The sequence below is a fragment of the Mucilaginibacter sp. PPCGB 2223 genome, assembly GCF_001705515.1.
Classification (GTDB): Bacteria; Bacteroidota; Bacteroidia; order Sphingobacteriales; family Sphingobacteriaceae; genus Mucilaginibacter.
Map to the genome: position 1 here is coordinate 57672 of NZ_MDJS01000004.1, position 230686 is coordinate 288357.

Genomic DNA, 230686 nt, shown 5'->3' on the forward strand with positions numbered 1-230686 from the left:
AGAACTCTGGCCTTTCCCGCCGGTGGCCATAAACTTCCAGAAATCGACAGCGCCAAAATGCGGAAAGTAGGTGGCGGTATGTAATAGTTCATTTTTAAAGATTAATACCGATATCCATGAGTTTAACCGACCCTATCCAGATGGATGATATACAGGGGCTGATATTGCGCGGCTATAATTACGACTTTATCAGGTATATCGTTTTAACCATCCCTGACAATAAAGAAGCTATACAAGGCGCGCGGCAATTTTGTGCCGACCTGCTGCCCGGGAGTAAAGCGCCGGGCTTAAAGATTACCGATGCAACGCCATGGGTAAACGGCAAACCGCCGTACTGCCTTAATATCGGCTTTACTATTTACGGCTTAAACCGGCTCATCGGCGAGCCTAACTGCGCAACGCTCAATAATACCAGCTACCAACTTTTCAACTCATTTAGCCTGGGCGCGGTAAGCGATGCCGAATTTGTAGGAGATACCGGAACCAGCGACCCGCAATACTGGTGGACGCGGTCGGGCGGCTGGCTGCCCGGCACCGCCCCTGCGGCCAACGGCAACGACCTGCATATGCAGCTAACCCTTTACGCTCGAAACCCCGAAAACCGGGAAGAATACTATGGTAAATTATTGGCCATGATACCCAAAACCGCTACGGGAGATTTGTGCGTACAGCCGGTTTTTGTTAAAGATTCGGACCCGGTAATTGTTGACGGCGACCCGACTTATATCCACTTTGGTTATAAGGACAGTTTGTCGCAGCCGCGTATTGCACACTCGCCCTGGAATATCCTGGAAGAGATTGCCGGCGACCCGGATGACCGGCCCATGGTACCTGCCGACAGGTTCATCATCAGCACCGATGCTCCCGATTACCAGGCACATCCTTTTTTGAAAAACGGCACATTCGCCGCGTTCAGGTTACTTTACCAGGATGTGGGCGCATTTGAGGAGTTTATCAGCTCGGACCCGGCTACCCCGCCCGAACTGATGGCCGCAAAAATGTGCGGGCGCTGGCGCGACGGGACACCGCTGGTTGTATCGCCCAATAAACCGGACCCACATTTAAAAGGATTTGACTATACCAATTTTGATTACCTCGCCCCAACCAGGCATCAAAAGGGTAACATGGTTAGCGATGCCGACGCACTCCGGTGCCCGTATGCATCACACATCCGCAGGGCAAACCCGCGCGATGATACCTACGTTCAGGGGAACGTTGACCTCGGCACTGGTAAGCCGGTATACGCCGTTACACATCGCATATTGCGCAGGGCATCGCCTTATGGCCCGCCGTACAAAAGTACCGAGCCCAAAACTCCGCAAATACAGCGGGGTTTGGTAGGGTTATTTATCGGCGCTGTCCTGGATTTTCAGTTCAGATTTATCATGAGCACCTGGCTCGAGGCTGGATCGTTCCGCACGCCGGATAACTCGCCGAACAGCAGCGGTGTCGACCCGCTTTTTGGCCCGCGTACCGACGATACCTACGAACCCGATCTGGAGTTTGCCTTTGCCGTACCCAATATAACACAGGGGCCGGTAACCTATCACACCGCACCCCAAAACATGCAGCGTTACGTGCGCACCGACGGCAGTTTGTACGTGTTTATACCCGGCATCGAGGGGTTAAAGTGGATATCGCAGGGGAACATAAGTTAATCTTACATTCATCAACATGCCGGTTAAAACCGGCATGTTTTGTTTAATTATTGCCGGTAAATCTTGTTTTTAAAACTAAAATTGGGTATATTTAGCTGAAGGTGCAAAGCCGGACTGAATTTTTGAATGATCAAGATAAACCATTGAAAATTTCTTACAACTCCTCTATTTAGGGATTGAATGTCTGAAGGGTTGAACAAAATAAATTTTATAATACCCATATTTACCCATGAGTTGTGAATTGCCGGTGAAAGCATCAACAACAGATGCAGCAACATCAAAAACAGAGCAAAGATGTTTGATTATATTCCTGATGATATTTTAAAATCTTTTACAACCTTCTATGAAAAAGAAGATATCTGGCAAATCCATAGTGGTGACTACTGGCTAACGATCTTTTTATATAAAGAAGACCAAATTGGATCTAATAAAGACCTTCCTAAATATAATGATATTAAAAAAGGTTATTTAGAATTAGTCAATAAGTACCTCAATCCTGTTATCAAAGAAATTCATCTAACATTTGATAGTAAGGAAAACTTTGAAAAGAAATTTGGCGGCAGCTGGTACGATTATTATCATTGAATTAGCCGACTACTCCACGGATAATAAAAACGACGATGGTGAATCAAGATAAACCATTGAAAACTTTCTTACAATTTCCCCCTCTCAAAACCGATTGAATGAATGATTGATTGACCGAATAATCAGGTGAACCCTGCAATTTGGTAATATCCAAACTTTATAACAGTTTACTGTGATATATTCAAGTAAATAGCTTATTTTGTACCTTTACAGTAGTCGACAATTTTTAAATGAAAGTACAGGCGGGGGAATTATTACAAAAAATCAACTATCCTTCTGATTTAAAACAACTTAAAGAGGAAGATTTGAAGCAACTCAGCCAGGAACTGCGTCAGTATATTATTGACATTGTTTCGGTAAACGGCGGGCACTTTGGCGCCAGTTTGGGTGTTGTTGAGTTGACTGTTGCCCTGCACTACGTTTTAAATACCCCTTACGATCAGTTAGTTTGGGATGTTGGCCACCAGGCTTACGGCCATAAAATACTCACCGGCCGCCGCGACGTTTTCGATACCAACCGTTTGTTCGGCGGTATAAGCGGCTTCCCCAAACGCAGCGAAAGCGAATACGATACTTTTGGCGTTGGCCACTCTTCTACTTCCATTTCGGCAGCGCTGGGCATGGCTGTGGCATCGCACTATAAAGGCGAAACCGACCGCCAACACGTAGCCGTAATAGGCGATGGATCGATGACAGCCGGCCTGGCGTTCGAAGCGCTTAATCATGCCGGTATTGAGAACAGCAACCTGCTGGTTATTTTGAACGATAACAATATGGCCATCGACCCGAACGTTGGCGCATTGAAAGAATACCTCACCGATATTTCGACATCGAAACACTATAACCGCTTTCGTGATGACATTGCCAAGGTTTTGGCTAAAATTTCTGAAATCGGCCCTGATGCCTATAAACTTGCTCAAAAATTCGAGAAAAGCATCAAAGGCACCTTGTTAAAACGCAGCAATTTCTTCGAGGCTTTAAAATTCAGATATTTTGGACCGATTGACGGGCACGATGTGGAGCATTTGGCCCGTGTATTGAAAGACCTGAGGGATATCCCTGGTCCGAAATTATTGCACTGCATCACCGTAAAGGGTAAAGGCTACTCGCTTGCCGAAAAGGATCAGACCAAATGGCACGCACCGGGTTTGTTTGATAAGATCACCGGCGAGATCAAGAAAACAGTTTACGAAAAACCACAACCACCCAAATACCAGGATGTATTTGGCCATACCATTATCGAGCTGGCCGAAGTAAACCCTAAGATAATGGGCATAACGCCAGCCATGCCGAGCGGCTCATCGCTGAATATGATGATGAAAGCCATGCCGAACCGCGCATTCGACGTGGGCATTGCCGAGCAGCACGCCGTCACTTTTTCGGCTGGTTTGGCTACACAAGGCATGCTGCCTTTCTGTAATATTTACAGCAGCTTTATGCAGCGTGCGTACGACCAGGTGATACACGATGTGGCCATACAAAACCTGAACGTGGTGTTTTGTTTGGACAGGGCCGGTATTGCCGGGGCCGACGGCGCAACCCACCACGGCGCTTACGACCTGGCTTATATGCGCTGCATACCGAACATGACGGTATCGGCGCCGATGAACGAAGAAGAGTTACGCAACCTGATGTACACTGCCCAGCAGGATAATATGGGTCCGTTTGTGATACGTTACCCACGAGGCAATGGTGTGATGGTAGATTGGCAGCGCCCGATGAAGGCCATCCCGGTTGGCAAAGGCCGCAAAGTTTGCGATGGCGAAGATGTGGCTATTTTATCGATCGGCACCATCGGCAACGAGGTTGTGAAAGCTTTGAACGAGCTTAACGCCGAAGGTTATAGCCCGGCGCATTACGATATGCGCTTTGTAAAACCTATCGACGAAGATTTGCTTCACGAAGTATTCGGCAAGTTTAAAAAGGTAATCACCGTTGAAGATGGCTGTATACAAGGCGGTATGGGCAGCGCGGTTTTAGAGTTTATGGCCGATAATAATTATAGAGCACAGGTTGTTCGGTTGGGTATACCCGATACCGTTGTTGAACACGGCGAACAGCCCGAGCTTTGGGCCGAATGCGGCTATAATGCCAAATCAATAGCACAGCAGGTACGCCTAATCGGCCTAACACGCAGCATGCAAACTATCGCATCCTGAGCTTTTAATACATAATTATTTTACTGGCCGATATGGTGTAGCTCGTTACTCCATTATTATTGCCAATGCCCAGCATAACCAGGTCATCGCCCTTGGCAAAAGCTAAAAAGTTAGGATTGCTTACATCGCCCCTGGGCAGGTAGCCCGCTCCCTTTACATAATTCAGCGCCGCTAAATATTCGTTATTACTGATGGTACTGTAATATGCTGTCGATACGCTTTGCCCCGTATCATCCAACACCGTTAAGCCATAAACGCTGGTAGCGTGCAGTACACGGTACATATAATCAAAGCCGCCCTCGTGCGGGTTTTTACCGGCAAAAACGCAATGCCTGGTGCGCAGGTAGGCGCCTGCCTTAGGTTCGTCCTGCATCTTAACCAGCTTTATCAGCTCGGTAACGATGTTTGCCTTTTCGGCGGGAGTTGTCTGGCTGTAGGCATTACAGAATATCAATATTGCGGCTATAAAAAGGGGGTATTTTTTCACGCTGATAAAGATGCGTAAATAAAAGCAGATTCACCCTATGGTAATACTATTCTACCTTGTACCTGTATACCTGCCGGCCGATGTTACCGTCGGCATCCATACCTTCAACTACAGCTTTGTAAGAACCTTTACCGTCGGCATTAAAAAATGACAGAGATGCTGCGCCATTTTTTGTGGTAATAAGGTTTGGCTCCCAGAATATGGTGGTGCGTAAATCGGCTACGCGCGTATTGGTTTTAGGATCGTTGTATTGCGGCTCGTAGAACTTCCGTGCCTGGTAATAGCCTTTGGGATAATAAGTGGTAATACCGGGTGCGTAGCTTCTGTATCCCTGGTCTTCTCCTCCGCGTTTAGTGGTAATAACCAAAACGCCTCCGCCTGCCCTCGAACCATAGATCGCCGTATACGCTATGCTTCTCAATACCTCAACGCTCGAAACATCGTTCGGCGATAAATCGTCCAGGTCAAAGTTATCCATGCTCATCCCATCCAGTACAACTAACATGGGTGTATACGGGGTGCGTGTCGAATAAGCCATCCCGTTCCTGAAATTAATAAAGTTAGCCTTGCCGATCAGGCATTGGGTTAATGTGGCGCAGGCCTCCAGTTTATCGCTTGTAATAACCTGGTCGGCATTTCCGGCGCCATTCAGGTTATCAGAGTTGGGCGCTTTTGATTTTTTGGTATCGGATATGGTAACACCTTTGAGCATAATAGTCTTGTTAACAAGGCCGTATTTTAAAAAATCATCATACTGATTTTTGCTGTTAAGCAGATAAGGCATCAGTGCAGCATTTACATTTACCTCAACATCGGCAGCATTTTTATTGGCGGTTACAATCGGCAGCGGCACGTTATCCAGTTCTATCTCCACATCTCTGCCCTCTTTCGCATTCCGTGCCTGCACAACAAATTTTACACTGTCGCGAAAAACCAGGTTCCTGAAAGCAAACGCGCCTTGTTCATCGGTAAGCGTATCTAATAAAAACATCCCTCCTGCGGTGCTAAAAATGGTTACCTTACCTTTAACTACAGGTTTACCACTTGCAGTTTTTACATGGCCGCTAATATCAAGCGATTTTTCGGGCCTGAAAGCCAAGGGGGCCAGGCTGCCGGCCATCAGCTTTTTCCACTCAAAACGCCGGTAGCCTTGTGTCATCATCAGGATATCGAGGTCGGCGCGGGTTTTATCGCTCACATTCGTAAAATAATAATTGGGCTGTTCTATGTAGCCCCTGATATCGGATGACAGCAATAAATTTGAAAGAATAGTGCTTTCATTAGCTTCGTTAAACGGCACCTTACTTTCGTCGGTAACCGACACCGAAAAGCTGCCTACAACGGGTTGTCCGTCTTTATTCCTGGCATCTATATTCAGTTTTACGTTTTCGCGCGGGGCGTAAGAGGCTTTTTCTGAGCTCACGGTAATGTTCAGCTGGCCGGGATTTTGTATCAAGGCAATGCGTTCATTCAGGGGCTGGCCGTTAGCCGAAAACAAGGTGAACTGTGCTATGCCCGACGGGAACCTGCTTTTGGCTATTTTCGCCGAAAACACAGGGTCGGTGAGCTTTGTTTTTGCCGTAAAAATAACATTCCCGCCCGAGTGTGCCAGCAAACTTATCTCGTTATTCTGATTAGCTCCCAGCGTAGCTTCATTGGTTGATATTTTTACAATCACGTTCTCCGGATCATAGGTATCGTTAACGCTCAGTGCGTATCCTGCGTCGGCTGGTTTAGGTAAAGCCACCGTTCCCTCCGAACCATCGGGATAAGTAAGCTTCGCACTATAGGTTTTACCAGCCTGGGGCATAATAACAAAAACCCCCATGCCCAGGTGCTGGGTTGTTATGCTGGCTACGGTTTGCCCCTCGTTATCTACAACCATGCCCTTGACATCAACACCTAAACCATCGGCACCTACAGCCTTGAAAGCAACCTTATTGCGGATACCGCTGATAAACGTTCCTCCTTCGGGGAAGAACTGTACATCGGTTTTTTGCGAGGAGGCTTTTACCGGTACAACTTTGGTGATGCTTTGTTTCGGCTCCAGTTTAATGGTTGTGGTAATATGGCCGCTTTTTAGCAACGCAGGCATATTGTTATTGAAGGATATATTGAGGTTACCTTCGCTGTCGGTTATACCTTTGCCGCGGGCAACCTGTCTGAAACTCAACTCAACCGTATAATTTACTTCTTTACCATCAAGCGGCTGGCCCTGCAAATCGGTATAATTGATTGTAGCATCGATGTGCTGCTGATCTTTTTGCGTGCTGTAGGTATAGCTGGCCTTGGTAAGTACATTGTTTGCAATAGAGTTACCTACCTGTATCGTTTTATCAAAAAAGTAATCTTCGCCTGCATTGCGCATCCAGTTGGTGTAGGCGCGTATGCGATAGTTGCCTTCGCTTAACGAGTCGGTCAATTTAAAATCGCCCCAGGCAACTCCTGCGGTTACAGGTAGTTTAACGGCCTTTTTAACCGAGTCTTTATCGTTGATCAACTCAACATTCAAAATACCGCTTAATGCCGAAAGCTGGTGTTTGCCGCCAATTGTTACATAGGCCTTGAACCAGATATCATCGCCAATGGCATAGTAAGGTTTATCCAGGTGCAGGTATACTTTTTCGACCGGCTGCTGTACCGACCATTCGCCGAGTTTATCGACAGCTTTTTGAAGGACGTCATCATCAAACCGGCTAAAACCGGCTATAAAAATTACCGGTACTATAATAAGCGCAAATCGTTTCAGTTTTTTCACAGGTATATCAATACTTTGGTTTAAAACATACGGGTATTGCCGGGGCGCTTACCGGGGATCAGAAGCAAAGGCAAACCGGTCAGAACTTATTCTTCCACATCATACTTTCAACGGGCCGGGTGGTTTTATTATTGTACTTTGCATTGCTCTTATCATTGTACATGGTCTCTACATCTCCTTCAACAATAAAATAGATGAGCTGCCCAATGGGCATCCCGGCATAAACGCGGACTGGCTGTGCCACCGATATTTCGAGCGTCCAGGTATTACAAAAACCCACATCGCCCTTGCCTGCTGTGGCATGTATATCGATACCCAATCGCCCCGTGCTCGATTTACCTTCCAAAAAAGGCACATGGGCATGCGTTTCGGTATACTCCATGGTCACTCCCAGATACAATGCGTTAGGCTGCAAAATAAACCCATCTTTAGGTATTTCAAAGTGCTCTATCTCATTGTGCATTTTTGCATCCAATACCCGGTTTTTATAATTGGCCAGATATTTGCCCAAATGTACATCGTACGAATTGGTACCAAGGCATTTACGGTCGAACGGCTCAATGATGATAGTGCCCTTTTCAATTTCTTCCAGGATGCGTTTGTCTGATAAAATCATATACTTATATCAACACATCTAAATTAGAATTATTTGATATAATTTTGCACGTTTTTACAATTTTACTTTATGGCCATTGCGTTTAGGTTACAGGTTGACGAGGATACGGAGTTTGCCCTCTGGAAGATAGAAGAGGATGCAGAAACGCTGTATAATCAGTTACAGCTAAACGATGATGAAAAAGCGTATATCGAATCGATAGGTAACGGCAAGCGCCACCTGCACTGGCTGGGTACACGGGTACTTTTACGCACGATGCTCAATACATCCGAGTATATTGATTGCCGGGTAGACGACCATGGAAAACCCTACCTGGTTGATATGCCATACCAGATATCCCTGAGCCACTCGTTTGACTACGCCGCGGTGATGATCAGCAAAAGCAAAGCCGTTGGTATCGATATTGAACTGATAAGCCCTAAGGTTGAGCGCATTGCCCATAAGTTTTTAAATAAGCAAGAATTGGCAACTATCCAACCCAGTCACCGGGTCGAACAATTATATGTAGCCTGGTGTGCCAAAGAGGCCGTTTATAAATGCAACGGGCGTAAGGTTATTTCGTTTTTGGATCATATTTTCCTCGACCCTTTCGAAGGCTACCAGGCCGGCCACTTACAGGCAAAGATCATCAAAGACAGTTTTAAGAAAAGATATGATGTGCATTACCTGCGTTTTGAAGAGTATATGATAGGCTATGTTAATGAAGGAAGCGATGAAGAATAAAAAAGTAATTTTACAGGATTGGGGCCTGATTGACTATAAACAAGGCTGGGACAGGCAGGAAGCTTTATTTGCCGATACGGTCAAAGCAAAGATCGATATACGCAACCACGAGATGGCCATGATTGTTGCCGAGCGGAACGGTAGCCATACCTACGATCATTGCGTAGCTGAAGAAACGCTTAACTACCTGGTTTTTTGCGAGCACCCGCATGTTTACACCTTAGGCAAAAGCGGCAAGCCCGAGCATTTGTTACTGGATGAACAGGGCCTTAAAGAAAAACAGGCTACCTACTATCCCATCAACCGCGGCGGCGATATTACCTACCATGGCCCGGGGCAGATTGTGGTTTACCCGATACTCGACCTGGATAACTTTTTTACGGATATCCACCTGTACCTGCGCACGCTCGAGGAGGCCGTAATTTTAACCATGGCCGACTACGGCCTGAAAGGCGAGCGTTACCCCGGTTATACCGGCGTCTGGCTCGACCCGGAAATCCCCGAAAAGGCACGTAAGATTTGCGCCATGGGTGTACGCTGCAGCCGCTGGGTGACTATGCATGGCATAGCTTTGAATGTGAATACCGATCTGGATTATTTTAACCACATTGTTCCCTGCGGTATCGACGATAAGGCAGTAACCTCGATGCAGGCCGAACTGGGCAAACAACCGAATATAAACGAAGTTAAAAAAAACCTGCTGCACCATATTTCCGTATTGTTTGATATGGAAATGGTGATATGAAAACAGCTTTTTTAGTTTTGTTAAGTTTATGCTGTTTACTGGGATGCGCCAAAACGGCACAAACCGGCCAACAATTGTTTACTCAAAATACCGACACGACCACCAAATTGACCAATAAAACCACCTTACAATACCTGGCCCTGGGCGATTCGTACACCATCGGCGAGTCGGTCGAGCCGGCGCAATCTTTTCCCTACCAGCTAAAAACCGTTTTAACCGGGCAAGGGTATACCGTTGCTGATCCAAGGATCATCGCCGTTACCGGGTGGACGACCACTAACCTGATCGATGCCATCGCGCAAGCAAAACTTACACAGAAATACGATTTTGTGACTTTGCTGATCGGGGTTAACAATCAGTACCAGGGCAAAAGTCAGGCGCAGTACCGCACCGAGTTTGTGCAGTTATTGAATACCGCTATCACTTTTGCCAACGGCAATAAAAAACATGTTTTTGTACTGTCGATACCCGATTACAGCGTGACGCCTTTCGCACAAAACTCCGATAAGGCGAAGATCGCATCCGAAATTGATCAGTTTAACGATATCAACTTGTACGAGAGCACGAATGCAGGGGTAAATTACCTCAACATTACCGGCATATCGCGGCAGGCAGACACCGACCCAACCTTAATTGCGGTTGATGGCTTGCACCCCTCGGCAAAAATGTACAGCCTTTGGGTAGCCGGGCTGGCGCCCATGGTGGCGAATAATTTGAAATAAATTTGGAATTAATGACAATTGTCGTTAATTTTATGACAGATTGCTTAAAGTAAGGAATGAAGGAGCCGAAAAAATATCCGATACTGAGCGATGCCGATCCCGAAGAGTTGGTAAACATCGTTCGCGATGGGGTTGCTTTTCCGTATTTTGTTAAGCTGAGCGATAAGCTTCATTTTACTTTTGAGGAATGGTCGTCGTACCTGCACCTTTCCGAACGCACCATACAGCGGTACAAAAAAGAGTCGAAAACTTTTGACCCTATTTACTCAGAGCGCATTATCCAGATAGAGCTTTTATACAAACGCGGCAGCGAAGTTTTTGGTAGCGAAGCCAGCTTTAATACCTGGATGGAATCAAACATCGTTGCTTTGGGTAATGTTAAGCCCAAAGAGCTTTTAGATACTTCGTTTGGCATCCAATCCATCATGGATGAGCTTGGCCGTATTGAGCACGGCGTTTTTGCATGATACTTTACCGTTTAAGCAAACAGCAGTATATTAATGATCTGTCGGGCCGTGGCGCCGAGTTAACCGGCGGGCGCTGGAACAGCAAAGGCATCCCGGTTTTATACACCGCCGAATCGCGGGCACTGGCCGCTATAGAAATTGCGGTGCATATCCCACTTGGCATACTTCCATCAAACTATCACCTGGCAACTATTCAGATACCGGATATTGAACGCGCCGCCAGGATCAATATCGAAGATCTACCATCTCGCTGGGATGCACATCCTTTCATCAAAATAACGCAGCAGGTTGGCGACAATTTTGTTAAGGCAAATAAACACTTGTTGCTGCAAGTACCATCAGCTACCGTAAAAGGCGATCACAACTATCTCATTAACCCCCGTCATGCTGATTTTAGCAAGGTTAAGATTATCGGTATCGAACCTTTTGAGTTTGATTCGAGGTTGTTTAAGAAAGGATAATATTAAAATTGTCATTTCGACCAGCGGGAGAAATCTTCTGCTTCATGCTTATCAACTGCAGAAGATCTCTCACTATCGTTCGAGATGACATTTTTTGGATTTTCAGATCTAACACTCCGGCAAGCTAAGCGGGATATTGACGGCCAATCCCCCATCCGATGTTTCTTTGTACTTGGAGTTCATATCGAGCGCCGTCTGCCACATGGTTTTAACTACGGCATCCAGACTTACTTTGGCATTATCGGGATTGGTTTGCAATGCCAGTTGCGAGGCCGTGATGGCTTTAATGGCGCCCATGGTATTGCGTTCGATGCAGGGTATTTGTACCAAACCACCGATAGGGTCGCAGGTTAGGCCCAGGTGATGTTCCATGGCTATTTCGGCGGCCATTAGCACCTGCCTTTGCGAGCCGCCCAGGCATTCGGTCAAAGCAGCCGCAGCCATTGCCGACGATACCCCGATCTCGGCCTGGCAACCGCCCATTGCAGCCGAAAGTGTTGCGCCTTTTTTAAATATGCTGCCGATTTCGGATGCTGTGCAGATGAACCGGATGATCTTATCCTCGCTAAAACCGTCGCAAAAAACAATAAGGTATTGCAGTACGGCAGGCACAACGCCCGCAGCGCCGTTGGTAGGTGCAGTAACCACACGGCCAAACGAGGCGTTCTCTTCATTCACTGCAAGCGCGAAACAGCTCACCCAGTCCAAAGTATATTTAAAACCATTACCGCCTTCGCGGATGGCTTTTATCCAACTCGGATAATCGGTATACGCTGCGCCACTCAACAGCTTTTTATTCAGCTTATCGGCCCGCCGGGCAACGTTTAGGCCACCCGGCAGGTTACCTTTGGTATGGCAGCCTTTGTAAATGCACTCGTGGATGACGCGGAAAATATTGAGGATCCCGTCGCGCGTTTCCTTTTCGCTGCGCCATGCCAGTTCGTTCTCCATCACCACATCCGATACTTTTAGTCCGGTTTTAATACACCAATGCAGCAGATCGTTAGCCTTATCTATCGGAAAAGGCAGGTCGACCTCCGCTTTGGCCGATTTGCTTTCTCCCTCTTTAACTACAAAACCGCCCCCTATCGAGTAAAAAGTTTCGGATACGGCCCTGCCGGTATTTAAAAACGCCTGGAAAGTAACCGCATTCGGGTGAAAAGGCAGACTCTCATTAAACAGGAAGATCATGTCCTCATCTTTAACAAAACCTACCGGTTGCGATCCGCCTAAATTTAACCGGTGCTGGTTATTGATATCAGCAATCTTGTTGTCAATACGGTCAACGTCGAATGTAACCGGGTCATCGCCGCTTAAACCCAGCAAAATGGCGATATCGGTGCCATGGCCCTTACCGGTTTTGGCCAGCGAACCATAGAGCAAAATTTTAACCTGTACTACCTGACCCAAAATATGCTGATCGCTCAGTGTTTGAATAAACTGCTGCGCAGCGCGCCAGGGGCCTAAAGTATGAGAGCTTGAAGGGCCTATGCCAATCTTAAAAATATCGAAAACGGAAATTTGCTCGCGTTGCATCGGGCATAAAGTTACGAATAATACTGCTGATAAATTTTTTATGCAACGGTGGTGTTTATCAAATATTATTTTTACCTTTTACCAAAATTATTACCAACCTCAACTTATTTCACAATGGAAACGGATCAAACATTTGCTCAAACACCTGTGCCACGCCCTAAAAACTGGCTCGTAGAGTCAATTTTAGTTACCATCTTTTGCTGTCTGCCTTTTGGTATTGTAGGTATCATTTTCTCATCGCAGGTAAACAGCAAGTATGATGCAGGCGATATCGCGGGAGCTCTCAAATCATCGAAAGACGCAGGCACCTGGACCAAAGTAGGATTTTTTACCGGCCTGGGCATCATTATACTTTATGTCATATTCGTATTTATAGTAGGTGTAAGCTTTTTGGGTGCCTCTCACCACGTTCAATAAATATTTAATGAACTTTAAAAAGCCATATGCCGTGTTGGCTTTAGCCGGGATTATAAGTTTAAGCTATTTATATTACCGCTTTAACCCGCAGCATTACAGCTTTTTCCCTAAGTGCCCTTTTTATACGATCACCGGGTTTGATTGCCCCGGCTGCGGCTCGCAAAGGGCCATATACTGCCTTTTACACGGACAGCTTGTACAGGCTGTCCGTTTTAATTTACTACTGGTGTTAAGCCTGCCATTCTTGTTAGTTCACTTCGGGCACAAAGCCGCATCAGTAATATTAAAAAAAGATATACGGTGGCGGTTGCTTTATCGCCCTTTAACCCCGGTAGTGATTTTTACAGTTGTGTTGGTATTTTGGATAATGCGCAATGTTCCGGCATATCCTTTTATACTACTTAAAGCTTAAGCTTCGGCAGAAATACTCGAGAGGTGATTGTAGTCTTTTATCAGGATGTTTAAGAATTGCAATTCGGTCATATCTTCTGGTAGGGTAATACCTAAATGTTCTTTTATCCGCAGCGCCATATTGTATACCAAAACAGCATTACCGGTAGCATTGTAGCTTACGATCACATCGTGCACCAGGGTGATGTCTTTATCAGTAAGGTTTATAACCTGCGGAAAAACCGGCTGATATGTACTTACGGTTACCGGCATAAACGCAATGCTATCCATTTGAACACGTGGCTTGGTTTTAATCAGGGTTGTGCCGGCCACCATATCGCCTATACGTTGTTTTTTTTGAGATACTGCTACGGCTATCAAAGCACATATACCCGAACCGATGCTGAAATCAACAATCCGGAAAAGCCAGCGTATCAGGTATTGCCCAAAACTCGGGCGCGAACCATCGATACTGATTACCTTGATCTTCATAACCCGCTTACCGATACTTTGCCCGTTAAAAAAAAGCTCGCAAAGCAGGTCGTAAAAAACAAAAGCAACCAGGTAAACAATGATAAGCAGTATCCCAAAAACCTCGTTCCACGAAGTAAGCGAAGCCAGGAACAGCAACACCAAAGCAAGGCCGACAAATATGCCTATATCAGCCAGCCTGCCCAAAACGCGTTCGCCAAGATCGGCCACCTCGTAATCAATATCAATATTCTGGGCTGTTTTTATCTGTACAGTCTGCATTAAAACAAATATATACGGCTACCTCGAAATATTTATATAAACATTAATTATTTGTTGTTATTTTAACGAAAAAATAGAACGGCAAATATGCGTGAAGCTTTATTTGTAAAACAGAATACCGAACGCTGGAAGCAATACGAAAACTCGGCCACGACCGACCCGGACGAACTTGCAGAGCGCTTTATAGCTATTACCGACGACCTGGCTTTTGCCAAAACATTTTATCCAAAATCGAACACAACAAAATACCTTAACGGGCTGGCGGCAAGGTTTCATCAGTCTATTTATAAAAACAAAAAGGAAAAAGGCAATCGTTTTTTAGAGTTCTGGGCCGCCGAACTGCCGGCTATCTTTTATAAATACCGCCGCCAACTGTTGTATTCCTTCATATTTACAGTAGTTTTCACATTGATAGGCGTTGTATCGGCAAAGTACGATAATACCTTTGTGCGCCTGATATTAGGCGATGGTTATGTTAACATGACCAATGACAACATAGCCAAAGGCGATCCGTTTGGCGTTTATAAGCAGGAAAGCCCCGCGCTGATGTTTATGGGCATTGCCGCTAATAACATTTACTACTCGTTCCTGGTATTTTGTTGGGGAGCTTTTTTTTCGGTAGGAACGGTTTTCCAGCTTTTGCGAAATGGCCTGATGCTGGGTTCGTTTGAATATTATTTTTTCAGCAAAGGGCTTGGATTACAATCTATTTTAGTGATATGGATACACGGCACGCTGGAGATATCATCCATAGTAATAAGCGGCGCCGCCGGACTTACCCTGGGCAACGGCTTGTTATTTCCCAAAACTTACTCGCGTTTACAATCTTTCAAACAGGGAGCTAAGGACGGTATAAAAATGGCCCTGGGCGTAGTGCCTATATTTATTGTAGCAGCTTTTTTTGAAGGTTTTGTTACCCGGCATACAGGCATGCCATTGTGGTTAAGTATAAGTATTTTATCGGCCTCGGCGGCATTTATTACCTGGTATGTAGTTATTTATCCGGCAAGGCTGTCACACAAGCTAACTTTTAAAAACACCCTTGATAATGAAGACGACTATTGAGTTAAGAAAAACACGCGACTTTGGACAATTGATAAGCGATACGCTGGGTTTCATCCGCGAAAACTTTAAACCCTTGTTTAAAGCCGTTGCTGTTATATGTGGTTTTTTTATAGCTGTAACATTTTTAACCAATGTTTTAATAGACGATTCCATTTTTTCGGCCTTTAATACAGCGCGCACCCTGCAAATGAACCCCGATGCTCCTCAGCCCTTCGAGCCCTTGGGAGCCGATTATTTTTTGAGGGTCTTTTTCCTGTGTGTTTCAACTATGTTATCTTATATAGGCGTTTATCTTACAACTTTTTGCTACATATCGCTCTATCGCGAAAAAGGCAACATGCCACCAACGGTAGAAGAAGTATGGGCATATTTTAAGTATTATTTTTTCAGGGTGCTGGGCAGTGGTTTACTGGTAGGTATTATCATGATATTCAGTTTAATGCTTTGTGGTTTTGGCATCTATCTTATCCCCCCCTTTGCCCTGATACTACCTATCATCGTACTCGAAAACGCTTCGTTCTCGTATGCATGGGGTCGCAGCTTTAAACTAATCAAGGATTACTGGTGGCAAACCTTCGGGGTGATTTTTGTGATAGGCCTTATTGTAGGTTTTGTAGGCTTCTTCCTTGCTGTACCGGGCCAGATACTGCTTGTGGTTCAAATGATGGTGAGTACAAAAAAAGTAACCTTACCTGTTACCATTGTATCGGGTTTTCTCAAAAGCCTCATCCTGTTTCTATATACTGTGCCGGCGACAGCTTATTCTTTATGTTACTTTAGCCTGGACGAGATCAAGGAAAGCACAGGTTTGCTTGACCGTATCGACTCTTTCGGCAAAACCGATGTACCGGATGACTCTACATCTGAAGAATACTGACAATATGCCCAAACCGGTACTGATCATCCTCCTGCTTCTTTTTTCATATGGCGCATATTGTGGTCCTAAACCTCAAAAAACAGCGCCGCATGCACAACAGGTACTACATATCGATACAGAAAAAGTAAACCTGCATAACTTTGATAGCACAGCGCTAAAACGCTATGCCCGCGATAAGGACTTTCAATACGATAATGCAAAGTTATCCGGAGAATCGCTCTGGACCAGATTCTGGCGATGGCTTTGGGGGCGGCTTGGAGATATCTTCGGCAATAGTTTTAACGGCGGCAGGATATTTACCATTGTCGAATACGTGCTGATTATCGCTGCTATTGGCTTTTTAATATATGTAGTTTTAAAAATGGCGGGTATTGATGTGATGCAGGTATTCAGGGGCGCATCCAAAAAAATTGAGATCCCCTACGCCGAATCGCTCGAAAACATTCATGAAATTAATTTCGATGAAGAGATCGAACATGCCGTTAACAACCGCAATTACCGTTTGGCCATAAGGTTGCTATACCTGCGCAGCTTAAAGCAATTGAATGATGCGCAACTGATACACTGGCAGCTCGAAAAAACGAACGCCGCATATATAAATGAGCTTACCAGCGACGAATTACGGCGATCATTCAGCTTGTTAACCCGGCAGTTTGAGTACGCCTGGTACGGTAATTTTTTGATAGACGGAAATGCTTTTCAGAACATCAGTATACTTTTCCAGGATTTTAAACGCATGATGATATGAAAGACCTGAAGATTTATATCATTATAGCGTCGGTTCTGGTAGGATTTTACCTGGTTGCAGAATACAATAAGCCGAAACCCATCGACTGGAGCCCAACCCTGATTAATACCGATAAGATACCGCTGGGCACTTATATTTTATACAATCAGTTGCCGGATATATTTAAAGGTGCAAGGGTAATACAGATGCGCGAGCCTGTTTACAATGTTATTGCCGATCATGATTTTAAAAATGCAGCCTACATTATTATAACTGATAATTTAAAACTTACCGACTATGATTATGGCAAACTAACCCGGTTTATCAAACAGGGCAATGATGTTTTTATTTCTGCATCGTCATTTGGTAACGAACTTGAAAAAGAATTAAAGCTAAGCACCAGCCAACCATACTCAGGCAATGGTTATTTGCCGAGTATCAATTTCATCAGCCCCGGATTTGACAGCACAACACATTATGCTTTTAAAAGGCTCGGACAGCAATATTTTAATGAACTTGATACCGCCAAAACCTATGTAATAGCCAAAAACAGCAACGGCAAAAGCACCCTTATCAGGTATCAGTTTGGCGAGGGATCGTTATACCTGTGCACCAATCCTTTTTTATTCACTAATTATACTATGCTTCAGCCGCAAGGGGCCGATTTTGTTGCAAAAGCGTTATCAGTTGCATCGAAAAACAGGCCAACTGTTATCTGGGACGAATTTTATACACAGGGTAGAGACGGGGATGAATCTTTAATGCGTGTTTTTTTGCGTAACCCGTCATTGCGTACGGCATATTACATTTGTTTAATCACCATGGCGATTTTTGTGCTGTACGAAATGAAACGGCGCCAGCGCATCATCCCCATCATCGAGCCGCTGCGCAACAGCAGTGTTGATTTTGTTAACGTGGTTGGCCAGGTATACTACGAGCAGCGTAACAACAGCAATATCGCACAAAAAAAAGCGGTGTATTTTTTAGAATATATCCGTACACGTTATTACCTGCGGACCAATTTACTTAACGAAGAGCTCGTTGAGGTACTTTCGCAGAAAAGCGGGGCGGATACTGCCCTTTTACACCAGCTTTTTAACCAGATCAACATCATCCGCTCGGGCGTATACATCAGCGATAACGACCTGATCTCCTTCAACCGCAATATCGAACAATTTTATATTCAATCCAGATAAAGCATATGGAACAAGAGTTTTTTGAACAACGTACCGATTTGAGCAAATTAAGCCAGGCGGTTATACAGATTAAGGATACACTGGGTAAGATTGTCGTTGGGCAGCACGATGTTATCGACCTGCTTATCGCAGGTATTTTAGCCGACGGGCATATCCTGATCGAAGGTGTGCCGGGCATAGCTAAAACGCTCACCGCAAAACTGATAGCCAAAAGCATCGACGCACAGTTCTCGCGCATACAGTTCACGCCCGACCTGATGCCATCCGATGTGCTGGGCACCTCGGTCTTTAACCCCAAGACCACCGATTTTGAATATAAACGCGGCCCGGTATTCGGCAATATCATCCTGATCGACGAGATCAACCGCGCACCGGCCAAAACCCAGTCGGCATTGTTCGAGGCTATGGAAGAACGCCAGGTAACCATCGACGGCACAACCTATAAAATGAACGAGCCATTTATTGTACTGGCCACACAAAACCCGGTTGAGCAGGAAGGCACCTACCGCCTGCCCGAGGCCCAGCTCGACAGGTTTTTGTTTAAGATAGAGATCAAATACCCATCGCTTGAAGAAGAGATCGCCATCATCACACAACAACACCGGCAAACTACCGCCGCGCAGCTTACCGAGGTTAAACCGGTGCTGAGCGTAAGCGATATTATTGGCTTACGTGCGCTTGTACGGGGCCTGTATGTCGAACCTAAAATACTGGAATTTGTGGCTAAGATCATTCACGAAACGCGCAGTAATAAATCGCTGTTCTTAGGTGGTTCGCCACGGGCATCATTAGCTATTGTTAACAGCGCCAAAGCAATGGCCGCTATGAAGGGCCGCGATTTTATCACGCCCGAAGACGTGATATGGGTGGCGCCTGCAGTGTTGCGACATCGTATTATGCTTACGCCCGATAAGGAAATGGAGGGTGTTAGCCCGGACGATGTGGTAGCTCAGATCATACAGAAAATTGAAATCCCACGGTAAGTGAAATCGGCATTTAACCTTTTTTATAAAAACCTGTTTCTGCCCGGCCGGCTGTTTATATGCATTGGCCTGGTGGTGATCATGTTTTTGCTTTCGTTTTTCTTTTCGTGGCTGGGCGATATCCCCATGGTGCTGTTTACAGCGTTGTTATTACTGTTACTTATTGATACCTGGATGCTTTATCGCCTGCCAAAGGGCATATTTGCCCGCCGCCATGCTCCCGAGCGCTTAAGCAACGGCGACGAAAACGAGATAGGTATTTACATCGAGAACTTTTACTCTTTTAACATAGCTGCCGGTATTATTGATGAGATACCGCACCAGTTTCAAAAACGCGACGTACTGTTTAATACCGGTTTAAAATCGCGACAGCATAAGTTACTGAACTATCAACTGCGACCGACGAAGCGCGGCGAATACGAGTTTGGCGCATTAAGGGTTTATATTACATCGCCTATCGGCCTGGTAAGCCGCCGCTATAATTTTGAACAGGCCCAGAACCTGCCTGTTTACCCTTCGTTTTTACAGATGCGTAAATACGAGTTGATGGCCATATCAAACCGGTTAAGCGAGTATGGTATCAAAAAAATACGCCGCATCGGGCACAGCATGGAGTTTGAACAGATCAAAAACTATGTACCCGGCGATGACTACCGTACCCTGAACTGGAAAGCCACTGCCAGGCGCGGCGACCTGATGGTGAACAACTACACCGACGAGAAATCGCAGCATGTGTATTGCATCATCGATAAATCGCGCGTTATGAAAATGCCTTTTGATGGCCTGAGCCTGCTGGATTACGCCATCAATGCCAGCCTGGTATTATCGAGCGTGGCTTTAATTAAAGAAGATAAAGCCGGGTTGATCACTATTGCCGAGAAGAAAGGTGCAGTAGTCCCCGCCGAGCGCCGCCCAACGCAACTGAACAAGATAATGGAGGTTTTGTATAAAGAGAAGACCCGTTACCTTGAAACCAATATGGAATTGCTGTATAACATCGTGCGCAATACTTTAAAACAGCGCAGCCTTATCGTTTTCTTCACCAATTTCGAAAGCATGTCGGCATTGGAGCGCCAGTTGCCCTTTTTAAAACGCATTGCAAAATTTCACCTGCTGGTGATGGTGTTTTTTGAAAACTCCGAACTAAAAACACTAAGCGAAACGCCGGCTGCCGACGTGGAGGGCATCTACATTAAAACCATTGCCGAAAAGTTTGCTTACGAAAAGAAATTGATCGTAAAAGAACTGGCTAAACACGGTATACAATCCATACTCACGGCACCGCAAAACCTGACGGTGAATACCATCAACAAATACCTCGAGTTAAAAGCCAAACAGAAGATATAAACGGGATATGGACAGCCTCATGTTAATTTCGGTGAAGACACCGACATTGGCAAAACCTTATTAAGTTCTCGTATGTTCGGGCTAAATGACAGGTATAGCTTTCATATAAAGATCGTGTCGTCGAAATGGCATGAGGGGCATCCTGATTGACTTAACAGGTTACAACCCCGGCAACTTAACGCCCGCTCCTTTTAGCGTGGTTAAAACATTCTCATGCAGATCGAGGCTGGTTGCACCGAACTGATCGGTTTTGACCCATACTTTGGTGATGATGCGCACGCCATCCAGTTCCATGGCCGATACGCCGACAACAGGTTCGGGCGAGGGTGATATGTTTTCGGTTTTTTGGATGGCTTGTATAATGAGCGATTTGACCTGTTCGATATCGACAATGTAACCCAGCTTGATCTCGAAATCGATACGCCGGTGGCCCTCGCGCGTTACATTGGTAATGATCTCGTTAAACAACTTGCCGTTGGGTATGATCACGGTTTTATTATCACCGGTGAGCACTTCGGTATAAAATACCTGTATCGAGGTTACTACCCCGTCAACACCTTGGGCGATGATGTTATCATCGATAGTGAATGGTTTTAAAATTAATATAAAAACACCACCGGCAAAGTTTTGCAGTGTACCCGACAGTGCTAAACCGATAGTTACCGTAATAGCGCCGGCAAGAGTAGCAAAAATAGTGACACCTATGCCAACAATATTCATTACCAGCAAGGCGAGCAATATATGCAGTGCGCTTATACTTAAACTGAGAAGAAAGGGCTGGAGTGAGGAATGTATTTGTTTTTGGGTCATTTTACCGCGCACCCTGTTTTTAACGGTGCGGATAATTCGGAGGCCTATAAGGTAAACTACAACGCCGACTAATATTCGCGGCCCATAGTTAATAACCCAATCAGTTGCTGCGGCATAAAATTTCTTCCAATCCATACCGCAAAGGTATTTTTATCTGAAGAGAGTTACAAATAACTGCGGCCCTTCAATAATGGCCCACCCAATGATGAGGTTGGATACTTGTTTGGTTTTTTCACTTATCGCTTTCATACCCGTAAAATATCAAACGTTGTGCCTTTTTTAGGAGATAGACCGTTTTAAGCTAAATACGTTTAACCTGTTTTACAGAATTTTAAAAATGATATATTATTGTTACATAACACACTGAAAATTGCCATTTTAACAATATCAGCAGTGTATAAAAAACAAAACCCTGTATGCAATTGCATACAGGGTTTTATACAGTGTTATTTTTTGGACTTGAATTACATCATGCCGCCCATGCCACCGCCCATTGCGCCATGGTTATGGCCGCCAGCAGGCTCTTCTGAAGCTTCGTCGGCCAGAACAACCTCGGTGGTTAACAACATCGCAGCGATAGAAGCAGCGTTTTGCAAAGCTACACGGCCAACTTTAGTCGGGTCGATAACACCGGCGCCGATCAGGTTTTCATATTTATCGGTACGTGCGTTGTAACCAAAGTCGGCTTTGCCTTCTTTAACTTTTTGCACCACGATCGAACCTTCGATACCTGCATTTTCGCAGATCTGGCGCAGCGGCTCTTCAATAGCGCGGCGGATGATCTGTATACCGGTGTTTTCGTCTTCGTTATCGCCTTTAAGGTCTTTCAACGATTCAACTGCGCGGATGAAAGCTACACCGCCACCAGCCACGATGCCTTCTTCAACGGCAGCGCGGGTTGCGTGTAAAGCGTCGTCAACACGGTCCTTTTTCTCTTTCATTTCCACTTCCGATGCGGCACCTACGTAAAGTACGGCAACACCGCCCGATAATTTAGCTAAACGCTCCTGCAGTTTTTCTTTGTCGTAGTCAGAAGTGGTAGTTTCGATCTGAGCTTTGATCTGGTTAACGCGGGCCTTGATCTCGTCGGTGCTGCCTGCGCCGTTGATCACGGTTGTGTTGTCTTTATCAACAACGATTTTCTCAGCAGTACCTAAATACGACAGGTCGGCGTTCTCTAATTTGTAACCTCTTTCTTCCGAAATTACGGTACCGCCGGTCAGGATAGCGATATCTTCCAGCATAGCTTTACGGCGATCGCCAAAGCCGGGAGCTTTAACGGCAGCAACTTTCAGCGAGCCGCGGATCTTGTTCACTACCAGGGTAGCTAAGGCTTCACCGTCCAGGTCTTCAGCAATGATCAGCAAAGGTTTGCCGGTTTGTACTTGTTTTTCCAAAATTGGCAATAACTCTTTCATCGATGAGATCTTTTTATCGTAGATCAGGATGTAAGGGTTATCCAACTCCACTTCCATTTTATCGGCATTGGTTACAAAGTATGGCGAAAGGTAACCACGGTCGAACTGCATACCTTCAACAGTTTTAACTTCGGTTTCGGTACCTTTTGCTTCTTCAACAGTGATCACACCGTCTTTACCAACTTTTTCCATTGCTTCGGCAATCAGCGCACCTATCACCTCGTCGTTATTGGCCGAGATAGAAGCAACCTGTTTGATTTTGTTATTGTCTTCGCCAACGGTTTGCGATTGTGCCTGCAGGTTTTTCACCACAGTTTCAACAGCTTTATCGATACCGCGTTTCAGATCCATCGGGTTAGCGCCTGCAGCTACGTTTTTAATACCTGCAGTTACGATAGCCTGGGCCAATACAGTAGCCGTAGTAGTACCATCGCCTGCAATATCAGCAGTTTTCGAGGCTACTTCCTTAACCATTTGAGCACCCATGTTTTCGAGGGCGTCTTTCAGTTCGATCTCTTTAGCTACGGTTACACCGTCTTTAGTGATTGCCGGCGAGCCGAATTTTTTATCGATGATTACGTTACGACCCTTAGGGCCTAAGGTTACTTTAACTGCGTTTGCTAAAATATCAACACCACGTTTCAGGGCGTCGCGCGCTTCAACATTGTATTTAACTTGTTTTGCCATTTTTTTAATTTTTTTGTTGGAATGTTTGAAAGTTTGAATGTTGTAATGTTTTTTGCGGCTGATAACTTTTCAACCTTAAAACATTTCAACTTTACAACGAATTAAATTTACAGAACCGCGTAAACGTCGGATTCACGCATGATCAGATACTCTTTACCTTCGTAGGTAATTTCGGTACCGGCGTATTTACCGTATAAAACCTGGTCGCCTACTTTAACGGTTAAAGGCTCATCTTTTTTTCCATCGCCAACAGCAACAATAGTTCCGCGCTGAGGTTTTTCTTTGGCAGTGTCTGGGATAATGATACCAGAAGCGGTCTTTTCTTCGGCAGCGGCAGCTTCAACAACCACCCTGTCTCCAATAGGTTTAATTTTTAACGACATAGTTATACTTATTTAATTGTATTGATTTATAAATGTTACAGTACCCTATCAGCATCAATTATGCCAAGGGCGCCCAAACGTACATATTGGCGCACGACTTGTCAAAATTACATTAACTATAAAAATAGCTTAACTTAACCTTAACAACGCCGTGTCAAGGTGTCAGGTGGTTCTAAAACAAAAAAAGACCTAAGTCGGGTACCTAAGTCTTTTTCTTATGCTATTCTATGCCTTTTATGGTTTTTTAGGGTTGGGAACAACCGGCAGCGGCGCTGCTTTACCAGGCGTTGCTGTATTGTTAGAAGGTGTTAATGATTTTTCTATCTGCTGCTGGTTACTGATATCTGTTTTAGCGCTGCCGCCTTTGCCAATCACATTAATAGCTAACGACAATACCATTAAGGCAACGGCCAAAATCCAGGTGCCTTTTTCTAAGATATCGCCGGTTTTTTGCACGCCTAATAATTGCGATGAGCTTGAAAAGTTAGATGATAAGCCACCTCCTTTAGGGTTTTGTATCAACACAATGGCACCTAACAACACACATACAACAACGGCAAGGAATAATAAAAAATACATTTTTTGTTTATTTAGTTGATTTCTTTTCTAATAATTCGATCTGGGCCACAAAGTAACTGCTTTTTTCCGGGAATTTCAACAACAATTTTTTGTAAGTAGATATGGCTTTGTGATATAGCATCTGGTCGATATAAATATTGGCCAGCGTTTCGGATACCAGGGCGTCCTCATCCTCTGAGCTTTTACGTGCCTTGTTTTCGTTATCGATCTTATCGAGGCTCGGTGGTTTCATCTGCGGCTCTTCCTGGATAAACCTGTCGATAATGTCATCCTCCTTATGTTTTACCGGTGTTTCTTCGGCTGGCTTAACCACGTTCTTATCCAGGTCTTCGATCGTGGTTAAATGGAAAATATTTTCGTAATACTGCTGCTGTAATTTATCGGGTACGTTAACCTTTACCGGCTTAGGCATTGGCGGTACTTTGTACGATGCGTAAGGCTGATAGGTATCGGCATGCTCCTGCCGCGTTTTATCGAGCCACCACATAAAGGTATACGGCATAGTTTCGTCGTTATACCGCGATACGGTGCTGTTATCCTCTTCTGCAACCGGCTGTTCGGTTACCACAGCGACAGCCGCTGCCGGCGGGATACCTGCTGTGGGCGCCGGGGCAGCCTGTATGGGTTCAACAGCTACTGGTTCAGGTTTAACCGGCCCGGCTTCGGCAACAATATTCCCTGCCTGGAAACCTTCGGCTAAGGCCGCGGCCATGGCATCGCCAAAATTATCTGTCAGGTGATCATCTTCAATTTGTGCCGCAGTTTCGGTTTGTGATGTTCCCGCCACATCATCCGCTGTTTCGAACAACCTGCTTTCCTGCTCCAGGTCAACATAGGCCTGTTCGGTTTCATCTGCTATAGCGGTGGGTTGTACTGAGGTCTCATCGTCATGATCAGCTTCTTCCGGGTATACGTGCTTTGCAGGTAATTCGTTTATCTCATCGTCTTCTTCGTTCCCTGCAGCAACTGCACCGGCTACCTCGGCCCCGAAATCAAACCCGGCATCAGCATCACCTATAACCGGTTCAGCATTTGAAGGATGCTCAAACCGGATATCGTCAATACCGGTTATCTCATCAAAAACCTCGTCGTCTATCTCGGTCGAAAACTTGTATTCAACTGGTTCTTCCTCCGCCTCCCGGGCAACAAGGGTTTCGGGGGTCTCATCGGGCTGGTGGAAAAAGTTGATCGTATCTTCCTCCTCGTCAAGGGGCAGGTATTCTTCCTCATCAAAGTTCTCCAGGTCGTCATCAGGCATATCAACCGGCAGGTATGCAGGTTCGGCATGTTCGTGTGCAGGTTCGGATACGGCGGGCTTTTCTTCTGTGGGGGTTCCTCCGGCTAAAGGAGCAAGAGTTTCCTCTTGTACCGGTTCGGCCTGGTATTCGTCTGATATTTCTGCAACCTCTGTATTGATATAATCTGAGGTTGTAACCCGCGGTACATGTAATACCGTACCGGCAAACACACCGCCTATCTGCGCAGGTTCGGCAGGCGATAATTTTTCGGGTGTATTAATTATTTTATAGAGTACCGGGCGTTCGGGTGCATAAGCCGCAGCCGATTTAAGCTTTGGTTCAAATGCTTCGTGGTTATTTTTTGTGGCACGGGCGAGCATGGCATGCAGCAAACCCATATGCGGAAACATATCGATCAGGCTCTCGAGTTTCTCAATATCCTGTTCGCCAATATGATCCGGATTTGCGATAATATCGGCAAAGAAATTCTTTTGCCCGCTGTTTAATATGCTTTCCACGTGGTTGAAAATACGGCTTTAGCTACCAATTTGCAAAAGCTTTGTTAAATATGTCTTCGGTAAGCTGTTTAGTAATATCGGTGATCAGGGCTTGCTCCTGCGTAGAAAGATCGCCGGCATAGTCCTTAAACCGCGAAAAGCTTGTTTCGTAACTGTAGCCCTTTGCAGCCGGATCTTTTAAATTAACTACATATTTTACATTTACGGTAATGGTTAACCGGGTTAAGCTGGCTATCGGCGCGGTATTACCTACCGGCGCCTGAACCGCTGCCGGAGCGATACTATAACCTGTAATACTTCCTGATAAAACGGCATCGGCATCCTCGGTACGTACAATTTTCAACCTGGTTTCCGAGCGTATCTTTTGCTTCAATGCTTCGGTAAACGTTTGGCTCAGATTATTGACAACCAACGGTGCATTGTTTTCAAAAAACTCCACATCGAGGGTTTTCATCTCGAGAGGTATAGATGCCCCGCTCAGTTTTATGGAGCATGATTGCACGAACAACAGTAAAACAGCAACCGAAGAATAAAACAGATACTTCATGTATTTATAAGTTTAGTTCCTTTATCTTACGATAGAGGGTACGTTCGGATATCCCCAGTTCCTGCGCGGCAAGCTTGCGTTTGCCTTTGTGTTTTTTTAACGCCTTGCGGATCAGGTCGGATTCCTTTTCGACCAGCGATAACGACTCTTCAACTTCCTCAGCTTCGTGGGTAATGTTGAAGTTATCGTTTTTAGCATGAACGGGTTGCTGGATAGTAAATTGTTGGTCGGCGCCGTTTGGCAGCTCAATATCGCGGTAAAGCTGGTTAATGGTTTGCTGGTTACCGCTGGTATACCCTTGAGGAGCCACACCGCCGCCATGCTCGATGATATCGGCAACGAGCTTTTTCAGATCGACCATGTCGCGCTTCATATCAAACAGCACCTTGTAAAGGATATCCCTTTCGGACAGGTCTTCCTTGCCCTGGTTTTCGATACGCATAGGCAAATTGCGGCTGCCCTGCTCATGCGGGATATAGGTGAGCAAGGTTTGCGCCGTAATAGCGCGGTCGCGCTCCAGTACAGCCAGTTGCTCGGCTATGTTTTTTAGCTGGCGCACGTTGCCCGGCCACGAATAATTGATCAGCACCTGCTGTGCGGCATCGTCCAACTGGATAGGCGGGCTGCGGTATTTGGCCGTAAAGTCTGAAGTAAACTTACGGAAGATCAGATAAATATCTTCTTTCCTGTCGCGCAATGGCGGAATGCGAAGCGGCACGGTATTTAAACGGTAGTACAGATCCTCGCGGAACTTGCCGTTTTTTACCGCGTCGTAAACATCGACATTGGTTGCGGCGATTACACGTACGTTGGTCTTCTCAACTTTCGACGAACCTACCTTGATATACTGGCCCGACTCGAGCACACGCAGCAAACGGGCCTGGGTGCCTAATGGCATCTCGGCAATCTCGTCTAAAAAGATAGTACCACCGTTAACGGTTTCAAAGTAACCCTTACGCTCGCCGACGGCGCCGGTGTAAGCGCCTTTTTCGTGGCCGAACAGTTCCGAATCGATGGTACCCTCGGGTATCGCACCGCAGTTTACCGCGATGAACGGCCCATGCTTACGCGGGCTCATCTGGTGGATGATGTGCGAAAAAACTTCTTTACCGCTACCGCTCTCGCCCGTTATCAAAACCGAAATATCGGTGGGCGCAACCTGGTTTGCTATATCTATTGCCCGGTTCAGCAAAGGCGAGTTGCCGATGATGCCGAAGCGCTGTTTTATTTCTTGTATTTCCATTTGTTAGTATTGAGATATGCGTATTGCGTATTGAGATCAATCTCCGTCGGCAAACGCACTCATCACACAATTTAATTTTATCACAATACGCAATACTCACTACGCAATACTACTCAATAATCCTCCCTATCAACGTAGCCGTAGTACACTTCTCGGCCAATACGTTGGCGTACTGACCGGGTTTGTAACCTTCCGTCTTAGGAAACACCACCATGGCGTTCTGGTCGTTACGGCCGCAAAAGTCCTGGTCGGATTTTTTTGAGTAGCCTTCAATCAGTACCCTTTGCACCTTGCCCAGCTGGCTTTGTAAACGTACATGCGAATACTGCTGTTGTTTGGCCACGATCTCCTGCAGGCGTGCTTTTTTTACATCTTCCGGGATATCGTCGGCATAGCGTTTGGCGGCCAGCGTGCCCGGGCGCTCCGAGTACATAAACATGTAGGCATAATCGTATTGCACATAATCCATCATGCTCACGGTATCCTGGTGCTCTTCGTCGGTTTCGGTGCAGAAGCCGGTAATCACATCAGTCGAGATGGCGCAACCGGGCAGTATCCGGCGGATAGCGTCGATACGATCGATATACCATTCGCGGGTATAGGTACGGTTCATCATTTCCAATATCCGGGTATTGCCCGATTGTACCGGCAGGTGGATATAGTTGCAGATGTTATCGTATTTGGCGATGGTATACAAAACCTCGTCGGTAATATCTTTCGGATGCGAAGTAGAGAAACGTACGCGTAACTCGGGATTAACCAAAGCCGTTAACTCCAGCAAACGCGCAAAGTTCACATGCTCGTTGGTGGCCTCGTCGGTCCATTTGTACGAGTCGACGTTCTGGCCAAGCAGCGTCACCTCGCGATATCCCTCGTTAAACAGGTCGGTACACTCTTTAATGATGGAATGCGCATCGCGGCTGCGTTCGCGGCCGCGGGTAAAAGGCACCACACAGAATGAACACATGTTATCGCAGCCGCGCATAATAGATACGAAGGCATTGATGCCGTTACTGTTCAGCCGTACCGGGTTGATATCGGCATAGGTTTCCTCGCGTGATAGCAAAACATTAACCGCACGCTGCCCGCCATCCACCTGGTCGATCAGATTAGGCAGGTCGCGGTAAGCATCGGGGCCAACTACCACATCGACCAGCTTTTCTTCTTCCAGGAATTTTGATTTAAGGCGCTCGGCCATACAGCCCAATACGCCGACCACCATGCCCGGGTTTTTATCCTTGGCCCACTTAAACTCTTTCAGGCGGTTGCGAACGCGCGTTTCGGCGTTTTCGCGGATGGAGCAGGTGTTGATAAAAACCACATCGGCGTTTTTGTAATCGTTAGTGGTTTCGAACCCCTTTTCCGACAAAATAGACGCTACGATCTCGCTGTCCGAAAAATTCATGGCGCAGCCGTAGCTTTCAATATATAGTTTACGCCCATTCCTGTTTTCGGGCTGCTCTAACATTAAAGCTTCGCCCTGCCTGCTCTCATCGTGCGTTTTAACCGGGATATCTAACTCTGTCATTGTAAAAATTGAAGTGCAAAGATATAAAATTTATTACACCGGGTGACATATTGTCAGCACACGAATGTAATTTTTCAGTGAATTGAAGACCAAACAATTGCCGCATTCACAAACTTATCTGCTCAAAAAACGTAATAAAGTACCACAGCAATTCGATATATTGCAGTGGTGCAAAAACCTATGGCAATTAGTTTTTTAAAAAAGCGCTGGCAGCGTGTACTTTTCAGGATATTAATAACGGCTGCTGCGCTGGTAATTGTTATTGGCTGCGCTATTAACTTCTACTTCTCTCCAAAGCTCGATCACAAACTTAAAAGTACCGTTTTAACCAGTACCGACAGTCTTTACTCGCTCGATTTTACGAAAGCCAACTTACATGTGCTGCAGGGTAAGATCGTAATCAGCAACCTGGTTTTGCACCCCGACACAGCGGTTTACAGCCGCCTTAAAAAAGCCAGCTTGGCTCCCAACAGTTTATACGAGGTTAAGATACGGCGCCTGGTGATCAAACATGTGCATCCGTTCATGCTTTATTTTCAAAAAAAGCTGGATATTGATCAACTGGAAATTACCGAACCCGAAGTTGTGGTAAGCTACGAGCAGAACCGCAGCCAGGATACGGTGCTCAAAGACAAAAAGACACCTTATCAATTGATATCCAAACTGTTAAAATCGGTCCATATCCAGAGTATTTTGCTGAACGATGTAAAGCTGAAATATGTTAACCACGATGGCGCCAAAACTGATTCGATGGCATTTAAGGAGCTAAACTTTGCCGCGACCAATTTTCTGCTCGATCCGGTAACGCAGTTCAATCAAAAGCGTTTTTTGTTTTGCGATGATGTGAGCGCCGAGCTGAATAATTACTCCGGAACAAGTTACGATGAGAGATATACCTACCAGGTTAAGAAAATAAGATTCTCGACACGCTCGTCGGAACTAAATGTTGCCGGGATGAGCTTTTTGCCTACCGAACCGGCCATGCGCTTTTTTAAAAACAGCCATGCCGATTATTATACCATCAGGCTCGATTCGCTTAAGCTGAACAAGTTCGATTTTAAAACCTACAGCAAATACCACAAACTTTTTGCCGCCAACCTTAGCCTGAATACGGGTAGTTTCCAGCTTTTTGCTAACCCCGTACCGGGCGATTCGACGAAGGATAACAGCCCGAACTTCCCGCAAATGATGCTGAAAAGGCTCAGCATCGACCTGAAGATTGACACCATACACGCCCAAAAGATATCGGTATTGTATACCGAGCTGAACAATAAATCGAAACAGACAGGCACTGTAATTTTCGCCAATACCAGCGGGTACCTTTATAATCTCACCAATAACAAAGCTGCGTTGCAAAAAAACAGCATGGCCACAGCAAAGCTCGAAAGCTATTTCATGAATGTGGCGAAGCTGAATGTAGATTTTAGTTTTAAACTGGGCGACGATAATATGCCTTTTAGCTTTAAGGGCAGTTTAGGTGCGATGGACCTGAAAAAAGTAAACCCGGTAGCCATTCCGCTGGGGATGGTCAAGATAGCATCGGGCAAAGAGAAGCAGTTGAGCTTTAGTTACCTGGCCGATAAACAACAGGCACGGGGCAAGCTCTCGGTGCTGTATAACGACCTGCGGGTGGCGCTTTTAAAACGCGATAGCAGCGACAATACCAACCGGTTGAAAAAGATGAGCATTATGTCGCTGTTCGCCAATGCGCTGGTCATTAAACGGGATAACCCTGCCGGTAACGAACCTGTACGGATAGCCAACGTATTTTTACCCCGGGTGCCGCGCTGGTCGATATTTACATTGATGTGGAAGAGCCTGTGGGTGGGGCTGAAAGAATGCGGCGGTTATGATAAGCAGACCGAGCAAAGCGTAAAACAGCGCCTCGGCGAAATGAAGGCTAATAAAGCTACCCGGGCCATCCGCAAAGCCGAGCGTAAACAGCGGCGGGCCGAGCGCCGGGCCCGGCGGGAGTTGAAAAAACAGCAAAAAGAGGCTGAGAAAGCGGCGAAGGAAACACAGGAGGAAAAGTAATATGTTCGCGCTACAGGTGTGGACGCTTTAATCTGAAGAAGTTATTGGTGAGGACAACAACTGCGCGGAATATTTCCACACTAAGCGGGAGTCTGCCGGCTAAATTTCACTTTCATTTTTAACCAAAAAATCGTATATTGATAGCAAACCGGGCGAGCCGGAGAATTATGATTTTGATAATGGAGTCGCAGAATTAACGTAAAAATACCCATAAATACCCATGTGTTTATGACGTATTCGTCAGGGCGTGTTATGAAAATGGCAACGGTGATTAGCATGTGAGATCCCGAAACAAGTTCGGGATGACTCCGGCTTCTAAAACATCAGTAAGCATCGGGCAGTTTACGCGTATTGGCAAAAGCAAAAGTATATGCGGCGCCCCATTTTTCGTAGTCGACATCTTTGGCTTTGGTGACATCGATATTCACCGTGCGCAGCATGTAGGTACCCTCGAGGCTGAGTTTAAAAGTGATATGGCCGGAAGCATCGCTGGCTAACCTTTCGGGGTGTATCTTGCCGGCGGAGGTCTTCACCACCAAATCCACATGGGCATTGGCCAGAGGCGCGCCTTTAAATTTCACCAGGGCGGTCACATCATCACCATAACCTAATTTGTAGGGGTTTTCTTCGAGAATGATCTCGAGCGTTTGGCCGAGTTCTTTGTTGAATACTGTGCCATTAGGTTTATCGACGGTAAACAGGGTTTTAAGGTAAGTGGTGTAGCGCTCGCGGATGTCTTGCTGAAAGGACGCGCTTGCTTTTTCGGATAGCTTGGTGAGCTGTTCCTGGTCGAGCTCTTTGATCAGCGCTGCCCTGTCGAGCTCAACCACCGGGTACACCTGGTCCATCTCGATGAGTTGCAGGCCGGTATTTTCCAATTTATAGTTGGATAATATGGCAGAATCTGCATCTTTGGCAATTCCCTTTAAGTCGACCGTATTTTTTGACCCGGTGTGTAATACCAGCTTTGCGGTAGCTGCCGATTGGTATTGTACACCTTTCTCATTCTCGAAATAATCCCCTAATAATAAACGCAGGATGAGTTTTTCGCCCTTGTGCAGGAAAAAGTTATTGGGTATGAGGTAGTAATCGCTTGCGCGGGCTGCCAAAACAATAACCAGCAACAGGCACAAAGGAAAAAGGTATTTATTTTTCATGGAATCGACAGTAACAGAGAAAACCAAAAATAGGAAGATTTTAAAAACTACGTAGTTTTACTTTTATGATTTTTGACCGCAGGCAATTAACCGATTATACCCTTACCAGTTTTTACAAAAACCTGCTGTGGCCGCGCCTTGTTGAAGAAAAGATGCTCATTTTACTGCGCCAGGGCCGTATAGGCAAATGGTTTTCGGGCATCGGCCAGGAAGCTATTGCCGTTGGCAGCACCCTGGCCATGCATACCGATGAGTACATTTTGCCCATGCACCGTAACCTTGGTGTTTTTACCACACGCAATATCCCGCTTTCGCGATTGATGGCGCAATGGCAGGGCAAGGCCAGCGGTTTTACCAAGGGGCGCGACCGGTCGTTCCATTTCGGTACACAGGAATATAAGATCATCGGGATGATATCGCACCTGGGGCCGCAGCTTGCTCTGGCCGATGGTATTGCCCTGGCCGATGTTCTGGGACAGAACCAGCATGCTACATTAGTTTTTACCGGAGAAGGAGCTACGAGCGAGGGCGATTTTCATGAAGCGCTGAACGTGGCCGCGGTGTGGGACCTGCCGGTTATCTTCCTGATCGAAAATAATGGTTATGGGCTATCCACCCCACTTAATGAGCAATATCGCTGTAAAAATTTAATCGACCGGGCTGTGGGTTATGGCATGGAAGGCCGGCAGATAGACGGCAACAACATTCTGGAAGTTTACCATACCATCAGCGAAATTGCCGAAGACATCCGCGTTAAGCCGAGACCTGTTCTGGTAGAGTGTATGACTTTCAGGATGCGCGGGCACGAGGAAGCATCGGGAACCAAATACGTACCACAGCACCTGATGGACGAGTGGGCGTTGAAAGACCCGATAGCTAACTATGAGGAATATTTGCTTGATGAAGGCATCATCACACCCGAACAGATACAGCAAATACGCACCGAGTTTAAACAGCAGATAGAGCAGCAGGTTGAAAAGGTATTTACCGAAGCGGATATCGTGCCCGACCTGTTTCACGAATTGAAGGATGTTTACAAGCCTTTCAGCTTTAAACCGATAAATCCCGCCACAAATAAACAAACCGAAACACGCTACCTGGATGCCATTAGCGATGGGCTGCGTTTGGCGATGCGCAAGTTTGATAACCTGGTGATCATGGGGCAGGATATTGCCGAATACGGCGGTGCGTTTAAAATAACCCAAGGCTTTGTGGAGGAGTTTGGCCGCGGCAGGGTACGCAATACACCGATATGCGAATCGGCCATTGTGGGTGCGGCGATGGGTTTATCCATCAACGGTTATAAGGCTGTGATGGAAATGCAGTTTGCCGATTTTGCCAGCTGCGGCTTTAACCAGATCGTAAACAACCTGGCCAAAACCTATTACCGCTGGAACGAGGGCGTTGATGTGGTGGTACGCATGCCGACGGGCGCAGGCACCGGCGCAGGGCCGTTCCACTCGCAAAGTAACGAGGCCTGGTTCACCAAAACGCCGGGATTAAAAGTGGTTTATCCGGCTTTCCCTGCCGATGCCAAAGGTTTGCTGCTTGCTGCGATTGAGGACCCCAACCCGGTGATCTATTTCGAACATAAATACCTGTACCGGAGCCTAAGCGAGCCTGTACCGGACGATTATTATACCATCGAGATCGGCAAGGCAAAAATTATCCGTGAGGGAACCAAAGCCAGCATTATCACCTATGGCTTAGGGGTACACTGGGCCATCGAATATGCCGATAAGCATCCGGAAACCGCTATCGAAATTGTCGACCTGCGCAGTTTACAGCCCTGGGATACAGATGCAGTTGAAGCCAGTGTAAAGAAAACGGGCCGGGTTTTGATATTGCACGAGGATACCCTGACCAGCGGTTTTGGCGGCGAGATAGCAGCACACTTAGCCGAACACTGTTTTGCTTACCTGGATGCCCCAATTGTGCGTTGCGCCAGCTTAGATACGGCCATCCCAATGAATAAGGAGTTGGAAGAGCAGTTTTTGGCAAAGGCAAGGTTGGCGCAGATGATGGAGAGGTTGCTGGGGTATTAAAGAATTTTACCGCTTTTCGCCCAATTTTGGCTAGTACGCAATGCGGATAACATTTTGTACAGCTTATTTAAGCCAAAGGTACCAACTTCGCCATAATCGGTTATTTCCTTTACAGAACCATCCCTAAACCTGATCCGTAAAGTCGCGGTTTGATCGTCTGTCCAGGGCACGGCGTAATGATCTTTGAGGTTTTTGATGCTTATATAGTTGATCAAGGCGATGATGCCGATGTAATCGGCTTTATCGATTTTCGCGGTAAACTTCCCATCGACAGGGTTATAGAAATTTGCATGATATAAAGCATCTCTATCCTTATTAATAGCTAAAGTAAAAGAGGGGCAGCTACCCAGGCATGATGAGTTTTTGACGATTATCGAGTCGATAGCATACCTAGCTGGCTTTTCATTTTTTTCAATAAAAGCTCCGTATTTATAGATAAGTGTATCTATCTGTCCGTATTGTTTGTAATTAAAAACCCGCGTACGATCGGGTTCCTGTTTAACTTGGTAAAACAACAATGCGGGATGATTATTGATGGTTGCAGGTTTTCCCAACTTACATTTTTCAAAAACATCATGCGATAGCTTAAATAGTTTAAAAGTGTTGTCTCCGTTATCCATTGCCACATATACATCATAATTATACCAATGGCTGGTTACAATAATATCGGTAAGCCCGTCTTCATTAAAATCGAATTTTTCCCAATTGTTGATCTGCCATTTTTCAGCAATACCATCACAAGCCAGTTCTTTGCGTAATACATCAGTCGGTTTTATGATAAATTTGACCCGATCTTGCCCTTTCTGAATGTTGGGACTGAGAGATATAATAAAATCGGCGACATCCTTGTCTGTTTTTAGGTTATCTATTTTGTTTGAAAAAACGCTATTTGCAAAAAACGCTAATAAAAGCGCAATAAAAGATATTCTCATACCTAAAGTTACACAAAATCCCTAACTCACAAATTCCACAATTCGGGGTTTTCGCGGTAATAGGTAATCTTTTCAATGGCTTCGCGTACTTCATCGCTCGATAGTTCCTGGTAGCCGTCGGCCGTGTACGAGAATACTTTATCAGGTATTTCGAAAGTGATATAGCCCATGTAGTCGGGGTTATCTTTTTTTACCGGTTCCGCATCGTAATCATACTGATGTTTTTTGTAAATATGGTAGTTGACCGAAATGACAGGATGACCATCCAGTTCGACTTTGGTTTCGGGAACCACCATCAGGGGTTTGTTGTTATCCACAGAAAAATATAATGGCTTCATTGTATCTCCTTATTCTGAAAATACAACGACAACAAGGCTTTGTTTTATTCTTCGATCAGTTGTACCTCTGCAACCGGGCTGAAAAGGTAAATACGTTTACTGTCTATCTCGATACATTTGTAGCGTTTACGCACCCGCTCCTGTTTGCGGAAGATACGGCCGTCTTTGATCTTGAACAGGGCATGCGCCGGTAGTTTCTCGATGGTGAGATGATCGGGTTTTGGCGCATCGTACTTACGCAGTGAGCGGTACAGGTTCAGGTCGGAACAGCTTGATGCCGCCGGGTTGTTCAGGTAGTTTACGATCGCGTGTTTGATATCGGGTGGGAAAATATCCATCTCGAAAAAAGGTTGCATCATCCGTTTAAAGTTGGCCTTCCACTCGGCGCCATGGGGTTTAACCTTATTTTTGTGTTCGTTCCAGGTGTGCAGGTGCGCAAATTCGTGCACGGTTGTTACCAGGAAAGCATAAGGGTTGAGATCGTAATTTACCGAAATGCGGTGTCCTTGCCCGCCAAAAGGGTGCCGGTAATCGCCAAACTTGGAGTTTCGGTTTCGCGACACTTTAAACTCACAAAAAAAATAATCTATCCAGCGGCTAATCAACGGCGCTGCCTTAGGCGGCAGGTACGTTTCCAGAATTTTTACTTTATCCAATTTTACCTCAATAGCAAATATCGGCGATCGATAGCTATTCCGCAAAGGCTGTGACGGGAAAATTACTTTATTTCAAGATATGATACGTAATGAAGCTCGCCAGGTAGGCTAACACCGTCATATAAGCGAATTGTGCAACCGGCCAGCGCCAGTTTTTAGTTTCGCGGTATACTACAGCCACGGTACTGGCGCATTGCATGGCAAAGGCATAAAACATCATGAGCGACATAGCCACAGCGAGCGTAAATACGGGTTCGCCGGTTTGGGGGTTACGGGCGTTACCCATCTTTTGCTGTACCGATTCCATCTTTTCGGCATCGCCGTTTACACTGTACATGGTGGCCATGGTACCCACAAATACTTCGCGCGCAGCGAATGAAGTAATCAGCGCAATACCGATCTTCCAGTCGAAACCCAGCGGTTTGATCACGGGCTCTATCACATGGCCCAGCATACCGGCATAAGAGTTTTCGAGCTTTTCGGACGCGATCATCCGCTGTACACTATCGGGGGCAGCTTTTTTCAAAGCAGCGAATTGAGGCTGTTTATATTTCTGTTCGATGTTATCCATCTGCCGGCCCGGCCCGAACGATGCCAGCACCCACAGGATGACCGATACGGCTATAATGACCTTGCCTGCCTGGATCACAAAGGTTTTAGCCCTGTCGTACATGGTATGCGCCACGTTTTTCCAGCGGGGCATACGGTATACGGGCAGTTCCATAATAAAATAGCCGCGTTCACGGGCGCGCAGCACATGCTTCATCACCCAGGCCACCACCACTGCCGATACCAGGCTAAACAGGTACATCGCCGTTAAGGCAAGCCCCTGCATATTGAATATCCACCAAACGTTTTTATTAGGCACTACCAGCGATATGAGCAAGGTATAAACCGGTAAACGGGCCGAACACGTGACCAGCGGCGTAACCATGATGGTGATCATCCTGTCCTTCCAGTTCTCGATGGTGCGGGTGCTCATGATGGATGGCACGGCGCAGGCAAAACCGCCGATGAGCGGCACTACCGATTTACCGTTCAGGCCTACCTTACGCATGATCTTATCCATCATAAACGTAACACGCGACATGTAGCCGGTATCTTCCAGTATCGATATGAATGCAAACAGGATGGTGATTTGCGGGATGAATACCATTACCCCGCTCAAACCTGCGACAATGCCGTCGGATAGCAGGTTGGTGAGCGGACCAACTGGCAGGTAGTGGTGCAGCGCGGTTTGCGTCCACGTAAATCCATCGGATATGAGCTCCATCGGGTATTTCGACCAGGCGAATATCGACTGGAATATAAACATCAGGATGGCAAAGAAGATGATAAAGCCGAAAACTTTATGCGTCAATACTTTATCTATCCGGTTGCTGAGGGTCTCGTCTTCGGCGGTTATTTTTTGCGTAACGGTATCGTAAAGCAGGTCGTTGATGAAATTATACCGGGCAATGGTTTCGGCACCCTGTGCTTTTTGCGAATGGAAAGAGTATTCTTTTTCCAGTTCTTCGATGTGGTCGCTTTGCTCTTTACTTAAAAACGTCAGCGTTTCGTGCTGGTGCGCCAGCTGCAGGGCAAAGTAATCGTTATCGATATGGATATCCTGCCTGATGCGGCCGATCAGCTGTGGCGCAATAGATTCGATATCGATGCTATCCTGCTGCAGGGCAACTTTATTGGCAAAAGCGATAGCCTGTTTGAGTTGTACAATCCCTTCGTTTTTTCGTGCCGAAATAGGCACCACCGGCACACCAAGCTTTTCCGCAAAGCCGTTTACATCGATGTCGATATCGGCTTTCTTTGCCATATCCATCATATTGAGGGCAATGATGACCGGTATCTTCAGGTCGGCCACCTGAGTATAGAGCAGCAGATTGCGTTTCAGGTTGGTAGCGTCTAAAATGATCACCACCAGGTCGGGGCTTAGCTCGTTGGCTTTATCCGCCAGTACCGAAAATACGATAGATTCGTCGCGGCTTTTGGGGTACAGACTGTAGGTTCCGGGCAGGTCGACAATCTCGGCCGTGCGGCCATCAGGCAGGCTGCTGTAACCTACTTTTTTATCGACGGTAACACCCGGAAAGTTTCCAATTTTTTGGTTAAGGCCTGTAAGTACGTTAAAAAGCGTTGATTTACCGGTATTGGGGTTACCTACAAGTGCAACTCTGATGTCAGCCTTCACCTTGCTATATCACTACTGTAAAATAATGGTCGAAGCTTCGCGTTTGCGCAAGCTTAACTGGTAACCGGCAACGTTTACAGCTATCGGATCGCCCATGGGGGCAATACGCTCAACCTTGATCTCTTCGCCTGGTAAACAACCCATTTCCATCAGTTTTACCGACATTTCGAGATCCGTAAATTCTTTAACAGTACCTTTCTCGCCTACTTTAAGTTGTGATAGCCTCATTTTGTATATGGTATAACTCAACAAAGGTATTGCTTATTTAAATTAAATCCAAATAAGCAATAGCCTCTGCAGTAAAATTATTACCGCATGATGATGATCGGCGAGCCCGAGGCATTGGAAGCTTTTCCGCCCACTTTATTGATCTTATAAGTAAGTTTAAGATAAAAGTATTGCCCCAGGGTATTGGTTTGATAGTTTTGGATAACCCCGGTAGTATTGATGGAACGCTGGATACCTGAGTTTTGATCGAGCAGGTCGAACGCGTTCAACGAGAAGGTCAGGTTCTGATCTTTCAGAAAGTAATGCTCTATACCGGCGTTCCATAAAAAGAAGGTGGTGTTCAGATTGGCCTGCTGACCACGATAGGCAGTTTCGGTCAGGTCCGAAAATACACGCCAGGTTTTAGATGGCAGTACACTCGCTGTAAAGTTTCCGTTCAGGTTATAGTAGTGCTGATCGGCGGTGTGCTGATACGAGTTACTGGCTATATTGTAATTGATATATGGCCTGATACCCAGCTGCAATTTATCCATATCATAGTTGGAGCTAAAGCTTAAGCTCGGGTTAAAACGCGTAACTTCGTTACGGTTACCATTGATAAAGTTAATGTTACGGTTTAATGAATTATAGGCACCGATGCTATATTTTAAACCTTTTATACCGGTTTTGCGACCGATGTTAAAGCCAAGATTCATATTATAATTCCCATCAACATTAATGGGTTTTGATGTGGTTATCCCATTGGCATCAACGGTACTGGTTGTCGCAAAACCGTTCCATGTACGGCTGTAGTTACCATAAAAGTTAAAATAACTGTTGTTCTTATTATCAAAAAAGTTGTAGTTGGTGCTCACATACATCGAGCGCGATTGTGCCAGGTTAGGGTTACCCTGCCTAATGTACAATGGGTTGGTATTGTTAAACACCGTTTGCAGATCGGTGGCCGATGGCAATGCAACGTTGGTGCCAATGTTAAAGTAAAACGACGGACCGTTTGGCTTGCGGTAATTGAAAAAGCCGTTGGGCACAAAGGCCCAAACATCGCGGTTAACATCGTTTAGGATGTTATTGCTGAGCGATATGCCGTGCAAACCCAGTTCGGCAAGGGCCATATTGGCACCAAAATTGAACAGCCCGCTGCTTTTGGAAATGCCCATGGTTGAGGTAAAGCGGTGGTTGCGGTTATCGGAATTACCGGTATACAATGGGTCGAGGATTTCGTACCTGCCTGTTACCGCGTTATAATCAACGGTATATTGGTTGGCATCCTGCTTACGGATGTCGAACGACTGGCTGACGTTCATCGTGATCTTCTTTGCACGGTTCAGCAGTCTCACAAACGATGCCGTACCGGTTATAAAACTGGCGTCGTTATCCTGCGATGCCTGCTGGTTGATATTGCTGTTCAATCCACTATTTACATAGTAATAAGCCTGCGAGCGGTTGTTATAATCGGCGTTATTAGCCGAGTAATTGCCATTGGTAAAAAAGTTGACCGAACCTTTACCATTGTGAAAGCGGTGGTTAAAGGATAATTGCCCGCCAACCGCAGGGCTGTGCGTGCTTTGATCAAGCATCTGGCTAATGCTGTTGATGCTATCGGCCAACTGGTTAAGCGTGCCCGATGCCGATGACGAATAATTTTTTCGGAAAGTGATGGATGCATTGGGTTTAAAGGCAACACTGTTCAAACTGTCTATCTTATAATCAAACGCCATATTGAAGCGGTAGCTGTTACTGCTGTTGTTGCCGTTGCTCAGCTGTGTGGTAAACAGGTTATTGGGGATATCCTGCAGATCGGCTGAGCGGTTAAGCGTATTTTTAGACAGGATGCTCACGAAGTTGGTGTTGAACTTGAGTTTGCCATCTTTACCAAACTCATCGGTATAATTGATGCCAGCGGTATGGGTGGTGATCAAACCACCGCTTACACCTGAGAAAGCGCCGTTGATATCGGCACGTCCGTTTGAATTGACATTAACATTTATTGAACCGTCAGTCGAGGCGAAGGTGCTGAAAGCGTTACCTCCGGCAAAGTTGTTCAGATCATCCAGAGTAAAACCCGATTCGTTAACGTTGTTACTTAACGACAGGATGGATACCTGTTTCTTTTTATCGAAATGGTTCATGTTAAACTGGCCCAGGTAGCGATCTTCAGACCCGCCCGCCGCCGACATGTTGCCGAACCAGCCCGACTTTTTATCCTCCTTCAAAGTAACGTTGATCACCTTATCGCGCTGCCCGTCGTCGATACCTGTTTTCTTGGCGTTATCGGTTTTATCATCGATCACCTGCACTTTGGCGATGGCGTCGGCAGGCAGGTTTTTGGTTACTGCTTTAGGGTCGTTGCCAAAAAACTCCTTGCCATCAACTAAAACCTTGTTTACGTCCTTACCCTGCGAGGTTATCTTACCATCCTTATCGACATCAATGCCCGGTATCTTTTTGAGCAGTTCCTCCACATTATCATTCTTCTGGGTTTTAAATGCTGCGGCATTAAACTCAACAGTATCCTTTTTCACCGTTACAGCCGCCCGCTCATCGTTGATGTTTACCTGTTTCAGGTTGATATTGCTCGGCTCCATCACAATATCGCCCAGGCTGGCGTATGGCGTTATTGCATTGATCGAGAAAGGTAATTTTATTGGTTTTAAACCCAGCTGATAAGCCAGCAGGCGGTAATTACCTGTGCCCAGACCGGTAAATTCGATCACTCCGGTTTTGTCGGTTACCGAGCTGCGAACGATGGCTGAATCTTTAACGGTAACGATCGACACGCTTACCAGCTCAACCGGTTGTTTAGTTGCAGCATCTGTCAGCCGGGCCTTAACGGTACCCTTTTTTAACTGGGCCGATGCGGTTATAGTGTTCAGCAATAAGCATACGAGAAGGAGAACGAGATACGGAAAGTAGTTTTTTGCCATACGGTAGGTAAGTTTATTTACCTAAAAGATGCGCGCGCATGGCAAATGTTGCAGCAGACTAAAAATTTAGTTAGCAAAAAAAAATCGGACCTTACGAAAGGTAAGCGGCGTGTGCAGGAGCACCCGCTTTAGAAAAGTGCGGGCAATTACAGCTTTTATGAAAAAGACCGCATGAGCTTAAGCCGCTTAACAGCGCGGCAGCAAACAGGAGTTTAACTTTGTTTTTCATATTTCTGCGACCATATAGTTAACACTACACAAAACATGGCCATACTTGCACCTACTGTATCGGCAAACAGATCGGCCCATTCGCCGCTGCGCCAGGTAAATATATAAGCCTGTAAAATTTCGATGATCCCGCCAAATGCAACAGGTATCAAAAAACTTAAAAACTGCTGTAGCGGGGTTAAGTTATGCCGGGTATTTGCCCTTATTACACCGCTGCTCATCAAAGCCGTTAGTACGAAAAATAAACCGCAATGCACCAGTTTATCAAAACCGGCAAAAAACAGGTGCGAGTTACTTACGCCTCCCAATTTTACGGTACACAAAATAAAAATAATCAGGGCCCATATAAGCGTAAGGCCCTGATATTTAAACAAGTATCGCATTAAGCGCCGATAATGGATTGATATTCATCGGCTGTAAGCAATTCGCCAAGTTGTGAATCATCGGCCATTTCTGCCTTGATCACCCAACCCTGGCCGTAAGGGTCGCTGTTAACGAGTTCGGGCTGAGCATCCAGTACCTTATTCACCTCAATTACCCTGCCTGCAACAGGCATAAACAGATCCGACACCGTTTTAACCGCTTCGATGGTGCCAAAAACGGCCCCCATCTCCACATCATCGCCAACGGTATTAATATCCACATAAACAATATCACCCAACTCACGTTGTGCAAAATCGGTTATGCCAATGGTTACAAGGTTGCCTTCAACGCTAACCCATTCGTGCTCTTTAGTGTACTTTAACTCAGCCGGAAAATTCATGTTTATCGTTTTTATAACACCAAAAGTAGCAAAACTTTAAATTATGGCAATAAAGGCACTGCACTATATTTAATACCTGTACCATTAAAAATCACAGACCGGCTAACTAACGAAAAATTAAAACTATTAGTATATTTTACTGTTTAACATTTAATAAAATCTTAAAAAAATCTACCTATATGAAAAAGTTAAGTATGTTAATGGTTGCTTCAGCAACCGCATTGTGTATGCAGGCCTGCCATAGCAATACAGATAGTAAATCGGCAGCCGACAGTATGAACAAAGCGCACGATACCACCAAAATGGACTCGGTAAAAAAAGACACTACCAAAACCGCGATGACCGTTGGCGGCGACGATGCCAAGTTTGCCGTTGAAGCAGCCAATGGCGGCATGGCCGAAGTGATGCTGGGCAAACTCGCCCAGGAAAAAAGCGACAATGCAAAGATCAAAGAGTTTGGCGGGATGATGGTAACCGACCACAGTAAAGCTAACGATGAATTAAGAGCCCTGGCAAAAGGCAAAAATATTGCATTGCCCCTGGTAGTCGGAGCCGACGAACAGAAGCATTACGATGACCTGAACAAAAAAACCGGCGCCGACTTTGACAAGGCCTATGTAAGCATGATGGTTGACGACCACAAAACGGATATTAAACATTTTGAGGATGCTGAAAAAAACCTGAAAGATCCGGACCTTAAAGCATTTGTAATAAAAACCCTGCCTACCCTGAAGATGCACTTAAGCTCAATCGAATCGATTGAAAAAGGCATGAAAAAGTAAGTTGGCTCGGTATATTAATCAACAAAAGCCCTGCAGATAATACCTGCGGGGCTTTTTATTTGAACAACAAGTAAATCAATTATTTAGCACAAACACAGCAAACACCTTATACAGGAGCATCTTAAAAAATATTTCATTTTTTATTATTTATATCGATAAATATTTTACTTTTATATAGCGAAAGCATTGTGATACGGGTAACTGAGCAACCCAGGGCTTATTGATCTGTTGCATATAACAACCTTGTTATATTTTATTATTTACCTAAATTTTAATCACAATTATCCAATGAGAAAATCTTTTAAATTTACTATCGCACTTGCGCTGTTGGGCGTGGTGTTATGGGGTTGCAGCCGTAAGCCTGCTCCATCAGCCGGTACTGTAAGTAAAGTTGTTTTGCCGCCCGATGTCTGCAAATCGTGCGTGGTGGCAAAAGACACCTTTAACCACTGGTTTAAAAGCGGAACTCCCGCTCCAAATGGCCAGGTTTTGCCTGCCAACAGCGTAACATTTGTGCCTAACAACAACTGCGATTTTTACCGCTGGTCTGAACAGATGTTCCTGTGGATCACCTCGCCCGATTCGACCTATTCGCCTGGCGGCGGAATTGTATTGGAGTCGCCGGTGTTTTACAATGTTTCACCGCCCAACCCGGTAACCCACGAGCGTACGCTCAGTGCACATAAACCGGACAGTCTGCTCCGGATGACCGGTCACATCCGCAAACTCGGCCCTCACCGCCTGCCTGCATTCATGGATAAAAACGGCCGGTTATTTGAAATAGAGGAGGCTGCTAAACCCGTCGTAAAGGACGCAACCGGAAAATCAGTCGAAGTTGGGCAGATCAATCCCAACGCAAACGGCCCTGCGCAGCTTTTGGATAAAGCCGGAAAGCCAATTGCTCATCCTGCGGCATTGCTGCAGCATAAAACCGGTGCTAAATTTATCGTACAGCGTGTTAAAGTGGGTAAGAACTTTGTGTTTTTAGATAGTTCGGGCAAACAGGTGCAGGCAGAGCAGGCCCAGGCGACCGATGATATCCTGATGTCGCAGGGAAAATCGCTGGTGTATTACCTTACGCTTGTAAATGATGTGTATGCCTATTATGTAACAGCGGTACGCAATAAATCCCCTATGGTCGATTCGACCAGCTTTCCGATCACCGCAGCCGCCCGCGACAGCGTGTGCAAATATGCCCGTAAAACGGCGCATGCCACTCTGCCCGATTCGAACGCGCTGGCCATCGAGATCAAATCATCATGGGTAGAGGCGAGCACCTTGCCTAACCCGCAGGATTACGTAACCGTCAATGCTATTATCCCAACTTACGATACTTCCGACAGTACAAACTGGAAACCCAACGGCGAGAAAAAAGCTAAAATGGCTTTGGTCGGGATACATATCGTAGGCAGTGTGGCGCACCACCCCGAAATGGTTTGGGCCACTTTTGAACACGAAAGCAATACGCCGAACGCCAAATACCAGTATATTGATTCGACCTCGGCCAAAACGGTTAAAACCGTTCCGCAGGATAAGGGCACAGGCTGGCTGTTCAGCAATACAACCGATACATCGCTTAGCGCCTACAACAACTCGCACATGACGGATACCACAGCTACCGGCGCCACCACCGATAATATTATAGCCACGCCGGGCAATACGGTTAGCCCGAGCAATACCATGCAAACACTGCCGTGGGGCAGCGCGTTTGGGCAACCTACCAACCAGGAAGATAAAAGTTCGGCCGCATCCAACAGCGAGGTCATTTCCATCAATAACTACGTCCGCGATCATATTCCGGGAGCCGACATCCGTAAAAATTACCTGTTTATAGGTGCTATATGGACCTTTGGCGGCACGGGCCCTACCGGTACCGGCTACGACCAGACCACACCCGGATCGAGCCTTACCGGAGTTACCATAGGCACAAGCGTTTTGGCCAATACCACTATGGAAACTTATTTCCAATCGCCGCAATTTTCGTGCTTCACCTGCCACTCGGATAATGCGTCATTTGCACCTGATGCCATCAGTCACATATTCAGGCACCTGGAGCCCCTGTATGTTTTACACGATTCGCTGAATAAAGCACCCAAAAAGAAAAAATAGCAGCCAGCTATCAATATGCGCCCCTTCGGACAAATGTTCGAGGGGCGTTTTTTGTTGTGTGTATACAGGCAGTGTAAAATTCTTTTTGCAAGGCAATTTCTTGAGGGATGATCTTTAATTGTTGTTTTTAAATTATCTATACTTGCGTATGTCAAAACCTATAATAGCGGGTATTATGTCGTACGGCATGTCGGGCAGGATATTCCAGGCGCCTTTTTTAGAGGCTCATCCGGGTTTCCGGCTTAAAGCCGTTACCGAACGGAGCAAAAAAACAGCAGTACAGCGTTATCCGGATATTATCAGCTACGACAGCATCGACGAATTGCTGAACGATGCTGAAATAGAGCTCATCGCCGTAAACACCCCCGGCAATACGCATTACGACTTTGCTAAACGTGCTTTGCAAGCCGGTAAGCACGTACTGGTTGAAAAACCTGCCGCAGCTACCGCAGCCGAGGTTAAAGAACTGCACGATCTGGGCCGCGCCCAGGGCAAACAGGTATTTATTTATCAGAACCGCAGGTGGGACAGCGATTTCCAATCATTCAAACAAATTATCGAAAGCGGTAAACTCGGTAAACTGATCGAAGTTACCCTGAGGTTCGATCGTTACAACCCTGTTCTTAGTCCGAAAGTATTTAAAGAGGCGGCCAACACCCAGGCTAACGGCCTGGTTTATGATCTGGGGCCGCATGTGCTCGACCAGGCGATCAGCCTGTTCGGCAAGCCGTTGCGGTTTACCAAAGTAACAGGCCGTAACCGCCCCGGTACATTGGTTGATGATTATTTCTTTTTCCAGCTAAGCTACCCTGATCAGTTAAATGTGTTGGTCGCCGGCAGTTTGCTCACCGCGCAGCCCATGCCGGCTTTCGTTGCACATGGTACATTGGGTAGCTATCTCAAAGATCGTGTTGACGTGCAGGAAGCCCAACTGGATAAAAATATGCTGCCGACCGACGCAGCTTACGGAATTGAACCGCCGGGAAGCGAAGCAAAACTGATTACCTTTGCCGCCGACGGGAGCAAACAAATACAAATCATCCCACCGGTAAAGGGCGATTATATGGGTTTGTTCGAGGCAGTTTACCAAGCTATACGAAATAATAAGCCGTACCCTATTACCGAAGAAAATATTTTAGCACAAGTGGAGTTATTGGAAAGTCGAAACTCCTGATAGCAACATCAAACCCTATACTCAACATGAAAAGAGTTCTCTTACTGATTGCATTTATAGCCGGCATCACTACTTTAAAGGCACAAAATACATCCAATATTGTTAACATACCGCCTTATAAAATCCTGACCAAAGACAGCGCCTTTGTGACCCCGGCCAACCTGAAAAAAGGCAAGCCGGTGATGATCGTTTACTTCTCGCCCGATTGTACGCATTGCCAGCATTTTACCGAGGAGCTAAAAAGCAGGATGGATGCCGAGAAGAAAAAGGGTACAAGTATCTTCCGCAATACCCAGATCGTGATGATCACCTTTACCGCGGTGTTAAATATGAAACTGTTTTATATTGATTACGAGTTGGCTAAATACCCCAATATCATTATGGGTACCGAGGGCACGACTTACACCGTATTGCGTTATTACAGCGTTAAAACCACACCGTACATAGCGGTTTATGGCAAAAACGGCAAACTTGTTCAGGGCTTCGAGAAGATACCCAAACTGGACGACCTGGAAGCGACCATCAAAAAAGGATAACGGGAAGAGTTAAAAATTTTAACCTGTTTAGCAATAAAGTTACACAGGTAATGCGGCAACGAATTTGTAAAAAGCAGATTTTTGCCGCATGAATTTTTCGAGGCTTAACCTGACCGCAATTTTATTTTTTACCCTGTTTATTTTTACCACTAAGGCGCAGCAGCCTGTAGCACAGCGGCAAAACGGACCTGCCGATGGCCACATCGGTGGCAAGGTTATCGATGCGGGGAACGCCGAACCGGTGGCGTTTGCTACTGTCGCATTGATCAAAAAATCAGACAACCAGATTGCCAAAGCACTCCAAACCGATATACAAGGCGCTTTTAAGCTTGAGAATATAGCCTATGGCCGTTATCTTTTGCGCATTACTTTCGTGGGATATACCACCATCATTAAGGATAGTATATCGGTAAACCCCAACCACAAGATCATCAGTTTTGGCGTGTTGAAAATGTACGCCGGTAAATCGGCTATGCTAAGTGAAGTTAGCGTACGCTCAAAGAAAAGCAGTATCCAGTTAGGTATCGACCGTAAGGTGTTCTCGGTAGATCAGAGCCTGGTGAGCGAAGGCGGCTCGGCTACCGACCTGCTGGCCAACGTGCCATCGGTACAGGTGGATGTGGATGGGAATGTGAACCTGCGCGGCTCAAGCAACGTACGCATCCTGATCGATGGCAAACCTTCGCTGATAGCGGGCGGGAGCGTTAGCGATATCCTGCAATCCATACCTGCCAGTTCGATCGAGACTATTGAGCTGATCACTAATCCCTCATCAAAATACGATCCGGAGGGCCAATCGGGTATTATCAATATCGTACTCAAAAAAAACAAATCGTTGGGTTTTACAGGTACCGCATCTGCAAGTATCGGTACGCTAAATGCGTTCAACAGCAATGTGAGCCTGGCCTATCAGCATAAAAAAGTAAACATCTATGGCAACTATAGCCACAGGCAGAATAACCGCTCGGCCAATGGTTACAGCTACCGTACGCGCGATGCTTTACAGCCCGATACCATCCCGCAGAAATATAACCAAAACTCGTTAAACACCGGCAGCAACACCGGCAACCAGATCAAAGCTGGTATTGATTACAACCTGGCACAAAAAACTACGGTGAGTTTCTCGAGCAATATTAACTTCAGAGACAATAACCGCATCCAGAACAGTACCACGAACGGTATTAACAGTAAGAGTGCGCTGATCCGGAACCAGATAACATCCAACGATGCCGATAACCACGGCAATAACCACGACTTTAATATCGACCTGTCGCAAAAGTTTAAAAAGCCTAAAGAAGAGCTTACGGCAAACTTCTCGCTGGCGAAAGGCAACGAAAACGATATCGACAACCTGAATACCAGCCAATACACCTATTATCCCAAAAACGACCTTACCGTTAACAGGCAATATAATGTAAACGATGGCAATAACCGCAACTGGAACCTGCAAACCGACTATACCGACCCGATCGGCAAAGACGGCAAGCTCGAATTAGGCTACCGCACCACCTTAAACCGCGCCGATAACAATTTTATAGCCAGCGTTTTTAATGCAACCACTAACCAGTTTGTATACGATCCTACCATATCTACCCGCTTTATCTACGACGAAAAGATACACGCTGTTTATAGCAACTACCAGCAGCAGTTCGGTAAATTCGGGCTGCAGGTTGGCGCGCGTTTCGAAAAAACGATCATCAACACCAACCTTGTCAATTTCGATACATCGCACGTGCAAAACTATTTCAGGGTATATCCAAGCGTTTTCCTGTCCGAAAAGTTAACGGATGATCAAACCCTGCAATTAAGCTATTCGCGCCGCATCAACCGCCCGCGCGACAGGCAGATCATCCCTTTCCTGGATCGCAGCGACCCGCTGAGCTACCGCATCGGTAATGCTGATTTAAGACCTGAGGATGTACATTCGTTCGAGCTGAGCTACGCCAAATACTGGAAGTCGACCACGCTGACCTCGTCGGTATACTACCGCCGCACCAACGATATTATTCAGTTTGTACGTGGTGCTTACGATAACACCGGCATCACCATAACCCGTTTTGCCAACTTTAGTTATGGTACTGCAGCCGGTTTCGAATTTATTGCCCGTACCGATATTACCAATAAATGGAACATCACCAGCAACCTCAACCTGTATCAAAACACGCTGAAAGGAAATTCGGCTTTAGGCGTATCAGACAATGACGGCTTTGCCTGGAATGCTAACCTGACAACCAATATTACCCTGCCTTACAGCTTAAGCCTGCAGGTACGCGGCGATTACCAGGCGCCACAAGCCATTGCGCAAGGCAAAAGCAAGGCTAACTCGGGTGTAGATGCCGCATTGCGTTACGACTTTTACAAGCACAGGGCCAGTTTAAGCCTCAATGGCCGCGATCTGTTTGATACACGTAAGTTTGGCTATGTGACCGACGACGGTACATATCAAAGCAATGTGAACCGCCGTTTCCAGAGCCGAATGTTTTTAATGACCTTATCGTACCGTTTTGGCCGTGGGGGCGACGAAGGGGGCAAAGGCAAAAACAAGGACAAGAAAGACAAGCAACAAGATAACAACAACCCACCCGATGAGGGCGGCATGGGGCCGCAATAGGTTACAGATCGATCGTCAGTTCGGCGACAAAAGCATGTTCGCCTTTTGAGATATACAGGCTGTGGCGGTTTGGATACAACAGCTCTAACCGGCGCCTTACGTTGGTTAGGCCGATACCGGGCTGTTCGTCTTTAGGTAACTCCATATCGCTTATTTCGTTCACCACGCGAAAACAGATACGTTTTGGCCCCATAATTTCCAATGTGATGACGATAACCGGCCGTTCGGTTATGCCGGTGCCGTGTTTAAAGGCGTTCTCAACAAAAGGTATCAGCAGCATAGGCGCTATACTGTAACCGATACCTTCCAGATTGGGGAATTTGGTTTCGACCAAGATGTTTTTGCCAAACCTGAAGCTTTGCAATTCGATATAACTTTTCAGGTAAGCCACTTCTTTTTCGAGCGGCACCGGCTGGTCGTCGGTTTCGTAGAGCATATAACGCATCAGCCGCGAAAGCTGCATAATAATCGGCTCCAGCTGATCTGATTTTCTCCGCACCAGCGCAATCATCGAATTTAAAACATTGAACAAAAAATGCGGGCTGACCTGCGAGCGTAAAAAATTGAGTTCGGTTTGCAGATGGATCATCTCGCGCTCCTTAAGTAATGCCTTACGCTCGGCCTGGTCGAGTATCAGCCGGTAACAAAAACTGCATAGCAGCGTAATCAGGACCGACATCACCTGGAAGAAACCAAAGGGCGGGTGCTGGTCGAAATTAGGAGGCGGCGCATGCTGGCCCGCGCCTGGCATATCATGCAAATGCGGGTTAAAAGGCGTAACCAACTGACCGAATGCCAGCACATAGATTATCAAAAGCAAAGCCAGCGCCGGCCAGTATGTCCATTGCTTTTTTGAGCTGAGCAAGGGGTAAACCAGGTAGGTGTGGCAATAAAACAGTACCAGGGTGAAAATATTGTTCTGAAAAGTGTGCAGCCAAAAACGATGGTGTATTTCGGCGGGCATGTTGCCAGGCCCGGTAAATAACGGCATTACCACCAGCAACAGCCAGATCAGCAGCGGGGCTATTTTATAAAACCAGGGGCGATACGTTATCTGAGACATACCAGGCAAATTAAATACATCGGGCTTTCAGCTGCGAATAAATAAGATAAAAGCCTCAAATGTATCGACCAATACGTTAAAGAGTGTTAAAAAACGACCTTAAAACTCAATCTGTCACATTAAAACACAAAATTTACGTTTGAATTAGATAAAGGATGATCATATGATGCGCTGTTTGATTTTAGATGATGAGCCGCTCTCGTTAGAAGTGCTGGAAGATAATATTAAACGGACCGGTTTGTTCGAGGTAGCCGAACGGTGCTCGGCCCCGGCACAAGCCATGTTGGCACTGCAGCACGAGCAGATTGATCTTTTGTTTTGCGATATACAGATGCCCGGTATTAACGGCCTGCAACTGGTAAGAAGTTTAAAGAACGGCCCGCCGGTTATCTTTATAACAGCCTACCAGGAGTTTGCCCTGCAGGGTTACGAACTGGATGTGATTGATTACCTGCTGAAGCCCGTCGAGATCGAACGGTTTTTACAGGCTTGCCAGAAAGCTGTGCGCCACATCGAGCGGGGGCAGCGGCGCCATCAGCGCGATTATTTTTTTTTGCATGTCGATTATACACTCGTTAAGGTACCTTTTAATGACATTATTTATATCGAAGGCCTGAAAGATTATGTTAAGGTTTACCTGGATTCCCAATCCAAACCTTTGCTATCGCGTATTACTTTCAAAGCGCTCGAAGAACAATTGCCCGGCGAACGCTTTTTCCGGGTACATAAATCCTACATTGTTAACATCGACCAGGTACAGTCAATACGTAAGGGGCGCATCAAAACCGTACAGGCCGAAATACCCTGCAGCGATAATTACAAAGAGATCGTCGGGCAGATGACCGGTCGCTGCTGATCATCTTCGGCACATTCATCCTTTTGGTCGCTAAGATCAGGTACCTCATCGCATTTATTTGAGTTTAAGCGGCATTCAAGGCACATTTGGACGATTGACGTAGCCCGAATGAAGAAACTTTTCCTCGCCCTGTTTATACTTTTATCGGTTACCTGTTTTTGGGCAAATGCCCAGCAAACAGAAAAAACCATCAAAAAGGTGATCATCAACCACTTTTTCTCGTGCCCGCTGGATGCTATGCTCGACACGCTCCAGCTTCAATACCATATCCCCATCGTATTTGAGCGCGACTCGATGCATAAAATGGATGTTGTTGACCATTTTTTTGAAGAACCGCTGATCAACGTCCTGAAAAAGGTTTGCCGCGACAACGACCTGCACTACTGGATAGAAAACGACGGTACGGTGTACATGTTGCAAAAACCCGACGATCTGCCGCGTTTAAAGAGGCTGTATGCCTTTTTACAAAAAACCAGGGAGTTTCAGCCCAAACGGCTCGAACCGGCAAAAGGCCCGCCAACGCAGTATAAATTCTCCATCACCGGAAAGGTTTTCGATCAGCAGACGGGCGAGGCATTGCCCTCGGCCAACGTGCAGATCAGGGGCACCGACATCAGCGCACGCACCAATACCAGCGGCGTATTCACCATACTGGAGGTGCCGAGCGATACCTGCGTGGCCGATATCTCGCTGGTAGGCTATCAAAGAGATGCCTTCCGCCTGAGCACGCTCAACCTGAGTGAACCTTTGCAATTTGGCCTCTTCCCATCCTTTAACGCGTTGAATGTTGTTGACATTACCGATAAAAAGAACGGCGTGCTCAATACCGATAGTAAAAAGGTGAGCGTTCTGCAACTTACTCCAACCGCCTTAGATAAATTACCCAATATTGGTGAGCGCGATATTATGCGTGCCTTCCAGCTGATGCCGGGTGTAAGCGGCACCAACGAATCATCATCGGGCGCTTATGTTCGGGGCGGCACGCCCGACCAAAACCTCGTGTTGTTTGATGGCTTTACCGTTTACGAGGTCGACCACCTTTACGGCTTTTTCAGCGCTTTCAACAGCAACATCGTGCGCGATGTAGAACTATATAAAGGCGGCTTTTCGGCCAAATACGGCGGGCGCCTCTCGAGCGTAACCGAAATACGCGGCAAGGACGGCAACAGCAAAGAAACCAACGTTGGCGGCGACATCAGTCTGTTAAGCGTCAACGCCTTTGTCGAAACGCCCGTCGGCGATAAATCATCGGCCATCGTTGCTTACCGGCATTCGTATCAGGGGCCTTTGTACGATAAGATATTCGGCCAGTTTAACACCAGCACAACCGGCAACGGCCCGGGTGGCGGCGGCCCGGGCGGGCCGGGCGGGCGCGGGCCAGGCGGAGGAGGTTTTGGCGGTTTTCAGCAAACTACGCCCTCGTCTTACTTTTACGATCTGAACGCCCGTTATACCTACCGCGCATCAAACCGGCAAACCTTTAGCTGGAGCTATTACAACGGCGCCGATAATACCGATAACAGCCGTACCCTGCCCGCCTTCGGCGCCAGCAGCAGCAGTTTACAGCTCAACGATAAGTACGTTACTAATAATACCGGAACCAGCCTCAAAGCTACCAGCAGCTGGAGCAGTAAGTTATTCTCGGTAAACGCGCTCACCTACTCCTCATTCACGAGCGACCGAAACCGGGGCACCATCGGCAGCATTGTCGACAGCGGCATCACCAAATCGCTCAATAACGGCACCCTCGAAAGCAACCGCCTGCGCGACCTTGGGTTTAAATCCGACTGGGAGTGGCAGGCGAAAAGCAATTATAAGCTATTGTTCGGCGCTTATGGCTCGAGCCTCAGCGTAAACTACCAGGATATCCAGAACGATACCCTGGCCCTCATCAGCGATCAGCAAAAGGCATTTAACGGCGGCTTATATACCGAACTATCGCTCGACCCGATCCCCGACCTGCATGTCCAGCCAGGCCTGCGCGAAACTTATTACTCGCCCACAGGCCGGCTTTATACCGAGCCACGGTTATCGTTCACCTATAAACTCACCGACCGCGTATTGCTGAAGGGCGCTACGGGCCGTTTTTACCAGTTTGCCAACCAGGTAACCCGCGAAGATATTTTGGAAGGCAACCGTAATTTCTGGCTCCTATCCAACAACGGAAATATCCCCGTAGGCGTGGCCGATCATTATATCGCCGGCTTCAATTACGAAACCGATGCTTTTTTGTTAGACGTTGAGGGTTATTACAAGCGGCTCGACGGGTTGACGCAATATACCATCACACAGGAAGGCATCGGCCCGATGCGCATACCGGCAGCTTCGGCTTCGAACAGCCTGCAGCAAAATTTTTATAATGGCTCGGGCTTTACCAGGGGCGTCGAACTCTTATTGCAGAAAAAGCAGGGCCTGTATACCGGCTGGATAGCTTATACTTTAGGGCAGGCACAAAATAAGTTCGCTGCCATAGGCCCTGATTATTACCCGTCCGATCAGGATGTACGGCACGAGCTAAAGCTCATCAACATGTACCACTACCAGCGCTGGAGCTTTGCGGCAACTTTTATCTTCAGTACCGGCCATCCTTACACGGCACCCCTTAGTGCCTACGCAGTAACAACGCTCGATGGCGGTAAGATAACTTACCTGGCCATCAGCGGGAAGAATACCGAACGTTTACCCGATTATCACCGCCTGGATTTATCGGCCACGTACGACCTGCTCCGCGTCGACGGGAAAAAGATAGGCAGCCTTGGCTTCTCGCTGTTCAACGCTTACGATCATATCAATACCTGGTATAAAGATTATACCGTCCGCAATAACCAGGTTATCACCACCAATGTCAACTACCTGGGCATCACACCCAACATCACCCTAAGTTTAAAACTCAAATGAGAAAGAACCTTCTTTATTTGCTCCCCATATTATTCGCCGTAGTTACGGACTCGTCTTCGTGCAGTAAATCGGGCACCGATACCGATATATCGGCCGAAGCCGTTGTGGTAGGCTATTTAAATGCCGGCAAACCCATCAGCATCAAAATATATGAGCAAAAAGCTTTGGACGATACCGCCAGTTACGGCCCGGCTCTAAGCGGTTTAACGCCCGGCATTACCGACGGTAGTAAATCCATCAATCTTACCGAAACTGCAACCGGCACCTACACCTATGCCGATAGCACGTATTTAACCCCCGGCAAAACCTATACCCTCAATTTTACCTACAACGGCAAACCGGTAACTGCCAGCACCATAATGCCAACAAAACCAACGGGCTATACCTCATCAGCAACTACTTTGCAGCTGCCATTGGCAACCACACAGAACAATACCATCGCGTTGATTTTTAAGTGGAAGAACCCCGACTCGCTGTACCATGTGCTGGTGTTCAAAAACGATGAAACCTCGCCTTACAACGTTCATCTGCAAAACAACAGCCCGGTAAATTTTACCTTCAACGTCAACAAGGCCGAAGCTTACAATGTGTATTACCGCTCGCTAAACTACCTGGGCGTTTACCGTGCAATATTGTACCGGGTGAACAAGGAATATATCGACCTGCTGAACAACACCACCACAACCACATCTAAAAACCTCACCAACCCGCCAACCAACGTTGTGGGCGGACTGGGGATTTTTACGGCCATGCAGTCGGACACCATCAAGCTAACCTTTTATTAGGCCGCTTATTTGATTTTGTAGGAAAGTATAGTAGTGGTCCCTGTCACCGATACACCAAAACTGCTCACCGACGAATCGATCTCGATAACGCCAATATTTTGAGCGACGTAGTATTCGTAGGTAGCGCTGGTTTGATAACCCGTTCCATAATCGTACTGCAATTGCAGCGTGGAGTGTATCACATTGTTAAACGTTAAGCCTGTAACAGTTTTGCTGATACCAACCTCGGTAATTTTACCCGATACCCTGGCCGGCACACCGTTGATACTGCCCGAAGGTGAAGCCGGGGTAACCCATGTTGTACCAACCGCAACGTTATCTATCAGGTATTGCATTTCCAAAATATCGCTTGTGGTGGGTATAGCCGAAGCCAAGGTATATACATGGCTAACGGTTGCAAAATAGCCTGTCGAATTACCCGCTTTTACAGCGGTTACATTTACAACGCTAAAAAGCTTACCGTCTATCGTAGTGGTGTTACCGCTCATGGTATTGGTGGTTGTATCTACGGATGATCCTACCACGGCCTTATACGTCCAATAGGAACCCGCAGTAACGGGCGAATACGTACCGGTAGTTGTCGAGCCGCTGCCTGATCCCGACCCCGATCCGGAACCAGACCCTGAACTTCCCGAACCAGGCTGAATAGCATGCCCCGGTATTTTTTGACAGCTGTACAAAGCTGCCGATAAAACTAATATAAACAGGTAAGTATATTTTTTACTCATAGTGCCAACAAATATATCTGTATAAAGATACATAAGATGAGATAATAATCAAACTGCTTCGCCGGCCAACCCTGCCCGGCGCGTTTCCCTGCGCAAAAAAAATAAAAACACTAATTATCAGCACGATAAAAGCGCCCTCAAAAAAATGTAAAATAAATTTTGACAAAACAGCTTACACTTCTATATTTGCAGTCCCAAAGCAAAGGGAGCTTAGCTCAGCTGGTTCAGAGCATCTGCCTTACAAGCAGAGGGTCACTGGTTCGAACCCAGTAGCTCCCACCAAAAGCCCCGCAGAAATGTGGGGCTTTTTCGTTTCAATACGTTTTCGGCCCCAGGTCGCGATATTATTCGCAACACCTTAGCCACATCTGCCCATCCTGCATCTTACTAAACTTCTTGGCTCTTGATCCTATTTTTGGGCGGTGCCTGCGGCCCGGGCTATCCCTGCCCGTCCGGCAGGCGGGCACTCATACTGCGCAGGGCATTAGCCACAGGGCCGGTATCCCTGTCTGCCGACAGGCAGGCGTTGCTATCCCTACCGCGGGAATTATCGTTTTTGCAACGAATTTCCGAAACACATGGGTATTTATGGGTATTTCCTGGTTAGTTATAGATGCTTGACTATCAAATTCGTAATCGTTTTGGATTATCGTTTTTGCAATGTTCTTATCATAACAGGGGGGAAATTGTAAGAGAATTTTGCAGAGGTTTCTTGATTATTTATCAAACTCCTAATCATTTTTGCTGGCACTTTATACAATATACGCATTTTTTAGGGCTTCTCAAAGAACGTTTTAGCGAGGCATCCGCCTTGCGCCTCATTAAAACTAATTAAAATGATTTATAAAGCCACCAACAACTTTGATACACTTGTTCATTGATCAGCTATTTACGTTCGGTATAATATACAAAAACAAAGCGGGTGGTACTTTCATACCACCCGCTTTTATCTTTTTTATCTGTTTGGTTTAGAAATTATATTTGATTATCAATGCTTTAATTAACCACCAACAACTTTGATACACTACCGCCTTGCGCCTCATTAAAACTAATTAAAATGGTTATAATTCCACCAACAACTTTGATACACTACCACCTTATTCTTTATAGTTGTATCCCATATTGAACTATCTCAGGCGGAATATTGAATTTTAAAGGCAAATAATCTACATCTTTTGAGCCTTTTATAACAATAACATTATTAACCACTGTTATTTTTTTATATATCGTCAAAAAGTACTCTATACCTAACTTAGCACTATCAATTTGATGTTCAAAAATTATCGTGTCATAACCTTTCTCCAAAGTAAAAACTGAATACATGTTAAAGTCGTCAAAGTTAATTGATAGAATAGCTTTAATATTTGTCCCATATAAAACAATGTTTTCTTCTAACAATCTGAAATTTGTTTCCAAATTCATTCTAAGCCCTTTATGGTAACCATATTCCGCAGCTACTGCTAATTCCGAAATCTTACTTTTTACAGATACTTCGATTAATATTTCATAGGCCCTTTCCCATAAAAAATAATTTTTTTCTTGTTTCGTCATTAGGTTAAACGCTTCAATATTAAAAACGTCATTGTAAAAAATTGTATCCTTATAATAATGTGTATAATATCTCACAGATTTTGGATATAACTGATATGTTTCTTCAGTTGAAAATTTAAGATTCAGAAACTTGATTTTTCTCCCGTTGTATTTTTCGTTAAGTAGTCTATTAAGCAACAAGCATAGGGGATAGAATTGATTGTCTATATCTATCAAATCATTATGCCCGTCTCGAAAAAAGAACATTATTCTGCCTATACTCATATAATTATTAATTTGATGTTGATGGTGCCGGCACCGGATTAGTTACAACATTTGTATTAGCCTTTGCTGGTCCGATAGGACGTCCTGTGTTAAAATCTACCGGATAAGGTTTTTTCATATCTAATAAGTTATATTGCCCGGTTGAGTTATATTGCAAACTTCGCAAATATTTTTCGAAGATATGCGCCGTTGCTTTTGGAACAACACCCGAAGTTCGATAGGTGGCCCCTTCGCCAGCTGCTTTAAGAGATTGCCTCAACCGAACCCCATTTGCATCAGAAACACCAACTTTAACCAGTCTTCCCTCAGCGTCATAAATCGTATACGAAAATGACGGTTTGGTTGAGGTAGAAGAGGTAGTAATGTTCGTGACCGGATCAATAGCAATTTTATTTTCATTTGCCGCTTCAATATTTCCTGCATTTGCATTTGCAGATTCCATACTCGCAACTTCAGCTGTTGAAGCAGCGCTGGCAACTCTGGCTGCAACAAATTCATCTGCCGCTACTGTGCTACCCAAAGCTGCATGACTTGCAAAAATATCGTCTCCTGCCTTATCTTGTCTATCGTGTTCCCATTCCTTAATCTGTTTTATAGTTTTACCATGAGCAACTATTTTTAATTCCTGAAATGAGTTAAATACAGCTAATTGTTCGCCTTTGTAGAATAAGACCGCATGAGATGGTTCTCCTGGTTTTCTATTCATCATGTCATTAGCTATGTTATCCATCCAGTCTTTTTCTTCTACATTACCTTGTTGAATTGCAAAAATTGGTTTACCATCAGAGTTTTTGGATAACACTAAATTATAATTGGCATTCTCTAAACCATCCAAATCAACATTAGCTATTGGACTATTACCTGCAAATTGGTAAGGTGTAAAGAATGGAAATTTAGTTTGTAACGGGTCAAGACTTAAAAATCTGCCCGATCTTTTGTCATATACTCTTTTGCCATAATCCTGTGCACCATTCTCTATATTCTTGTCGTTCTCTTTCCCGTTAAACCCATATCGGTAACTATCACCATTGTAAGTCAGCCCCGGTTGCTCCATGCCAAAAGCATAATAACTTTGAGCATTCGCTACATCAGCCTCGTAATGCCCAACAACACTCCCACTCACCACTTGCAAACGCCTGTCCGTTATAGTCACCAAAACATTGCCCAAATGGTTAGTGAGTTCGTATTTCTTCTTACCTACCGTATCATAAATCGCACGGGTATTACCTGTTGCCATATTCATATCCGGCTCCCACATCCCTAACCGCGAGCTTCCATAGATATGTTGCTCCTTCCAGTTAATGGCACTATGCGCATTGTCGTACAAGGCCAGCGTATTCCCCTGTCCATCCCTCACGTAATAGGTCGTTATGCTGTTGGCTGTTTTGGTCACCCGCTGCCCACCGGGGTCGTAGCTATAAGTAACAACATTGCTACCTTTGGCTACTTTCTTTATTTTTCCGTAAACACTCCAATTTATACTATCTATCCCGGCCTGTGTATCTTTTATTAAATTGCCAATTTGGTCATAACTGTAGTTATTCGCCGGTTGGTTCTTAATATCGGTGCTGTAGGCGCCATCGCTGGCGTTGTCGGTTACATAATTCAGTTTATTGTTAGCTAAACGGCCGTTATTATCGTATGTGTAACGGTAAATTAAGCTGTCCATCCGGCCAACGTTGCCATAGCGGTTTGCCGTTAATATGTTACCGTTACCATCATAAGTAAAATTCTCTTTGTAATTATTGGTTGCAATCGGCGTCCAGGCGTTAGTTGCGCTGTCCAGCCCGGTAAAGGCATTGGCGCGTTTAATCCGGTTCAGTTGGTCATAACCGTATTGGCATAGCATAGGTATCCCCAGTTGTTTGATATTTACCGTTTGTGCCACTATGTTACCGTTGTACAGTGGTTTGTTTAGTGTAGGGTTGGCAAAAGGGTTGCTTATACCTGTTCCTATCGGCTGGTAATCATTGTTACCAAAGTAATGCAATGCAAAGCCGTAGGCATCCCGTGCTACGTTGTTGTTATTCGGGTTGCTCCTGCCGTCCTGGTTTATATCGATATCCGGGTTCAGGTTGCTGCTGTTGGTGCCTTTTAACCAGCCCTGCAATGTATACGCATAATCCACTCCCTGCACTTTGCTGTACTGGTCGCCCAGTTCCAATCTCGCCAGCGGGCCGTGCAGGTAGTATTGGTAATGGGCATCCTGTTTGCTCCATTCTTTCAGCAGGTAGCTGCCGTTGCTTGGGTCGGTAATGGCTTTAACGCCGCTCCAGGCATGGGTTAGCCTATTATCGGCATCATAGCTGTATTTATAATAAAACTGATCAGCTTTCCCATCCTGGTACCGCACAAAGTTTACTTTACCGCTGATTAAGTCATACTCATAATCAATCTGTTTAATACCCAGTCCCGCTATCTGCTGGTACAGGGTTTTTACGTTGCCGTCCAAATCGTAATTATAATACGTGGCATGCATTACCGTGTCGCCCTGGTTTTCTTTGTAGGTGCTTAGGGCTACCCTCTTTCGCAGGTTGTTTTGAGCCAGGTTATGGATGCCGCCGGTTATTGCCGGTTTATAATCATAATACGTATGCGTGATCTGGCTATTCGTCCCCGCACTGTTAAAGCTGTTTACTTTCGTCGTATCCACATAGTCGGGCCTGGTGCCTATGTAATGGTATAGCGCGCTGCTGCCTGTCGCTCCATGTTTCTGCCCTACTTCTTTGATTCGTCCCAGCGGGTCGTACTGGGTATAGCTGTAGTTGCTGTCGGGTTGCTGTTTATCGTTCTGTGATATCACCAATCTGCTCAGCAAATCATACCAGAACCTGTTCGTCCCTCCGTCCGGGCTGTTTTGTTTGCTTACCTGGTTGGTGCTGTTGTATACGTAGGTCGTCCTGAGCGTATGGTTCGGGTAGATCGCGCTCAACCTTGTTTCCAGCGTGCTCGTATCGTTGACGGCCGTTACCGCTCCTGTATCCGGCACGTTGAACCTGTACCAGTGCATTTGGGTGGTATCGCTTGGCAGCAGACAATTGTCGGCTGCGTTGGCTGCTATTTCCGTAGTTGTGAGCAGGCGGTTATACAACCGCAGGTGTTTCAGCGTAGCGTAATTCGCCGGGAAGTTTACGCTCGTGTTCGTTGCTTTTACGCTCCACCTGCCCACCGTCTTCTGTTTCGGGCTCAGCTGGGTTTGCAGCGTGCCGTTCAGGTAGATGTTCAGTGTCCCTGATGCAAAATTGCTGCCTTGTATAACGATATGCACCCAGGGGTTCAGCGGCAATTGCGCCGATATATCCATCGTCGCCCGGTTGCTCAGCGTGTATTTGATCCGGTTGGCCGACGTCTGCGTCGTACTATACACTTCTACCTGCAGCCGGTTACCGCTGATCGCCGTCCTGAACTGGTAATGCCTGTCCGGTGTTTCCTCGATAAACTGGTTCGTGCCCGTGGTATTCGGGTAATACAGCCACATTTCGATGGCTTTGTTTGTTGTAGTTGCCAGGGTTGTGGATAAGGCATTGAACGCCGTCGTCGTGTCCGAATTCGTTCTCGGCTCATAGCCTGGCGCCGTGCAGGTGGTGGTATTGGCCCGTGCCTGCTGCACCCACCCGATCTGGGTACCTGATAATAGCTGCACCCCTTCCGGCGGGATCGTCCGCACCAGGTTATCCGCCTGATCGTAGTAGTACAGCGTATAATGGTACTCCTGCTGTTCGGCTTCCATCGTAGCTTCGGCTTTAGCCGCCGAGCAGGTGTTTATATAGGCCGTCCTGAACAGTCTCTTCTGCTCATCGATGTAATCATTATAATCCCTTCTGCCGTTAAATACTGCCGTGGCAATCTGATCTTTGATGCACTGGTAAGGGTCGGGGTAGATGGTTATCGTCGATGGCGTGTTGCACAGTATCGCCGTGCTGTCCGCCAGGAGCTTGGTCTTATAATTCTGGTAATCCTCGTAGTTCAGCGTAAATCCCCATTTCTGGTTCATGTAATTGGTGAAGATCGTCCGGTACAGGGTATCCGCCGTGCTCAGGCTCCCGCCAAAGGCGGTCGAGAGGTCGCTTTGCGCCTGGTTAAATGCTGATGGAAGGATGCAGCCCGTTGCCCCCGGGTCGATAAATACCGGCAGCTGCAGGTCCTCGGCTATCAAAAACTTACAGTTCGCGCACGATTTCTGCAGCTCGGCAAACTGCGCCGCCGTCAGCGTCATCGCGTTACCGTATTTGCTCAGCAGCCAGTTATACAGCCCCGCCGTACTTCCCGAGGCCACATAATCCGAATTGAGCTGCGCCAGCTTGTTGCAGATCCCCGTATCGCTGATGCCCACCACCCGCTGCGCCAGTTGCGCCCTCGGGCTTGCCGGGTACGGCATATTGATCAGCCAGGGGTTCAGCAAACGCGTATACGTGCTGATACCCGTTACCGATTTAAGCGCATGGCCAAAGCTCCGCCCCGGCGCCGTGCTCGCACCCATCAAATGGTTCACATCCCCGCCAAGGGTACAAATGGCAATCAAACTATCGCGCAGGTGGCGCTTTTTCGTCGTCGAATCGCTGTATTGATCCAAGCCCCGGTTCAATACTGCCATCCAGCTGTCGGCCTGTACCTCGCAGGCGGTCTGCACCTGCTGGTTGATCACATCGTGCGCATGGGCAATGGCATCCGCCGCCGATGGCGGTACGCTGCTGCTCTGCACGCCAATATCAAAGCGCGAGGTTTTATAGGCATATGCTGAATCGCAGAGCGGGCCGGGTGGGACATAAATAAAGTCTGAGCATATATTATCTAACTTAGAAACATCAATATTAGCTCCAGTAACGGAATGAACACAATTAAACCCTTGTACACAAAAGCCTGAATAACATGGATCTTCAGCTCCGAGAGTATTTAAAGAAATGTAATTGTAATGGACAATGCTACTATCAATCGGTATAATAATTGGTACAGAAATAATTGTTCCTGTTGATGCTCCACAGGTCAGCACATTGTAGTTAATGCCAACTGTTATTTCTGGATGTGACGTTACAGGGTTGCCTAAAACATCAATTAGACTAATAGTGGTCGTTCGCCAACTTACAAAATATTCAGTTTCACCGCACTCTAATTTATTACTAATAACATCGTTCTCATCATCAGTCACCATTATGGTGTATATAGGTCCAGATACCGGCACCACTACCGGCCCACCGCCACCGCCCGCACAATTAACGGCGCTGATATGTATGCCCGATACCGGGATGCTCAAAGGCACGCAAAATAGCTTAACCGAGTCGCCCGCGGCAAAGCTCAGCGCGGTAGGCAAGCCCGTAACCGCCGAGCCCGGCGGGTAATAAATTCCAACCGTAACCGCCCCCGGCACCGCGCCCGGCAAATAGCGTACACTCACGCTCCGGTGCAGGCTATCGCATGCAAGCTGTGTACTATCAGCAATATTATACGCATCAATAACAAAATTAGCGGCATCGGGGCAGGAGCTTACGGCAGCCATAGCGTAGGTTACCGGTACCCCGACTTTGCAATCGTTCGCGCAGGTACTGTCGCGCAGGCGTTTGTAAAACGTATCCTTTAATTGAAAATAAAACTGCTTATAATTGGTCCACTCCCTGTCGGGCACACGGCAGGCGCTGTCGACATTGCAATTGGTCCAGGTATCCGTTGAGCTGTAGCTGGTATTGGTTAGCCAGGTATGGGTGGTATCGGCGCAATACAGGCCAAAGTCCACAAACTGCGTTAAACTTTTTGCAGGCAGGCCCGATGCCACATGCAAAACATTGGCACTGTAATTCAGCAGGTCGTTCCGCATTTCGGTTAAATACCGGTGGCCGCTACCGCCGCTGGCAAAAAAACTATCCGCGTTAAGCAAATAATCGGCGCTGTTGCTTGGGCTGTAATGCAGTGTCGATACACCTGTCGGCACCGGGATGTTAGGTATATCGCCGGCACTGTTGATATTTTGCTTCACCAGGTTATCCCAAGCGTACGAATCGCTGTTGGCATAACAAAACAGCAGTTTGCAGTACTCCGGGTGATACGGCAAAAACAGCTCGGCCCATTTATCCTGCCAGTAAGTTACCAGCATACCCAGGGTAAATGCGGGATCATACGGCGAGGTCACCGTCCCGTCGCTCAGCGTAACCAGGTTTTGCCGGTACAGCGAATCCGCCGGACTTAAATTATTAAAAACCGTGGTCTTAAAATTCGTCGCCAGCACATTGATGCCCGGCTCCAAAGCATTCGTCCCGCTAAACAGTGCATATTGCCCGCCCGGCGAAACATCCTGGAGCATCTGCTGTTTCACCGCATCGCAGGGCGATACATGGCAACTGTTATGGATCGCCGTGGCAATCACCAGCAAACTATCATACTTATTATTCAACCAGGTATTGTAGGCCGTGGTGGTCAGCGTAGCCGAATCTACTTTTAATGAGCGCAGCTTCGCTGTAAACATGGTAGTAAAATCGCTGCGCGTTCCCAGTATGTTCAAGCTGTTCTTGCAATCGCTCAAACAGCCCGAGTAATCTATCTTATCCAGGTAAGGTTGTATAAAGCTGAACTCCTTACGGAGATAGCCGCTAGCGTTTCCCTGGCTGATAAAATTATCCACATAGTTTTCGATCACATTTTTGTTTAATGCGAACGTAAAGCTGATATGATACTCGCCTACATTGCTTATCGGTACGCTGATGCTGTCGCGATAAGCAGCCGTATCCGCACAGTTCGATGTTGCCGCTCCTATCTGCACCGGGTGCGCGTTGGCATAAACTACATTATTGCAATCATCAAAAACCTTAATGGTCAGCTCATAATGGCAATTGCTGCACACCGTAAAACTACCGCCGGGATATTTATCGATCAGCTTCTGGATATCATATTTTAACACCGTGCTATCCGGCACCGAGGCCAGGTAAGTGGTACTGGCCGACAGCGTCATATCCGAACTGTTATAAACAAACTGCGCCGGACTAAGCAAATGAATAGTTTTTCGTGTTCTTTTTGTGTACGATGTCAGCGTATCCAGGTTATCGGGCGCTTTACCGGTCAATGCCGTAGCGATGGTTTTGCCGCTGGCGTTCAGGTAGCTGATGCTGATCTGCTGGTTCGGGTCGATCACCATGTTTTTAAGGTAATGCTCGGCATAACCTGCATCGTTGCCAAAAAGCTGGTCGAGCTCCCACTGCTCGGGTTTACCGTAATAGTATTTGGTGGTTTTGCTTGCCGCCGATTTACCGGGTTGAAAAGTTGCGCCCACCCCGCCCTGAACCTTGATCCGGCCGGTATTATCTGCCGTATACTGCGTAACCGAGATCGGGAAGCCGCTGCCATCGGGTATATAACTGTTATACCTCGGCCCCGCGCTCACAAACGGGTTAGATCTCGAATAATATCGCGATGCTCCGGACGTGGTATTCAGCGAATCCGGATTAAACTCACAGTTGGCCGATAATGTCGTACCCTTCACATTGATAAAAGTATACGAGCTATCGTCCGTGGCATTCCGGTTAAAATTGGTAATATAATGCAGTGCCGGGTTTATTGCTGTCGAATCTTTAAACGGAGCCGGCAAAATACTCGCCGTGGCGCGACCAAACTGGTCGTAAATATTTTCCTGGGCCAGGGCAATGTTATCCGAGTTATTGATGGTTACCGTTTGCCGCCCGCGCAAGGTACCGTCGAAATAACTCACCACTTCTTTTTTCTTGCCATCCTCGGCAAATGCCGATGAATACTGCCAGTTTAACTTAGGCTCGTTCCAGGTGAGCGCCCATATCGAATAGCCGGTACTACCCGCCAGCCGGTAATCCCAGTCGCCTTCATTACGCAGGCCATTAGCAGCGTACTGTACCTGCCTTATCCGCACCACAATGTATTTATCGTTGTACATTAACGACAGGTTGTAACTGTTTTGCGATGTCGTTACCCTGCTGGCATTGTTGCGGAACAGTTGGTCGAGTGTGGCCGTGCTTTGGCTGATATTGGCCGCCATCTGTGTGGCCAGGTTGTAATTCTCCGAAAGGCTATCAATCGTTGTCCACTCAATATCATATTCTTCAGAGCCACTGATATTGGCGACGGTGACAGGCACCCAACTCAGATTCAACTGCTTACCCGAAGTTGAGGTAATGGATGAAATGCTGCCGCTGATACCTACTGCCGCGTGCGGGCTGAAATCGTATTTCCGGTTAATGGTGATCCGGCTGGTTAACTGGTAAAAAGGCATACCACCCGCCCCGGCCGTATTGTTAATGCTTAAAATCCTGAAGAAAACTTTATAGGCGCCTGTAAAATCGTAGGTATCCATGCCCTTATAAGTGGTACCATGTGCCGGGTTGTAGCTTACAACCAACGACTTGTCGACCGAATCGGGAATGGTTTGGGTCGGGCTGCTATACGTATACACGCGCAAACGTACGCTATCTTTAAAACTATAGGTGATCAGCGCCGAATCCACCACCTGTAGGGTGATCGCATCTTTCACCGCGATGTTATGGATGCTGCTCCACGAAACCAACGGGTTCTGGAACATCTTGTCCTTAACCGTCATTGTATCGCCTACATGCAGGGTCGGTTTCAAAAAGTTAACGTAAGGTTCGGTACCGGCAAAGCTGTTCCGGCTCATTATCAACGAGCAGAGTATCGTCAGTCCTGTAATCACCTTGTTAATCGATCTGTACATTTATCGTTTTCTATAAATTGATCAATTCGTAACCTGTATATTTCCCTGTTAGCTTTGTGCTATTACCTGCCTGCCGGATTGCCGTGTACCTGCCGACATATTTGTCCACATCGGCAGTATCGTCGCATTCAGCTATCGTAATCTCTATTATTTTTTCCCTGTCTTTTCTTTCAGGCGCCTTAAAATTGGTCAGCCTCGCATAAACCCGGTTCGCCTTTTTGCTCAGCGTATCAAAAGTGATGGCATACTCCTTGCAGGTAATGTGCCTTTCGTTCACAAAGGCGATGGTTTCGTTTTTACCCGCAACGCTGTCTGTCAGGTTATAATAGTCGGCAGCCATATTCTTAGCCATCTGCGACATATCAGGCAACGGCGCATCAATAAAGCTTTTTTGTTCGGTAACGATCACCCTTTTCTGATCATTCTCTATGCAGATATACTTCCCCCGGGCATTCAGTATCACGGTATGGCCAAACTGGTAAAAACAATCGCTGCCCTTTTTGCACATCGTAAAAGTCAAATTCCTGATGCTCTTGCTGCTATCGGCGCCATCGGTAACATTAATCACGCCCGAGCAGGTAAAAACCGGTTTTTGCATGTTGAATACCTGGCAAACGGTCGCAAACTTTTGCAGGATAGCCTGGTTATAAACAGGAGTTTTGCGAACCGGCTGTGCATATACAGCTTTTTCCGGGCGATGGATAACCTGCCAGTTCAATATTTTATGGCCTAATGCCCAGGTAAAAGCAGTTATCGCCATCAGCATGGTGAAAAATACAAGTCCTTTTATTCTTTTGCTATTGTTCATCATTACTCCCTTAAAGTGTTTTCCGGTACGATGACCGGCTCTCTTTCAGTGTCATTATCCCCCGTTCCGTTTCTTTTTTAACCCGCACCAGCAAACCTTCCTCGTCGTATTCATAAAAAGTGGCAAAACCATTTTCGTCTATTTCTGCCATCAGGCGCATATTTTTATCGTTGTAGGCGTAAGTTTTCAGGTGCGAATTAAAAGGGTGCATCCTGATATCATCGATATGCACATTGGATGTCGTAGGAGATACCTGCATCGTAAACGGAGTGCTTAACATAAAGCTGCCCAATGTAAATGTACCTTCAACCAGTTTCCAGCCTTCAACGGTAGCTTTACGCGTCAGGGTAACCGGGCTGCCGTTAATCGTTACCGAGATATGGGTCGCAGTATCCATTGGCAAGCCATCTTTTACCCAGGCATTAAAAATGTAGGCTTTACCTGTTCCCGGTTCAAAGCCATGCGGGTACAAACCATCGATGGCATTACGGGTGATGTATTGCATACTGCCATCGAAGCCCAGGTAAGCAGCCACTTTTTGTGTTTGATTATGGATTTTAGATATCAGCCCCATTCCGCCCGACGGCAACAGTATCGAGTAATTACCGGTGTGCGATACGCTGCTATCCACCATCTGCTTGATCGTTAGCCCTCCCGATCCGATAAACTCTTCCGGGCAGCTACTTGTGCCTGTGCTTGCTACCGTACCCGGCGCAAACTTGGTATCCTCAAAGCCATTCGCATAAATTTCCTTACTCATCGCGTTTGATGCTACTGCCGAGGGCAGCTCGCCGTTGAAATCAAACTTTGCAGCGCTGTACCTGCCCAGGGCATCCTTGTTTTCCAGTTGCTGCCCGTATTTATCATACAAAGTCACCGTATTGGCTATCGTCCACCGGGTAGCTGCGGTATTTACTATCCATTTGCCGGTGGCACCATAGTACCAGTAGGCATAAAAACTATTGATATAACCCGCGTTCTTCACATCGACGGCATTGTTTGCCGGGTTAAAAACATCGTTATACTTGCGGCTTTGCTGGTAAACCATACTTTGGTACAAGCGCCAGTTACCTAAAAAGCCTTCAACATAAGGGTTAAGCACATAGTTATTGGTATCGGGCGGTGGCACGCCATCGCCGCCATAGCCGGATGTTGGCGGGTTTAGGCAGCGGAGCAGTGGTTGGCCCCAATATTCATCATAAGTTGTGGCCGAAGCATTGATCACTTTTAATGCAGTCAGATCGGTGTTGAGAGTCAGCCTTAAAACATTGTTCTGGATAGGGTTATTCAAACAAACCACGCTGGCCGTTCCGGCGCTTAGTATATTGCGGTAACCGGAGCGAACGATCTTAACCATCGCCGGTGCAAGCACTTTAATGTTCCCGGCACTGTCGATCAGTTTTTTACTATTGCCTGATGTGCCTATAGCCGCGTTATCGATCACCCAGTAGCGCCTTGTGCCGGTAACCGTATTGTTAATATTGGCTATCTCATCCCCGGCATGCAGATAGTTGCTGTAACTGCCCAATACTTCGCCGTTGCTGTTGGTGCTAAAATCTTTCATCACCACGCCAAGGTTTTGACAGGCGAGCCCCATCCCGTCATAAGCCCAATAGGCCGGCAGGTTAACCGAGTAAATATCTTTATCAAACTCGTTTTGCGTTCGCGTAACCAGGGGTTCGCCCGTTAAACCATCATAAGCAATATTTTGGGTAGTTATGCTCGATCCATTTTCGGTTTTAATCACCTTATCGACTATACCATAATAGGTGCTCACCTTTACCGCGCAGGCCGAACGGAACAGTTTATCTTCATTATTATCGGCCAACGGCCAGTGCGGGATAAATAAAGGTATGATCGCCAGCGGGGTCAAGTCTCCGCCGAAACCAATCGATTGTCCCCGGTTACGTGTTTCGTCTTCCCTGAAATCGGTAAAAAACTCGATGTCACGACCAATAACCCGTGCCGTGTCTAACCGCCCGTTGCTGCGGATAATATCGACCTTGTTTTTAAGCCGCATTTCGCCGGCACTGCTGTTTTCGGCGTTGTAGTAATAGGCTGTCGACGATATTTCGGCGCCCGCCTGGTTAAGCACGCGTGTTGCTTTTTGTTTGCCGTGCATATCGTTCAGTTCGATACTGTACCCTTGCGACATGCACATTTCATCAACACTTACGCCGCCGATAAACGAAAGGAAGTTAGCAGGCTTGTTCTCGTTTTTCTGCATAGGCAACACATGCACCTGCACCGGGAAATCCTTAGCGGTATAAAATTCGTCGACTATAAAACCTGTCTTGGGGTTCGCATCCACCGAACCGTCTTTATTCAGATCGCGCACGGTAACCTTGCTGTACACCACCGATGGCGCCGGGAAGAACGATTCGCCGAAAGGCTCCTCCAGCTGGTAAAAATTATCGAGCGCGCCGTTAATATGCTCAACATAAGGCACCGGTTGTTTCAGCGGGTTCTCGTCGCTGCCTACGGCTGGCTCGTAAGCCGCCACACCGCTGCTGATGGTTTGCCCATCCTCGGTTGTGGTATAGCTATAGGCTTGCCCGTAGGCCCCGGCAGATGCCGCCGAATTGCCCGACATGGTGGCCCAATCATCGCTGATCTGTATTTTCTGCACCCGTATGCCGCCGCCCAATTTAAAGCCGTCGGCCTTGGTGAGCCTGATGAAGCTTTTACCTAAATTAACTGTAGATGCGTATCCGCGGCTGCGCGCCTTGTCGTAAAAGTTCTCGCGCAGTTCGTCCAGGTTACCTATCGCATGAAAAACAGCGAGCAGCGCTTTGATGATGTCGGTTTTGCCGTCGCCATCCTTTGTCCGGGTATCAAAACCGGGATAAGCATAGCGCGGATACTCGTTTTTCATACGCTGCCAGGCCGCCATAATAATCGGGTTGGCGCTTACATTTTCATCGGTGGCGTTGGCAAAAAACACTTTAGCGGTATTACCGCTGATAGTCGCACTCGATACCTGCGCATAACAAGGCACAAAATCGTAATCCTTGCCGCCGCTTTCGCTCAGATCCGTCGATACTTTGACATACAGTTTGGTATACAGGTAGTCCGACCCATTCAGGTACTTTCGTTTAAACCAGTCTGTATAATCAGTAGTCCCTGCAGGCGGTACCGAATCGATGTGGAACGCCAGCCCCTGTGCGCTGCTTAAATGAGTCGAATCGATCACGGTGCCGCCCGAATCAATCAGTTGCGGCGCACGCTGCATTATCATAGCGCGTTTGTTTTGCACATAAGCGTAATCGTCCGATTCGTAGGTTACCCTGATCACGCCACCCGTCGGTAAGGTGATCTGATCGAGGTGCCATGAAGCCGCGTATTTGGATATGGTATCGCGGTTAGCTTGTCCGGTGTAAGGGAACTCGTCGTTTTTTAACAGGGTGCTGCCAGCGGGGTTAGGTTTGTAAATACCCCAGCGGTCGGTGCTCATGTCTTTATAATGAACATTTTGCCCGTTGCTGGTATTGTAAGCGAACTGGTAGGGGTGATATTTGCCTTTGTCGACGTTGCCGTATTCGAACCATACCTTCTTTAATGTCAGTTTGCCGCCGGCGGTGGAGTTAGGTACGCCCGGGCATAGCTCATAGCTGTATTCAAACTTGACAACTTTGATGGGTTTGCTCCTGTCGGCTTTCGAGTATAGCCTGATCTCCCGTAAACATTTCTGGTGCACACCGCTGATACGCACCCCGGAAGCATTGACGCCAAGCGCGTCGGCCCTGTCCTGGGTAATAAAGTAGGCAACTTTGGTTTTCGTTTCTATCGAGCTGATATAGCACAGCTCCTTTTCGCCGTAAACTACGCTGGCCTTATCATCAAGCGCATCGGCCAGCATGCATTTGTTTAATGTAGCCTGGCTAAAAGGCGTGCGCCAGCAAAACTTTTCGATCTTCGAATAGTTGAATTTAATCGCAGTCCCCAGGTCATCATCGGTAACACCGTCACCGGTCTTATCCACATAATCGGGCGAGAGAATTTCGGTCAATAAAAAGCTCGATGCATAAGCCGGCTGCGTTTCGCGATGGTAATAGTTATCGATGCTGTTGTTAAACTGATAGGATGAGTTGCGGGGCGCAGCGCCTATGGCCGCCGCCGATACCAGGCTGTTTGAGTTTAAAGTATAATTACTCCCGATAGCATACGAGTATTCCTGCTGTGTGAGGTTATAAACCGGCATACCGTATACCATCCGTTTGCCGCCATCGTCGGTTACAGTTATCTCCGATATATGATGAGGTTTGCGGTAGCCACTGTCTCTCGCTACTAACGAATCTGCTACGGGCCGATGATTGGCCGGTGGAGAGAAAGGTGTACTTGTACTGTAATTATTAAAGGGGTAATAGGATATTCTCCTGTCAAAACCGGCTTTTGATGCTTCCTTAGCTGTTTGGTAAGTGATGACCGTGCGATTGATTTGCCGGTGCCGCTTTTGGATGGTATCGCTTACATTGCTTAAAAAACTATTACCGTTGGTAAGCAGCGCCGCGTTGGCTGTTTTACCGGCAATACTGATAGCTATGGGCTGAGTACCATGCAGCTTACTGAATACCATATCTGAGTCTTCGAGCGTCTTTTCGCCCACCTGTTTAAAATAAACGTGCTGCGCCGAAGGGTTGGTTAACGAGGCATCCTGAAAATCGCCCTTGGTTAAATAATCGTTGTCGCCTGTCCACTTACGGGTGGTCGACCGGGTTTCCTGTTTAAATAAGGTAACACCGCCATGCGCATAAGCGCCAAAACCAGCGTCGAAACCGAGTGTATGCTGGGTAGTAGTATCGCCTGCGGTATTATCAAAATACGCACCGGTACCGCCGCGGTACAGCCTGAACTGCCCGCTGCCGCCCTGGCTGGTATAGGTAAACAGGTCGGGGGTTGAAACAGGCAGCGCAAGGTTGGGCAACTCGGGGATGATCGGGTTTTCTTTTTCGCGGATAAAATCCATTACAGCACGCGGGTTATCCTTACCGCGCTCGGCATATAAAAAACCATATTCCGGGTTTCTGTGGGCAGGGGCAGCTACAGCACGTATGCTCCGGTAACCGGTATACCCGCCGCCAAGAAAAAAAGGACCGACGTTACCACCACCATCAAAGCTGAAGGAGTCGTACTGCGTAGTATAGGGTATTTCTATTTTAGGTGTGATGGGTTCGGTATTGAACGAGATGAATGAGCCGCCTGCATTTAAGTTGGCGCCTGTAGTTTCGTATTCTGATGTTACTTTACCTTTATCGTCTACTTCCTTTTTTACTTTCGAATAATTAAAGCTCGAACCCAGTGTCAAATCTTTCATGCCCGAGCGGGTATTGTATCCCAGCGAAGCGTTCAAGCCGGCTTTTACAGTCTGGTCGTGTTTGGCCTTTTCGCTTAGCGACATGGAAATATTCGGACTAACATCAACACCCGATGCAGTGCCCGATGTAATACCAAGCCCCAGGCTGGTTGTCAAGGGCCCGTCGTTAGCCATACTGATGGATATGCCGGCGTTGGCGCTTACATCGGCACCGATACCGGTATAGTTATCGCTAAAAATCCCAAGGCTCAAAGTTCCGTTAAAGCTGATCGGGTGGCCCGGGCCTTTTTTACTCGAATCGGACGAGCCATTACCGAATAGCTCGGCTTTAGCGCTTATACGGGTACCAACGGTTATCTTCGGTTTAGTATAATGATAAGTTTCCACTTCGTCGCCGGCGAGGTCATCAGGTACGCCCCTTACCTGCCGGTTGATGGCTCCGGGGTTAAGGCTCCAGCCCAGGCCCACCCAACTGGCCTCATCGTCCATACCGGTGCCTGATGCGTAGTTCAGATTAATAGGATACCCGTCGATATCCAGCAGGGGTATGTTGTATTTAAAATCGCCGGTCTCCAGGTCGACCATGTCCGACACACCCGCCGGCTGAAAGCCCTGGGCTTCGGGCTGGACGGGGCCTGAGGTTAATGCCAGCGCAACAGAGGGAGCCAGGGTATTAAAAATAAAGACGAGTAGTAATACTATTGCTATTTTCCTGACTTTGGTAAACCTGTATCCCATAAAATATCTGTTATATATCGATGTTTATCCCGCCTGTTGTTATTGCTTATCTTTCTGAGCAGCTTTAAGTAATCCAGCCATCTGTTTTTTCAGCTCATCAATCTCCTGCTGCCTTGCCTTATCCTGTTTATCCTTCTCAATCAGATAAAGCGTTAGCTCTTCCACTTTCTTTAGTAACAGCTTGTTCATCTCGCCAAGGTTCTGGCCGTCTTTCTCTACCTCGGCAGCCGATGGTATTTCGGGCAGGTGCTGGTTTTTGTCGATATAGCTCTTTACATCGGTTAAAGGCATTAGCTGGTAATCCTTTTTAAAAACATAATCGCTCCACGACCCCTGTAACTGAACCGTCATGCTTTCGGCTACAGCCTTACCGGCTACGGCAAATTTGTAGCTTTTGGGGTCGGTAGCTCCGATAACTACACTGCCCTGGTTTGTAATCCGCATACGTTCGGCATTCGCGGTATTATCGTAAAAGCGGTATGCACCAGCTGTATTTTGTACAGACCAGCTATAATTTGAATTAGAGTTGTCGATAAGCGCATAGGTAGGATTGGGATTCGTTACCTGAACAGTTCCGCCAACAACATCAAGCTTGGTTGCAGGGCTTGCTGTGCCGATGCCAACATTGCCCGCGTTTGTCCCGGTAAGAATCGTCAGATAATCGCCGTTGCGAAATCCGGCTGCAGCCGATATTTTGAATTTACTGTCATCGCCGTTATCAAGCCCCATAATAGCGCCTCTTACACTGCTCACATCAAAATGCACCAGCGGGCTGCCACCGCTTGCCCCTCCGGATGATATGAATAAAGAAGCATCTGCTGTTGTTGATGCATTGTTAACATTACCGATATAAGCCATAGTACCTGTACCGGCTGATCCGTTGATGTGCAGATTAGCCGTAGGGTATGCTATACCGATACCTACATTGCCATTAGCTAAAATATCCATTGCCGGCGTCGTAAAAGTAGTACCAAACGCCTCTGTAGACGGGGTAAATTCAAGTCCGCCGACATTGTAATTTGTACCGATAATCCAGTCTTTTGTCAAACCGGATAATTCCCTGAACATCAATGCCTGGCCGCCTATTCCTGAAAGCCTGCCCTGGATTTGATATAATCCTGACCCACCTGATGAGACATCTAACTGATAGGCTGGTGTTGTTGTACCAATGCCTACATAGCCCTGATCGTTGATATTTAACCGCCGGTTACCTTGCCCGTCGGCAAGGATTATGTTGTTTGACAGAGATGACGTTAAACCCGTAACATTACCGACAATGGTATTATAATTTCCTGTTGTTATGCCTGAAGTATTAGGCCACGATGAACCGATGACGGTGTTACGGCTACCGGTCATGCCCACCCCCGCATAGCCGCCTATCATCGTATTGTAGGCTCCGGTAATATCAGTACCCGCGTAGGCACCAATAGCGGTATTAAAATCACTCGACTGGTTAGAAAACAAGGTTTGATTACCCAGGGCAGTATTATAACTTCCGGTAGTTGTGCTATTTAGGGCACCGTAACCTGCTATCGCGGTATTACCGCTTCCGGTAGTAACGTTTATCCCTACGCTTGTTGCACCAGCCAAGAAATTAGCAAAACCACTGGTTAAGGAATTTCCAGTGCTGCCGATAGCAACGTTTTGATAGCTTGTTGACGTGGGTAACGCATTTTGGTTGCCGAGATAGTAAGACCCACCTGAAGTAGCACCAAACTTAAACCCGTTAATTGAGCCTCCAATATTTAGATCATTGGAGATACTTGTTGATCCTGTTACCTGCAACGCATGGACACCATCATCGGTTGCTCCTTTGATGATCACATTTTGCCCTGCGGGGTTAAGATATAAACCCGCACTTACGTTCGACTGGATGGTAAACCTGGGATCGTATGACGAGCCCGTATTAAGGCTATAATTACCAATAAAGCCTATATTATTAGTGCCGTTAAAAACTGATAATCCAGCCCCGCCTCCGGTACCGCTGGTATTACCAATAACGTAAATATTATTAGATGTGCCGGTATTTCCTATCGCCAGATTACCCGTTACCGATGCAGGGCCTGTAACCTGTAATTTTGCCCCCGATGTGTTATCAGTTGTCGAACCGACAAGCACATTGCCGCCGGTGTAATAGATATTACCCGAGGCACTCGTCCACTGCGCGTACGAAAAGCCGGTTACAGAAATTATCGCTATAAAAGTTAAGCAAAGCTTCTTCATCATCATATAGTTTAAATTGTAATGATATATTCTAAAAAACAACATGACTCACGCGGCAAACTGCTGTTCGGAATCAGGAATAGCTATTTATTTATTCTGCTTATTTTCCAATTTTTCAAGGCGCTCTTCCACCAATTTCAACTGCTTATCCTTCTCGATCAAATAAAGCGTCAGCTCTTCCACTTTCTTAAGTAACAGCTTGTTCATCTCACCCAGGTTCTGGCCGTCTTTTTCGACTTCGGCTGCCGAAGGGATTTCGGGCAGGTGCGCATTTTTATCGATATAGGTTTTTACTTCCGAAAGCGAGGGTAGCGAATAATCCTTCTTAAATACATAATCAGGCCAGTTGGCTTGCAGTTTCACGGTCATGCTTTCGGCAACGGCGTTTCCGGCAACGGCAAGTTTGTAACCTTTGGGGTCGGTGGTGCCAATGCCTACATTTCCATTTGGAAACAGGATGTTCCCTATTGATGCACCGCTTCTGTTAATCTGCATTGCCGTAGTCTCAATGCCGTAGGCATCGTCGAGTGCTTGAATCTCAAAATCATTTGATGACCTGCCAATAACCCTCCACACTTTTGCATTTGTGCCCCCGTTTGTGGCGTCGAGCAGCAATTGAGGGTAGGAAGGGCTTTTAACCTGTATACCACTTGTTAGTGGGTTTGTATCTGAACCTTGCACTTCAAGTCGGGACTGTGGGCTGGTTGTACCTATGCCTACATTGCCAAACGGATCAAGTGCCATGGCTGTCAGCACATCAGCACTGGCACCAAATCGGTTAAACCGCAAGCCTCCGTCTGAATGTTCCATGAGGGAGTAACCGGCTGTGGCAGTATTATACTGCAATAACCTCAATTGGGCTACATCGCTGGTAGCTTGTAACGTTAACAAGGCGCTTGGCGAACTATTACCTATACCCACCTTGCCGTTAACAATGGTCATTTTTAGATAATTAGCTAAATCAGACTCGCTAAGGTTATAATCTGAACCACCTGTACTGGCCCCACTGTAAAAATTGATAGCACCTAAATTTCCGCCTGAGTTATCCATCTTTATCGCACTGAAATAATTAGACCCTCCGTCGCCGGTTACTGTATAGGTACCATCGCTATTTGCTTTTAATGCACCACCTAACGTTAGGTTAGTATAATTGTTAAGAGGGCTCCTTATCGAAGATATATAGCCGTAATGTTGCATTGAGATCACACCATTAACATCCAGTTTCGTATTAGGTGATGTTGTCCCGATACCAAGATTGCCCAGGTTATTGATAACCATCCTGTTATTGCCCTGCCCGTCGGCAAGGATAATGTGATTGCTCACATCGCCTATGCTCGTGTTTTGGCCTATAATGACATTATAACTTCCTGTTAAAATACCCTGGCCGGAAGCCCTGCCTAAGAGCGTATTAAATGAACCGGTTGTTAACTGACCTGCACTACCGTGGCCGAATGCAGAGTTATATTGACCGGATGTAGTTGTATAGGCAACCTGTCCGTTCCCAACAAAAGTGTTGTAACTGCCGGTAAGCTGTATCCCCACAGCATACCCAAGTGCAATGTTATCATTGGTGCTGCCAGATGTTGATGATAGTGCCGAATTACCGATACCAATATTATTCGAGCCCGATACATTGGTCACTAATGCATTATAACCAATAGCAGTATTGTTTATACCGGTGCTGTTGCCGGATAACGCTCCGTACCCTAATGCCGCATTGCTAAGCTGGCTGCCTCCACCTATGCCTATTTTAAAATTGGTACTCAAAAAAATGTTGTCTGCGGTAAATGTTTTATCACCTGCTATGGTTTGCGTCCCTGTGGTGATGTGCCCATCCTGAGTCGCGCTTGCAGGCTGTGAGCTGATAACGCCTGTACTGCTATTGTAAATAATAGGCGGTGTTGCCGATATAGTTTGTGCATGGGTTACGCCGGCTGCACAGGCCGCAACGGATAAGGCTAAAAATATCTTTTTCATTGTGCTTTGGTTTTTTGTTGTAATGCAGTCATCATGCTGGCCATTTGTTGTTTAAGCTCATCAATTTGTTTTTGCTGTGATTGAAGCAACGCTTCCTTTTCTTTGTCCTGTTTATCCTTCTCTATCAGGTAAAGCGTCAGCTCTTCCACTTTTTTCATTAACAGCGTGTTCATCTGCCCCAGGTTTATCCCTGTTTTGGCAAGCTGCCCGGCAGTTGGCACTTCGGGTAAATGTTGATTCTGATCGATATAAGCTTTTAACTTGGCAAGGGTAGGCAGCGAGAAATCTTTTTTAAATACATAATCGGGCCAGTTGGCCTGCAGGTCCACTGTCATCGATTCGGCAATACCGTCGCCGGCAACAGCAAGTTTATAGCCTTTCGGGTCGGTGGTGCCGATGGCTACGTTACCCGACGAATTGACAAAAAGCCCCAACGTACCCGAGTTGCTATACAGGCTTATCGTACTGCCCTGAAGTTCGAGCGGAATATTGGCACTCGATGCGTCGTTATATGCGTCTAACCTTACCGACCCGCTACCTGTACCTCCGTCAATTCCTAAATTAACATTGGTATTTAACCGGGTTTGAAACTTTGCACCGGCATATGGCGTCGTAGTTCCAATGGCTACATTGCCATTGTTTTTTACCACCATGGTTGTTGCAGCCGGACTGCCCGTTTGGAAGTTAATATCAGCATTGGTAGCTACCATGTTAAGGCTGATACCGCCTCCGCCGTTCCATGTTGATGACGTACTGTTAACCGACAGGCCTGCAATATTTGCCCCGGCGTTCTGTAATATCATATTGGCGCCAGCAGGGCTGTTTAGTGTCAATAAAGCTACCTGATCGGTTGTGCCTATACTCACTGCCGAATTGGTAAATATATTCTCGCCCACCCAGCGCGTGTTCCATAAATTTGTACCTATAGCTCCGCCTGAACCTGAAGACACAAGTTCGAACCCTGAAATACTTACATAAGTTTGCCCGCTTTGCACGGCTGTCACCGTCAGGCGCCAATACCTTGCAGACAGGTTGACATTGTGCGCCGGATTAAGGCTGGTATTGCTTGTCACGGTAACATCGGTTGTCCAGGTTGCCGCGTCATTGCTATGCTCTATAGTATAGCCTACCGGGATAAATCTGCTATCGGCAGCGAACCACGAGCCGAATGTTACAACAGATACAGGTAATGATGCACCGAGGTCAACCGTAAGGCTCTGCCCGACCTGAAGCGATGTCAGCGCCGAAAAATTACGCCCGATAGCGCCGCCGCTGAAATTAGTACCTGTAGTAGTTAACGTTCCCGACGGGGCCAGGTCAAAAAATGTACTTTGCGCTTTTAAATATAACGCAGCAAGGCAAAACATGCACAGCACGAATAGTTTCTTCATGGGTTAAGTAAATTGAATAAAGAAAAAACAAAGGGAACACCACGCCGCGGAACAGAAGTTTGGGGAAAACCGACAGTCTCCGCAGAGCTATTTTAATACTTCTTAAAAATAGGAAGTTTATGTTAAATATCAAATACAATATAAAATATTTGATACCGGGCCAATGCAACTTAAAAGGTTATTTTAATTGATATTAGCTTTAATAAAGTATCTTTATAAAAGAAAAGGCCGCGAACAAATTCACAGCCTTTTACTTGACAGGGGAAAGGTTGGTGCATTACCAACCATTATTCATTATACCGGTCAGGATAACTGTTGTTGGGGTTGTCGGATCGGTGTCACCGTCTCGTTTGATGTTTTTCACTTGTTGATAATAGTGAATTGCTTTTACTTTTGGGATGTTAAGTTTAGCGTTTGTCTTTTTCATGATGCAATAGTTTAATTTTTGATTAAATTACATCAGCCAATGAGGGGCATGAAATTTATTACACCAACGAATAGTTGATAACGACAAAATTTAAGTTAAGGGGCAATTATTAAGATGAAATCGATACGATTCATAGGTTCTAAACTTCTTGCATTAAGGTGGCACTTGCTGTTTTGGGCGCTATTTATTACTTATGAAACGATAGTGGCCTATTATACCACCGGAGCGTTTTCAAAAATAATAGACTATATCACATTCTATATCATCAACATCGCTTTATTTTATCTGACCGCGGCTATCATCGTCAAAAACTCCGTTGCCGGAAAGCCCGACTATTTCAAAATTGCGCTTTATATTTTATTGGAGATGTTTGTGTATATCGCTATAAAATATTACGTCCCATTACTATATGTTGCAATGGGTATTTATAAACCTAATCAAAAAATACTCACATTCTCCGCTTCTTTAACAGGTGCGATATTTCGCGGCATATATTTTATAGGTTTTGCTACCGCTTATGCATTTATGAGGGTTACTCTGGTTTCCTGGAGGAGAATCAGCGAGCTCGATAAGCAATCGCTGCAAAACCGCCTCGAACAGGAAATGCTGCAAAAAAACCTGCTGGCATCGCAATATGCATTTTTAAAGGCCCAGGTAAACCCGCATTTCCTTTTTAATATGCTGAGTTTTTTGCACAGCCAGGTTTACAAATACTCCGAAGACCTGGGCGATCAAATCATCCACCTGGCTGATTTGATGCGGTACGCCTTTACCGAACCCGAAAGCGATGGCAAAGTTGACCTGGCTGCCGAAATTGCACATATCGACAACTACCTGTCGCTTAACAAAACCCGCTTTAATGATAAGATCTATTTAAATTTTACAACCGTTGGTGACATCGACAACATACGGATCATTCCCCTGGTATTGATCACCATTATCGAAAACGTATTTAAGTATGGCGACCTGTCTGATCCCCAAAACCCTGCCGAGATTAATATTGATGTTACTGATGACCAGTTGCACCTGCACATCAGTAACAAAAAAACAAAACGCAACCATGCCTTCTCATCAGGCATAGGCATGGTAAATGTACAGAAAAGACTGGACCAGACTTACCCCGGCCGTTACGAAATTAAAATAGATCAGGACGAACGACACTACCGATTAGATTTATTGATAAAAGTCCCCGAAAACAATGAAGTGTTATATAATTGACGATGAACAACATGCCATAGACATATTAAGCAACTATATTACCAAGGTACCCGGGCTAAAATTAGCCGGGGCAGCAACCGACCCGATGAACGGCATCCTGCAGCTTAAAGCAGATCCATCGGTGGATGTTGTTTTTTTGGACATCGATATGCCCAACATATCAGGCATAGAAGCCATTGAGCTTTTGCCCGATAAAATGCCTATTATATTTACAACTGCTTTCAGTAACTACGCAGTTGATGCTTTTGAACATAATGCTGTCGACTTTTTATTGAAACCGATATCGTTCTCAAAGTTTTTAAAGGGAGTAGAAAAACTGGAACGTTTTATCAACAGCCGAATGAAAGATATGGTACATAACGATCAGTCGTCAATGTTCATCAACCCAGGTGTAAGGGGGAAAGTTATCCAGGTACATTTCTCCGAAGTACTATACATCGAAGGATTAAAAAACTACGTGATTATTTATACCGATAAAGGCGGCAAGTACATTACTTATCTAACTATGAATGAGATGATTTCGGCCCTGCCCGAAACTAAATTTATCAGGGTGCATAAATCATACATAGTTAGTGTACATAAAATACAATCGGTAGAGGGTAATACCATCCACCTACCGGCCCATATACAATTGCCGCTGGGCTATACCTATAAGGAGGATTTTATGGCCCTGATTGATAACATTACCGTTAAAACAGGACGTAAACAATCCTGAGAAATCTTAATTCGTTTTTACCGAACGGGCAATTACGGCCTGTAAATGCTTATACAGGCAATGATAAACTATGAGCTCCTGATAGCGTTGCTCGTCAGGGAAAAGCCTGTTCAAATGCATGTGTATAATATCAACAACCAGTTGCGTTTTGCGGGTTTCGCTAAAATTACCGGCTTTATCAATAATAGCATTAATGGTTTGATACAACTGCAGGTTCAGGCCGGCTAATTTTAATTTTTTATAATAAAATTCGCTATCGTTCAATAATTGAATTATCTCGTCCCTTAAAACCCTGTATTTTTTATCAAGCGAAAACTTCAGGGATTTTGTATCCTTATGCTCAAGCAAAAACGATTGGGCAGCACCTTGTGCAAAATTCATCTGCGCCGTTACATCAGCAAAAAAAATAGCGATAATCTCTGCCACCGAAACGATTGCCATACTGTGGTAACTGTGCTTAAAATCTGGATTGCACGCTTTCTTCAGATAATGAATAATCAGGTTACTGCTCGCTTCAAATACTTCCTCCACATCTTCGATAATATCTGCTCCGTACCGCTCCAGTTCCCTGCGGTAAACGTCGGCGCGGTACTCCTGTATCAACTGGTAACGAACGTCGACAGCCAGCTTAGCCTTTAATATTGTCAGTATTTTACCCAAATACTCTTCCTTAACAAAAATGCGCAGGCGGATATGCGGTGCTGTATCTACATATCTTACAAAAAACCACGATTCGATCTGTCCGCTCAGTAAGCGCAACACCGGTAATATTTTTTTTACCAGCAATTCGTTGGCCCGCAATGGCGAGCAATAAATTTTAAAGTAAATCCACTTACTCCCGGTAATAAATTCGCGTGTCTGTTTAATCGGCAGCTGTCGCTGGGCAGGCAGCGCTTTATACGAGCTTTTTGATGCCAGTAAAATAGTAATGAACTGATTGACCATCGGTTTCATATCCTGGTCGGTTATTTTTTCATCGTAGACCATCAGGTGTTCAGTAATTTTCACACTACTTTCAGCCCTGATACAATCGATAAAAAAAATGATCTGCTTTTCATCTTCCAGATCGAATATCAGTTGCTGATCCGACCGGCCAACTGCAATATGTCTTGGCCATGAATGCTCTGTCTTAAATTGCCTTACTTTTTTTACAGCATTTATGGCGTCGGCCTGCGTAAGGGCCTTAATTTCAATTTCAGAAAGATACCATTTGGCCAGGCACAAAATGGTTTGCTTATAAGTTACCCGGGGATAAAACTGCATCCCAGGGAACATGGTTTCCAGGTCGAGCGTAACATTGGAGCCGATGCCCTGGTGCTGCATGTCGGCCAAAAACCTGAAGAGACTCAGCTGATGGTTCTGATAATTATACGCCGAGCTCAATCTGGGTATAACACGCTTTCTCAGTTTCAGCGATTCGATGACCAGTTCATCGTTGACAACCGATAATACCAGATCGTTAAGCTGTATTTGTTGATCACCTGTTAAAACAAAAGGCGAGTTTATGGCAAGTTCATAATCGTACACAGGCAACCTGCGGTTGATATTATCAACGTGATGATCGGACAGCTGGTTCAGCTCGGCAAAAACTACCTCCGGGTTGGCTCGCTGTTCGTGCCTGGCTATTTCGGCAGCAATGGCTTTTACCGAGGTGCTTAACAAAGTAAAGCGACCTATTAATGCCGTAGCCGAGGCACCTCCTGCGGCCTCTATATAAACCATATTACCGTATATCCTGAACATTACGGACATAGACGGCGGCATAGGCAATACAGGGCTCTGCGCCAGGCCTGCAAGATCATTATCATCAATTACGATCTCCACCGCATTTAAGGCATTCCATTTTTTTAAAAACAGGCGGTGTGCCGCCGACCAGGATATCTTTCCAGGTGTTGCCGGACCGTCGTCGATAGGCATATCCTGGAGCAGCGGGTTATTGGTATCCGCATTGAGCGATGTACCATAAGGTATCCCCGTTTCAGGGTCGAGCGCTTGCAGTAACGGGATTTTCTGAAGTTCGAACCGGGCCTTAAACTGCCTTTTAAAATCAGTCACTGCACCTGGCTCTCCCTGTATACATAAAACCTGCAGGCATTGCAAAGCTTCGCGCAATTGCTGCTGGTAACCGATGCCGACAGTACCGGTTACCGGCCGTTCCAGGTTAGCATAAAGCAGTTGGGCAGGTACCTTTGCGCCGTCTGCTGATAGTACATCTGTTACCTGTTTGGTGTATAATTCAATACCGTTCAGATCAGGAAATTTAATCTTATCCAGTTGTTTAAGCAGGAGATCCAACTGTCGTTTTGCACTCGTTTTTAATGTAGTGCTGCCGAGCAGCCGGTGCAGATAATCTTCACCCAGGATAGTTGTGCTATATCCCGAAATGATGATCTGCTCGTTAATCAGGAAGTGCAAATACTCAATAGCATCTTCATCGCTGCAATCGGCATTGGCTTTAATGTAATTGATGATATTTCGATAACGCTCTGCCCCCTGTGCTAAAAACAGTAATAGCTTTTTGGTAAAACCATTTGCTTCGAATGATTCCAGCCTGTATGACGTTTTACCGGTTTCGGTTGCGGTAAGTGTTTTGATATACCGAAACTCGCGGTTAAGTTTATAAAGCGTTGGGTTGCTAAAAAATAAATCTTCAGTCAAGCCTTTGTCCAGCAGTGTTCGGGAGAGCCTGGCCGTAATATGCTGATCGGGCAAAAGCTTTAATTGCCATACGTTTTCCCCGGTCAGTTGTATTTTGGTTGGGCCCTCTCCGTATTTTACGGTACCGAACGACGAAAATGCACCAAATGGCGTCGGCCTGAAGCTCATCCGGTTATAGTACTTGCATAAAGTTAGCCGTTCTTTGCTGGTCAATGAGCTCACCTCAAAGCCCGCTATCTCAAGCCGGTGATAAAAATCGGGGCTGGCAAGGTATATCGTTTGTTTAAACCACTCCGTCTGCAACAGGCTATCTAAATTATCATAGCTATATTGCCTATAGCTAAGTAACGGGCAGCGCAATATTAAATCGGGCAAAAAATCAAAATCCTGGGCCATAGGCAAATAAAAGGTTCCTATAAAAATAAGTCTTATTTATTTCTATTTGATAAACTATGATACCAGAAGGTTACCGATTAAATGAAAGATTTTTGATACACAAAAAATACCGGGTGTTTTATAACTATATTGGTGACATGAACCAACTGACCGGAAACGAAAACCCACGCCGCAACTTTTTAAAAACTGCCGCAAAGGGCAGCGCCGTTGTACTGTCTTTAAGCGGAATTGCAGCCAGGGCGGTGGCTGCCGATGAAATTCTCAATAACAATCCAGTTCCTCCTGCCATCAAACCCGACCACGTGGTGCGCTCCATTCCCGAAAACATGGTTTGGGGATATTATGGCGCCGATGTGCCGCCCGTTGCCAAAGTGAAGGACGGTGACATCGTAGAAATACAAACCATTAACACCACCGGCATTACCCGCCGCGACCCAGAGGCTTTTTTTAAGGAAAACAATCTGCCGATTGATGAGCAGGCGCAGGATATCATAGCCATTTATAAAAATGTAAAACCCGAGCCATCCGGCCTCACCGGGCACATGCTTACCGGGCCGGTCTATATCGAAGGCGCTGAACCAGGCGATACCTTAGAGGTTAGAATACTGGATGTTATCCCTCGCAGCGGCTATGGTGTAAATGCCGTTTGGCCAAAGGGCGGCGACCTGCCCGATGCTGTCACTACGCGCCAAAACTTTGTTTACAAATACGATACTAAAAAGCATACAGCTTCATTTAAACCCGGCGTGGAGATTCCTATCAAACCTTTTATGGGCGTGATGGCTGTTTCGCCGGCACCTGAGAAAGGCCGTGTAAGCTCCATCCCACCCGGCCCATACGGTGGTAATATGGATTTGAAACACCTTGTAAAAGGCACTACGCTCTATCTGCCGGTATCCGCCAAAGGCGCGTTGTTTACAACCGGCGATTGCCATGCCGGGCAGGGTAACGGCGAAATAAGCGGTGTAGCTATCGAAGCTTCGCTTACGCTGATTGTGAAATTTATCGTCCGCAAGGATATGCACATCACACACGTCCGCGCCGAAACGCCGACACATTTTATCGCCCTCGGCCTCGACCCCGACCTGGCTACTGCCATGAAAAATGCAGCCACGCAGGCAACAAGCTTTATTAGGGATGAATTGGGCTTTACCTTTAACGAAGCACTGTCCATCTGCAGCACCGGTGTGGATTTTGAAGTGACCCAGGTGGTCGATAAAACCTTAGGTGTACATGCCATGATCCCTAAATCGATATTCACCAATAAGAAGTTTGAATACTGGAAAGTGTAAAACAATCAATCAATGCGGCGGGTTAACATTCGCCGTATCGCTTTCATAACAATGCCGCTCAATAATATAATCCAGCAGGGGTTTATTAAAAGTGAGTTGTTCGGGGTTGGGAGTAGTGTGCCTTACTTCTTTTTTACCAAAATCAACCTGCACCGCATACCCCGGCGTATTGGTAATTTTGTTCGGCTTTGTGAAGGATAAATAAACAATTTTATTTTTCACGCTGTCTATCTCCGGCCTGACTGCCAATGCCTGCTTATCTATCGGGGCCGACCTGAGCAGCAGGATCATTAAACTATCGCATGATAGTTTAACGTAAGCCTCGTTGGCGGCTAAAATGCTTTGCCGTGTTACACTATCATCCGTTTTCAGCGAGTCGGTTGTTAAAGCCGGTTTATTTTTTGATGGCCCGCAGCCTGCACAAAGTGCTGCAAGTATAATTGCCGGTAGTATTTTTTTCATTGATGATAACTTATAGTTGTTAATTCTTCTTTTTCAAAACACACGTGTCACTTTCCTGTCCGGATAATCAATCTTACTGCTCTGGCGTTTGCCGTTCACGGTGATGTGCACAATGTTCGATTGATCATTATACAAATCATACAGCAGGCTTACCTCGGCTTCGATACCCTTCAAATCAGCGATTGGTACCGTCGATTCGTAATACACATTCACAATTTCTTTTGCATGTTCAAAACCGATATAAGCCAAGGCAGCAGGCTTGCTATTGGCTTTGACCTGCAAATGACCGAGGGTATATTTCTTCACCGGTTCTTCCATCGCGTTGTGCAAAGCTGGTAAGGTCAGGTCGATTTTACTTCCGGATTGTTTAGCGAGCGCAGCCTCAAAATCGTCGGTAAAAATACTGCAGATCACTTCCAGTTTATGGCTCCTGGGGTTCAGGTTAATATCAACCGTGCTTACATGCAGCGGATGCCTTAATGCGGAAACCGGTTTTACAGGCATCAAAAAACCGACCAATAAGTAACAATATAATAGATGTTGCTGCAGCAAAGCGTTCATAAGCCGTTCAAAATTTAATAATGCAAAAAAAGGGTTTAATTTTAACATTTTAAACGTTAACCGGCTCAATCCTTGCTTACTCAATACTTATCCGATTTTTCGTTCTATTTCAGGATAGGCTGGCACCATATCATCAGTGCCGATGCACTCGATCATCAACTGTTTATTTTATCCCTCGTTGCCATTTATACTTTTCACAATATCAGGCAAATACTTATCCTGGTTACGGCATTTACAATCGGGCACTCGTTAACGCTAATTTTGAGCGTATTGGATGTTGTCCGCTTCTCAAATCATTGGGTCGAATTCCTGATCCCCTGTACCATTTTGATTACTGCACTCAATAATCTGCGTTTAGCTGGTTTAAAGCCACAAACCATCAGTATAAATTATTATCTTGCGCTAAGTTTCGGGCTGATACACGGGATGGGCTTTGCCAATTCGATCCGTATCATGCTGGCGCACGATCAAACCATCGGCTGGGGCCTTTTCGGCTTCAACTGCGGCTTGGAAGTCGGGCAGATAGCCGTAGTATCCATCATATTGATAATCACGGCCGTGGCATTAAACTTTTTTAAAGTTGCACGCAGAGATTGGGTGATATTTCTATCATCCGCAACTTTTGCGCTCTCCTTAAAAATGGCGCTCGAACGATTACCGCTTTAAATAACTGACCTCTTGATAATTAACAGTAAAATGAAAAAACTATTTACTCTTTTATTCATTTCTATTACCACAACCTGCTTGCTCCGGGCGCAGGATATTCAAAACAACCCAGGCAGCAATCATGGCAACAAATTCGAGCAGTTAGGCAGCGTTTTAAGTACACCTAACGAACAACGCACCGCCAGCGGCGCACCCGGCGCAAAATACTGGCAGCAGCGTGCCGATTACGACATTAAAGCCAGCCTCGACGAAAAGAACCAGAAACTCACCGGCAGCGAAACCGTAACCTATTTCAACAACTCGCCCGACCCGTTGACCTACATCTGGCTGCAGCTCGACGAAAATCAGCACAGCAATATCGATAACGCCAATTATCAAAGCAGCACTACCATGCCCAAAGGCGGCATGCCCGCTCTGACCGAAGAAGGCGATAACGGCTATGGCGATAAAATAAGCAGGCTTACCGATGCCTTAGGCAAACCGCTGAGCTATACCATCAACAAAACCATGATGCGTATCGACCTGCCTTATACTTTAAAACCCGGTCAGCAGTTTATTTTTAAACTCGACTGGAGCTATAAGATCAGCAACCGCATGGTGCTGGGCGGCCGCGGCGGCTACGAATATTTCCCCGAAGACGGCAACTACCTCTTCACCATGACGCAATGGTACCCGCGGCTGTGCGTTTACAGCGATTTCCAGGGCTGGCAAAACCACCAGTTTACCGGCCGCGGCGAGTTTGCCTTAACTTTCGGTAATTTTAAAGTACAGGTAACTGTCCCTGCCGATCATGTAGTAGGCGGTACCGGCGAATGTATCAACTATGCTGGAGTATTAACACCTGGCCAGTTAGCTCGCTACAACAAAGCCAAAACTTCAATATCACCTGTCGAGATCGTAACACTGGCCGACGCAAAGAAAGCCGAAACCACCAAAAGCGAAGCTAAAAAAACCTGGGTATTCGTGGCCAACAACGTGCGCGACTTCGCCTGGACATCTTCCCGAAAATTTATCTGGGATGGTATGGGCGTCAATATCGGCGGCAAGCAGGTAATGTGTATGAGCTATTACGGCAAAGAGGCTTATAACCTTTGGAGCAAATATTCGACCAAGGCCGTAGCACATACAGTTAAAACCTATTCGCACTTTACTTTCGACTACCCCTACCCGGTAGCGCAAAGCGTTGAAGCCTCTAACGGCATGGAGTATCCGATGATCTGCTTCAACAACGGCCGCACCGAAAAGGATGGCACTTACAGCGAAGCCACTAAAAATGCCATGCTGGGTGTGATTATCCACGAAGTTGGTCATAACTTTTTCCCGATGATCGTCAACAGCGACGAACGGCAGTGGACCTGGATGGACGAGGGCCTGAACTCGTTCGTGGAGTACCTGACCGAAGAGTTGTGGGATAATAAATTTCCGACCAAACGCGGCCCGGCTTACCTGATCACCGATTATATGAAGCTGCCGAAGAACGAGCTGGAACCGATCATGACCAACTCCGAGAACATCGTCCGTTTCGGCCCGAATGCTTATAGTAAACCCTCAACCGCATTAAATATCCTGCGCGAAACCATTATGGGCCGCAAGCTGTTCGACTATGCGTTTAAGGAATACTCCCGCCGCTGGGCCTTTAAACATCCTACACCGGCCGACTTTTTCCGCACCATGGAAGATGCCAGCGGCGAGGATCTCGACTGGTTCTGGCGTGGCTGGTTCTACGGCACCGATGCCTGCGATATTTCGCTCGACTCGGTTAAAGTTTCGCGACCGGATTTCAGCAATTCGATGGCAGAGCATAAAGGCCTGCCTGTTGCGCCTGCTTATTTAAAACCGCTGTTACCCGCCTTCGACGATATCAGCAAAGTACGTAACCGCGAGGATGCCAACATTAAATTTTACACTGATCGCGATACCTCAACCCAGGATTTTTACTGGAAATATGCCCGTGGTATTGTTAAGATCGATACAGTAAACTTTAAACCGGTTCCGCGTAAAGCGCCCGCACCGGCAGGTGATTTTACTGATGAAGAAAAAGCAAAATATGCGGGCAAATATTTTTACGAACTGTCGTTCAGCAACAAAGGCGGTTTAGTAATGCCGATCATCGTTGAATTTACCTTCGCCGATGGCACCAAAACCATCGACCGTATACCGGCACAGATATGGCGCCTGAACGAAAAGAACGTAACCAAATTCTACGTACAAAGCAAAGAAGTTACAGCCATCCGCTTAGACCCGATGCGCGAAACCGCCGACATCGACGAAAGCAACAATTACTGGGGTAAAGTGCCACAGCCATCAAAATTCGAGATGTTTAAACAACGTGCAGCCGCTGCACGAGGTCAGTCTACCGGTACCAACCCAATGGAAGTAGCCGCCGCTCAAAAATAAAAAGCTGCAAAGGTGCCGTTGCCAAAACAAAGCAACGGCATCTTTGTTAACGTTTAACCAAGCTGATAATTTATTGGATTATCAAGGTGACTTGTATTTTCATACAGAATAAATAAACTTTGTGCACCACCTTTACGTAAAACCATCAACCTGATCTGAGCAATGCCCGATAACTCCGCTAAAAGTATTATCATTTTCGACGATGATGACGATATCCTGTCCATCTGTACATATATTTTAGAAGAACAGGGCTGGCAGGTACATACCTTTGGCGATTGCAATGATATCGTGAACAAAGTATCGGGCATCAAGCCTGATGTGATCCTGATGGACAACTGGATACCCGACGTAGGCGGCATTACAGCTACACGCACGCTCAAAAGCTCCGACGAGTTGCGGAACATCCCGGTTATCTATTTCTCAGCCAATAACGATATCCAGGTATTGGCCAGCGATGCCGGTGCGGATAACTTTTTAGCCAAACCTTTCGATATCGACGAGCTCGAACGGGTGATCAACAGCGTTTTAGCCTAATACTTCTTCCAGTATTTCGTGCGAGTACACATTGCCGAAGTTTTCGATGTGGAGCGCATAATACTCCAGTATCTTGGCTATCAGGTAACGGCGCTCGTCGTTACCCAACTTTAGTTCGTGCAGGTTCTCGAACGAGTATTGCAGCAGGTTTTTAAAATTTTGTGTATGCGGTGGCGACAGGTACAGCACATGGTCGGGCTTGTAGCGTTTAAAAACGCCTTCTTTCAGGTCGAAGTAATCCGCATCGGTATTGATGTTACTTTCCGGGTAAAATCCCAGGTATCGCGTAAGCTTTACTAAAAATAACAGGTGAAAGTTAGCGATACCCTTATCCTGGTGCTCCAGCCATTCAATCCCGTGAAAAATAAAGCTGAACAGGTTTTCGTCGGTAACCTGGTGTTTTACCGCTTTATACAGCACCTCGTTCAAAAACATCACGATCGAAGTTTTCGCCACATCGTAGGGGATGCTTTGCAGGTGCGGGTCGTTCTTCAGTTCGGATACGCGCTGGATATTTCCGCTCGCTTTATGATAGACCACCAGGTCGAGCAGGTGCAAGGGCTGCAGCATGTTACGGCTTATCTTAGCTCTCGGCTTTTTTACTCCGTTGATGATGTACGACTGCAACCCGAATTTTTCAGTCAGGATCTGCACCACCACGCTGCTCTCGCCGTAATCGGTAGTTTTAAAAACGATGCCCCGGGTTTTATGCAGCATAAAATAACGCGATGAGTTTGGGTAAGAAGATAACGCATCCCGCAACTATGGCAAAAAAGGCTGTGATAGTTACGGCTGCTGCCGATACATCCTTTACATGGCCGGCTTTTTCGTTCCAGCCGGGCGAGATCATGTCGGTCAATATCTCGATCGCTGTGTTAAGCAATTCGGCAGTGAGTACCAGGGCAATGCTCATAGTTACCCACAGCCAATCGTTGGTCGAAATGCGCAGGTACCAGCCCAACAGCAACGCTATCGCCGTAGCGCATAGATGTATGCGAAAGTTGAGCTGTGTTTTTGCAGCATAACTCAAACCCTGGAAGGCGTATTTAAAACTTTTGAATAGTTTTCTCATTCTGCCTTAATGCTGATGCAAATTATGATTTTGTCACAATATCGTTCTTTAAATCGGGCTTTAAAGCAAATTTCGTAGTTTTGCCGCCGCTTACCGAATATTGTGTAAATGATCTGGAAAAAACTCGCCTCCCTGATTCTCAAAAATCGCCTGATAATCCTGCTCTCGGTATTGATATTCTGCTCGTTTATGGGCTTCGAGGCCGGTAAGGTAAAGCTCACCTATAATGCCGGTAAAATACTCCCGGTAACCGATTCGGCCTATATCCGCTACACCCAGTTTCGCAAAATGTTCGGCGAAGATGCCACCGCGATGGTGATCGGCGTTAAAACTCCTCAGCTCTTTAAAAAAGATTTTTTTAACGATTGGTACCAATTGGGCAACGATCTGAAAAAGATCAAAGGCATCAGCGCGGTGATATCCGTTGCCAATATTTACCAATTGCAAAAAGATACCGTGGCGCATACCTTCGCTGTAAGGCCTTTGGTAACGGCGCCCCTGCCAGCACAAAAAGTAGTCGACAGTATTAAACAAATCATCTTTTCGCAGCCATTTTACAGCCAGCTTATTTTAAGCGGCGACAGGCAGGCGTCGCTCATGGCCGTATCGTTCGACCCTAAAGTGGTGAACACACCGGCACGCAGTAAGATACTGGATACCATTTTACAGCGCGCCAGGCAGTTCGGCGTAAAATATAATACTCCCATTCATTATTCAGGGCAGCCCTACATCCGCACCATCATCAGCGATCTCGTCTCACACGAGTTCAGCTTGTTTTTGGGTTTATCGCTGGCTATTACTTCGCTTATCCTGCTTATCTTTTTCCGTTCGTTTTATTCGGTTATCTTTCCGGTTATAGTAGTAATTTTAGGTGTGATATGCAGCCTGGGCCTGCTGGTATTAAACCATTACAACATTACCCTGCTTACTGGCATTATCCCACCACTGATCGTGATCATTGGTATACCCAACAGTATCTTCCTGCTCAATAAATATTACCGCGAGTACGGCCTTACCGGCGATAAAATGCAGGCACTGCATACCGTGATCGAAAAAGTGGGCATTACCACCTTCATTGCCAACGTGACTACCGCCATAGGCTTTGGCGTATTGTGCTTCACCAACAGCCAGATATTAACAGAGTTCGGCCTGGTGGCATCCATCAGTATTATGCTCACTTTCGTGCTTACACTGATCCTGATCCCGATCATCTTCAGCTACCTGCCTGCGCCGGGCAAAACACAAAGCGGCATTAAGGACCGTAAATTTATGCAGCAGCTTTTGGTGAAAGTTGATTTTATAGTACACAATCATCGCAGGGCTATTTACGCGGGTACAATTATTATTCTCATCATAGGCGGCTATGGCTTATCGCGGATCAGGGTAAACAGTTACCTCATCGACGATCTGCCTCAGAGCAGTACAACCCTGACTGATCTGCATTTCTTCGAATCGAACTTTAAAGGCGTGCTGCCATTAGACGTCGCCATCGATACCAAACATAAAAACGGGGTGATGAACCTTGGCGTGATCAACAAGATCGACCGTTTGGAGACCCTGATCTCGTCGTACCCGGCGTTTAGCCGTTCTATCTCGTTAACACAGGTGCTTAAATACTCCACCCAGGCATTTTATGGCGGCGACAGTAGTTTTTACCGGCTGCCAAACAGCATGGAACAGAATTTTATTTTAAGCTATGCGGCCAACAGTGGCAAAAGCACCAATATGCTGCACAATTACCTGGATACCACCAAACAGATTACCCGCGTAAGCTTCCAGATGGCGGATATCGGTTCGGCTAAACTGAACAGACTATTTGAGGAACTGCAGCCGCGTATCGATTCGATATTTAATCCTAAAAAATACCATGTTGAGCTAACTGGTTCGAGCGTAATATTTGTTAAAGGTGCCAACTACATGGTTAAAAACCTGTACCAGAGTTTGGCGCTCGCCATATTCCTGATCGCAATGGTGATGTGGATCCTGTTCAGGGGCTTTAAGATGGTACTGATCTCCATACTGCCTAACCTGATACCATTAGTTATTACCGCCGGCCTGATGGGCTTCTTAGGCATCCCATTAAAACCGTCGACCATTCTGATCTTCAGCATAGCGATGGGTATCTCATCCGACCAGACCATTTATTTTTTAACCCGCTACCGCCAGGAACTGAACATGGGCAGCAAAACCATTTCCCAAATCGTATCCGATACCATCCGCGAAACCGGCATCAGCATGATCTATATCGCTACCATCCTGTTCTTCGGCTTCGGTATCTTCGCCGCCTCGACCTTTGGCGGTACCGTGGTGCTGGGCATTTTGTTATCATTTACCCTGCTTACCGCGATGATCTGTAACCTGACGCTGTTACCGGCTTTCCTGATTAGCTTTGAGAAGAGTATCAAAGGCAGGAAACCTGTAGTGACGATAGATGCTGCTGCGCAGGATTTGTAATGGTGGCGGTAACCCTACCCCAAAGTTTGCGTTAGGGATAGCCCGGCCCCAGGCAACGCCCCTATAATAATGATTGAAGGATTGAAAAGTGACCTGCGAGGCTGCTCCGCATATCGGGGACTGCTTTGTACCTCGCAATAACGCTTTAAGATAAATTCGAAAAGGCATGGTTTTCCTGAGCTCCTTTAAAAACAAACAACAGCTAAAAATTCGAAATCAACAACTGCTACTGCCAGTGCTTCTGCTACTCTCTTAGCGCCTCCGCGCCTTTGCGTGCAATATGCCTTGGCTTATATATCGTATACTTTTCCTGAGAGATTGCCACGTCATCGCTGCTTTCAGCGTGCTCTTCCTCTCAATGGCATTTTGATCAGAATGGTGGAAACCCTGCAAAACAGTAAAGCCTCCTGATGGGCAGGAGGCTTTTACTAACCAATTATAAACCTAAATTATGAGAAGAGGCTGTAGGAGAAGGGGTCGAACCTTCACAGAGTGGTTATTCTTATTGCTAAGAGTTTCCCATTATCTCCGCCACCGCGACAAGGAGGTGTGTCTGCCAAATTTCACCACCCTACAGTATTGTTGTTTTGATTTAGTCTTGAGCCATGAGCCTTAAGTCATGAGTCTTTTTTGATGACTCCGGACTAATGACTCCAGACTCCGGACCGGAAATCAGCTGTTGGGGAAGGAGTCGAACCTTCATGGAGTGGTTAGCCCGCTTCGGGTTTCCCATGCTCTCCGCCACCGCGACAAGGAGGTGTGTCTGCCAAAAATTTCACCACCCAACAATATAGTTTTTATAAGAACCGGATTAGCTTTAGGTTTTTGCTTGTTACAAATTTAATAGGCTTACCAATTCCTTACAAATTTTTTAACAAAATATTTGTATTTTTATACAATTTTTAATTAAACTTGTATTTAGCTAAACATTTAAAAATTTATGTCACACAAAAAAGCCCAGAATTTAGAAATTGATAATTTGGACATCCAAATTTTATCAATATTGATGAAGAATGCGACTACTCCATACACGGAGATCGCTAAAGATCTGATCGTTTCTGGCGGAACTATCCACGTCCGTATGAAAAAGCTCGAAGAGATGGGGGTGATTAAAGGCGCCAACCTTGAGGTTGATCCGCAAAAGCTGGGCTATGACATTTGTGCTTTTTTGGGCATCTACCTGGAGAAGGGTTCGCAATATAACGAAGCTGTAAAGCAGCTAAAGAATATTAAAGAGATCGTCGAGCTGCATTACACTACCGGCGGCTGGAGTATTTTCGCTAAAATTGTTTGCCATGATACCAACCACCTGCGCGAGGTATTAAACGAGCAGATACAAAGCGTAAAAGGTATTCAGCGTACAGAAACCTTTATTTCGTTAGAGGAAAGCATTAAAAGACAGATAACGCTTGACTAAACGCTTACTTAAACTTGCCTTTTAAGGCGGCTAACTTTATTGCCATATCTGTTTCCGGGATGTGCCTGTCGGTTTGTTTTTTCTGAGCGACGGGTGCATTCTTCACAAACTCCTTTTTCGCTCCCGGCTCCCTTATCTCGTTCTCTTTCATCGATAGGGAAATACGTTTCCTGTCGGCATCAACGCCTGTAACCGTAACTTTTACCTTCTGGCTTACTTTCAATACCTCGTTCGGGTCTTTAATAAACCTGTTGGTGATCTGGCTCAGGTGCACCAGGCCATCCTGGTGAACGCCTATATCCACAAACGCGCCAAAATTGGTGATATTGGTTACCACACCCGGCAATACCATGCCCACTTTCAGGTCGCTGATGGCATTGATACCTTCGGAGAATGCAAAAGCTTCAAACTGCTCACGCGGATCGAGGCCTGGTTTGGCCAGCTCGGCCATAATATCGTGCAGGGTTGGCAAGCCTACGGTTTCGGTAACATATTTTTGTAATGGGATGCGTTTGCGCAACTGATCGTCTTTCATCAGGTCCTTCACCGTGCAGCCCATGTCTTTAGCCATTTGCTCTACCAACGCATAGCTTTCGGGGTGCACGGCGCTGGCATCGAGCGGGTTTTCGGCATTGCGGATGCGTAAAAAGCCGGCGGCCTGCTCAAAGGCCTTATCACCCAGGCGGGCCACTTTTTTCAGGTCAAAGCGGCGTTTAAACGCACCGTTCTGGTTGCGGTATTCAACTATGTTTTGAGCCAGTTGCGGGCCAAGGCCCGATACATAAGCCAGTATTTGTTTGGATGCGGTGTTCAACTCTACTCCAACCGCATTCACGCAGCTCATTACGGTATCGTCCAAACTGGTTTGCAGTTTGATTTGGTCGACATCGTGCTGGTACTGGCCCACGCCGATTGATTTCGGGTCGATCTTCACCAGTTCGGCCAGCGGGTCCATCAGCCTGCGGCCGATAGATACCGCGCCACGCACGGTCACATCTTTATCCGGGAACTCTTCGCGCGCCACTTCGGATGCCGAATAGATAGACGCACCGCTTTCGTTCACCATCACGATGGTCGTACCCGAAATGTTCAGGCCGCGAATAAAAGTCTCCGTCTCGCGGCCGGCAGTACCGTTACCAATGGCAATGGCTTCGATGTTGTGTTTTTCGCAAAGATGTTTAACTGTCTTTTCGGCCTCTGTAACACCTCCGGCGCCAGTGTGCGGGTATATGGTGGCATTATCCAATAACTGCCCTTGCGCATCCAAACAAACCAGTTTACAGCCTGTACGGAAGCCCGGATCGATAGCCATAACACGTTTTTGCCCAAGCGGGGCGGCCAGCAATAACTGGCGGGCATTTTCGGCAAAAACCTTGATGGCCTCTTCATCGGCCTTCTTTTTGGTGAGCAAACGTACTTCAGTCTCCATCGACGGCTTAAGCAAACGTTTGTAACCATCGGCCACAGCCAGGCTGACCTGCGCAGCGGCCTCATTGCGGCCTTTTACAAACAGGCTCTCCAAAGTGTTGATAGCTTCATCTTCGGGCGGGAGCAGGTCGAGGTACAATATCTCTTCCTTTTCGCCGCGGCGCATGGCCAGTATCCGGTGGGACGGGGCCGACTTAACCGGCTCGTTCCATTCAAAGTAATCCTTATATTTTATCCCTTCCTGCTCCTTACCGGGGATCACCTTACACTCAAAATTGCCTTTGTCAACAAACAGCTTACGTATTTTATCCCTGGCTTCCACGCTTTCGCTGATGGTTTCGGCGATGATATCCCTCGCACCTGCCAACGCCTCTTCGGCATTGTTCACGCCTTTTTCTTCGCTGATGTATTTACCGGCTTCCAGTTCTACATCCAGTTTGCCCTGCTCAAGCAGGATATCTGCCAGGGGCTGCAAGCCTTTTTCGCGCGCGGCCGTAGCCCGGGTTTTGCGTTTTGGGCGATAAGGCAGGTAGATATCTTCCAGCAAAGTCATGGTTTCGGCTTCATCGATCGCTTTGCTCAGTTCGGGCGTTAGCTTGCCCATATCGGTGAGTGATTTGATGATAGCTTCCTTGCGTTTATCCAGGTCGCGCAGTTGTTGTATGCGGTCGCGGATGGCCGCCACGGCAACCTCATCCAAAGCGCCGGTTGCTTCCTTACGGTAACGGGAGATGAAAGGTACGGTAGCGCCTTCGTCTAACAAATCGACAGTGGCATTTACCTGTTTTTCGGCAACGGATAGTTCGGAAGCTATTTTTTTATAATGGGATATCATCTTAACAAATTGAGGTTACTAATTTGGCGGTATCGCACGAAAGTGCCAAAAATGGTTTTCAACAAAAAGGATATAAAAACAAAAAGCCCTCCCGAAATATCGGGAAGGCTTTCAATATTGATAGGCTCATTACTTAGCCACGTACATTACCTCTTTAACTGCTTTAACTACGCGATCAGCATTTGGTAAATACTCTTGTATCAAAGTCGGTGCGTAAGGCAGCGGAACGTCGCCACCCATAATGCGCAGGATGGGCGCATCCAGGTAATCGAAAGCATCTTTTTGTACTTTAAAAGCTACCTCGGTTGCAATAGAGCCTAATGGCCAGCTTTCTTCAACGATTACCAAACGGTTGGTTTTCTTAACGGATTCGATCACGGTAGCATAATCGATAGGGCGAACGGTACGCAGGTCGATCACTTCGGCGCTGATACCTTCTTTAGCCAGCTCCTGTGCAGCAGCAATAACCACTTTCATGATCTTACCAAAACCTACCAAAGTAACATCGGTACCTTCGCTTACTACTTTAGCTTTGCCTAATTCGATATAGTAAGTTTCTTCGGGCACTTCACCTTTATCGCCGTACATTAACTCCGATTCCATGAAGATAACCGGATCAGGATCCAGTATTGATGATTTTAACAAGCCTTTCGCATCGTACGGGTTCGAAGGAACCACCACTTTTAAACCCGGGCAGTTTGCGTACCAGTTTTCGAAGCACTGGCTGTGCTGAGAGCTTAACATACCTGCGTTACCGGTAGGGCCGCGAAACACGATCGGTACCGAAAACTGGCCGCCGCTCATCGACATCATTTTGGCAGCGCCGTTGATCACCTGGTCGATAGCCACCAGCGAGAAGTTAAACGTCATGAACTCGATGATCGGGCGCAGGCCGTTCATGGCCGAACCGATACCTATACCGGCAAAACCTAACTCAGAGATAGGCGTATCAATAACACGTTTGGCACCGAACTCATCCAGCATGCCCTGGCTAACTTTATAGGCACCGTTGTATTCGGCAACTTCCTCACCCATCAGGTAAATCTTATCATCTTTACGCATTTCTTCGACCATTGCTTCGCGAAGTGCTTCTCTGAATTGTATTTCTCTCATTATGTGTTAAATCATGTATTTTTTTAGCGACAGCAAATATAGTGAGTAATGTTTATAATGCAACTGCTGCAAACGCCCATGCCATGTAAATTTTATAATATTTTGGCTACTTGGCGGTAACGTTACCCGTACGCTTTAACACGCCCCAGCCGCTCAGCTCGCCCTTAACGGCACGGCGGATAGATTTGAACAAAACGTAGTACATTAATTGCCGCCAGATGAGCCTTTGCGGGATGATGTAGATCAGTTTTTTGTAGCTTTCCTTCTCCATACGGAAGGCGATGATGCCGACGATAAAGTCGACCAGCACAAAGGCCAGGTAGTAGATCAGTATCTTTTCTTTATGATCGCCCATCAGGCCGAAGATCATCATCAGGTCGGCCAGCGGCGAAAACAGCGGCAGGATGATCTGGAAAATGAGGATATTGGGCATGCCTACCATCCCAAAAAATTTGTATTTCTTGTTAAACAGCGCATCCCGGTTCTTCCAGAAGCTCTGCATCACCCCGAAACTCCACCTGAAGCGTTGTTTCAGCAGCATCGGTATCGATTCGGGCGCTTCGGTATAGGCGATGGCCTCGGCGCAGTTCTTAATAATATAACCCTGTTTCAGGATGCGCATCGTCAGGTCGCAATCTTCGGCCAGGGTATCGTAAGTAAAGCCACCGGCTTTATTGATGGCCGATTTACGGAACGCACCAATGGCGCCCGGCACCACGGTAATGCTATTGAGCAGATCGAACGCCCGGCGGTCCATATTCTGCGCGGTGATATACTCGATGGATTGCCAGCGGGTAATGAGGTTGTTTTCGTTACCTACTTTTACGGTCCCTGCTACTGCACCTATCTCTTCGTCGCTGAAATAGGTCATCAGGTGGTATACGGCATCGTCCTTCAGTTGTGTATCAGCATCAATACACACCACAAAATCGTAAGTCGCCTGTTCTATACCGTAATTAAGCGCCGAAGCTTTACCCCCATTGGGCTTGGTCAGTATCTTCACTTTCGGGTGGCCATCGTAAGCTGCCTTTACAATTTCGTAGGTTTTATCCTTTGAGCCATCGTCGACAAAAATGATCTCGAAATTATCGTACTTTGTTTTCAGTAAACTTTCGATGGTTTTGTTGGCAGTGACTTCCTCGTTATACGCCGGTACGATGATGCTCACGGGATACAATACCGCTTCAGATAAACGTTCCTGGGTTTCTTTTTTATCCTGACGGCGCTGCGAAACAGCGAGTATACCGATCAGTACAATGCGGCCGACAGCCAGGAAAATGGCCGTCAGGAACAGGTACAGCATAAACCAGTTGCCATAAAATACCGCAAATACAAACATGTTGTAAAAACTACCAATAACACCACTATCGGCATCGTCGGTAATTTTTGGCATCAGGTCGTCTTTGGTTTTGTGCAACACATCGGCAATGGTGGTAAACTGGTAGCCGTGGCTTTTAAAATAATGGATGATCTCGGGCAGGGCCTTTACTGTTTGCTCACGGGTGTCGCCGCCAGCATCGTGCAGCAGCAGCATCGAGCCGTTATCTTTTTGCGCGATGACACGCGCCAGGATAGTATCGGCGCTTACACCAGGCTCCCAGTCGTGCGGGTCGATAGATTCGCCGATATTGATATAACGCTCCTCGCGGCTTAAAGCTACCGGGATAACCTCCTGCAGGGTGGTCGGCTCGGCATCGGCATTAAACGGCGGGCGGAACAGGATGGTGCTGCGGCCGGTAACCAGTTCTATCAGCTTGCGGGTTGAGTTGAGCTCAAGGTTCACCCGTTTCAGGCTCACCGTCGATATATCGGGATGGAAGAAAGTGTGGTTACCTATTTCGTAACCGGCGTTAAACTCATCTTTGAGTATCGAAATATTTTTTTCGACCATCGACCCAACTACAAAGAATGATGCAGGTACATTTTCGCGTTTCAGGATTTCGAGTATACGGGGCGTATAATCAGGGTCGGGGCCGTCATCAAATGTGAGTACGATCTTTTTCGGCGCGTAGCCATAGCGCCTGATCACATATTTTGTTGGCAGCTCTTTATACTCCTGGTTGGTAAAAGTAAAGGTTTGCGGATCAAGCGTTACGTTGATCAGGCCAGGGTGTGGGGTCGACACCAGGTCGAGCACCTCGCCGGTACCTGCGTAATCAACTTCCACCTTGTTGTTCAGCGCTACAGTGGTTAGTTTTTGTTTATCGACGCCAGTTTTACGTAACGAATCGATAGATAAGTTCTTATCAAAAAAGCTCCACAAACGCGGGTCTTCCGAGCCTAAGCGCCAAAGCGCCACGCCTGCCGTGGCCCAGTCGTCGGCCATGCGGATGATGTTGAAATTGGTGATGGCATCGGTAAAATAAACCGTATGCGGTATGCCATCCTGAAAGGTATAGCTAAAATGCAGGTTAGCCGTTTCGGGGTTAAAGATGATCTGGCTTTTGTATTGCTGCGCCGTACTGATGGCCTGTTGGTAGGTTACCGGTGTGCCTATACTGCTTTGGGGCCAGTCGTACCCGTAAGCGCCTACGGCAAATATTACCTTATCACTGGGTATGCGGGCGCAGATGTCATCCAGTGCAGCTTCGGCCCAGCGCTGATCGGATATATCGCCATCGTTGCTCGACTCGGTATGCTGGTCGTAAGCCATAATGAACAGATAGTCATTATACCTGGCCAGCTCTTCCACATCGTACTCGTCATTCTGCGGGAAAACATCCTGGGTAACCAGGAAACCTTTGGCGTGCAGCGCGGCATATACTTCCTTTTGAAAGATGACAAAATTATCGCTGTTCCTGTCCTTCAGGTCCTCAAAATCGAGGTTAATACCCTGCAGGTGATATTGATCGAGCTTGGCTATCAGGCTATTGATAAATTTGGTACGCAGCTTTTTTGAGGCGATGATACGTTCAACATCCCTGGTATCCCAGTTACCTTCAACACTGTTTTTATTTACATAGTTGGATACCTGGGCTATGATGGGCTTTTTGTACTTTTTATTCAACCTGATCAATGCGGTGTCGATACTGGCGCGTACGGTATCGGCCTTGGGTGTTAAAAAGAACCATTCGCTCACCACCAGATCCAGCTTATTAATATGGCTCTCGAGTGATGTGAACGATTGCGGGTCCCAGTTTACGTAAAACGCCGCGTTGATACGGTTTTTGTTGCTCGGATGCTTCAACTGGTGCAGGCGCAGGTCGCGCTTAAGCTCCTGAATCTGATTTTTTTCGAGCTTAAAATCCTTGTATTTTGTAGAATGCTTTAAGGCGTCGAGCTCTTCTTTCGAGAATTTTTTTGGAGCCTGCTCCAGGTTGGGCAAAGCAGGATATTGTTTTGATGTGATGGTAATTGCCGCGCCGACAACACCGCAAACCAATAAAGTGATCAACAACCGGCTTAACCACTTAAAACGTGTCCATCGGCCCGGGGTATCAGCTTGAAAAACCTGTTTATTAGACATTAATAGTTATAGGTTAAGCAAATTTAATAACATCAATAAAAGTAGCGATTGATTTTTTAATTATTTGCCCGGTTTAACCTGATCGATCTTTGAAAAATCGACACTGCATTTGCAGTTTGAACCACAGCTTGTTTTTGCAGTTAAGCTTTTGTAAACCATACGGCCCACATAAAACAACGCTGCTGCAAAAAGTGCTATAACTATGATGATCTGAAAATTCATACTGCAAATTTAGTAATTTTTTTGCCTTTAAATATTTCCGGGCAAACTATGATATACAGTATATACAAAACGTAAACTGATTGGTTTTTATTTTTGCATAAAGGCCACTGTACCGCCAACCCAGTCAAAATCCTGATTATAGCGCACCCCGATCATTTTACCACGGCTTAAACGGGCCAGGTTGATGGCGAGCGTGGGCCTTTCGTCGCCATTGGGCCACAGGTAAAGCAACCTTATTTCGGCTTTTACACCACCATCAGGCGCCTGTATAACCGGCTCGTAGTTTACCTTTTGCTGCAATATCCAGTTTTCGGGATCAGTTATAGCGTCAATATCATTTTGGGCTATGTCAATAATCACCCCCTGCCCGGCAAACGAGAACAGGGGTTTTAAAACATAGTTCTCCAGGTCGGCAGGCGTTTCCTCCAATTTATCCAAAAACCATGTTTTGGGTACATAAGTCCCTTTTAAAAAGGGCATGGTATATTTGCTGATACGGTAAAACCAGTTAGGGTGTGTTATCCATTCTACATCAAGCGGCTGCCGCACATCAACCACCTTAGCGAGCAGTGGGGCGTTGCCGGCGATCTCATCAAATATCAGGCGGTTATAAATACGTTTGATCTGCTTCCACTCACCATCAACCTCATAGTATAACTTATCTCCGTGCTGCCGAAGGTTTTCGAGCGAAACGATGCCGATGCCCAGGTATCTTTGGGTAATATAAAAATCGACATTGGTTTTTTGTTCATCAGTATTCACGTCCATCAGCACAACTTCATCCGGCCGGTGCGGACCAACGATCGTACGTCTTAGCAAATCGACGTAACCTTCCTTATTCAAACCACTAAAGTAAACCGTCCAGTCTTTGCCCGGAACTTCGAAGCTTTCTTCGTATTGTTCGCCCAACAGCGACTGGAAGCCAAATAACGATGGGAAGCCCTGCAGTTCGATCAGCTTGGGTACCAGTGTACCTTTCCCATCTTTGCAGATACCAAAATCCAAAGCCAGAAAATGCGGATGGTCGTTCTCATTCGCCACTCTCCATTCGGCCGGGATGGCCCTTTCGGTCAATTGTTTAAAATCGGGGCGCATAATTACTTTGACGATATCATTGCCGGCGGCAATTAGCTTATCGCGAAAAGCATTATCGATAAATAGCGGCGTTTCGGCAATACGAAAAGTGATAGGGAACGGCGAATTTTTATCCATGTTCGCCAGGAACGCGGCATACTTTTCATCACTATAATGTTCGTTATAAGCTTTCCGTGCTAAAGGCACCATAAATTACGCCTCCTCTAAACTATGCAACGCCTGGTACAAAAAGTTGGGGATAATGGTATTATGGGTCAACAGTATCTGGTCGGGATTGTTTAGTTCGTTCAGCATATTGTCGTATTTTTTCTGCCCGTACTCTTCTATCATCGATTGCTTACGCTCCTCGTCGAGCATGTGTGCCCGCATACCGATGGGGTCGGCCTCGGGGTGAAACTGCGTGCCAAAAAAATACTCGTTAAACCGTATGGCCATCATGGCACGGGGCAGGTCGATATGCGGGCGTTCTTTTTCGATAGCCAGCAACGTTGCGCCAATTTCTCTGAATTTTTCCTCGTTGGGATGGATCACCTGCCATTCGCGCGAGTCGACCGCGAAGAAAGGATCGGCCAGGCCTTCGAACAGGAATTCGGACGCAGCGGCCCCTGTTTGATGAACAGGCATAATACCGAATGATTCGGACTGGCGCATATTCACCACACCCAACCCGTACCTGCGGCACATTAACTGGAAAGAGTGACAAACAAATAAAACGTGTTTTTTATTCAGGCTGCCGGAAGCGTTATGTACACTGATGGCGTCGATCAGTTCCCAATACAGGCGTTCCCATTCGGTATCGGCGGTGTCGATCGGGCTGCCCGGGCCGCCGCTTGAAATATAAACATCAAAACTGGTATCCGGTATCTCATGCTTGGCGCGAAGATCAAATATCTGGTACACCAGGTTAACCCGGTGTTGATTGCGGTACCGCTCTACCAGTTCAACAAAATTGCGCATGCCCTGGTTAGGGTAATTGTCGTATAAATCGATAATGGCAACCTTTATTGCTGTTTTCTCTGTCTGCATTGATCTCTCCGGGTCAGTTAGTTATGCGAAAATATGGATTAAAAATGGATTCTGCTCCATGTCATTGCGAGGTACGAAGCAATCGCACACAGGCAAAGCCGATCTGCATAGCAAGAGATTGCTTCGTGCCTCGCAATGACAATAATGTCTCACGTTCCAACCAACGTTTGCGATGTAATATAATCCACCACATCGGTAAAGCTTTGCCGCTGGTTATATATGGCCAGTTGCCTGTCGGCGCCGGTGCCCTGCTCCAGTATGTTGTGTACGTATTCCAAATCTTTGCGGCAACCCAGGTCATCAACCACATCGTCCACAAAATCCAGCAATTCTAAAACCAGGGCGCGGGTATTTACTTCGAGCTGCTTGCCAAAATCGATCATCTTACCATCGATACCGTAGCGCGCCGCCCGCCATTTGTTTTCGTTAATGAGCGCCCGGCTGTAGGTAATAAAATTCATGTTTTGCTGGCGGAGTTTGTACAGCTTGGCGCACAGGCATTGAAACAAAGCCACGAAAGCCATGGTTTCATCGATCAGCATGGGGCAGTCGCAAATGCGGAACTCGATGGTTTCGAAAAAAGGGTGCACACGGATATCCCACCAGATTTTTTTGGCATTATCAATACAATTGGTTTTTACCAGCAGTTTGATGTAGCTATCGTACTCCTCGATGCTGCTGAAATAATCAGGTATGCCCGTACGCGGGAACTTATCAAAAACCTTGGTGCGAAATGATTTAAAGCCCGTGTTACGGCCTTCCCAAAACGGCGAATTGGTGGAGAGCGCGTACACGTGCGGCAAAAAATAACGTACCTGGTTAGCGATGTTGATCGCCATCTCGCGCGACTGGATACCTACATGCACATGCAAACCGAAAATAAGGTTGGAGCGGGCCGCTTCCTGCATCTCGTCTACAATCTCGAAGTATCTCGGATGATCGGTGATGAGCTGGTGCTGCCAGTGCGAAAAAGGGTGCGTGCCCGCCGCGCCTATGCGCAGGCCGATATCGCCGGCCAGGCCGGCTACAGTGCGGCGCAGCTTGGTTACCTCTGCACGTGCTTCATCGGTATCGCGGCAAATATGTGTACCTACTTCTACCACTGCCTGGTGCATTTCGGCCTTCACCTGGTCCTCGTGTATTTTTTGTGCCGCATCGACAATTTTCTGCTCGTGCGACCGCAGTTCCCGGCTCACCGGGTCGATCACCATAAACTCTTCTTCGACACCTAAGGTAAATTCGTTCATTGTTAATTGGGGTTAATCAATGTTACATCATGCCAGTCTTTTTATTTTTTAGTTATAGCTTTCTTCGGCTTCACTTCTTTAGCAGATGCTTTTGCCGGCATTTTTTTAGGAGCAGCAGCTACCAACGGCGTCGCGCTAACAGCCGATTTGATAAACTGTCCCCAGGTCAAATTATCGCGATCGGGCTTTTGGGCCTTTGCACGTTCGATGGCATAACTGGCCGCCGTCTCCACCACCCAATCAAAATTGGCCTGGCCAACGCTGTTCACATCGGCATCGGGTGCGGGGTTGCAAAAATCGATAGCGTAAGGTATGCCATTACGTACAGCAAACTCAACGGTGTTAAAATCGTAGCCTAAATATTGGTTCAGTTGGATCACATATTTGCTCACCTGGTCGAGCAGTTTTTTTGCGGCGGGCGCTTTGCCGTGCTCATAACGCAGGTGGTGCGGGTTGCGCGGCTCGTACTGCATAATGCGCACATGCTTGCCGCCTATGCAATAGCAGCGGAAATAATCGTCGAAAACAACCTCTTCCTGCAGCATCATTACGTATTGTTTGGTCTGATCGTATTTATCAAAAAAATCGTCGGCATCGTGCAGTTTATACACTTCCTTCCAGCCGCCGCCGTCAAAAGGTTTCATATACGCGGGGAAGCCCACATAATCGAATATGCCCTGCCAATCCAGCGGGTATGCCAGGTTGCGGAAGGACAGATCGGAAGTATCGTCGGGCAGCTCTTTTGATGGCAGGATAACCGTTTTAGGCACTGGAACACCGATCTTAACCGCGAGGGCATTATTAAAAAACTTTTCATCCGCGCTCCACCAAAACGGATTGTTGATGACCGCTGTGCCGCATATAGCTGCGTTTTTTAAAGCAGCCCGGTAAAAAGGCACATCCTGCGAAATGCGATCGATGATCACAGCATAATCCAGCGGCTCGGCCTGTGCCACCTTGTTAATGCTCACAAACTCCGCCGTGATACCTTTTTCGTTCTTATTTTTTACCGCCTCAACAAATGCCTGCGGGAACGTGTTCTCCTGTCCGAATAAAATGCCGATCTTTTTCATATGATGGTATCTACTTTATAGTTGATAAATAATGCGGGAATATCTCGCGCCAGGCGGGCCAGTCGTGCTCGGCACTGGGCCTGATATCCAGCCAATGGTTAATATCCTTTTGCCTTAAAATGTTTGACAGGGCAATGTTTTCGCCTTTGCAAAAGTCGTTCTCTCCGGTACCCAGTATAATGTTCATCTTCCATAGTTCGGCGTTGCCGGCGCCCGGCAAATAATCGGGCGGGTTATTGTAAAATATCTCGTCGCTGTAAAAGCCGTCGGTAAACTGTTTGATGTTGAACGCCCCGCCCATCGAGAACATATGCGCCACTTTTTCGGGATGTTTAAAGGCGAAGTTAGCGGCATGGTATCCGCCAAAGCTGCAGCCGGCTACAGCAATGCGGTGCACACCGGTTTCATAACTGGCCCAGGGCGCCAGTTCTTCGTTCAGCATGCGGTCGTAAGCTTCGTGGGTACGGGCACGGTCGGACGGGTGTATCCCCTTATTATACCAGCTCTGCTCGTCGATGCTATCGATACAGTAGATCTTCACCAGGCCCTGGTCAACAAACCAGGCAACGCTATCCAGTAAACCAAAATCCTTGTTCTGGTAATAACGCCCCATCGAAGTGGGGAACAGGATAACCGGATAACCCCGGTCGCCAAAGATCAGCATATCCAGATTGCGGCTCAGGCAGCGCGAGTACCAACGTTTATATTCTTCTATCAATGCCGATTAATTTACTGTAAGATAGCGCGATAGTTTTAAAACTGCAAACTAAATTGGCAGCATATGCCGTTTTATTATCTTCGTGACCGTAACCTGCTCGCAACGATATACCATGCTTCACCAGTTGATTAAACCTGCTCTTGTTATTTTCAGCCTGGCTTTGCCATTGTGGATTATTTTGAGGCTGATTATAAATGGCTATAAAAAACAGCAGGTATCGCCGGGCCGGGAGTTTTTGCTGTTTGTTTGCTATGTATACTTTATTGGTATTCTGCTGCTAACGGTAGTACCTATACCGATGACAAGGCACCCTACACCCAAGCTCGACCGCATTAACTTTGTGCCGGTAGTTCACACGTTTAGGGAATTCGTGGCGACATTTTCGCGCGGCAGGAGTTTTATGAAGATACTTGCGTTGGAAAACGTACTGGGCAATATTGTTTTATTTTTCCCTTTAGGCGTGCTTTTGCCACTGATTTCGCCCAGGCTGTGTTCATTTAAACAGATTTTGCTCATTGCCTTCCTCGCATCCACGGCAATCGAGTTCATCCAGTTCATCTCGCAGCATTTCGGTAATTACCGGTCTGTCGATATCGACGATGTTATCCTGAATACCCTTGGCGCGGTTTTAGGGTTCGTAATTGCCGGCAAACCGCTGGCCCGAAACAATAATTGGCCATAAACCGTAAACAGCCGCTTTAATTTTACCAGGATAACCCTACATTTGTAGCCTTAATTTTATTTTTGATGTTGCGTACCGCCGAGATGACCGTTGCTAAGGAAAGCCTGCTGATCAAATCCGAAATACTGAAACGTGAGGTGGCCATCACCTTGCTGATTCCTGATGATTATAATTTTGCCGAGCCATTGAATTTGCTGTTGCTGAATGACGGGCAGGAAACCGAAAATCTGTCGTTGAGCAAAACTCTCGAAAATTTATACCAGGCCAATAAGATTAAACCGGTTGTGGCAGCTGCCATACATGCCGGCGACGAACGTTTGCTGGAATACGGCATTGCCGGCATTCCCGATTTTAAGGGCCGGGGCGCCAAAGCAGAATTGTATACCGGGTTTATCCTCGATGAACTGCTGCCCCAGCTTTATCTGCACACTTCGGTAAAGGCTTTTAATAAGATCGCTTTCGCAGGTTTTTCGCTCGGTGGCCTAACCGCCTTGGATATTGCCTGGAACCACAGCGATATATTCGGCAAGGTTGGCGTGTTCTCCGGATCGCTCTGGTGGCGCAGCAAAGCGCTGAACGAGGGGTATACAGACGCCGACCGGATTATGCACCGCGTTATCCGCGAAAGCAAAAACAAACCGGCACTCAAATTCTGGCTGCAGACCGGCACGCTCGATGAGACTGCCGACCGTAACCATAACGGCATCATCGATTCGATTGACGACACCATCGACCTGATTAAAGAGCTGGAAGCCAAAGGTTATAACCGCCCTGCCGACATACAATACCTCGAGGTAGTTGGCGGCAGGCACGATATGCCTACCTGGGCCAAAGCCATGCCTAAATTTTTAACCTGGGCCTTTGGCAAACAGGCTTAAAACTTAAAGGATACGCCAACAGAAAAATAAAATATGCTCGAACGGAAAGGCTGGCTGGCTTCGATCGTTTTGGTGATCGCCTGTTCGGCCGGAGTGCCCTTTGGTAAACTATCCTGTGCAAAGGCATAAGTGGGCACAAAGCTCAAAACTAAACCGCCTGTTTTATATTCTATCGGTGCAGTAAGTTCGTAGTCGAGTAAGACGAACTGGCCTAAAGCGCTATAATAGTTGTTGTAAGCGGCATTGGCGGCTGCAGCACCTTTCTTCGTTAACCGGCCCTTACGCTCCAGGTAGCTGGCATAAAAGTTTTGCGAACCTGCGTTCAAACCCGCTTCAGGACTGATAAGCAGCAGATCGTCATCGCCAAAAATACCATCAATCGCAAAATCGTGCGAGATATTGGGGTTGATGCCAAAGTCGCCGCCTGCACCGCCGTTTTTGCCAAAACTATAGTTGACACTCAATGCAGGAGTAATGACATCGGCAATATCGTAATCCACATATGCATTAAAAATGCTGCTTACCGACGACGATACCTGTGTGCTGTTACTATTGTAAAACATTTTGGTGAACGACGCTCCGCCTTCAAGATCATCGGTGAACGAATGATCATAACCGGCTTCGAGGCTGCCGCCGTCGAGCTTATTGTTTTTACGGTTAGTGACAAAATCCATACTGCCCGAAAAATAAATACCCGATTTAAAGGTGTAGGTAATTTTAGGCGAGACGGACGGAGTAGTGATGGTATCTGCCCGGCCCAGGTAAACTCCGTTATTGGTATAGCTGACGCCAATTTTAAGAGATGATTTTGGCGGAGCGACGGATCCGGTATCGGTCTGGGCAGACGCGTACGCAAACGAAAAGATGAGCGCCAGCAAGGGCAGGGGTTTAAATATAGTTTTCATTGTTAATCAGGTTTAGTCAAAGGTGCTATTAAGCCCTAAGACTATAGGCGAATGTAAAAGTTTAGTTACGAAATATTTATATTTTTTTATTAAACTCTGCTTAAACGCCCCGGTCATAAGGTCATTAATTTGTTATTAACCATTTAATTAAAAACTTGATTATGAAAGCTTTAAATCTGTTAACAGCAGCGTTATTAAGCACAACCGCTGTATTTGCTCAAGCAACAACCCCAGCTACCAAAGCACAAATGAAAGATCTGCGCCAGGATATACGCGCCAAAAACAACGATAAGGCCGCAGCCGAAAAAGACATCAGGAAGGGCGACTATGCCGACGCCAAAACCGAGATCAACGCTGCCAAAACCGAACGTGCAGACATTAAAACCGATGCTGCCGCTTTAAAAAGCGAAGGCGTGGCCCACCCGGTAGCTAAAGCCGGTGCGCAGGTAAAGGCTATTGACGAAAAAAAGGTTCGCACCGATGAGAAAGACCTCCGTGCCGATAAAAAAGCAGCGGCAGCCGATGTAAAGAAAGGCGACTATGCTGACGCCAAAACTGAAGTTAAAGATGCCAAAGCAGACAGAAAAGACCTTAAACAGGATGTACGAACAGCGAAGCGCGATGGGATAAAACATCCTGTACGGAGAGCTCGTTGATCTTAAGGGATTGGGCGATGAGCACAGGCCGCCGGGATTTTGACCCGGCGGCCTTATTTTTATCGGTTATTTATCCTTTCGGCTTCGGCGGAGCTTCTATCGTCCCTTCAAACGATATCGCATCCCGGTTATAACTTGTTATCCGCAACGTGGCATAACCATCCTCAGATATGGTCAGAAACATTTTTTGGATTTCCCGGTTGTCTTTAGGTACAATGGTTATTTCCCAGCCGCCTTTTTTGTTTTTGGTTGTGGTGTACTCAAATTTGGTAGAGGTAAAATCCAGCGCATTTTTTGTCGGGTCCACCGGCGCCTGGTATGCCTGTCCTGAGTATGGCAGATAGCTTATCAGGCTATCCTGCCTGATCTGCATATCATAATCAGAGGTTAGCTGCTTACCGCCACCGCGCATAGGGTTCATATACGTGGGCTCAAAAACATATCTCCTGTTCTCAATAACCTGCTTTACCTCTTCTAATCTTTTGGCTTTACGTGCAGCTTTCTTGTCCTGCGCCAGGGCTGTATCGAATATTAATGTACCAACTACCAACAAAAGGGCAATACGGACCGCAAAGTTCATCAGAGTTTTCATATTCAGTGCTTTAGGTTAATAACAAGTAAATCAAATTTAACGTATTATTTTTATAGTTTAATACTTCAACTGATAATTATTTACCCGGCACCGGCAAACTTTATGGGTAACGCGCCGGCTTTAATCAATCCACTCAAACTTGGTATAAGGCACTAAAACCTCCGGAATTTTGATGCCCGTTTCAGTCTGGTTATTCTCAAGCAATGTGGCAACAATACGCGGCAGGGCCAAAGCGCTGCCATTTAAAGTGTGGGCCAGCTGCGTTTTACCTTCACTGTTGCGGAAACGGAGCTTCAGGCGGTTACTTTGAAATGTTTCGAAGTTGGATACGGACGAAACCTCGAGCCAGCGCTGCTGCGCAGCGCTCCAGGTTTCCATATCATAGGTAAGGGCGGCAGTAAAGCTCATATCGCCGCCGCATAAACGCAGCACACGGTAGGGCAAACCCAGTTTTTGCAGCAAGCCCTGTACATGCGCGCTCATTTGTTCCAGCACTTCGTACGATTGATCGGGATGGGTTACCTGTACCAGTTCGACCTTGTCAAACTGGTGCAGCCGGTTCAGTCCGCGTACGTGTGCGCCATACGAACCGGCTTCGCGGCGGAAACATGGGGTATAACCGCAATTTTGCACGGGCAGTTCGTCGGCTTTCAATATCACATCGCGGTACAGGTTGGTAATGGGCACCTCGGCGGTAGGTATCAGGTACAGGTTATCCACACCAACATGGTACATCTGCCCTTCCTTATCGGGTAACTGCCCGGTGCCAAAGCCCGATGCTTCGTTCACCACGTGTGGTACCATACGCTCGTCGTACCCGGCCTTTTCGGCTTCATCCAAAAAGAAAGCGATCAATGCACGCTGTAGTTTAGCGCCTTTACCTTTATAAACCGGGAAACCTGCCCCGGTTATCTTTACGCCCAGTTCAAAATCTATCAGGTTATATTTTGCGGCAAGCTCCCAATGTGGCAAAGCATTGGCCGGCAATTCGGGACGTGCACCGTGCTCTAAAACAACTTCGTTTTCTTCGGGTGTTGAGCCCTTGGGTACCGAAACATGCGGCAGGTTAGGCAACAGCACTGTTTTTTGCTGTAGTTCCTGTTCAATGCTCGATAATTGCTCGCTCAGTTTTTTGATATCCTCTTTGTAGGTGTTCGATTTGGATTTGATCGCTTCGGCTTCCTCTTTTTTACCGGTGCGCATCAGCTCTCCAATTTGTTTTGCAGCAGCGTTCGACTCGGCCGAGATACCATCTAACGTATTTTGCGTCTGACGGCGTTGCTCGTCTAATTTGATCACCTCGTCAACCAGCTCTGGCTGTTTAAAATTTTTTACCGCCAAACGTTCCAATACATGTTCCCTGTTTTCGCGGATATAACTAACTTGCAGCATTATTTTATTTTTTTGACAAAGATAGAATGAGTTGTCGGTTTTTGGTTGTCGGTTGTAAGTTTTTTAGCTTGAACTGATAACTCACAACTGACAACTGACAACTAAACAAATGAGCGGCAAACTTTACCTGGTACCCACCCCAATCGGCAACCTCGAGGATATTACCTTGCGGGCATTGCGTATTTTAAAGGAAGCCGATATCATCCTGGCTGAGGATACCCGCACATCAGCACCTATGTTGAAGCATTTCGGCATCAGTCAGAAGGTTTATGCGCACCATCAGCATAACGAGCACCAAAGTACCGGCGAGATTATCCGCTTTTTAAAGGAGGGTAAAAACATCGCTCTGATATCAGATGCCGGTACACCCGCCATCAGTGATCCTGGATTTTTTTTGGTACGCGAAGCGGTAAAGAACGATCTGCCTGTTGAATGCTTACCCGGCGCAACAGCCTTTGTACCTGCATTGGTAAACTCAGGCTTCCCTACCGACAGGTTTTGCTTCGAAGGGTTTTTGCCTTTAAAAAAGGGCCGGCAAACAAGGTATAAGGCGCTTGCCGAAGAAGAACGCACGATCGTGTTCTATGAGTCGCCGCACCGGATATTGAAAACGCTCGAGGAAATGGCCACTTATTTTGGCGCCGAACGACAGGTATCGATATCGCGCGAGCTTACCAAAATGTTCGAGGAAACCGTGCGCGGTACGGTTGCCGAAGTAAAAACCTATTTCGAAACTCATCCCGTAAAGGGCGAGTTTGTGGTTTGCGTAGCGGGTTTGGAAATACAGAAAACAAAGAACAAGTACCAAAAAGACGAAGACGAGTAAATTTATTGTTCATGAAAAAAGAAGAACAATTACTCAAAAATATAAAAGCCCAGGCGCAGGTTTATCTTTTAGACGCGTCTGAATTTTTCCCTTTTGGCGCAGGCATCGATAGCCAGGGCAATATTCAACCGTTTTCGGCTTACCTGGAGCACGACAATGATCGGCCTGATTCATTGCTATTGATTGATCTACTCACAAAGTCTATTAAAAAAAGTCTCCTTAATGGTGATTATATTATAGCTGCAATAGGAATTGACATTACAATTAAGAAAGATGGACAAACATACGATGGCTTAGAAGTACATTTTTTTGAAAGTGATAAAATGTACAAAATGCATTTTAAATATAGTATTAAGCCAAATTATGTAGAGTTTTGCGAATACACATGAAAAAGAACATCCTGCTCGCCATACTTTCCGGTTTACTGCTTTGGGTAGCCTGGCCGCCAACGCCATACACTACTTTCATCCTATTGTTTGGTTTTGTGCCTTTGCTTGTCGCGATAGAAAACATCATCAAATCAACACAGGCTAAAAAAGGTAAAGCCATTTTCAACACCACTTTCGTGGGATTTTTTGTGTGGAACACCCTTTGCATTTACTGGGTGTATAACTCGCTCAAAGCCATCGGCCCGATAACCGCTATACCTATTACACTGATACCTTATTCGCTTGGCCCCCTACTGATGTCGGCCGCCTGCTGGCTGTATTACCGCGCACGGCTTATCACCAACCGGAATTACAGCCTTGCGATGCTGGTTTGCTTTTGGGTTGCTTACGAGTACCTGCACCAAACCTGGGATCTTAAATTTCCCTGGATGACTTTAGGCAACGGTTTTGCCGTGAGCTACCAACTGGTTCAATGGTACGAGTATACAGGCGTTTACGGCGGTACCGTTTGGATATTGCTCACCAACATCCTGGCTTTTCTGGTTTATATCGGCTTACGCGAAGCCCAGACAAATAAACTGCGGCTAAAGCTGATCGGTATGCTTACGCTGATCATTTTACTGCCTGTAAGTTATTCGCTTTATACCTATTATGGTTACAAAGAAAACCCTGATCCTTCGAACATAGTTGTGGTACAGCCCAATGTCGACCCTTACGAAAAGGAAGGCTCCATACCGGTTGGCCAGCAGGTCAGTTCGCTGATTCACCTGTCCGACTCCATCGGCCAGGCGAACACCGAGTTCTTCATCTGGCCCGAAACAGCTATCGCCGATTCGCAGGGTTTAAACGAAGATAAAATACGTACCGACCCTTACTTTTTACAGGCACAACGCTTTTTACAGAAGTACAAAAATGGAAACCTGATCACAGGCATCGAAGGCTATAAACTTTACGATACCCGCAAAACCGAAACCGCCGGCCCAACCGGCGACGGGCGTTTTTACGACCGTTTTAACACGGCCATCAACGTCGAAAACTCGGCCGAAGTACAGTTTTACCACAAATCAAAACTGGTGCCGGGTGCAGAGTCGCTGCCATTTAAAAACACATTATCCTTCCTGAAACCGGTATTCGAGCACCTGGGTGGCGCTACCGGCGATTATGCAGGGCAGGATAAGCCATCAGAGTTATATTCGCAAGGCGGCATCGGGGCGGCGCCGGTTATCTGTTACGAATCTATCTGGGGCGAGTGGGTGGCGCAACACGTACGAAACGGCGCGCAATTTATCGCCATTATCACTAACGATGGCTGGTGGGAAAACACTTCGGGTAAGGACCAGCACCTCGATTATGCCAAACTCCGTGCCATCGAAACCCGCCGCTGGGTTTGCCGCTCGGCCAATACGGGCATTTCGGCATTCATCAACCAGCGGGGCGATGTGGTACAGCATACCGGCTGGTGGGTAAAAACAGCCATCAAACAAAACATCAACCTTAACACCGATCTGACTTTCTATGTACAGCACGGCGATTATATTCCCAAAGCGGGCAGTATACTTGCTTTGCTTGGTATTGGCTTTATGGGGTACAAACGTGTAAGCAAAAAACGATTGAAAGCGTAAAGACGCAAATATTTGTTGTTGACCGGCACAGATCGTTTGCATAACTTTATGCTGCTGTTATTCCAATCCTTTAAAAAACAAACCAATATGCTTGCCGACAAAGAACTTAAGGCCTTTGTTCCCACAGTGAAACCAGGCGAAGCCAAACTATTTTACCAGGATATCTTAGGATTACAGTTATTATCTCAAGACGATTACGCCCTGGAGTTTAACGCCAACGGCGTTCTGCTACGCGTGATCATCGTTCCCGAATTAAAACCCCACCCGTTTACTGCTTTGGGATGGAATGTTGGTGATATGGTACCCATCATACAGGCACTCAACAAAAAAGGTATCTTTTGCGAAAAGTACAACTTTTTAGAGCAGGATGACTTGGGCATCTGGACTGCGCCCGGCGGCGCAAAAGTTGCCTGGTTCAAAGACCCCGATGGCAACGTACTGTCCTTAACGGAATGATTCATCCCGAGGCAGGGGGGAAATTGTAAGAAATTTTTGATAGTTCAGATCATAGGCCTCGCGCATCAAAATCCGTGCGGTGTACATGTAATATACGAAATTTTCAGCGCTTTTAACCAGGGTCAAAACTAATGAATAATGAACCGATCTACTGATTATTCTTCAGCACAAACTCCAGCAGCTCGTTAATGGGTTTTTTGATGATCTTACCTACGTGGATACCGTTTTCCTTGCACAGCGCCTTGAGCTCATCGCTAAACTGGTAGGCTATCGAGCCCACAAAATGGCACTTGTACTTGTTATAGTCGGGGTAGGTTTTGATATTGGTATCGATAAACTCCAGGAAGCCTTTTTTCAGCATCTGCTGGGCGTAGTCCGAAGTTCGCACTTCGTTTAAAAAACGGGCAAACGCTGCCAGGTACGAGTTGGCCCTGGGGCGCTGGTAAACGTTTTTGATAATGGTTTCTTTATCGATGTGATAGCGTTCGTTGAATGCCCTGGCAATATCGGGCGGCATATTTCCATACAAAAAATCGCGCACGAGCGCTTTGCCGAACCAGCTGCCCGAGCCTTCATCGCCCAAAACAAAGCCAAGTCCCTGCTTACCCTCAAAAATATCCTCGCCATTAAAAAATGAGATATTGGAGCCCGTACCCAGCACACAACACAATCCTTTTTCGTGGCCGCAGGTGGCATAGGCCGACCCAAGCAGGTCGCTGTCGACACTTACGTACGATGTTTTGGGGAATACCTGGCTCAACGCGTTCGAGATGATCTCGCGCCTGTCGGGATTGGAGCAGCCCGCCCCGAAAAAGAAGATCTCGCTTATCTTATAGTTCCGCTTAATGAGTTCCTGACCCTGCGATTGGATGATCTTAACAATATCCTTTTCAGTCAGGAAGTAGGGATTAAGCCCGTCTGTTTTAAACTCTTCGGCTTCGCCGCCGGGGTTTTCTAACAGCCAATCAGTTTTTGAGGAACCGCTGTCGGCAACTAATATCATGCACTTAAACTTTCCAGAACCTTATGGGTAAGCGGTTTATGGACAAACTGGGTAATATATTTATTCTCGCTCGATAGCTTAAAATCTACCGGGTCTAACGATGACGATAACATGTATATCCTGATCTTTTTATCATCATCGAGATGGAGCGTATCGAACTCCTTTAAAAACTCAAAACCATCCATAAAAGGCATACGGATGTCGAGGAAGATCACATCGGGCTCAATTTCTTTCGACTGTAATTTGGCTATGGCCTCGGGGGCCGATTGGATAACCACGATCTTTTCGGCAAAGTTACCTGTCTCTAAAATCTTGCGCGTTACAAAATTGTCGATAAAATTATCGTCAATCAGCAGGCAAAGTTTGAAACGAGGTGTCGGCATCACCGTCAAAAATAATAGTTTATATTAATATTCAGCAAAATTTACTGAATATTAATATTATTTGTTATCTCTTTCAGGGTAATCTCGGCACTTTTGGCCTGATATTGAGCCGCGAAATATCTTGATTGTGCGTCGAGATAATTTTTTTGCGCCTCGCGTATTTCCAATGGCGTAATATTGCCCAGTTTATATTTCTCGAGCGAAATATCAAGATTGCGCTTAGCTACCGCCATATTGGCCTGGTTAAGCTTCACCAGGTCGAGCCCCGAAAGGTAGGTGATGTAAAAATTATTGATCTGCGCCTCGATAGCCTGCCTGGTTTGCGCCAGGTTGATGTTTGCATTATCTATCTGTATTTTGGCGTTACGTTCCTTGCGCGATTGGTTCAGCCCGTTAAAAATATTGATAGTGGCTGTAAGCCCATAGTTAAGGCCCCTGCTATCCTGCTGCCGGGCAAAACCCGCGGGGCTTTTACTATTGGTAAACCCATAGCCGCCGTTAACCCCAACCTGCGGATAACGCTGGGCCTGCACCTGCCTGAGGTTGGTTTCGGCCAGGCGGCGGTTTATCTGCGATGCCAGTATTTTCGGGTTAGCGGTTTGCGCCTGGTTGATGATATCGCCCAAAATTAGTTTATCATCGATAACAATTGTATCGCTCACCGCAAAATCGGTTTGCAGGGGGCGCACCAGCAACTGGTTCATCCGTATTTTTAATGATCTGAACTGCTGTATTTCGCCAAGCAGGGTAGCAGTATCGGTATTCAGGTTTACCTGTGCGTTCAATACATCCAGCCGCGATGCCCGGCCTACATCAAACTTATCATTAGCATAGCGCAGTTGCGTGCGCGATATCTCGATCTCTCCTTTCTGGGCGATGATCAGCTGGTTTTGGTTCACCAGGTCGTAATAGGTGTTGATCACATCGCTGATGGTGCTCTCGATGGTATCGCGCTGGCTCACCTGGCTCAGCTCGTTCAATTGCTTTAACTGGTCGTAATTGGCAAACATGCCAAAGCCGTCAAAAATGGTCCAGTTAAGGTTTATGCCATAGTTGATAGAGCTGTTATGCGCACCGTTTATTATTGCCTGCGAACCGTCCGACTTGGTTTGGGTGGTATTCTGGATACTATTCGTCGATGTAAAATCGCCCGAAACCTGCGGCAAAATCCCTGCGTTACCCAGGGTAACATTGTTACCGGCGATGGTTGTGTTATTTTTAGTGAGTTTAATGTTATAGTTGTTTTTCAGAGCTATTTCAACGGCATCCTTAATGGTTAATAAGGGCGCAGCCTGCTGCGCAACAGACTTAACACCGGCCAGCAAGCCAGCAATTAATATCCAGTGATATTTAACAGATCTTATCATCATCATTAATTTTCATCCAGCGAAACCGCTTTCTCCTTATGTTTTGATTTCTTTTTAGATTCGACATCACCCGCCTGCGGGGCATCTGGATCGTGTTTTACACTCCGCGAAAGCATAGCATACATCATCGGGATGACGTACAAGGTTAGGATGAGCGAAAACAACAAGCCACCCATAATTACTATACCGAGCGATGTACGGCTTTTAGCGCCCGCGCCCAAGGCAAAGGCAATAGGCACAGCGCCGAGCACGCAGGCAAGGGTGGTCATCAATATCGGGCGCAAACGCGAGGTTGCTGCCTCAATTACGGCTTCAAATTTTGGTATACCGTCGTGCTCCATGCGCTGGTTGGCAAATTCAACAATCAATATACCATTCTTGGTAACCAAACCCACAAGGGTGATCATACCAATCTCGCTAAAGATGTTCAACGTTTGATTAAACAGCCATAACGACAAGAACGCACCTGCAATGGCCAGCGGCACAGTAAGCATTACCACAAACGGATCGATAAAGCTTTCGAACTGCGCGGCCAATACCAGGTAAATGAGCAATAACGCGAAGGCGAAAGCGTACATAATATTGCCCGAACTTTCGGCATAATCGCGCGACGGGCCCGCCAGGTCGGAACTGAACGACGCATTTTTCAATACCTCTTTGCCTATCCGCTGCATTTCGGCAACGCCATCGCCAATGGTATGGCCGGGCGCCAAACCCGCCGATATGGTTGCCGATTTATAACGGTTAAAGTGATAGATAGAGGGCGGCGTTGAGTTTTCTGTAACCTTTACCACATTATCCAGTTGTATCAGTTTACCCGCAGAGTTACGCACATATACCGATTTCAGGTCAAGGGGCTGATCGCGGTTGGCGCGGTCGACCTGGGCTATAACCTGGTACTGTTTACCGTTTATTAAAAAGTAATCCAAACGGCCGGCACTATAATATAATTGCAGCGTTTGGGCAATATCGCTCACGGCCACGCCTAAATCGCGGGCACGGTCGCGGTCGGTAGTTACCGACAGCTGAGGCTTGGTAAATTTAAGGTTAACATCCACGCTCTGCAGTACCGGGCTTTTGTTAGCCTCCGATAAAAATTCGGGTAATACCTTGCGCAGTTGTTCAAAATCCTGGTTTTGTATGACATATTGTACCGGCTGCGCCGTTTTAGCACCACTGCCACCACCGCTGATGGTTTGTTCCTGGATAACGGCTGTCCGGGCATTTGGCAGCTTAGCCAGTTGTTTGGTCAGGTAATCGGCAAGCTGCTGCTGTGTGCGCTTACGCTTATCCGGGTCGACCAGGCCCACACGGCCAAAGCCGGTATTTACAGCGCCCGCGCCGCTAAAGCCCGGCGCTACGTAACTGATGTTTACTTTCGCTTCGGGGATAGAGTCCTCAACCGTTTGTGAAACCTTATCCATATACCGGCTCATAAACTCGTACGATGAACCTTCGGGAGCGGTTACCGACAGGCGGAGCAAGCTACGATCGTCCAACGGCGCCAGCTCGGCCGGTATACCTTTGTACAGAAAGTAAGTCATCACCAGCGATCCCACCAGGATCAATACCGAGATCCACTTGTGCTTCATAAATTTGGTGAGCGATTCCTGGTACGAACTGGTCATGTTTTGGAAGAAAGGCTCGGTACGTTCGTAGAATTTTGATTTCTTTTGGTTTTTGCGGATCAGCTTAACGTTCAGCATCGGCGTAAGCGACAATGATACGAAAGCCGATATCAATACGGCGCCCGCTACCACCACCGCAAACTCGCGGAACAGCCTGCCCGTAAACCCTTGCAGAAACACGATCGGCAAAAACACAGCCGCCAGGGTTACCGATGTGGAAACCACCGCGAAGAATATTTCGGCCGATCCTTCAAAAGCAGCACGGCGCACCGGCATGCCATCTTCAACCTTTTTATAGATATTTTCCGTCACCACGATGCCGTCATCCACCACCAGCCCTGTTGCCAGTACAATACCCAGCAGGGTTAAGATATTGATGGAGAAGCCAAAGGCATACATGATAAAGAATGCCCCGATGAGCGACACCGGTATATCGATCAGCGGCCTGAAAGCGATGAGCCAATCGCGGAAGAAGAGATAAATGATGATCACCACCAACACGAATGATACCAGCAGGGTTTCCTTCACCTCGTCGATAGACTGGTTGATGAACCTGGTATTATCCAGCGCCACCTCTACCTTGATGTCGGGCGGCAGGTCTTTTTGTACCTGAGCCAAACGCTTGTAAAAATCTTTGGCAATCTGCACGTAATTGGCACCCGGCTGCGGTACAATTGCCAGGCCCACTTCGGGTATACCCGATTCTTTCAGCCCTGTCTCCTCGTTTGCGGCGCCCAAAACAGCATAACCAATATCGCTGAAGTGGATAACATGTGCACTGTCGGCACGGAGTATCAGGTTATTAAAATCTTTCTCGGTTGTTAGCTTACCCAAAGCGCGGATGGTGAGTTCGGTATTATTACCTTCAATTTTACCCGCAGGCAGTTCCACGTTCTCCTTGGCCAGGGCCGCGCTGATATCGCTGGCAGCCAAGCCGTAGGCCGTCAACTTATTGGGGTCGATCCATAAACGCATGGCGTACTGGCGCTGCCCCTGCACGTTAACAGCGCTTACACCGGGTATGGTTTGCAATGCCTGCTGCAAAACGTTTTCGGCATAATCGTCAATCTGCAAAATATTACGGGTATTACTGCTTACCGTCAGGGTCACGATCTGGTCGGCGTTGGCATCGGCCTTGGTTACAACCGGCGGCGCGTCGATATCCTGCGGCAACTGGCGTTGTGCCTGGCCCACTTTATCGCGTACGTCGTTGGCAGCGGTTTCCAGGTCGGCGTCGAGGTTAAACTCAACCGTGATGGCGCTCGAGCCAACCGAACTGGTCGACGATATATTGCGGATACCCGGGATACCGTTAATAGCTTTTTCGAGCGGCTCTGTTATCTGCGACTCGATTACATCCGAGTTGGCGCCCGAGTAACTGGTGGTTACGGTGATGATCGGCGGATCGACCGAGGGGAAATCGCGTACACCCAAAAAAGTATACCCGATGATACCGAACACCACAATGGCGATGGATAGAACGGTGGCCAGAACCGGCCTCTTTATACTGACAGAGGATAAACTCATACGTTTTTACTTAATTACTTTAATAACTTTCACAGCTACTTTAGGGCGCATCTGGATGATACCGCTTACAATCAGGCTGTCGCCGGCCTTCAGGCCATCAACCACCTGTATCTTCGATTCGGTACGCGTATCGGTTTTAACCGCTTTTTGTACAGCGTGCCCGTTTTTAACTAAAAACACGTTACTGCCTTTAATATCAGGGATAACAGCCTCGGTGGGTACCATAATGGTTTTGGGTATCTGGTCGAGCGCAAAGTGTATCTTGGCAAAGCCGCCTGCCTTTAACAAGCCTTCTTTATTATCGGCTTTGGCGCGCAGGGTAATAGTGCGCGAAGTAACATCAATATTAGGTTCGATGGCGTACACTGTACCGGTAAACGGTTTGCGCGAGCTTTCGATGGTAAAATTAATTTTGCTGCCTGCATGCACCAGCGGTAGATAACGCTCAGGCACCGAGAACGTAATTTTTGCCGGATCGATATTAACCAGGGTGGCTATAGAGCCTTGCGGCGACAGGTAACCCCCGGGGCTGATGTTACGCAAACCTATGGTACCCGAAAATGGCGCGCGCACAACAGTTTTATCTATCTGTGCCTTCACCGCGTCGGCCTGTGCCTGGTACGAGTTGAGCGATGTTAACGAAGTATCGTATTCCTCTTTACTTATTGCCTCCTTGCTTAACAGCACACGGTTACGGTATTCGGTCTGTTCGGCCAGCTTGATCTGCACCTGCACCTGCTTCAATTGTGCAACCAGGTCCTTATCATAAACCTTAACCAACACCTGCCCCTTTTCAACATGGCTGCCTTCGTTAAAGAATATGCCCGTAATATTGCCCGCAGTTTCGCTGCGCAGGTCGACCTGCTCATTGGCCGATATGCTCCCGGTAATGTCGATAGCGCTGCTGAAAGCGGTATCTTTAACGATCATCACGTTAACAGGTACAATTCCACTTCTTTTACCGCCTTTTTTACCACCGGCGCCGCCGGTCTGCGCTTGTAATTCTTTGGCTTTTTCGCCATAAAACTTGTTATAAACCAGGTAGGCAATCAATAAAATGACAAGGGGCCAGACAATATATTTTATCTTCATAGTTGTTTATTACGCTTTAAGGTTGTGGTTTTTTTTAGTCGGAAGGTAACTTCGGGCGATATATATGGTTGAAGGTTTCCCGACATTTTCTGGAGCACTTCGTTAAATATCTTCAATTTCTCGGCGCTGATGCCCTCGGTTGCTTTATGGTTCATTTCGCTGAACGATTCGCGGATGGCAGGTAACTCATTTTGTGCCTTTTCAGTCACCCTGATCAGTTGCTGACGACGATCGTCGGGGTTAACCTCACGGTAAACATACCCTTTTTCCATCAGCGTATCGATAATGCTCACCATGTGCGATTTATCCTTACCTGTTATCTCGGCCAGGCGTTTTTGGGTTAGCCTCCCTTCGTTCTCGGCAATAAGCACGAGCATATAATGATACCTGTTCAGGTCCAGGTGCTCGATCTTTTTCGAAAAAGCACTGAGGTAGGTTTTAGCCAGTTGCAACAGCTTGCGCGATATGGGTTCGTCCAATTCCAAATTCAAAAAATAACAGACAAAGCTATTTAGTTTGCAGATATAATAGTTGTATGTATCAACCATATTACACGCTTTTTCCTGCCTTTTTCGTCTGTTTTTCACTTTGAGAAATTATAATTTAGTATTTTGTACGCCATGAAAAAACTCTCCGGCTTATCCAGCTGTCTAATCTTATTATTTATGACTATTTCTGCCCCCGCCTCTGCTGTTACATCAAAAACTGCCATTAATTATACGGTAACTTTTCCCGAGGCGCAGGCGCATTATGCCAATATCGAGATGACGATAAGCGGCATTAAAAATACAACTACCGATGTAAAAATGCCCGTATGGACGCCCGGCTCGTACCTGGTGCGCGAGTTCGCTAAAAGCGTTGAAGGGTTTGCAGCTTTCGCTGGTGGCAAAGAAATCCCGGCTATCAAGATCACCAAAAACACCTGGCGCATCAGCAACGGCAAGGCCAGTTCAATAAAGATCGTTTATAAGGTTTACGCCTTCGAGATATCCGTACGTACTGCTTTCATCGATGCTTCGCATGCTTTCCTTTCAACATCGGGCATGTTTATGTACCCGGCTGACAGTCTGCACGCTCCATCGACCATACATATCAAACCATATAAAGGCTGGACCACTGTATCCACCAGCCTCGACCATGTGGGTGACGACCCTTTCACACTTTATTCGCCTAATTACGATATCCTGTTCGATTCGCCTATCGAGGTAGGCACACAGGACGTGTTTGGTTTTGATGCTGCAGGCGTAAAATACGAAGTGGCCATGTGCGGGGGCGGCAATTACAACCGGGAGCAGATGAAGATCGACCTGGCTAAGATCGTCGAAGCCGAAACTGCCATCTACCACGAAAACCCGAACAAGCGTTATGTCTTCATTGTACACAATTATGTTAAAGGCGGCGGCGGGCTTGAGCATTTAAGTTCGACCGTTTTAGGCGCCGTGCGCGATGGCTATGCTACCGAGGGCACTTACCATAACTTTTTATCGCTTGCCGCACACGAGCATTTTCACCTGTGGAACGTAAAACGCCTCCGCCCCATAGCCCTGGGACCATTCGATTATGATACCGAAAATTATACCCGCAGCCTGTGGATAGCCGAAGGTTTTACCACCTACTATCAAAATGTAATTATGCGCAGGGCTGGTTTGTACAAACCCGATGAATACCTGGGCGTGGTTGCCGCCAATATTACCAGTGCCGAGAACCTGAAGGGTAACAAAACCCAATCGTTAAGCGATGCCAGCTTTGATGCCTGGATCAAATACTACCGCCCGACGGAAAACACGCCGAACACCAATGCTTCGTACTACGGCAAAGGCGCCAATGTGGCTATGCTGCTCGACCTCGAGATCATCAGGCACTCCAAAGGCGCACAATGCCTCGATGATGTGATGAAATATATGTACGACGAGTTTTACAAGGTAAAACAACGGGGCTATACCGAAGAGGAATTTAAAGCAACGCTGGAGAAATACACAGGTGTTAACCTCGACGATTTTTATCAGAAATATGTGTCCGGGCTTGCACCGCTTGATTACGACCGGTACTTAGGCTATGCCGGTTACAAACTGGTCGACGATTATGCTGCCAACAATATACCGACTTTGGGCGTCACCATTGTTACCGGTGGCGGAAAATCAATGGTTACCGGCGTAATGCGCGATGGTGCCGGCTGGATCGATGGTATTAATGTGAACGACGAGATAACCGCTATAGATGGCGCAGCTATTCCCGAAATAGATAAGTTTATCGCGGCCAATAAAAAAGTTGGCGATAAGATCAGCGTCAGCGTCATCCGGGACGGGCAAAAAATGGTATTACCGGTTACTTTGTTAAGAAACCCCGGTGTAAAATACCATATCGAAGATAAAGGCACGCCGACTGCTGAGATGCTTGCCGTAAGAAAAAAGTGGATGCATTTGTAATAACCTACTTCGCGCTAAACTGAAAGGTACCCGAGTCGGAAGTGTTGCCGGCTGCATCTTTGGTGATCACTTTCCAGTAATACGTAGTGCCCGGGGTTACCGTTACGCCGTTCACAAATTGAGCGGTGATATTGCTTTTCGAGATGGCAGGTGTACTGTTCGTACCAAAATACACATCATAACCGGCTATATCGTTATCCGGGTCGCTGGCCGTCCAGGTCAGGTTAACTGTACTACCGGTTACACTTTGCCCGAACGTGGGCGACAGGTTATCAGCCGGGAACGGCGGGTGCGATACCGTACCCACTCCCGCATTGTAAAACTTCCATACATCGCTTTTGGCCGTCACTGCCGATGAGCTTGATTTGGAAACTATATACCATGAATAGGGCGTATCCCGCAATAATGTTGCCGTGTATTGATTGGTGGTGATGGTTTGTGTGCTGATGGTCCCCGTCAGCAGGTTTTTGATGTCGATCTCATAACTATCCGCATTACTGGCACTGTTCCAGGTAAAAACAATCGTGCTCTGGGTGGACGAAATTACGGTACCGGTGGTACAGGCCGAGTTTTGCGCCGGGAAAGTAAGGATGGCTGCCACCGGATCGGGGATATCCTTGGTATCGTTCTTTTTACTGCAACCGGTAAACACGCATGTTGCAGTTAATAATATGATGATCCGCTTTCTCATTGTTTTACTACTTTAAATACTTTATCCAACTGATCTGTTGCTAATTTAAGCATATAGATGCCCGGCATGAGGTTGCCCGGTGCTATCTCCACCTCGCCCGATACGTTATTAAACTGTTTACTGTAAACTTTTAATCCTGCGGCATTGTACAATTCGATCCTTGCTGATGCTGTTTTATCTCCGCCGGTATTTACATGCAAGGTGGAACTGAACGGGTTCGGGTAAGCCCGTACATCTCCCCCAAGATCTATCCGTCGCTGATAGACTCCCTGGCAGGGTTTATCGGTTGTTACTGTAATATCGTTTACTCCTTTGTTCAGGGTTAGGGTAATGTTGCTGGCCGTAGTCGTGGTGGTTATACCGTTGAGGGTAACAAAGTAAGTATTACCTCCATCCAGCGTCAGGTTAACGCTCTGGATGGCATTGTTAACAGCTGCGTATACCGACAGGTCCTTAGGTTCGGTGATCACTACCGTAAAACATTGCTGGTAGCTGCTTTGCCCGGCTACCGTAAAGCAAACGTTATAGGTGCCTGTAGGCAGGTTGTTGATCGTTGTACTTGTGGTAAACGGATAAGTGGCGTTTACACCGCCCCCGGTTATGGTGGCTGTATAGTTCAGGCTCTGGGCGGCTGTGATCGAAATGGTACCATTGGACGAACCATGGCAGGTAGCACTGTTAGCCGATAACGTGAAGTTGCCGGCAGGGAGGGTGAAAACATAATTAAACCCGGCCAATGTTGCTACGCCTCCTGGCGTAGTAACTGATACATTCCCGCCTGCTCCCGAAGCAACAACCGCTGTTATGCTGGTTGCCGAAACTACCGTGAACGAGGCTGCCGCAGTTCCTCCAAAACTAACTGCCGTGGCACCCGTAAAATTAGTTCCGGTTATAGTCACCGTGGTTGATTTTGCTGCCGATGTGGGTGTAAATGATGTAATTGTTGGACCTGGTACAACAGTAACCACTGTTGCCGTGGATGTTTGCGTAACTGTATTTGCACTAATACCAACGGTATATGATCCTGATTGGGTTGCCGTATAAGTTGATGAAGTACCTCCCGAAATAGCGGTTCCGTTTTTATACCACTGGTAAGTATAGCTGCCGGTAGCCGGGTTAGCAGTTAGCAGCACACTATTACCCGCTGCAAATGTGAGCGGACCGCCCGCAGTAATTGTCGGTACCGGCACAAAAATAAACCCCGATAACAAGCTCGATCCGCTGGGTGTCGTTACAACAACATTGCCGGTATTGCCTGATGAGCCAACTACTGCCGTTATCTGGGTTGGCGATACAACTGTTATCGAACTAGCGTTAACACCACCAAAACTAACTGCCGAGGCATCATTAAAGTTGGTTCCTAAAATATTTATCGTACTACCTTGTGTTGCTGTTGTAGGTACAAAGCTGGTAACAACAGGTGGCGGTATAAAGGTAAACGGCAGTAACGAGCGCAGTGTGTTTGCCGGGGTAACAACGCTGATAAAACCACTTGTGCCGGCACTTACAACTGCAGTAATACTGTTATCAGAATTTACGGTAAACGATTTAACATTAACCCCATCAATACTTACCGATGTAGCGTTTGTAAATCCGGCCCCGGTTAAGGTTATGGTATTCCCGGCCCTGCCTGCTACAGGAGTAAAGGATGTTATCCCAACCGATGCTATTTGGTTCCTGATAATATAACAGCTGCCACCTGTGTTTGAACAAATAATATCGGTTTTGCCATCGGCGTCAATATCTCCGGGTACGATAAGATTGGCATTTCTGTTATTAAAATCGATTGATGAAGCAAAAGAAACAGAGCCGCTGCTTGTGTTTTTAAAGATGGAGATGTTAACTCCGTTTACTACGGTAATATCCACTTTGCCATCACCATCAAGATCAGCGGCAAACCCGCTCGACGGAACAGCGGCCGTAGTGATGGTTTGCACTTTAGTTAATACGATATTGCCTGGTGTACCTGCATCTTTCACTATTATAATTGACCCGCCGCCGCCAGATCCGGTCACTGTCAAAGCTATCTCCAGCCTGTTGTCGTTATCAAAATCGCCAATAATAATACTATTGATCGTACCTCCCGCATCGAACGTTATTGCAGGTGCATAAGTTATATTGCCTTTGGTGCTTATATTTCTGTACAGCAGCAAATTATTCCCGCTTCTAACTAATACATCAGGTTTGCCGTCGCCATCAACATCTGCCAGTTGGGCATTCGGAAACTGTGTATTGGCAAGGCTGTATACCTGGTCTAACCTGCCGTCACCATCCATATCGTTTACAGCTACGTAACGTGGTATCAGATTTCCATTGATATAAAATGTGGCATTGCTTACATTGTTATTTAAAACCGATACATGATATAAAAAATACGGGGACGTGAGGTTCATAGTAGTTACCACGTTTAACCCTATTCTTCCATTATATACTCCTGGGCAAAACAAATCAGGTACACCATCCATATCCCAATCGGCAACACCGGCATCGGCAGCGCCATCGTCTGCACTATTCGAGTATTTCATTGAGCCGTAAGTCATGTTTGTATTACCCGGATTACTGTTATTAGTATAAACAAATGCCATAGAGCCGGCCGAGCCATCGCTTGGAATAATAACTTCGGGATGATTATCATTATTGAGGTCAGCTATTACTACGTTGTTCACTACATTGGGAACAGTAAGACTGTATGGCGCACTGAATGAACTGGCGCTAAGCGAGCCGGTTGCATTAAAGGTTACAATAAAGGGATTACTTGCATAGCCGACATTATTATGCGAGATGACACTGATAAGCTGATAGGTGATGCCTAATGGTACTATTACGCTTAAAGTGCTATCGGTGGCCGCGGTTACAGTTGCCCGCTCCGAACCAAAGTATACAATGTTACCTGAGGCATTCGTATCGAAATTTGCTCCTTTAATTGTCACTATACTGCCTATTGCCCCTGCGGCCGGTGTAAAGGATTTTATTTGGGGCGGGTTGTAATAAATAAAACCGGTATAGGTATTACTTCCGCCAGGGCTGGTTACCGTAATATTCCCCGTCTTGCCTTCGGCTAATACCGCGGTAATACTTGTTGAGCCGTTTACCGTAAACGATTTTACCGGGAACCCATCCAGAGATACTGCCGTAGCATCTGTAAACCCTTTTCCGTTAATGGTGATAGAAGTACCGTACGACCCGTTGGGTACCGAAGTACCTGTAATTAACGGGATAGTTTTAAACCCGCTTATCGTGGCTGTGCCACCCCTGGCTGTTATAACAATATTCCCTGCGGTGCCTACTCCTACTACTGCATCTACCTGTGTAGGCGATACGATGTTAAAGGAAGTAGCTGCAGTTCCGCCAAATGTGATACTGCTGATACTCGCAAAATTGGTACCGTAAATACTTACACTAGTACCTGCAGCAGCAGCGGCGGGCGTAAAAGATGTAATAGTGGGCGGCGGTATATAAGTAAACCCGCTTATGCTGGCACTACTCTGCGCCGATGCTATTGCAATACTGCCCGAAGCGCCATTACCTACAACAGCAGTTAGCGAACCGGAACTATTTACATGAAAAGATGCCGCCGGCACACCACCAAAGCTTACGCTGTTAATGTTTAAAAAGAAACTGCCGTTTACTGTAACCGTTTCGCCCTTGGCCGCTGTTACCGGTGTAAAATTGTTTAACGTAATAGTCTGGCTAAATGTGGTGTATGTAGTCGCAGTATCGGCGTAGGTACCATTGTTTACCACGAGTTGTATGGTATCGTTGGGTGCAAAAATATTAGCTGTATAGCTGGCATTATAGCTTGTGCTAACGGGCTTTTTATTAACAAGCCACGTGTAACTGTATCCTGATTTGCTGTAATTATTCAATTTTACTACACCGTTGGTAGTTACAGTACTCGCATCTATAGTAAAAATTGCTCTTGGAATCGTGACGCCACCGCTATTCGTACTCAACTCTAAAAACCCATGGCCGCCGCCTGCCCAAAGCAGGTTACCCATAAATTGCATATCGTTAAGCGAATACCCCAGATAAGTGTAATTGTTATTGCGATGTAGACGCTCCCATATTTTGCCCGAATTTGATGTTTTATACACCTCGTATGGGTTAACCAGCGCGTAACCGGTACTATCATTGGTAAAGATCATTTTATCGCTTACGATTGGCGATATATTGAGATCATTTTGCTTTACCCATGGCGCGCCGCCGCTTGTTGTTAGGTATACCGATCCATCAGTAGTATTTACCCAGCCTTTGGTCGAGGTAAGGAAATACGCGTATTTCATATTGTTCGGAACCACCACAATATTCCAATTAGTGCCGGCATCCGTAGTGTGGAACAACGCACCAATACTGGCTTGTGTAAACACATATAACTCATTATCGCTTAAACCTTGTAAATGTACGTAGTGATAACCTGCATTTGTTTTACTCACGGTCCAACTCTGGCCGCCATCAACGGTTTTTAGTATCCGGTCATTGTCAACAGCGTATCCTATTGCTCCGTTTGTGGGGAAAACCATATCGTTAATGGTGGACGAAGGTATTTGGGCATATTGCGAGTGAAAAACAAGCTTAAATGTATTCCCCTGGTCGGTTGAGTATAAAATTGCGGGCACAAGGCCGTAATCGCCGTAAACAATAATGTTGTTTTTATTAAAAGCCTTTACCCCGGTTATTTCAAAGCCGAATGTTAAATTGACGCCGTAACCGTTGAAGTTTACATTAGTTACCGTGATAGGTTTTTGAGTAAAAGTATGTCCGCTATCTGCAGTAAAGCCAACAAAATTACTGAAGCCTGCATAACCCTCGGATGCGGAATAAAAACTAACTTTTGAAATATCGTTCTCCGTTGCCTCTACGTGTATTTGCCTTAATTGAGAAAAAGATTGGCCGCTAAAACAGGCAATAAACATTACAATTAAAAAAAAACCTCTGCTTACCAAGCCAGTCAGACTGCGACTGCCTTTACAGCTTTTTACATCTTGCATTTAACGGCAGGTTTAATAAATGCATAAATATAGTTATTTAACATATCAATACCAACCAGTTACATTATTTTCTATCAATCAAAACAATTTCCTTTTAATTAATATTATACTAAAAGAGAAATGTGTTAAACTAAATTATATTACTTAAATCCATCTACCATGAACTCACTATTGTATATCATCGCCGTTATCCTCATCATTGGCTGGGCTTTGGGCGTATTTATGTACTCGGCAACCGGCATTATACATGTGTTGCTGGTTATCGCTATTATATCTTTAATTTTAGGTATTATCAGAAGGCCCACTGTTATATAAACTAACCCTCGTTACAAAAAAACCCGGACTATGAGCCGGGTTTTTTTGTGTATTTACCCCGCAATTTTAACAAGATTTAACATTATTTTTTCAATTACCCTTAGGTTAATAATTTAATCTGAAATTTATACCTATTAACCATCGAATGTAATAATTTATTGAAGAAGAATGAAATTTAACTTTCATTATAAATCCCGATAAAGATCACATAAATAGCTGATATACCGCTTGTTTCGGTTCAAAAACATTAGTGAATACCATATGTTGTACACCCTGAAATAGTACTAAAACAATTTGTTAAACTGATTAAATTTTTGAGCCATGAAATTGCAAATTCCCGAATATCTTTTATGCGAAGATCCGGCATCAGAAACCGAAAGCCTGTTTATTTATCACACCACAACACGTTCGCTCGTGCATATAATTCATACGGATATCCTGCCGAAAGGTGAGGCCGATAAAATACGGACCAATTATCGCCGGCATTTTGATTATACCTACAAAAATACGGTGGGCCACACCGAAAAGATCATGTTTATAGCCGAGATGGTTGACCCGAAGAATATTGATGAGCAGGCTATCCTCGAAAAATGCGCACATTGGTATGCGTGTTATTTGGGTTGGGAAGAGGAATGCGACGACGTATTAATTAAAAAAGGGGCTTAAACCCCTTTTTTAATTATAAACCCTTGCGAGTTGCTCGCCGCGTGTGAGTGCACGCTCTATGCCTTCTTTCTGGCCGGTCAGTATCTCCCTTAACTGCGCACTGAGCTCCGTATTTTCAAGCACCTTTTCATATTCGGCTATGACAGCTTTCTCGTCGGCCATACAGGCTTCCAGGGCCGTACGCTCGGCATCGCTGCTAATGGTTGTTTTAATGTTCGTCCATAACCGGCCCAAAGCACTGAATGTGCCGCCCGATACGGTACTGGCATCGCCGCCCAGCGAAATTATCGCCGATTTTAATTCTTCGGCATACTCGCGGCGCTGAATGAGGTAATCGGTAAACAGTGTGGTAAACTCCTGGCCGGGTGAGCTGTCGGCCGATTGTTTGTACCCTTCGATGCTATCAGTTGTGATCGATAGCAAATGCTTTAATTGCTCTAATGTTTTATCGTTTGCTGCTGCTGACATAATTTTTTGTTTTTAACGGATTACTCAAATAACCAACCCTGCTTAGGTTGACAAATTATATTTTTAACAACCTTCAAACGGTTGTTGCCCTCTTTACAACAACCGTTAGCGCTTTTTAAAGTTTGTTTACGATGCAAGTTTAGGCGCCTTTTTTATTTTGCAGGCTGGCCATCAGCTGATCATACAGATCGTCGCCCGATGCCTTTTTAGGTTTCAACTTTTTAATAGTAGGACGCTTACCTTTCGCCTTAAGCTTGATAATATTCAATAATTCGTCGCTATACTCATCTTTAAACTTCGATACATCAAATTTGCCTGAATACTGTTCAATCAGCGTCATACCCATATCCAGCTCCTTTTTACTTATTTCGTGTTTCGCCGGTACGTTAATTTCGTCGGCCGGGCGTATCTCCTGCGCAAAACGGATGCGGGTTACCACTATTACCTTCTCGAGTGGGTGAACAATGCAAAGGCTTTCGGTACTGCGTAAAACAAAACGCGCCAGTCCTGCCTTTTTCGATTCCTGCAACGCTTTTAACAGCAAGGCATAGGCTTTATTGTTTTTACTGTCGGGCTCGGCGTAGTACGATGTTTCGTAAAACATCGGGTTAACCTCGGCAATATCCACAAAGCTCTCAATGGCAATCTCCCGGCTTTTTTCGGGAGCCGCTTCTTCAAAATCGTGCTCATCCAACACGATATATTCATCATCAAGTTTATAGGCACGTACAATTTTATCATAAGGCACTTCCTTACGGGTATTTTCGTTAACCCGCTGAAAATGGATACGTGCATGATCGCGCCCGTCGAGCATATCCAGGTCAAGCGAGCTATCCTGCACTGCCGAATACAATTTAACAGGTATATTGACCAGCCCAAACCCTATGGACCCTTTCCAGATTGATTTCATCATATAAACAATTAATAATCTAACAACTATCGAAAGCGCAAAGGGTTTGAGCAATATGATTTCGATTTGTTTGACTAAGGTATTTTGAGCATCATCCTTTACCCGTCGATTTCGTCTCATCAAATTATAAATCCTTGCAACATTTCAACCATAAAACCTAACTTGCGCCATGGATCTGAAAATTCAAGGTAAGGTAGCCATTGTGCTGGCTGCGAGTAAAGGCTTAGGTAAAGCCATCGCCACCACTTTAGCTGCCGAAGGCGCTGATGTGGTTATAGGCTCACGTAACCAGACCGAATTAGATAAGACAGCTGAAGAAATACGCAAAACGGCTAAAGGTAAGGTGCTGGCCGTTGCTGTGGATGTAAATAAGGCCGAACAACTGGAGCATATCGTTGCCGAAACGGTTAAAACTTTTGGCCGGCTGGATATCCTTGTCAATAATGCCGGCGGGCCGCCGTTTAATAAATTCGAGACTTTTAGCGATGAACAATGGCAGGCCGCTTTCGACCAGAACCTGATGAGCTTTGTGCGCGCCAGCCGGTTAGCGGTGCCGCATATGCGTACTGCCGGCGGCGGCAGGATAGTCAATATCATCAGCGCATCGGTAAAATATGTGATGGCTAACTCGGTGCTCTCCACCAGTATGCGCATGGGTGTGGTAGGCATGACCAAGCTGCTGGCCGACGAACTCGGCCCGGATAATATTACCGTGAACAACGTTGCCCCCGGCCTCATCCTTACCGGCCGCATTAAAGAAACCATGCCACAGGGCGACGATTTCGAGGCGGCATTGAAAGAAAAAAGCCGGAGCATCCCGCTGCGCCGTATTGGCAAGCCCGAAGAGTTGGCCGCGCTGGTAGCCTTTTTAGTATCCGAACAGGCGGCTTATATTACCGGGACTACGATACAGATTGATGGCGGAGCGAATAGGGGGATTTTTTGATGTGCAGATGAGTAAATGTGCGGATGTGCAAATTATTGATTTATGAAGATAAAATTATTTATCCCCATCATTCTGAAATATAGCTGCATTTTGCTGCTTTCGAAACTTATAATCTTTTGGTTATTTGATTATTCGTCTTTTGATATACCTGAACATATACCTTATACCCCTATCATGCTTCGTGGGGTTTTAATATTTGTACTTGTATTGTCGATCCTTATTTTTTCCGAAAAGGTTGCCTTAAAGAAAGATGCTACTATAAATATAGCTGAACTAACAATGGTTGGTGTACTGACTATATTAATAGCCGATGTGATATTTCAAATGGTTCGGGTAGCTACATTTGATTCGAACAGACTTTACCTCTATCTGAACGGTTTGTTGAGTTTGCCGATCATGGTAGTGGAAATCTCATTTTTTACCGCATTTCAATTGAAAACGAGAAAGACGGAAAGACTTTTACTTTATATCGGTATTTATCTATTGATAGCCAAAGGTTTTACGATGGTTTTTCCTCAGATATTCAATCCAGCATGACTAGGTGAATTACTGATAATCCACTATGCTTATTGTAAAATTGGAACGATACTAAATAAATTGTAAATTTGAATATGAACGAAGTATTCTTTTTGGTTGAAGAAGCATTGGAAGGAGGTTTCACTGCTAAAGCAATGGGTGAATCAATATTTACTGAAGGTGATACTATGGACGAACTGAAAGAAAATATCCGGGAAGCAGTGCATTGCCATTATGACGATGAGCACTTACCAAAGATCATTCGTTTGCATATGGTTAAAGAAGAAGTACTGGCTGTTTAGTCAAGTATACTACAATATACCCTCGTAATTATTTGAAAATAAATTTCATCTTCATAGCAAAAACTTGCACCAGACGATATATACCTGATATGAAGACTCCGCGAAATTTATCCGCACAGGACCTGATCAAAATGCTGGCAAAACACGGCTACCAGGTAACGCGTCAAAAAGGAAACCATATCAGGCTAACCATTATTTAAAAAAGTTCAATCGGATAATTTCATTTGGATCATCCTTCTCGCTATACTCATCCAAATTTAGAATCCCATAACTTTCACCGTCGAACAAAACTTCCCAAATCCAAACGTAAAATAATTTAGGGTTGGTAGGGTGATCAAAAGGATGTAGCTGTCCATTAAAAAGTCCTGCAAAATCGATTTTATTAGCTGACAAATGATATGCTAAAGTTTCCTTTACTGTTTCTCTGAATAATAGAGAGTAGTTGGTCTCAAAAAAAGGTTTAACAACCGACTTGATCACTTCTTTTATAGTGTTTTCGTCATTATGATCAATATCCCAGTAATGTTTAACCATTTCATCGTCGTCAGCACCACCGACTAATGGAGCTGTTAAATAATATAAATAAGATAAGTTGATCACTTTCATTGAATACTCTTTACTTCTTCTCCGGCTTAATAATCACCACGATCAGCCACAGGATAGAAAACATCTGCACCAGCATACCTGCGCCGAAGATGATATCATCGCCTGGCCAGTGCTGTACATGGCTAAGCATACCCAAACCGATGAGTAAAAAGCTGGCCAAGAACAGGGTAACGGGCTTGCGGTATTTGGGGTTCATGGGGGCAAAGATAGTTTATTATTGGATTACACCGATTAGCCGTTGATTACACCGAAAAGGTTGCGTTAGCGGCAGGAGCGCCTGTCTGCCGGCAGGCAGGGATACCGGCTATGCGACAGGCTCGGGAGCCGGCCGCGGCTAATGCCTTGTGCAGTATGAACGGATGACGCGACCCATAGGGGGAACGCCCCTAAACAATATAAAACTTGCATTTAGCGTTAATTATGCGTATATTGTAAGCTTAGGGAAGAAAGAAAAGAGGTTTATTTATACTTTAAATCCAAGAGATGGGTATACCCATGAATACCCATGCCATACCCATGTGCTTGATGGGTATAAAATTAGTCGAAAAGTGCCCTGGGGTTAAATTTAGAGGATTTTTGTGAAAAAGCATGTAAAAACACCCATAAATACCCATGTGTGTTGAAAGGTATTAAGTATTTAGTAGCAAGTAGCAAGATAAAAAAATACCTGATACTTGCGACTTGATACTAACAAAATCAACTCACTGTTCACTACGCACAATTGACTATAAAAACTACCTTTTTACATTAAAATTCCTTAGTTTTGCACCTCTTTAAAAATGAGGTAAACGTATTGATGTACAAGGAATATAAGCAACTTGATCTGTCGAAAATAGGAAAAGATGTTTTAGCGTTCTGGAAAGAGCACAGCATCTTCGAAAAAAGTATCAGCAGCCGTCCGGAAAGCAAGCCCTACACCTTTTATGAAGGGCCGCCGAGCGCTAACGGTATGCCGGGCATTCACCACGTGATGGCCCGCTCTATTAAAGACATTTTTTGCCGCTACAAAACCCTGAAAGGTTACCAGGTTAAACGTAAAGGCGGCTGGGATACCCATGGCCTGCCTATTGAGCTGGCTGTCGAAAAATCGCTGGGTATTACCAAGGAAGATATCGGCAAAACCATTTCGGTTGAGGATTATAACGATGCCTGCCGCAAGGAAGTAATGCGCTATACCGACATCTGGAACGACCTGACCGAAAAGATGGGTTACTGGGTCGATCTGAACGATCCGTACATCACCTACAAAAACGAATATATCGAGTCGCTTTGGTGGATACTGGGCGAACTATATAAAAAGGGTTGGTTGTACAAAGGTTATACCGTGCAGCCGTATTCGCCAAAATCGGGTACGGGCTTAAGCTCGCACGAACTGAACCAGCCGGGTACCTACAAAATGGTGAAGGATACCACGATTGTAGCCGAGTTCCATTTAAAGAACGACCAGCAACACCCGCTGATGCCGGTTTTATTTGAGCAGGCTAATGAAGATACCGTAATACTGGCCTGGACGACCACACCATGGACCTTGCCCTCAAACTGTGCCCTGGCCGTTGGCGAGGACATCGACTATGTGAAAATAGCCACTTTTAACCCTTACACCTTTAAACCGGTAAGCGTGGTTCTGGCTAATGCTTTGGTAAGCAAATACTTTAAAGCGGAGGCCGAAAACGCCAGCTTTGAAGATTATAAAGAAGGCGATAAAATTATCCCATGGACGGTAAAAGCCCGTTTTAAAGGCTCTGATCTGGTAGGCCTACGCTATCACCAATTGATGCCTTACGTTACCAATGCCGATTTGGAAGCAAACGCTTTCCGCGTGATACCTGCCGATTTTGTAACCACCGAAGATGGTACAGGCATCGTACACACCGCGTCGGTTTTTGGTGCGGACGACTTTAGAGCTTGTAAAGAGCAAGGCGTGCCAAGTGTAATGGTACTGGACGAAACAGGTAAAGAAGTGCCTTTGGTAAACAAGCAAGGTAAGTTTGTTGACGAGGTGACCGATTTTGCCGGCTTTTATGTAAAAGAAGAATATTACAGCAAAGAAGAACGCGAAGCACCGGGCTTTAAAGCTACCGATGTATTGATCTCGATCAAACTCAAGACCGATAACAAAGCGTTCGACGTTAAAAAATACGAGCACAGCTACCCGCACAGCTGGCGTACCGATGAGCCAATATTATACTATCCGCTGGATAGCTGGTTCATCAAAACCACCGCGGTAAAAGATAAACTGGTTGAGCTCAACAAAACCATCAACTGGAAGCCTGAAAGCACCGGTACCGGCCGTTTTGGTAACTGGCTGGAAAATCTGGTTGACTGGAACCTGTCGCGCTCGCGCTACTGGGGTACCCCGCTGCCTATCTGGCGCAGCGAAACCGGCGAGGAGATCTGCATCGGTTCGATAGCGCAGCTGAATGAAGAGATCGCGAAAGCCATCAAAGCGGGCTTTTTGCCCGAAGGCTTTAACCTGCCGGATATGCATCGTCCGTACGTTGACGACGTAGTGCTGGTATCGGCTACCGGCAAAAAAATGTTCCGCGAGCCAGACTTGATCGACGTTTGGTTTGATAGCGGCGCCATGCCCTATGCGCAATGGCATTTCCCGTTCGAAAATAAAGAAGGATTCGAAAACGCCTACCCGGCCGATTTTATTGCCGAAGGTGTTGATCAAACCCGTGGCTGGTTCTTTACCCTGCACGCTATAGCTGTGATGCTAAGCGAAGCCAGTGACGAGGTGAAAGCAGTAAACAAACGCGTTGGCAACAAAGGTGTAGCCTTTAAAAACGTGGTAAGCAACGGTTTGGTGCTGGATAAAAACGGCAACAAAATGAGCAAGCGTTTGGGTAACGCTGTCGACCCGTTCGACACCATCGAGACCTACGGCGCCGATGCTGCGCGTTGGTACATGATCAGTAATGCATCACCGTGGGATAATCTGAAATTCAATATCGAAGGTGTTGACGAAGTTCGCCGTAAATTCTTCGGTACGCTCTATAATACTTACTCGTTCTTTGTGCTTTACGCGAATATCGACGGGTTTAAATACAGTGAAGCTGAGATAGCGATAGAGAACCGCCCGGAAATTGACCGCTGGATCATCTCGTTACTGAATACGCTGACCAAGGAGGTCGACGATTTTTATGCCGACTTTGAGCCGACCAAAGCTACCCGTGCCATCCAGAATTTTGTGGATGCGCATTTGAGTAACTGGTACGTGCGCCTGAGCCGCCGCCGTTTCTGGCGTTCGGATAACTCGGAAGATAAGCTTTCGGCTTATCAAACGTTATATACCTGTTTAACCACCATCGCCAAACTGATGTCGCCGGTGGCGCCGTTCTTCTCCGAGCGCTTGTTCAGCGATCTGAACGATGTGACCAAAAAGGAAAAGGTAGAATCCGTTCACCTGGCCGATTTCCCTGCGTATAACGAAAAGCTGGTTGATAAGGCTTTGGAAGAGCGTATGCAGCTGGCGCAGGATATTTCGTCGCTGGTGCTGTCGCTGCGTAAAAAAGTGAGCATCCCGGTAAGGCGCCCGTTAAGCAGGGTGTTGTTGCCGGTGCTCGATAAAAACTTTGAGCGGCAGGTTGAGCTGGTGAAAGAACTGATCTTATCCGAAACCAATATCAAAAATATTGAGTACATTACCGATACGGCAGGTTTCATCAAAAAGAAGATCAAACCTAACTTTAAAGCTTTAGGTGCGAAAGTGGGTAAGGATATGAAGATGGTAGCCGAAGCGATTACTAATTTTACAGCCGAAGAAATTGCGGAAGTAGAGGCAAAAGGCGAAATCGCAATACGCAATACGCCATACTCAATACTCGTATCAGACGTTGAGATCATTGCCGAAGACGTACCCGGCTGGCAGGTTGCAAATTTAGGCAAACTAACCGTGGCTTTGGATGTTAACATAACCGAAGAATTAAAACAGGAAGGTATAGCGCGCGAGCTGATCAACCGCATACAAAATCTGCGCAAAGACAAGGGCTTCGAAGTAACCGATAAGATCCGGGTTACCGTTAAAGAACATCCGTACGTAGCCGAAGCCGTAAAAAATAATTTATCATATATTTGCGCCGAAATTTTAGCAGACAGCTTAACGCTTGACGCACAATTACATGAAGGGGATATAGTGCAGATTGATGAAAATGAAATATTGATTGTTATAAGGAAAGTATAATGAAAACAGAAAACGAAAAGACCCGCTATTCGGACTCAGAACTGCAAGAGTTTAAGGATTTGCTTTTAAATAAATTGCGCATGGCCAAAGACGAGCTTAACAACCTGGCTTCGTCGTTAAGTAACCCAAACAGCAACGGTACCGATGACACTGCCGGTACTTACAAAACATTGGAAGACGGATCGGCCACTTTAGAGAAAGAGCAGATCAACCAACTGGCCGCCCGTCAGAAAAAATTCATCGAGCAGTTAGAAGCTGCCCTGGTACGTATCGAAAACAAAACTTATGGCATCTGCCGCGAAACCGGTAAGCTGATCCAGAAAGAGCGCCTGCGCGCTGTACCGCATACTACCTTAAGTATGGAAGCTAAACTGAAACAATAAGCCGGATGAAAGGATCGTACTTAAAACCTTTCTTAACTGCTGCTTTAATTATTATTGCCGATCAAATTATCAAGATATGGGTTAAAAGCCATATGTACATAGGCCAGGAAATCAGGTTTATGGGTAAGTACGGTATGCTGCATTATACCGAAAATAACGGTATGGCCTGGGGTTTGGAGCTGGGTGGAGATATGGGTAAACTGGTTTTAACCTTGTTCCGTATAGCCGCGGTATGTGGTATTGGTTACGGCATGTATTATTTGATTAAACACAAAAAACACCGCGGACTGATTATGAACGTTGCGCTGATATTTGCCGGTGCAATGGGTAATATCATCGATTCGACCTTTTACGGCGTAATTTACCACTACGATCGCCTGTTTCACGGCCGTGTGGTCGATATGTTCTACTTTCCGCTGATCTCGGGGTACTTCCCAAAATGGTTCCCGGTATGGGGCGGCGAGGATTTTATATTCTTCAGGCCGATATTCAACCTGGCCGATTCGGCTATTTCGGTTGGGGTTATCCTGATATTAATTTACCAGAAACACTATTTTAAACACGAAACGGCCGAAGAGAAAAGCATCGATAGTGAAGTGGTTGAGGAATAAGGTTTACATAATCATATCAAAGGGCTTGCTCCAAAAAGAGCAGCCTCTTTTTGTTTTTGGCACATTGCTTAATGATGGGTAATGCTTAACTTAGCAGGTAAAGCCATTCGGCTCATTAAAAACCTGACCTTATTATGAAACGATTATTACTCCTGTTTTCTCTGTTCTTTACATCCTACGGCTTTGCTCAAAAGACCTATATTCAATGCGGCAAACTGATCGACGGAAATTCTAATAATGCATTGCCACAAATGACCATTGTGGTTGAAGGCAAAGTGATTGCCGATATACAAAAAGGCTATATCACCGGCGGCAGCGCCGATAAAGTGATCGACCTGCACGATAAAACCGTGATGCCCGGTTTGATAGATTGCCACGTACACCTCGAAAGCCAGGGCAGCGGTAAAGATGGCATTATCGATGGCTTTACCAAAACCGATGCCGATATCGCGTTCCAATCAACCATCTACGCAAAACGTACACTCATGGCCGGTTTTACCACCGTGCGCGACCTGGGCGGCAGCGGTATCAACATCAGCATGCGCAAGGCAGTGGCCAAAGGCTTAATTGTTGGCCCGCGTATTATTACTGCCGGCCGGGCTATATCCGCAAGCGGCGGCCACATGGATGGTTCAGACGGCTTCCGCGATGACGTATTACACAAAATGGGCCCCGATGACGGCGTTGCCGATGGCCGCGACGAACTGATCAAAGCAGTTCGGCTGCAGTTTAAACGCGGTTCAGACCTGATCAAGATAGCCTCGACAGGCGGTGTGCTCGATCTGAGCGAGAATGGTTCGGGCGCCGAATTCAGCATCGACGAAATTAAGGCCGTTGTTGAAACCGCTAAAGATTACGGCATGAAAGTAGCCTGCCACGCCCACGGTGCAGAAGGTATCCGCCGGGCTATATTAGGCGGCGTAACCTCTATCGAACACGGCTCGTTTATGGATGATGAGTGCATTAAACTGGCTAAGCAATACGGTACTTATTATGTACCTACGCTTATAGCCGGTAAATCGGTTTCCGATTCGGCAAAGATCAAGGGCTACTTCCCGCCGGTAATTGCCCGCAAGGCCGTAGAAGTAGGCTCGAAGATGCAGGGTACATTTAGCAAAGCATACAAAGCGGGTGTTAAAATAGCTTTCGGCACCGATGCCGGCGTATACGATCATGGTAAAAACGCTATCGAATTTCAATATATGGTTGAAGCAGGTATGCCGCCGATGGAAGCTATCAAAGCCGCAACCGTTAGCGCAGCCGATTTATTGGGTATTAGCGATATTGCAGGAAGCATCAGCAAGGGTAAGTCGGCAGATATCGTGGCCGTAAGCGGCGACCCTTTACAGGATATTAAAGCGATGACAAACGTGGCTTTTGTGATGAAAGAAGGGGTGCAGTATAAGTAAATGCGCGGATATGCAGATGTGCAAATGAATTATAAAAAGGGAACTTGGCAAACAGGTTCCCTTTTTTGTTTGTTGTTGTTTTAAAAAGGATCATTTGCACATTCTCGTATTTGCATATTTGCACATTTTGCGACTTGTATCAGGTTAGTTACAGTATAGCTTATGGATTGCTACCTTTGGCTGCATCTTAAGGCTATACACAAATAGAAGATACCATTATGAAAAAGTTATTTTTTGCAGCACTTATTTTATTTACAGTTGCTGCCAATGCGCAAACCGTCGATCTGAGAAGAAAAATTGAAGTTACCGGCACAGCCGAAGCCGAGGTGACTCCCGATATCATTTACTTTAGCATTTCGCTGAAGGAATATATGGACGGGCGTAACCGCGTCAGCATCGATGTACTGGAAAACCAGTTGGAAAAAGCAGTAGCAGTGGCCGGCCTGCCCAAAGAAGATTTTACCATCAACAACATCAGTGGTTATACCACCTATCAAAAAAAGAAAGACCCCAACTTTTTAGCGGGCAAGCAATACCGCATCAAGTTTCACGACCTGAACAAGGTTAACCAGATATTGGGCAGTGTCGACCCGAAAGGTATCGAATCGACTTATATCGAAAGCTACGATTACAGCAAAATCATCGAACTAAAAAAAGAGCTTAAGCTGAAAGCGCTTATCGCAGCTAAAGAAAAGGCTGCTTATTTGTTAGAGGGCATTGGTGAAAAAGTTGGCGGAGCAATTGAGATCACCGAAGTTGAAGATAACAATCCTGGCCCGATCATGCGGAACTTTGCATTTAAGGCCAACACGCTGGTTGCTGCCGATCAGGCTGCAGCGGATAGCGATATCGATTTTAAAAAGATCAAGCTCAACTTCCAGATCAGGGCTGTTTTTGAGATCAAATAATGATGTGCAGATGCGGGGATGTGCAGATGCGCAAATGAAAAAAGCATTGCCAGAATCTGCACATTTGCACATCTGCACATTTGCTCATACCTTTAATCTATGTCCGAACTGCCCCGCGAAGATGTCCCCTCACGTAAAAAGTACTTTTACCCGATAATCGATCCGCTGCGCGATTACCTGACAAAGTACGACCGTGAGGTTAAACTGCCCGTGCAATACTCAGATCTGTTGCGGTTTACTTTTCATACGCCCTTGTTAAATAAGGACGGCACTGACACCCTTTGGCAAACAGTGTACTATGATGAGAGCGAAATGAAGGAGCTTTTCCCGAGCCTGACCTATATTTATGCCTTGCTGCATACCGACGGTGATGTACAGGTAATGGAGCATCTATCCGTAGCACGGATTGATTATTGCACTTTCGGTAACTCGAAGCCGTTCCGTATCCGCATCATTAACCGGTTAAACGATAACTACGACCATTTTTACGTGAAGGTAGCCGACGCATCGCGGGTGTACGGGCTGGAGCTGGAGCATATCCTGTCGCCCAACCGGATAACTTACATCAGCAACGGCAACACCCTGATCGAAGAGCACATACCGGGCTTACCCGGCGATATATTTGTTGAACACCGGCTGCATACCACCAAATTTAACCAGATACGCATTTGTAAGGAGTTTGTGAAGTTTAACGAACGCTGCTTTGTTCGTTTATTGGGTGATATGCGCTCGTATAACTTCGTTGTGGATATCACGCCAGATATTGAAGGTAACCAGTACCGCATCCGCGCTATCGACTTCGACCAGCAATCGTACGAAGGGAGACGAAAATTTTATCTGCCGCATTTTTTTAAGGAAAACAATGTGCTGGTAAACCTGGGTTTGAAATACATCAACGAAACCACAATGAAACAATACCAGGAAGAAGAACGAAGCCTGATATCGCACCGGATGCGTATGGGCAGTTCGCGCTTGAGCGATATGCTCGATGTGATGCGGATCCAGGAAATATCCCCCAAAGAAAAAGTAGTTCAATTGGTTAACGAGCTATCTGAGCACCACAAAAGCACAGCCTTCGCACATTGCGAAACCATGGGCCAGATACTTACCGAACATTTAAACGTGCTGATGACAAGAGGAAGGGTATAGCCCACCGGTGGGCATCAGAACAGATACCTAATTATAGGCGGACGATCCGGCCTATCGGATAACGCTATAAGAATTAAAGCCTGGAACATAAACCCCGAAGGCCGGTGCTCTTATTTGGTCACGTTTCGACCCGTTCAACAACTCAATGTTAAGCCGCTTTTACGAGTTAACAAAATGTTAATTAACGGTTAAGAAATTAATAATCTAACTTCGCGACGTGACAAAAGACACGCTACCTACCTACGCAATTGTTGAATTATTAATACGCCTGGCGCAGATCGGCCCGCACATTGGCGATTATAAAGATCATGCCATTTATACCGATACCGTAATCGTAAAAACCACGCTGGGCCATATTACTTTCTCAAAATCGCTGATCAAAGCACAGTTTAACCAGCCGGAGTTGATATCAGATACCGAACTTAAAAACGCGGCTGCTACATTTAAACCGGCTAAAAAAGCTTAGGAATAAAATAAAACCCTGCAGCCGTATAGCTACAGGGTTATTATGGTGTATTAACCGGACAGGCCGGTGTATATGAAAGATTTAAAAAAAGGCAAGCAATAAACTGATCCCTTTGTTAAACTTACAGGCTAATTAAAGGGAGATAACTATCGTTTGTAACCGCCGCCGCCATAACCGCCGCCACTGTTACCACCACGGTAACCGCCACCACCTGATGGACGATTGCCGCCACGGAAACCACCGCCGCCACTGCGTTCTTTTTTCTCTTCAGCTTCGTTTACTACAATAGTTCTTCCGTAAAGCTCTGCGCCGTTTGCTTCTGCAATGGCTTTTCGGGCAGATTCTTCATCGGGCATTTCAATAAACCCAAAACCTTTACTGCGGCCAGTTTCCCTGTCGGTAATAATTTTTACCGAAGTAACTTCGCCAAATTCTTCAAATACTTCCTTTAATTCGCTTTCTTCTACTTTAAAAGGAAGGCTACCTACAAAAATGTTCATGCTTGCTATTAATTAATTTTTAATGTTTTGGCAAAAGTATACTAAATAAACTGAGTTGCACAATATTGCACCTGCAAAATGACGATTATTATTAAAAATAAAACGCGATTTTTAAAATATTCAGCGCAGTTTTGCTTACCTGATAATTTTTGCCGCTCAATGCTAATAACTTTTACGCTTATATAATTGTTTTAGTTGCCTCAAATTTTTTTACGATATTTAAAACACTGTGGCATAATGCATTAATTGACACCCGGTTATCTATTGCGTAAATCATACGGAGTTACTACCTTAGTACATCCCTGATTTAAACCTGTTAACCTCAATCTTAGCCCTCATGAACTGGAAATTGATCGTTCAACTCTCGCTGTTTGGCCTTATTATGGCTTTCGGCACAATCTCCCTGATCCCTGATAAAATCGAACCGTTTTTCTGGCTGGTGATCTTTGCTTTTTGTGCCTTTGTTATCGCCAGAGCATGTACAGGAAAGTATTTTATGCACGGTTTTTGGGTAAGTATTTTCAATTGTGTTTGGATCACCACCGTTCACTTTATCTTTTTTACCACCTATGCCCAAAACCACCCGGATATGGTCATCCACTGGCATCCGCGTTTAGCGATGGTGCTGATGGGGCCCGTTGTAGGCATAGTATGTGGTTTGATACTGGGCCTGTTTGCACTTATTGCGTCAAAACTGGTAAAGCCAAACGCATCCGTCCGCTAATTTACTTTATAGCCTCGTATACCTTTTTGGCCAGTAAGGCCGAGCCATCCTTGTTGGGATGCACCCCATCAAAAACGAGGTTGCTTTGCCCGGCGAAAGTGTGGTACAGATCGATAGTTTTTACTTTTTCTTTGGCGATGATGACCTTCAGGTCGGGCAGCATTTCGTTAACCAGTATACTATCGCGGATACCGAACTTATTGGGGAAGATAGGGAACGGCGTGCAAACGTAGATCTTCGGGTGCGATGGCAGGTTTTTGAACGATTCGATAAAGTCTTCATAATCCTGCACAAAATCCTCCTTATGCACCCAGTTTTGCGGCTTTGTATCGTTGGTGCCTAATTTAATGATCACGATATCGGGGTTTAATGCCAATACCTCCTGGTACTTGGCCTCGTTCCAGTACGGCCTGTCGCCCTTGCGCAATAAAGTACGCGCACTGATGCCGTAATTGCTTACTTCGTATTTGTCGCCTAATAATTGCTGTAAAATGGTGGGATACGCCTCGCCTGGCTTTAAACCATAGCCAAAGGTAATGCTGTTGCCTACACAGGCTACTTTGAGTTTGTTTTGGGCGAAGGTGATAGTAATGAATAAGCTAAGGCAAAGGGTAAGGAATAAGCGGCGGGTTAGGTTTTGGTTCATGGTTGGATGATTGGTTTAGTAAAAGTAGCAAATCATTAATATATTTTGTCATCTCGACCAAAGGAGAGATCTTCTGCTCAACACAAAGTCTGCACTTGCGAAGCTCTCAGGGCATGGAGCAGAAGATTTCAGTCATACCTTCTTCGAAATGACAATAAAAAGCTATTCAACAAAAAACCCTTTCACCTAAAGGCAAAAGGGTTCCACATACATTAACAGGTTATAAAAGAAAAAAGTTTTAAGCAGCAAGTTCCAAACCACAAACAAAAAAGCATTTTCGGCTTGGAACTTGTAGCTTATGACTTGCTGCTCCTTAAGAACATCCCATACTGTTCCCGCAATTCAAACATTTATAGCAGGTGCCCGAGCGTACTGTGGTATGCCCGCAGGTATTACAGGCCGGGGCATCGCTTTGTACACCCATGGTTAAATCAACGGTGAACTTCTTCTGACCGCTACCGCCACTATCAACTGCCACTGATTTTACCGGAACAGGTTCGTAAACATTGCTTACGTCAGGATTTAAATCTTCATCTTCCATTTGCGGGTTACCTGCAATACCGTTTTGCTCGGTAAGCACGTGTACCAGGTCGGTACGGTTCTGGTATTCGTAGCCCAGCATCCTGAAGATATAATCGATGATCGAGGTCGAGCTTTTGATGTTCGGGTGCCCGATAACCATGCCTGCAGGCTCAAAGCGGGTAAAGGTAAATTTCTCAACATACTCTTCCAGCGGAACGCCGTATTGCAAGCCTACCGAAACCGCGATGGCAAAGCAGTTCATCAGCGAGCGGAAAGTTGCGCCTTCTTTGTGTATATCCACGAAGATCTCGCCCAGGGTTCCGTCCTCATATTCGCCGGTACGCACAAAAATGGTTTGGCCGTCGATACTGGCTTTTTGTGTGAAGCCCCGGCGTTTGTACGGCAGGCTCTTCTTTTGCACTACGCGGCTCAGCTGGCGCATAAAGCGGGTATCTTTTGATTGCTCGATGATGGCTTTGGCGGCTTCAAGTACCTGGTCGGGCGTCAGGTCGCTCAGTTTTACGTTGGCAGCCTGGCCCAAAACTTCGTCAACGGTTTCTAAAGTCTCATCAGAAACTTCTTCTTTTTTATCCGATTTGGTAGATAACGGTTGCGACAGTTTACAACCATCGCGGTAAAGCGCATTTGCTTTTAAGCCCAGCGTCCACGATAGTTCGTAGCAATCGGCAATCTCTTCAACCGTAGCTTCGTTAGGCAGGTTGATGGTTTTTGATATCGCACCAGATAGAAAAGGCTGTGCCGCCGCCATCATTTTAATATGGCCATGCGCGTGGATATAGCGTTCGCCTTTGGCGCCGCATTTGTTGGCGCAATCAAATATCGGGTAGTGTTCTTCTTTCAGGTAAGGCGCGCCTTCGATGGTCATAGCGCCGCAAACGTACTCGTTGGCTTCGGCTATCTGTTGCTTGCTATAGCCAAGGGCACGCAGCAGGTTAAAGTCGGGCGCGTTGTATTGCTCGGCGGTAAAGCCCAGGCGTTTCAGGCAATCTTCGCCCAGCGTCCATATATTAAAGGCAAAACCGATCTCGAATGCCGATATCACTGCTTTATCCAGTTTCTCCAGTTCATTATCGGTTAAACCTTTTGCTTTAAGCGATTTGAGGTTGATATGCGGGGCACCATTTAATGTAGCCGTGCCTTTGGCATAATCTACTATAGCTTTCACCTCGTGCTCCTGGTATCCTAAATTTTGTAAAGCTTCGGGCACGGCCTGATTAATGATCTTAAAGTAGCCGCCGCCACTTAGTTTTTTAAATTTTACCAGTGCAAAATCGGGTTCAATGCCTGTGGTATCACAATCCATCACCAAACCGATGGTACCGGTTGGCGCGATAACTGTTGTTTGCGCATTGCGGTAGCCGTATTTCTCGCCCATTTCAACAGCTTTATCCCAGGCGTTGCAGGCGGCAGAAAGCAGGTAATCGGGGCAATCCTTTTGGTCGATGCCCGGAGGGTGTATTTCCAATCCTTCAAAGTTTTCAACCGAATTATAAGCCGCATAGCGATGGTTGCGCATAACGCGCAGCATGTGGTGTTTGTTCAATCCATACATGCGGAAAGGTCCTAACTCACGCGCCATCTCGGCCGAAGTGGCATAGGCGGTACCGGTCATGATCGCGGTTATCGCGCCGCCAATCGCGCGGGCTTTGTCGCTGTCGTAAGGGATACCGTTCACCATCAGAGCAGATCCTAAATTGGCGTAGCCTAAACCCAGGGTACGATAATCGTACGATAGCTGGGCTACATCTTTCGACGGGAACTGCGCCATCAGTACGGATATTTCTAAAACGATGGTCCACACGCGGCAGGTATGTTCAAAAGCCTGTACGTTAAACGCACGGGTTTCTTTATCAAAAAAGTGCGCCAGGTTAATGGATGCCAGGTTACAGGCCGTGTTATCCAGAAACATATATTCCGAACATGGGTTGGAGGCGTTGATGCGCCCGCCTTCGGGGCAGGTATGCCACTCGTTAATGGTGGTATCATACTGCACGCCCGGGTCGGCACAGGCCCAGGCAGCAAAGGTGATATCCTTCCACAGTTTTTCGGCAGGGACGCTTTTAACGGTCTTGCCGCTCATGCGGCTGGTTAAATTCCATTCCCTGTTGGTTTTTAAGGCGCTGAAAAAGCTGTTGGGGATACGCACCGAATTATTGGAGTTTTGGCCAGACACCGTGCGGTAAGCTTCACCTTCATAATCGGATGAATACCCCGCAGCTATCAGCGCGGCAACTTTCTTTTCTTCTTCAACTTTCCAGTTTACAAAACTTTCTATTTCGGGGTGGTCCAGGTCGAGGCAAACCATTTTGGCTGCGCGGCGCGTTGTTCCGCCCGATTTGATGGCTCCCGCGGCACGGTCGCCGATCTTTAAAAACGACATCAGGCCCGATGAATAGCCGCCGCCGCTCAGCTTTTCGCTTTCGCCGCGGATCTTGCTAAAGTTGGTACCCACACCCGAGCCATATTTAAAAATACGGGCCTCGCGCACCCAAAGATCCATGATGCCGCCTTCGTTCACCAGGTCGTCATCCACCGAAAGGATAAAACAAGCGTGCGGTTGCGGGCGCTCGTAGGCTGAAGTCGATTTTTCTAATCTCTCCGTCAGGGGATTTACAAAATAATGGCCTTGCGGTTTACCGGTAATACCGTAGCTGTTATGTAAACCTGTATTGAACCATTGCGGCGAGTTTGGCGCCGCCAGCTGCCCAACCAGGGTATAAACCAGCTCATCGTAAAATATGGCGGCATCTTTGCCCGTGGCAAAATAGCCATATTCGCGTCCCCAATCCTTCCAGCAATTGGCCATACGGTGGGCTACCTGTTTAATACTGTTTTCAGATCCGGTCGATCCGTCGGCCAATGGCACGCCGGCTTTACGGAAATATTTTTGCGCCAATATATCGGTAGCTACCTGCGACCAGCTTGCGGGCACTTCCACATCGTTCATTTCAAACACAGCATCGCCCGATGGGTTACGGATAACCGACGACCGCTTCTCGTACACAAACTGATCGTACACGTTTACACCTTCTTTACTAAAGTACCTGTCAATCTTTAGTCCTTTGCCCGCTTTGGCGGCCGCCTTCTTCGTAGGATTTTTACTCATATCAGCTCAGAATTTAATTTGTGTGAAAAGGGGAGTGAAAAAACACCAGGGGGTTTTTAATCAAATTTATTCGCCACGGCTTTTCATTTCAATCCATAGTTTTCCACATGCTGTTAACTAAGCGTTTTTGAGACACTAATTATGGATAAACATTTAGTTTATAATTGCTTAAGTTGTTGAAAATTGAGCTGTGCCGAACGCAGGGAGGCGCAAATGATTGATGGGTCTTTTAAGAGTAAAAAAACCACTGTGTAAAACGGGTAGTAATGGAATTATTCTTCTTCGCCCCAGCCAAAAAGCTTGCCGAAGTTGTCATTGTCTACCGGCTTATCTGCTGCTTCTTTTCTGTCTTTTTTTCTTTGCTCTTTCACCCTTTCCTGCTCGTCTTTCCATTCTTTTTCTTTCTTTGCTTTGATCAACTCGGTGTTATCGCTGCTGTGGCGCCATAAATGATCTTCTGCCTCAACGAAGTGAAAGCTTTGTATACCTTTCCACAACTTCGCGAAACCGTCTTTCTTGATTACGATATTCGGGATGCCTCCCTTATCGTGCACACCGCCCGACTGGCCTTCCATTTTGAGCGTAGGGTTACCCAAAAATGCCGATGGTTTTGCTCCGCCGGTAGGGTTATTAATGTAGGCATAGTCGGCCAGGAAATCGAGCATCTCCTGCGTGATGTAGATTTCCATGATCCAATGATAATCTTCGGGCCGGTGTTCGGTCTCGGTGCCCTTGTAATCTTCTCCCTTAAGTTTGGCTATTTCCCGCTCAAACACGTAAGGCTTATTTACCGACCAAACCATCTCGCCGCGGGCGCCTGGTTTACCGGCTTCAGGAAAAATGAGTTCCAAAACTTTCTCCATATCTTTTTCGCCGGCAGCTTTTTCAAATGCGCCGCGTTCCCCGTCGGACATGCGCCTGACTAACCGGCCGGCTTTCATCCTGTCGAAATATTTGGGCATTGCCTTGGCCAGGCCTCCGCCAAATTGATCTTTACGTAATAACTCCTCGGGCCCTACCTTCGGCAGCATCTCGTGCGGATTACCGGTTTTACCTTGGGGTTCGCGGGGCTTTATCATTCCATTTTTAAGCTGTTCTCCCAAAAACTCAGGCGGCATACCGGGCACTACACCATGATAGCCCATATCAATCAGAGCCTGAGCATGGTCCATCGGCAAGTCATCGTCTTCTATAACTTCCCTGACCCTCTCTTCCGTACTATGCTGTACATTTACAACTTTATCAAGCGGGTAAACCTTATCGGCCCAGGCAAGAGCTATCTTCATCCTGTCGAGCAGGGTTTGTCGCATGGTTGCACGCTGTTTCAACGGGTAGCGTGCATCTTTAAATGCCTGGTTTATTTTATCAACAGTGAGGTTTTTCGCCAGCGTCCTTACCGAATCTGCAACTTCATGATCCGTGACGCTGCTGTACGGGCTGTTCTTTTTCTCCCTCATCGAGCCGATATCCTTAACGGCCTTCCCGTTCCAGTCGCCAGGGTCTTTCATATGCCCCTGTGCCGACCGGTCCAGCGAGCCCCCGTTGTCCGAACGTATCATTCTACCGTCTATCTTCATCCAGTTGTCGGTCTTAAACAGGTCCCAGTTGGCAAATAACATATCGGCGCCGCAATGCCGTAAAAAATCGTCCGAGCTTGACAGTTCGAGTTGTTCGGGGGTGCTAAAGCTGGAAACAAAATCTGTCATTTGCGCCAACTGGCCGTCTACCGTCACTATGTCGACTTTTAGCGTAGGTATATTTGCTGCTGTATAAAGTTTATTGGCCAGTATTTCGGTCCTTAAATGGCCGTCATCCTTGCCAAATTTGATCACCTTTTCTTGCCTGGTGTCATTAAATTTTACATGCTGCGGCTTGGTCGAGCCGCTGTCGAGTATGCGGATCACCGTGTAATCGGTTGATTTAATAGCCGGGATACCGTCGTTAGATACGATATCGTTAGCAGCCCCCCAGGCGGCATCTGCTTTCGATTCATAGTCGTGCGCCAGCTTATCATTGGCCCATTGCGTTAATCGGGTTCGCACTTTGTTGGATGCGATACCTGCTTCGCCCGCCGCATTACTGATATGACTATTGAGCTTTGTTTTAAACGCTCCTTTATTATTTATTCTGCTCTCGGTAACCTGTTCGCCATCTATGCGTAATACACGCTGCACAATAGGGCCGGCGATTGCCGGAAATGAGGCAACAGCATTACCAACGTTACTACCGTTTTGTTTTTGTTGTACGGGCGGGCCGAAAACAGCGGGGTGAGTGTGTGCGCTTTGAGCGCTGATATCTGTAGAAGATGTTTCCTCCTGTCCATCATACTCTGGCTGAAAGCGGGCCTGAAGCACCGGTACAGCCGGCATGGATCTGGTATTTTTACCAGTCGATGTTACATGTTGGCTTTGCAATGTAGCAGAGGCTTCTTTTGGGGCCTTCATAGTTCGGTTCGGGGCACAGGATTTACAGATGTTCTAATTTACTTTTATTTTTCTCAACTCAAACATTAAAATACTGCTTTGGCCCGTCGTAAATAATGAGACACTACAGGTTACGGTTTTCCGATTTTTCTTCAGTATTGGTTTATCCAGCTGTTAAACAATGTTAAACGTACACGTAACTTTAAACTATGGCCGTTATCTAAAGTCGAAACTGTACTAATCAACAACAGCTATGATAAACATGATCATCATTTTATGGAACTATTACTTTGGAAACCCCGACAGGTTATTTGCCAAGGTTTGCATGGCGCGCGTATATTGATCGCGCCCCGATGCCTTCTCCTTTAATTTGAATATTAAAGCTGCTTTAAACTACAAAAACAAAACCCCGATAGGCTGGCCTATCAGGGTTTTCTATATTATCTATGTGTTGGCGCGGGTTTAATCAACCACGGTTACTTTTAACATATTGGTTTTGCCTTGTTTGGCAATAGGTATAGCCGCGGTATTGATCACTACGTCGCCCGCTTCGATCAGGTTTTCGTTCTTCAGTATGCCGTTAACATCGCTGATAGTTTTATCGGTACTTTCCAGCTTATCGTAATAAAAAGCCTTAACGCCCCAAACCAGGCTAAGGGCATTAAGCAGGTTACGGTTCGAGGTAAAGATATAGGTATTGGCTTTGGGCCTGTGGCTCGATATCTCGAAAGCCGTATAACCCGAAACGGTCATCGATACGATACCCACCGCATTGGTTTGCTCGGATAAATACACAGCCGAACTGCAAACCGCATCACCGATGAGGTTAGCCCCAATGGTACTCGATTCCTTGGGCGAGTTAAACGGATATCCCAGTTCCTCTACGTTATGAACGATCTTGGCCATGGTTTCGATAACGATCAGCGGGAACTCACCTACCGATGTTTCGCCGCTCAGCATCACCGCGTCGGCGCCATCCAGTACCGAGTTGGCCACGTCGTTCACTTCGGCACGCGTTGGGCGCGGGGTAGTGATCATCGATTCGAGCATCTGCGTGGCGATGATAACCGGTTTTGATGCATTGCGGCATTTTTTGGCGATCATTTTTTGCAGCAAAGGCACTTCTTCCAGCGGCATTTCGACACCCAGGTCGCCGCGGGCAACCATCACACCGTCGGTTGCAGCGATGATCGCATCTATATTGGCAATCGCCTCGGGTTTTTCAATTTTGGCGATCACGCGGGATGATTTTCCGCTGCGGCTGATGATACGTTTCAGTTCGATAATATCCTCTGCGGTGCGAACAAACGAAAGGCCTATCCACTCTACATCGTTTTTCAGGGCAAAATCAAGATTGATCAGATCCTCTTCGGTTAAGCTTGGGATCGAAACCTTGGTGTTTGGCAGGTTAACACCTTTGCGCGATGTTAATATACCACCGTGCACCACTTCGCAAACTACGGTATCCTTACGGTTTGTTTCCACAACCTTCATCTGTATCTTGCCGTCATCCAGCAGGATGATCTCGTTGGCATGTACATCCTGCGGGAAAGTATCGTAAGTAATATAGATCTGGTTATCGTCGCCGATGCACTCGTGCGTAGTTATATTAATGCGAGTACCATTTACCAGGTGTATGCCGCCATCCTTAACCAGGCCTATACGTATTTTAGGTCCCTGTAAATCGGCAAGGATGCCTACGTTGATCTTATATTTATCGTTGATCTCGCGGATCATGTCGATGGTTTTCTGGTGGTCCTGCGGTTTGCCGTGCGAAAAATTTAAACGGCAAACATTAACACCAGCCTTTATCATGGAGAGCAAAACATCCTTTTTTGTTGATGCCGGGCCCATTGTGGCTACTATTTTGGTACGGTTATTCGATATTTTCATTTCAATGGTTTTAGGTTTATGGCCTTGTTGTGCTATAGTGTACAAAATACACCATGTAAATCATGCCGCTAAAATAACAGATTTTCTCGTGATTTTATTTTTTTTGGATCAACCTTTACAGCGGCAACAATTTCGGGTATCCGGTTGAGCCCTGTTACCAGCTTATCCAGTTCGTCATTATCATAGTAATTTTTGATCATCAGCCAATAATCGGTCTTGTTCATTTCGGGTATCAGGTATCCTTCTGAACCTTTGTTGGCTATCAGAAAAAACTCGGCCTCCTCATCATCAATTGCATATCGGTAAATAGAAAAGTAAGCCGGGTTATTGCCATGCAAGGGATCCAGGTGCAGGTCTTCGGTTTTAGCAAAGTTCATCTTGAGCTCGCGGTTTACCATATAACACAGCCGGTAATCCTTTAACGACGATGTAATGGCTACCAGCACAAAATCAAGGTCGATCTCAAACTTCAGTACTTTTTTATTCAAAGCTTTGCTCCCGATAATCCGGCTGTAAAAATACAAATCAAACCACGCCTTACAACTAATAATTATGCTAAAAATGTTTAATTTTAAAAAGTAAAGCGCTGCTATTCAATAAAAACAAATAGGCTGCACAGAGTGTTTTATGGGCACAAATTGCGTTATCAATTATCTAATGGATTTTAGATTTGATATTTGATATAATTTATTTTTCTTTGCACTGAATTATTAATCATTAAACTATAAAGAGTATGTCTGATATCGCTTCAAGAGTAAAAGCTATTATCGTAGAAAAATTAGGTGTTGACGAAAGTGAAGTAACACCTGAAGCAAGTTTCACTAACGACCTTGGTGCAGACTCATTAGACACCGTGGAATTAATCATGGAGTTTGAAAAAGAGTTTAACGTGGCTATTCCTGACGATCAGGCTGAAACTATAGGTACTGTAGGTCAAGCGATCGCTTACCTTGAAAAAAACGTTAAATAATAAACTTCCACACTAACCAAATTAGATGGAGTTTAAAAGAGTTGTAGTTACAGGGCTTGGAGCGCTTACTCCAATTGGCAATTCCGTTGCCGAGTACTGGAATGGGCTTGTTAATGGAGTTAGCGGCGCTGCCTTGATCAAAAGTTTTGATACAACCCATTTCAAAACAAAGTTTGCCTGCGAAGTAAAGAATTTCGATGCCGACGGTTTTTTGGGCCGAAAAGACGCCCGTAAACTCGACCCGTTTGTGCAATACGCTTTATTTTCGACAGAGGAAGCTGTTAAAGATGCCGGCCTGGATTTCTCTAAGTTAGATACCAGCCGCATCGGTGTTATCTGGGGATCGGGTATTGGTGGTTTAAAAACCTTTTTGGACGAAGTAGTTAACTTTGCCAAAGGCGACGGTACACCAAAATTCAACCCGTTCTTTATCCCCAAAATGATAGCCGACATTGCCCCGGGCCATATTTCTATTAAATACGGCCTGCGCGGACCAAACTTTACTACCGTTTCGGCATGTGCATCATCAAACAACTCGCTGATCGATGCTTTCAACTATCTTCGTTTAGGTAAAGCCAATATGTTTATTACGGGCGGCTCAGAAGCTATTATTAACGAAGCAGGTATCGGCGGTTTTAACGCCATGCATGCCTTATCCACCCGTAACGACGACCCGGCAACGGCTTCGCGCCCGTTCGATCTGGACCGCGACGGTTTTGTAGCCGGCGAAGGCGCAGGCACCATCATTCTCGAAGAGCTCGGACACGCCAAAGCCCGCGGCGCTAAAATTTATGCCGAAATGGTTGGCGGCGGTATGAGCGCCGATGCTTACCACATGACGGCTCCGCACCCCGAAGGTTTAGGCGCTGCCCTGGTAATGAAGGCCGCCCTTGAAGATGCCGGTTTGCAACCTGCCGATATCGACTATGTAAACGTTCACGGAACGTCGACCCCGATTGGTGATCCGCAGGAAATTAAAGCCATACAGGAAGCCTTTGGCGACCATGCTTATAAGATCAATATCAGCTCGACCAAATCAATGACCGGCCACCTGCTGGGCGCTGCCGGCGCCGTTGAAGCTATTGCAGCTATATTGGCCTTAAAGAACGATATGGTACCACCAACCATCAACCACTTTACCGACGACCCGGTTTTTGACCAGCGTATTAACTTTACGTTCAACAAGGCTCAAAAACGTGTGGTCAACATCGCGCAAAGCAACGGTTTTGGCTTCGGCGGGCATAACGCCTCGGTTATTTTCAAAAAATATCAGGATTAATCCTTTTTAATGCCAATCGTCCGGTTATATAAGCTACATTTTTCGCCTAACCGTAAATACGTAAAATCATTAAAAAATTTGCTCGGCTTCGTACCGGGCAATTTGTCGTTATACAGGTTGGCTTTCAGGCATAAGTCGGCTGCGCAAAGCATCAAAAAAGGTGTAAAAAACAGCAATGAGCGCCTGGAGTTTTTAGGCGATGCCGTGTTGGGCAGCGTGGTTGCCGAAGTATTGTTTAAAATGTACCCTTACGAAGATGAGGGCTTTTTAACCGAACTGCGCTCAAAAATTGTAAGCCGGGTAAACCTCAATATGCTGGCCCGCAAACTTGGTTTCGAAAAACTGATCGAATACGATACCCGAATGGTCAACTCCACCCGGCAGGGCTCGCTTTTGGGCGACGCTTTTGAAGCACTGGTGGGTGCCATCTACCTGGATAAGGGTTACGATTTTACCAAAAACTTCCTGGTAAACCACATCATCAAATCTCATATCGATATCCACAAACTCGAGCAAACCGAAACCAATTTTAAAAGCAAGCTCATCGAATGGTGCCAGCGCCACAGCAAAGATGTATCCTTCGAGGTAACTGAAAACCAGGAAGGCGAAAGCAATAAGCTGTTTACAGTATTAGCCAGTGTGGATGGCGAAGTATTAGGCATGGGCAAAGAGTTCAACAAAAAGAACGCCGAAAAATTAGCTGCCGAAAAGGCTTGCGAGGCGTTAGGCATTTGAGTTTAAAACCTATTTGTCGAGAGATCACTTTCTCTTTTGTAGCATATCAATAGGCTTATTTACATGAAAGATTAACTTTATTAAGTTTGCTATTCATCAAGAATTTCCGGCAAATAAAAATCCAATGTCTTAAATATCTCTTCAACATCTATTTGCTTATCCCGAGGTAAATTCACTGTCACTATACCACCGAAATCCACTTGCCAATGGCCTCCCATTCTGCCTAACTCATCCCCAAGCATTCTCAAGTCAGATGTTTTATACTTGGTATTGAGGAAGAATCTTCGAGTAATAAATGATGATTCCTTTAATATTCGTACAATTTCCAGGACGCCTTCTTTATTCATTCTTGTTTCAAATTCTGTTCCGAGGGTAAGCCTGCAATTGAAAATAGCATTGTCTGCCATCCGGTAAGTGTTGTCCGAAAGTTTTTGCACCCACAATGAGCCGGTGCTACGTTCACGCTTATCGTAAACCATAATCATTTCTTCATCAGATTCCATAATTGAAATTAGGAAAAATCCGGACAATTGAGGGAAGTCCGTGTCGATGCAAAACTAAGTACTACTGATCCTTATCCAGCTTCGGCAAAAACACCGGCGGCTTCTCCCCCGCATCAACAAACTCCTTGTACGATTTACGTATATAATCGATCAGGTCGTAATCCGTCCATTTGCGTATCTGTTCAATATCAGGGCGGTAGGTGGTCATAAACCATTGCAGTTTCACGCTGTCCTGTATACCGCTCATCTTTTTTACGAAAGGCTTGTTAAAACGTTTGTCGATCTCGGTCTGCTCGCTTTCGCGGGCGGCATACTCTTTAAACCGCCGTGCGTTTTTCGGCCCCGAACCAAACAGATCGTATAAACCGTTCAATGGGTTTAATATGGCTCCCAGGGTACTTGTTTTACCGTTATTATAAACGCCTTGTTTATTATAACCCTTCATTACATCGGCCATATCCTGCTTTTTGGTTACATCCTTGATATCAACCTGCATCAGGTTGATGACCGGCACCATAAAAACAAACACCGAAACATCGGCTGTAATAACCACTTTCTGGTCGCTAAAGTTCCGGCAGTTAAACAGCAGGGTATCGCCTATGGCAGCCTTGATCGCAAAGGCGCCTAAATTGTCGTTAATTACGCTGGCATGGGTAAACTCGTTTGTAACAAGCACGTTCGGCAGCCTGACATTGATGTTTTTACTGTATACAATACCTCTGATATCCAACTCCTTGCGTTGTGCAAATACAGTTGAACAAAAGCATCCTAAAAATAGTACCAGGAAGGTAAGGACAAACTTGAACGGAATTTTAGCAATATATTTCAATATGCAAATCTACCGATTTAGCCCCAAAAAGTTGTTAAACATTTGTTAAATGTCGGCCCGGCAGCATTTTCCCGGTGCTGAATAAATTCCTATCTTTGCGCATGATAAAATCCATGACAGGGTATGGACTTGCCAGCCACGATTCGGGCAGCACAAAGTACACAGTTGAGATCAAATCCCTGAACAGTAAATTTCTGGAACTATCGCTCAGGTTACCCAAGGCGTTCTCTGATAAAGAGTTTCAGCTCCGTAACGAATGCAGCAAACAGATAGACCGCGGTAAGGTAAACCTCTCTATCACTGTTGAGCAAACCGGCAAAGCAGTTAAAGCTGCCGGCATTGACACCGATCTGCTCAAACATTACTTTGAACAGCTAAAAGCCGTAAGCGCCGACCTGAACGAACCGGCATCGAACCTTTTTCAGCTGGCTTTGGGTTTACCCGAAGTTGTGAAATATGATGATGAGACGGTATCCGACGAGGAGTGGAAAATAGTTGAACAAACCTTTCAGAAAGCCCTGAAAGCTTTTCAAAAATTTCGCGATGATGAAGGCGCCGTACTTGAAGAAGATATCAAATCGCGCATTGGTATCATTATCGGGAACCTCGGCAAAGTGGAGATAGAAGAGCCGAAACGCATCCCGGTGATACGCGAGCGCCTGAACCAGTTTCTGGCCGATAGCGTTGGCCGCGAAAACATCGACCAGAACCGCTTTGAACAAGAATTGATCTATTACATCGATAAGCTCGACATCACCGAAGAAAAGATACGCCTTAAAGCCCATTGCGACTATTTTATCGAAACCTTAAAGAACGCTGATGCCAACGGCAAAAAGTTAGGTTTTATATCGCAGGAGATTGGGCGCGAAATTAATACCCTGGGCTCAAAAGCCAACGATGCAAACATCCAGAAACTGGTGGTGGGCATGAAAGAAGAGCTCGAAAAAATTAAAGAACAACTGTTAAACGTGTTGTAGGTTGGTTATTGGTTGATTGAGTTTATTAAGTTGATTAAGTTAAGAGATGATCAACTTTCCCAAAACAAATCAGCCCAATCAACCCAATCAACCCAATCAACCATATAATGTCCCGACAAGGTAAACTCGTTATATTCTCTGCACCGTCCGGAGCCGGTAAAACCACTATTGTACGCCACCTGCTGAGCAAAAGGCCCGACCTTGAGTTTTCCATTTCGGCTACCACGCGCCAGCCCCGCGGCGAAGAAAAAGATGGCGTGGACTATTACTTCATCAGCAAGGAAGAATTTTTGCACCGTATTGCCAAAAAGCAATTTGTCGAGTTTGAGGAGGTTTATTCGGGCACGTTTTATGGCACCTTACGCTCGGAGATACAGCGCATCTGGGACCAGGGTAAAGATGTAATATTCGATATTGATGTTGAGGGGGGCCTGCACTTAAAACGCAAATACGAAGAGCATGCCTTAGCCATCTTTGTACAGCCCCCGTCGCTGCTGGTTTTGATAGAGCGTTTAACCGGGCGGGGTACCGATAGCCCCGAAAAGCTGGAAGAGCGGTTTGCAAAAGCAAGAAAAGAGCTTGATTATGCCCCTCAGTTTGATATTATCCTAAATAATTACGAACTTGAAACGGCGTGTAAAGAGGCTGAGCTTTTGGTAGATGATTTTTTGAAGCGCTAATCTGTTAACCCCATTAACAACACACTCATCAATGAAGATCGGCTTATTATTCGGCTCGTTTAACCCTATACATATTGGTCACCTCATTATAGCCAATTACATGGCTAATCACACCGATCTGGATAAGGTTTGGCTGGTGGTATCGCCGCAAAACCCGCTAAAAAAATACGGCGATCTGATCAATACTTATGATCGTTTGGAGATGGCCCGCCTGGCAACCGACCATGCCGATAACCTGGAAGTAAGCGATGTGGAACTTAAACTCCCGCAACCGTCGTACACTATCGACACGCTTACCCATTTAAAGGAGAAATATCCCCAGCACGAGTTTGCCATTATTATGGGATCGGATAATTTAGTGACCTTGCACAAGTGGAAAAACTATAAAATACTGCTGCGCGATTACCAGATATACGTTTACCCGCGCCCCGGTTACGAAAATACCGACCTGGCCACACATCCATCGGTACACATCACCATGACGCCGCTGATGGAGCTTTCGGCCACATTCATCCGCAAATCCATCGCCGAAAAAAAGAGCGTGCAATTCTTCGTGCCCGACCCGGTGCTGAAGTTTATTGAAAGTAAAGGGTTGTATCGTAAATAGCCTTGAGCCCTGAGTCTGTAGTCTTGAGTCTCGTTTTCAAAATAACTCAGAACTCCCGACCTATGACCTGCAGACTTACTTATTCTTCTCTCTCACAATCACAAAAACATCCTCATTATCCTTTTTCATGAGGTATTTTTCGCGGGCAAATTTTTCGAGTTTTTCGGGGTTCGGGTTCGGTTGGTCGGGATTATTTCCAAAACTGAAACCATTTTTTAGATGGTTGTTCCAAATAGATATCCTGCGGCGTGCGCAGGCTGTCAAGTGTTAACCCGTATTCTTTAAGCCGGAGCTGCAAGTTTACCAGCACAAAATCCTGTTCAACCGGGAACCGGTCGGCCAGGTCCCGATAATGTGCTATTAATTTCCGGTCTTTCACATTTTCCAATGCCTGTAAAGCTGCATGGACAACTTTGTTCGATTTATCGTGCAGGCCTGTAATAAATGCATCAACATACTGTCGCTTATTACTTAATGTACCCAGTGCATAAAAGGCCGTCACTTTAATATCCCTGTCATCAAAAGTTATAAAAGGCAAAATCAACGGACCAAAATCAAATTTCATTTCGATCAGCAGATAGGCGCAAAACCGAAATGCTTCCGGGTCATTGATCAGCGCCATATTAGCTTCAATTATTGGCCGCCATTCGGCACTTCTCTCTTTCGCGTACGTAAAAACGCACTGAAAAACGTGAGCTATATCTATGCTGATATAATCTACCAAAAATGGTTTTGCTTTCACATAGGCAAACTTTGTCAGTAATTCCAGAAGGATCCGCCTGATTTCACCGGCGCTTTCGGGATATACCCCTTCAATAGTATTGATCGTGACGGGCTGAATTTTGGATTTAGAAAGTATACCTTTCAAACAATCCAGTTTATTCTTTTCGTTTGTTGTCGAAAAAAACCTCTCCAGCAGTATTTTGTCGGTACCGCCTATCGAATATCCAAACCAACTTGGCGTATCTTTTATCAGGTCGCCCGATATCACTTCATCTAACCATCGCTCATACCAATCCAGGAAATTATTTTCGTAGGTGAACTTTGGGTGTTGCCGGTCTAAATCTAAGTTGACAACCTTGCCGGCATACGGGCCAGTTAGCACTATAGCATGAATGTACGTGCAACCTTGTGAGCCAATAGGTAAAACGCCCGAATATATTTTGCCTAATTCGGCTTCATAATCTTCGTCGCTTATATTTTCGGTTTCGTTGATAGTTCGGCACAGCATGTTCCATTCTTCTTTCTGCATTTCGGGGTGCAGGATACATTGCTGCTGCAAATACTTTTCAGGCTCCAGAACAAGTTCGTCTGCTCCTTTTCCTAACGGGTATATACCGTAAAAAGGACCAGCGGACGAATCGAAATAAGAGTAGCCACCATTGCCGATATGCAATAGAAAGCTTTTGTAACATGCCGGAAGAATCACACCGTATCGCTGCTCAAACGCCGTAAGTTCGGCACCTGTAACAGGCTCATTAACTATGTATTTATGATTGCAGGCGCCGAATACTCCAAGCTTTTTATCTGCAATTTTAGCTTCTTTGAGTTTTTTCCGAATGCGCTCTATTTGCTCCATGTCGATACTCGTTCTTGCTTAGTACGCATCAATGCCTTAAACGCATCTTCTACCTGGTTTTACGGGCGGGTGGTATCGAAGCTATATTACTTCTGTTTCTTCTCTCTCACAATCACAAAAACATCCTCATTATCCTTTTTCATGAGGTATTTTTCGCGGGCAAATTTTTCGAGTTTTTCGGGGTTCGAGTTCAGCTCGTCGAGGTCCTTATTAACCTGTTCGGTTTGTTTAAGGCAATAATCGCGTTCTTTCTGAAGATTTTTAACGTCCTTATAACCCTGGTACTGCGAGTACAGGTCATTGGTATCAAAAAACACCATCCATACCACAAACGCCAGCGTTACCAGGAAGTATTTATTCTTAACTAAAGCGATGAGCCTTTTCATAAAACGAAGTTAAATATATTTCGCTTAAAATTATCGGGGTATTTTTAATTGTGCAAGTTGGGGTTATTAACTTGTTAACATTGGGGTGAGATGATTCTATTTAAAAGCGTTATTGCGGGGTACAGGCTGTACCTCGCAATAACGCTCAGGCAAGGGCTTACACTTTTTTAGCTTCGCCTTGCTTTTTACCTTTACCTCGTCTGTCGGTCCGGCCAAAACCGCGGCCACGACGATTGCCACCACCGCCTTGCTTATTGCCTTGTTTATTACCATTACCTTGCTTTGCCGTTTGCTGGGCCAATGCCAGGGCCGCTCTTTCGGTAAAGCTTAACTGCTTCATCGGGAAAGGGTGTTCATCAACAACCGGGATGGTTTTGGCGATCAGCTTATGGATATCTTTGAGAAACTCCTTCTCTTCCTCTCCATCGCAAAAGCTAAACGCTATGCCACTTGCCCCTGCCCTGCCGGTACGGCCGATGCGGTGCACATAGGTTTCGGGAATGTTGGGTATCTCGTAATTGATCACGTGCGTCAGGTCGTCGATATCGATACCCCTTGCGGCAATATCTGTAGCCACCAGTACTCGCGTACTGCGGCTTTTGAAATTGCTCAATGCACGCTGCCTCGCGTTCTGCGATTTATTGCCATGGATGGCTTCGGCGGTGATGCCGGCCTTTACCAGGTCCTTCACTACCTTATCGGCGCCATGTTTGGTACGGGTAAACACCAGTACGGTCTCAATGGATTTATCCTTCAGTATATGGATCAGGAGGTGCTTCTTATCGTTTTTATCGACAAAGTATACCGACTGCTGAATGGTATCCGCCGTTGATGATACCGGTGCAACCTCAACTTTTTCGGGTTTATACAAAATGCTGTTGGCCAGTTCCTGTATTTCTTTAGGCATGGTTGCCGAGAAGAGCAGCGTCTGCCTTTTTTGCGGTACTTTGGCGATCACCTTTTTTACATCGTGCACAAAGCCCATATCCAGCATCCGGTCGGCTTCGTCGAGCACCAGTATCTTTACATGGTCGAGGTGCACAAAACGCTGGTTCACCAGGTCGAGCAAACGGCCGGGGGTTGCTACTAAAATATCTACGCCTTTTTTCAGCGCATCAACCTGCGGGTTTTGCGATACGCCGCCGAAGATAACCAGGTGTTTTAAACCGGTGTATTTACCGTAAGCGGCAAAGCTTTCATCGATCTGTATGGCCAGTTCACGCGTAGGCGTCAATATCAGGGCCTTGATGGTTTTTTGCTCTTTATGCTGCAGCCTGTCCTGGTAAAGAAGCTGCAAAATAGGTATGGCGAAAGCGGCTGTTTTACCGGTGCCTGTTTGGGCGCAACCCAGCACATCCTTACGGTTTAGGGTAATAGGTATGGTTTGAGCCTGTATAGGCGTAGGCGTAGTATATCCCTCATTCTTTAAGGCCTTGAGGATAGGCTCAATTAGTTTTAAATTTTCGAATGACATGTACTATATATAATATGTTAACCCGCAGAAACAAGCGGTATTTTGAAGAGTTTAAATGATCAGCGACCGGGAGACCTTACGGGTATTGTGCCGCAAAGATACGGTTTTATTGTGAGAAAGCATTTGGAATGCGAATGCTATTCTCACTGAACCGACGACGGTCAACAAAAAAGCCCGGCAGTACCGGGCTTCAATTCATCATTGCGATCATCTCACGACGATGGTATCAATACAATTTTCACCCCCAAACTACCCGGCGGCGTAATGGTCGATGTACCATTCGCGGCCTGGATATCGATCTCGAGGCTGCCTACATTATGGCTGTAACTGTAAGCGATGCCGTTATAAACTTCGGCGATCTGCTCGTAGGTCGAACCATCAAAAGTAATGTAAACCAAAATCCCGTCGTAATGGTTAGAATAGCTGTCCAGCTGCGGCACGTTCAAAATGACGGAATAGGTTTTACCACCGTCAGATGTCGACCATTTGCTGCTGCTTACATTGGCAAAAACGGTTTGGTTAGGCACAACGGTGTTGTTTTGGGTTTTGGTACACGATGCCGCCATGAACAGTAATGGCAGCAATAATAAAGTTAAGTAGCGTTTCATATGTATAAGTACAAAAGATGTGAGCGTCTTGTTTTATCGGCGCTTCTACCTTTTTTGACGCTAATTTTTGGGAAAGGTTGCATGGCTGCACAAAAAAAGCCCGGCTATTGGCCGGGCTTTGCTATTTTATCCAACGAGAAGGGTTTAGTCCTTTTTCTCTTCTTCTTTCTTTTCCTCTTTCGGCTCGCCTTTACCTTTTTTCAACTCGATGTTTGACGAATGTTTGCCTACAACTTTGATCTCTTCAGTCTCTTTGTCGTAGTCAACTTCCATTACGTCGCCTTCAACCAACTCGCCTTTCAGTATCTCTTCGGCAATCGGGTCTTCCAGGTATTTCTGGATGGCGCGTTTCAGCGGACGGGCGCCAAACTGCGAGTCGTAACCTTTTTCGGCGATCACCTCTTTGGCGGCATCGGTCAGCTCGATCTTGAAGCCTAAGCTGTGAACACGGCCGAACAACGAGGCCAGCTCAATATCGATGATCTTGAATATCTCTTCTTTACCTAACGAGTTGAATACGATCACATCGTCGATACGGTTCAGGAACTCAGGAGCGAAAGCGCGTTTCAAAGCGTTCTCGATCACACCGCGTGAGTGCGCGTCGGCCTGGTTGGTTTTAGCCGATGTGGTAAAACCAACACCTTGTCCAAAATCCTTCAACTGGCGTGCGCCGATGTTCGAGGTCATGATGATGATCGTATTTCTGAAATCAACCTTCCGGCCCAGCGAATCGGTTAACTGGCCTTCATCAAGTACCTGTAATAGAATATTGAACACATCCGGGTGTGCTTTTTCGATCTCGTCCAGCAGCACTACCGAGTATGGTTTACGGCGTACCCTTTCAGTCAGCTGGCCGCCTTCTTCGTAGCCCACGTAGCCCGGAGGCGCGCCTACCAAACGCGATACCGCGAATTTTTCCATGTATTCGCTCATGTCTATCTGGATCAGGGCATCCTGCGTATCAAACATAAAGCGGGCAAGTTCTTTAGCCAGCTCGGTTTTACCCACCCCGGTCGGACCGAGGAAGATGAACGACCCGATCGGTTTTTTCGGATCTTTCAACCCGGCACGGGTACGTTGTATAGCTTTAGTGAGTTTCTTGATGGCTGCATCCTGGCCGATGATCTTGCTGCTCACGGTTTCGCTCATGTTCAGCAACTTGGCGCTGTCGGCCTGGCCAACGCGCTGTACCGGTATACCGGTCATCATCGATACTACTTCGGCAACATTATCTTCGGTAACGGTATAACGTTTTGATTTGGTTTCGGCTTCCCAGATGGCTTTAGCCTGCTCCAGTTCCTCAAGCAAATGCTTTTCGGTATCGCGCAGTTTGGCGGCCTCTTCGTATTTTTGGCTGCGAACAACCTTGTTTTTCTCTATCTTGATCTGTTCGATCTTAGCCTCAACATCCAGTATATTTTGCGGTACATGGATATTGGTTAAGTGAACGCGCGAACCCGATTCGTCCAGCGCATCGATCGCTTTATCCGGTAAAAACCTGTCGGTAATATAACGGGCGGTCAGGTTAACGCAAGCCAGAATAGCTTCGGGAGTATAGGTTACACCATGGTGCTCTTCGTATTTGTCTTTAATGCGGCTCAATATCTCCACCGTTTCATCAGGTGTAGCCGGTTCAACCATTACCTTTTGGAAACGGCGATCCAGAGCGCCGTCTTTCTCGATATACTGACGGTATTCATCTAAAGTAGTTGCGCCAATACATTGTATCTCGCCACGGGCCAAAGCAGGTTTAAACATGTTCGATGCATCCAGCGAACCCGACGCACCGCCCGCACCCACAATGGTATGGATCTCGTCGATGAATAAGATCACATCCGGCGATTTTTCCAGCTCGTTCATCACGGCTTTCATCCGCTCCTCAAACTGCCCGCGGTATTTGGTACCTGCCACCAGCGAAGCCAGATCCAAAGTAACCACACGTTTGTTAAACAACACGCGCGATACCTTGCGCTGCACAATGCGCAATGCCAGGCCCTCGGCAATGGCGCTTTTACCAACGCCCGGCTCACCTATCAGGATAGGGTTGTTCTTTTTACGACGTGATAAGATCTGCGATACACGCTCAATTTCTTTTTCACGACCAACGATCGGGTCAAGCCTGCCGTCTTCGGCAGCCTTGGTCAGGTCGCGGCCAAAGTTATCCAGCACAGGGGTCTTCGATTTAATATCCGACACCTTTTTAGGCTGGCTGAATGATTCTTCCTCGCGGAAATCATCGTCGCCTCCTGTCGATGAGCCCGGCATTTCGTCGGTCACATCATTTTTATGCGTTTCAACTTCACCCTTAAACAATTCGTAATTCACGTTAAACTGCATCAGTATCTGTGATGCGATGTTGTCCTCATCGCGCAAAATCGACAGCAGCAAATGCTCTGTACCGATCACATCGCTTTTAAATATCTTGGCTTCCAGGTAAGTTATCTTCAAAACCTTTTCGGCCTGTTTGGTTAACGGGATGCTGCCGATATTTACGTTCGTACCCGATGTACCTTTCACAGCATCCTCGATAGCACGGCGTAAGCGGGCGGTATCCACGTTTAAGCTTTTTAACAATTTAATGGCTACTCCGTCCCCATCGCGGATAAGCCCTAATAAAAGATGTTCGGTCCCGATATAGTCGTGCCCAAGGCGCAGGGCCTCCTCTCTGCTATACGAGATCACATCTTTAACGCGGGGCGAAAATTTAGCTTCCATATATATCCTTTCAAATAATTTTGAAACGCTCTAATCTAATAATTTGTTACTATTAAACGAACGCTTATTCACTAACATATCAACAATATTGCCAACCTTTTACCAATTCCCCAAAACCAGACATTATGATGATATAACCTTAATTTGCCCTTAAATTAACAATTATTTTCGCAATATCCCTGGCTTCCCTTTACCGGTCACCTGCTTTGTTTTCAGGTAATTATTCCCTGTTACAACAATAATTAACGTAAAAAGTGCTTTAACAGTTTAATTATTTAACACCCTGCTGTAAATAAGTCACCGCCACTGCCATTAAGGCATACGACGCAATTAACACAAAGGTTGTATCAGTTAAGTGCAATACTAATTTATTTGTGTAATAAATTATATGCCCGGGCAAAATTTTGACCATTTATTTATAAACAAATTTTCCACGGCGGAATAGGCGGTGTGCGGATTGCGTTATCCTGAACGCCTTCGCTCATTTTCAACCAACTTAGCCAAGTCGTCTTGATTGAGCGTAAGTCCGTAATAATAGTTCTGAATAAATCTAAAATTAGTAATATCAGCTCCAGTAAATAACGCACTTTCAACTAAACATCTCGTCATGGTTGCGTTAGTTAGGTTGGCGTTTCTAAGGTCTATCTCCTTTAAATTGCAATCTGCAAACGTTGCGCCTGTAAAGTCCGTATTACTGCAATCCACATATAAAAAGCAATGTTCAAAAACAGCATCACTGAAGTTTTGGTTTGAAAACCCTTTTTCATCTTCAAAATCCAGGCCCTCAAAGTGTCGCTGTCCACTTTGTACACCTGCAAAAATTCTTCTGCTGTCATGAGTACTTTTCGATGGTTATTTAAACATACAAAAAGAGTTATACCTTTTTCTAAATTCCTTAAGCCGGGTATCCCCCTCCAGTCAGGGTTCTCTGGGCGTTGCCTTCGGCCCAGGCTTTCCGCTCATACTACACAGGCATTAGCCACGGCCTGCCCTGAGTCCACCGCAAAGGCCGGTATCTGCTGCAATCCTTAACGCGGATACCATCCCCAAACCCAGCTGCACGTTTTGAATTTTAACTTTTGAATTTTGAAAGGCACATGGGTATTTATGGGTATTTTTACAAAACTCTTTCCATTCAATCATTCAAAACTCAATCATTCAATCCTTAAAAACAGAGGAGGGGGAAATTGTAAGAATTATTTCGATGCCGTTTCTGCTTTAGCTTCGCGCTTCCGCTTTTAACAAATAACAATAAATATACGAATTATTTCGCAAAAAGCTGTTAGCCTTACGAATACGGAATAATCAGGTCAATCCGTGTACCTTTACCTTTTCCCGAGTCGATCACTACTTCGCCCCCAACTATAGCTGCTCTTTTTAGAATGTTATGCAGGCCCATGCCCACATTTCCGGACGGTAAATTATCCATATCAAACCCAACCCCGTTATCTCCGATCCGCAACTGCAGTTTTTCTTCCTTGCGATCCAGTTTAACCACGATGCGGGTGGCTTTTGCATGTTTGATGATATTGTTCAGTATCTCCTGCAAAATCCGAAATACAATCAGATCTATATTCGGGTTATTTTCCGTAGGCATCTCGCATTCCTGGCTGTAAATAATTTCGTATTGCCCCGTTCGCTCCAGCCAGCTCACCTGGTAGCGGATAGCCTCGGGCAAACCCAGCCCAACCAGTTGATCTCCCTGCAATAATTTCCCCAACAGGCGCATTTCGTGAATCGATTTTGCAGTCAGGTCGATGGCAGCATTAATTTTGGGATGCGCTTTGTGCGATTCCTCCAGCTCGACAGAGTTTAACGTTAACGAAGTAAGGCTCAACAATTGCCCGATATTATCGTGCAGATCTGCACCGATGGTTTGCATGGTTTGCTCTTGGATCTCGAGCTGGGTTTTGGTAATTTCCTCTTCGAAAGTTAATTGCATCTGGGCTTTTTCTTCGATATGGCGCTTTTTGCGGCGATTATATATAAATATATAATTTACTGTAAAAACAGGCACTATAAGGAAGATTAAGGTTATAATTATTACGATATTTCTGATATCCTCGTTTGCCATTTTGTAAAAAATGAATAACTCCAGCAACTATACAATATGATATTAAGAGCTTTAAAAACAAAATAACTAAGGTGATGATTTGATGTTATCATTACAGAATACAACCTTTCATTAAATATATTACATACTGTGCTGCCAAAATAAAAGAACAAAACGCCCATCGTCCACCAAAACTCCGGCGAGTATTTCAAATTTAGATATTGATCGTCAGACAAGATCAGATAATAATAATACAAACTATACAAAACAAACACAACCGACATCGTGGTAAATGTTAAAAAATTGTATTTGTAAAGTCCGTGGCTTATAAGATCGTATAAATATATGCATATAAAAAGAGCAGCTCCGGCAAGTACGGAGTTGCTCTTTTTGTATTTCCTGTATAAATTACCAAACATCAACAACGTGAAGCTCGCTTCAATGGGCAAAAATAAATTGTAAACCCAATGGTTATTATGATAAGTTTTAGCCGCATAAATCCCGGCCACTTCTGTTATGCATGTAATCAGCAAAAACAGGATCATGCTTTTCCAAATAATATTTGAATCTTTTTTCAAGCATATTATTGCAATCAAAAAGCAAACAAATTCAGCAAACGTATTGGGCGTTATGTATGATAACATTGGATATAATTATTATGGAAGAGTAATATTAATATATAGTGGTGATGACGTATCGCAATGGTCGGGGCATAATTCTCCTTCGTCCACTCCATCAGTATCAATAAAAGCACGGAGTTGTTTATCTGATAGCTGCGCGTTGGTTTTTGCATCCAGCTTACTTCTAATTCTACTGATGAGAGGAGCATATACAGTTTGCGGCTTGATTTTCGTTGGAGCAAATCTGCCGGCCGGTGTAACGCCGCCGGTGTTAAAAACATCTTGCTCATACCTTGTGGTTCCTGCAATTACGGTTTTGGTATTTTCCAAAACAAAAGCATCCTTGTCTCTATAATCTGGGTTTAGATCATCCTGGGTGCGCCTCGCAAAATACACCCTGACGCCGGTATATTTAACATCATATAGGTTTTTGAGAACGTCTAATGAGAACCATTCAGAGGATGAGTTAAATTGGTATTTACCAAAATTTCCAACCATCTCTTGTGCATATTTCCTGGTTATCTGGTTAGGGCCGGGTTGGTAGTACGCGTCATCCATGCACAAGCAAGGGCATGGCGGCGGCGGACCTAATGTTGGGCATACCGTGAATAACAGTGCTCCGTCTGAACCAGTTTTTACATTGCTGATTTTCCCTTTGTTCGAAGGCACAAGGGACTGATCGTGGTCAAAATAATCTTTGTGGTAAATAGCTCCATTAGCATCAAGTCCGTTAGTGTAGGTTGAGACCAAAATAACTGTGTTTTGACCTCTATTGGCGTCGTAACCAAAATATAACCTTATCCCATCCGGCTTATTTACCCTTGTTTTTTCTGATTCTAACAATGCTTTTATATCACCTATTGTACCCATATCAAACCAAACAGTGGTGGGCGTTGGTGCCCCGTGATTATTTTGTTTAAAATCATTCACCATCTTTATGGCTTCACTTTGAGTATAACCGTTTAAACACCAAAGCGGTGGCGTCGTAGGGGTGGTTTGCGCGTATCCGGACATGGCAAAACACACAAGGAAAATCCTAAATACTAACTTTTTCATAACATTAGGGGTTTAAGTGTGAAAATAATAAATTAATTCAATATTCAAATATCATTCATTAATATTCACAAAATCAGCGTATTTACACCCGTTAACACACCGTAAAAACACCTTATTAAAAAAGGCAATAACAAGGTAATATATCTCTGCCCAAGCCCCGAAGTTTAATCTATTAAAACCCGGGAAAGCCGAAAACGGATTGAGAGTAGGCAATAAAGTTTAAAAATCATGTCTTACCAAAACCAAGTTTTAGGAACGATCATTTCGTCAGTGTTAAACTATGATCAATTATGCAAGGTGATGCAGGAAAACCCCGCAATTGACAATCAAAACTCATCTTATGTACCCTGCGATGGGCGCAACATTGAACACTCAAAACTTTCAGAACTGACCGGAACCCTAACAGTACCCGATCTGAGGGGGCGTTTTTTAAGGGGATTAAATACCATTTACAGCCCTGGCCAGCCCGCATTGGTAATAACCAGCGCTGATGAAGATGACCCCAACAGTAACAGAAAAGCTGGCGATTACCAGGCCGATATGTTAAAACTTCACCCGCATACTGCCAGCGGCCATATAAACGGTTCTGTTTGTGGTTCGAATGGCACGCATGATGTCGACGGCGGCGATGAAAAATGGAACTGCGATCCGAATTTTGGCGATCATAACGTTGTAGTATCTGTACAGCCTTTTGGCGGCTCTGAAACCCGTCCAAAAAACGTATCTGTATACTTCTATATCAAAATAAATTAATCATCTCGTTTTATCAGTCTAAAAAGCCTGCTCATTCCCTTTCGCAGGCTTTTTTAATTTGAGGCTGTGTGTATTCTTGCTCAAAACTATTTCCAGCTCTCTCTTTACCACATCCCCATCCTTTCCTATCTTTACCGCCTCACATTGATAAACTATGGCAGACGAAAAGATCATTTTTTCGATGGCGGGCGTAAACAAAATTTACCCGCCGCAAAAACAGGTTTTAAAAAATATATACCTCTCGTTTTTTTACGGCGCCAAGATCGGGGTTATCGGTTTAAACGGCTCCGGTAAATCTTCAGTACTCAAGATCATCGCCGGGCTGGATAAATCATACCAGGGCGAAGTGGTTTTTTCGCCGGGATATACTGTAGGGTATTTAGCTCAGGAACCAGAACTGGATCCTAACAAAACCGTACGCGAAGTGGTTGAAGAAGGTGTATCAGAAATCACTGCCATACTAAAGGAGTACGAAGAGATCAACGAAAAATTCGGCCTGCCCGAAGTTTACGAGGATGCCGATGCCATGGACAAACTGATGGCCCGCCAGGGCGAACTGCAGGATCAGATCGACGCAGTTAACGCCTGGGAGCTCGATACCAAATTAGAGCGCGCCATGGATGCCTTGCGCTGCCCCGACCCGGACACCAAAATTTCGGTACTATCGGGTGGCGAGCGCCGCCGCGTGGCCCTATGCCGACTGCTGTTAAAAGAACCAGATGTATTACTGCTGGATGAGCCTACCAACCACTTAGACGCCGAATCTATCGACTGGCTGGAGCAGCACCTTAAACAATATAAAGGTACCGTTATTGCCGTAACGCACGACAGGTACTTCCTCGATAATGTTGCCGGATGGATACTGGAACTCGATCGCGGCGAAGGCATCCCATGGAAAGGCAATTACTCGTCATGGCTCGATCAGAAAGCCAAACGCCTGGCCCAGGAAGAAAAAACCGAAAGCAAACGCCAGAAAACCCTCGAGCGCGAGCTCGAATGGGTGCGCATGGCGCCCAAGGCCCGCCACGCCAAAGGCAAGGCACGTTTATCAAACTACGAAAAACTGGCCGCCGAGGATGGCAAGGAACGCGAAGAAAAACTGGAGCTCTTCATCCCGCCCGGCCCGCGCCTGGGTAACGTGGTGATCGAAGCCAATAATGTTACCAAAGCGTATGGCGACAGGATATTATTCGAAAACCTGAGCTTTGCATTACCACCCGCTGGCATTGTTGGTATCATCGGCCCGAACGGTGCGGGCAAAACCACCTTATTCCGCCTCATTACCGGCCAGGAACAGCCGGATGCCGGCACCTTCCGCGTAGGCGAAACGGTGGCCCTGGGTTATGTCGACCAGATGCATGACGACCTCGACCCCGAAAAATCGGTTTGGGAAAACATTACCGGCGGCAACGAGAATATTTTATTAGGCAACCGCCCGCTCAACTCGCGCGCCTACGTATCCAAGTTCAACTTTAACGGCGCCGATCAGCAGAAAAAGATCAGTGTTCTTTCGGGCGGAGAGCGCAACCGCGTGCACCTGGCCATCACGCTGAAAAAAGGCTCGAACGTGCTCCTGCTGGATGAGCCCACCAACGATATCGATGTAAACACGCTGCGCGCTTTAGAGGAAGCCCTGGAAAACTTTGCAGGCTGCGCCGTCATCATCAGCCACGACCGCTGGTTCCTCGATCGTATCTGTACCCACATCCTGGCATTCGAAGGCGACTCGCAGGTCTACTTCTTCGAAGGCAACTACAGCGACTACGAAGAGAACCGCAAAAAACGCCTCGGCGATATTACGCCCAAACGTATCAAATACAAAAAGCTGCAGGGGTAAGCCTATCATAGCGATGGGTTTAAAACCCATCGCTATTCGCAAAAAGGCTCAAAAAAACGATGAGCCTTTAAGTTAAAATTCTATCCCAAAGGAGGTCAGCAAGGATACTGTATACTCAATTTTCCCCATGCACCTTCGCTTGTGCAACTGGCATAACAGGTGTGGCATCCGTGGTAACTGCAGGCGATTTGCGGTTATCATCAGCAATGGGCACCACAACTCCCGAGCTCGCATCTTTAAATTCCTTGATACCGCTACCTAATCCTCTTGCTAGCTCAGGCATTTTTTTACCGCCGAAGAGCAAGAGCGCCACGGCCAATATCACGGTAATGTCCATACCGCTCATAAACAACAATGCTGTGTGTATCATATCATTTGATTTTTAAGGAAAGAGGCATGCGGTTCCGCCTCTTTCCTTCAGGTTATTACTTAACTCCAAACGGCTGCACCAATGGCAATACCTGTGCATAGGTTAATGGCTCATCAAATGCTTCAGTACACGCGCTTGCGCTAAATTTAGCCCCGGTTACGGGGTTAATCAATGCCGATACATCAACCCCGCCTTGCATGGTATTGTCCTCGCCTGCGTAGTTAGCAGCAATACCTGCGAAACCGGTATCATTTGCCCCCGTTATCCACGATTTAGGCGTTGTTCCGTTACCGGCCTTACGCCTGATGGTACGGATATGCGAAGCATGGCGCGCCTCTACCGAGTGAATATTGAGTGCCGCAGTTAAAACCGTTTGGTTACCAATAATAAACGGAGCCTGGCCTTTATAAGCGCGCACCCCGGTATCTTCAAAAGCGTTTGCTACAATCAGAAATGTGGTGTAGTCTTTGGTTGCAAAGTAGTTAGGCAATGTGCCGCCTGCCGTCCAGTCGTAAACCCCGGCGGTACCCTGCGATGTTTGTGTAACAGCTGCTGAGCCCAAAACGGCTTTTAAAAACGACACGTGTGCGTTCTCGTGCGCGGCTATGGTTTGAAAAGCAGCCAAATCAGCCGCAGGTATCAAACCCGGGGTGTTGAGGGCCGTATTGTAAAAAGCGGCTTCCAGGTATTCCAGTTTCAAAGCAAAGTTTAACGTACCGTTTACATCGCCCACGGTAGTTTGTCCGTAAGCCTTTTTAAATAAAGCTCCCAGGGCAAATGGCAGAGCAGCCACAGCTACTTTTGATCCAAAGCTGGTTATATTTTTTATAGCATCGCGACGCGGGCTTATCCTGTCCTGAAATTCGGGATCCACTTTTTCTATTTCTTCAATAATGCTGAAAATATTCATGGCGGTTGTTTTTAAGGTAATTGGTTTGCTGTTAAGTTGGTTGTAAGGTACACGGCCACTATTGGCAACACCTGCGAAGGTTTGCGCGAAGTATCGAGCCCGGTGGAAGAATCAACTATTACACTCGAATCGGCAAAGCTGTTATAATTGATCAAATCGCGGATAAAGGCTGCATGTCTGGCCTCAACCGAAACGATTTTACCGGCCAGACCAAGGTAGGTTGAATTACTTATGATGTATCCGGCGCCATTATAGGCTGATACACCCGTATCTTCAAAAGCTTTGGCGGCAGCAAGCACACTGGCACGATCCGCAAAGTTTATCGAACCAAAGTTTACGCCTAATGCGGGTATGGCATTTACGCCTAAAGCCGCCTTTAAAAATTCGCGGTGCAACACCTCATGATCGCGTATCTCGGTAAATGCCGTCAACTCGGCCGGGCTCATACCACTGTAAGGCGTGGCCACAACCTGCGTGTAAAATGCCGCTTCCAGTTGTTCCAAAGCATAGGCATAGTTTAATACGCCAATGTCGCCGCTGCCTACATCAACGGTATTATTGTCGTCGTGATGTTTTTTGCAGGCCGATGCTACCAACATGCCTGCTGCCGCGGCTCCGGCGCCGGCGTACTTCAAAAAAGACCGCCTTTGCATTTTAGAAGGCGCAGAGCTTTCCTGTACGACGAATTCGTCGTTCTGTGTTAAGTTTTCCATAAATTCAGATTGGTTTAAATATTTAGATCTTAAGATTTTATTTAATGGAATTACGTTTCAAAACGGCTTGCGGTTTTTTAATTTATTTATTAAAAGGAAAAAGATTTACTATTATATAACAAAGTAAAACTCACAGTTACAAACAAACTCAAATTACACAACTGCCTGCTGGCAATTTGTACTTTAAACCAAAATGGTTTCGCCGAAAAAAAAGATTTAAAAAAAAATTAAAAAAATTTTAACGGGGGTAACAATTAAAGTTTAAAAGCCAATAACTTAGGCGTAACACGTACACTATTCTCCCTTTTTCAAAAAACTCTTTCCAGTTGTATTATTTTTCCTAAATTTGCGGGCTAATTATCGCTCATTGAAATCGCTCAAAACATATTCAATTCCGTTTACGGGGCTAAAACTGGGAAAGCACCAGTTTGATTTCGAGATTACCGACGAGTTTTTCGATCATTTCGACTACTCGCTGGTAAAAAAAGGCAAGCTGAATTGCAGGGTCGGGCTGGAGAAGCAGGAAACCATGCTGATATTGAATTTCGATATCGATGGTTTTATCAGCCTCTCGTGCGACCGTTGCCTGGCCGAATACCCGCAACAGGTGAACATCACCGAGCAGCAGATAGCCAAATTCAGCGATGAAGAGGATATCGACAATGAGGAAATCATCATCCTGACAAAAAACGATCACGAGATCAATATTGCAGGGCTGATATACGAATATATTAACGTAACCATGCCGTTCATCACGGTATGCAGCGACGAAGGAAGAACACAGTATTGTGACAAGGATATGCTCGACCGCCTTGACAAGCTATCGGGTAACGAAGAACAACAAAACAACGAGGAAGCAGACCCGCGCTGGGATGCACTCAAAAAATTAAACAAGTAACACGCAAAAGTTATGGCACATCCAAAACGGAAAATATCCAAATCGAGAAGAGACAAGCGCAGAACACACTACAAAGCTGAAGCGCCAACTTTAACCACCTGCAAAACTACAGGTGCAGTTCACTTACCGCACAGAGCTTATACTGTTGATGGTAACCTGTATTACAACGGCAAGATCCTGATCGAAAACACCGCAATAGCCTAAGCTTAATTTTCATAGATGAAGATCGGCTTGGATATTATGGGCGGCGACTACGCACCAAAAGCAACTGTTTTAGGTGCTATCGACGCTTACAAGGAATTATCGCCCGGCGAAAAACTGGTTCTAATCGGCGATAAGGACATTGCTGTAGCTATCCTGCAGGAGAACAACTTCAGCCCCGATCACTTTGAATTTGTACACACAACCGAAGTGATTGGCATGGGCGAACACCCCACAAAAGCTATCACACAGAAACCCGACTCGAGCATCAGTGTCGGGTTTAAGTTATTAAAAGAGGGAGCTATACAAGCTTTTTCATCGGCCGGCAACACAGGCGCCATGCTGGTGGGATCGATGTTCAGCGTAAAAACCATACCAGGCGTTCTGCGCCCGGCCTTAACGGCGATGGCCCCGAAACTAAAGGGTGGCTTTAATATTTTGCTTGATGTTGGCGCCAACGCCGATTGCAAACCCGAAGTGCTGGTACAATTCGGCGTGCTGGGCAGCCTGTTCGCCAATTCGGTGTACGGTATCGATAACCCGCGCGTAACGTTGATGAACATCGGCGAAGAAGAAGAAAAAGGCAACCTGCTTTGCCAGGCTTCCTATCCTTTAATGAAGGAAACCAAGCTATTCAATTTTACAGGCAACGTTGAGGGCCGCGATGTTTTCAGCGACCTGAGCGATGTTATTGTTTGCGATGGCTTCACTGGTAACGTGATTTTAAAAATGGCCGAATCTTTCTACGTAGCCACCCTGAAAAAGGGCTTTAAAGACGAATTTTTCGACAGGTTTAATTACGAACAATACGGCGGCAGCCCAATCTTAGGTGTCAACGCCCCGGTGGTTGTGGGCCACGGTATATCCAGCCCGACAGCTATCAAAAACATGGTGCTTCTCTCCCGCAACATGGTCAACAGCGGCCTTGTTGATAAAATCCGACAGGCCTTTCAATAAACAACAAATAGATGAGTAAAATTCATGCTGCAATAACGGCTGTTAACGGTTACGTACCCGATTATGTATTGACCAACAAGGAACTTGAAACCATGGTTGATACCAACGACGAATGGATCACCACCCGTACAGGCATTAAAGAGCGAAGAATATTAAAAGGCGAAGGCCTTGCCACATCCGACCTCGCGGCACCGGCCGTTAAAGGTTTATTAAAAAAACGCGGCATTTCTGCCGAAGAGATCGAAGTGATCGTTTTCTGCACTTCGACACCCGACATGCCCTTCCCGGCCACAGCAAATATCTTAGCCGATAAAGTTGGCGCCATCAATGCCTGGGGATACGATTTGAACGCCGCCTGCTCAGGTTTTATCTTTGGCCTGGCAACCGGCGCAAGCTTCATCGAAAGCGGCCGCTATAAAAAGGTATTGGTTGTTGGCGCCGATAAAATGTCGTCGATAGTAAACTACGAAGACCGTGCTACCTGTATCATTTTTGGTGATGGCTGCGGCGTTGTCCTGCTTGAGCCCGATACCGAAGGCAACGGCATTATCGATTCGATCTGCAAAAGTGACGGCTCGGGCCGCGAATTCCTGCACCAAAAAGCCGGGGGGTCGTTAAAACCGGCATCGCACGAAACCGTTGATAACAAAGAGCACTTTGCTTATCAGGAAGGTAAAACCGTATTTAAATTTGCGGTTACCAACATGGCCGATGTTGCCGCCGAAGTGATGGAGCGCAATAACTTAACCGCCGACGATATTCAGTGGCTGGTACCTCACCAGGCCAATAAACGCATTATCGATGCCACTATAGCACGTACAGGCGTACCGCCCGAACGTGTAATGGTCAATATCGAGCGTTACGGCAACACCACAAACGGCACTATCCCCCTTTGCTTATGGGAGTGGGAGAGCAAACTTAAAAAAGGCGATAATTTAATATTAGCGGCTTTTGGCGGCGGCTTTACCTGGGGATCCATTTATTTAAAATGGGCATATTGATCAATGTGCAAATTAATCAAATGCGCAGATGTGCGAATGATTAAGAGCATTTAAGCTGAACTTAAACTTAAGTATAAACATTATAAAATAAGCTGTGTTAAATATCAGAGAAATATACTGACATTTGCACATCGGCACATTTGCATATTTGCACATCAAACCTGCACATTTGCACATTAAGTTATAATTTTATCCAAATCACTACAAACCGAACTAATGGATATTAAACAAATTCAGGAACTTATCCGCTTCGTAGCCAAATCGGGCGTTAACGAGGTTGCTATTGAGCAAGAGGATTTTAAGATCACAATTAAAACAAACCAGGGCCCGACAGTAGTGCATGCAACGGTACCTGCCGCAGCACCGGTATATGCCACCCCTGTAGCTGCTCCGGCCGAAGAAGCGCCTGCAGCACCAGCCTCGGCTCCTGCTGCACCTGCAGCCGATACCTCAAAATATATCACGATAAAATCGCCGATGATCGGTACTTTTTATCGTTCGGCAGCTCCCGAAAAACCCTTGTTTGTTAACGTGGGCGACGAAATTAAACCCGGCGATGTATTGTGCATCATCGAGGCCATGAAGCTGTTTAACGAGATCGAAGCCGAAGTTTCGGGCCGTATAGTTAAAATATTGGTCGATAACGCCTCGCCTGTTGAGTACGATCAGCCGCTGTTCCTGGTTGAGCCTATTTAATTTAATTTTGATTGCACCGATTTGAAGAGTGATTACACCGATGCCTGGAACAATCGGTGAAATCCTACGCCAATCAGTGTAATCTTTAAATAATCGGTGAAATCAGAAGATAATCGGTGAAATCCCTAAACAAAAAAAAATGTTCAAAAAAATATTAATAGCTAACCGTGGTGAAATAGCCCTGCGTGTCATCCGCACATGCAAAGAGATGGGCATCAAAACTGTAGCTGTATATTCAACTGCCGACCGCGACAGTCTGCACGTGCGCTTTGCCGATGAGGCCGTTTGTATCGGTCCGCCGCCAAGCCGCGATTCGTACCTCAATATACCCAACATCATTTCGGCTGCCGAAGTTACCAATGCCGATGCGATACACCCGGGTTATGGTTTCCTTTCGGAGAATGCTAAATTCTCGGCCATCTGTGCCGAATACAATATCAAATTTATAGGCGCTACCGCCGATCAGATCAACAGCATGGGCGATAAAGCTTCGGCTAAAGCCACCATGAAAAAAGCCGGCGTACCTACCATTCCCGGTTCTGAAGGTTTGGTTGCCGATGTTAAAGAAGGCATCAGCATCGCCAACAAAATAGGTTATCCTGTTATCTTAAAAGCAACGGCAGGCGGCGGTGGCCGGGGTATGCGTGTTGTTTGGAAAGACGAAGAATTCGAACCCGCCTGGGATTCGGCCCGCGCCGAGTCGGGCGCCGCTTTTGGCAACGATGGTATTTACCTCGAAAAATATGTCGAAGATCCGCGCCACATCGAAATACAGGTTGTGGGCGACCAATACGGCAAGGTTTGCCACCTTTCGGAGAGGGATTGCTCTATCCAGCGCCGTCACCAAAAACTGGTCGAAGAATCGCCTTCGCCGTTTATGACTGAAAAGCTGCGTAAAAAAATGGGCGATGCCGCCATCAAAGGCGCCAAAGCCGTAAAATACGAAGGCGCCGGTACCATCGAGTTTTTGGTGGATAAACACCGCAATTTCTACTTTATGGAGATGAACACCCGTATCCAGGTGGAGCACCCGGTTACCGAAGAAGTGATCAATTTCGACCTGATCAAAGAGCAGATCAAAGTTGCCGCCGGCGTACCTATCTCGGGCAAAAACTACGAGCCAACCATGCATGCCATTGAGTGTCGTATCAACGCCGAGGATCCGAATAATGGTTTCCGTCCATCACCGGGTAAGATCACCAACTTCCACTCGCCTGGTGGCCACGGCGTGCGTGTAGATACCCACGTATATGCCGGGTATGTTATCCCGCCAAATTACGATTCGATGATAGCCAAAGTGATCACAGTTGCACAAACCCGCGAAGAGGCTTTAGCCACCATGGAGCGCGCCCTGAGCGAGTTCATGATCGAAGGGGTAAAAACCACCATACCGTTTCACTTAAAGCTTTTAAAAGATCCGAATTTCCGTGCGGGCAACTTCACTACCAAATTCATGGAAACTTTTGAATATGCAGAATAATGAAACTGCAATAATTTAAACGCAAAGTACCATTCTACCTTACAGAGTGGTACTTTTGTTTTATCTACACTATATACATGAGCGAGAATAGATTGTTAAATGCGATAAGGGGTAAGGCTAAAAACCTCGAAGCCGAGATGTCGTTCTTTGATCACCTTGAGGTTTTAAGGTGGCACCTCATCCGTTCGGCCGTAGCGATTATAGTTTTTGCCACGGTGGCTTTTTGTTATTTCGAGCGGATATGGCAGGGCATTATTATGGGCCCCAAACATGCCGGCTTCCCAACCTACCGCCTGCTTTGCAAGCTGGGCACCCTGCTCAACAACCCGGGCATGTGTATAGATAAAGATTTGCCCGGCAAGATCATCAATACCGAGCTGGCCGGCCAGTTTTCGCTGCAGATCAACTCGTCCATCATCATCGGCATCACCTTAGGTTTCCCGTATCTGCTTTGGGAAATATGGCGCTTTGTAAAACCAGCCTTGGCAGAGAAAGAGCAAAAGGCAGCCAATGGTTTTGTGTTCTTTGCCTCATCGTTATTTACAGTGGGCATCCTTTTCGGTTATTACGTGGTAGCACCTTTATCGCTGCACTTTTTAACCAATTACGAGATCAGCCCCGATATCCAGAATACTTTTACTATCGATTCGTACCTCACTTCGGTAGCCACCCTTACCCTGGTAAGCGGTATCGTTTTCCAGTTGCCGGTGATAGTTTACATCCTGGCATCGTTGGGAATACTGACGCCAAAATTCATGCGCGAAAGGCGCCGCATAGCCATCATCGTCATCATGATCATCGCCATGCTGGTTACCCCTACTCCGGATGTGACAACGATGCTGGTAATTAGTGCGCCGCTGTTTTTACTGTATGAACTAAGTATCGGCGTAGCTGCACGTGTACAGGCGCGCAGACTTAAAAAACAACAGGAATTTCTGAATTCGTAAAAGACTATATGAACGATTTAAAGATCGCCATCGGCTCCGATCATGCCGGTTTCAGCTACAAACAACAATTACTTCAAACCCTGAAGGTAACCGAACTGAAAGACTTCGGTACTTACGCCGCCGATTCTGTCGACTACCCCGATTTTGCCCATCCGGTAGCCAAAGCCGTCGAAAGCGGCGAGTTTGATTTTGGCATCCTCGTCTGCGGCAGCGCAAACGGCGTAGCCATTACCGCCAACAAGCACCAGGGTATCCGCGCAGCCATCTGCTGGAACGAAGAACTGGCCAGCCTGGCACGCCTCCACAACAACGCCAATATCGTCTGCATCCCCGAAAGGTTTATCGATTTTGATACTGCGCAAAAGATCATCGAAACTTTCTTCGCCACCGAATTTGAGGGCGGCCGACATGCCAGCCGGGTCGGCAAAATGGCTTGTTAATATCCACGCTACAAACACAGTTCTTAATTCCCTCCTTGGGGAGGAGCGCAGCGGGCCTGTGATTTGGCAGGGAGGGGTTTGTCCCGTATCGCCCTTATAAACCCCTTCCTACACCTTCCCCAGGGAAGGAATCGCACTCACCCTATGCTCTTAAAGCATCCCGGCGCTCCCCCACCAATCAACTGCTCACCTAATCAACTCAATCAACCAAATCGTAACAAAAATGCTATAAAGTCAATTTAGATTTTGTTATTAACTTAGTTTAAAATTAACTGACTTTCATGAAAAAACTTTACATTTCCGCTATTGCGATAGCCCTTTTTGTGGGACGGCTGCACGCGCAAGGCCCTGTTGCCGAAAAGTACGCCAAGCTCATTACCGCCGAGGATGCCCGCAAACATTTGAGTATCTTAGCTTCTGACGAGTATGAGGGCCGCGAAACTGCAAAACCGGGCGCAACCATGGCGGCTAATTACATTGCCGGTCAGTTTAAAAAACTGGGCCTACAGCCGCCGGTAAATGGCTCTTACTTCCAGGATGTGCCTTTACTATCTACAACTGCACAGGCAAAATCGTTAACCATTAACGGTACCGCTTTTGCGCCGCGCAAAGATTTTAACATCGGCTCGTACATCACCGGCGAGAGTAAGGACTACGACTTTAAAGCCACCGAAATTATTTATCTGGGCCACAAAGTAGGCGGCGACCCTGCTGCCGAATTGGGCAATACCAACATCACAGGGAAAGCAGTTTTTTTGGTTAATGACGGCGAAAACCGGCAAAACATCACCAAACGCCTGGTTTTTATCCAAAGTAAAAAACCGTCTATTATTATCACCTCGACATCGGGCAACGGTTTTGGCGGTCAGGGTGGTGGCGGGGGCCAGCGCGGCGGTCAAGGCGGCAATTTTGTGCCACGTGCCAGCCTGAGCATCAAACCCGACAAGCCTATTGTTGCACCGGCTCCGGTCATCAGTATTATGCCCGAAGCTGCCAACCAACTGGTATCCAGCTCAGGCGAAACCTTTGAAACCTTTAAAGCATCAGGCGATGCCAATGGCATGCAGGCCAATCAAACTATCAAAGCCGATATCGCATTGAGCGTCAGCACTACCTGCGAGCCTGCAAAAGCTGCCGAAGTATTAGGCTACATGCCGGGCACCGATCTCAAAAACGAAGTGCTGGTTTTCTCAGCACATTACGATCACCTGGGCTTAACCACCAGCGGAACCGATAAAGTTTACAACGGCGCCGATGACGACGGTTCGGGCACCACGGGCATATTAGAGATCGCCACTGCTTTCGCGCAAGCAAAAAAAGAAGGCCACGGCCCACGCCGCAGCATCCTTTTTTTGGGTAATGTAGGCGAAGAGAAAGGCTTATTGGGCTCAGAATACTATACCGATCATCCGATATACCCGATGGCCAATACCATTACCGACCTGAACATCGATATGATCGGTCGTGTGGGTGAGGAATACACCGGCAAAGCCGATTCGGCTAACTATGTGTATGTGATAGGTTCGTCGATGCTGAGCAGCGACCTGCATAAAATAAACGAGGATGCCAACAACAAATACACCAAGCTCGACCTCGATTACAAATACGACGACCTGAAAGATCCGAACCGCTACTATTACCGTTCAGATCATTACAACTTTGCCAAACACAACGTACCAATCATTTTTTACTTTAACGGCGTACACGCCGATTACCACCGCGCTACCGACGAAATCGGCAAGATCAACTTCCCGCTTTTGGCCAAACGCGCACAACTGGTATTTTATACCGGCTGGGAATTAGCTAACCGCGATAAACGCCCCGTTGTCGACGGTAATACAGGTAAACAGTAACTTAGAATATAAGAAAAGGGCGCATCAATTCTGATGTGCCCTTTTTAATATCAACCTTGCTTTTCTGGCGGAGTCGAGTTTGATGTACATGTATCTGCCAAATGTGGTGAAATCATCTTTTATACTGTTGCCTTTAAAGGTTTCAAAGATCATTGTTGAATCTGTAGCGAATATTAAGAGCCCGTGACGTATTATTTTATTTTCTGACGATTTAAAATCCACCCAGTAAGGAAATTTTGTAAAGTCTGCGGTATAATTATATAGCTCAGATGTTTCCCCTCCATCTTTTAAAGCGGCCAGCGTATCATTTATAAAATTAACAGAGTTATAGCGATCATGCCTCCACAAACCGCGCAGGGTTAACAAGGTAGGGTTAATAAAGTCGGAATAATCTTTATTATCAACCTTAGTGAGTATCGTCCCTGTGTATTCCGGGTACCGGGTATTATCGTGCGAACCAACTTTTAAGGTTTTATAAACCAATGTATGATCATTGATAAATTTTAACGACATGGTAATATCGTCACCATTACGGTCTTTATGCAGGTTTGTCAGTATTATCTGGTCTTTACCAAAGTCGAACCGGTACCGGTTCACATACGCGTAATAACCGTTTACATCTTTTATAACAAACGTAGTATCATTAACAAAAAGATACTCTATAGTGTCTTTGCCTTTCCAAACCTTCGTTTGTTTCCATTTACCGATCAGGTCTTTCATGCTTCTGGTTTGGCCAAAGCCGGCAAAGCTTATCATCGTAATGCAGATAAATGTTGCAAGATATCTTTTCTTCATGGCAATTAATACAGTGTTTTAAATTAGGCATTATAACCTGATGATGCAATCCGTTTATACCGAAAATGATTGAGCCGTTTGTTGTTGATAAAAACATCAGTGCAATCACAACAAAATCGGTGCAATCGTTATTATAATCATTAATTTCGTTGTATGACAAGCATTGCTGAGGATTTTTTAGTAGCCGCTGAGGATAAAGCCTTTGACCGCAATCACCGCCGTATATTGAATTACAATATCGGTAAATACGATGTTGCTGTCGAGCGCGGCTTGTCGAAATTTGCCAACCTGGAAAACGCCAAACGCAAGGCACATGTCATCAAATGGAAGATGATGGAGAACCTGGATAAGGTACTGCCCGAGTTTGAAGCTAATTTCCAGAAACGTGGCGGCAAAGTGATCTGGGCTAACGATGCCGAAGAAGCCCAGCGCGAGATCCTGCAGATCATGCAACGCGCCAACGCCAAAACGGTGGTCAAATCAAAATCGATGGTGAGCGAGGAGATACAGCTCAACGAGTTTCTCGAAGCTAACCATATCGAATCTTTAGAAACCGATCTGGGCGAGTACATCGTACAGCTGCTCGGTCAGCCGCCCTACCACATCGTTACGCCGGCCATGCACCTCTCCAAAGAGGATATCGCCAGGTTGTTTAACGAACGCTTCGGCACACCTTTAGATGCTACGCCAGAACAACTCACCTTAAAAGCCCGCGAGCTGCTGCGCGATAAATATGTAACCGCCGATGTGGGCATTACCGGCGCCAACTTTCTGATAGCCGACACAGGCAGCATCGCCGTAAGCGAGAACGAAGGCAACGCCCGCTTATGTACTACCTTTCCTAAAATACACATCGCTATTGTGGGTATCGAAAAGGTCATTCCATCCATAGCCGATCTGGGACTTTTCTGGCCCATGCTGGCCACTCATGGCACCGGCCAAAACTTAACGGTATATAATTCCATCCTGAGCGGCCCGCGCCAGGCCGATGAAACCGACGGCCCCGAAGAAATGTATGTCATCCTGCTTGATAACGGCCGCACCAACCTGCTTGCGCAGAAAGAACAACGCCAGGGCTTGTACTGCATCCGCTGCGGCGCATGCCTTAACGCCTGCCCGGTTTACAAAAACGTGGGTGGCTATACCTACAACACACCTTACAGCGGCCCTATCGGTTCGGTAATCACCCCGCACATGCGCGGCATGGAAAATTTTAAACACCTCAGCTATGCTTCCAGCCTTTGCGGCAATTGCTCCGAAGTTTGCCCGGTTAAGATCGAGATACACAAAATGCTGCTGGCTAACCGCCGCGATGCGGTGAAAGAAGACCTCGTAACTAAAAAAGAAAGATGGGGCTGGGCGCTTTGGCGAAAGGCCATGCTAAGCCGCAAGCTCACCGACTTTTTAAGCGGCAAATCAAAAAACAGGTTGCTTAACCTGCTCTTCAAAAAAACATGGGGGCACTTTAAACAAATGCCGCAGGTAGCTCCTAAATCGTTCGCACAACTTTGGCAGGAGCAGAACGGAAAAGAAGAATAATTATTATCGGGATTGTTAAAAATATTTTTGCTAAATAAAGATACATTTTTATATTTAGTGAATATTTAAACGAACCCTGTAAATGACCGTTAAACTATTGTTTTTTGCCACAATATTGGCAATTGGTGGCCAAACGTATGCCCACATCCCTCCTGCGAAAGAAAAAAATGTAAGCATCCCCGAATCAAAGCTTAAGTACGAGTTTGTTTTCAATGCCCTCACTAACCGCGTTGAGGTAAAAGAGGACCTGAGCACCACTTATACCTGCAATACCTATCGCGAAACCATCCCCATTATACAGCCATACAACGACCTCGAATTGATAGACGACGTCAGCTTCAAGGTTGACGGCCGTATGCCGCGCGATATCAAACCCGAATTTACCTATTACAAGGTTAAAGATATCTTTTATTCGGACGAGCGGATTTGTACTTTTCCGCTACCGCTCGATAAGCAAGGTTCAAAAGGTGTAGTAAATTTTAAGGCCACCGTTTTAGATCCGCGCTTTTTTACCTCGATCTACCTCTCTGAGCCCTACCTGGTCGAGAACCGCGAGGTTACTATTAAAGTGCCCCGCTGGATGCATGTCGACCTTAAGGATATGAACTTTACCGGCAATTCGATACAAAAATCGACCGATTATGACGAAAAGGCTGATGCCGATATCTACACTTATACTATGGATAACCTGAAGCCACAGGAGCACGAAAAAAACTCGCCCGGGCCAACTTATCTGTACCCGCATATCCTGGTTCTGGCCAAATCGGCCGAGGTAAAAGGCAACACCTTTACCTACTTCAATACCTTACAGGATCAGTATAACTGGTGCCATAAGATCGTATCGACCACGGTAAACAAGGATGATATTGTTAAGGCAAAAGCACTTGAGATCACCAAAAGCAGCACTACCGATATGGACAAGATCAAAGCTATATTCTATTGGGTGCAAAATAACATTCATTACATTGCTTTTGAAGATGGCATAGCCGGCTTTAAGCCCGAAAGCGCCGACGAAGTGATCCGCAAAAACTACGGCGATTGCAAAGGTATGGCCCATCTTACCAAAGCCTTGCTAAAATCGCTTGGGTACGATGCCCGCCTGTGCTGGATAGGTACAGACCATATTGCTTATGATTACACCACGCCCTCGCTTGCGGTTGATAACCACATGATCTGCGCGCTGATATACCAGGGCAAGACCTATTTTTTAGATGCTACCGAAAGCTACCTTGGTTTTAACGAGTATGCCGAACGCATAGAAGGCAGGCAGGTTTTGATCGAGAACGGCGACCAATACCTGTTAACCCACATCCCGGCTACAACGGCAGCACAGAACCTCGGTTACGAAAAGCGCGTATTGAGCATTAACGGCACCAGCCTTACCGGCCATGTTGAGCATTCGTGGAAAGGCGAAGAAAAAGAGTACATTTTAAGCGGCCTGAACGACAGTAAAAAAGACGAATCGGCCGAAGCATTTAATAAGTATCTTAACAATAACAATAACGATTATGCCATTACTAACCTGAGCACCTCGAACGTTAATGACTTTGATCACGACCTCACCGCCAGGTACGACGTTAACTTTAAAAACGGGGTATCAAAATTTGGCAAGGATTATTATGTGGATATGGATTTCCGCAAGGAGTTTAACGATTATGTGATCGACGTAGCCGAAAGGCAGTACGACTACTGGTTTTACTACAAACACAACATCGTTTGCGAAACCCAGCTGGCCATACCGGCGGGTTACCAGGTTACTACCCTGCCGGCCGATTTTTTGATCAAAAACAACAATTACGAGTTTAGCATTCAGTACACCAAAACCAACGATAATGTAACCTACAAAAAATCGCTGGTGCTCAAAAATTCGCGTGTTTCAAAAGCGCAGTTCGCGCAATGGAATGCCGACATAGCCAAGCTGAACGCAGCTTATAATCAACAACTGGTATTAACTGCTAAATAACTGTTCCGAAAACAAATGAAAAAGCTGCTCACAATTGCCCTGGCATTGCTATGTTTAAATAGTATTGCCTTTGCCCAGGATACCCCGCCAGATACCACTTACGCGCATAAAGCCGCCGAAATAAAAACTAAGATATGGGGCGAAAAAGTACCCGAGTTCGAGGTAAAGGCCCTGCCAGCCAGTATGGATAAAGAGAGCGCCGTGATCATCGCACGATCGCTGAACGTCGAGCTCACATCTAACAATAAAATGAAGATGCTGGTGTTTACCTCATCAACCACCCGTACCAGTAAAATATCTACCTATCGTGAGAGGGTCAAGATCAACGATAAATCATCGCTCGATGCTTTCTCGACCTTAGAGTATCAAAAAAGCCTCGACAGGACCCGCGGTGGTTTTCTCACCAAGTTCGTCAACAAAAAGGATACTTACATTGGCGCCAAGATCATCAAGCCCAGCGGTGAAGAGATCATGATCAACACCGATGAAGAGGTGCTTACCCGGAACGAGAGCCGAGATAAGCAAGGGCAGTTGGCTATACCCGGGTTACAGGTTGGCGATATACTCGATTATTATATCTGTAAAATTGAACTGGTTGAGAACAACGGCGACGAAAGTCTCACAAAACAGCAAAAAGATGAGAACGAATATGCCTTTATTTTAGCCGACGAATACCCGGTTATAAGCTATAACATCACTTTTAAGTTCAACAGCAAGATCAACGTTTACTATATCAACGCTAATAAAGCACCCGATTTTAAAATAACTACCGAAACTAACGGCGATAAAACCTACAGCGTACAACTCAGGGACATCCCCAAATATGTAGATAAGCTCTGGTCGGAGCCGTTCAGGCAATATCCGTACATCCGTATATCGAGCAGCTACGGCGATAAATTCATGAACCTGCTGGCCGCAGGGCAGCTATTTACTTACGATAAAAATGCCGCCAAGATCATTAATGCGGTAAAATCGTACGAGGCACAACTGGCTTACCAGGGTAACGATCCCGTGCCCGAAAAATTGCTGAAGCGGCAGTTCGGCAAAGATGTAAAAGATAACCCGCGCGATACCTTGATGAAGTTTTTGTACGATGCCTTAAAGTACCGCGTATTCTGCTATTATGATGGCCAGAACCTGGATGTGACCAGCAAACGCAGCCTGGGTAAAGCGCGCAGTTTGTACTGCATAGCACAGCTAAGCCACATGTTGTACAGCCTTAACATTGAACACGAAATTTTATTGGTAGCACCCCGTAACCTGGGATCTCTGGATAATTTTTTCAGTAAGGATGATGTGGAGGCCATGATCCGTGTTAAAGGCGACAAAGATGTGTATATGGCCTACGATGACGTATTTACCCAATACGGCGAAATACCGGCCAATTACCAGGGCGAGGAAGCGTTTTTATTGCTGCCCAAAAACCACGCGTATACCGCCTTTACCGAAACCCGCACCAAAATACCGGTTGTAGAGGCTTCCAGGAATTATATAAAAACGGAGATGAATGTTTCGCTGGTGCCTGCCAATATGCAAAAGGTAAAAATACGGCGTACCGTATCCGAAGGCGGCTTTATGCGCCATGGCGACCAGCAAAACCTGGTGCTGATGCAAAATATTGATGAAACCTACACCGATCTGGTTGGCGGCGACGACCTGACCAAGCGTTTACCCAAAGGCGTAAATGCCGATAAGCTATCGACCGAATATCAGGATGCCTTTGAGAAAGCCAAAGAAGATCTGCCCGATAATTTTAAGGCCGAGATCAGCGACGAGTTTGACCAGGAGCCGCAGGAACTGACCGACTTTAAAGTAACCAGCAACGGGCTTACCGGCCTCGACCCTGTGTTTAGTTTTACAGGTACCTTTGTAATGAACAATTACATTAAAAAAGCCGGCAACAATTATATTTTCGAGGCAGGTAAACTCATCAGCACACTTAATAAAGCCGATGAAAAAGAGCGCACCCGCAAAATAGATATCTATATGCCTGCCGCCCGTACCTTAACCTATATTATCAACTTTACCATACCGGCGGGTTACAGGGTAAAAGGCGCCGAAGACCTGAACCATAGCCAGAATAACGAAACAGGTACCTTTAGCGTCGGTGCTACGGTAAAAGGCAATATCCTGTCGCTGCAGGTAAACCGCATTTATACCCACAATTTTGAAAAGGTCGACAACTGGCCGAAACTGTTGGAGATCATGGACGGGTTTTATGATTTTACAAATCAGAAGGTACTGTTAGAGAAGATATAAATAAGAAAAATTATCGTATATGAATTTAAAACCAGCGCTGCTTGTCGGCGCTTTATTTATTGGGTTTAATGCCCTCGCGCAAAAAGATCCTACCTACGCACAAAAAGCCGAAGAGATTAAAAATAAGGTATGGGGCGATAACACACCCGAATTTGCCGTTAAGGACATACCTGCCGATATGCAGAAAGAGAGCGCGGTGATTATTGCCAGCAGCCTGAATATCGATCAAACCTCGAACGGGAAGGTCAAAATGAGCTTGTTTCTGCCGGCAGGCGGCACTAAAACCACTAAAATAAGTACATTCCGCGAACGGGTAAAAATAAACGACAAAGCCGCATTGCAAGCCTTTTCGACAATCGAATATCAAAAAACGCTGAATAGTACTACCGGCTCTTTGTATATGAAGAACATTGATAAAAAAGATACTTACATCGGCGCAAAAATAATTAAACCTGATGGCACAGAGGTAATCGTGAACACCGATGAGGAAGTTTTAACTAAGAACGAGGCTAAAGACAAACAAGGAAAACTGGCTGTGCCGAATTTGCAGGTTGGCGATATACTGGATTATTATATAACAAAAGTCGAATTAAAAGATGTCTTTAATTCTGATATTAAACATGGCGTTGTTGAAGAAATTAATAACAATTACGTATGGACATTAGTGGATGAATATCCCAATATGAGCTACAGCATTAATCTGCATTACAATAAAAATATAAAGGTTATATACATATCTGCCAACAATGCCCCCGATTTTAAGCTGACCACCCTGGATAATGGTGATAAGATTTATAGCCTGCAGGTAAAGAACATGCCCAAGTACGATAGTAATTTATGGACAGCCACATACCGGCAATATCCTTATATACAACTTACCAGCAGCTATAGCGATACATTTCCCGGCTTCGCTAAATATGATAAAAATCAATCGAGGTTAGATAACACCATCAAAACCTTTATTGCCTCTTTCTCGGCACCTGCGGGCTATTTTGACGACAATGCGGAGCGGGAAGTGTTAAAAAAATACTATAAATCGGGTAAAGAGCTCCGCAACGCGCCTTTAGATAGCTCTATGGCCGTTTTGTATAATGGTTTTAAGTACAGGACTTTCTGCTGGTTTGACAATGACATGGACATGTCGACCAACAGAAACGCCCGAAGGCTATCAAGCGACATTTGCGTAGTAAAGATGGCTCGTATGTTACACGACCTTCAAATTGATTTCGATATTTTATTGGTTTCGCCACGCACAACAAGTTCGCTGACCAATGTTTTTGATTTGAGTGATGTGAAGGCGCTTATCCGCATTAACGGCGGCTCACAACCTTTGTATATGTGTTTTGATGATATGTTTACGCAATTTAATGAAATACCCGAGAGTTACCAGGGCGAGGAAGCTATTTTGCTATCACCGCACAAACGTGCGTTAAATAACTTCGATCAGGGTAAAACCACTATTCCGGTAACCGGGAGCGACAAAAATTATATCAACACCAGCATTGCTTTAAGTTTAACTCCCGAAGATATGCAACAGGTTAAAATAACCCGTACTGTTAATGGAGCAGGGGCCCTGCGCCACGATGCACAGGAAAACCTGATTGTACTCGAGGACTACGAAAAATATTACAGTACCATTTTACGCTCGCCCTGGTTTGCAGAAATTTTGGGCAAGGGCGGATCGGATAAAAAAATAAAAAAAGAATATGCCGAAGCGTTCGCAAAAGCCCGGAGAGACCTGCAGGATAATTATAAGGACGAAATCAGGAGTGAATTCGATGAAGAGCCAAAGGATCTCACCTTCCAGGTACTCAATATCGGTTTAACAGACCCTTACCCGGTATTTAGTTATACAGGAACGTTTACCATGGGTAACTTTGTAAAAACCGCCGGCAATAATTATATTTTAGAGGTTGGTAAACTAATTGGCCCGGTTACCCAGGTTGATGAAAAACAACGCCAGCGTAATATTGATGTTTATATGCCGTGCGCCCGTAGTTTTGGATACGATATCAACATCAACATACCTAAGGGTTACCAGGTTAAAGGTGTTGAGGAGTTGAATAAGCAGGTCAGAAACGAAACGGCAGAGCTATCTGTAGTAGCTAAAGTTAACGGTGATGTTTTAAACGTAAAGATCAACCGCTCATACACACATAACTTCGAAAAAGCTGCGCAATGGCCAAAACTTATCGAAGTTATTGACGCCATGTATGATTTGAGCAAACAAAAGGTGTTGCTGCAAAAGATATAACATCAACAAAAAAGGAGAGTTCGCTTCTCCTTTTTTGTTATTTAGCCACCCATATTGCGTCAGTAAACCAGTTCTTCGCATCAAACATGTAGTTTGCGGGTATAAAGCCGGTATTAATCGCGATATCTTTGGTTTGCTGCAGGGTAAACTTTTGCGATATCTCCATAAAAATGTATTCGTTTTGTTGGAAATTAACAGTTCTGTTTAGCGAGCGGAGATGTACCTGCTGATCAGCCTGGCTGATGAGGTAGCTCTTACAGGCGCCGCTTTCGGGGTCGTAAACCGGGTAATGCTCAAACTGCGCGGTTACAAAATCGGCATCCAACTCGCGGTTAATACGGGTAAGCAAATTCAGGTTAAAGTTCCTGGTAATGCCTGCTTTATCGTTATAAGCATCCAAAATAGTTTTCGGGTTCTTTTTCAGATCAAAACCGATCAGCGCCATATCACCGGGCGATAGATGGTTCCTTAACTCACGGCAAAAGCTTTCGGCCTGCTCAACCGCCATATTGCCGATGTTCGATCCTAAAAATAAAACAACCTTGCGCCTCCCGGAAATGGCGGCCGCTTTTTTCAGCATTTGAAAATATTCGCCGTTAAGGCCCACAAATTTTAACCCGGGTATGTTTTTCGATAGTTCGTCATCCAGCAGCCCGATCACATGCGATGAAATATCTATCGGCAAATAAGTAAAATCCACACCCTTATTTATCAGGTATTTTAACAGGTACGATGATTTCATGGCATCGCCGGCACCCAGCTCTATCAGGTCGAATGGCTCATCGTTATCGGCCATCATCAGGTTGGCCAGGGCGTCGGTTTGCCCGCTGAATATTTCGAGCTCGCAGTTGGTGAGGTAATATTCGGGGCAGTTCATAATATCCTGAAAAAGGCCATCGCCCGTGGTATCGTAAAAATACTTCGAGTCGAGCCGTTTCGGGTTTGCCGATAAGCCTTGTACAATATCTTCGGCAAACTGTTGTGCCGCCTGCTGCTTTGTTGTAGTTCCGTTAGCGCTGATAATTAATGTTTCAATGTTCATAGGATTGATTGTGTTAGGTCATCGGGCCAACCGTATACCATTAAACAGCCAGCGCAGGTTAGGATGAAAAAAATTGCGGTAAGTACTGCGGCTATGCCCTGGTGGCGTTGCATCGCTTGCGCCGCGGAGCACCTTTTGGTTCACCATAAACTTACCATTATACTCGCCGATAGCGCCTGGCGCCTTGATAAAACCCGGATAAGGCAAATAGGCGCTCTCGGTCCACTCCCAGGCTTTGCCCCAGTTAAATTGTGCGGCGGCCACCTCCCATTCAAACTCAGTAGGCAGGCGCATGCCTTTCCACATCGCGTAAGCATACGCCTCGTAATAGCTGATGTGACCTACCGGTTCATCAAGTTTTAAAGGCTGCAACCCCGCGAGGGTATAATAGTGCCAATGCCCCTCTATCAGGTGCCAGTAAAGCGGTGAGGATATCTTATTGGTATTCACCCAATCCCAGCCCTCGGCATGCCAGAAGCGGAAATCTGCGTAAGCGCCTGCATTAATAAACTCTAAATATTCGGCATTAGTCACCATCAAGCGGCTGATCTCAAAAGCGTTCAGGTAAACCTTGTGCCGGTTCAGTTCGTTGTCAAAACAAAAACCGTCGCCGGCATGCCCAACCTCGTAAACACCTTCGGCAATGCCGATCATCTTTGCTTCGCCCTGTTCAAACAATGGCGCTTTATAATGCTTATCATACGCTGGGAACAAGGGGTTATGCCCTAAAATGTATTTGATATCATAATACAGCAACTCCTGGTGCTGCTCTTCATGGTTAAAGCCAAGTTCCAACAGTTCTTTTACTTCTGCAGATGGCTCATGGCATAAAAACTCGATCATGGCGTTATCCACGTATTCGCGGTAGCGGTAAACATCAATCACTGTCGGGCGGCTCAGGTTGCCCCGGTCGGTGCGGATAACTCGTGCACCAACGGTTTCGTAATAGCTGTTGAACACGTAGTTATAATCCGGGTCGTACTCCCGGTAACCCATAAAATTGGGCTTGAGGATGAAAGTTTCGAAAAACCACGTGGTGTGCCCCAGGTGCCATTTGGGCGGACTAACATCTACAACAGGTTGCACCACATAATCTTCGGTTTGCAGCGGACTGCAAATTTGCTCGCTACGTTTGCGAACCTGGTAATAACGGTCGGTTAGGCTCATTATTTATTTCTTCTCCAAATAGCGTTTTAAGTCGGAAATTGTTTTGATATTTAAATTTTTCGCCTCGCTTCTCCGCATCATCAATGCATACGTATTATTAAAGCCAATGGGTTTCAACCATTGAATATCATATTTAGTTTTAAACTCCTGCCTCACGTAATTGTAAACTTTATCCTTATCCAGTACCAACGAATCGAGCATCTGAGGTTTTACCTGCAGCATCACCAGCAAACCGGTGCCGGTATATTCCGGGTAAACATCAATCTGGTTATTTTTTAAGGCCCCAAAGCATATTTGCGTACCGCCGAGCCCGGTTTTGGTGCTTACGTCGTAATCGGTATAGCCTTTAATGAGCATGGCATACATCTCGGCCAGGATGTATTGCTCGCCGAATATTTTAGAGCCGATGCGAACTGTCCCACCGTTGCCATTGCGGGGCTCTTTATACAAACCTTTCGCAACTAAAAAGTCCATGGCTACCTTTTGGGGGCTTTGATGCAGGTAATCAACCTTGTAATTGAGGCTGGTCATCGTGCTGTCGTCAATCTTCCCGGCAAGGATATCTAAGGTGCTTTCCAGTTGAGGAAATTTCTTTAACGCTTCCGCAGATACAATAGGCGCAGCATAATAAGGCGGGAAAATATTTTTATCATCCTGTAGTACAACCAGACCGAAAGCCCTCAGACGCCCATCAGTAGAATACCCGCTGATCACATCCAAATGCTTCTCGTAAGCGGCTTTATACATCACTGCATCGCTGATGACCACGGTATGTATCTTTAGTCGGTATTTATCGCGCAAGCCTAAGTCACCATCCCGTCGCCCCATAAACTCGGGCGTAAAACCGGCAATCAATTTCCCCGCATATGCCGACGGGATAAAATAAAAACAGGCCAGCACTAACAGTACCACAGGCATTACTTTGATACCTGTGCGTACTTTTTTAAAGTTGATGTTTTGAACCTTGGATAACAGGAAATCGAATACAATAGCCAGCAATGCCGCCGGGATAGCCCCGGCCAGTATCATGTTGGTATTGTTAAGCGATATACCACCGAAGATGAACTCGCCCAAACCACCCGCCGCAATTAACGATGCCAACGTAGCCACGCCCACATTGATGACTGTAGCCGTGCGGATACCGGCCAAAATAACGGGCATTGCCAATGGCAGTTCAACCTTAAACAATATCTGGCTATAGCTCATGCCCATACCCCGGGCGGCTTCCTTAATGGTCGCATCCACACCAGTAATGCCAGTATAAGTATTTCGGATAATGGGCAACAGCGCATACAGCAGCAAAGCAAAAATGGCGGGCTTGGCGCCGATGCCTAACACCGGGATCAAAAATCCCAGCAAAGCAATGCTCGGAATAGTTTGAAAGACGCCCGCTATGCCCAACACACCTCCGGAAAGCTTGCGCTTATGCGCGATCAGAATTCCCAAAGGCAAACCAATGGCTATCGCGATAAGCAGGGAGATAAAAGTAAGCCCGATGTGCGTTAACGTTTGCGATGCCAGCTTGCCCGACTCCTGCCGCATAAAATCCAGTAAGGTTTGCTGTCCTTCGTTCATACGGCCTCGCTGTTTTGGTATTGATAAAAGGTGGACATCAGTTGCGTAAACGTAATAGTTTTGGTTTCGCCGTTTACAGGGTTAGTAGCCGCCACGGCATTTTCCTTACCGGAAGTGATGATCTCCAGGGTTTCCCAAACAGTACAATTACAATGGATCGCTTCTTTTGAGCTGCGTGTTTTGATGCTGGGCAGCAAATCCCAGATATCGTTCAGTTTTACAGCTTTAAACTCCAGCTGCAAACGCTGCTCTTTTAAAAAACCTCTTACAAAACTGCCCGAGGGCTTAAACAGCAACTCGGCCGGTGTGCCCGCCTGCATAATTTTACCGTTATCCATCAGGCATATCCGGTCGCCCAATTCAAAAGCCTCCTGTACATCGTGCGTAACCATGATGATGGTTTTGCGCTTCAGTTCGTCCAATTCAATAAACTCTTTGCGGATATTAAAGCGCGTAACCGGGTCGAGCGCGCCGAAGGGCTCGTCCATCAGCAGCACCGGCGGGTCGGCCATCAGGGCGCGCGCAAGGCCTACGCGTTGCTGTTGCCCCCCGCTCAATTGTTCCGGGAATACGTTTAAGTATTTGTGATCAAGGTGCAGCTTATCCATTAGTTCGATGGTGCGATCGGCAATACGTTTTTTATCCCATTTTAACAATTGCGGAACGATGGCGATATTTTCGGCAACGGTATAATGCGGAAATAAACCGGTGTTCTGCAGCACATAACCCATACTGCGGCGCAGTTCTTCGGGCTGCTGTTCGGTTACATTTTTGCCGTTTACGATGATTTTGCCTTTGGTTGGCTCGATCAGCCGGTTGATCATTTTTAACGTAGTTGTTTTACCACAGCCGCTGGTGCCCAGTAAGATCAGGTTTTCGCCCTCCTTTACTTCAAAGGAGATTCCATCAACCGCTCTTACTTTACCAAAATGCTTGCTCAGGTTTTCAACTTCGATCATAAAGCTCGTTAAGGTTCTAAGGCCATGAACAAATTATTTAACGATTCGGAATAGGTTGGATGCGCAAACACCATGTACCGGATCTCATCATAAGTTATCCCGCCCATCATCGCCATTTGCAGTACCGACATGATCTCGCCGCCCTCCTGCCCCAGCACGGCAACGCCTAATATCCTTTTGGTTTTGGCATCAACTACCGCCTTCATAAAGCCGCGGGTATCGCCCGTTTCGATAGCACGTGCTACATGTGCCATGGGCAGTTTGGCTATCTTATATTTTAGACCTTGCTGTTTTGCTTCAGCTTCTGATATGCCAACACGCCCCAACGGCGGATCGGTAAACATACAATACGGTACCAGGCGGTTTTTGATGGAAAGCTTAGCTTTCTCTACCAGGTTCAGATAAACGATCACATAATCGTTATAGGATATATGGGTAAAAGCTGGTCCGCCTTTTACATCGCCCAACGCATAAATACCTTTTACATTGGTTTCGAGCTTATTGTTTACTTTGATATAGCCACGTTCGTCGGTTTTAACACCCGTTGCTTTCAGGTTTAGCGCATCGGTTTGAGGGATACGTCCGGCAGCTACCAGCACGTGCGAATACGTAAATACATGCTTTTTATCACCAACGCTGATGTGCGCTTCGATATGGTCGCCCACTTTTTTAAAGCTGGTGGCCCTGGCCCCGGTGTAGATTTTGATCTGCTCGGCCTCGAGTATCCTGGTCATCTCATCGGCGATGTCTTCATCCTCGCGCGGCAAAATACGTTTCGATTGCTCGAGCATGGTGACCTTGCTGCCAAACCGGCGAAACATTTGCCCGAACTCCATACTGATATAGCTTGCGCCGATGATCAATAAATTCTCGGGAACAGTTGTTAACTCCAGGATGCTGGTTGAGGTCAAATAATCTATCGTGCTTAACCCTTCAATATCCGGAACGGCGGTTTTGCAGCCAGCGTTAATGAATATCTTATCGGCGGTCATCTCCTGCGTACCGCCGTTTTTAAGTTTTATACTGAGGGTCTTCTTCCCTGTAAAAACAGCCTCGCCAAATATCAGATCGATGCCTTTGGTATCTTCGAGCCCATGCTGCGAGCCCCCCCTGAATTGGGCCACAATTTCGTCTTTACGTTTTTTGATGACCGGCATATTAACAGCATAATCGCGGATAGGGACACCCAATTTGCCGGCATTTTGCGCTATATATACAGCCTTGGCCGATGCCACCCAGGTTTTGGTGGGTGTGCAGCCATCGTTAATACAGGTGCCGCCAACAAAGCGTTTTTCGATAATAGCCGTCTTCATACCGGCATTTGCCAGTTTTTTTGCCAATGGTGTGCCTGCCTGTCCCGCGCCGATAATTATAGCATCGTACTTTTTCATAGACTCAGTTAGTTATTTTAACACCTTTCCAAAAGGCGACGTAGTTTTTAATATTAGCTGCGGCATCTTTGGGTTCGGGGTAATACCAGGCAGCGTCGGCATTTTTCTGTTCCTTCACATCAACAGTGTAATATGATGCCTCCCCTTTCCAGGGGCAGGTGCTATGAGTTGGGCTATCCCTAAAAAATTTCTTTTTTAGGGTGTCCGGAGGGAAATAGTGGTTATTTTCAACAACTATAGTATCATCGCTTTCAGCAATAATCTCATCGTTCCATATTGCTTTCATAGGTTCTGGTTTATGATATGAATTTACACATTGTGCTTCAATTAATTAACCTCATGATATTAACTAATCAAAAACCAGCCTTTTTGTTTGAAAAATGCCATTCGGATGACTTAAATGACCGTTATTACCGCTGTTTACAAGCGCTTTAAAAAAAATAGCATATTAAATTTTTAATTTATTTTGAAAGCTATATCTTTGCAATCCCAAAATAAGGATTGCCTCTTTTTACCAATTCTTTAATGGCCCGTTCGTCTAGGGGTTAGGACGCAAGATTTTCATTCTTGAAACAGGGGTTCGATTCCCCTACGGGCTACTGGAAAAAGAAACAAAAATAACTTGCTGATAATCAGTAAGTTATTTTTGTTTTAGGCCTTGCCTTAAAAGAACCGGACCTGAATTTTTAGCTGTAAAATTCTCATAAAAGCGACGTGTTTAGCCTTTAAAAATGGCTGGTTTATACAGGGTCATCAAAACTTTCAAAAACGCTCAAAATCCGTCACATCTTAAATCCTCAGAAAAGTACAAGCTAATTAATCATCAATAAATATGGCAATCGTATTCGAGTGCTTTAATCATCCTCGGATAAGATGTATTATGCTGAAAAGCTTTGGATTGTTTTTTAACAGTGAAAAATTGAGTAAAGTGCAAGCAATGGGATTGGCCGCCGACTAACCCTATATTTTCGCATCTTGTTTATTGCACCGCCTCATAAAGCCGGCAAATCCCCTGTACAAATTTGGCAAACCTGAGCTATTTTTGCCTAAACATTCATAAAAGAGAATAAGTATACAACCATCCCGTATTTGTATTAACGATGGGCCCCTCATCTGTCAGACATTTGCCTTATCAAATAAATGACAAAAATGAAAAAGGTAATCTTAATTACAGGCGCAAGCTCCGGTATGGGTAAAGAAACCGCAGTAAAGCTCATCCACGAAGGCCATATTGTGTACACAGTTGCACGCAGAATTGACCAAATGCAGGATCTGAAATCATTAGGCGGTCATCCGTTGCAGATGGATGTAACCAGGGAAGAAGACATTCAATATGTTGTTGACACTATAATTAGCAAAGAAGGCAGAATCGATGTATTGTGGAACAATGCCGGTTACGGCCTCTACGGATCGGTAGAAGATGTTTCATTGACAGAAGCCCGAAAAGAAATGGAGGTCAACGTATTCGGCATGGCTGCCATGACACAAAAAGTGGTTCCTTTTATGCGTAAAGCAAAATCAGGGCTGATCATTAACACTTCTTCCATGGGAGGTAAGATGTATTTCCCGATGGGCGCTTGGTATCATGCCAGTAAACATGCTGTTGAAGGCTTGAGCGATTGCCTGCGATTGGAGCTAAAGCAGTTCAATATTAAAGTGGCAGTGCTGGAGCCGGGGTTCATCGCTACCGAATTTGGTTCGGTATTGCTGCACAACTTTTCAAAGATATCCCCGCAAAGCGCTTATACCGGAATGATGGATAAGATCATCCACGGCACTAAAAGAGCAGGCCAGGGAAATGGCTCGTCCAAGCCTTCAGTTATCGCTGATACTGTAAGCAAAATAGTTAGCAGCACCAATCCCAAAACACGCTACAGGGTCGGAAAATTTGCCAGGCCCATGGTTTGGATGCGGACTTATCTTGGAGACAGGTTATTCGACAAAATCGTCATGAGCCAGATGTAATCCTCCTTATTAACTCGATTCAAGCAATCCTTTAAAAAGTAAAATCGTATGAAGATTTTAAAAATCGCTATGATAGTCATGCTCGCGCTGACTTCTGTTGTAAAAGCGCAAACCAACGAAAATGCTATTGTTGGCAAATGGGAATCCGATAAGAAAGATGTCCGCCTGGAATTCTTCAAATCAGGTAACGAGTACCAGGCCAAACTGTTATGGGGCAACAAAATCGTGGAGAGTGACGGCAAAACCTCAAAAAAAGACGAAAAAAACCCGGATGAGAAGCTGCGATCCAGAAACATCATCGGAATTGTGAGCGTTACCGGCTTAAAATGGGACGGGGAAGAATTTACAGGAGGTAAGATTTATAATCCCCCAACAGGAGACACCTACAAATGTAAGGTTTGGATTAAAGACGGTAAACTAAATCTGCGTGGGTATATGGGTTTTTCAATGCTCGGTCAAACCGCAACGTTCCATCCTTATAACCAGTAACCATCTGTATCAAACAGGTTTGAAGTAAGGCATTCATTTTTAGCTTAGACGCCAAATGTTTATCTTTAATTTAAAACAATGAACAGCATCAACCATGTAGAAACTATTTCTGAAATGCATCAAATGCTGCCCGGCTCCCAGGTGAGACACCCTTTGATCTCGGTGGTTGATTTCTCCGGTTACAAAGAGCAATTTAATTCGGGCACGAGAATGACCCTAGGCTTTTATTCGATTATGTTTAAAAACTTTTGCGTCAACAAGATGAAGTATGGCCAGCAGTCGTATGATTTTCAGGATGGCAGCTTAATCTGCATTGCCCCCAGGCAGGTGGTTGCATTAGACGAACCTTTACCTGCGAAAACGGAGGTTAATGGATGGGGCGTGTTTTTTCATCCGGATCTGATCAGGGGTACTTCCCTGGGCAAAAAAATAAAGGACTATTCGTTTTTTTCTTACGATACCAATGAAGCCCTTCATCTTTCAGAGAAGGAAAAGCAGGTATTGTATGAGATTGTACAAAAAATAGCTGCCGAATTGCTGGAAAACATTGACCAGCACAGTCAAACATTGATAGTTTCCAATGTAGAACTATTACTAAATTATTGTACCCGGTACTACGACCGGCAATTTATTACCAGAAAGCGCATAAATAACGATATACTGGAGATAGTAGAAAAAGAACTTCAGGAATATATTCAATCAGCTGTATTAAGCGAGCAAGGCCTGCCTACGGTAAAGTACCTGGCTGATAAGGTACACCTGTCGCCCAACTACCTGAGCGATCTGCTCAAAAGGGAAACTGGTATGAATGCCCAAGACTGTATTCATTATCACCTGATTGAAGAAGCAAAGAACCTGCTGTTGAGCTCGAACAAATCGGTAGGTGAATTAGCTTTTTTACTGGGCTTTGAATATCCGCAATATTTCTCCCGGCTATTTAAATCGAAGACGGGAATGACACCTGTGGAATTCAGGAATCTCAATTAGAACAATACCCGGATTGGTCGCTGCGATGAGATTGTCCATGTCAAAGCATCAATAGTCCATGCCATGATTAACCGTGCTGTAGTAGTTTTGAGTCCCGCTATTGGGATACAATTAAAACAGCAAAAAAATGAGCACCCAACCAATCGATCTGAGTACGCCAACCACAAAAGTATTAGCTATCGGGCAGTTTACCGAAAAAGCACTCGACCCCGCCAAACGCCTTCCGGTAATGATGCATGAAGTTCCGGCCACGCTTCGTCTGCACCTTGCAGGAAAAATTGAGCAGTGGTTCATTAAACCCGACCTGAGCGGCCCGGTATTTATTATGGATTCACCTGGTATTGAAGACGCGCGTGAAATATTAAGCAAACTACCTTTGGGCATAGAAGGAATGATGCGGTTTGACCTGATACCCTTAGGCCCTCTTACCCCCCTCAGGCTACTTTTAAATGATTGATCCCCAAAACCCGTCCGCGTTAAAACATCGGGAAACAGGGGCAGACAGTATGCCCCTTGTTTTTAATATGATCATCAAATTGATAGTGCAGTTTATTTAGGATAATTCCTGTTATTATGCTAACTTCAATAGCCTGTTTTTACAGCTTTCGGGTATGCAATACCTTATGCCATGAATAAAAACAAGATTTATATATTGACCGATCACCAGAACAGGAACCCGGTATTTAAACTCTTTTCATTCGAGGGCGGCAGGCATTTCGATCAGCTGCAGCGAAACCAATTTTATTCACTTATCTGGATAAAAGAAGGGGATGGTGTTTTAAAAGTCGATTTCTCAGAGTATGCATTTCAAAAGAATACCCTGTTTTCGTTTACCCCATACCAGCCGTTCATGTTTTCAGAAAGCCAAAAGCTAAGCGGTGTAGCGCTGCAATATCATGCCGATTTTTACTGTATCCACCGCGACGAGGAAGAGACCAACTGCGATACGGTGATCTTCAATAATATTTACCAGGCGCCTTTTGTCGGCGTTGACAGGGAATCGGAAAGAAAGCTGGATCAAACCTTAGAGCAGTTAGAACAGGAACTAAAAAATGAGGAATACAGCGACCGCAAGCTGCTGATCCCCTACCTTAAAATTTTTTTGATAACAGCATCCCGCATCAAACCTGGAAATAAATTTGTCGAACCCAGATTCAGCAACCCGCAAACACCCCTGGTACTGCGCGAACTGCAGAACGCTATCGGCGATTTTTTTAAAGAAAAGCATAACGCCGGTGATTATGCAATGCTGCTCAATATACCACTAAACACATTAGCCAAATTAGTAAAAACCCATTTTAACAAAACACTTACTAACCTTATTACCGAACGCATCATTATTGAAGCCAAACGCGAACTGTATTTAACAAGCCGATCGGTAAAAGAAATCGCATGGAAGCTGGGCTATCCGGATGAATTCTATTTCAGCAGGCTTTTTAAAAAATGGGCAGGTATCTCGCCTAAAGTGTACCGCGAGACCGTGGGCTTTGGTAAAGCCGAACTTACCAGTGAAAATTCCTGAAGTTTATTGAGTAAAAAATACGATATGAAAATAGAAATAGCGAGATGTTACGAAATAGTTAACGAAACCAAGAATACACCACGGTTCCTGGTTGACAGACTATGGCCAAGGGGCCTGAAAAAGGAAGCGCTTCAGTTGGATATGTGGGTGAGGGACCTGTCACCTTCGGATGCGCTGCGGAAATGGTACGGGCACGAACCCGCCAAATGGGAAGCTTTTACAGGCCGTTATTTTGGCGAACTGGATGAACACCCCGAAGCAGTGAGCAAATTTCTGGCTGCTATAAAAGATTATAGCGTGATAACCCTTCTATACAGTTCGACGGAAAAGGAGATCAATAACGCAGTGGCCCTCAAAAAATATTTGCTGCAGCACCTGAAATAAATGTTAACCTGCATAAAACCACTTTTACAATTGCCAAAAATGATAATTGAAGTGAATAAGAAATAGTTTGTTTGCCGGTTAATCTCCTTACCTTTCACTATCACAAACCTTCTCCATGAAAAGAAAAGATTTTCTCCGGTCGGGCCTGGCAGTTGCCACCGTTTCGATGGTGCCGCAGGCGCTTGATGCGCAAAGCGTTTCGCCTAAAAAAAGTTTTCGTTTTGCATTTATTTCTGATATCCATGTCAAACCGGGCGCTGTGCCCGAAGCCGGGATGGCAAAAGCCATTCAGCATGTACAGAACCTGAAACCCAGGGCAGAGTTTATTATCAACGGAGGCGACCACATCATGGATGCCTTAGAGGCTAAAAAGGAAACGGCACAAAAGCAATGGGAGCTCTATCATTCCATCATGAATGCAAATAACAAGCTTACCGTTTATCCCTGTATTGGCAACCACGATATTTACGGCTGGTTCCAGAAAACGCCCGATACCGCTGACCCATTATATGGCAAAGCCTGGGCCATGAAGGAGCTGAACATGACCGAACGTTACTACAATTTCAAAAAGGGAAACTGGAATTTTATTGTTTTGGATAGCGTGCAAAATAACCCGGCCGGGGGTTATATCGGTAAGATAGATGAAGGGCAGTTTGCCTGGTTAAGCGCAAAACTGGCTGCGATACCTGCTTCAGAATATATCTGCATCGTTTCGCATATCCCAATCCTTTCTATCTGTTCGGGCTTGTTTTTTAACAAAACCGAGGTTAATGGCGACCTGATGATCAAACGTAATTTAATGCATTCCGACTTTTTGACGCTGAAGACCCTGTTTAATAAATATCCCAATATTAAAGCGTGCTTAAGCGGCCACGTGCACCTGCAGGACGAGGTACATTACCATGGCATCAATTATTATTGCAATGGCGCTGTTTGTGGCGATTGGTGGAGCGGCCCTTTCCAGGAGTTTGACCCGGCTTATGCGGTTTTCGATTTTTATGAGGATGGGAGCTGTAAAAGAGAGATTGTTAATTACGGATGAGAGGTTCGAAAGGTTAAAATGCCGGACCGGAAAATTCAATCCCGGTCGTGTTTACCCCCTTAATTTGTCAGAAACAGGTATACGCCTGTTATTCATGATATCTTATTTTTGGTTTAAAAACACTGGGATATGAAAACCATACTCGACGAAGCTACACGGCAGCAAGTAATTGACCGGATAAACCATCTCAATGCCAGCTGCATTGCGCAATGGGGCAAAATGAATGTTGACCAAATGGTAAAGCATTGCCGGCTTTGGGATCAATCTATCTTAAATAATACACCCCTCCCGAGGATCCCGATCAGCCGCCTGTTCGGCAAACTGGTATTAAAAGCCGTTTTGAAGGACGATGCACCGCTTCGCCGCAACTCGCCTACCGCACCCGGGTTCAAAATAACCGGCGACGGCAACATAGAAGCCGATAAAGCTACCTGGATCACGCTCATTCAAAGCTATCCTGAAAAAGCACCCGCCACTTTTATGCACCCTTTTTTTGGTAAGATGAGCAGGGAGCAAATAAGCCAGCTGGCCTATAAACATGCCGACCACCATTTACGGCAGTTTGGTTGTTAACAAAAAAGGCTCCGCAATGCAGGGCCTTTTTATATAAATGTGTCAGTTAAATAACTTATTTTCCTACCTCGATTACATGGAATGTGCCGGGTACTTGTTTTGGGCGGCCGCCGGCAGGGTTAGGCTGTGTTTCGGCGGCTGGTAAGAACAGGTGGTGCGTTGCCAGGTCGATGCCAATGGTGCGGGCGCTTGGCTCGGTAGGGATGTTTTCAATAAATTCAAACTTATCTGCGCTTAATTCTCTTACGGCGCTGATATTACCTTCGCCATTTGAGGCATAAGCTATCTTTAATGCCGGGTCGAACACCAGTCCGTCAGGGTCGCCTATCGGGAATTTGGCAACGGTTTTGCCATTTGCAGCATCCATAATCACCATGGTTTTGGTATCGCCGCAGGCAATAAACAAACGGTTGGTTTTACGGTCGATATCCAGGCCGCTTGGCGACTCGCCGCCATCAATTTTGTACCGGGCGAGCTCTTTATAAGTCGTCGCATCAAAAACGATCATGGTGCTGGTGGTTTCGCCGTTCACAAATATTTTGCCTTTACCGTCGGATACTGCTGTTTCGGGTTTATCGCCCAGCGGTACCGTGGCCACGACCTTCTCGGTAAACGGATCGAACACGGTAGCATCCTTACTGCGCGCATTACAGGTGATGATCTTCTTGGAAAAATCGTCGTAAAAGATCGCATCGGGGCCGGTGCCTACAGTAACCTGGTTCAGTACTTTTAGAGTTTTCAGATCGAACACCACGATAGCATTGGCACGGCCGGCGCTGATGTAACCTTTGCCTAAGGCTTTTACCAGGGCTATGCCGTGTACACCGGGGGTATTGGGCACATAGCCTACCGAATCGCCGGTGGCTTCATTTAAAACGTTTACCTGGTTACCGTGCGATACATAGATACGTTTATCGGCACCATCAACGGTGATATAATCCCAACCGCCTGAGCTGGCTATTTTATGTTTCTTCAGGATATGGAAACCCGTTTTCTGTGAAAAAGCCACCAGGCTCGTACCTAACAGCAAGCCTAAGACCGCGATTTTTTTTATTGAGTTCATATTTAGATTTTTTTATGCTATTCTACTGAATAATTCTGTACAAAATCTGTAGAAGATCAGATGGATTGTGCGCTGTTGAAATAGTTATTCGGGTCCCATCGCTGCTTGGTGTATTGCAGCCTTGGGAGGTTATTACCAAAGTATAATTGCAGGGCTATCTCTTTATTGTTAGTCGGGCCGTTCAGGTCAATATCAGGATAATTATAATAACAGCCGTCCACATTATCGGTAGGGTCCTGGTTCGGGTCGGGTACGCCGCCCGAGTATTGATAAACATCGGTATAGAAACCACGGATCCAATCCAGGTGCCCCTGATCCTGATCGGCAGTGCCCCAATAGGTTTGATATTGCAGCTTGAGTATGGATGAGCGTTGCGGCACGGCGGTAGCATCGGGCGCGATGAGGTTTACCGCACCTCCGTAAGTATCAACTTGTAACAGGCTCTGCGCCATATCGGCTTCAGTAAGGCCGGGAGGTATATAATTGAGCCAGCTGTAAATTGCCGAAACCTGGTCGGCGGGGAAAGGTTTACGCATATACGCCGATTTATATTTGCCCCGCTGATTAGAGCCTGAACCGTTAAGCAGTTGCACGGCTTCGTAAAAAGTATAATCAAGCGTATCAGCTGCATTTTGAAACAGGTGCCCCTGGTGTGCGAGCCCGGCTTTGGTCATCCGGCTAACCGGGTAGATATTATTTAAAGCAGCTAAAACCGGGTCGATATAGGTTCTGACTATCTCGTCCGGGTCTTCACCGGCGTCGACAATGGTTTGGATGGTTAGGTGCATTTCGCCGGCGGCCACATGGTTCAATGCAAACAGGCCAAATTGGCGCCAGTTATCTGTTTGCTGTGCAAAATCTGCATACCATGCCAGCAACTCACCGAGCACCTCTTCGGTAAGCTGCGGCCCCCACGAAAAAGCCACCGCAGTTATAAAAGCAGTTTGCGGGGCATCGGGCAGGGTTTTGAAATAGTATTTGGTGATCACGCCAAAGTTTCCGCCCCCGCCTCCACAATGCGCCCAATATAAATCGAGCTGATCGGGGTCGGCAGAATCGGCAGCGACATAAATAGGATATGCGCTGTTATTGGCATTGTCCTTAACCACAACTTCAACACCGGTAAGCCAATCGACAGTTAATCCATTTAAACGCGATAGCAAACCATAGCCCCCGCCACAAATATGGCCACCTAAGCCAACCGAATAGCAAGAGCCGGCAGGCAGCACTTTACCGTAATCGCGAAAGAGGGCCTGGAAGGCGGTCCAGTTGGTACCACCAGACTCGAGGTAATATCCTCTTTCATCATCGTAGCCGTAACTACCCATGGGCGTAACGTCGATGATCGCGCCGGTACCTTCATTAAAAACAAAATTCTCATAACAATGGCCACCACTCTTAATTTTAACATTGGTGCCATACAGGGCGATGGCATCATCTAAAGCCAGCGCCGTACCGGTTGCTGTATAACATAAATAAATGGTTTGGCAGTTGCCGGCAAACCAACGTCGGTTAAAACCCTGTAAAAAACTGGGGAAGCGGTTGTCGGCAGTAGACGAATCTATTTTAATGTATCCGGCCGGGATTGGGATTGATTGCTGGCGCATGACAGGTTTATATTTATTATAAAGATATCACTAATAATATAAAACAGGTGTAATATATCTGTACAAAAAACAGATAACCTAAAAATTAAAATAAATGTTTATTTATATACTTTAAGGCGACAGGAAATCAATCCGTAAGTTAAAATCACTTTATAGCTCGTATTTGCGCGGATTACAGCCTGCCATGAAAATACATTGAACTATATATTATTTACCGTTAAAACACCACATAAACACCGTTAAAACACGGGTATTTTAACAAATAATATATCCTGAACTTTATATCATTATAACCTTCCAATTCCCCATTTATGACAATACTTATAAATGTTACGGAATAAGCCGAAAATCCGATCAAAGAGTAGGCGTAAAACAAAATTAAAATGGGTAATTCGATTAAGGTAACTTTTAAAAAAGACGTTACCAGGACAGATCTGATCCATGCTTTAGACAGGATCTTAAACAGGTATGGCTGTACAGCTTGCGGGTTAAATGGCCATGGCATTTCGTTTATAGGCGAAATTGTTGATCCGGAAATTGCCGCTTTCCAAAAAGCATTGCCGGTAGAAATTAAATCGATAAAGGCTGTGGAGCCCGGTTGATAGTAAGAAAACACACTGCTTTAAAGCAAACGCAACAGTGAAAAAGCATTTTTTACTGTTGCGTTTCAAAGTATCAAAATATGAAATATGCCATTGGAACAACTTACGAGGGTAAAGACTTTGACTATTTACAAGAGATAATACCTTACGTTAAGCATATTGAGGTTTCGCCTGATTCTATTTCGGCTTATAACCAGGGCAGGGTAACGATTAACGAATCATCATTGCAACACCTGCTATGGATGCAGGAAAATAGTGATGCTGACCTGCTGCTTCATGGTGTTGGGCTATCAATAGGTTCGTACGATGGCTATTCGAAAGATTACATTAACATTTTAAGTGAGCTGTTTAGCAACTTAGCCGTTAAATGGCATAGCGAGCATTTGGCCTATACGATGGTTAATGGCGAGAACCTGGGCACCATGCTCACCTTACCGCATACCGACGAGGTAATCACCATGGTTTGCAGGCGGATCGACGCAATACAAAGCAAATTTAAAGTTCCTTTTCTGATGGAGAACGTGATCAGCATGTTGCCAAACCCCGATGAACAATATAACGAAGCGCAGTTCTTAAACAAGATAACTCATTTAACGGGCTGCGGCCTCATACTCGATGTTTACAACCTGCAATGCGACGAAAAGAACTTCGGGTTAAACCTGGACGGTTTTTTCGACGAGCTTGATTTAGACCCGGTGCATGAGCTGCACCTTGCAGGCGGCCTTTATGATACGGAATACGATTTCCAGATGGATATACACGCGCACCTGACGGCCGGCTCGACCATAGCTTTAGCGCAAACCATAACCCGCAAGCAACCCAAAAATCTGCAAAACATCACCTTTGAAATACTGGAAGAATTTATACCCCAGGTTGGCACAACAAAAATAATAGCGCATTTAAAGCTTTTGGATACCCTATTCAACTAAAAATGACACTTTCAGAAATTCAAACAGGGCTTTGTCGCCTGATCAAATCGCGCCCCGAAAGCGACAAAGGGCTCGATGATTATTTTACCAGGGTATCCCGATCGGACAATCTGCAGCTGGTAAAAAAAATAGCCCAATGGTGGCGCATGATACAAATTGAAGAGTTTAGCGTTTTAACGGGGAATTATCTGCGGGCGACAAATATGCTGGGCGCCCATATCCATGATTTTTTAAAAACAGAAAAATATTCCGCTTTCAGGAATGAGGTCGGGTTTCAGTTTTTGAATTACCTCGTTAGAACAAAACATGACCGGATGACAACTATCCTGGCCGAATTAGAGCTCAATTTAATTAAGCAAAGGTTAGGCGACGCTGTGCATTACAAAAAAATCTGGCCTGTAGACCCTTATGAATTTATAGATCATTTAATGCAGAATAATTACCATGCAGCGTTAGAGCTGCGCGAGGGGCGTTATCTGGTTACCGTTTCATCACGGTTTAAAGACAAAGTTTTTAGCGTTAAAAGGTTAGGCATATAATCGGGCGATTTGAATAGCTGCTTTGGATTTGATACTTTAGTATATGAAAAACAGCATTTTGGGTTTCTTAGGGTTATTATGCGCGTGCCTGATGGTATCCTGCAATTCGGCCAACCAGACTCTTGTTGCTGAGCAGCAAGCCAAAGTCAGAACCGAAGTGCAACAATTTGCCGATTCGATCGCTACCGGGATCACTAAAAACGGGCCCATGGCATGGTTAAAGTACTTTGGCGATTCGCCAGGTTTTTTTATGGCGAGCGATGGACAGTTAGTTTTTCGCGACAGGCTGGCTGCTGAACAATTTATTACCGGTACCCTGGTTAAAACCATAAGCAGGATCGACCTGCAATGGAACAATATTCGTGTGGATCCCCTTAGTCCGGATATAGCGGTAATAGCCGCCGGCTTTCATGAAGATTTAACTGATAACAAGGGAAAATTGACTGGCTATGGCGGTTACTTTACCGGGGTAGCGCAAAAGACTGATAAAGGCTGGCAACTGCGCGACGCGCACTGGTCGATTAAGCACTGACTGCTCAGCAACCGGTGAACAGGTTTACTTTGCTGAGCAGTTCGTTCAGGTCAAAGGGCTTAACTATATAATCGTCGGCACCGCATTCTTTATGTATCTTGTGAATATCGCGGTTACCCGAAATGAGGATGACGGGGATGTGTTTCATACCGGGATGATCTTTTATCCATTTACAGATATCGCGGCGGTCGCGGCCTGATAAACGGATATCCAGCAGGATAAGGTCGGGGTGTACAAAACCATCCTGGTTAAATATTTCGCCGTTGGTTGAGCTGGCTACCTCAAACCCCTGCTCTTCTAAAATCATGGTCATAGCCTCAACCACAAATTCATCATCCTCTACAACTAATATCTTTTTACGGGTCATTTATTTCAGGCGGGTTTAATGCACTAACCAGGGAACAGTTGTGCAAGTTAAAAAATTCTTTTAATAAAACAATTTTATGGTGAGTGGTTAGCGGTGGGTGGTTAGCACTGATTATGCGTTTAACTGGTGAAATTCGTATATTTAAGGTTAAACGCGCGCAATGGCTGGGCGAATCATTTGGAAATTTGATAAAATAGTGCCGAAATCATCTTGAAGAATACCGATAAAGACCTATGTACCCGGATTTTTTTGCTGCGGATAGGCATTGATATTTAGCGAGGACAACGGTAATATCAGAAAGCTATTATTATCGAATAAAATTGTATTTTAGTATTCAGCCACTTACACTATGGAAAGCGATAGCTATTTTAAATACATACCATTTTTTACAGAGCTGGAGTTTAAACAGGAATTGCTAAAACATGGGCAACTCGCAACGTTTAAAAAAGGTGATGTTATTGTGAAGAACGGGCAATATGTAAAATTTTTGCCTATTGTATTAAAAGGCGCTATCAGGGTTTATCAGCAAAAAGAAGACCGGGAGATATTATTATATTATGTACGGGCCGAGGAAACCTGCACCATGAGCCTGGCGGCAGCATACTTTAATAACAAAAGCACATCGCATGGTGTGGTTACCGAACCTACCGAGGTATTGATCTTTCCGGCAAGCCTGATCGATCAATGGCAGTTAAAATATCCTTCGTGGAACCGGTATGTGATGAATATGTTTCGCCGGCGGTATGATGAGATGGTCGGCTCGTTTGAGGCCATCGTTTTCGAGCCGATAAATGTACGCGTGCTGGATTACCTCAGGAATAAAGCTCAAAAAGACGGCAACCCGCAAATCGCCTTATCCCACCAGCAGCTGGCATACGAACTGGGTACCACCAGGGTGGTTGTATCGCGCATATTGAAAGACTACGAGCGGAGGAAAAAAATAAAGCTGTATCGCGGTATGATTGAAGTTTTGTGACAGGACAGGTATCCCGAAAAAATATTTTTGCGTGTGTATCTTTTGATACCGTTCTGATTCTTAGTAGCTTATAATTTTGCTGTCATCAAATAATAAATTAAAAACAGCAAAAATTATGAAGACATTGAATTGCGCCGATGCCGGCTTCGACTGTAAGGCGGTTGTAACTGCCGAGACCACCGAGGAAGTTTTAGCACAAGCTGCTGAACATGCCCGCACCGTACACGGTACTAACGTTACACCCGAAATGGCTGAGCAGATCAAAACACTGATCAGGGAAAATTGATCCCGGTACAATTGTCAGTAAGGCGAAGGGTATATACCCTTCGCGTTTTTACACGCCAAGAGTATAATCGTCTGATTGACCATCTTCCAGATGGCTTTCCAAATGCACATCTGCGCACAACATTTCGGCCCGCTAATGCGCTGAAACACAAATCGTCAAAAACCATTTGACAGTGAAGGTTTTTTACCTATCTTTGCAGTCCCGAATTTCGGGGTAGTTAAAACAAGTTATATCATTTAAATTTAAGCAAGTGAATACGTTAAGTTACAAAACTGTCTCTGCCAATAAAAAAACCGTTAACAAGGAATGGGTTGTTGTTGACGCTGAAGGCGAGATTTTGGGGCGCTTGTCTTCTAAGATCGCTATGATCATCAGAGGAAAACACAAGCCAGGTTTCACCCCGAACGTAGACTGCGGTGATAACGTAATTGTTATCAATGCAGACAAGGTAAAACTGACCGGAAACAAATTCGAAGAAAAAGAATATGTTTCGTACACTGGTTACCCAGGTGGTCAGCGTTTCATTTCTCCTAAGGAGTTAATGGCAAAGCATCCGGAGCGCGTAATTGAAAAAGCCGTTCGTGGTATGTTACCTAAAAATCGTTTGGGCAAAGCAATCTATGGCAACCTGCACGTTTACGCAGGCGCATCGCACCCGCATGAGGCCCAATCACCAAAAACCATTAAACTTTAATCCGTAAGAGAAATGTCAACTACAAACACTTCAGGAAGAAGAAAAACAGCAGTTGCCCGCATTTATTTAAGCGAAGGCAGCGGCCAGCTTACCGTTAACGGTAAAGATTACAAAGAGTATTTCCCAACATTGCCATTGCAATACATCGCTACACAATCTGTTGAAGTTTCGGGCTCGTCCGGAAAATTCGACGTAAAAGCAAACGTAGCGGGCGGCGGTATTAAAGGACAGGCAGAAGCCGTTCGTTTAGCTATCGCTAAAGCAATTGTTGAACTTGATGCTGAGAAAAAACCAGCCTTGAGAGCTAAAGGTATCATGACCCGCGACGACCGTATGGTTGAGCGTAAAAAACCAGGTCGCCGCAAAGCCCGCAAGAGATTCCAATTCAGCAAACGTTAATCAGCAAAGGAGAACATTACAATGGCAAGAACAACATATCAGGATTTATTGGATGCAGGTGTACACTTTGGTCACCTTACCCGCAAATGGGATCCGAAAATGGCTCAGTACATTTTCATGGAGCGCAATGGCATCCACATTATCGATTTAAATAAAACATTAACAAAAACAGAAGAAGCCGCTTCTGCTATCAAACAAATAGTAAAATCGGGCCGTAAAGTGTTATTTGTAGCTACCAAAAAGCAAGCAAAAGACATCGTAGCCGATTATGCAAAAAGCGTGAACATGCCTTACGTAACCGAGCGCTGGTTAGGTGGTATGTTAACCAACTTTGCTACAGTACGCAAGTCGATCAAAAAGATGTCGAACATCGATAAATTGACTAAAGACGGTACTTACGGTAACCTATCTAAAAAAGAACGTTTAATGATACAACGTGAGCGTATCAAATTAGAAACTTTATTAGGTGGTATTGCCGATCTGAACCGCTTGCCTGCAGCCTTGTTTTTGATCGACGTTAAGAAAGAGCATATTGCTGTTGCCGAGGCGATGAAATTAAACATCCCGACCTTTGCAATGGTTGATACCAACTCTGACCCGTCGAACATCGACTTCCCTATCCCGGCTAACGATGACGCCACCAAATCAATTTCGTTGATCACCAGCATCATCATCAAAGCTATCGAGGAAGGTTTAGACGAGCGCAAACGCGAGAAAGAAGACGAAGCCGAGAAAGAAGCAGTTGCCGCAAAAGCTAAAGCCGATAACGCTGAAGCTCCTGCCGCTGCCGGTAAAGACGAAGCTGGCAAAAGAGCAAGGAAAGTAACAGCCGAGGCTGAGAAAACCGAAGAGTAACCCCCTAAATCCCCTAAAGGGGACTTAAATCGATTTTTAAATATACAAATTCTCAAGCCCCCTTTAGGGGGTTTGGGGGTTTTTAAAACAAGGAACATAAAATGTCTACAGTACAAATTTCTGCAGCAGACGTAAACAAACTGCGCCAGCAAACCGGCGCCGGTATGATGGATTGCAAAAAAGCTTTAACCGAAACTAACGGTGATTTTGAAGCAGCTATCGATTATTTAAGAAAAAAAGGCGCTAAAGTAGCTGCCAGCCGCCAGGACCGCGAAAGCAACGAAGGCGTTGTTATTGCGCGCGCATCGGCTGATGGTAAAACCGGCGTGATCATCGAACTGAACTGCGAAACCGACTTTGTGGCTAAAAACGCTGAGTTTATCGCTTTCGGTAACGCTATTGCTAACGCTGCCATCGAAGGCGGTGTTAAAACTGTTGAAGAATTGTATAACCTGGAGATCGACGGCGATGTAGCCCGCATCAAAATCGGCGACGCTGTAATCGAAAAAACAGGCAAGATCGGCGAGAAGATCGGCGTATCTAAATTAGAAGTTGTTGAAGGTGCTAAAGTTGTTGCTTACATCCACGGTAATTTCCGTTTAGGTGTATTGGTTGCTTTAAGCGCTAACGCTGACGGTGCTGATGAAGCTGGTAAAGACGTATCGATGCAAATCGCTGCCATGAACCCCGTAGCTATCGATAAAGACGGTGTTGATGCAACTACCGTACAACGTGAACTGGAGATCGCTAAAGAGCAGATCCGTGCAGAAGGCAAACCTGAAGAAATGGTTGAAAAGATTGCTGCCGGTAAACTGAACAAATTTTACAAAGACTCGACCCTGTTAAACCAGGAATTTGTGAAAGATTCATCGAAAACCGTAGCCGCATTTTTAAACGGTGTTGAAAAGGGCCTTACCGTAACCGCCTTTAAGCGGGTTGCTTTAGGAGCTTAATCATATTATAAAAATCCTCGCCAAACGGCGGGGATTTTTTTTGCATATATAAATCTAACTGACATCCGATGATTGCATTACATCACTTAAAACTGATCTCTGGCGGACTCGTGTCCAATAACAAGGCAGTTTTAGTTGAGGGCGAATACATCGCTGATGTTATTGATGAAACCGCCATACCCGAACAGGCCGAAAAGATAGACCTGAACGGCTGTTACCTCTCTCCCGGTTTTATCGATTTACAAATTTACGGCGCCGGCAAACCTCTGTTCTTCGGCGGAGACCCGTCTGCGGAAGCGCTGCAACAAATGGAAGAAGTGCTTTTACAACAAGGCACAACCGGCTTCCTGGCTACCATTGCTACCAATACCGGCCAAATAGTTGAACAGGGCATACACGCTGCTTTAGCTTACCGCGATAAATGCCGGGGCAATTTTTTAGGCCTACACCTCGAGGGGCCTTACCTTAACCCCAAACGCCGTGGCGCGCACCCTGCCGAACTCATCAAAAAAGCTACGCTTGCCGAGGTAAAACGCTGGGTTGAGATGGCCGACGGCTGTATCAGGATCATGACCGTCGCTCCCGAATTACAGGATCAGAAAGTGCTGGATTACCTGGACGAGCAAGGCATCGTCCTCTCATCGGGCCACAGCGATGCTACCTATGCCGAAGCCAAAGGCTTTATCAATAATCCCGTAAAGGCAATAACACATTTATACAATGCCATGCCGCAGATGCACCACAGGCAACCGGGCATTATCCCTGCTATATTTGAGGATAAACCATACACGAGCATTGTTGCCGACGGGATACATGTGGATTTTACAATGATCAAACTGGCCAAACGCGAGTTGGGTGATAAACTGTTCATCATTACCGATGCCGTTGCCGAAAGCGATAAAGGGGTGTACCAGCATGTTTTTAAAGGCGACCATTACACCATGCCCGATGGCACGTTATCCGGCTCAAGCCTGACGATGCTGAAAGCGGTACAAAACTGCTTTGAAAAGGCGGGCATAGCTTTGGGCGAAGCCATCAACATGGCGACACTATACCCGGCAGAACTGATCAGCCAGGCGCACCAAACAGGCAGAATTGAGAAGAACTATCTGGCCAATTTAGCCGTATTTAATGACAGATTTGAGGTACAGGCGACCATGCTTAAAGGTAAGTTGACAAAAACGACATAAAATTTTAACACTGACTATATTTCAATATTTTTGACAAACCATTCTCTCCAGATGAAATACAAAAGGATTCTTCTAAAACTCAGCGGCGAATCATTAATGGGCGATAAACAATACGGTATTGATAACGACCGTGTTTTGCAGTACGCACACGATATCAAAAACGTTTTTGAAGCAGGCATCGAAATTGCCGTTGTAGTGGGTGGTGGCAACATATTCCGCGGCCTGAGCGCCGAAAAATCGGGAATGGACCGTGCCCAGGCCGATTATATGGGTATGCTGGCAACCGTGATCAACTGCATGGCGTTGCAAAACGCATTGGAAACCATTGGTGTTGAAACCCGCCTGCAATCGGCCATCAAAATGGAGCAGATCTGTGAGCCTTATATCCGCCGCAGGGCAATGCATCATCTGGAGCTCAACAAGATCGTGATCTTCGGCGCCGGAACCGGCAACCCTTATTTTACGACAGACACTGCCGCATCGCTGCGAGCCATCGAGATCAAAGCCGACGTAGTTTTGAAAGGCACCCGAGTTGACGGCATCTACACCGCCGACCCGGAGAAAGACCCTAACGCAAAACGCTACGAAGAAATATCTTTCCAGGAGGTTTACGACAAAGGTTTGAACGTAATGGACATGACAGCCATTACCCTTTGCCAGGAAAACAAGCTGCCTATCATCGTATTTGATATGAACAAACCCGGCAATTTTATGAAGATAGCCGAAGGCGAATCGATAGGTACGCTGGTGAAATAAGTGGCTTTGCAGTAGCAGAGGCAATAAATACAAGTATCATAGTAAAACTGCCAGTGCTACTGCAACTATTCTTTTATAAATCCGAAATCGAATATTCGAAATTCGAAACCACCCAAAACCTTTAGTTAAAAGATTGCGTACATAAGGAAAACTACCTTATGAAAATCCTCTGCATTGCAGCATTTATCGTTTTTTCGACATTAGGAGCCATCCCCAACAAAACCGTCGGGAAAGTCGACCTGAATAAGTTTGCTGGTAAATGGTACTCGCTATATTCGATACCCACCATGTTCGATAAAGGCAGCCGGGAAACCACTACCTACTATACCTTAAATAAAGATGGTTACTACAACGTAGTGACTACTTATAAAAAAGATGATAGGCCCGAACTCAAATCAATCACCTCAAAAATATTCCCGGGCACGGGCGGGCAAATGAAGGCACAATTTATCTGGCCCATTAAAGTGGATTACTGGGTGATCGACCTGGCCGATGATTACTCCTACGTCGTAGTCGGTCATCCTGATTATAAGTTCCTGTTCATCATGAGCCGCAAACCATTCATCAGCAAAAAGCAATATGATGAGATCGTAACCAAATGTAAAGCGATGGGCTACCCGGTTGAAAAACTCACTTCGCAAAATCACCCCGATCCTATCATCGCAGCCAAATAAGCAGCGGCTGTTTATGTTAATTGGCTTAAGTTTTGCTACCTTGTGCCTAACTTCGTAAAATCACAGATTTTATTATTTTTGCCAAAAAACTATTCAGAGATGAGCGAACTCATAAAAAAACAATTAGCTGATGCCAAAGTTGGCATGGAAAAGGCTATTGCACATACCGATGCAGAATTTTTGACCATCAGGGCCGGTAAAGCATCGCCTGCGATGCTGGATAGCATTATGGTTGATTATTATGGCTCGCCTACTCCCTTACCACAGGTTGCCAGCATAAGCTCGCCCGACCCGCGTACCCTAACCATACAACCCTGGGAAAAATCTTTATTATCCCCCATCGAGCGCGCCATTATGGAAGCTAACCTTGGGTTTAACCCGCAGAACGATGGCACCATCATCCGCATCAATGTACCACCGCTAACCGAAGAGCGCCGCCGCGACCTGGTTAAACGTGTTAAAGCCGAGGCCGAAAATGGTAAAATATCCATCCGCAACATCCGTAAGGATACTAACGAAAAGATCAAGAAACTGAAATCTGAAGGTGTATCCGACGACGAGATCAAAACCGGCGAGGGCGAAGTTCAGAAACTGACCGATGCCGCCATCCTCCGCGTAGATAAGTTAGCCGAGATCAAAGAAAAAGATATCATGACGGTTTAAAAGCCAACCGAATGTCAAATTAAAGGGAGTGAGGTAATTACCTCATTCCCTTTTTTTATTTTTGACTTACGACATATGAAAACACTCTTATCCTACCTCAAACAATATCGCTGGGTTGTACTGCTCGCATTGGTACTGGCAGCCATCAATATAGGTTTCTCGCTGCTCGATCCGATGATAACCGGGAATATCGTAGATCAGTACATGATCCCGAAAGATGGCAAGGTGCACGATTTTGATTACCGCTTCCATGGCTCGCTGCTCTTGGTTGCCTTAGCTGTCGGCGCTGCTATGGTATCGCGTATAGCTAAAAACTTCCAGGATTATTTTACCAACATCATTGTGCTTAAAACCGGCGCGCAAATGTACAGCGATGGCTTAAAACACTCGCTTGAATTACCTTACCAGGTTTTTGAAGATCAGCGCAGCGGCGAAACCTTAGGCATTTTACAGAAGGTCAGACAGGATTGCGAAAAGTTCATCACTTCGTTTATCAGTGTGCTTTTTGTGTCGGTTGTTGGTATGGTCTTCGTTATCGTATACTCGTTATCCGTAAGCTATAAAGTAACCCTGGTTTACTTTGCCGCCATACCGGTTATCGCCTTTGTAAGCTCGGCCCTGAGCAAACGCATTAAAACCATCCAGAGAAAGATTGTTGGTGAAACCACAGCCCTGGCCGGATCGACCACCGAATCGTTACGTAATATCGAACTGGTAAAAAGCTTAGGCTTAGCCAAGCAGGAGATAGAACGCCTCAACAAAACCACCTACAAAATACTCGACCTTGAGTTGAAAAAGGTAAAGTTTGTACGCAGTATGAGCTTTGTACAAGGCACTACGGTAAACTTTGTGCGCAGTGTTATGGTAGTTATTTTGCTGGTATTGATATTTCAGGGAACGTTAACCCCGGGTAATTACTTCAAGTTCCTGTTCTACTCCTTCTTCCTGTTTAACCCGCTGCAGGAACTGGGCAACGTGATACAAGCCTGGCGCGAAGCGCAGGTTTCGCTGGCAAATTTCGAGGGTATCCTGAATACCCCTGTTGATGTAAAACCCGAAAAACCCGTATTGATCGAAAAGGTAAACAAACTCACCTTCAGCGATGTTACTTTTAAACACCTTACCGCTACCCGCAATGCGCTCAACGGCATTGGCTTTGAGGTAAAAACCGGCGAAACCATCGCTTTTGTGGGCCCTTCGGGCTCCGGCAAAACTACTTTAGTGAAACTTTTGGTGGGGTTATATCAGCCTTTGCAAGGGCAGGTATCTTACAACAGCATCCCCGGCAGTGAGATCGACCTCGACCAGCTCCGCGAAAAAATAGGCTTTGTAACGCAGGACACGCAGCTTTTCTCAGGTTCGATACGTGAGAACCTGCTGTTCGTTCGCCCGGGCGCAACCGATGAAGAGTGTCTGGACGTATTGCAAAAAGCATCCTGCCAAACACTGATGGCCCGCGCCCCGCACGGGTTAGATACCGTGATCGGCGAAGGCGGCGTGAAAGTTTCGGGCGGCGAAAAGCAACGTTTATCTATCGCCCGCGCCCTGCTGCGCAGGCCGGATATCCTGGTGTTTGATGAGGCAACCTCATCGCTCGATTCGATCACCGAAGAAGAGATCACGGCTACCATCCGCGATGTTTCGACACTGGACGACCATATCACTATCCTGATCGCACACCGTTTATCGACCATTATGCATGCCGACAGGATCTATGTTCTGGAGAAAGGCCATATTATCGAATCGGGTAAACACGTCGACCTGTTAGAGCAAAAGGGCCTGTATTATGCGATGTGGCGCCAGCAGATCGGCGAAAAACACTCAACTGCCGATGCCGATCTAAAAAATGTGTTACACAGCAACTAATTTGTTTTTTTGCTGTTTATAAGGTAATCAACTTTTTGTTCAACCATCAAACCTTATCATTATGCATTTTATTTCAGAACTGATCAGTGGCATATTCGGCCTGATATTTTTCGTGGCTTATCTCATCCTGTTTCTTTATGCCCTGCTGGATATCTTGAAAAACCCGAATCTGAACCAGATAACTAAGTTACTCTGGATACTGATCATCCTTGTCGCACCTATCTTGGGATCATTGATTTACATCTTCTGGGGACGGAATCAGAGTTTTTTATAGAATCTAACCTTGCGCTGGCTCGACCTCACGAGGCTGATGTATCTCTTCGACTTTAAGCGGTACCAACTTTTTGGTATTGAGCCATGTGAGTGTTACGATAAGCAGCGTCATGCCGCCGCCAAACAACACCGATGGTATAGTGCCCAGGTACTGCGCCGCCATGCCCGACTCGAAAGCGCCTATCTCGTTCGACGAGTTGATGAACATGGAGTTTACCGCCGATACCCTGCCGCGCATTTTATCCGGGATGAGCATCTGCATAATGGTCGACCGTATAACCATGCTCACGCTATCGAAAGCACCTAAGGTGAACAGGAAAAATAACGACCAGTAAAAATTGTTCGACAGGCCGAAACAGATGATCGATAAACCAAAACCGGTTACTGCGATAAGCAGGTTACGCCAGGGCTTGCCCATAGGTGAGTAACGGGTGAGCACAAACATGGTGATGACCGCGCCAACCGAGTCGGCTGCACGCATCATACCAAAACCAATCTCGCCAACGTGCAATATATCTTTAGCAAATACCGGCAATACAGCCACAACGCCGCCAAATAACACGGCGAAAAGATCGAGTGTCTGCGCCCCCATCAGCATCCGGCTGCTTTTATAAAACCGCCAGCCTTCTTTTAAACTCTCCGAAATACTTTCTTTCGGGATATATTCGGCCGGGTGCCGGTTCAAAAACAGGATAGATACCAGCGATATGCTGATAAAGATCAAAATTACCGTAAAGGTTACCGTAACACCGGCCCAGGCCAGCAAAAAACCACCAACCATTGGCCCCACTACCGAAGCAAACTGCCAGGTACTGCTGTTCCAGATGGATGAGTTCTGATACTCTTCGCGCGGAATGATGCGAGCCATGATAGTGAAAGCCGTTGGCCCGTAAAAGCCCCGCCCCAGGCCGACAACAAATATCATAGCATAAATAAAGAACAGTTCGGTACCGCTGCTGATGTACTGCCGTGCCTGCGGCATGGTAACCAGCAACAGTACCAGCGATGCCAGCCACATCGTCGAAAAGATCAGCAGCATCATGCGCTTTTTCTCCGATTTATCGGCTACATAACCACCGTAAAGCGCTATACATATTGCAGGTACAGCCTCGGTGAGGCCGATATAGCCCAGCGCCGATTTAAGCCCGGTAAGTTTGTAAATATAATAGCCTATGATAACGGCCTGCATTTGATAAGCAAACGTAAAAAAGAAACGCATGCTCAAATACCAGCGAAACTCGGGGTAACGCAGGGCCGCGTAACGGTCCTTCTTTTTTATGGTACTATCCGGTTCTCCGTCTGCCAAAATGGTATGGGTTTATTTACAAAAGTATTTATTGTGATGTTAACGCAAGGTAAAAAACTTAAAATTTCAACCCATGCTGATCGATCAGGTACATCAGCGAAGCCATCGCCGCCGCGCCTAATTCCAGTTCACGCTTGTTGACGTTCTCAAAAACATCATTCGGAGTGTGATGAATATCGAAGTAGCGTTGCGAGTCGCCCCGGAAGCCGATCAGCACCGTCGAAGGCATTTTTTCGCGCAGCGGTTCGATATCCGAACCGCCACCGCCTGCGCTCAATTTGTCGGCATCATACGGTTCAAGTAAATGTTTCCAGGTTTGGTTAATGGCTGTTAAAGCGTCCGGCTGCAAGCCGGTAAAGCCAAAACCACGCGGCGTAAAGCCACCGCCATCGGTTTCGATAGCAGCAATATGTTCTTCCTTGTTTGCTAAAGCCAGCTCGGCATATTTATCGCCACCGCGGTCGCCGTTCTCTTCGTTCATAAAAAACACCACGCGCAGGCTGTTCTTCGGGCGGTAGTTCATCGCTTTTAAAACGCGCACCGCTTCCAAAGCCCCGGTTACTCCGGTACCGTCATCGTTCGCACCTTCGGCCAGGTCCCACGAATCGAGGTGGCCGCCTACATCAATAAACTTATTTGGATTTTCTGTCCCGGTCAGCTCGCCCACTACGTTAAACGATGGTGCATCGGGCAACTGCATGCAACTTTGTTTGAAGAAAAATTTTGTTTTAGGCGATTTCTTCAAGGTTGCGCTTAACTGATTAGCTGCGATGGTAGAGATAGCCGCTGCCGGTATTTTTTTACCATCTTTATCGTAAACCGTAGTACCGGTATGCGGATAATTATCCAAAGCTTCAGTAAGCGAGCGGACAATAACGCCTACCGCGCCAAATTTTGCCGCGGCGGCCGGACCAGCGAAACGCTGATCGCCGGCTGCACCGTAAGCCCTGCCGGTCTCGATAAAACGCGGGTCGAACGGGCGGTTAAAAAAAACGATCTTACCTTTTATCGCGGCTTCACCCAGCGTTTTTAATTCATCCAAACTATGCAGCTCGATCACCTGGGCGGTAATACCATCCTTTGGTGTAGCAACCGACATACCCAACGCGGCGATAGCTACCGGGGTACGTTTCTGCCCGTCGATAATAAAACCCTGTTCCTTTGCTCCCCTCACCCAATGCGGCACCATACAAGGTTGTAAGAACACCTTATCAAAACCATAGCTTTCCATCACCTTCTTGCCCCACTCAACCGCCTTTTGTGCGTTAGCCGAACCGCTCAGGCGCTGCCCGATATTTTTACACAAATAATGCAGGTTTTGGTAACATTGCCCGTTCACCAACGCTTCGTCGTAAATTTTACGGAGCATTACCGAGTCGGTATTTTGGGCGAAGGCCGTTGCGGATACAAAAAGAGAAGCAATAAGGGTCAGTTTTATTTTCATATAGACATGGGTATTTATGTGTATTCTTCGTTTTGTATTTTCAAAGCGTAATTGCGAACGGTAGTGAAGCAATCTCTGCATAAGCAATTCGATGCGGCAATTCGGACCTGCACAGCATAGAGATTGCTTCGTCCCTCGCAATGACGTGTGGTGAAAGACATAGGTATTCTTCGGTATTTTTCAATTTATTATAGGCTTGGCTCTTAATTTTATTCTGGAGACACATGGGTAAATATGGGTATTTTCATTATACTTTTCGACTCAGGGCTCTGGACTCCTGACTACAGGACCCAACCCCTAATATACGAAATTTTCCTCGCATTACGATATCTTATCCCAGCTTAACCCGCCATTCGGCAACACGGCCGGTTGATTCAGTATCGCGTTTTCGGGCAGTTCCAGTTGCGGATCCTTCTCAAATATTTCTTCCACGCATTTACGTGCCAGCAGCAGCATTTGCTGGTCGGTAGCCAGGTTGGCCAGCTTCAGGTCGAGCACGCCGCTTTGCTGCGTGCCCTCAATATTACCCGGGCCGCGCAGCTGCAGGTCGATCTCCGATAGCTCGAACCCGTTATTGGTTTTCACCATCGTTTCCAGGCGTACCTTGCCATCGTGGCTCAGCTTATGACTGCTCATCAAAATACAGTACGATTGCTCGGCTCCGCGGCCAACCCTGCCACGCAGCTGATGCAATTGAGACAGGCCAAATCGCTCGGCATTTTCAATGATCATCACCGAAGCATTGGGCACGTTCACACCAACTTCGATCACTGTTGTAGCCACCATAATATGCGTTTCGCCGCGCACAAAGCGGTCCATCTCCACCTGTTTATCGGCCGCGCTCATTTTACCATGAACGATGCTGATGCGGTATTGCGGCAGCGGAAACTCGTGCGCCATCACCTCCACGCCATCCTGCAGGTTTTTCAGGTCGAGCTTTTCACTTTCTTTGATCAGCGGATAAACTACATAGATTTGCCGGCCCTTGGCTATCTCCTCGCGCATAAAGCCGAACATGCGCAGGCGGTGCCCTTCGTAAAAGTGGATTGTTTCGATGGGCTTCCGGCCTTTAGGCAACTCGTCGATTACGGATACATCCAGATCGCCGTAAAGCGTCATGGCCAGGGTGCGGGGTATGGGTGTGGCCGTCATCACCAGCACATGCGGCGGCACTGCGTTTTTGCGCCACAGCCGCGCGCGCTGCTCCACGCCAAAACGGTGCTGCTCGTCAATCACCACAAAACCGAGGTTTTTAAAGATCACCTTATCCTCGATCAGCGCATGGGTGCCGATAAGTATCTTCAATTCACCGCTTTCAAGCTTCTGATGTATCACCTTTCTTTTCTTAGCCGAAGTTGAGCCGGTCAGCAGGGCCACTTCCAGAAAGCTGTCGTCAATCAAACTTTCAATCGAGGCATAATGTTGCGTCGCCAATATCTCGGTCGGCGCCATAATACAGGTCTGGAAACCGTTGTCTATCGCCAGCAGCATGCTCATCAGGGCAACAACGGTTTTGCCGCTGCCCACATCGCCCTGCAGCAGGCGGTTCATCTGTATGCCGCGCTGTGTATCCTGCCTTATCTCCCGCAAAACCCGTTTTTGGGCATTGGTCAAATCAAAAGGCAGCTTGTTGTTGTAAAAGTTGTTAAAGTAATCGCCAACCTTGCTAAAAATATTGCCCTTAAACTTCAGGTTATGCTGTACCTTGTTCTTCAGCATCTTAAACTGGATAAAGAACAGCTCTTCAAATTTCAGGCGGTTGGTAGCCGCGGCAAGCGTAGCCGCATCAGCCGGGAAATGGATATTCACATACGCCTCGCGCCGGCTCATCAGCTTAAACCGGCTGATGATATGCTGTGGGATGTTCTCGGTAATATCCCTGCTGGTTTGCTCCAGCAAATTAGCCACCAGTTTCTGGATGCCTTTACTATCCAGCATATAGGATTTCAGCTTCTCAGTCGAGCTGTAGGCAGGCTGCAGGGTAAGATTACCTTTCTCTTTTAAGGCGTTTGGTGAGTAAAGCTCCATTTCGGGATGGGCCATCTGCGCCTTATTGTTAAAAAAGCCCGGCTTGCCGAAAACAATATAAGCCTTCCCCACCTCGATCATCTTCTCTACCCACCGGATACCCTGGAACCATACCAATTCAAGTGAGCCGGTATCGTCATAGCTTTGTACAACCAAACGCTTGGTGTGTTTCTCACCGACAACTTCCTTACTCCGCACCCGTACGATCAGCTGCACATGCGGCAATTCGGCGGTAAGCTGATTAACCTTGTAAAAGCGCGTCCGGTCGATGTATTTATACGGGTACAGCTTCAGCAGGTCGGCATAGTTGCTTACCCCCAGTTCCTTTTGCAGCACATCGGCCCGCGAGGCGCCCACGCCTTTTAAATATGCAATCGGTGTCTGGAATATCTGCTGGTTCATTAGCCCCCTCTAAATCTCCCCCCGGAAGGGGAGACTTTGATTTGATTATAGAAAATAATTAAAAGCCCTCCCTTCCGGGGAGGGTTGGGTGGGGCTTTACCCCTTATACGCCGTTACCGATATCTCGATATTCACATTCTTAGGCAATACCGAAACCTGTACCGTTTCGCGCGCCGGGAACTTATCCGACAGGTACGAACCGTACACTGCGTTCACTTTCGCAAACTCGTTCATATCTGTCAAAAAAATGGTAGTTTTAACTACATGGCTCAAATCCAGCCCGGCCTCGTTTAAAATAGCTTTGATGTTGCGCATCACCTGGTGCGTTTCGCTTTCAATATCGCCGGTAACAATCTCGCCGGTTTCGGGGTTGATCGGTATCTGGCCCGATATGAATAAAAAATCGCCGGCTAAAACGGCCTGGTTATACGGGCCTATCGGCGCCGGTGCTTTGTCGGTTTTTATAATGCTTTTCATTAAATATTTTGTGATTTATTGAGGTAAACGGAGCTCCGCGGCATAGCGTTGCTTCTATTTTTTAAGTATGTAACTGTATATTAGCTTCCAGATGATGCCCGCCAAAAACATAATGATGGCTGTGGCATTAATGGCATGCATAACCCTGAGGTTAAAGCTGGTTGGCCTGTTTGGATCTTTTTTCCGGAAGAAGTACATAATTCAAATTTACATAAAATAAATTTTCAATGCCAAAGCAGAGCGCCGGAATATTATTGTACCGCAAAACGGGCCCGGCGCTCGAGTTTTTCCTGGTGCACCCCGGCGGGCCGTTTTTTAAAAATAAAGATAATGGCGCCTGGAGCATCCCCAAAGGCGAGTTTAATGATGACGAAGACGCTCTGGCCGCCGCCCGGCGCGAGTTTGAAGAAGAAACCGGTTTGGTAATCGATGGAAAATTCATTCCCCTTAATGCAGTAAAGCTAAAAAGCGGTAAAACAGTGCAGGCCTGGGCCGTGGAAGGCGATATCGATCATACACAAATTATCAGCAATACTTTCAGCATCGAATGGCCGCCGAAATCCGGTGCAATACAAACCTTCCCCGAGGTCGACCGCGCAGCCTGGTTCGGCTATGAGGAAGCCTTAATAAAGATCAACCCGGCCCAGGCCGACTTGCTGAAGCAGATATTACAATTATTATGAGCAGATAATACCTGTAAAAAACAACACTAAGTAAAATCATCCGGTTATTACCAATCTTCTCTTCGCGCCAAACTGCTAATAGTCCGGTCAAAATCAGCTGTTTTCGTTTTATTTTTCATTATAATATATATTTAAATACATATATTGCATTAGCATTTTATTGCGCCAATTATAATAAAACAGCCCTTTAACTCTAAAAATGGGCAAATTATCTTATATGATAATATTTTAACATAAGCAACCGGTAAGCCGAAAACGGTATCAAAGAGTAGGCGCCTAACTAACCTTTTTATGACCACCTTTTCCTTTCACAATCAAAAACCCAGCAAGGCCAACCAATTTGTTGCCAAGCAACAGTACGACAACAACCCTTACGAACCGCTGCCCGCCCCAACCGGCCCCGCGCCATACCGGCTGGATGTTACCAAAGTTATAGGCCAATTACCTAATCCCAACAAAATGGTGTTCCATACGGTGGGCGATACCGGCGGTGTTAAAGTGCCGCAGGATCAGCAGATCGTAGCCAACAAAATGGACGAGCAGTTTATACACGGCGCGGCCCCTGGCGATAACCCATTATTTTTTTACCACCTGGGCGATGTAACGTACTATTATGGCGATGAATCCGACTATTACGACCAGTTTTTTGAACCTTATATCCATTACCCCGCACCGATCTTCGCCATCCCGGGCAACCACGACGGCGCGGTAAACCCCGCTATTCAAAACCCGGCACCATCGCTTAGCGCATTTGTTAAGGTATTTTGCGATACCAAGCCAAGGCATTTACCTATCGCAGGCGACTCAACCCGCACCACTATGATACAGCCCAACGTGTATTGGACGCTGGTTACCCCGATGGCCAATTTCCTCGGCTTGTATTGCAACGATACCATACACGGCACCATCAAGGAACCGCAAACCTCCTGGTTTATCAACGAATTGAAGAATGCCGATGCCGAAAGGAAAGCTACTGGCAAAGCCATTATCGTAGCTTTACATTACCCGGCTTACTCGGTTGATTACGACCACGGTTCGAGCGGAGAAATGCAGACATTTTTAGATCATGCCTTTACGTCAACAGGCATTTTCCCCGATATTGTGCTAACCGGGCACGTGCATAACTACCAGCGCTTTACCCGCACGTTAAGCAATGGCAACCAACTGCCCTATATCGTAGCAGGAGGCGGCGGCTACTGGAACCTGCACCAGGTACAAACCAAAACCCAACCGGTAACCGTACCGAACAGCACCTTCTTCCCGAACGTGGTATTAGAAAACTTCTGCGACGACAGGCACGGCTTTTTAAAGATCACTATCGAAAAAACTGCAACCAGCCATACCCTAAAAGGCGAGTATTTTACCGTGCCTCGCATACAGGAATCGTGGAGCGCGCCGGCTAAGCTGTTTGATACTTTTGTGATCGATTTGAAAGCGCATAAGGTGCAATAACAAATATTAAATCTGGGTAAAGCCCGTTATCTCGAAAAGATAACGGGCTTTTTGCGTTAAGGATAGGAGCGGATACCGGCCCAGCGGAGGGTTCAGGGCAGGCCGGGGCTAATGCCTCGCGCAGTATGAGCGGATAGCCTGACCCGATAGGGGAACGCCATAATTTACTTCTCTTCAGTTATTTTAATCGAGCTGTAAAGCTTTCTCTTCACTTGCTCTATATCGTCATTTCGCAGGTCGTCTTCAAAATAAACCATGTATACGTACGGCGGATTTTTGATTACCAGAAGGTCGAAATTACGTGGAAGGTAATCTTTAAACTCGTCCTGCCTTTCTGACTTCCTTTCCCCGCTAAATTTCAT

At 46.0% G+C, this 230686-nt stretch carries 201 protein-coding genes, 3 tRNA genes and 1 pseudogene (2 of these 205 only partly in view); 106 read left to right on the plus strand and 99 right to left on the minus strand.

The annotated features are described in order from the left end of the window. From BEL04_RS18610 to dxs, 4 genes are all read left to right on the plus strand, one after another. Positions 1–70: the 3' portion of a hypothetical protein gene (locus BEL04_RS18610; protein ID WP_066006313.1), read on the plus strand. Its footprint begins 599 nt before the window's first position; 70 of the gene's 669 nt are visible here — the last part of the coding sequence; the start codon falls outside the window, past its left edge; the stop codon is at positions 68–70. Between the two features lie 46 nt (positions 71–116). After that, entirely contained in the window at positions 117–1658 is a 1542-nt protein-coding gene (locus BEL04_RS18615) for a hypothetical protein (RefSeq protein WP_066006314.1), read from the plus strand. 294 nt (positions 1659–1952) lie between these two features. Next, positions 1953–2243: a hypothetical protein gene (locus BEL04_RS18625; RefSeq protein ID WP_066006316.1), complete on the plus strand. Its 291-nt coding sequence runs from the start codon at positions 1953–1955 to the stop codon at positions 2241–2243. Between the two features lie 230 nt (positions 2244–2473). Further along, on the plus strand, positions 2474–4402 hold the full coding sequence (gene dxs / locus BEL04_RS18630) for a 1-deoxy-D-xylulose-5-phosphate synthase (protein WP_066006317.1): 1929 nt from the start codon (positions 2474–2476) through the stop codon (positions 4400–4402). A gap of 4 nt (positions 4403–4406) precedes the next feature. Here the strand turns inward: dxs and BEL04_RS18635 are convergent, their stop codons facing one another. The 3 genes from BEL04_RS18635 to dcd all read right to left on the minus strand — a co-directional run bounded on the left by BEL04_RS18635 (position 4407) and on the right by dcd (position 8263). Beyond that, positions 4407–4889: a hypothetical protein gene (locus BEL04_RS18635; RefSeq protein ID WP_066006318.1), complete on the minus strand. Its 483-nt coding sequence runs from the start codon at positions 4887–4889 to the stop codon at positions 4407–4409. Positions 4890–4935: 46 nt separating this feature from the next. Next, entirely contained in the window at positions 4936–7647 is a 2712-nt protein-coding gene (locus BEL04_RS18640; protein ID WP_254659602.1) for a TonB-dependent receptor plug domain-containing protein, read from the minus strand. 79 nt (positions 7648–7726) lie between these two features. Continuing rightward, positions 7727–8263 carry a dCTP deaminase gene (dcd, locus tag BEL04_RS18645; RefSeq protein ID WP_066006319.1) on the minus strand — a complete coding sequence of 179 codons (537 nt, stop codon included), beginning with the start codon at positions 8261–8263 and terminating at the stop codon, positions 7727–7729. Between the two features lie 69 nt (positions 8264–8332). On the opposite strand from dcd, the gene BEL04_RS18650 reads away from it, so the two are divergent. Genes BEL04_RS18650 through BEL04_RS18670 form a run of 5 tightly spaced genes read left to right on the plus strand, consistent with a single transcriptional unit; the run spans position 8333 to position 11381 of the window. Next, positions 8333–8986 carry a 4'-phosphopantetheinyl transferase superfamily protein gene (locus BEL04_RS18650; RefSeq protein WP_066006320.1) on the plus strand — a complete coding sequence of 218 codons (654 nt, stop codon included), beginning with the start codon at positions 8333–8335 and terminating at the stop codon, positions 8984–8986. Then, positions 8976–9731: a lipoyl(octanoyl) transferase LipB gene (gene lipB / locus BEL04_RS18655; protein WP_066007272.1), complete on the plus strand. Its 756-nt coding sequence runs from the start codon at positions 8976–8978 to the stop codon at positions 9729–9731. The genes BEL04_RS18650 and lipB overlap by 11 nt, the downstream gene beginning before the upstream one ends. Next, positions 9728–10453, plus strand: a complete 726-nt coding sequence (locus tag BEL04_RS18660) for an SGNH/GDSL hydrolase family protein (protein WP_066006321.1) — start codon at positions 9728–9730, stop codon at positions 10451–10453. Before lipB ends, BEL04_RS18660 begins: the two co-directional genes overlap by 4 nt. 56 nt (positions 10454–10509) lie before the next feature. After that, complete coding sequence (locus tag BEL04_RS18665) at positions 10510–10920, plus strand: antitoxin Xre-like helix-turn-helix domain-containing protein (RefSeq protein WP_066006322.1); 411 nt, start codon at positions 10510–10512, stop codon at positions 10918–10920. Further along, on the plus strand, positions 10917–11381 hold the full coding sequence (locus tag BEL04_RS18670) for an RES family NAD+ phosphorylase (RefSeq protein ID WP_066006323.1): 465 nt from the start codon (positions 10917–10919) through the stop codon (positions 11379–11381). Before BEL04_RS18665 ends, BEL04_RS18670 begins: the two co-directional genes overlap by 4 nt. A gap of 108 nt (positions 11382–11489) precedes the next feature. On the opposite strand, the gene BEL04_RS18675 is transcribed toward BEL04_RS18670, so the two are convergent. After that, positions 11490–12917: an L-serine ammonia-lyase gene (locus BEL04_RS18675; RefSeq protein ID WP_066006324.1), complete on the minus strand. Its 1428-nt coding sequence runs from the start codon at positions 12915–12917 to the stop codon at positions 11490–11492. A 114-nt stretch (positions 12918–13031) separates the two neighbouring features. On the opposite strand from BEL04_RS18675, the gene BEL04_RS18680 reads away from it, so the two are divergent. Then, complete coding sequence (locus BEL04_RS18680; protein ID WP_066006325.1) at positions 13032–13334, plus strand: CD225/dispanin family protein; 303 nt, start codon at positions 13032–13034, stop codon at positions 13332–13334. Positions 13335–13341: 7 nt separating this feature from the next. Beyond that, positions 13342–13746: a DUF2752 domain-containing protein gene (locus BEL04_RS24770; protein ID WP_066006326.1), complete on the plus strand. Its 405-nt coding sequence runs from the start codon at positions 13342–13344 to the stop codon at positions 13744–13746. On the opposite strand, the gene BEL04_RS18690 is transcribed toward BEL04_RS24770, so the two are convergent. Then, positions 13743–14477 (minus strand): RDD family protein, encoded by a 735-nt coding sequence (locus BEL04_RS18690; RefSeq protein ID WP_066006327.1) that lies wholly within the window; start codon positions 14475–14477, stop codon positions 13743–13745. The two genes, BEL04_RS24770 and BEL04_RS18690, sit on opposite strands and share 4 nt — an antisense overlap. 87 nt (positions 14478–14564) lie before the next feature. Here BEL04_RS18690 and BEL04_RS18695 point away from each other — a divergent pair, with 87 nt between their 5' ends. Genes BEL04_RS18695 through BEL04_RS18720 form a run of 6 tightly spaced genes read left to right on the plus strand, consistent with a single transcriptional unit; the run spans position 14565 to position 20672 of the window. Next, positions 14565–15542 (plus strand): stage II sporulation protein M, encoded by a 978-nt coding sequence (locus tag BEL04_RS18695; protein WP_066006328.1) that lies wholly within the window; start codon positions 14565–14567, stop codon positions 15540–15542. Then, a complete protein-coding gene (locus BEL04_RS18700; protein ID WP_066006331.1) occupies positions 15526–16419 on the plus strand; it encodes a hypothetical protein in 894 nt (297 codons plus the stop codon). The genes BEL04_RS18695 and BEL04_RS18700 overlap by 17 nt, the downstream gene beginning before the upstream one ends. After that, a complete protein-coding gene (locus BEL04_RS18705; protein ID WP_139113108.1) occupies positions 16394–17167 on the plus strand; it encodes a DUF4129 domain-containing protein in 774 nt (257 codons plus the stop codon). The genes BEL04_RS18700 and BEL04_RS18705 overlap by 26 nt, the downstream gene beginning before the upstream one ends. Beyond that, positions 17164–18342, plus strand: a complete 1179-nt coding sequence (locus BEL04_RS18710) for a DUF4350 domain-containing protein (protein WP_066006335.1) — start codon at positions 17164–17166, stop codon at positions 18340–18342. Before BEL04_RS18705 ends, BEL04_RS18710 begins: the two co-directional genes overlap by 4 nt. A 5-nt stretch (positions 18343–18347) precedes the next feature. Continuing rightward, on the plus strand, positions 18348–19325 hold the full coding sequence (locus BEL04_RS18715) for a MoxR family ATPase (RefSeq protein ID WP_066006337.1): 978 nt from the start codon (positions 18348–18350) through the stop codon (positions 19323–19325). Further along, positions 19326–20672 carry a DUF58 domain-containing protein gene (locus tag BEL04_RS18720; protein ID WP_066006339.1) on the plus strand — a complete coding sequence of 449 codons (1347 nt, stop codon included), beginning with the start codon at positions 19326–19328 and terminating at the stop codon, positions 20670–20672. A 159-nt stretch (positions 20673–20831) separates the two neighbouring features. On the opposite strand, the gene BEL04_RS18725 is transcribed toward BEL04_RS18720, so the two are convergent. The 8 genes from BEL04_RS18725 to miaB all read right to left on the minus strand — a co-directional run bounded on the left by BEL04_RS18725 (position 20832) and on the right by miaB (position 29623). Next, positions 20832–21617 carry a mechanosensitive ion channel family protein gene (locus BEL04_RS18725; protein ID WP_066006343.1) on the minus strand — a complete coding sequence of 262 codons (786 nt, stop codon included), beginning with the start codon at positions 21615–21617 and terminating at the stop codon, positions 20832–20834. 329 nt (positions 21618–21946) lie between these two features. After that, complete coding sequence (gene groL / locus BEL04_RS18730) at positions 21947–23587, minus strand: chaperonin GroEL (RefSeq protein ID WP_066006344.1); 1641 nt, start codon at positions 23585–23587, stop codon at positions 21947–21949. 107 nt (positions 23588–23694) lie between these two features. After that, positions 23695–23970, minus strand: a complete 276-nt coding sequence (gene groES / locus BEL04_RS18735; RefSeq protein WP_066006345.1) for a co-chaperone GroES — start codon at positions 23968–23970, stop codon at positions 23695–23697. A 234-nt stretch (positions 23971–24204) separates the two neighbouring features. Continuing rightward, positions 24205–24549, minus strand: coding sequence for a preprotein translocase subunit SecG (gene secG, locus BEL04_RS18740; RefSeq protein WP_066006351.1), 345 nt, complete (start codon positions 24547–24549; stop codon positions 24205–24207). Positions 24550–24556: 7 nt separating this feature from the next. After that, positions 24557–26305: a hypothetical protein gene (locus BEL04_RS18745; RefSeq protein WP_066006353.1), complete on the minus strand. Its 1749-nt coding sequence runs from the start codon at positions 26303–26305 to the stop codon at positions 24557–24559. Between the two features lie 22 nt (positions 26306–26327). After that, the gene (locus tag BEL04_RS18750; protein WP_066006358.1) at positions 26328–26852 is read right to left on the minus strand and encodes an LptE family protein; all 525 of its coding nucleotides are present in this window, start codon (positions 26850–26852) and stop codon (positions 26328–26330) included. 4 nt (positions 26853–26856) lie between these two features. After that, a complete protein-coding gene (locus BEL04_RS18755) occupies positions 26857–28095 on the minus strand; it encodes a sigma-54-dependent Fis family transcriptional regulator (RefSeq protein ID WP_066006359.1) in 1239 nt (412 codons plus the stop codon). A gap of 109 nt (positions 28096–28204) precedes the next feature. Next, complete coding sequence (miaB, locus tag BEL04_RS18760; protein WP_066006360.1) at positions 28205–29623, minus strand: tRNA (N6-isopentenyl adenosine(37)-C2)-methylthiotransferase MiaB; 1419 nt, start codon at positions 29621–29623, stop codon at positions 28205–28207. 180 nt (positions 29624–29803) lie between these two features. Between miaB and BEL04_RS18765 the strand changes: the two genes are divergently transcribed. Continuing rightward, positions 29804–31657 (plus strand): hypothetical protein, encoded by a 1854-nt coding sequence (locus BEL04_RS18765; RefSeq protein ID WP_066006362.1) that lies wholly within the window; start codon positions 29804–29806, stop codon positions 31655–31657. Between the two features lie 323 nt (positions 31658–31980). Here the strand turns inward: BEL04_RS18765 and BEL04_RS18770 are convergent, their stop codons facing one another. Continuing rightward, on the minus strand, positions 31981–32814 hold the full coding sequence (locus BEL04_RS18770; RefSeq protein WP_066006364.1) for a DUF4198 domain-containing protein: 834 nt from the start codon (positions 32812–32814) through the stop codon (positions 31981–31983). A 65-nt stretch (positions 32815–32879) separates the two neighbouring features. Between BEL04_RS18770 and BEL04_RS18775 the strand changes: the two genes are divergently transcribed. Next, positions 32880–34859 (plus strand): thiamine pyrophosphate-dependent enzyme, encoded by a 1980-nt coding sequence (locus BEL04_RS18775; protein ID WP_066006365.1) that lies wholly within the window; start codon positions 32880–32882, stop codon positions 34857–34859. On the opposite strand, the gene BEL04_RS18780 is transcribed toward BEL04_RS18775, so the two are convergent. From BEL04_RS18780 to gcvH, 8 genes are all read right to left on the minus strand, one after another. Beyond that, positions 34856–35791: a DUF6438 domain-containing protein gene (locus BEL04_RS18780; RefSeq protein WP_066006367.1), complete on the minus strand. Its 936-nt coding sequence runs from the start codon at positions 35789–35791 to the stop codon at positions 34856–34858. The two genes, BEL04_RS18775 and BEL04_RS18780, sit on opposite strands and share 4 nt — an antisense overlap. 26 nt (positions 35792–35817) lie before the next feature. Next, entirely contained in the window at positions 35818–36129 is a 312-nt protein-coding gene (locus tag BEL04_RS18785; RefSeq protein WP_066006369.1) for a hypothetical protein, read from the minus strand. Between the two features lie 44 nt (positions 36130–36173). Continuing rightward, complete coding sequence (locus tag BEL04_RS18790) at positions 36174–36785, minus strand: SprT-like domain-containing protein (RefSeq protein WP_066006370.1); 612 nt, start codon at positions 36783–36785, stop codon at positions 36174–36176. 67 nt (positions 36786–36852) lie between these two features. Then, a complete protein-coding gene (gene feoB, locus BEL04_RS18795) occupies positions 36853–38973 on the minus strand; it encodes a ferrous iron transport protein B (protein ID WP_066006371.1) in 2121 nt (706 codons plus the stop codon). Between the two features lie 12 nt (positions 38974–38985). Continuing rightward, positions 38986–39201 carry a FeoA family protein gene (locus tag BEL04_RS18800; RefSeq protein ID WP_066006372.1) on the minus strand — a complete coding sequence of 72 codons (216 nt, stop codon included), beginning with the start codon at positions 39199–39201 and terminating at the stop codon, positions 38986–38988. A gap of 80 nt (positions 39202–39281) precedes the next feature. Continuing rightward, positions 39282–42125, minus strand: coding sequence for a TonB-dependent receptor (locus tag BEL04_RS18805; RefSeq protein ID WP_066006373.1), 2844 nt, complete (start codon positions 42123–42125; stop codon positions 39282–39284). A 212-nt stretch (positions 42126–42337) separates the two neighbouring features. Further along, positions 42338–42736, minus strand: coding sequence for a VanZ family protein (locus BEL04_RS18810; protein WP_066006375.1), 399 nt, complete (start codon positions 42734–42736; stop codon positions 42338–42340). Then, the gene (gene gcvH / locus BEL04_RS18815) at positions 42736–43116 is read right to left on the minus strand and encodes a glycine cleavage system protein GcvH (protein ID WP_066006376.1); all 381 of its coding nucleotides are present in this window, start codon (positions 43114–43116) and stop codon (positions 42736–42738) included. Before gcvH ends, BEL04_RS18810 begins: the two co-directional genes overlap by 1 nt. A gap of 179 nt (positions 43117–43295) precedes the next feature. On the opposite strand from gcvH, the gene BEL04_RS18820 reads away from it, so the two are divergent. From BEL04_RS18820 to BEL04_RS18840, 5 genes are all read left to right on the plus strand, one after another. Continuing rightward, positions 43296–43898 (plus strand): DUF4142 domain-containing protein, encoded by a 603-nt coding sequence (locus BEL04_RS18820; RefSeq protein WP_066006377.1) that lies wholly within the window; start codon positions 43296–43298, stop codon positions 43896–43898. Positions 43899–44186: 288 nt separating this feature from the next. Next, a complete protein-coding gene (locus BEL04_RS18825; RefSeq protein WP_066006379.1) occupies positions 44187–46007 on the plus strand; it encodes a hypothetical protein in 1821 nt (606 codons plus the stop codon). Between the two features lie 148 nt (positions 46008–46155). Then, positions 46156–47181: a Gfo/Idh/MocA family oxidoreductase gene (locus BEL04_RS18830; protein WP_066006383.1), complete on the plus strand. Its 1026-nt coding sequence runs from the start codon at positions 46156–46158 to the stop codon at positions 47179–47181. Between the two features lie 26 nt (positions 47182–47207). Continuing rightward, positions 47208–47717: a thioredoxin fold domain-containing protein gene (locus BEL04_RS18835; protein WP_083228000.1), complete on the plus strand. Its 510-nt coding sequence runs from the start codon at positions 47208–47210 to the stop codon at positions 47715–47717. 88 nt (positions 47718–47805) lie between these two features. Further along, the gene (locus tag BEL04_RS18840) at positions 47806–50328 is read left to right on the plus strand and encodes an outer membrane beta-barrel family protein (RefSeq protein ID WP_083228001.1); all 2523 of its coding nucleotides are present in this window, start codon (positions 47806–47808) and stop codon (positions 50326–50328) included. A gap of 1 nt (position 50329) precedes the next feature. On the opposite strand, the gene BEL04_RS18845 is transcribed toward BEL04_RS18840, so the two are convergent. Continuing rightward, positions 50330–51391: a sensor histidine kinase gene (locus tag BEL04_RS18845; protein ID WP_066006384.1), complete on the minus strand. Its 1062-nt coding sequence runs from the start codon at positions 51389–51391 to the stop codon at positions 50330–50332. A gap of 163 nt (positions 51392–51554) precedes the next feature. Between BEL04_RS18845 and BEL04_RS18850 the strand changes: the two genes are divergently transcribed. From BEL04_RS18850 to BEL04_RS18860, 3 genes are all read left to right on the plus strand, one after another. Continuing rightward, on the plus strand, positions 51555–52247 hold the full coding sequence (locus BEL04_RS18850; RefSeq protein ID WP_254659603.1) for a LytTR family DNA-binding domain-containing protein: 693 nt from the start codon (positions 51555–51557) through the stop codon (positions 52245–52247). 108 nt (positions 52248–52355) lie between these two features. Further along, positions 52356–55145, plus strand: a complete 2790-nt coding sequence (locus BEL04_RS18855; protein ID WP_066006385.1) for a TonB-dependent receptor plug domain-containing protein — start codon at positions 52356–52358, stop codon at positions 55143–55145. Continuing rightward, a complete protein-coding gene (locus tag BEL04_RS18860) occupies positions 55142–55930 on the plus strand; it encodes a DUF4249 family protein (RefSeq protein ID WP_066006386.1) in 789 nt (262 codons plus the stop codon). The genes BEL04_RS18855 and BEL04_RS18860 overlap by 4 nt, the downstream gene beginning before the upstream one ends. A gap of 5 nt (positions 55931–55935) precedes the next feature. Here the strand turns inward: BEL04_RS18860 and BEL04_RS18865 are convergent, their stop codons facing one another. Next, the gene (locus BEL04_RS18865) at positions 55936–56658 is read right to left on the minus strand and encodes a hypothetical protein (protein ID WP_066006387.1); all 723 of its coding nucleotides are present in this window, start codon (positions 56656–56658) and stop codon (positions 55936–55938) included. A 204-nt stretch (positions 56659–56862) separates the two neighbouring features. Here BEL04_RS18865 and BEL04_RS18870 point away from each other — a divergent pair. Next, positions 56863–56940, plus strand: a tRNA-Val gene (locus tag BEL04_RS18870). A gap of 822 nt (positions 56941–57762) precedes the next feature. Here BEL04_RS18870 and BEL04_RS24075 read toward each other — a convergent pair. The 8 genes from BEL04_RS24075 to BEL04_RS24445 all read right to left on the minus strand — a co-directional run bounded on the left by BEL04_RS24075 (position 57763) and on the right by BEL04_RS24445 (position 80031). Further along, the gene (locus BEL04_RS24075; RefSeq protein ID WP_139113109.1) at positions 57763–58209 is read right to left on the minus strand and encodes a hypothetical protein; all 447 of its coding nucleotides are present in this window, start codon (positions 58207–58209) and stop codon (positions 57763–57765) included. 271 nt (positions 58210–58480) lie between these two features. Next, a complete protein-coding gene (locus BEL04_RS18880; protein ID WP_066006391.1) occupies positions 58481–67153 on the minus strand; it encodes an RHS repeat domain-containing protein in 8673 nt (2890 codons plus the stop codon). Between the two features lie 10 nt (positions 67154–67163). Then, the gene (locus BEL04_RS18885) at positions 67164–67964 is read right to left on the minus strand and encodes a hypothetical protein (protein ID WP_139113110.1); all 801 of its coding nucleotides are present in this window, start codon (positions 67962–67964) and stop codon (positions 67164–67166) included. Positions 67965–67971: 7 nt separating this feature from the next. Continuing rightward, positions 67972–74013 carry a hypothetical protein gene (locus tag BEL04_RS18890; protein ID WP_066006394.1) on the minus strand — a complete coding sequence of 2014 codons (6042 nt, stop codon included), beginning with the start codon at positions 74011–74013 and terminating at the stop codon, positions 67972–67974. 39 nt (positions 74014–74052) lie between these two features. After that, complete coding sequence (locus BEL04_RS18895) at positions 74053–76242, minus strand: hypothetical protein (protein WP_066006396.1); 2190 nt, start codon at positions 76240–76242, stop codon at positions 74053–74055. A gap of 81 nt (positions 76243–76323) precedes the next feature. Continuing rightward, positions 76324–78213 carry a hypothetical protein gene (locus BEL04_RS18900; RefSeq protein ID WP_066006398.1) on the minus strand — a complete coding sequence of 630 codons (1890 nt, stop codon included), beginning with the start codon at positions 78211–78213 and terminating at the stop codon, positions 76324–76326. Next, on the minus strand, positions 78210–79604 hold the full coding sequence (locus BEL04_RS18905) for a hypothetical protein (RefSeq protein WP_139113111.1): 1395 nt from the start codon (positions 79602–79604) through the stop codon (positions 78210–78212). Before BEL04_RS18905 ends, BEL04_RS18900 begins: the two co-directional genes overlap by 4 nt. Positions 79605–79881: 277 nt before the next feature. Beyond that, positions 79882–80031: a hypothetical protein gene (locus BEL04_RS24445; protein WP_175404114.1), complete on the minus strand. Its 150-nt coding sequence runs from the start codon at positions 80029–80031 to the stop codon at positions 79882–79884. A 114-nt stretch (positions 80032–80145) separates the two neighbouring features. On the opposite strand from BEL04_RS24445, the gene BEL04_RS18910 reads away from it, so the two are divergent. Together BEL04_RS18910 and BEL04_RS18915 are read left to right on the plus strand one after the other, a co-directional pair. Beyond that, positions 80146–81249 (plus strand): sensor histidine kinase, encoded by a 1104-nt coding sequence (locus tag BEL04_RS18910; RefSeq protein WP_066006402.1) that lies wholly within the window; start codon positions 80146–80148, stop codon positions 81247–81249. Continuing rightward, complete coding sequence (locus BEL04_RS18915) at positions 81230–81964, plus strand: LytTR family DNA-binding domain-containing protein (RefSeq protein ID WP_066006404.1); 735 nt, start codon at positions 81230–81232, stop codon at positions 81962–81964. The genes BEL04_RS18910 and BEL04_RS18915 overlap by 20 nt, the downstream gene beginning before the upstream one ends. Before the next feature lie 6 nt (positions 81965–81970). Here BEL04_RS18915 and BEL04_RS18920 read toward each other — a convergent pair whose 3' ends face one another. Continuing rightward, on the minus strand, positions 81971–85018 hold the full coding sequence (locus tag BEL04_RS18920) for a lantibiotic dehydratase (RefSeq protein ID WP_066006406.1): 3048 nt from the start codon (positions 85016–85018) through the stop codon (positions 81971–81973). 137 nt (positions 85019–85155) lie between these two features. Here BEL04_RS18920 and BEL04_RS18925 point away from each other — a divergent pair, with 137 nt between their 5' ends. Continuing rightward, the gene (locus BEL04_RS18925; protein ID WP_066007279.1) at positions 85156–86310 is read left to right on the plus strand and encodes an acetamidase/formamidase family protein; all 1155 of its coding nucleotides are present in this window, start codon (positions 85156–85158) and stop codon (positions 86308–86310) included. A gap of 9 nt (positions 86311–86319) precedes the next feature. Here BEL04_RS18925 and BEL04_RS18930 read toward each other — a convergent pair whose 3' ends face one another. Both BEL04_RS18930 and BEL04_RS18935 read right to left on the minus strand, forming a co-directional pair. Beyond that, positions 86320–86772: a hypothetical protein gene (locus BEL04_RS18930; RefSeq protein WP_066006408.1), complete on the minus strand. Its 453-nt coding sequence runs from the start codon at positions 86770–86772 to the stop codon at positions 86320–86322. A gap of 33 nt (positions 86773–86805) precedes the next feature. Next, a complete protein-coding gene (locus BEL04_RS18935; protein WP_139113112.1) occupies positions 86806–87276 on the minus strand; it encodes a DUF6702 family protein in 471 nt (156 codons plus the stop codon). Positions 87277–87405: 129 nt separating this feature from the next. On the opposite strand from BEL04_RS18935, the gene BEL04_RS18940 reads away from it, so the two are divergent. The 3 genes from BEL04_RS18940 (at position 87406) to BEL04_RS18950 (ending at position 90930) form a co-directional block, all read left to right on the plus strand. Continuing rightward, positions 87406–87999, plus strand: a complete 594-nt coding sequence (locus BEL04_RS18940) for a HupE/UreJ family protein (RefSeq protein ID WP_066006412.1) — start codon at positions 87406–87408, stop codon at positions 87997–87999. A gap of 30 nt (positions 88000–88029) precedes the next feature. Then, positions 88030–90396, plus strand: a complete 2367-nt coding sequence (locus BEL04_RS18945; RefSeq protein WP_066006414.1) for a M1 family metallopeptidase — start codon at positions 88030–88032, stop codon at positions 90394–90396. A gap of 162 nt (positions 90397–90558) precedes the next feature. Next, positions 90559–90930 (plus strand): response regulator, encoded by a 372-nt coding sequence (locus BEL04_RS18950; protein WP_066006416.1) that lies wholly within the window; start codon positions 90559–90561, stop codon positions 90928–90930. On the opposite strand, the gene recO is transcribed toward BEL04_RS18950, so the two are convergent. Continuing rightward, positions 90922–91647, minus strand: a complete 726-nt coding sequence (recO, locus tag BEL04_RS18955; protein ID WP_066006418.1) for a DNA repair protein RecO — start codon at positions 91645–91647, stop codon at positions 90922–90924. The two genes, BEL04_RS18950 and recO, sit on opposite strands and share 9 nt — an antisense overlap. Further along, positions 91637–92002 carry a diacylglycerol kinase family protein gene (locus BEL04_RS18960; protein ID WP_066006420.1) on the minus strand — a complete coding sequence of 122 codons (366 nt, stop codon included), beginning with the start codon at positions 92000–92002 and terminating at the stop codon, positions 91637–91639. Before BEL04_RS18960 ends, recO begins: the two co-directional genes overlap by 11 nt. Before the next feature lie 108 nt (positions 92003–92110). On the opposite strand from BEL04_RS18960, the gene BEL04_RS18965 reads away from it, so the two are divergent. Then, positions 92111–94456: an RND family transporter gene (locus BEL04_RS18965; RefSeq protein ID WP_066006422.1), complete on the plus strand. Its 2346-nt coding sequence runs from the start codon at positions 92111–92113 to the stop codon at positions 94454–94456. 676 nt (positions 94457–95132) lie between these two features. Here the strand turns inward: BEL04_RS18965 and BEL04_RS24450 are convergent. Continuing rightward, positions 95133–95244: transfer RNA gene (locus BEL04_RS24450), tRNA-Asp, on the minus strand. Positions 95245–95396: 152 nt separating this feature from the next. Between BEL04_RS24450 and BEL04_RS18970 the strand changes: the two genes are divergently transcribed. Beyond that, positions 95397–95873, plus strand: coding sequence for an Lrp/AsnC ligand binding domain-containing protein (locus BEL04_RS18970; RefSeq protein ID WP_066006424.1), 477 nt, complete (start codon positions 95397–95399; stop codon positions 95871–95873). Positions 95874–95877: 4 nt separating this feature from the next. Here BEL04_RS18970 and BEL04_RS18975 read toward each other — a convergent pair whose 3' ends face one another. The 9 genes from BEL04_RS18975 to BEL04_RS19010 all read right to left on the minus strand — a co-directional run bounded on the left by BEL04_RS18975 (position 95878) and on the right by BEL04_RS19010 (position 108096). Next, entirely contained in the window at positions 95878–98136 is a 2259-nt protein-coding gene (locus BEL04_RS18975) for a Tex family protein (protein WP_066006426.1), read from the minus strand. A gap of 129 nt (positions 98137–98265) precedes the next feature. Beyond that, a complete protein-coding gene (locus BEL04_RS18980; protein WP_066006428.1) occupies positions 98266–99249 on the minus strand; it encodes a pyruvate dehydrogenase complex E1 component subunit beta in 984 nt (327 codons plus the stop codon). A 106-nt stretch (positions 99250–99355) separates the two neighbouring features. After that, positions 99356–102715, minus strand: a complete 3360-nt coding sequence (locus BEL04_RS18985) for a glycosyltransferase (protein WP_066006429.1) — start codon at positions 102713–102715, stop codon at positions 99356–99358. A 60-nt stretch (positions 102716–102775) separates the two neighbouring features. Next, entirely contained in the window at positions 102776–102937 is a 162-nt protein-coding gene (locus tag BEL04_RS23895) for a FeoB-associated Cys-rich membrane protein (protein WP_083228002.1), read from the minus strand. Between the two features lie 87 nt (positions 102938–103024). Continuing rightward, a complete protein-coding gene (locus tag BEL04_RS18990; RefSeq protein ID WP_066006432.1) occupies positions 103025–104221 on the minus strand; it encodes a hypothetical protein in 1197 nt (398 codons plus the stop codon). 3 nt (positions 104222–104224) lie between these two features. Next, on the minus strand, positions 104225–105058 hold the full coding sequence (locus BEL04_RS18995; RefSeq protein ID WP_066006436.1) for a type 1 glutamine amidotransferase: 834 nt from the start codon (positions 105056–105058) through the stop codon (positions 104225–104227). A gap of 149 nt (positions 105059–105207) precedes the next feature. Next, the gene (locus tag BEL04_RS19000; protein ID WP_066006438.1) at positions 105208–106305 is read right to left on the minus strand and encodes a carboxylate-amine ligase; all 1098 of its coding nucleotides are present in this window, start codon (positions 106303–106305) and stop codon (positions 105208–105210) included. A 41-nt stretch (positions 106306–106346) separates the two neighbouring features. Then, a complete protein-coding gene (locus BEL04_RS19005; protein WP_066006440.1) occupies positions 106347–107378 on the minus strand; it encodes a RimK family alpha-L-glutamate ligase in 1032 nt (343 codons plus the stop codon). Between the two features lie 10 nt (positions 107379–107388). Next, positions 107389–108096: an alpha/beta fold hydrolase gene (locus tag BEL04_RS19010; protein ID WP_066006442.1), complete on the minus strand. Its 708-nt coding sequence runs from the start codon at positions 108094–108096 to the stop codon at positions 107389–107391. Positions 108097–108208: 112 nt separating this feature from the next. On the opposite strand from BEL04_RS19010, the gene BEL04_RS19015 reads away from it, so the two are divergent. Together BEL04_RS19015 and BEL04_RS19020 are read left to right on the plus strand one after the other, a co-directional pair. Then, the gene (locus BEL04_RS19015; protein ID WP_066006445.1) at positions 108209–108778 is read left to right on the plus strand and encodes a VanZ family protein; all 570 of its coding nucleotides are present in this window, start codon (positions 108209–108211) and stop codon (positions 108776–108778) included. A 65-nt stretch (positions 108779–108843) separates the two neighbouring features. Continuing rightward, positions 108844–109656: an esterase family protein gene (locus tag BEL04_RS19020; protein ID WP_066006447.1), complete on the plus strand. Its 813-nt coding sequence runs from the start codon at positions 108844–108846 to the stop codon at positions 109654–109656. Here the strand turns inward: BEL04_RS19020 and BEL04_RS19025 are convergent. Beyond that, the gene (locus BEL04_RS19025; protein ID WP_066006449.1) at positions 109653–110561 is read right to left on the minus strand and encodes a hypothetical protein; all 909 of its coding nucleotides are present in this window, start codon (positions 110559–110561) and stop codon (positions 109653–109655) included. The genes BEL04_RS19020 and BEL04_RS19025 overlap by 4 nt on opposite strands. Positions 110562–110722: 161 nt before the next feature. Here BEL04_RS19025 and BEL04_RS19030 point away from each other — a divergent pair, with 161 nt between their 5' ends. Further along, a complete protein-coding gene (locus BEL04_RS19030) occupies positions 110723–111217 on the plus strand; it encodes a hypothetical protein (protein WP_066006453.1) in 495 nt (164 codons plus the stop codon). A 70-nt stretch (positions 111218–111287) separates the two neighbouring features. Here BEL04_RS19030 and BEL04_RS19035 read toward each other — a convergent pair whose 3' ends face one another. After that, positions 111288–111809, minus strand: coding sequence for a DUF4251 domain-containing protein (locus BEL04_RS19035; RefSeq protein ID WP_066006454.1), 522 nt, complete (start codon positions 111807–111809; stop codon positions 111288–111290). 120 nt (positions 111810–111929) lie between these two features. Further along, on the minus strand, positions 111930–113201 hold the full coding sequence (gene serS, locus BEL04_RS19040; RefSeq protein ID WP_066006456.1) for a serine--tRNA ligase: 1272 nt from the start codon (positions 113199–113201) through the stop codon (positions 111930–111932). Positions 113202–113310: 109 nt separating this feature from the next. On the opposite strand from serS, the gene rsmI reads away from it, so the two are divergent. From rsmI to BEL04_RS19060, 4 genes are read left to right on the plus strand one after another with little or no spacing between them, the layout of a single operon-like run. Continuing rightward, positions 113311–114027 (plus strand): 16S rRNA (cytidine(1402)-2'-O)-methyltransferase, encoded by a 717-nt coding sequence (gene rsmI, locus BEL04_RS19045; RefSeq protein ID WP_066006457.1) that lies wholly within the window; start codon positions 113311–113313, stop codon positions 114025–114027. A gap of 11 nt (positions 114028–114038) precedes the next feature. Beyond that, positions 114039–114416, plus strand: a complete 378-nt coding sequence (locus tag BEL04_RS19050) for a hypothetical protein (protein ID WP_066006458.1) — start codon at positions 114039–114041, stop codon at positions 114414–114416. After that, positions 114413–116038 carry an apolipoprotein N-acyltransferase gene (gene lnt, locus BEL04_RS19055; protein ID WP_066006459.1) on the plus strand — a complete coding sequence of 542 codons (1626 nt, stop codon included), beginning with the start codon at positions 114413–114415 and terminating at the stop codon, positions 116036–116038. Before BEL04_RS19050 ends, lnt begins: the two co-directional genes overlap by 4 nt. A gap of 48 nt (positions 116039–116086) precedes the next feature. Next, complete coding sequence (locus BEL04_RS19060; protein ID WP_139113113.1) at positions 116087–116494, plus strand: VOC family protein; 408 nt, start codon at positions 116087–116089, stop codon at positions 116492–116494. A gap of 148 nt (positions 116495–116642) precedes the next feature. Here BEL04_RS19060 and BEL04_RS19065 read toward each other — a convergent pair whose 3' ends face one another. From BEL04_RS19065 to BEL04_RS19090, 6 genes are read right to left on the minus strand one after another with little or no spacing between them, the layout of a single operon-like run. Next, complete coding sequence (locus BEL04_RS19065) at positions 116643–117497, minus strand: N-acetylglucosamine kinase (protein WP_066006460.1); 855 nt, start codon at positions 117495–117497, stop codon at positions 116643–116645. Next, the gene (locus tag BEL04_RS19070) at positions 117494–117880 is read right to left on the minus strand and encodes a two-component system response regulator (protein ID WP_066006461.1); all 387 of its coding nucleotides are present in this window, start codon (positions 117878–117880) and stop codon (positions 117494–117496) included. The genes BEL04_RS19065 and BEL04_RS19070 overlap by 4 nt, the downstream gene beginning before the upstream one ends. A 41-nt stretch (positions 117881–117921) precedes the next feature. After that, a complete protein-coding gene (locus BEL04_RS19075; protein ID WP_254659604.1) occupies positions 117922–119253 on the minus strand; it encodes a TolC family protein in 1332 nt (443 codons plus the stop codon). Then, a complete protein-coding gene (locus tag BEL04_RS19080; protein WP_066006463.1) occupies positions 119253–122402 on the minus strand; it encodes an efflux RND transporter permease subunit in 3150 nt (1049 codons plus the stop codon). Before BEL04_RS19080 ends, BEL04_RS19075 begins: the two co-directional genes overlap by 1 nt. Before the next feature lie 6 nt (positions 122403–122408). Beyond that, the gene (locus BEL04_RS19085; protein WP_066006464.1) at positions 122409–123494 is read right to left on the minus strand and encodes an efflux RND transporter periplasmic adaptor subunit; all 1086 of its coding nucleotides are present in this window, start codon (positions 123492–123494) and stop codon (positions 122409–122411) included. After that, the gene (locus tag BEL04_RS19090; protein ID WP_066006469.1) at positions 123491–123979 is read right to left on the minus strand and encodes a MarR family winged helix-turn-helix transcriptional regulator; all 489 of its coding nucleotides are present in this window, start codon (positions 123977–123979) and stop codon (positions 123491–123493) included. Before BEL04_RS19090 ends, BEL04_RS19085 begins: the two co-directional genes overlap by 4 nt. A 180-nt stretch (positions 123980–124159) precedes the next feature. Here BEL04_RS19090 and BEL04_RS19095 point away from each other — a divergent pair, with 180 nt between their 5' ends. Beyond that, positions 124160–125920 (plus strand): M61 family metallopeptidase, encoded by a 1761-nt coding sequence (locus BEL04_RS19095; protein ID WP_254659605.1) that lies wholly within the window; start codon positions 124160–124162, stop codon positions 125918–125920. Positions 125921–125924: 4 nt separating this feature from the next. Here BEL04_RS19095 and BEL04_RS19100 read toward each other — a convergent pair whose 3' ends face one another. Both BEL04_RS19100 and BEL04_RS19105 read right to left on the minus strand, forming a co-directional pair. Continuing rightward, a complete protein-coding gene (locus BEL04_RS19100) occupies positions 125925–126611 on the minus strand; it encodes a fibronectin type III domain-containing protein (RefSeq protein WP_066006472.1) in 687 nt (228 codons plus the stop codon). Further along, a complete protein-coding gene (locus tag BEL04_RS19105) occupies positions 126608–131524 on the minus strand; it encodes an IPT/TIG domain-containing protein (protein ID WP_175404115.1) in 4917 nt (1638 codons plus the stop codon). Before BEL04_RS19105 ends, BEL04_RS19100 begins: the two co-directional genes overlap by 4 nt. 234 nt (positions 131525–131758) lie before the next feature. Between BEL04_RS19105 and BEL04_RS24080 the strand changes: the two genes are divergently transcribed. Then, positions 131759–131914, plus strand: coding sequence for a lmo0937 family membrane protein (locus BEL04_RS24080; protein WP_139113115.1), 156 nt, complete (start codon positions 131759–131761; stop codon positions 131912–131914). Positions 131915–132235: 321 nt separating this feature from the next. After that, positions 132236–132580 carry a hypothetical protein gene (locus tag BEL04_RS19110; protein ID WP_066006480.1) on the plus strand — a complete coding sequence of 115 codons (345 nt, stop codon included), beginning with the start codon at positions 132236–132238 and terminating at the stop codon, positions 132578–132580. 9 nt (positions 132581–132589) lie between these two features. Here the strand turns inward: BEL04_RS19110 and BEL04_RS19115 are convergent, their stop codons facing one another. Together BEL04_RS19115 and BEL04_RS19120 are read right to left on the minus strand one after the other, a co-directional pair. Continuing rightward, on the minus strand, positions 132590–133048 hold the full coding sequence (locus tag BEL04_RS19115; protein WP_066006482.1) for a PA2169 family four-helix-bundle protein: 459 nt from the start codon (positions 133046–133048) through the stop codon (positions 132590–132592). Positions 133049–133187: 139 nt separating this feature from the next. Beyond that, positions 133188–133958 (minus strand): Ku protein, encoded by a 771-nt coding sequence (locus BEL04_RS19120; RefSeq protein WP_066007283.1) that lies wholly within the window; start codon positions 133956–133958, stop codon positions 133188–133190. Positions 133959–134127: 169 nt separating this feature from the next. On the opposite strand from BEL04_RS19120, the gene BEL04_RS19125 reads away from it, so the two are divergent. From BEL04_RS19125 to BEL04_RS24085, 4 genes are all read left to right on the plus strand, one after another. Further along, complete coding sequence (locus BEL04_RS19125; protein WP_066006483.1) at positions 134128–134904, plus strand: SDR family oxidoreductase; 777 nt, start codon at positions 134128–134130, stop codon at positions 134902–134904. Positions 134905–134946: 42 nt separating this feature from the next. Beyond that, positions 134947–135441 (plus strand): hypothetical protein, encoded by a 495-nt coding sequence (locus BEL04_RS19130; protein ID WP_066006484.1) that lies wholly within the window; start codon positions 134947–134949, stop codon positions 135439–135441. Positions 135442–135515: 74 nt separating this feature from the next. Further along, positions 135516–135722 (plus strand): 2-oxoisovalerate dehydrogenase, encoded by a 207-nt coding sequence (locus tag BEL04_RS19135; protein WP_066006485.1) that lies wholly within the window; start codon positions 135516–135518, stop codon positions 135720–135722. A gap of 89 nt (positions 135723–135811) precedes the next feature. Continuing rightward, positions 135812–135922: a type II toxin-antitoxin system HicA family toxin gene (locus tag BEL04_RS24085; RefSeq protein WP_175404116.1), complete on the plus strand. Its 111-nt coding sequence runs from the start codon at positions 135812–135814 to the stop codon at positions 135920–135922. Here BEL04_RS24085 and BEL04_RS19140 read toward each other — a convergent pair. Together BEL04_RS19140 and BEL04_RS19145 are read right to left on the minus strand one after the other, a co-directional pair. Further along, positions 135915–136328, minus strand: coding sequence for a hypothetical protein (locus tag BEL04_RS19140; protein ID WP_066006487.1), 414 nt, complete (start codon positions 136326–136328; stop codon positions 135915–135917). The two genes, BEL04_RS24085 and BEL04_RS19140, sit on opposite strands and share 8 nt — an antisense overlap. 10 nt (positions 136329–136338) lie before the next feature. Further along, positions 136339–136524, minus strand: a complete 186-nt coding sequence (locus tag BEL04_RS19145; RefSeq protein WP_066006489.1) for a hypothetical protein — start codon at positions 136522–136524, stop codon at positions 136339–136341. A gap of 600 nt (positions 136525–137124) precedes the next feature. On the opposite strand from BEL04_RS19145, the gene ileS reads away from it, so the two are divergent. The 7 genes from ileS (at position 137125) to BEL04_RS19180 (ending at position 145440) form a co-directional block, all read left to right on the plus strand. After that, positions 137125–140514 (plus strand): isoleucine--tRNA ligase, encoded by a 3390-nt coding sequence (gene ileS, locus BEL04_RS19150; RefSeq protein ID WP_066006491.1) that lies wholly within the window; start codon positions 137125–137127, stop codon positions 140512–140514. Beyond that, the gene (locus BEL04_RS19155; protein ID WP_066006493.1) at positions 140514–140897 is read left to right on the plus strand and encodes a TraR/DksA C4-type zinc finger protein; all 384 of its coding nucleotides are present in this window, start codon (positions 140514–140516) and stop codon (positions 140895–140897) included. Before ileS ends, BEL04_RS19155 begins: the two co-directional genes overlap by 1 nt. Positions 140898–140902: 5 nt before the next feature. Further along, positions 140903–141508, plus strand: a complete 606-nt coding sequence (locus BEL04_RS19160) for a lipoprotein signal peptidase (RefSeq protein WP_066006494.1) — start codon at positions 140903–140905, stop codon at positions 141506–141508. A 134-nt stretch (positions 141509–141642) separates the two neighbouring features. Beyond that, complete coding sequence (locus tag BEL04_RS19165) at positions 141643–142917, plus strand: amidohydrolase family protein (RefSeq protein ID WP_066006495.1); 1275 nt, start codon at positions 141643–141645, stop codon at positions 142915–142917. Positions 142918–143135: 218 nt separating this feature from the next. Continuing rightward, complete coding sequence (locus BEL04_RS19170) at positions 143136–143825, plus strand: SIMPL domain-containing protein (protein ID WP_066006501.1); 690 nt, start codon at positions 143136–143138, stop codon at positions 143823–143825. Between the two features lie 99 nt (positions 143826–143924). Then, positions 143925–144974: a hypothetical protein gene (locus BEL04_RS19175; protein WP_066006503.1), complete on the plus strand. Its 1050-nt coding sequence runs from the start codon at positions 143925–143927 to the stop codon at positions 144972–144974. Between the two features lie 217 nt (positions 144975–145191). Beyond that, positions 145192–145440, plus strand: coding sequence for a hypothetical protein (locus BEL04_RS19180; RefSeq protein ID WP_066006505.1), 249 nt, complete (start codon positions 145192–145194; stop codon positions 145438–145440). Positions 145441–145586: 146 nt separating this feature from the next. On the opposite strand, the gene BEL04_RS19185 is transcribed toward BEL04_RS19180, so the two are convergent. Further along, entirely contained in the window at positions 145587–145940 is a 354-nt protein-coding gene (locus tag BEL04_RS19185; RefSeq protein WP_066006507.1) for an RNA-binding protein, read from the minus strand. 337 nt (positions 145941–146277) lie between these two features. Here BEL04_RS19185 and BEL04_RS19190 point away from each other — a divergent pair, with 337 nt between their 5' ends. After that, positions 146278–146664, plus strand: a complete 387-nt coding sequence (locus tag BEL04_RS19190) for a hypothetical protein (RefSeq protein ID WP_066006509.1) — start codon at positions 146278–146280, stop codon at positions 146662–146664. Position 146665: 1 nt separating this feature from the next. Here BEL04_RS19190 and BEL04_RS19195 read toward each other — a convergent pair whose 3' ends face one another. The 5 genes from BEL04_RS19195 to BEL04_RS19215 form a co-directional block, all read right to left on the minus strand. Further along, positions 146666–147310 carry a GDSL-type esterase/lipase family protein gene (locus tag BEL04_RS19195; RefSeq protein ID WP_066006511.1) on the minus strand — a complete coding sequence of 215 codons (645 nt, stop codon included), beginning with the start codon at positions 147308–147310 and terminating at the stop codon, positions 146666–146668. A 313-nt stretch (positions 147311–147623) separates the two neighbouring features. After that, positions 147624–150959, minus strand: a complete 3336-nt coding sequence (locus tag BEL04_RS19200) for a vitamin B12-dependent ribonucleotide reductase (protein WP_066006513.1) — start codon at positions 150957–150959, stop codon at positions 147624–147626. A 272-nt stretch (positions 150960–151231) separates the two neighbouring features. Next, positions 151232–153403, minus strand: a complete 2172-nt coding sequence (locus BEL04_RS19205) for a hypothetical protein (protein ID WP_066006519.1) — start codon at positions 153401–153403, stop codon at positions 151232–151234. Positions 153404–153844: 441 nt separating this feature from the next. Further along, positions 153845–155275: a pyruvate kinase gene (pyk, locus tag BEL04_RS19210; RefSeq protein ID WP_066007284.1), complete on the minus strand. Its 1431-nt coding sequence runs from the start codon at positions 155273–155275 to the stop codon at positions 153845–153847. A 68-nt stretch (positions 155276–155343) separates the two neighbouring features. Further along, positions 155344–155763 carry an IPExxxVDY family protein gene (locus BEL04_RS19215; protein ID WP_066007286.1) on the minus strand — a complete coding sequence of 140 codons (420 nt, stop codon included), beginning with the start codon at positions 155761–155763 and terminating at the stop codon, positions 155344–155346. A gap of 245 nt (positions 155764–156008) precedes the next feature. On the opposite strand from BEL04_RS19215, the gene BEL04_RS19220 reads away from it, so the two are divergent. Genes BEL04_RS19220 through rnc form a run of 3 tightly spaced genes read left to right on the plus strand, consistent with a single transcriptional unit; the run spans position 156009 to position 158259 of the window. Beyond that, on the plus strand, positions 156009–156245 hold the full coding sequence (locus BEL04_RS19220; RefSeq protein ID WP_008508386.1) for an acyl carrier protein: 237 nt from the start codon (positions 156009–156011) through the stop codon (positions 156243–156245). A 25-nt stretch (positions 156246–156270) separates the two neighbouring features. After that, the gene (gene fabF / locus BEL04_RS19225) at positions 156271–157524 is read left to right on the plus strand and encodes a beta-ketoacyl-ACP synthase II (protein ID WP_066006520.1); all 1254 of its coding nucleotides are present in this window, start codon (positions 156271–156273) and stop codon (positions 157522–157524) included. A 9-nt stretch (positions 157525–157533) separates the two neighbouring features. After that, positions 157534–158259, plus strand: a complete 726-nt coding sequence (rnc, locus tag BEL04_RS19230) for a ribonuclease III (protein WP_066006521.1) — start codon at positions 157534–157536, stop codon at positions 158257–158259. Between the two features lie 89 nt (positions 158260–158348). Here the strand turns inward: rnc and BEL04_RS19235 are convergent, their stop codons facing one another. Both BEL04_RS19235 and BEL04_RS19240 read right to left on the minus strand, forming a co-directional pair. Beyond that, positions 158349–158762 (minus strand): DUF4265 domain-containing protein, encoded by a 414-nt coding sequence (locus BEL04_RS19235; RefSeq protein WP_066006523.1) that lies wholly within the window; start codon positions 158760–158762, stop codon positions 158349–158351. A 61-nt stretch (positions 158763–158823) separates the two neighbouring features. Next, positions 158824–159591: a hypothetical protein gene (locus BEL04_RS19240; protein ID WP_066006525.1), complete on the minus strand. Its 768-nt coding sequence runs from the start codon at positions 159589–159591 to the stop codon at positions 158824–158826. Positions 159592–159692: 101 nt separating this feature from the next. Here BEL04_RS19240 and BEL04_RS19245 point away from each other — a divergent pair, with 101 nt between their 5' ends. From BEL04_RS19245 to nadD, 3 genes are all read left to right on the plus strand, one after another. Then, positions 159693–160568, plus strand: coding sequence for a YicC/YloC family endoribonuclease (locus tag BEL04_RS19245; protein WP_254659606.1), 876 nt, complete (start codon positions 159693–159695; stop codon positions 160566–160568). Between the two features lie 107 nt (positions 160569–160675). Further along, positions 160676–161248, plus strand: coding sequence for a guanylate kinase (gene gmk, locus BEL04_RS19250; RefSeq protein ID WP_066006529.1), 573 nt, complete (start codon positions 160676–160678; stop codon positions 161246–161248). A 31-nt stretch (positions 161249–161279) separates the two neighbouring features. Continuing rightward, positions 161280–161855 (plus strand): nicotinate (nicotinamide) nucleotide adenylyltransferase, encoded by a 576-nt coding sequence (nadD, locus tag BEL04_RS19255; RefSeq protein ID WP_066006531.1) that lies wholly within the window; start codon positions 161280–161282, stop codon positions 161853–161855. A gap of 75 nt (positions 161856–161930) precedes the next feature. Here nadD and BEL04_RS24630 read toward each other — a convergent pair. From BEL04_RS24630 to BEL04_RS19300, 10 genes and pseudogenes are all read right to left on the minus strand, one after another. Further along, positions 161931–162020 (minus strand): annotated as a pseudogene (locus BEL04_RS24630) (septum formation initiator family protein); the annotation flags it as partial. Positions 162021–162045: 25 nt separating this feature from the next. After that, entirely contained in the window at positions 162046–163434 is a 1389-nt protein-coding gene (locus BEL04_RS19260; protein WP_066006532.1) for an SMI1/KNR4 family protein, read from the minus strand. Between the two features lie 86 nt (positions 163435–163520). After that, positions 163521–163820, minus strand: coding sequence for a septum formation initiator family protein (locus BEL04_RS19265; protein ID WP_066006533.1), 300 nt, complete (start codon positions 163818–163820; stop codon positions 163521–163523). A gap of 157 nt (positions 163821–163977) precedes the next feature. Next, entirely contained in the window at positions 163978–165294 is a 1317-nt protein-coding gene (locus BEL04_RS19270; protein WP_066006534.1) for a DEAD/DEAH box helicase, read from the minus strand. 212 nt (positions 165295–165506) lie between these two features. Continuing rightward, complete coding sequence (locus BEL04_RS19275; RefSeq protein WP_066006539.1) at positions 165507–165902, minus strand: hypothetical protein; 396 nt, start codon at positions 165900–165902, stop codon at positions 165507–165509. Between the two features lie 144 nt (positions 165903–166046). Then, positions 166047–168617 carry an ATP-dependent Clp protease ATP-binding subunit gene (locus tag BEL04_RS19280; RefSeq protein WP_066006541.1) on the minus strand — a complete coding sequence of 857 codons (2571 nt, stop codon included), beginning with the start codon at positions 168615–168617 and terminating at the stop codon, positions 166047–166049. A 462-nt stretch (positions 168618–169079) separates the two neighbouring features. After that, positions 169080–169322 (minus strand): pentapeptide repeat-containing protein, encoded by a 243-nt coding sequence (locus BEL04_RS24775; protein WP_175404117.1) that lies wholly within the window; start codon positions 169320–169322, stop codon positions 169080–169082. Next, on the minus strand, positions 169268–169453 hold the full coding sequence (locus BEL04_RS24455) for a hypothetical protein (protein WP_066006542.1): 186 nt from the start codon (positions 169451–169453) through the stop codon (positions 169268–169270). Before BEL04_RS24455 ends, BEL04_RS24775 begins: the two co-directional genes overlap by 55 nt. 452 nt (positions 169454–169905) lie before the next feature. Beyond that, on the minus strand, positions 169906–170559 hold the full coding sequence (locus BEL04_RS19290; protein WP_175404118.1) for a sensor histidine kinase: 654 nt from the start codon (positions 170557–170559) through the stop codon (positions 169906–169908). A gap of 767 nt (positions 170560–171326) precedes the next feature. Beyond that, entirely contained in the window at positions 171327–172346 is a 1020-nt protein-coding gene (locus BEL04_RS19300) for a hypothetical protein (protein ID WP_066006546.1), read from the minus strand. Between the two features lie 228 nt (positions 172347–172574). Between BEL04_RS19300 and BEL04_RS19305 the strand changes: the two genes are divergently transcribed. Together BEL04_RS19305 and ettA are read left to right on the plus strand one after the other, a co-directional pair. Beyond that, on the plus strand, positions 172575–173099 hold the full coding sequence (locus BEL04_RS19305) for a hypothetical protein (RefSeq protein ID WP_066006548.1): 525 nt from the start codon (positions 172575–172577) through the stop codon (positions 173097–173099). Between the two features lie 154 nt (positions 173100–173253). After that, positions 173254–174936: an energy-dependent translational throttle protein EttA gene (gene ettA / locus BEL04_RS19310; protein WP_066006550.1), complete on the plus strand. Its 1683-nt coding sequence runs from the start codon at positions 173254–173256 to the stop codon at positions 174934–174936. Between the two features lie 115 nt (positions 174937–175051). Here ettA and BEL04_RS19315 read toward each other — a convergent pair whose 3' ends face one another. From BEL04_RS19315 to BEL04_RS19325, 3 genes are read right to left on the minus strand one after another with little or no spacing between them, the layout of a single operon-like run. Next, complete coding sequence (locus BEL04_RS19315; RefSeq protein WP_083228006.1) at positions 175052–175306, minus strand: twin-arginine translocase TatA/TatE family subunit; 255 nt, start codon at positions 175304–175306, stop codon at positions 175052–175054. 55 nt (positions 175307–175361) lie between these two features. Then, positions 175362–176216 (minus strand): ferritin-like domain-containing protein, encoded by an 855-nt coding sequence (locus BEL04_RS19320; RefSeq protein WP_066006552.1) that lies wholly within the window; start codon positions 176214–176216, stop codon positions 175362–175364. 11 nt (positions 176217–176227) lie between these two features. Beyond that, complete coding sequence (locus BEL04_RS19325; RefSeq protein ID WP_066006554.1) at positions 176228–176929, minus strand: ferritin-like domain-containing protein; 702 nt, start codon at positions 176927–176929, stop codon at positions 176228–176230. Positions 176930–177296: 367 nt separating this feature from the next. Here BEL04_RS19325 and BEL04_RS19330 point away from each other — a divergent pair, with 367 nt between their 5' ends. The 9 genes from BEL04_RS19330 (at position 177297) to BEL04_RS19370 (ending at position 185402) form a co-directional block, all read left to right on the plus strand. Further along, positions 177297–177827, plus strand: a complete 531-nt coding sequence (locus tag BEL04_RS19330; RefSeq protein WP_066006556.1) for a DUF177 domain-containing protein — start codon at positions 177297–177299, stop codon at positions 177825–177827. A gap of 12 nt (positions 177828–177839) precedes the next feature. Next, positions 177840–178031 (plus strand): 50S ribosomal protein L32, encoded by a 192-nt coding sequence (gene rpmF / locus BEL04_RS19335; RefSeq protein ID WP_066006558.1) that lies wholly within the window; start codon positions 177840–177842, stop codon positions 178029–178031. Positions 178032–178046: 15 nt separating this feature from the next. Further along, positions 178047–178985: a phosphate acyltransferase PlsX gene (gene plsX / locus BEL04_RS19340; RefSeq protein ID WP_066006559.1), complete on the plus strand. Its 939-nt coding sequence runs from the start codon at positions 178047–178049 to the stop codon at positions 178983–178985. An 11-nt stretch (positions 178986–178996) separates the two neighbouring features. After that, entirely contained in the window at positions 178997–179986 is a 990-nt protein-coding gene (locus BEL04_RS19345) for a beta-ketoacyl-ACP synthase III (protein WP_066006561.1), read from the plus strand. Between the two features lie 216 nt (positions 179987–180202). Beyond that, positions 180203–180682, plus strand: a complete 480-nt coding sequence (accB, locus tag BEL04_RS19350) for an acetyl-CoA carboxylase biotin carboxyl carrier protein (RefSeq protein ID WP_066006563.1) — start codon at positions 180203–180205, stop codon at positions 180680–180682. Positions 180683–180821: 139 nt separating this feature from the next. Then, positions 180822–182162, plus strand: a complete 1341-nt coding sequence (gene accC / locus BEL04_RS19355; RefSeq protein WP_066006565.1) for an acetyl-CoA carboxylase biotin carboxylase subunit — start codon at positions 180822–180824, stop codon at positions 182160–182162. A gap of 77 nt (positions 182163–182239) precedes the next feature. Next, positions 182240–183109: a twin-arginine translocase subunit TatC gene (tatC, locus tag BEL04_RS19360; RefSeq protein WP_066006571.1), complete on the plus strand. Its 870-nt coding sequence runs from the start codon at positions 182240–182242 to the stop codon at positions 183107–183109. An 8-nt stretch (positions 183110–183117) separates the two neighbouring features. Beyond that, on the plus strand, positions 183118–183549 hold the full coding sequence (gene rpiB / locus BEL04_RS19365) for a ribose 5-phosphate isomerase B (protein WP_066006573.1): 432 nt from the start codon (positions 183118–183120) through the stop codon (positions 183547–183549). 281 nt (positions 183550–183830) lie between these two features. Further along, positions 183831–185402: a M28 family peptidase gene (locus tag BEL04_RS19370; protein WP_066006575.1), complete on the plus strand. Its 1572-nt coding sequence runs from the start codon at positions 183831–183833 to the stop codon at positions 185400–185402. 24 nt (positions 185403–185426) lie between these two features. Here the strand turns inward: BEL04_RS19370 and BEL04_RS19375 are convergent, their stop codons facing one another. Further along, the gene (locus BEL04_RS19375; RefSeq protein ID WP_139113117.1) at positions 185427–186197 is read right to left on the minus strand and encodes a hypothetical protein; all 771 of its coding nucleotides are present in this window, start codon (positions 186195–186197) and stop codon (positions 185427–185429) included. 153 nt (positions 186198–186350) lie between these two features. Between BEL04_RS19375 and BEL04_RS19385 the strand changes: the two genes are divergently transcribed. The 4 genes from BEL04_RS19385 (at position 186351) to BEL04_RS19400 (ending at position 194212) form a co-directional block, all read left to right on the plus strand. Next, positions 186351–187736, plus strand: a complete 1386-nt coding sequence (locus BEL04_RS19385; protein WP_066006580.1) for a LutB/LldF family L-lactate oxidation iron-sulfur protein — start codon at positions 186351–186353, stop codon at positions 187734–187736. A gap of 82 nt (positions 187737–187818) precedes the next feature. Further along, positions 187819–189699 (plus strand): transglutaminase family protein, encoded by a 1881-nt coding sequence (locus BEL04_RS19390; protein ID WP_066006581.1) that lies wholly within the window; start codon positions 187819–187821, stop codon positions 189697–189699. Between the two features lie 15 nt (positions 189700–189714). Next, the gene (locus tag BEL04_RS19395; RefSeq protein ID WP_066006582.1) at positions 189715–191958 is read left to right on the plus strand and encodes a DUF3857 domain-containing protein; all 2244 of its coding nucleotides are present in this window, start codon (positions 189715–189717) and stop codon (positions 191956–191958) included. Positions 191959–191977: 19 nt separating this feature from the next. Continuing rightward, positions 191978–194212 (plus strand): DUF3857 domain-containing protein, encoded by a 2235-nt coding sequence (locus BEL04_RS19400; protein WP_066006584.1) that lies wholly within the window; start codon positions 191978–191980, stop codon positions 194210–194212. Between the two features lie 37 nt (positions 194213–194249). On the opposite strand, the gene BEL04_RS19405 is transcribed toward BEL04_RS19400, so the two are convergent. From BEL04_RS19405 to BEL04_RS19430, 6 genes are read right to left on the minus strand one after another with little or no spacing between them, the layout of a single operon-like run. Beyond that, positions 194250–195254, minus strand: coding sequence for an L-histidine N(alpha)-methyltransferase (locus tag BEL04_RS19405; RefSeq protein WP_066006586.1), 1005 nt, complete (start codon positions 195252–195254; stop codon positions 194250–194252). Positions 195255–195272: 18 nt separating this feature from the next. Then, positions 195273–196421, minus strand: coding sequence for an ergothioneine biosynthesis protein EgtB (gene egtB / locus BEL04_RS19410; protein WP_066006590.1), 1149 nt, complete (start codon positions 196419–196421; stop codon positions 195273–195275). A gap of 3 nt (positions 196422–196424) precedes the next feature. Next, positions 196425–197996, minus strand: a complete 1572-nt coding sequence (locus tag BEL04_RS19415; protein ID WP_066006592.1) for an ABC transporter permease/substrate-binding protein — start codon at positions 197994–197996, stop codon at positions 196425–196427. After that, entirely contained in the window at positions 197993–198955 is a 963-nt protein-coding gene (locus BEL04_RS19420) for an ABC transporter ATP-binding protein (protein WP_066006594.1), read from the minus strand. Before BEL04_RS19420 ends, BEL04_RS19415 begins: the two co-directional genes overlap by 4 nt. An 8-nt stretch (positions 198956–198963) precedes the next feature. Next, the gene (locus BEL04_RS19425; protein ID WP_066006596.1) at positions 198964–200346 is read right to left on the minus strand and encodes a mercuric reductase; all 1383 of its coding nucleotides are present in this window, start codon (positions 200344–200346) and stop codon (positions 198964–198966) included. Positions 200347–200350: 4 nt separating this feature from the next. Then, positions 200351–200632 carry a DUF427 domain-containing protein gene (locus BEL04_RS19430; RefSeq protein ID WP_066006600.1) on the minus strand — a complete coding sequence of 94 codons (282 nt, stop codon included), beginning with the start codon at positions 200630–200632 and terminating at the stop codon, positions 200351–200353. 241 nt (positions 200633–200873) lie between these two features. On the opposite strand from BEL04_RS19430, the gene BEL04_RS19435 reads away from it, so the two are divergent. From BEL04_RS19435 to BEL04_RS19475, 9 genes are all read left to right on the plus strand, one after another. After that, positions 200874–200945 (plus strand) — tRNA-Glu (locus BEL04_RS19435). Positions 200946–201495: 550 nt separating this feature from the next. Next, a complete protein-coding gene (locus BEL04_RS19440; protein ID WP_066006601.1) occupies positions 201496–202311 on the plus strand; it encodes an oxidoreductase in 816 nt (271 codons plus the stop codon). 48 nt (positions 202312–202359) lie between these two features. After that, the gene (locus BEL04_RS19445) at positions 202360–202800 is read left to right on the plus strand and encodes a DUF2147 domain-containing protein (RefSeq protein WP_066006602.1); all 441 of its coding nucleotides are present in this window, start codon (positions 202360–202362) and stop codon (positions 202798–202800) included. A gap of 78 nt (positions 202801–202878) precedes the next feature. Then, positions 202879–203787: an AraC family transcriptional regulator gene (locus BEL04_RS19450; protein ID WP_066006604.1), complete on the plus strand. Its 909-nt coding sequence runs from the start codon at positions 202879–202881 to the stop codon at positions 203785–203787. Positions 203788–203914: 127 nt separating this feature from the next. Continuing rightward, entirely contained in the window at positions 203915–204244 is a 330-nt protein-coding gene (locus BEL04_RS19455) for a hypothetical protein (RefSeq protein ID WP_066006606.1), read from the plus strand. A 171-nt stretch (positions 204245–204415) separates the two neighbouring features. After that, positions 204416–205309 (plus strand): AraC family transcriptional regulator, encoded by an 894-nt coding sequence (locus BEL04_RS19460; protein WP_066006608.1) that lies wholly within the window; start codon positions 204416–204418, stop codon positions 205307–205309. A 24-nt stretch (positions 205310–205333) separates the two neighbouring features. After that, positions 205334–205693: a DUF488 domain-containing protein gene (locus BEL04_RS19465; protein WP_066006609.1), complete on the plus strand. Its 360-nt coding sequence runs from the start codon at positions 205334–205336 to the stop codon at positions 205691–205693. A 115-nt stretch (positions 205694–205808) separates the two neighbouring features. Continuing rightward, positions 205809–206735, plus strand: coding sequence for a metallophosphoesterase (locus tag BEL04_RS19470; protein ID WP_066006610.1), 927 nt, complete (start codon positions 205809–205811; stop codon positions 206733–206735). Positions 206736–206864: 129 nt separating this feature from the next. Continuing rightward, positions 206865–207308: a DUF1569 domain-containing protein gene (locus tag BEL04_RS19475; protein ID WP_066006611.1), complete on the plus strand. Its 444-nt coding sequence runs from the start codon at positions 206865–206867 to the stop codon at positions 207306–207308. Between the two features lie 55 nt (positions 207309–207363). Here the strand turns inward: BEL04_RS19475 and BEL04_RS19480 are convergent, their stop codons facing one another. After that, on the minus strand, positions 207364–208371 hold the full coding sequence (locus BEL04_RS19480; RefSeq protein WP_066006613.1) for a YncE family protein: 1008 nt from the start codon (positions 208369–208371) through the stop codon (positions 207364–207366). A 56-nt stretch (positions 208372–208427) separates the two neighbouring features. Next, positions 208428–209978, minus strand: a complete 1551-nt coding sequence (locus BEL04_RS19485) for a BBE domain-containing protein (protein WP_083228007.1) — start codon at positions 209976–209978, stop codon at positions 208428–208430. 383 nt (positions 209979–210361) lie between these two features. Between BEL04_RS19485 and BEL04_RS24090 the strand changes: the two genes are divergently transcribed. The 4 genes from BEL04_RS24090 (at position 210362) to BEL04_RS19505 (ending at position 212580) form a co-directional block, all read left to right on the plus strand. Continuing rightward, complete coding sequence (locus BEL04_RS24090) at positions 210362–210580, plus strand: hypothetical protein (RefSeq protein WP_139113118.1); 219 nt, start codon at positions 210362–210364, stop codon at positions 210578–210580. Between the two features lie 80 nt (positions 210581–210660). Further along, the gene (locus BEL04_RS19495; protein ID WP_066006617.1) at positions 210661–211509 is read left to right on the plus strand and encodes a DUF692 family multinuclear iron-containing protein; all 849 of its coding nucleotides are present in this window, start codon (positions 210661–210663) and stop codon (positions 211507–211509) included. 2 nt (positions 211510–211511) lie between these two features. Then, positions 211512–212048, plus strand: coding sequence for a hypothetical protein (locus BEL04_RS19500; protein ID WP_066006619.1), 537 nt, complete (start codon positions 211512–211514; stop codon positions 212046–212048). Positions 212049–212091: 43 nt separating this feature from the next. Further along, entirely contained in the window at positions 212092–212580 is a 489-nt protein-coding gene (locus BEL04_RS19505) for a nuclear transport factor 2 family protein (protein WP_066006621.1), read from the plus strand. 4 nt (positions 212581–212584) lie between these two features. Here BEL04_RS19505 and BEL04_RS19510 read toward each other — a convergent pair whose 3' ends face one another. Beyond that, on the minus strand, positions 212585–212947 hold the full coding sequence (locus BEL04_RS19510; RefSeq protein WP_066006624.1) for a PleD family two-component system response regulator: 363 nt from the start codon (positions 212945–212947) through the stop codon (positions 212585–212587). A gap of 349 nt (positions 212948–213296) precedes the next feature. On the opposite strand from BEL04_RS19510, the gene BEL04_RS19515 reads away from it, so the two are divergent. The 12 genes from BEL04_RS19515 to BEL04_RS19570 all read left to right on the plus strand — a co-directional run bounded on the left by BEL04_RS19515 (position 213297) and on the right by BEL04_RS19570 (position 222533). Further along, a complete protein-coding gene (locus tag BEL04_RS19515; RefSeq protein WP_066006626.1) occupies positions 213297–213923 on the plus strand; it encodes a Crp/Fnr family transcriptional regulator in 627 nt (208 codons plus the stop codon). A gap of 115 nt (positions 213924–214038) precedes the next feature. After that, a complete protein-coding gene (locus tag BEL04_RS19520) occupies positions 214039–214209 on the plus strand; it encodes a DUF1059 domain-containing protein (protein ID WP_066007292.1) in 171 nt (56 codons plus the stop codon). A gap of 250 nt (positions 214210–214459) precedes the next feature. Then, positions 214460–214903 (plus strand): 50S ribosomal protein L13, encoded by a 444-nt coding sequence (gene rplM, locus BEL04_RS19525; RefSeq protein ID WP_066006628.1) that lies wholly within the window; start codon positions 214460–214462, stop codon positions 214901–214903. Positions 214904–214915: 12 nt separating this feature from the next. Next, entirely contained in the window at positions 214916–215302 is a 387-nt protein-coding gene (gene rpsI / locus BEL04_RS19530) for a 30S ribosomal protein S9 (protein ID WP_066006630.1), read from the plus strand. Positions 215303–215323: 21 nt separating this feature from the next. Beyond that, entirely contained in the window at positions 215324–216157 is an 834-nt protein-coding gene (rpsB, locus tag BEL04_RS19535) for a 30S ribosomal protein S2 (protein WP_066006632.1), read from the plus strand. 101 nt (positions 216158–216258) lie between these two features. Further along, positions 216259–217110 carry a translation elongation factor Ts gene (gene tsf, locus BEL04_RS19540; RefSeq protein WP_066006634.1) on the plus strand — a complete coding sequence of 284 codons (852 nt, stop codon included), beginning with the start codon at positions 216259–216261 and terminating at the stop codon, positions 217108–217110. 68 nt (positions 217111–217178) lie between these two features. Further along, the gene (nagA, locus tag BEL04_RS19545) at positions 217179–218300 is read left to right on the plus strand and encodes an N-acetylglucosamine-6-phosphate deacetylase (RefSeq protein ID WP_066006636.1); all 1122 of its coding nucleotides are present in this window, start codon (positions 217179–217181) and stop codon (positions 218298–218300) included. Positions 218301–218351: 51 nt separating this feature from the next. After that, positions 218352–219056: a UMP kinase gene (pyrH, locus tag BEL04_RS19550; RefSeq protein ID WP_066006638.1), complete on the plus strand. Its 705-nt coding sequence runs from the start codon at positions 218352–218354 to the stop codon at positions 219054–219056. A gap of 158 nt (positions 219057–219214) precedes the next feature. After that, complete coding sequence (locus BEL04_RS19555; RefSeq protein ID WP_083228008.1) at positions 219215–219730, plus strand: lipocalin family protein; 516 nt, start codon at positions 219215–219217, stop codon at positions 219728–219730. Positions 219731–219829: 99 nt separating this feature from the next. Then, the gene (frr, locus tag BEL04_RS19560; protein ID WP_066006640.1) at positions 219830–220393 is read left to right on the plus strand and encodes a ribosome recycling factor; all 564 of its coding nucleotides are present in this window, start codon (positions 219830–219832) and stop codon (positions 220391–220393) included. 75 nt (positions 220394–220468) lie between these two features. Further along, positions 220469–222259: an ABC transporter ATP-binding protein gene (locus tag BEL04_RS19565; protein WP_066006642.1), complete on the plus strand. Its 1791-nt coding sequence runs from the start codon at positions 220469–220471 to the stop codon at positions 222257–222259. A 61-nt stretch (positions 222260–222320) separates the two neighbouring features. Continuing rightward, positions 222321–222533, plus strand: a complete 213-nt coding sequence (locus BEL04_RS19570) for a PLDc N-terminal domain-containing protein (protein WP_066006644.1) — start codon at positions 222321–222323, stop codon at positions 222531–222533. Positions 222534–222536: 3 nt separating this feature from the next. Here BEL04_RS19570 and BEL04_RS19575 read toward each other — a convergent pair whose 3' ends face one another. From BEL04_RS19575 to BEL04_RS24780, 5 genes are all read right to left on the minus strand, one after another. Beyond that, the gene (locus BEL04_RS19575) at positions 222537–223838 is read right to left on the minus strand and encodes an MFS transporter (RefSeq protein ID WP_066006647.1); all 1302 of its coding nucleotides are present in this window, start codon (positions 223836–223838) and stop codon (positions 222537–222539) included. 58 nt (positions 223839–223896) lie between these two features. Continuing rightward, the gene (locus tag BEL04_RS19580; protein WP_066006649.1) at positions 223897–225282 is read right to left on the minus strand and encodes a M20/M25/M40 family metallo-hydrolase; all 1386 of its coding nucleotides are present in this window, start codon (positions 225280–225282) and stop codon (positions 223897–223899) included. A 321-nt stretch (positions 225283–225603) separates the two neighbouring features. Next, positions 225604–227712 (minus strand): ATP-dependent DNA helicase RecG, encoded by a 2109-nt coding sequence (gene recG, locus BEL04_RS19590; RefSeq protein ID WP_066006653.1) that lies wholly within the window; start codon positions 227710–227712, stop codon positions 225604–225606. A gap of 96 nt (positions 227713–227808) precedes the next feature. Further along, a complete protein-coding gene (locus BEL04_RS19595; protein ID WP_066006654.1) occupies positions 227809–228189 on the minus strand; it encodes a RidA family protein in 381 nt (126 codons plus the stop codon). Positions 228190–228243: 54 nt separating this feature from the next. Then, positions 228244–228387, minus strand: coding sequence for a DUF6728 family protein (locus tag BEL04_RS24780; RefSeq protein ID WP_371327592.1), 144 nt, complete (start codon positions 228385–228387; stop codon positions 228244–228246). A gap of 29 nt (positions 228388–228416) precedes the next feature. On the opposite strand from BEL04_RS24780, the gene BEL04_RS19600 reads away from it, so the two are divergent. Together BEL04_RS19600 and BEL04_RS19605 are read left to right on the plus strand one after the other, a co-directional pair. Then, positions 228417–228872 carry an NUDIX domain-containing protein gene (locus BEL04_RS19600; protein WP_066006656.1) on the plus strand — a complete coding sequence of 152 codons (456 nt, stop codon included), beginning with the start codon at positions 228417–228419 and terminating at the stop codon, positions 228870–228872. Positions 228873–229163: 291 nt separating this feature from the next. After that, positions 229164–230324: a metallophosphoesterase gene (locus tag BEL04_RS19605; RefSeq protein ID WP_066006658.1), complete on the plus strand. Its 1161-nt coding sequence runs from the start codon at positions 229164–229166 to the stop codon at positions 230322–230324. 164 nt (positions 230325–230488) lie between these two features. On the opposite strand, the gene BEL04_RS24095 is transcribed toward BEL04_RS19605, so the two are convergent. After that, positions 230489–230686 carry the 3' portion of a hypothetical protein gene (locus BEL04_RS24095; protein WP_139113119.1) on the minus strand. It continues 147 nt past the right edge of the window, so 198 of the gene's 345 nt are visible here — the last part of the coding sequence; its start codon lies off the right edge, out of view; its stop codon occupies positions 230489–230491.

Excerpts from the sequence above, each read along its gene's own strand:
- recO (WP_066006418.1), bottom strand. The coding sequence starts at position 91,647 with ATGCTGCATAAAACCCGGGGCATCGTTTTTAAAACTACCGATTACGGC.
- BEL04_RS19060 (WP_139113113.1), top strand. The coding sequence starts at position 116,087 with ATGCTGCTGTTATTCCAATCCTTTAAAAAACAAACCAATATGCTTGCC.
- BEL04_RS19515 (WP_066006626.1), top strand. The coding sequence starts at position 213,297 with ATGGAAAGCGATAGCTATTTTAAATACATACCATTTTTTACAGAGCTG.
- secG (WP_066006351.1), bottom strand. The coding sequence starts at position 24,549 with ATGTATTTTTTATTATTCCTTGCCGTTGTTGTATGTGTGTTGTTAGGT.
- lipB (WP_066007272.1), top strand. The coding sequence starts at position 8,976 with ATGAAGAATAAAAAAGTAATTTTACAGGATTGGGGCCTGATTGACTAT.
- BEL04_RS18665 (WP_066006322.1), top strand. The coding sequence starts at position 10,510 with ATGAAGGAGCCGAAAAAATATCCGATACTGAGCGATGCCGATCCCGAA.
- BEL04_RS18850 (WP_254659603.1), top strand. The coding sequence starts at position 51,555 with ATGATGCGCTGTTTGATTTTAGATGATGAGCCGCTCTCGTTAGAAGTG.
- BEL04_RS18845 (WP_066006384.1), bottom strand. The coding sequence starts at position 51,391 with ATGTCTCAGATAACGTATCGCCCCTGGTTTTATAAAATAGCCCCGCTG.
- BEL04_RS18805 (WP_066006373.1), bottom strand. The coding sequence starts at position 42,125 with ATGGCAAAAAACTACTTTCCGTATCTCGTTCTCCTTCTCGTATGCTTA.
- serS (WP_066006456.1), bottom strand. The coding sequence starts at position 113,201 with ATGCTGCAAGTTAGTTATATCCGCGAAAACAGGGAACATGTATTGGAA.
- rsmI (WP_066006457.1), top strand. The coding sequence starts at position 113,311 with ATGAGCGGCAAACTTTACCTGGTACCCACCCCAATCGGCAACCTCGAG.
- BEL04_RS18775 (WP_066006365.1), top strand. The coding sequence starts at position 32,880 with ATGATTTTTGACCGCAGGCAATTAACCGATTATACCCTTACCAGTTTT.
- BEL04_RS18770 (WP_066006364.1), bottom strand. The coding sequence starts at position 32,814 with ATGAAAAATAAATACCTTTTTCCTTTGTGCCTGTTGCTGGTTATTGTT.
- BEL04_RS19305 (WP_066006548.1), top strand. The coding sequence starts at position 172,575 with ATGTCTTACCAAAACCAAGTTTTAGGAACGATCATTTCGTCAGTGTTA.
- BEL04_RS24085 (WP_175404116.1), top strand. The coding sequence starts at position 135,812 with ATGAAGACTCCGCGAAATTTATCCGCACAGGACCTGATCAAAATGCTG.
- BEL04_RS19400 (WP_066006584.1), top strand. The coding sequence starts at position 191,978 with ATGAATTTAAAACCAGCGCTGCTTGTCGGCGCTTTATTTATTGGGTTT.
- BEL04_RS19345 (WP_066006561.1), top strand. The coding sequence starts at position 178,997 with ATGAGTAAAATTCATGCTGCAATAACGGCTGTTAACGGTTACGTACCC.
- BEL04_RS19030 (WP_066006453.1), top strand. The coding sequence starts at position 110,723 with ATGAAAGCTTTAAATCTGTTAACAGCAGCGTTATTAAGCACAACCGCT.
- BEL04_RS19280 (WP_066006541.1), bottom strand. The coding sequence starts at position 168,617 with ATGGAAGCTAAATTTTCGCCCCGCGTTAAAGATGTGATCTCGTATAGC.
- pyk (WP_066007284.1), bottom strand. The coding sequence starts at position 155,275 with ATGAAAATATCGAATAACCGTACCAAAATAGTAGCCACAATGGGCCCG.
- BEL04_RS19440 (WP_066006601.1), top strand. The coding sequence starts at position 201,496 with ATGAAAAAGGTAATCTTAATTACAGGCGCAAGCTCCGGTATGGGTAAA.
- rpsI (WP_066006630.1), top strand. The coding sequence starts at position 214,916 with ATGTCAACTACAAACACTTCAGGAAGAAGAAAAACAGCAGTTGCCCGC.
- BEL04_RS19275 (WP_066006539.1), bottom strand. The coding sequence starts at position 165,902 with ATGAAACGCTACTTAACTTTATTATTGCTGCCATTACTGTTCATGGCG.
- BEL04_RS18885 (WP_139113110.1), bottom strand. The coding sequence starts at position 67,964 with ATGATGAACAATAGCAAAAGAATAAAAGGACTTGTATTTTTCACCATG.
- BEL04_RS19500 (WP_066006619.1), top strand. The coding sequence starts at position 211,512 with ATGACACTTTCAGAAATTCAAACAGGGCTTTGTCGCCTGATCAAATCG.
- BEL04_RS18705 (WP_139113108.1), top strand. The coding sequence starts at position 16,394 with ATGACTCTACATCTGAAGAATACTGACAATATGCCCAAACCGGTACTG.
- BEL04_RS19085 (WP_066006464.1), bottom strand. The coding sequence starts at position 123,494 with ATGAAGATAAAATATATTGTCTGGCCCCTTGTCATTTTATTGATTGCC.
- rpsB (WP_066006632.1), top strand. The coding sequence starts at position 215,324 with ATGGCAAGAACAACATATCAGGATTTATTGGATGCAGGTGTACACTTT.
- BEL04_RS19465 (WP_066006609.1), top strand. The coding sequence starts at position 205,334 with ATGAAAATAGAAATAGCGAGATGTTACGAAATAGTTAACGAAACCAAG.
- BEL04_RS19035 (WP_066006454.1), bottom strand. The coding sequence starts at position 111,809 with ATGAAAACTCTGATGAACTTTGCGGTCCGTATTGCCCTTTTGTTGGTA.
- BEL04_RS24770 (WP_066006326.1), top strand. The coding sequence starts at position 13,342 with ATGAACTTTAAAAAGCCATATGCCGTGTTGGCTTTAGCCGGGATTATA.
- BEL04_RS19145 (WP_066006489.1), bottom strand. The coding sequence starts at position 136,524 with ATGAACCCCAAATACCGCAAGCCCGTTACCCTGTTCTTGGCCAGCTTT.
- BEL04_RS18765 (WP_066006362.1), top strand. The coding sequence starts at position 29,804 with ATGGCAATTAGTTTTTTAAAAAAGCGCTGGCAGCGTGTACTTTTCAGG.
- BEL04_RS19480 (WP_066006613.1), bottom strand. The coding sequence starts at position 208,371 with ATGAACTCAATAAAAAAAATCGCGGTCTTAGGCTTGCTGTTAGGTACG.
- BEL04_RS18900 (WP_066006398.1), bottom strand. The coding sequence starts at position 78,213 with ATGAAAAAGATATTTTTAGCCTTATCCGTTGCGGCCTGTGCAGCCGGC.
- BEL04_RS19070 (WP_066006461.1), bottom strand. The coding sequence starts at position 117,880 with ATGCCGACACCTCGTTTCAAACTTTGCCTGCTGATTGACGATAATTTT.
- BEL04_RS19200 (WP_066006513.1), bottom strand. The coding sequence starts at position 150,959 with ATGAGTAAAAATCCTACGAAGAAGGCGGCCGCCAAAGCGGGCAAAGGA.
- BEL04_RS19260 (WP_066006532.1), bottom strand. The coding sequence starts at position 163,434 with ATGGAGCAAATAGAGCGCATTCGGAAAAAACTCAAAGAAGCTAAAATT.
- BEL04_RS19385 (WP_066006580.1), top strand. The coding sequence starts at position 186,351 with ATGACAAGCATTGCTGAGGATTTTTTAGTAGCCGCTGAGGATAAAGCC.
- BEL04_RS19510 (WP_066006624.1), bottom strand. The coding sequence starts at position 212,947 with ATGACCCGTAAAAAGATATTAGTTGTAGAGGATGATGAATTTGTGGTT.
- tsf (WP_066006634.1), top strand. The coding sequence starts at position 216,259 with ATGTCTACAGTACAAATTTCTGCAGCAGACGTAAACAAACTGCGCCAG.
- BEL04_RS18835 (WP_083228000.1), top strand. The coding sequence starts at position 47,208 with ATGAAAAGAGTTCTCTTACTGATTGCATTTATAGCCGGCATCACTACT.
- BEL04_RS19140 (WP_066006487.1), bottom strand. The coding sequence starts at position 136,328 with ATGAAAGTGATCAACTTATCTTATTTATATTATTTAACAGCTCCATTA.
- BEL04_RS18820 (WP_066006377.1), top strand. The coding sequence starts at position 43,296 with ATGAAAAAGTTAAGTATGTTAATGGTTGCTTCAGCAACCGCATTGTGT.
- BEL04_RS19605 (WP_066006658.1), top strand. The coding sequence starts at position 229,164 with ATGACCACCTTTTCCTTTCACAATCAAAAACCCAGCAAGGCCAACCAA.
- BEL04_RS18625 (WP_066006316.1), top strand. The coding sequence starts at position 1,953 with ATGTTTGATTATATTCCTGATGATATTTTAAAATCTTTTACAACCTTC.
- BEL04_RS18800 (WP_066006372.1), bottom strand. The coding sequence starts at position 39,201 with ATGAGGCTATCACAACTTAAAGTAGGCGAGAAAGGTACTGTTAAAGAA.
- BEL04_RS18695 (WP_066006328.1), top strand. The coding sequence starts at position 14,565 with ATGCGTGAAGCTTTATTTGTAAAACAGAATACCGAACGCTGGAAGCAA.
- BEL04_RS19300 (WP_066006546.1), bottom strand. The coding sequence starts at position 172,346 with ATGAAAAAGTTAGTATTTAGGATTTTCCTTGTGTGTTTTGCCATGTCC.
- BEL04_RS18650 (WP_066006320.1), top strand. The coding sequence starts at position 8,333 with ATGGCCATTGCGTTTAGGTTACAGGTTGACGAGGATACGGAGTTTGCC.
- BEL04_RS18615 (WP_066006314.1), top strand. The coding sequence starts at position 117 with ATGAGTTTAACCGACCCTATCCAGATGGATGATATACAGGGGCTGATA.
- BEL04_RS24090 (WP_139113118.1), top strand. The coding sequence starts at position 210,362 with ATGGGTAATTCGATTAAGGTAACTTTTAAAAAAGACGTTACCAGGACA.
- BEL04_RS19155 (WP_066006493.1), top strand. The coding sequence starts at position 140,514 with ATGAAAACAGAAAACGAAAAGACCCGCTATTCGGACTCAGAACTGCAA.
- dxs (WP_066006317.1), top strand. The coding sequence starts at position 2,474 with ATGAAAGTACAGGCGGGGGAATTATTACAAAAAATCAACTATCCTTCT.
- rpmF (WP_066006558.1), top strand. The coding sequence starts at position 177,840 with ATGGCACATCCAAAACGGAAAATATCCAAATCGAGAAGAGACAAGCGC.
- BEL04_RS18990 (WP_066006432.1), bottom strand. The coding sequence starts at position 104,221 with ATGGTGCCTTTAGCACGGAAAGCTTATAACGAACATTATAGTGATGAA.
- BEL04_RS19595 (WP_066006654.1), bottom strand. The coding sequence starts at position 228,189 with ATGAAAAGCATTATAAAAACCGACAAAGCACCGGCGCCGATAGGCCCG.
- BEL04_RS18865 (WP_066006387.1), bottom strand. The coding sequence starts at position 56,658 with ATGAGTAAAAAATATACTTACCTGTTTATATTAGTTTTATCGGCAGCT.
- BEL04_RS18725 (WP_066006343.1), bottom strand. The coding sequence starts at position 21,617 with ATGGATTGGAAGAAATTTTATGCCGCAGCAACTGATTGGGTTATTAAC.
- BEL04_RS18710 (WP_066006335.1), top strand. The coding sequence starts at position 17,164 with ATGAAAGACCTGAAGATTTATATCATTATAGCGTCGGTTCTGGTAGGA.
- BEL04_RS19195 (WP_066006511.1), bottom strand. The coding sequence starts at position 147,310 with ATGAACCAAAACCTAACCCGCCGCTTATTCCTTACCCTTTGCCTTAGC.
- gcvH (WP_066006376.1), bottom strand. The coding sequence starts at position 43,116 with ATGAATTTTCCGGCTGAGTTAAAGTACACTAAAGAGCACGAATGGGTT.
- BEL04_RS18660 (WP_066006321.1), top strand. The coding sequence starts at position 9,728 with ATGAAAACAGCTTTTTTAGTTTTGTTAAGTTTATGCTGTTTACTGGGA.
- BEL04_RS19120 (WP_066007283.1), bottom strand. The coding sequence starts at position 133,958 with ATGAAATCAATCTGGAAAGGGTCCATAGGGTTTGGGCTGGTCAATATA.
- tatC (WP_066006571.1), top strand. The coding sequence starts at position 182,240 with ATGAGCGAGAATAGATTGTTAAATGCGATAAGGGGTAAGGCTAAAAAC.
- BEL04_RS18670 (WP_066006323.1), top strand. The coding sequence starts at position 10,917 with ATGATACTTTACCGTTTAAGCAAACAGCAGTATATTAATGATCTGTCG.
- BEL04_RS19445 (WP_066006602.1), top strand. The coding sequence starts at position 202,360 with ATGAAGATTTTAAAAATCGCTATGATAGTCATGCTCGCGCTGACTTCT.
- BEL04_RS18965 (WP_066006422.1), top strand. The coding sequence starts at position 92,111 with ATGATCTGGAAAAAACTCGCCTCCCTGATTCTCAAAAATCGCCTGATA.
- BEL04_RS19495 (WP_066006617.1), top strand. The coding sequence starts at position 210,661 with ATGAAATATGCCATTGGAACAACTTACGAGGGTAAAGACTTTGACTAT.
- BEL04_RS18700 (WP_066006331.1), top strand. The coding sequence starts at position 15,526 with ATGAAGACGACTATTGAGTTAAGAAAAACACGCGACTTTGGACAATTG.
- pyrH (WP_066006638.1), top strand. The coding sequence starts at position 218,352 with ATGAAATACAAAAGGATTCTTCTAAAACTCAGCGGCGAATCATTAATG.
- BEL04_RS23895 (WP_083228002.1), bottom strand. The coding sequence starts at position 102,937 with ATGAATTTTCAGATCATCATAGTTATAGCACTTTTTGCAGCAGCGTTG.
- BEL04_RS19105 (WP_175404115.1), bottom strand. The coding sequence starts at position 131,524 with ATGTTTATTGCCTGTTTTAGCGGCCAATCTTTTTCTCAATTAAGGCAA.
- BEL04_RS19600 (WP_066006656.1), top strand. The coding sequence starts at position 228,417 with ATGCCAAAGCAGAGCGCCGGAATATTATTGTACCGCAAAACGGGCCCG.
- BEL04_RS19125 (WP_066006483.1), top strand. The coding sequence starts at position 134,128 with ATGGATCTGAAAATTCAAGGTAAGGTAGCCATTGTGCTGGCTGCGAGT.
- BEL04_RS19485 (WP_083228007.1), bottom strand. The coding sequence starts at position 209,978 with ATGCGCCAGCAATCAATCCCAATCCCGGCCGGATACATTAAAATAGAT.
- BEL04_RS19025 (WP_066006449.1), bottom strand. The coding sequence starts at position 110,561 with ATGAAAACTATATTTAAACCCCTGCCCTTGCTGGCGCTCATCTTTTCG.
- BEL04_RS24080 (WP_139113115.1), top strand. The coding sequence starts at position 131,759 with ATGAACTCACTATTGTATATCATCGCCGTTATCCTCATCATTGGCTGG.
- BEL04_RS18975 (WP_066006426.1), bottom strand. The coding sequence starts at position 98,136 with ATGATATCCCATTATAAAAAAATAGCTTCCGAACTATCCGTTGCCGAA.
- BEL04_RS19205 (WP_066006519.1), bottom strand. The coding sequence starts at position 153,403 with ATGAAGGCCCCAAAAGAAGCCTCTGCTACATTGCAAAGCCAACATGTA.
- BEL04_RS19565 (WP_066006642.1), top strand. The coding sequence starts at position 220,469 with ATGAAAACACTCTTATCCTACCTCAAACAATATCGCTGGGTTGTACTG.
- BEL04_RS18860 (WP_066006386.1), top strand. The coding sequence starts at position 55,142 with ATGAGAAAGAACCTTCTTTATTTGCTCCCCATATTATTCGCCGTAGTT.
- BEL04_RS19130 (WP_066006484.1), top strand. The coding sequence starts at position 134,947 with ATGAAGATAAAATTATTTATCCCCATCATTCTGAAATATAGCTGCATT.
- BEL04_RS19075 (WP_254659604.1), bottom strand. The coding sequence starts at position 119,253 with ATGATGATGATAAGATCTGTTAAATATCACTGGATATTAATTGCTGGC.
- ileS (WP_066006491.1), top strand. The coding sequence starts at position 137,125 with ATGTACAAGGAATATAAGCAACTTGATCTGTCGAAAATAGGAAAAGAT.
- BEL04_RS18680 (WP_066006325.1), top strand. The coding sequence starts at position 13,032 with ATGGAAACGGATCAAACATTTGCTCAAACACCTGTGCCACGCCCTAAA.
- BEL04_RS18895 (WP_066006396.1), bottom strand. The coding sequence starts at position 76,242 with ATGATGATGAAGAAGCTTTGCTTAACTTTTATAGCGATAATTTCTGTA.
- BEL04_RS19175 (WP_066006503.1), top strand. The coding sequence starts at position 143,925 with ATGTCCGAACTGCCCCGCGAAGATGTCCCCTCACGTAAAAAGTACTTT.
- BEL04_RS19080 (WP_066006463.1), bottom strand. The coding sequence starts at position 122,402 with ATGAGTTTATCCTCTGTCAGTATAAAGAGGCCGGTTCTGGCCACCGTT.
- BEL04_RS19245 (WP_254659606.1), top strand. The coding sequence starts at position 159,693 with ATGATAAAATCCATGACAGGGTATGGACTTGCCAGCCACGATTCGGGC.
- BEL04_RS19115 (WP_066006482.1), bottom strand. The coding sequence starts at position 133,048 with ATGTCAGCAGCAGCAAACGATAAAACATTAGAGCAATTAAAGCATTTG.
- BEL04_RS18715 (WP_066006337.1), top strand. The coding sequence starts at position 18,348 with ATGGAACAAGAGTTTTTTGAACAACGTACCGATTTGAGCAAATTAAGC.
- BEL04_RS19170 (WP_066006501.1), top strand. The coding sequence starts at position 143,136 with ATGAAAAAGTTATTTTTTGCAGCACTTATTTTATTTACAGTTGCTGCC.
- BEL04_RS19065 (WP_066006460.1), bottom strand. The coding sequence starts at position 117,497 with ATGATATTAGTTGCCGACAGCGGTTCCTCAAAAACTGATTGGCTGTTA.
- BEL04_RS18750 (WP_066006358.1), bottom strand. The coding sequence starts at position 26,852 with ATGAAGTATCTGTTTTATTCTTCGGTTGCTGTTTTACTGTTGTTCGTG.
- BEL04_RS18690 (WP_066006327.1), bottom strand. The coding sequence starts at position 14,477 with ATGCAGACTGTACAGATAAAAACAGCCCAGAATATTGATATTGATTAC.
- BEL04_RS18930 (WP_066006408.1), bottom strand. The coding sequence starts at position 86,772 with ATGAAAAAAATACTACCGGCAATTATACTTGCAGCACTTTGTGCAGGC.
- accC (WP_066006565.1), top strand. The coding sequence starts at position 180,822 with ATGTTCAAAAAAATATTAATAGCTAACCGTGGTGAAATAGCCCTGCGT.
- BEL04_RS24075 (WP_139113109.1), bottom strand. The coding sequence starts at position 58,209 with ATGACGAAACAAGAAAAAAATTATTTTTTATGGGAAAGGGCCTATGAA.
- BEL04_RS19050 (WP_066006458.1), top strand. The coding sequence starts at position 114,039 with ATGAAAAAAGAAGAACAATTACTCAAAAATATAAAAGCCCAGGCGCAG.
- BEL04_RS19320 (WP_066006552.1), bottom strand. The coding sequence starts at position 176,216 with ATGAATATTTTCAGCATTATTGAAGAAATAGAAAAAGTGGATCCCGAA.
- BEL04_RS19020 (WP_066006447.1), top strand. The coding sequence starts at position 108,844 with ATGTTGCGTACCGCCGAGATGACCGTTGCTAAGGAAAGCCTGCTGATC.
- BEL04_RS18830 (WP_066006383.1), top strand. The coding sequence starts at position 46,156 with ATGTCAAAACCTATAATAGCGGGTATTATGTCGTACGGCATGTCGGGC.
- BEL04_RS19095 (WP_254659605.1), top strand. The coding sequence starts at position 124,160 with ATGACTATTTCTGCCCCCGCCTCTGCTGTTACATCAAAAACTGCCATT.
- BEL04_RS19470 (WP_066006610.1), top strand. The coding sequence starts at position 205,809 with ATGAAAAGAAAAGATTTTCTCCGGTCGGGCCTGGCAGTTGCCACCGTT.
- BEL04_RS18970 (WP_066006424.1), top strand. The coding sequence starts at position 95,397 with ATGTCACACAAAAAAGCCCAGAATTTAGAAATTGATAATTTGGACATC.
- BEL04_RS19425 (WP_066006596.1), bottom strand. The coding sequence starts at position 200,346 with ATGAAAAAGTACGATGCTATAATTATCGGCGCGGGACAGGCAGGCACA.
- BEL04_RS19405 (WP_066006586.1), bottom strand. The coding sequence starts at position 195,254 with ATGAACATTGAAACATTAATTATCAGCGCTAACGGAACTACAACAAAG.
- BEL04_RS19270 (WP_066006534.1), bottom strand. The coding sequence starts at position 165,294 with ATGTCATTCGAAAATTTAAAACTAATTGAGCCTATCCTCAAGGCCTTA.
- BEL04_RS19000 (WP_066006438.1), bottom strand. The coding sequence starts at position 106,305 with ATGAACGAATTTACCTTAGGTGTCGAAGAAGAGTTTATGGTGATCGAC.
- BEL04_RS18920 (WP_066006406.1), bottom strand. The coding sequence starts at position 85,018 with ATGGCCCAGGATTTTGATTTTTTGCCCGATTTAATATTGCGCTGCCCG.
- BEL04_RS19475 (WP_066006611.1), top strand. The coding sequence starts at position 206,865 with ATGAAAACCATACTCGACGAAGCTACACGGCAGCAAGTAATTGACCGG.
- BEL04_RS18910 (WP_066006402.1), top strand. The coding sequence starts at position 80,146 with ATGAAATCGATACGATTCATAGGTTCTAAACTTCTTGCATTAAGGTGG.
- BEL04_RS18880 (WP_066006391.1), bottom strand. The coding sequence starts at position 67,153 with ATGTACAGATCGATTAACAAGGTGATTACAGGACTGACGATACTCTGC.
- BEL04_RS19555 (WP_083228008.1), top strand. The coding sequence starts at position 219,215 with ATGAAAATCCTCTGCATTGCAGCATTTATCGTTTTTTCGACATTAGGA.
- BEL04_RS18950 (WP_066006416.1), top strand. The coding sequence starts at position 90,559 with ATGCCCGATAACTCCGCTAAAAGTATTATCATTTTCGACGATGATGAC.
- BEL04_RS19460 (WP_066006608.1), top strand. The coding sequence starts at position 204,416 with ATGAATAAAAACAAGATTTATATATTGACCGATCACCAGAACAGGAAC.
- frr (WP_066006640.1), top strand. The coding sequence starts at position 219,830 with ATGAGCGAACTCATAAAAAAACAATTAGCTGATGCCAAAGTTGGCATG.
- BEL04_RS19265 (WP_066006533.1), bottom strand. The coding sequence starts at position 163,820 with ATGAAAAGGCTCATCGCTTTAGTTAAGAATAAATACTTCCTGGTAACG.
- BEL04_RS19580 (WP_066006649.1), bottom strand. The coding sequence starts at position 225,282 with ATGAAAATAAAACTGACCCTTATTGCTTCTCTTTTTGTATCCGCAACG.
- BEL04_RS19415 (WP_066006592.1), bottom strand. The coding sequence starts at position 197,996 with ATGAACGAAGGACAGCAAACCTTACTGGATTTTATGCGGCAGGAGTCG.
- BEL04_RS18960 (WP_066006420.1), bottom strand. The coding sequence starts at position 92,002 with ATGAGAAAACTATTCAAAAGTTTTAAATACGCCTTCCAGGGTTTGAGT.
- BEL04_RS18785 (WP_066006369.1), bottom strand. The coding sequence starts at position 36,129 with ATGAAGCCATTATATTTTTCTGTGGATAACAACAAACCCCTGATGGTG.
- BEL04_RS19190 (WP_066006509.1), top strand. The coding sequence starts at position 146,278 with ATGAACTGGAAATTGATCGTTCAACTCTCGCTGTTTGGCCTTATTATG.
- BEL04_RS19005 (WP_066006440.1), bottom strand. The coding sequence starts at position 107,378 with ATGAAAAAGATCGGCATTTTATTCGGACAGGAGAACACGTTCCCGCAG.
- BEL04_RS19520 (WP_066007292.1), top strand. The coding sequence starts at position 214,039 with ATGAAGACATTGAATTGCGCCGATGCCGGCTTCGACTGTAAGGCGGTT.
- BEL04_RS19135 (WP_066006485.1), top strand. The coding sequence starts at position 135,516 with ATGAACGAAGTATTCTTTTTGGTTGAAGAAGCATTGGAAGGAGGTTTC.
- BEL04_RS19570 (WP_066006644.1), top strand. The coding sequence starts at position 222,321 with ATGCATTTTATTTCAGAACTGATCAGTGGCATATTCGGCCTGATATTT.
- BEL04_RS19450 (WP_066006604.1), top strand. The coding sequence starts at position 202,879 with ATGAACAGCATCAACCATGTAGAAACTATTTCTGAAATGCATCAAATG.
- dcd (WP_066006319.1), bottom strand. The coding sequence starts at position 8,263 with ATGATTTTATCAGACAAACGCATCCTGGAAGAAATTGAAAAGGGCACT.
- BEL04_RS19505 (WP_066006621.1), top strand. The coding sequence starts at position 212,092 with ATGAAAAACAGCATTTTGGGTTTCTTAGGGTTATTATGCGCGTGCCTG.
- BEL04_RS18915 (WP_066006404.1), top strand. The coding sequence starts at position 81,230 with ATGAAGTGTTATATAATTGACGATGAACAACATGCCATAGACATATTA.
- ettA (WP_066006550.1), top strand. The coding sequence starts at position 173,254 with ATGGCAGACGAAAAGATCATTTTTTCGATGGCGGGCGTAAACAAAATT.
- BEL04_RS18985 (WP_066006429.1), bottom strand. The coding sequence starts at position 102,715 with ATGTCTAATAAACAGGTTTTTCAAGCTGATACCCCGGGCCGATGGACA.
- nagA (WP_066006636.1), top strand. The coding sequence starts at position 217,179 with ATGATTGCATTACATCACTTAAAACTGATCTCTGGCGGACTCGTGTCC.
- BEL04_RS18925 (WP_066007279.1), top strand. The coding sequence starts at position 85,156 with ATGAACCAACTGACCGGAAACGAAAACCCACGCCGCAACTTTTTAAAA.
- accB (WP_066006563.1), top strand. The coding sequence starts at position 180,203 with ATGGATATTAAACAAATTCAGGAACTTATCCGCTTCGTAGCCAAATCG.
- BEL04_RS19015 (WP_066006445.1), top strand. The coding sequence starts at position 108,209 with ATGCTTCACCAGTTGATTAAACCTGCTCTTGTTATTTTCAGCCTGGCT.
- BEL04_RS19110 (WP_066006480.1), top strand. The coding sequence starts at position 132,236 with ATGAAATTGCAAATTCCCGAATATCTTTTATGCGAAGATCCGGCATCA.
- BEL04_RS19160 (WP_066006494.1), top strand. The coding sequence starts at position 140,903 with ATGAAAGGATCGTACTTAAAACCTTTCTTAACTGCTGCTTTAATTATT.
- groES (WP_066006345.1), bottom strand. The coding sequence starts at position 23,970 with ATGTCGTTAAAAATTAAACCTATTGGAGACAGGGTGGTTGTTGAAGCT.
- BEL04_RS19185 (WP_066006507.1), bottom strand. The coding sequence starts at position 145,940 with ATGAACATTTTTGTAGGTAGCCTTCCTTTTAAAGTAGAAGAAAGCGAA.
- fabF (WP_066006520.1), top strand. The coding sequence starts at position 156,271 with ATGGAGTTTAAAAGAGTTGTAGTTACAGGGCTTGGAGCGCTTACTCCA.
- BEL04_RS18810 (WP_066006375.1), bottom strand. The coding sequence starts at position 42,736 with ATGCGATACTTGTTTAAATATCAGGGCCTTACGCTTATATGGGCCCTG.
- BEL04_RS18840 (WP_083228001.1), top strand. The coding sequence starts at position 47,806 with ATGAATTTTTCGAGGCTTAACCTGACCGCAATTTTATTTTTTACCCTG.
- BEL04_RS19315 (WP_083228006.1), bottom strand. The coding sequence starts at position 175,306 with ATGATACACACAGCATTGTTGTTTATGAGCGGTATGGACATTACCGTG.
- rpiB (WP_066006573.1), top strand. The coding sequence starts at position 183,118 with ATGAACGATTTAAAGATCGCCATCGGCTCCGATCATGCCGGTTTCAGC.
- BEL04_RS18995 (WP_066006436.1), bottom strand. The coding sequence starts at position 105,058 with ATGCAGACAGAGAAAACAGCAATAAAGGTTGCCATTATCGATTTATAC.
- plsX (WP_066006559.1), top strand. The coding sequence starts at position 178,047 with ATGAAGATCGGCTTGGATATTATGGGCGGCGACTACGCACCAAAAGCA.
- BEL04_RS19455 (WP_066006606.1), top strand. The coding sequence starts at position 203,915 with ATGAGCACCCAACCAATCGATCTGAGTACGCCAACCACAAAAGTATTA.
- BEL04_RS19375 (WP_139113117.1), bottom strand. The coding sequence starts at position 186,197 with ATGAAGAAAAGATATCTTGCAACATTTATCTGCATTACGATGATAAGC.
- BEL04_RS19430 (WP_066006600.1), bottom strand. The coding sequence starts at position 200,632 with ATGAAAGCAATATGGAACGATGAGATTATTGCTGAAAGCGATGATACT.
- BEL04_RS19325 (WP_066006554.1), bottom strand. The coding sequence starts at position 176,929 with ATGGAAAACTTAACACAGAACGACGAATTCGTCGTACAGGAAAGCTCT.
- BEL04_RS18825 (WP_066006379.1), top strand. The coding sequence starts at position 44,187 with ATGAGAAAATCTTTTAAATTTACTATCGCACTTGCGCTGTTGGGCGTG.
- BEL04_RS24445 (WP_175404114.1), bottom strand. The coding sequence starts at position 80,031 with ATGAAAAAGACAAACGCTAAACTTAACATCCCAAAAGTAAAAGCAATT.
- BEL04_RS18755 (WP_066006359.1), bottom strand. The coding sequence starts at position 28,095 with ATGGAAATACAAGAAATAAAACAGCGCTTCGGCATCATCGGCAACTCG.
- lnt (WP_066006459.1), top strand. The coding sequence starts at position 114,413 with ATGAAAAAGAACATCCTGCTCGCCATACTTTCCGGTTTACTGCTTTGG.
- recG (WP_066006653.1), bottom strand. The coding sequence starts at position 227,712 with ATGAACCAGCAGATATTCCAGACACCGATTGCATATTTAAAAGGCGTG.
- BEL04_RS19420 (WP_066006594.1), bottom strand. The coding sequence starts at position 198,955 with ATGATCGAAGTTGAAAACCTGAGCAAGCATTTTGGTAAAGTAAGAGCG.
- BEL04_RS18935 (WP_139113112.1), bottom strand. The coding sequence starts at position 87,276 with ATGCCTGTAAAACCGGTTTCCGCATTAAGGCATCCGCTGCATGTAAGC.
- BEL04_RS19165 (WP_066006495.1), top strand. The coding sequence starts at position 141,643 with ATGAAACGATTATTACTCCTGTTTTCTCTGTTCTTTACATCCTACGGC.
- miaB (WP_066006360.1), bottom strand. The coding sequence starts at position 29,623 with ATGACAGAGTTAGATATCCCGGTTAAAACGCACGATGAGAGCAGGCAG.
- BEL04_RS19370 (WP_066006575.1), top strand. The coding sequence starts at position 183,831 with ATGAAAAAACTTTACATTTCCGCTATTGCGATAGCCCTTTTTGTGGGA.
- BEL04_RS18945 (WP_066006414.1), top strand. The coding sequence starts at position 88,030 with ATGAAAAAACTATTTACTCTTTTATTCATTTCTATTACCACAACCTGC.
- BEL04_RS19235 (WP_066006523.1), bottom strand. The coding sequence starts at position 158,762 with ATGGAATCTGATGAAGAAATGATTATGGTTTACGATAAGCGTGAACGT.
- gmk (WP_066006529.1), top strand. The coding sequence starts at position 160,676 with ATGTCCCGACAAGGTAAACTCGTTATATTCTCTGCACCGTCCGGAGCC.
- BEL04_RS24455 (WP_066006542.1), bottom strand. The coding sequence starts at position 169,453 with ATGACAGCAGAAGAATTTTTGCAGGTGTACAAAGTGGACAGCGACACT.
- BEL04_RS18780 (WP_066006367.1), bottom strand. The coding sequence starts at position 35,791 with ATGAGAATATCTTTTATTGCGCTTTTATTAGCGTTTTTTGCAAATAGC.
- BEL04_RS18675 (WP_066006324.1), bottom strand. The coding sequence starts at position 12,917 with ATGCAACGCGAGCAAATTTCCGTTTTCGATATTTTTAAGATTGGCATA.
- nadD (WP_066006531.1), top strand. The coding sequence starts at position 161,280 with ATGAAGATCGGCTTATTATTCGGCTCGTTTAACCCTATACATATTGGT.
- egtB (WP_066006590.1), bottom strand. The coding sequence starts at position 196,421 with ATGAGCCTAACCGACCGTTATTACCAGGTTCGCAAACGTAGCGAGCAA.
- BEL04_RS18890 (WP_066006394.1), bottom strand. The coding sequence starts at position 74,013 with ATGGGATACAGGTTTACCAAAGTCAGGAAAATAGCAATAGTATTACTA.
- BEL04_RS24780 (WP_371327592.1), bottom strand. The coding sequence starts at position 228,387 with ATGTACTTCTTCCGGAAAAAAGATCCAAACAGGCCAACCAGCTTTAAC.
- BEL04_RS18905 (WP_139113111.1), bottom strand. The coding sequence starts at position 79,604 with ATGAAGAAACTATTCGTGCTGTGCATGTTTTGCCTTGCTGCGTTATAT.
- groL (WP_066006344.1), bottom strand. The coding sequence starts at position 23,587 with ATGGCAAAACAAGTTAAATACAATGTTGAAGCGCGCGACGCCCTGAAA.
- rnc (WP_066006521.1), top strand. The coding sequence starts at position 157,534 with ATGCCAATCGTCCGGTTATATAAGCTACATTTTTCGCCTAACCGTAAA.
- BEL04_RS19395 (WP_066006582.1), top strand. The coding sequence starts at position 189,715 with ATGAAAAAGCTGCTCACAATTGCCCTGGCATTGCTATGTTTAAATAGT.
- BEL04_RS19100 (WP_066006472.1), bottom strand. The coding sequence starts at position 126,611 with ATGAGAAAGCGGATCATCATATTATTAACTGCAACATGCGTGTTTACC.
- BEL04_RS18855 (WP_066006385.1), top strand. The coding sequence starts at position 52,356 with ATGAAGAAACTTTTCCTCGCCCTGTTTATACTTTTATCGGTTACCTGT.
- BEL04_RS19220 (WP_008508386.1), top strand. The coding sequence starts at position 156,009 with ATGTCTGATATCGCTTCAAGAGTAAAAGCTATTATCGTAGAAAAATTA.
- BEL04_RS19390 (WP_066006581.1), top strand. The coding sequence starts at position 187,819 with ATGACCGTTAAACTATTGTTTTTTGCCACAATATTGGCAATTGGTGGC.
- BEL04_RS19290 (WP_175404118.1), bottom strand. The coding sequence starts at position 170,559 with ATGCAATTAACTTTCGAAGAGGAAATTACCAAAACCCAGCTCGAGATC.
- BEL04_RS18980 (WP_066006428.1), bottom strand. The coding sequence starts at position 99,249 with ATGAGAGAAATACAATTCAGAGAAGCACTTCGCGAAGCAATGGTCGAA.